This is a genomic window from Microbacterium sp. NPDC058269, assembly GCF_042881445.1.
Classification (GTDB): Bacteria; Actinomycetota; Actinomycetes; order Actinomycetales; family Microbacteriaceae; genus Microbacterium.
On record NZ_JBHVXT010000001.1, the window covers coordinates 113200 to 339377 of the forward strand.

At 69.0% G+C, this 226178-nt stretch carries 208 protein-coding genes, 2 tRNA genes and 1 pseudogene (2 of these 211 only partly in view); 94 read left to right on the plus strand and 117 right to left on the minus strand.

The window, feature by feature from the left end:
• Positions 1 to 988, minus strand: the 5' portion of a protein-coding gene (locus tag ACFVWL_RS00545) for a phosphoenolpyruvate carboxykinase (GTP) (protein ID WP_387177311.1). The gene continues 875 nt to the left of window position 1, outside the view; only the first 988 of its 1863 coding nucleotides appear in the window; the start codon lies at positions 986 to 988; its stop codon lies beyond the left edge, outside the window.
• Between the two features lie 112 nt (positions 989 to 1100).
• On the opposite strand from ACFVWL_RS00545, the gene ACFVWL_RS00550 reads away from it, so the two are divergent.
• Positions 1101 to 2543 carry a helix-turn-helix domain-containing protein gene (locus ACFVWL_RS00550; RefSeq protein ID WP_387177313.1) on the plus strand — a complete coding sequence of 481 codons (1443 nt, stop codon included), beginning with the start codon at positions 1101 to 1103 and terminating at the stop codon, positions 2541 to 2543.
• Positions 2544 to 2580: 37 nt separating this feature from the next.
• On the opposite strand, the gene ACFVWL_RS00555 is transcribed toward ACFVWL_RS00550, so the two are convergent.
• Positions 2581 to 3627 carry a winged helix DNA-binding domain-containing protein gene (locus tag ACFVWL_RS00555; RefSeq protein ID WP_387177315.1) on the minus strand — a complete coding sequence of 349 codons (1047 nt, stop codon included), beginning with the start codon at positions 3625 to 3627 and terminating at the stop codon, positions 2581 to 2583.
• Positions 3628 to 3670: 43 nt separating this feature from the next.
• Positions 3671 to 5119 carry a glyceraldehyde-3-phosphate dehydrogenase gene (locus ACFVWL_RS00560; RefSeq protein ID WP_387177317.1) on the minus strand — a complete coding sequence of 483 codons (1449 nt, stop codon included), beginning with the start codon at positions 5117 to 5119 and terminating at the stop codon, positions 3671 to 3673.
• Between the two features lie 160 nt (positions 5120 to 5279).
• Between ACFVWL_RS00560 and ACFVWL_RS00565 the strand changes: the two genes are divergently transcribed.
• Positions 5280 to 6623, plus strand: coding sequence for an amidohydrolase (locus tag ACFVWL_RS00565; RefSeq protein ID WP_387177319.1), 1344 nt, complete (start codon positions 5280 to 5282; stop codon positions 6621 to 6623).
• A gap of 112 nt (positions 6624 to 6735) precedes the next feature.
• Here ACFVWL_RS00565 and ACFVWL_RS00570 read toward each other — a convergent pair whose 3' ends face one another.
• The 8 genes from ACFVWL_RS00570 to ACFVWL_RS00605 form a co-directional block, all read right to left on the minus strand.
• Positions 6736 to 7725 (minus strand): methyltransferase dimerization domain-containing protein, encoded by a 990-nt coding sequence (locus ACFVWL_RS00570; RefSeq protein WP_387177321.1) that lies wholly within the window; start codon positions 7723 to 7725, stop codon positions 6736 to 6738.
• 76 nt (positions 7726 to 7801) lie between these two features.
• Complete coding sequence (locus ACFVWL_RS00575; protein ID WP_387177323.1) at positions 7802 to 8500, minus strand: alpha/beta fold hydrolase; 699 nt, start codon at positions 8498 to 8500, stop codon at positions 7802 to 7804.
• A 34-nt stretch (positions 8501 to 8534) separates the two neighbouring features.
• Positions 8535 to 9122 carry a TetR/AcrR family transcriptional regulator gene (locus tag ACFVWL_RS00580; protein WP_387177325.1) on the minus strand — a complete coding sequence of 196 codons (588 nt, stop codon included), beginning with the start codon at positions 9120 to 9122 and terminating at the stop codon, positions 8535 to 8537.
• A 47-nt stretch (positions 9123 to 9169) separates the two neighbouring features.
• On the minus strand, positions 9170 to 10003 hold the full coding sequence (locus ACFVWL_RS00585; RefSeq protein WP_387177327.1) for an ATP-binding cassette domain-containing protein: 834 nt from the start codon (positions 10001 to 10003) through the stop codon (positions 9170 to 9172).
• Entirely contained in the window at positions 10000 to 11790 is a 1791-nt protein-coding gene (locus ACFVWL_RS00590) for a dipeptide/oligopeptide/nickel ABC transporter permease/ATP-binding protein (RefSeq protein WP_387177329.1), read from the minus strand. Before ACFVWL_RS00590 ends, ACFVWL_RS00585 begins: the two co-directional genes overlap by 4 nt.
• Positions 11787 to 12728, minus strand: a complete 942-nt coding sequence (locus ACFVWL_RS00595; RefSeq protein WP_387177331.1) for an ABC transporter permease — start codon at positions 12726 to 12728, stop codon at positions 11787 to 11789. Before ACFVWL_RS00595 ends, ACFVWL_RS00590 begins: the two co-directional genes overlap by 4 nt.
• Positions 12729 to 12803: 75 nt before the next feature.
• Entirely contained in the window at positions 12804 to 14330 is a 1527-nt protein-coding gene (locus ACFVWL_RS00600; protein WP_387177333.1) for an ABC transporter substrate-binding protein, read from the minus strand.
• A gap of 238 nt (positions 14331 to 14568) precedes the next feature.
• Positions 14569 to 15531, minus strand: a complete 963-nt coding sequence (locus ACFVWL_RS00605) for an aldo/keto reductase (protein WP_387177335.1) — start codon at positions 15529 to 15531, stop codon at positions 14569 to 14571.
• A 100-nt stretch (positions 15532 to 15631) separates the two neighbouring features.
• Between ACFVWL_RS00605 and ACFVWL_RS00610 the strand changes: the two genes are divergently transcribed.
• From ACFVWL_RS00610 to ACFVWL_RS00635, 6 genes are read left to right on the plus strand one after another with little or no spacing between them, the layout of a single operon-like run.
• A complete protein-coding gene (locus tag ACFVWL_RS00610; RefSeq protein WP_387177337.1) occupies positions 15632 to 16366 on the plus strand; it encodes an SDR family NAD(P)-dependent oxidoreductase in 735 nt (244 codons plus the stop codon).
• A 23-nt stretch (positions 16367 to 16389) separates the two neighbouring features.
• Entirely contained in the window at positions 16390 to 17523 is a 1134-nt protein-coding gene (locus ACFVWL_RS00615) for a zinc-binding dehydrogenase (protein WP_387177338.1), read from the plus strand.
• 7 nt (positions 17524 to 17530) lie between these two features.
• Positions 17531 to 18493 (plus strand): aldo/keto reductase, encoded by a 963-nt coding sequence (locus tag ACFVWL_RS00620; protein WP_387177340.1) that lies wholly within the window; start codon positions 17531 to 17533, stop codon positions 18491 to 18493.
• A 34-nt stretch (positions 18494 to 18527) separates the two neighbouring features.
• On the plus strand, positions 18528 to 19526 hold the full coding sequence (locus ACFVWL_RS00625) for an alpha/beta hydrolase (protein WP_387177342.1): 999 nt from the start codon (positions 18528 to 18530) through the stop codon (positions 19524 to 19526).
• Positions 19523 to 20506 (plus strand): alpha/beta hydrolase, encoded by a 984-nt coding sequence (locus ACFVWL_RS00630; RefSeq protein ID WP_387177344.1) that lies wholly within the window; start codon positions 19523 to 19525, stop codon positions 20504 to 20506. The genes ACFVWL_RS00625 and ACFVWL_RS00630 overlap by 4 nt, the downstream gene beginning before the upstream one ends.
• Positions 20503 to 21723, plus strand: a complete 1221-nt coding sequence (locus tag ACFVWL_RS00635) for a multidrug effflux MFS transporter (RefSeq protein ID WP_387177346.1) — start codon at positions 20503 to 20505, stop codon at positions 21721 to 21723. Before ACFVWL_RS00630 ends, ACFVWL_RS00635 begins: the two co-directional genes overlap by 4 nt.
• A gap of 43 nt (positions 21724 to 21766) precedes the next feature.
• Here ACFVWL_RS00635 and ACFVWL_RS00640 read toward each other — a convergent pair whose 3' ends face one another.
• Positions 21767 to 22318, minus strand: coding sequence for a hypothetical protein (locus ACFVWL_RS00640; RefSeq protein WP_387177348.1), 552 nt, complete (start codon positions 22316 to 22318; stop codon positions 21767 to 21769).
• A gap of 66 nt (positions 22319 to 22384) precedes the next feature.
• Between ACFVWL_RS00640 and ACFVWL_RS00645 the strand changes: the two genes are divergently transcribed.
• The 9 genes from ACFVWL_RS00645 to ACFVWL_RS00685 all read left to right on the plus strand — a co-directional run bounded on the left by ACFVWL_RS00645 (position 22385) and on the right by ACFVWL_RS00685 (position 32124).
• On the plus strand, positions 22385 to 22969 hold the full coding sequence (locus ACFVWL_RS00645; RefSeq protein WP_387177350.1) for a TetR/AcrR family transcriptional regulator: 585 nt from the start codon (positions 22385 to 22387) through the stop codon (positions 22967 to 22969).
• A 115-nt stretch (positions 22970 to 23084) separates the two neighbouring features.
• Positions 23085 to 25070, plus strand: coding sequence for a primary-amine oxidase (locus ACFVWL_RS00650; RefSeq protein WP_387177352.1), 1986 nt, complete (start codon positions 23085 to 23087; stop codon positions 25068 to 25070).
• Positions 25071 to 25170: 100 nt separating this feature from the next.
• On the plus strand, positions 25171 to 26127 hold the full coding sequence (locus ACFVWL_RS00655) for a helix-turn-helix domain-containing protein (RefSeq protein ID WP_387177354.1): 957 nt from the start codon (positions 25171 to 25173) through the stop codon (positions 26125 to 26127).
• Positions 26128 to 26311: 184 nt separating this feature from the next.
• Positions 26312 to 27100 carry a MoaF C-terminal domain-containing protein gene (locus tag ACFVWL_RS00660; protein WP_387177356.1) on the plus strand — a complete coding sequence of 263 codons (789 nt, stop codon included), beginning with the start codon at positions 26312 to 26314 and terminating at the stop codon, positions 27098 to 27100.
• A gap of 34 nt (positions 27101 to 27134) precedes the next feature.
• Positions 27135 to 27524 carry a nuclear transport factor 2 family protein gene (locus ACFVWL_RS00665; RefSeq protein ID WP_387177358.1) on the plus strand — a complete coding sequence of 130 codons (390 nt, stop codon included), beginning with the start codon at positions 27135 to 27137 and terminating at the stop codon, positions 27522 to 27524.
• A gap of 52 nt (positions 27525 to 27576) precedes the next feature.
• Positions 27577 to 28746, plus strand: coding sequence for an ABC transporter substrate-binding protein (locus ACFVWL_RS00670; RefSeq protein ID WP_387177360.1), 1170 nt, complete (start codon positions 27577 to 27579; stop codon positions 28744 to 28746).
• Between the two features lie 69 nt (positions 28747 to 28815).
• Positions 28816 to 29676: a branched-chain amino acid ABC transporter permease gene (locus tag ACFVWL_RS00675; RefSeq protein WP_387177361.1), complete on the plus strand. Its 861-nt coding sequence runs from the start codon at positions 28816 to 28818 to the stop codon at positions 29674 to 29676.
• Entirely contained in the window at positions 29663 to 31435 is a 1773-nt protein-coding gene (locus tag ACFVWL_RS00680) for an ATP-binding cassette domain-containing protein (RefSeq protein WP_387177363.1), read from the plus strand. The genes ACFVWL_RS00675 and ACFVWL_RS00680 overlap by 14 nt, the downstream gene beginning before the upstream one ends.
• A complete protein-coding gene (locus ACFVWL_RS00685) occupies positions 31432 to 32124 on the plus strand; it encodes an ABC transporter ATP-binding protein (RefSeq protein ID WP_387177364.1) in 693 nt (230 codons plus the stop codon). The genes ACFVWL_RS00680 and ACFVWL_RS00685 overlap by 4 nt, the downstream gene beginning before the upstream one ends.
• A 19-nt stretch (positions 32125 to 32143) precedes the next feature.
• Here ACFVWL_RS00685 and ACFVWL_RS00690 read toward each other — a convergent pair whose 3' ends face one another.
• Positions 32144 to 32959: an SDR family NAD(P)-dependent oxidoreductase gene (locus tag ACFVWL_RS00690; protein WP_387177366.1), complete on the minus strand. Its 816-nt coding sequence runs from the start codon at positions 32957 to 32959 to the stop codon at positions 32144 to 32146.
• Between the two features lie 55 nt (positions 32960 to 33014).
• Positions 33015 to 33761 carry an SDR family NAD(P)-dependent oxidoreductase gene (locus tag ACFVWL_RS00695; protein WP_387177368.1) on the minus strand — a complete coding sequence of 249 codons (747 nt, stop codon included), beginning with the start codon at positions 33759 to 33761 and terminating at the stop codon, positions 33015 to 33017.
• Between the two features lie 243 nt (positions 33762 to 34004).
• On the opposite strand from ACFVWL_RS00695, the gene ACFVWL_RS00700 reads away from it, so the two are divergent.
• From ACFVWL_RS00700 to ACFVWL_RS00710, 3 genes are read left to right on the plus strand one after another with little or no spacing between them, the layout of a single operon-like run.
• The gene (locus tag ACFVWL_RS00700) at positions 34005 to 35459 is read left to right on the plus strand and encodes an APC family permease (RefSeq protein ID WP_387177370.1); all 1455 of its coding nucleotides are present in this window, start codon (positions 34005 to 34007) and stop codon (positions 35457 to 35459) included.
• A 40-nt stretch (positions 35460 to 35499) separates the two neighbouring features.
• A complete protein-coding gene (locus ACFVWL_RS00705; RefSeq protein WP_387177371.1) occupies positions 35500 to 36339 on the plus strand; it encodes a molybdenum cofactor biosynthesis F family protein in 840 nt (279 codons plus the stop codon).
• Between the two features lies 1 nt (position 36340).
• Positions 36341 to 37984 carry an amidohydrolase gene (locus tag ACFVWL_RS00710; protein ID WP_387177373.1) on the plus strand — a complete coding sequence of 548 codons (1644 nt, stop codon included), beginning with the start codon at positions 36341 to 36343 and terminating at the stop codon, positions 37982 to 37984.
• A gap of 48 nt (positions 37985 to 38032) precedes the next feature.
• On the opposite strand, the gene ACFVWL_RS00715 is transcribed toward ACFVWL_RS00710, so the two are convergent.
• The 3 genes from ACFVWL_RS00715 to ACFVWL_RS00725 all read right to left on the minus strand — a co-directional run bounded on the left by ACFVWL_RS00715 (position 38033) and on the right by ACFVWL_RS00725 (position 42714).
• Positions 38033 to 39496 (minus strand): GMC family oxidoreductase, encoded by a 1464-nt coding sequence (locus ACFVWL_RS00715; RefSeq protein WP_387177375.1) that lies wholly within the window; start codon positions 39494 to 39496, stop codon positions 38033 to 38035.
• A gap of 3 nt (positions 39497 to 39499) precedes the next feature.
• Positions 39500 to 40939 (minus strand): aldehyde dehydrogenase family protein, encoded by a 1440-nt coding sequence (locus tag ACFVWL_RS00720; protein WP_387177377.1) that lies wholly within the window; start codon positions 40937 to 40939, stop codon positions 39500 to 39502.
• A 338-nt stretch (positions 40940 to 41277) separates the two neighbouring features.
• On the minus strand, positions 41278 to 42714 hold the full coding sequence (locus ACFVWL_RS00725) for a DUF222 domain-containing protein (protein ID WP_387177379.1): 1437 nt from the start codon (positions 42712 to 42714) through the stop codon (positions 41278 to 41280).
• A 208-nt stretch (positions 42715 to 42922) separates the two neighbouring features.
• On the opposite strand from ACFVWL_RS00725, the gene ACFVWL_RS00730 reads away from it, so the two are divergent.
• The 3 genes from ACFVWL_RS00730 to ACFVWL_RS00740 all read left to right on the plus strand — a co-directional run bounded on the left by ACFVWL_RS00730 (position 42923) and on the right by ACFVWL_RS00740 (position 44084).
• Positions 42923 to 43291 carry a DMT family transporter gene (locus ACFVWL_RS00730; protein ID WP_387177381.1) on the plus strand — a complete coding sequence of 123 codons (369 nt, stop codon included), beginning with the start codon at positions 42923 to 42925 and terminating at the stop codon, positions 43289 to 43291.
• A complete protein-coding gene (locus ACFVWL_RS00735) occupies positions 43288 to 43611 on the plus strand; it encodes a DMT family transporter (RefSeq protein WP_387177383.1) in 324 nt (107 codons plus the stop codon). Before ACFVWL_RS00730 ends, ACFVWL_RS00735 begins: the two co-directional genes overlap by 4 nt.
• Positions 43612 to 43676: 65 nt before the next feature.
• Positions 43677 to 44084 (plus strand): hypothetical protein, encoded by a 408-nt coding sequence (locus ACFVWL_RS00740; RefSeq protein WP_387177385.1) that lies wholly within the window; start codon positions 43677 to 43679, stop codon positions 44082 to 44084.
• Positions 44085 to 44113: 29 nt separating this feature from the next.
• Here ACFVWL_RS00740 and ACFVWL_RS00745 read toward each other — a convergent pair whose 3' ends face one another.
• The 7 genes from ACFVWL_RS00745 to ACFVWL_RS00775 form a co-directional block, all read right to left on the minus strand.
• Positions 44114 to 44338 carry a hypothetical protein gene (locus ACFVWL_RS00745; protein WP_387177386.1) on the minus strand — a complete coding sequence of 75 codons (225 nt, stop codon included), beginning with the start codon at positions 44336 to 44338 and terminating at the stop codon, positions 44114 to 44116.
• A gap of 47 nt (positions 44339 to 44385) precedes the next feature.
• Positions 44386 to 45060 carry a hypothetical protein gene (locus tag ACFVWL_RS00750; RefSeq protein WP_387177388.1) on the minus strand — a complete coding sequence of 225 codons (675 nt, stop codon included), beginning with the start codon at positions 45058 to 45060 and terminating at the stop codon, positions 44386 to 44388.
• Positions 45061 to 45125: 65 nt separating this feature from the next.
• Positions 45126 to 45395 (minus strand): hypothetical protein, encoded by a 270-nt coding sequence (locus ACFVWL_RS00755; RefSeq protein ID WP_387177390.1) that lies wholly within the window; start codon positions 45393 to 45395, stop codon positions 45126 to 45128.
• Positions 45392 to 45877: a hypothetical protein gene (locus ACFVWL_RS00760; RefSeq protein ID WP_387177392.1), complete on the minus strand. Its 486-nt coding sequence runs from the start codon at positions 45875 to 45877 to the stop codon at positions 45392 to 45394. Before ACFVWL_RS00760 ends, ACFVWL_RS00755 begins: the two co-directional genes overlap by 4 nt.
• A gap of 11 nt (positions 45878 to 45888) precedes the next feature.
• The gene (locus ACFVWL_RS00765; protein WP_387177394.1) at positions 45889 to 46554 is read right to left on the minus strand and encodes an SDR family oxidoreductase; all 666 of its coding nucleotides are present in this window, start codon (positions 46552 to 46554) and stop codon (positions 45889 to 45891) included.
• A gap of 96 nt (positions 46555 to 46650) precedes the next feature.
• Entirely contained in the window at positions 46651 to 47586 is a 936-nt protein-coding gene (gene murQ / locus ACFVWL_RS00770; protein WP_387177396.1) for an N-acetylmuramic acid 6-phosphate etherase, read from the minus strand.
• Entirely contained in the window at positions 47576 to 48469 is an 894-nt protein-coding gene (locus ACFVWL_RS00775; RefSeq protein WP_387177398.1) for a BadF/BadG/BcrA/BcrD ATPase family protein, read from the minus strand. Before ACFVWL_RS00775 ends, murQ begins: the two co-directional genes overlap by 11 nt.
• Positions 48470 to 48616: 147 nt before the next feature.
• Here ACFVWL_RS00775 and ACFVWL_RS00780 point away from each other — a divergent pair, with 147 nt between their 5' ends.
• Positions 48617 to 49474, plus strand: coding sequence for a MurR/RpiR family transcriptional regulator (locus tag ACFVWL_RS00780; protein WP_387177399.1), 858 nt, complete (start codon positions 48617 to 48619; stop codon positions 49472 to 49474).
• A gap of 80 nt (positions 49475 to 49554) precedes the next feature.
• Complete coding sequence (locus ACFVWL_RS00785) at positions 49555 to 51117, plus strand: serine hydrolase domain-containing protein (protein ID WP_387177401.1); 1563 nt, start codon at positions 49555 to 49557, stop codon at positions 51115 to 51117.
• 99 nt (positions 51118 to 51216) lie between these two features.
• On the opposite strand, the gene ACFVWL_RS00790 is transcribed toward ACFVWL_RS00785, so the two are convergent.
• The 4 genes from ACFVWL_RS00790 to ACFVWL_RS00805 form a co-directional block, all read right to left on the minus strand.
• Positions 51217 to 52332 (minus strand): substrate-binding domain-containing protein, encoded by a 1116-nt coding sequence (locus tag ACFVWL_RS00790; RefSeq protein WP_387177403.1) that lies wholly within the window; start codon positions 52330 to 52332, stop codon positions 51217 to 51219.
• A gap of 59 nt (positions 52333 to 52391) precedes the next feature.
• Positions 52392 to 53762 carry a multiple monosaccharide ABC transporter permease gene (mmsB, locus tag ACFVWL_RS00795; RefSeq protein ID WP_387177405.1) on the minus strand — a complete coding sequence of 457 codons (1371 nt, stop codon included), beginning with the start codon at positions 53760 to 53762 and terminating at the stop codon, positions 52392 to 52394.
• Positions 53759 to 55279: a multiple monosaccharide ABC transporter ATP-binding protein gene (gene mmsA / locus ACFVWL_RS00800; RefSeq protein WP_387180885.1), complete on the minus strand. Its 1521-nt coding sequence runs from the start codon at positions 55277 to 55279 to the stop codon at positions 53759 to 53761. The genes mmsB and mmsA overlap by 4 nt, the downstream gene beginning before the upstream one ends.
• 208 nt (positions 55280 to 55487) lie before the next feature.
• Positions 55488 to 56501, minus strand: coding sequence for a LacI family DNA-binding transcriptional regulator (locus ACFVWL_RS00805; RefSeq protein ID WP_387177407.1), 1014 nt, complete (start codon positions 56499 to 56501; stop codon positions 55488 to 55490).
• Here ACFVWL_RS00805 and ACFVWL_RS00810 point away from each other — a divergent pair.
• From ACFVWL_RS00810 to ACFVWL_RS00870, 13 genes are all read left to right on the plus strand, one after another.
• Positions 56430 to 58166: an amidohydrolase family protein gene (locus ACFVWL_RS00810; RefSeq protein ID WP_387177409.1), complete on the plus strand. Its 1737-nt coding sequence runs from the start codon at positions 56430 to 56432 to the stop codon at positions 58164 to 58166. The two genes, ACFVWL_RS00805 and ACFVWL_RS00810, sit on opposite strands and share 72 nt — an antisense overlap.
• The gene (locus tag ACFVWL_RS00815) at positions 58163 to 59494 is read left to right on the plus strand and encodes a serine hydrolase domain-containing protein (RefSeq protein WP_387177411.1); all 1332 of its coding nucleotides are present in this window, start codon (positions 58163 to 58165) and stop codon (positions 59492 to 59494) included. The genes ACFVWL_RS00810 and ACFVWL_RS00815 overlap by 4 nt, the downstream gene beginning before the upstream one ends.
• Before the next feature lie 142 nt (positions 59495 to 59636).
• Complete coding sequence (locus tag ACFVWL_RS00820) at positions 59637 to 61025, plus strand: serine hydrolase domain-containing protein (RefSeq protein WP_387177413.1); 1389 nt, start codon at positions 59637 to 59639, stop codon at positions 61023 to 61025.
• On the plus strand, positions 61022 to 61948 hold the full coding sequence (locus ACFVWL_RS00825; RefSeq protein ID WP_387177415.1) for a serine hydrolase: 927 nt from the start codon (positions 61022 to 61024) through the stop codon (positions 61946 to 61948). Before ACFVWL_RS00820 ends, ACFVWL_RS00825 begins: the two co-directional genes overlap by 4 nt.
• Positions 61949 to 62006: 58 nt before the next feature.
• Positions 62007 to 63602, plus strand: coding sequence for an ABC transporter substrate-binding protein (locus ACFVWL_RS00830; RefSeq protein WP_387177417.1), 1596 nt, complete (start codon positions 62007 to 62009; stop codon positions 63600 to 63602).
• Between the two features lie 20 nt (positions 63603 to 63622).
• Positions 63623 to 64621, plus strand: coding sequence for an ABC transporter permease (locus tag ACFVWL_RS00835; RefSeq protein ID WP_387177419.1), 999 nt, complete (start codon positions 63623 to 63625; stop codon positions 64619 to 64621).
• Positions 64621 to 66609, plus strand: a complete 1989-nt coding sequence (locus tag ACFVWL_RS00840; RefSeq protein ID WP_387177421.1) for a dipeptide/oligopeptide/nickel ABC transporter permease/ATP-binding protein — start codon at positions 64621 to 64623, stop codon at positions 66607 to 66609. The genes ACFVWL_RS00835 and ACFVWL_RS00840 overlap by 1 nt, the downstream gene beginning before the upstream one ends.
• Entirely contained in the window at positions 66606 to 67649 is a 1044-nt protein-coding gene (locus ACFVWL_RS00845; RefSeq protein WP_387177423.1) for an ABC transporter ATP-binding protein, read from the plus strand. The genes ACFVWL_RS00840 and ACFVWL_RS00845 overlap by 4 nt, the downstream gene beginning before the upstream one ends.
• A 19-nt stretch (positions 67650 to 67668) precedes the next feature.
• Positions 67669 to 71001 (plus strand): serine hydrolase, encoded by a 3333-nt coding sequence (locus ACFVWL_RS00850; protein WP_387177425.1) that lies wholly within the window; start codon positions 67669 to 67671, stop codon positions 70999 to 71001.
• Positions 71001 to 72152, plus strand: coding sequence for a M20 family metallopeptidase (locus ACFVWL_RS00855; RefSeq protein WP_387177427.1), 1152 nt, complete (start codon positions 71001 to 71003; stop codon positions 72150 to 72152). Before ACFVWL_RS00850 ends, ACFVWL_RS00855 begins: the two co-directional genes overlap by 1 nt.
• Positions 72149 to 73024, plus strand: a complete 876-nt coding sequence (locus ACFVWL_RS00860; RefSeq protein ID WP_387177429.1) for a GNAT family N-acetyltransferase — start codon at positions 72149 to 72151, stop codon at positions 73022 to 73024. The genes ACFVWL_RS00855 and ACFVWL_RS00860 overlap by 4 nt, the downstream gene beginning before the upstream one ends.
• Positions 73021 to 74127 (plus strand): o-succinylbenzoate synthase, encoded by a 1107-nt coding sequence (gene menC, locus ACFVWL_RS00865; protein WP_387177431.1) that lies wholly within the window; start codon positions 73021 to 73023, stop codon positions 74125 to 74127. The genes ACFVWL_RS00860 and menC overlap by 4 nt, the downstream gene beginning before the upstream one ends.
• Before the next feature lie 124 nt (positions 74128 to 74251).
• Entirely contained in the window at positions 74252 to 75922 is a 1671-nt protein-coding gene (locus ACFVWL_RS00870; RefSeq protein WP_387180887.1) for a helix-turn-helix domain-containing protein, read from the plus strand.
• Positions 75923 to 76006: 84 nt separating this feature from the next.
• Here the strand turns inward: ACFVWL_RS00870 and ACFVWL_RS00875 are convergent, their stop codons facing one another.
• On the minus strand, positions 76007 to 77602 hold the full coding sequence (locus ACFVWL_RS00875) for a peptidoglycan DD-metalloendopeptidase family protein (RefSeq protein WP_387177433.1): 1596 nt from the start codon (positions 77600 to 77602) through the stop codon (positions 76007 to 76009).
• A 323-nt stretch (positions 77603 to 77925) separates the two neighbouring features.
• On the opposite strand from ACFVWL_RS00875, the gene ACFVWL_RS00880 reads away from it, so the two are divergent.
• Positions 77926 to 78387 (plus strand): Lrp/AsnC family transcriptional regulator, encoded by a 462-nt coding sequence (locus tag ACFVWL_RS00880; RefSeq protein WP_387180890.1) that lies wholly within the window; start codon positions 77926 to 77928, stop codon positions 78385 to 78387.
• Between the two features lie 30 nt (positions 78388 to 78417).
• Here ACFVWL_RS00880 and ACFVWL_RS00885 read toward each other — a convergent pair whose 3' ends face one another.
• From ACFVWL_RS00885 to rsmA, 4 genes are all read right to left on the minus strand, one after another.
• The gene (locus ACFVWL_RS00885) at positions 78418 to 78837 is read right to left on the minus strand and encodes a hypothetical protein (RefSeq protein ID WP_387177435.1); all 420 of its coding nucleotides are present in this window, start codon (positions 78835 to 78837) and stop codon (positions 78418 to 78420) included.
• A gap of 125 nt (positions 78838 to 78962) precedes the next feature.
• On the minus strand, positions 78963 to 79895 hold the full coding sequence (locus tag ACFVWL_RS00890) for a 4-(cytidine 5'-diphospho)-2-C-methyl-D-erythritol kinase (protein WP_387177437.1): 933 nt from the start codon (positions 79893 to 79895) through the stop codon (positions 78963 to 78965).
• Positions 79896 to 79902: 7 nt separating this feature from the next.
• Complete coding sequence (gene mgrA / locus ACFVWL_RS00895) at positions 79903 to 80970, minus strand: L-glyceraldehyde 3-phosphate reductase (protein ID WP_387177439.1); 1068 nt, start codon at positions 80968 to 80970, stop codon at positions 79903 to 79905.
• A gap of 9 nt (positions 80971 to 80979) precedes the next feature.
• The gene (gene rsmA, locus ACFVWL_RS00900) at positions 80980 to 81873 is read right to left on the minus strand and encodes a 16S rRNA (adenine(1518)-N(6)/adenine(1519)-N(6))-dimethyltransferase RsmA (RefSeq protein ID WP_387177441.1); all 894 of its coding nucleotides are present in this window, start codon (positions 81871 to 81873) and stop codon (positions 80980 to 80982) included.
• Positions 81874 to 81927: 54 nt separating this feature from the next.
• Between rsmA and ACFVWL_RS00905 the strand changes: the two genes are divergently transcribed.
• Positions 81928 to 83232, plus strand: a complete 1305-nt coding sequence (locus tag ACFVWL_RS00905) for an MFS transporter (protein WP_387177443.1) — start codon at positions 81928 to 81930, stop codon at positions 83230 to 83232.
• Here ACFVWL_RS00905 and ACFVWL_RS00910 read toward each other — a convergent pair.
• The 10 genes from ACFVWL_RS00910 to rsmI all read right to left on the minus strand — a co-directional run bounded on the left by ACFVWL_RS00910 (position 83211) and on the right by rsmI (position 96010).
• The gene (locus ACFVWL_RS00910; RefSeq protein ID WP_387177445.1) at positions 83211 to 84104 is read right to left on the minus strand and encodes a TatD family hydrolase; all 894 of its coding nucleotides are present in this window, start codon (positions 84102 to 84104) and stop codon (positions 83211 to 83213) included. The genes ACFVWL_RS00905 and ACFVWL_RS00910 overlap by 22 nt on opposite strands.
• A gap of 17 nt (positions 84105 to 84121) precedes the next feature.
• Complete coding sequence (gene metG / locus ACFVWL_RS00915; RefSeq protein WP_387177447.1) at positions 84122 to 85714, minus strand: methionine--tRNA ligase; 1593 nt, start codon at positions 85712 to 85714, stop codon at positions 84122 to 84124.
• A 64-nt stretch (positions 85715 to 85778) separates the two neighbouring features.
• Positions 85779 to 87335: a molybdopterin-dependent oxidoreductase gene (locus ACFVWL_RS00920; RefSeq protein WP_387177449.1), complete on the minus strand. Its 1557-nt coding sequence runs from the start codon at positions 87333 to 87335 to the stop codon at positions 85779 to 85781.
• A 64-nt stretch (positions 87336 to 87399) separates the two neighbouring features.
• Positions 87400 to 88569, minus strand: coding sequence for a glycoside hydrolase family 1 protein (locus tag ACFVWL_RS00925; protein ID WP_387177451.1), 1170 nt, complete (start codon positions 88567 to 88569; stop codon positions 87400 to 87402).
• Between the two features lie 23 nt (positions 88570 to 88592).
• Positions 88593 to 90320, minus strand: a complete 1728-nt coding sequence (locus tag ACFVWL_RS00930) for an ABC transporter ATP-binding protein (protein ID WP_387177452.1) — start codon at positions 90318 to 90320, stop codon at positions 88593 to 88595.
• On the minus strand, positions 90317 to 91231 hold the full coding sequence (locus ACFVWL_RS00935) for an ABC transporter permease (protein ID WP_387177454.1): 915 nt from the start codon (positions 91229 to 91231) through the stop codon (positions 90317 to 90319). Before ACFVWL_RS00935 ends, ACFVWL_RS00930 begins: the two co-directional genes overlap by 4 nt.
• Positions 91228 to 92208, minus strand: a complete 981-nt coding sequence (locus ACFVWL_RS00940) for an ABC transporter permease (protein WP_387177456.1) — start codon at positions 92206 to 92208, stop codon at positions 91228 to 91230. The genes ACFVWL_RS00935 and ACFVWL_RS00940 overlap by 4 nt, the downstream gene beginning before the upstream one ends.
• Positions 92205 to 93854 (minus strand): ABC transporter substrate-binding protein, encoded by a 1650-nt coding sequence (locus ACFVWL_RS00945; protein ID WP_387177458.1) that lies wholly within the window; start codon positions 93852 to 93854, stop codon positions 92205 to 92207. Before ACFVWL_RS00945 ends, ACFVWL_RS00940 begins: the two co-directional genes overlap by 4 nt.
• 219 nt (positions 93855 to 94073) lie before the next feature.
• Positions 94074 to 95186 (minus strand): LacI family DNA-binding transcriptional regulator, encoded by a 1113-nt coding sequence (locus tag ACFVWL_RS00950; RefSeq protein ID WP_387177460.1) that lies wholly within the window; start codon positions 95184 to 95186, stop codon positions 94074 to 94076.
• A complete protein-coding gene (rsmI, locus tag ACFVWL_RS00955) occupies positions 95183 to 96010 on the minus strand; it encodes a 16S rRNA (cytidine(1402)-2'-O)-methyltransferase (RefSeq protein ID WP_387177462.1) in 828 nt (275 codons plus the stop codon). Before rsmI ends, ACFVWL_RS00950 begins: the two co-directional genes overlap by 4 nt.
• A gap of 62 nt (positions 96011 to 96072) precedes the next feature.
• On the opposite strand from rsmI, the gene ACFVWL_RS00960 reads away from it, so the two are divergent.
• Positions 96073 to 97626: a dolichyl-phosphate-mannose--protein mannosyltransferase gene (locus ACFVWL_RS00960; RefSeq protein WP_387177464.1), complete on the plus strand. Its 1554-nt coding sequence runs from the start codon at positions 96073 to 96075 to the stop codon at positions 97624 to 97626.
• Positions 97627 to 97652: 26 nt separating this feature from the next.
• On the opposite strand, the gene ACFVWL_RS00965 is transcribed toward ACFVWL_RS00960, so the two are convergent.
• The 8 genes from ACFVWL_RS00965 to ACFVWL_RS01000 form a co-directional block, all read right to left on the minus strand.
• Entirely contained in the window at positions 97653 to 98525 is an 873-nt protein-coding gene (locus ACFVWL_RS00965; protein ID WP_387177466.1) for a hypothetical protein, read from the minus strand.
• A 30-nt stretch (positions 98526 to 98555) separates the two neighbouring features.
• A complete protein-coding gene (locus tag ACFVWL_RS00970) occupies positions 98556 to 99038 on the minus strand; it encodes an Lrp/AsnC family transcriptional regulator (protein ID WP_387177468.1) in 483 nt (160 codons plus the stop codon).
• 2 nt (positions 99039 to 99040) lie between these two features.
• Entirely contained in the window at positions 99041 to 100444 is a 1404-nt protein-coding gene (locus tag ACFVWL_RS00975) for an amino acid permease (RefSeq protein WP_387177470.1), read from the minus strand.
• The gene (hisC, locus tag ACFVWL_RS00980) at positions 100441 to 101532 is read right to left on the minus strand and encodes a histidinol-phosphate transaminase (protein WP_387177472.1); all 1092 of its coding nucleotides are present in this window, start codon (positions 101530 to 101532) and stop codon (positions 100441 to 100443) included. Before hisC ends, ACFVWL_RS00975 begins: the two co-directional genes overlap by 4 nt.
• Before the next feature lie 150 nt (positions 101533 to 101682).
• Positions 101683 to 102444: a formylglycine-generating enzyme family protein gene (locus ACFVWL_RS00985; RefSeq protein WP_387177474.1), complete on the minus strand. Its 762-nt coding sequence runs from the start codon at positions 102442 to 102444 to the stop codon at positions 101683 to 101685.
• A gap of 82 nt (positions 102445 to 102526) precedes the next feature.
• The gene (locus ACFVWL_RS00990) at positions 102527 to 104329 is read right to left on the minus strand and encodes a thioredoxin domain-containing protein (RefSeq protein ID WP_387177475.1); all 1803 of its coding nucleotides are present in this window, start codon (positions 104327 to 104329) and stop codon (positions 102527 to 102529) included.
• Between the two features lie 33 nt (positions 104330 to 104362).
• Positions 104363 to 104932 carry an FMN reductase gene (gene msuE, locus ACFVWL_RS00995; protein ID WP_387177477.1) on the minus strand — a complete coding sequence of 190 codons (570 nt, stop codon included), beginning with the start codon at positions 104930 to 104932 and terminating at the stop codon, positions 104363 to 104365.
• A gap of 88 nt (positions 104933 to 105020) precedes the next feature.
• Positions 105021 to 105857 (minus strand): aldo/keto reductase, encoded by an 837-nt coding sequence (locus ACFVWL_RS01000; protein ID WP_387177478.1) that lies wholly within the window; start codon positions 105855 to 105857, stop codon positions 105021 to 105023.
• Between the two features lie 104 nt (positions 105858 to 105961).
• Here ACFVWL_RS01000 and ACFVWL_RS01005 point away from each other — a divergent pair, with 104 nt between their 5' ends.
• Positions 105962 to 106714, plus strand: a complete 753-nt coding sequence (locus ACFVWL_RS01005; protein WP_387177480.1) for a hypothetical protein — start codon at positions 105962 to 105964, stop codon at positions 106712 to 106714.
• A gap of 35 nt (positions 106715 to 106749) precedes the next feature.
• Here ACFVWL_RS01005 and ACFVWL_RS01010 read toward each other — a convergent pair whose 3' ends face one another.
• Complete coding sequence (locus tag ACFVWL_RS01010; protein ID WP_387177482.1) at positions 106750 to 107358, minus strand: TetR/AcrR family transcriptional regulator; 609 nt, start codon at positions 107356 to 107358, stop codon at positions 106750 to 106752.
• 126 nt (positions 107359 to 107484) lie between these two features.
• Here ACFVWL_RS01010 and ACFVWL_RS01015 point away from each other — a divergent pair, with 126 nt between their 5' ends.
• Positions 107485 to 108270, plus strand: coding sequence for an SDR family NAD(P)-dependent oxidoreductase (locus ACFVWL_RS01015; protein ID WP_387177484.1), 786 nt, complete (start codon positions 107485 to 107487; stop codon positions 108268 to 108270).
• A gap of 48 nt (positions 108271 to 108318) precedes the next feature.
• Here the strand turns inward: ACFVWL_RS01015 and ACFVWL_RS01020 are convergent, their stop codons facing one another.
• Together ACFVWL_RS01020 and ACFVWL_RS01025 are read right to left on the minus strand one after the other, a co-directional pair.
• Positions 108319 to 111576, minus strand: coding sequence for a LamG-like jellyroll fold domain-containing protein (locus ACFVWL_RS01020; RefSeq protein ID WP_387177486.1), 3258 nt, complete (start codon positions 111574 to 111576; stop codon positions 108319 to 108321).
• A gap of 227 nt (positions 111577 to 111803) precedes the next feature.
• Positions 111804 to 113003 carry a heparan-alpha-glucosaminide N-acetyltransferase domain-containing protein gene (locus ACFVWL_RS01025; protein ID WP_387177488.1) on the minus strand — a complete coding sequence of 400 codons (1200 nt, stop codon included), beginning with the start codon at positions 113001 to 113003 and terminating at the stop codon, positions 111804 to 111806.
• Between the two features lie 63 nt (positions 113004 to 113066).
• Between ACFVWL_RS01025 and hrpA the strand changes: the two genes are divergently transcribed.
• Both hrpA and ACFVWL_RS01035 read left to right on the plus strand, forming a co-directional pair.
• Positions 113067 to 117008: an ATP-dependent RNA helicase HrpA gene (gene hrpA / locus ACFVWL_RS01030; protein WP_387177490.1), complete on the plus strand. Its 3942-nt coding sequence runs from the start codon at positions 113067 to 113069 to the stop codon at positions 117006 to 117008.
• 39 nt (positions 117009 to 117047) lie between these two features.
• Entirely contained in the window at positions 117048 to 117992 is a 945-nt protein-coding gene (locus ACFVWL_RS01035; protein ID WP_387177492.1) for a zinc-binding alcohol dehydrogenase family protein, read from the plus strand.
• Between the two features lie 15 nt (positions 117993 to 118007).
• Here the strand turns inward: ACFVWL_RS01035 and ACFVWL_RS01040 are convergent, their stop codons facing one another.
• The 8 genes from ACFVWL_RS01040 to ACFVWL_RS01075 form a co-directional block, all read right to left on the minus strand.
• The gene (locus ACFVWL_RS01040; RefSeq protein ID WP_387177494.1) at positions 118008 to 118616 is read right to left on the minus strand and encodes an alkylhydroperoxidase domain protein; all 609 of its coding nucleotides are present in this window, start codon (positions 118614 to 118616) and stop codon (positions 118008 to 118010) included.
• Positions 118613 to 119245 carry a CMD domain protein gene (locus tag ACFVWL_RS01045; RefSeq protein WP_387177496.1) on the minus strand — a complete coding sequence of 211 codons (633 nt, stop codon included), beginning with the start codon at positions 119243 to 119245 and terminating at the stop codon, positions 118613 to 118615. Before ACFVWL_RS01045 ends, ACFVWL_RS01040 begins: the two co-directional genes overlap by 4 nt.
• The gene (locus tag ACFVWL_RS01050; protein ID WP_387177498.1) at positions 119242 to 120297 is read right to left on the minus strand and encodes a putative FMN-dependent luciferase-like monooxygenase; all 1056 of its coding nucleotides are present in this window, start codon (positions 120295 to 120297) and stop codon (positions 119242 to 119244) included. Before ACFVWL_RS01050 ends, ACFVWL_RS01045 begins: the two co-directional genes overlap by 4 nt.
• Positions 120294 to 121910 (minus strand): dipeptide ABC transporter ATP-binding protein, encoded by a 1617-nt coding sequence (locus ACFVWL_RS01055; RefSeq protein WP_387177500.1) that lies wholly within the window; start codon positions 121908 to 121910, stop codon positions 120294 to 120296. The genes ACFVWL_RS01050 and ACFVWL_RS01055 overlap by 4 nt, the downstream gene beginning before the upstream one ends.
• Positions 121907 to 122803, minus strand: coding sequence for an ABC transporter permease (locus ACFVWL_RS01060; RefSeq protein WP_387177502.1), 897 nt, complete (start codon positions 122801 to 122803; stop codon positions 121907 to 121909). Before ACFVWL_RS01060 ends, ACFVWL_RS01055 begins: the two co-directional genes overlap by 4 nt.
• Entirely contained in the window at positions 122800 to 123780 is a 981-nt protein-coding gene (locus tag ACFVWL_RS01065) for an ABC transporter permease (RefSeq protein WP_387177504.1), read from the minus strand. Before ACFVWL_RS01065 ends, ACFVWL_RS01060 begins: the two co-directional genes overlap by 4 nt.
• Before the next feature lie 16 nt (positions 123781 to 123796).
• On the minus strand, positions 123797 to 125431 hold the full coding sequence (locus ACFVWL_RS01070; RefSeq protein ID WP_387177506.1) for a TIGR04028 family ABC transporter substrate-binding protein: 1635 nt from the start codon (positions 125429 to 125431) through the stop codon (positions 123797 to 123799).
• A gap of 168 nt (positions 125432 to 125599) precedes the next feature.
• A complete protein-coding gene (locus ACFVWL_RS01075; RefSeq protein ID WP_387177508.1) occupies positions 125600 to 127012 on the minus strand; it encodes an NtaA/DmoA family FMN-dependent monooxygenase in 1413 nt (470 codons plus the stop codon).
• Positions 127013 to 127117: 105 nt separating this feature from the next.
• On the opposite strand from ACFVWL_RS01075, the gene ACFVWL_RS01080 reads away from it, so the two are divergent.
• Positions 127118 to 128104: a Gfo/Idh/MocA family protein gene (locus ACFVWL_RS01080; protein WP_387177510.1), complete on the plus strand. Its 987-nt coding sequence runs from the start codon at positions 127118 to 127120 to the stop codon at positions 128102 to 128104.
• 2 nt (positions 128105 to 128106) lie between these two features.
• On the plus strand, positions 128107 to 129105 hold the full coding sequence (locus ACFVWL_RS01085) for an NYN domain-containing protein (protein ID WP_387177512.1): 999 nt from the start codon (positions 128107 to 128109) through the stop codon (positions 129103 to 129105).
• A gap of 25 nt (positions 129106 to 129130) precedes the next feature.
• Here the strand turns inward: ACFVWL_RS01085 and ACFVWL_RS01090 are convergent, their stop codons facing one another.
• The 8 genes from ACFVWL_RS01090 to ACFVWL_RS01125 all read right to left on the minus strand — a co-directional run bounded on the left by ACFVWL_RS01090 (position 129131) and on the right by ACFVWL_RS01125 (position 137420).
• Positions 129131 to 129424: a Dabb family protein gene (locus ACFVWL_RS01090; RefSeq protein WP_387177514.1), complete on the minus strand. Its 294-nt coding sequence runs from the start codon at positions 129422 to 129424 to the stop codon at positions 129131 to 129133.
• Positions 129425 to 129435: 11 nt separating this feature from the next.
• On the minus strand, positions 129436 to 130443 hold the full coding sequence (locus tag ACFVWL_RS01095; protein WP_387177516.1) for a sugar phosphate isomerase/epimerase family protein: 1008 nt from the start codon (positions 130441 to 130443) through the stop codon (positions 129436 to 129438).
• Between the two features lie 41 nt (positions 130444 to 130484).
• The gene (locus ACFVWL_RS01100; RefSeq protein WP_387177518.1) at positions 130485 to 131336 is read right to left on the minus strand and encodes a sugar phosphate isomerase/epimerase family protein; all 852 of its coding nucleotides are present in this window, start codon (positions 131334 to 131336) and stop codon (positions 130485 to 130487) included.
• A gap of 79 nt (positions 131337 to 131415) precedes the next feature.
• A complete protein-coding gene (locus ACFVWL_RS01105; protein WP_387177520.1) occupies positions 131416 to 132624 on the minus strand; it encodes a substrate-binding domain-containing protein in 1209 nt (402 codons plus the stop codon).
• Between the two features lie 2 nt (positions 132625 to 132626).
• On the minus strand, positions 132627 to 133706 hold the full coding sequence (locus ACFVWL_RS01110) for an ABC transporter permease (protein ID WP_387177522.1): 1080 nt from the start codon (positions 133704 to 133706) through the stop codon (positions 132627 to 132629).
• The gene (locus tag ACFVWL_RS01115; protein ID WP_387177524.1) at positions 133703 to 134797 is read right to left on the minus strand and encodes an ABC transporter permease; all 1095 of its coding nucleotides are present in this window, start codon (positions 134795 to 134797) and stop codon (positions 133703 to 133705) included. Before ACFVWL_RS01115 ends, ACFVWL_RS01110 begins: the two co-directional genes overlap by 4 nt.
• Positions 134794 to 136314, minus strand: coding sequence for a sugar ABC transporter ATP-binding protein (locus ACFVWL_RS01120; protein WP_387177526.1), 1521 nt, complete (start codon positions 136312 to 136314; stop codon positions 134794 to 134796). Before ACFVWL_RS01120 ends, ACFVWL_RS01115 begins: the two co-directional genes overlap by 4 nt.
• Complete coding sequence (locus tag ACFVWL_RS01125; protein ID WP_387177528.1) at positions 136311 to 137420, minus strand: Gfo/Idh/MocA family protein; 1110 nt, start codon at positions 137418 to 137420, stop codon at positions 136311 to 136313. Before ACFVWL_RS01125 ends, ACFVWL_RS01120 begins: the two co-directional genes overlap by 4 nt.
• Before the next feature lie 114 nt (positions 137421 to 137534).
• Between ACFVWL_RS01125 and ACFVWL_RS01130 the strand changes: the two genes are divergently transcribed.
• A complete protein-coding gene (locus tag ACFVWL_RS01130; RefSeq protein WP_387177530.1) occupies positions 137535 to 138728 on the plus strand; it encodes an ROK family protein in 1194 nt (397 codons plus the stop codon).
• A 31-nt stretch (positions 138729 to 138759) separates the two neighbouring features.
• Here ACFVWL_RS01130 and ACFVWL_RS01135 read toward each other — a convergent pair whose 3' ends face one another.
• Positions 138760 to 139914, minus strand: coding sequence for a Gfo/Idh/MocA family protein (locus tag ACFVWL_RS01135; protein ID WP_387177532.1), 1155 nt, complete (start codon positions 139912 to 139914; stop codon positions 138760 to 138762).
• Complete coding sequence (locus ACFVWL_RS01140; protein WP_387177533.1) at positions 139914 to 140720, minus strand: sugar phosphate isomerase/epimerase family protein; 807 nt, start codon at positions 140718 to 140720, stop codon at positions 139914 to 139916. Before ACFVWL_RS01140 ends, ACFVWL_RS01135 begins: the two co-directional genes overlap by 1 nt.
• Before the next feature lie 108 nt (positions 140721 to 140828).
• On the opposite strand from ACFVWL_RS01140, the gene ACFVWL_RS01145 reads away from it, so the two are divergent.
• The 3 genes from ACFVWL_RS01145 to ACFVWL_RS01155 are packed head-to-tail and all read left to right on the plus strand — an operon-like array spanning position 140829 to position 143117.
• Positions 140829 to 141446 carry a TetR/AcrR family transcriptional regulator gene (locus ACFVWL_RS01145; RefSeq protein WP_387177535.1) on the plus strand — a complete coding sequence of 206 codons (618 nt, stop codon included), beginning with the start codon at positions 140829 to 140831 and terminating at the stop codon, positions 141444 to 141446.
• A gap of 52 nt (positions 141447 to 141498) precedes the next feature.
• Positions 141499 to 142131 carry a DUF4166 domain-containing protein gene (locus ACFVWL_RS01150; RefSeq protein ID WP_387177537.1) on the plus strand — a complete coding sequence of 211 codons (633 nt, stop codon included), beginning with the start codon at positions 141499 to 141501 and terminating at the stop codon, positions 142129 to 142131.
• On the plus strand, positions 142128 to 143117 hold the full coding sequence (locus tag ACFVWL_RS01155) for an epimerase (protein WP_387177539.1): 990 nt from the start codon (positions 142128 to 142130) through the stop codon (positions 143115 to 143117). Before ACFVWL_RS01150 ends, ACFVWL_RS01155 begins: the two co-directional genes overlap by 4 nt.
• Here ACFVWL_RS01155 and ACFVWL_RS01160 read toward each other — a convergent pair.
• The 3 genes from ACFVWL_RS01160 to ACFVWL_RS01170 are packed head-to-tail and all read right to left on the minus strand — an operon-like array spanning position 143114 to position 144731.
• Positions 143114 to 143500: a PLDc N-terminal domain-containing protein gene (locus ACFVWL_RS01160; RefSeq protein ID WP_387177541.1), complete on the minus strand. Its 387-nt coding sequence runs from the start codon at positions 143498 to 143500 to the stop codon at positions 143114 to 143116. The two genes, ACFVWL_RS01155 and ACFVWL_RS01160, sit on opposite strands and share 4 nt — an antisense overlap.
• Positions 143501 to 143538: 38 nt before the next feature.
• The gene (locus ACFVWL_RS01165; RefSeq protein WP_387177543.1) at positions 143539 to 144468 is read right to left on the minus strand and encodes an aldo/keto reductase family oxidoreductase; all 930 of its coding nucleotides are present in this window, start codon (positions 144466 to 144468) and stop codon (positions 143539 to 143541) included.
• Positions 144469 to 144500: 32 nt separating this feature from the next.
• On the minus strand, positions 144501 to 144731 hold the full coding sequence (locus ACFVWL_RS01170) for a helix-turn-helix domain-containing protein (protein ID WP_387177545.1): 231 nt from the start codon (positions 144729 to 144731) through the stop codon (positions 144501 to 144503).
• Between the two features lie 94 nt (positions 144732 to 144825).
• On the opposite strand from ACFVWL_RS01170, the gene ACFVWL_RS01175 reads away from it, so the two are divergent.
• Genes ACFVWL_RS01175 through ACFVWL_RS01185 form a run of 3 tightly spaced genes read left to right on the plus strand, consistent with a single transcriptional unit; the run spans position 144826 to position 146245 of the window.
• Positions 144826 to 145200 (plus strand): helix-turn-helix domain-containing protein, encoded by a 375-nt coding sequence (locus ACFVWL_RS01175; protein WP_387177547.1) that lies wholly within the window; start codon positions 144826 to 144828, stop codon positions 145198 to 145200.
• A complete protein-coding gene (locus ACFVWL_RS01180; protein ID WP_387180892.1) occupies positions 145197 to 145634 on the plus strand; it encodes a zinc metallopeptidase in 438 nt (145 codons plus the stop codon). The genes ACFVWL_RS01175 and ACFVWL_RS01180 overlap by 4 nt, the downstream gene beginning before the upstream one ends.
• 8 nt (positions 145635 to 145642) lie before the next feature.
• On the plus strand, positions 145643 to 146245 hold the full coding sequence (locus ACFVWL_RS01185; protein WP_387177549.1) for a GNAT family N-acetyltransferase: 603 nt from the start codon (positions 145643 to 145645) through the stop codon (positions 146243 to 146245).
• 44 nt (positions 146246 to 146289) lie between these two features.
• Here the strand turns inward: ACFVWL_RS01185 and ACFVWL_RS01190 are convergent, their stop codons facing one another.
• A complete protein-coding gene (locus ACFVWL_RS01190) occupies positions 146290 to 146493 on the minus strand; it encodes a hypothetical protein (RefSeq protein ID WP_136024181.1) in 204 nt (67 codons plus the stop codon).
• Between the two features lie 90 nt (positions 146494 to 146583).
• On the opposite strand from ACFVWL_RS01190, the gene ACFVWL_RS01195 reads away from it, so the two are divergent.
• Positions 146584 to 147195, plus strand: a complete 612-nt coding sequence (locus tag ACFVWL_RS01195) for a flavodoxin family protein (protein WP_387177553.1) — start codon at positions 146584 to 146586, stop codon at positions 147193 to 147195.
• Positions 147196 to 147201: 6 nt separating this feature from the next.
• Here the strand turns inward: ACFVWL_RS01195 and ACFVWL_RS01200 are convergent, their stop codons facing one another.
• From ACFVWL_RS01200 to ACFVWL_RS01210, 3 genes are read right to left on the minus strand one after another with little or no spacing between them, the layout of a single operon-like run.
• Positions 147202 to 147702 (minus strand): GNAT family N-acetyltransferase, encoded by a 501-nt coding sequence (locus tag ACFVWL_RS01200; RefSeq protein WP_387177555.1) that lies wholly within the window; start codon positions 147700 to 147702, stop codon positions 147202 to 147204.
• Positions 147703 to 147735: 33 nt separating this feature from the next.
• Positions 147736 to 148776, minus strand: coding sequence for a hypothetical protein (locus ACFVWL_RS01205; protein ID WP_387177557.1), 1041 nt, complete (start codon positions 148774 to 148776; stop codon positions 147736 to 147738).
• Positions 148777 to 148786: 10 nt separating this feature from the next.
• Positions 148787 to 150529 (minus strand): DUF4304 domain-containing protein, encoded by a 1743-nt coding sequence (locus ACFVWL_RS01210; RefSeq protein WP_387177558.1) that lies wholly within the window; start codon positions 150527 to 150529, stop codon positions 148787 to 148789.
• Between the two features lie 177 nt (positions 150530 to 150706).
• Here ACFVWL_RS01210 and ACFVWL_RS01215 point away from each other — a divergent pair, with 177 nt between their 5' ends.
• Together ACFVWL_RS01215 and ACFVWL_RS01220 are read left to right on the plus strand one after the other, a co-directional pair.
• On the plus strand, positions 150707 to 151720 hold the full coding sequence (locus ACFVWL_RS01215; RefSeq protein ID WP_387177560.1) for a hypothetical protein: 1014 nt from the start codon (positions 150707 to 150709) through the stop codon (positions 151718 to 151720).
• A 138-nt stretch (positions 151721 to 151858) separates the two neighbouring features.
• Positions 151859 to 151984: pseudogene (locus ACFVWL_RS01220) on the plus strand (site-specific integrase); the annotation flags it as partial.
• A 113-nt stretch (positions 151985 to 152097) separates the two neighbouring features.
• Here the strand turns inward: ACFVWL_RS01220 and nrdF are convergent.
• The 4 genes from nrdF to nrdH are packed head-to-tail and all read right to left on the minus strand — an operon-like array spanning position 152098 to position 155941.
• Entirely contained in the window at positions 152098 to 153075 is a 978-nt protein-coding gene (gene nrdF, locus ACFVWL_RS01225; RefSeq protein WP_017828866.1) for a class 1b ribonucleoside-diphosphate reductase subunit beta, read from the minus strand.
• 50 nt (positions 153076 to 153125) lie between these two features.
• Positions 153126 to 155270, minus strand: a complete 2145-nt coding sequence (nrdE, locus tag ACFVWL_RS01230) for a class 1b ribonucleoside-diphosphate reductase subunit alpha (RefSeq protein ID WP_387177562.1) — start codon at positions 155268 to 155270, stop codon at positions 153126 to 153128.
• Complete coding sequence (gene nrdI / locus ACFVWL_RS01235; protein ID WP_021199956.1) at positions 155267 to 155701, minus strand: class Ib ribonucleoside-diphosphate reductase assembly flavoprotein NrdI; 435 nt, start codon at positions 155699 to 155701, stop codon at positions 155267 to 155269. The genes nrdE and nrdI overlap by 4 nt, the downstream gene beginning before the upstream one ends.
• A 6-nt stretch (positions 155702 to 155707) precedes the next feature.
• Positions 155708 to 155941: a glutaredoxin-like protein NrdH gene (nrdH, locus tag ACFVWL_RS01240; protein ID WP_017828869.1), complete on the minus strand. Its 234-nt coding sequence runs from the start codon at positions 155939 to 155941 to the stop codon at positions 155708 to 155710.
• A gap of 435 nt (positions 155942 to 156376) precedes the next feature.
• Here nrdH and ACFVWL_RS01245 point away from each other — a divergent pair, with 435 nt between their 5' ends.
• The 6 genes from ACFVWL_RS01245 (at position 156377) to ACFVWL_RS01270 (ending at position 162385) form a co-directional block, all read left to right on the plus strand.
• The gene (locus ACFVWL_RS01245) at positions 156377 to 157540 is read left to right on the plus strand and encodes an MFS transporter (protein ID WP_387177565.1); all 1164 of its coding nucleotides are present in this window, start codon (positions 156377 to 156379) and stop codon (positions 157538 to 157540) included.
• Positions 157537 to 158457 carry a sugar kinase gene (locus ACFVWL_RS01250; protein WP_387177567.1) on the plus strand — a complete coding sequence of 307 codons (921 nt, stop codon included), beginning with the start codon at positions 157537 to 157539 and terminating at the stop codon, positions 158455 to 158457. Before ACFVWL_RS01245 ends, ACFVWL_RS01250 begins: the two co-directional genes overlap by 4 nt.
• Positions 158458 to 158527: 70 nt before the next feature.
• Positions 158528 to 159286: an alpha/beta fold hydrolase gene (locus tag ACFVWL_RS01255; protein WP_387177569.1), complete on the plus strand. Its 759-nt coding sequence runs from the start codon at positions 158528 to 158530 to the stop codon at positions 159284 to 159286.
• Positions 159283 to 160443, plus strand: a complete 1161-nt coding sequence (locus ACFVWL_RS01260; protein WP_387177571.1) for an acyl-CoA dehydrogenase family protein — start codon at positions 159283 to 159285, stop codon at positions 160441 to 160443. The genes ACFVWL_RS01255 and ACFVWL_RS01260 overlap by 4 nt, the downstream gene beginning before the upstream one ends.
• Positions 160444 to 160526: 83 nt before the next feature.
• Positions 160527 to 160994, plus strand: a complete 468-nt coding sequence (locus tag ACFVWL_RS01265) for an Lrp/AsnC family transcriptional regulator (protein ID WP_387177572.1) — start codon at positions 160527 to 160529, stop codon at positions 160992 to 160994.
• Positions 160991 to 162385: an aspartate aminotransferase family protein gene (locus tag ACFVWL_RS01270; protein WP_387177574.1), complete on the plus strand. Its 1395-nt coding sequence runs from the start codon at positions 160991 to 160993 to the stop codon at positions 162383 to 162385. Before ACFVWL_RS01265 ends, ACFVWL_RS01270 begins: the two co-directional genes overlap by 4 nt.
• Positions 162386 to 162400: 15 nt before the next feature.
• On the opposite strand, the gene ACFVWL_RS01275 is transcribed toward ACFVWL_RS01270, so the two are convergent.
• The gene (locus ACFVWL_RS01275) at positions 162401 to 163939 is read right to left on the minus strand and encodes a PucR family transcriptional regulator (RefSeq protein WP_387177576.1); all 1539 of its coding nucleotides are present in this window, start codon (positions 163937 to 163939) and stop codon (positions 162401 to 162403) included.
• A gap of 101 nt (positions 163940 to 164040) precedes the next feature.
• On the opposite strand from ACFVWL_RS01275, the gene ACFVWL_RS01280 reads away from it, so the two are divergent.
• Positions 164041 to 165525: a CoA-acylating methylmalonate-semialdehyde dehydrogenase gene (locus ACFVWL_RS01280; RefSeq protein WP_387177578.1), complete on the plus strand. Its 1485-nt coding sequence runs from the start codon at positions 164041 to 164043 to the stop codon at positions 165523 to 165525.
• Positions 165526 to 165540: 15 nt separating this feature from the next.
• Positions 165541 to 166929, plus strand: coding sequence for an aspartate aminotransferase family protein (locus tag ACFVWL_RS01285; RefSeq protein ID WP_387177580.1), 1389 nt, complete (start codon positions 165541 to 165543; stop codon positions 166927 to 166929).
• A 76-nt stretch (positions 166930 to 167005) separates the two neighbouring features.
• Here the strand turns inward: ACFVWL_RS01285 and ACFVWL_RS01290 are convergent, their stop codons facing one another.
• From ACFVWL_RS01290 to ACFVWL_RS01335, 10 genes are all read right to left on the minus strand, one after another.
• Complete coding sequence (locus ACFVWL_RS01290) at positions 167006 to 168667, minus strand: amidohydrolase (protein WP_387177582.1); 1662 nt, start codon at positions 168665 to 168667, stop codon at positions 167006 to 167008.
• 2 nt (positions 168668 to 168669) lie between these two features.
• Positions 168670 to 169560 (minus strand): ABC transporter permease, encoded by an 891-nt coding sequence (locus ACFVWL_RS01295; protein WP_387177584.1) that lies wholly within the window; start codon positions 169558 to 169560, stop codon positions 168670 to 168672.
• Positions 169557 to 170441 carry an ABC transporter permease gene (locus tag ACFVWL_RS01300; RefSeq protein WP_387177586.1) on the minus strand — a complete coding sequence of 295 codons (885 nt, stop codon included), beginning with the start codon at positions 170439 to 170441 and terminating at the stop codon, positions 169557 to 169559. Before ACFVWL_RS01300 ends, ACFVWL_RS01295 begins: the two co-directional genes overlap by 4 nt.
• Complete coding sequence (locus ACFVWL_RS01305; protein WP_387177588.1) at positions 170434 to 171612, minus strand: spermidine/putrescine ABC transporter substrate-binding protein; 1179 nt, start codon at positions 171610 to 171612, stop codon at positions 170434 to 170436. The genes ACFVWL_RS01300 and ACFVWL_RS01305 overlap by 8 nt, the downstream gene beginning before the upstream one ends.
• On the minus strand, positions 171609 to 172769 hold the full coding sequence (locus ACFVWL_RS01310) for an ABC transporter ATP-binding protein (protein ID WP_387177590.1): 1161 nt from the start codon (positions 172767 to 172769) through the stop codon (positions 171609 to 171611). Before ACFVWL_RS01310 ends, ACFVWL_RS01305 begins: the two co-directional genes overlap by 4 nt.
• Positions 172770 to 172906: 137 nt before the next feature.
• Positions 172907 to 173635 carry a FadR/GntR family transcriptional regulator gene (locus ACFVWL_RS01315; RefSeq protein WP_387177592.1) on the minus strand — a complete coding sequence of 243 codons (729 nt, stop codon included), beginning with the start codon at positions 173633 to 173635 and terminating at the stop codon, positions 172907 to 172909.
• Between the two features lie 33 nt (positions 173636 to 173668).
• Complete coding sequence (locus tag ACFVWL_RS01320) at positions 173669 to 174448, minus strand: 3-oxoacyl-ACP reductase (RefSeq protein WP_387177594.1); 780 nt, start codon at positions 174446 to 174448, stop codon at positions 173669 to 173671.
• 39 nt (positions 174449 to 174487) lie between these two features.
• The gene (locus tag ACFVWL_RS01325; protein ID WP_387177596.1) at positions 174488 to 175849 is read right to left on the minus strand and encodes an aldehyde dehydrogenase family protein; all 1362 of its coding nucleotides are present in this window, start codon (positions 175847 to 175849) and stop codon (positions 174488 to 174490) included.
• The gene (locus tag ACFVWL_RS01330; protein WP_387177597.1) at positions 175846 to 176598 is read right to left on the minus strand and encodes a gamma-glutamyl-gamma-aminobutyrate hydrolase family protein; all 753 of its coding nucleotides are present in this window, start codon (positions 176596 to 176598) and stop codon (positions 175846 to 175848) included. The genes ACFVWL_RS01325 and ACFVWL_RS01330 overlap by 4 nt, the downstream gene beginning before the upstream one ends.
• Complete coding sequence (locus tag ACFVWL_RS01335) at positions 176579 to 177934, minus strand: glutamine synthetase family protein (RefSeq protein WP_387177599.1); 1356 nt, start codon at positions 177932 to 177934, stop codon at positions 176579 to 176581. The genes ACFVWL_RS01330 and ACFVWL_RS01335 overlap by 20 nt, the downstream gene beginning before the upstream one ends.
• Before the next feature lie 156 nt (positions 177935 to 178090).
• On the opposite strand from ACFVWL_RS01335, the gene ACFVWL_RS01340 reads away from it, so the two are divergent.
• Positions 178091 to 179641 (plus strand): amino acid permease, encoded by a 1551-nt coding sequence (locus ACFVWL_RS01340; RefSeq protein WP_387177601.1) that lies wholly within the window; start codon positions 178091 to 178093, stop codon positions 179639 to 179641.
• A gap of 55 nt (positions 179642 to 179696) precedes the next feature.
• Here the strand turns inward: ACFVWL_RS01340 and ACFVWL_RS01345 are convergent, their stop codons facing one another.
• The gene (locus tag ACFVWL_RS01345; protein ID WP_149085913.1) at positions 179697 to 179969 is read right to left on the minus strand and encodes a metal-sensitive transcriptional regulator; all 273 of its coding nucleotides are present in this window, start codon (positions 179967 to 179969) and stop codon (positions 179697 to 179699) included.
• A 105-nt stretch (positions 179970 to 180074) separates the two neighbouring features.
• On the opposite strand from ACFVWL_RS01345, the gene ACFVWL_RS01350 reads away from it, so the two are divergent.
• Genes ACFVWL_RS01350 through ACFVWL_RS01360 form a run of 3 tightly spaced genes read left to right on the plus strand, consistent with a single transcriptional unit; the run spans position 180075 to position 182823 of the window.
• Positions 180075 to 181352, plus strand: coding sequence for a DUF445 domain-containing protein (locus ACFVWL_RS01350; RefSeq protein ID WP_387177604.1), 1278 nt, complete (start codon positions 180075 to 180077; stop codon positions 181350 to 181352).
• Between the two features lie 2 nt (positions 181353 to 181354).
• Positions 181355 to 182287 (plus strand): agmatinase family protein, encoded by a 933-nt coding sequence (locus ACFVWL_RS01355; RefSeq protein ID WP_387177606.1) that lies wholly within the window; start codon positions 181355 to 181357, stop codon positions 182285 to 182287.
• Positions 182284 to 182823 (plus strand): hypothetical protein, encoded by a 540-nt coding sequence (locus ACFVWL_RS01360; protein WP_017828893.1) that lies wholly within the window; start codon positions 182284 to 182286, stop codon positions 182821 to 182823. The genes ACFVWL_RS01355 and ACFVWL_RS01360 overlap by 4 nt, the downstream gene beginning before the upstream one ends.
• Positions 182824 to 182877: 54 nt before the next feature.
• Here ACFVWL_RS01360 and ACFVWL_RS01365 read toward each other — a convergent pair whose 3' ends face one another.
• The 8 genes from ACFVWL_RS01365 to galU form a co-directional block, all read right to left on the minus strand.
• Entirely contained in the window at positions 182878 to 184275 is a 1398-nt protein-coding gene (locus ACFVWL_RS01365; RefSeq protein WP_387177608.1) for a HupE/UreJ family protein, read from the minus strand.
• Positions 184272 to 184679 carry an LPXTG cell wall anchor domain-containing protein gene (locus tag ACFVWL_RS01370; protein WP_387177610.1) on the minus strand — a complete coding sequence of 136 codons (408 nt, stop codon included), beginning with the start codon at positions 184677 to 184679 and terminating at the stop codon, positions 184272 to 184274. Before ACFVWL_RS01370 ends, ACFVWL_RS01365 begins: the two co-directional genes overlap by 4 nt.
• On the minus strand, positions 184676 to 187384 hold the full coding sequence (locus tag ACFVWL_RS01375; protein WP_387177612.1) for a LamG-like jellyroll fold domain-containing protein: 2709 nt from the start codon (positions 187382 to 187384) through the stop codon (positions 184676 to 184678). The genes ACFVWL_RS01370 and ACFVWL_RS01375 overlap by 4 nt, the downstream gene beginning before the upstream one ends.
• Positions 187385 to 187546: 162 nt before the next feature.
• Entirely contained in the window at positions 187547 to 188260 is a 714-nt protein-coding gene (locus tag ACFVWL_RS01380) for a GntR family transcriptional regulator (protein WP_387177614.1), read from the minus strand.
• Between the two features lie 140 nt (positions 188261 to 188400).
• A tRNA-Ala gene (locus tag ACFVWL_RS01385) sits at positions 188401 to 188473 on the minus strand.
• Between the two features lie 52 nt (positions 188474 to 188525).
• Entirely contained in the window at positions 188526 to 189371 is an 846-nt protein-coding gene (locus ACFVWL_RS01390; RefSeq protein ID WP_387177617.1) for a hypothetical protein, read from the minus strand.
• A 93-nt stretch (positions 189372 to 189464) separates the two neighbouring features.
• Positions 189465 to 190076 (minus strand): GNAT family N-acetyltransferase, encoded by a 612-nt coding sequence (locus ACFVWL_RS01395; protein ID WP_387177619.1) that lies wholly within the window; start codon positions 190074 to 190076, stop codon positions 189465 to 189467.
• Positions 190077 to 190119: 43 nt separating this feature from the next.
• Positions 190120 to 191007 (minus strand): UTP--glucose-1-phosphate uridylyltransferase GalU, encoded by an 888-nt coding sequence (gene galU / locus ACFVWL_RS01400; RefSeq protein WP_387177621.1) that lies wholly within the window; start codon positions 191005 to 191007, stop codon positions 190120 to 190122.
• Positions 191008 to 191048: 41 nt separating this feature from the next.
• Here galU and ACFVWL_RS01405 point away from each other — a divergent pair, with 41 nt between their 5' ends.
• The 3 genes from ACFVWL_RS01405 to mscL are packed head-to-tail and all read left to right on the plus strand — an operon-like array spanning position 191049 to position 192379.
• Entirely contained in the window at positions 191049 to 191645 is a 597-nt protein-coding gene (locus ACFVWL_RS01405) for a 5-formyltetrahydrofolate cyclo-ligase (RefSeq protein ID WP_387177623.1), read from the plus strand.
• A gap of 14 nt (positions 191646 to 191659) precedes the next feature.
• Entirely contained in the window at positions 191660 to 191932 is a 273-nt protein-coding gene (locus tag ACFVWL_RS01410) for an FmdB family zinc ribbon protein (RefSeq protein ID WP_387177625.1), read from the plus strand.
• Positions 191933 to 191956: 24 nt separating this feature from the next.
• Positions 191957 to 192379: a large conductance mechanosensitive channel protein MscL gene (gene mscL / locus ACFVWL_RS01415; protein ID WP_387177627.1), complete on the plus strand. Its 423-nt coding sequence runs from the start codon at positions 191957 to 191959 to the stop codon at positions 192377 to 192379.
• 88 nt (positions 192380 to 192467) lie between these two features.
• Here mscL and ACFVWL_RS01420 read toward each other — a convergent pair whose 3' ends face one another.
• Together ACFVWL_RS01420 and ACFVWL_RS01425 are read right to left on the minus strand one after the other, a co-directional pair.
• Positions 192468 to 192674, minus strand: a complete 207-nt coding sequence (locus ACFVWL_RS01420) for a hypothetical protein (protein ID WP_387177629.1) — start codon at positions 192672 to 192674, stop codon at positions 192468 to 192470.
• Positions 192667 to 196386 carry an AAA family ATPase gene (locus ACFVWL_RS01425; RefSeq protein ID WP_387177631.1) on the minus strand — a complete coding sequence of 1240 codons (3720 nt, stop codon included), beginning with the start codon at positions 196384 to 196386 and terminating at the stop codon, positions 192667 to 192669. The genes ACFVWL_RS01420 and ACFVWL_RS01425 overlap by 8 nt, the downstream gene beginning before the upstream one ends.
• A 179-nt stretch (positions 196387 to 196565) precedes the next feature.
• On the opposite strand from ACFVWL_RS01425, the gene ACFVWL_RS01430 reads away from it, so the two are divergent.
• The 3 genes from ACFVWL_RS01430 (at position 196566) to ACFVWL_RS01440 (ending at position 198507) form a co-directional block, all read left to right on the plus strand.
• On the plus strand, positions 196566 to 197078 hold the full coding sequence (locus tag ACFVWL_RS01430; protein WP_387177633.1) for a methylated-DNA--[protein]-cysteine S-methyltransferase: 513 nt from the start codon (positions 196566 to 196568) through the stop codon (positions 197076 to 197078).
• A gap of 127 nt (positions 197079 to 197205) precedes the next feature.
• Positions 197206 to 198066, plus strand: a complete 861-nt coding sequence (locus ACFVWL_RS01435) for a LuxR C-terminal-related transcriptional regulator (RefSeq protein ID WP_387177635.1) — start codon at positions 197206 to 197208, stop codon at positions 198064 to 198066.
• A 96-nt stretch (positions 198067 to 198162) separates the two neighbouring features.
• Positions 198163 to 198507, plus strand: a complete 345-nt coding sequence (locus ACFVWL_RS01440) for an Lsr2 family protein (protein ID WP_387177637.1) — start codon at positions 198163 to 198165, stop codon at positions 198505 to 198507.
• A 44-nt stretch (positions 198508 to 198551) separates the two neighbouring features.
• Here the strand turns inward: ACFVWL_RS01440 and ACFVWL_RS01445 are convergent, their stop codons facing one another.
• Positions 198552 to 199193 carry a MarR family winged helix-turn-helix transcriptional regulator gene (locus ACFVWL_RS01445; RefSeq protein ID WP_387177639.1) on the minus strand — a complete coding sequence of 214 codons (642 nt, stop codon included), beginning with the start codon at positions 199191 to 199193 and terminating at the stop codon, positions 198552 to 198554.
• Positions 199194 to 199282: 89 nt separating this feature from the next.
• Between ACFVWL_RS01445 and idi the strand changes: the two genes are divergently transcribed.
• The 9 genes from idi (at position 199283) to ACFVWL_RS01490 (ending at position 207307) form a co-directional block, all read left to right on the plus strand.
• Positions 199283 to 199804, plus strand: coding sequence for an isopentenyl-diphosphate Delta-isomerase (gene idi, locus ACFVWL_RS01450; RefSeq protein ID WP_387177641.1), 522 nt, complete (start codon positions 199283 to 199285; stop codon positions 199802 to 199804).
• 3 nt (positions 199805 to 199807) lie between these two features.
• The gene (locus ACFVWL_RS01455; protein WP_387177643.1) at positions 199808 to 200890 is read left to right on the plus strand and encodes a polyprenyl synthetase family protein; all 1083 of its coding nucleotides are present in this window, start codon (positions 199808 to 199810) and stop codon (positions 200888 to 200890) included.
• Positions 200887 to 201795 (plus strand): phytoene/squalene synthase family protein, encoded by a 909-nt coding sequence (locus tag ACFVWL_RS01460; RefSeq protein ID WP_387177645.1) that lies wholly within the window; start codon positions 200887 to 200889, stop codon positions 201793 to 201795. Before ACFVWL_RS01455 ends, ACFVWL_RS01460 begins: the two co-directional genes overlap by 4 nt.
• Positions 201792 to 203393 (plus strand): phytoene desaturase family protein, encoded by a 1602-nt coding sequence (gene crtI, locus ACFVWL_RS01465; protein ID WP_387177647.1) that lies wholly within the window; start codon positions 201792 to 201794, stop codon positions 203391 to 203393. The genes ACFVWL_RS01460 and crtI overlap by 4 nt, the downstream gene beginning before the upstream one ends.
• Positions 203393 to 203740 (plus strand): lycopene cyclase domain-containing protein, encoded by a 348-nt coding sequence (locus ACFVWL_RS01470; protein WP_387177649.1) that lies wholly within the window; start codon positions 203393 to 203395, stop codon positions 203738 to 203740. Before crtI ends, ACFVWL_RS01470 begins: the two co-directional genes overlap by 1 nt.
• Entirely contained in the window at positions 203737 to 204081 is a 345-nt protein-coding gene (locus ACFVWL_RS01475) for a lycopene cyclase domain-containing protein (protein WP_387177651.1), read from the plus strand. The genes ACFVWL_RS01470 and ACFVWL_RS01475 overlap by 4 nt, the downstream gene beginning before the upstream one ends.
• On the plus strand, positions 204078 to 204971 hold the full coding sequence (locus ACFVWL_RS01480) for a prenyltransferase (protein ID WP_387177653.1): 894 nt from the start codon (positions 204078 to 204080) through the stop codon (positions 204969 to 204971). The genes ACFVWL_RS01475 and ACFVWL_RS01480 overlap by 4 nt, the downstream gene beginning before the upstream one ends.
• 36 nt (positions 204972 to 205007) lie before the next feature.
• Entirely contained in the window at positions 205008 to 207194 is a 2187-nt protein-coding gene (locus ACFVWL_RS01485) for an MMPL family transporter (protein WP_387177655.1), read from the plus strand.
• Positions 207195 to 207234: 40 nt separating this feature from the next.
• Positions 207235 to 207307 (plus strand) — tRNA-Arg (locus ACFVWL_RS01490).
• Between the two features lie 79 nt (positions 207308 to 207386).
• Here the strand turns inward: ACFVWL_RS01490 and ACFVWL_RS01495 are convergent.
• The 3 genes from ACFVWL_RS01495 to ACFVWL_RS01505 form a co-directional block, all read right to left on the minus strand.
• A complete protein-coding gene (locus ACFVWL_RS01495; protein WP_387177657.1) occupies positions 207387 to 207884 on the minus strand; it encodes an HNH endonuclease in 498 nt (165 codons plus the stop codon).
• Between the two features lie 309 nt (positions 207885 to 208193).
• Complete coding sequence (locus tag ACFVWL_RS01500) at positions 208194 to 208940, minus strand: M23 family metallopeptidase (protein ID WP_387177659.1); 747 nt, start codon at positions 208938 to 208940, stop codon at positions 208194 to 208196.
• 362 nt (positions 208941 to 209302) lie between these two features.
• The gene (locus ACFVWL_RS01505; RefSeq protein ID WP_387177661.1) at positions 209303 to 210004 is read right to left on the minus strand and encodes an iron dependent repressor, metal binding and dimerization domain protein; all 702 of its coding nucleotides are present in this window, start codon (positions 210002 to 210004) and stop codon (positions 209303 to 209305) included.
• A gap of 101 nt (positions 210005 to 210105) precedes the next feature.
• Between ACFVWL_RS01505 and serC the strand changes: the two genes are divergently transcribed.
• A complete protein-coding gene (serC, locus tag ACFVWL_RS01510) occupies positions 210106 to 211218 on the plus strand; it encodes a phosphoserine transaminase (protein WP_387177663.1) in 1113 nt (370 codons plus the stop codon).
• Between the two features lie 10 nt (positions 211219 to 211228).
• Here serC and ACFVWL_RS01515 read toward each other — a convergent pair whose 3' ends face one another.
• The gene (locus tag ACFVWL_RS01515; RefSeq protein WP_387177665.1) at positions 211229 to 211822 is read right to left on the minus strand and encodes a DUF3027 domain-containing protein; all 594 of its coding nucleotides are present in this window, start codon (positions 211820 to 211822) and stop codon (positions 211229 to 211231) included.
• Entirely contained in the window at positions 211806 to 212186 is a 381-nt protein-coding gene (locus ACFVWL_RS01520) for a cold-shock protein (protein ID WP_387177667.1), read from the minus strand. The genes ACFVWL_RS01515 and ACFVWL_RS01520 overlap by 17 nt, the downstream gene beginning before the upstream one ends.
• A gap of 115 nt (positions 212187 to 212301) precedes the next feature.
• On the opposite strand from ACFVWL_RS01520, the gene ACFVWL_RS01525 reads away from it, so the two are divergent.
• Genes ACFVWL_RS01525 through ACFVWL_RS01535 form a run of 3 tightly spaced genes read left to right on the plus strand, consistent with a single transcriptional unit; the run spans position 212302 to position 215975 of the window.
• A complete protein-coding gene (locus tag ACFVWL_RS01525; RefSeq protein ID WP_387177669.1) occupies positions 212302 to 212577 on the plus strand; it encodes a multidrug ABC transporter ATPase in 276 nt (91 codons plus the stop codon).
• Positions 212578 to 212587: 10 nt separating this feature from the next.
• Positions 212588 to 214297 (plus strand): helicase-associated domain-containing protein, encoded by a 1710-nt coding sequence (locus ACFVWL_RS01530; protein ID WP_387177671.1) that lies wholly within the window; start codon positions 212588 to 212590, stop codon positions 214295 to 214297.
• Between the two features lie 37 nt (positions 214298 to 214334).
• Positions 214335 to 215975 (plus strand): DNA repair helicase XPB, encoded by a 1641-nt coding sequence (locus ACFVWL_RS01535; RefSeq protein ID WP_387177673.1) that lies wholly within the window; start codon positions 214335 to 214337, stop codon positions 215973 to 215975.
• Positions 215976 to 215982: 7 nt separating this feature from the next.
• On the opposite strand, the gene ACFVWL_RS01540 is transcribed toward ACFVWL_RS01535, so the two are convergent.
• On the minus strand, positions 215983 to 217029 hold the full coding sequence (locus tag ACFVWL_RS01540) for a CPBP family intramembrane glutamic endopeptidase (RefSeq protein ID WP_387177674.1): 1047 nt from the start codon (positions 217027 to 217029) through the stop codon (positions 215983 to 215985).
• A gap of 163 nt (positions 217030 to 217192) precedes the next feature.
• On the opposite strand from ACFVWL_RS01540, the gene ACFVWL_RS01545 reads away from it, so the two are divergent.
• The 3 genes from ACFVWL_RS01545 to ACFVWL_RS01555 all read left to right on the plus strand — a co-directional run bounded on the left by ACFVWL_RS01545 (position 217193) and on the right by ACFVWL_RS01555 (position 220068).
• On the plus strand, positions 217193 to 217885 hold the full coding sequence (locus ACFVWL_RS01545) for a response regulator transcription factor (protein ID WP_021199050.1): 693 nt from the start codon (positions 217193 to 217195) through the stop codon (positions 217883 to 217885).
• Between the two features lie 61 nt (positions 217886 to 217946).
• On the plus strand, positions 217947 to 219641 hold the full coding sequence (locus tag ACFVWL_RS01550; RefSeq protein ID WP_387177676.1) for a sensor histidine kinase: 1695 nt from the start codon (positions 217947 to 217949) through the stop codon (positions 219639 to 219641).
• A gap of 139 nt (positions 219642 to 219780) precedes the next feature.
• Complete coding sequence (locus ACFVWL_RS01555; protein ID WP_387177678.1) at positions 219781 to 220068, plus strand: WXG100 family type VII secretion target; 288 nt, start codon at positions 219781 to 219783, stop codon at positions 220066 to 220068.
• Between the two features lie 67 nt (positions 220069 to 220135).
• Here ACFVWL_RS01555 and groL read toward each other — a convergent pair whose 3' ends face one another.
• The 4 genes from groL to ACFVWL_RS01575 all read right to left on the minus strand — a co-directional run bounded on the left by groL (position 220136) and on the right by ACFVWL_RS01575 (position 223798).
• Complete coding sequence (gene groL / locus ACFVWL_RS01560; protein ID WP_387177680.1) at positions 220136 to 221755, minus strand: chaperonin GroEL; 1620 nt, start codon at positions 221753 to 221755, stop codon at positions 220136 to 220138.
• A 123-nt stretch (positions 221756 to 221878) separates the two neighbouring features.
• A complete protein-coding gene (locus ACFVWL_RS01565; RefSeq protein WP_387177682.1) occupies positions 221879 to 222457 on the minus strand; it encodes a LytR C-terminal domain-containing protein in 579 nt (192 codons plus the stop codon).
• A gap of 81 nt (positions 222458 to 222538) precedes the next feature.
• Positions 222539 to 222796, minus strand: coding sequence for a DUF3263 domain-containing protein (locus tag ACFVWL_RS01570; protein WP_387177683.1), 258 nt, complete (start codon positions 222794 to 222796; stop codon positions 222539 to 222541).
• A gap of 9 nt (positions 222797 to 222805) precedes the next feature.
• Positions 222806 to 223798, minus strand: a complete 993-nt coding sequence (locus ACFVWL_RS01575) for a DUF2332 domain-containing protein (protein ID WP_387177685.1) — start codon at positions 223796 to 223798, stop codon at positions 222806 to 222808.
• 71 nt (positions 223799 to 223869) lie between these two features.
• On the opposite strand from ACFVWL_RS01575, the gene msrB reads away from it, so the two are divergent.
• A complete protein-coding gene (msrB, locus tag ACFVWL_RS01580) occupies positions 223870 to 224274 on the plus strand; it encodes a peptide-methionine (R)-S-oxide reductase MsrB (RefSeq protein ID WP_387177687.1) in 405 nt (134 codons plus the stop codon).
• Positions 224271 to 224834, plus strand: a complete 564-nt coding sequence (locus tag ACFVWL_RS01585) for a nitroreductase family protein (protein ID WP_387177689.1) — start codon at positions 224271 to 224273, stop codon at positions 224832 to 224834. Before msrB ends, ACFVWL_RS01585 begins: the two co-directional genes overlap by 4 nt.
• 4 nt (positions 224835 to 224838) lie before the next feature.
• Here ACFVWL_RS01585 and ACFVWL_RS01590 read toward each other — a convergent pair whose 3' ends face one another.
• Entirely contained in the window at positions 224839 to 225750 is a 912-nt protein-coding gene (locus ACFVWL_RS01590; protein ID WP_387180895.1) for a DMT family transporter, read from the minus strand.
• A 200-nt stretch (positions 225751 to 225950) separates the two neighbouring features.
• On the opposite strand from ACFVWL_RS01590, the gene ACFVWL_RS01595 reads away from it, so the two are divergent.
• Positions 225951 to 226178, plus strand: partial view of an SOS response-associated peptidase family protein gene (locus ACFVWL_RS01595; protein WP_387177691.1) — the beginning only. Its footprint extends 411 nt past the window's final position; only the first 228 of its 639 coding nucleotides appear in the window; it begins with the start codon at positions 225951 to 225953; the stop codon falls past the right edge of the window.

The window sequence follows — 226178 nt, forward strand, 5'->3', positions numbered from 1 at the left end:
CCTCGGGGTTGATCGCCCACATGCGGCCGTCTTCGCCCGGACGGATCCAGGCGATGTCGTCGCCGAGGGTCTCGACCCGCCAGCCGGGGATGGTGGGGCGCAGCATGGCCAGGTTCGTCTTGCCGCAGGCCGACGGGAACGCCGCGGCCACGTGGTACGCCTTGCCCTGCGGGTCGATCACGCGGATGAGCAGCATGTGCTCGGCGAGCCAGCCCTCATCGCGTGCGATCACCGAGGCGATGCGCAGCGCGAAGCACTTCTTGGCGAGGATCGCGTTTCCGCCGTAACCCGAGCCGTACGAGTACACCTCGAGCGTCTCCGGGAAGTGCACGATGTACTTGTCGTCATTGCACGGCCACTCGACGTCCTGCTGACCCGGGGCGAGCGGAGCGCCGACCGTGTGCACGGTCTTGACCCACGGCGCGCCCTCGGCGATCTGACGCGTGACGGCATCGCCGACGCGGGTCATGATGCCGATCGAGGCGACCGCGTAGGCGCTGTCGGTGATCTGGACGCCGATGTGCGAGAGCGGGCCGCCGACGCGTCCCATCGAGAACGGCACGACGTACATCGTGCGGCCGCGCATCGACCCCTCGAAGATCTCGTCCATCTTGTCGTGCATCTCGGCCGGGGCCGCCCAGTTGTTGGTGGGACCGGCGTCCTCTTCGCGCTCGGAGGCGATGAAGGTGCGCCCCTCGGTGCGGGCGACGTCGCTGGGGTGCGAGCGTGCGAGGTACGAACCGGGACGCCATTCGGGGTTGAGCTTGATCAGCTTGCCCTCATCGACGAGTCCCCGCAGGAGCCAGTCGTTCTCGGCACGCGAGCCGTCGACCCAGTGCACGGAGTCGGGCTGGGTCAGCGCGCGGATCTCCTCGACCCAGGCGGCCAGCTCGGCCATGGCGGGGGTGTCATACGTCGGAGCCGCGCCGAACGTACGCGTCGGTGCGACGGGAGACGTGCGGGGGGTGAAGACTTCGGCGATGGCCATGACGTGTGCTCCTTTGAAGTGTGGGGCGTTGCACCTATCTTCTTCCGGTTAGAGCGCGACTTTCGGCCATTTCGGGCGATAAGAACTGCAATTCTTTCGCTAGACTCAAGGAATGGCGTCCTCCGGCATTCACCTCACGACTCTCGGCCACCGCATCCGTCACCACCGACTGGAGAACGGGTTCACGCTCGACGAGCTCGGCGCTCTGGTCGGCGTCGCCGGCTCGCAGCTGAGTCTGATCGAGAACGGCAAGCGCGAACCCAAGCTCTCCCTGCTGCAGGCGATCGCACAGGCGACCAAGACCGAGGTGACCGACCTCATCTCCGGCGAGCCGCCGAACCGCCGCGCCGCACTCGAGATCGCCCTCGAGCGGGCGCAGGAGAGCCCGGTCTTCCGCCAGCTCGGCGTCGCGCCCGTGCGCGTGACCAAGGGCATGAGCGACGAGACCATCGAGTCGGTCCTGGGCCTTCACCGTGAGCTGGAGCGCCGCGAACGCGAAGCCATCGCGACGCCGGAGGAAGCACGGCGCGCGAACACCGAACTGCGACTGCGGATGCGCGCGCAGAACAACTACCTCCCCGAGATCGAGAAGCTCGCCGAGAAGCACCTCAAGGCCGCCGGGCATGTGCAGGGCGCGCTCACCCACCGCACCGTGAGCATCATGGCGGAGAAGCTCGGATTCGAGCTGATCTACGTCAACGACCTCCCCCACTCGACCCGCTCGGTCACCGACCTCGAGAACGGACGCATCTACCTCCCGCCGGCCTCCATCCCCGGCGGCCACGGCCTGCGCTCGATGGCGCTGCAGGCGATGGCACACCGTCTGCTCGGACACACCCCGCCGACCGACTACGCCGACTTCCTGCAACAGCGGCTGGAGATCAACTACTTCGCCGCGTGCTGCCTGATGCCGGAGACCGCGTCGGTCGCCTTCCTGCAGCAGGCGAAGAAGGACCGCAACCTCGCGGTCGAGGACTTCCGCGACGGCTTCGGCGTGACCCACGAGGCCGCGGGCATGCGCATGACCAACCTGCTGACGCAGCACCTCGGTATGGCGCTGCACTTCCTGCGTGTCGACTCCACCGGTGCCATCACCCGCGTGTATGAGAACGACGACCTGCCGCTGCCGATGGACGTGACCGGCGCGGTCGAAGGACAGCGGGTGTGTCGCAAGTTCCAGGCGCGCGCGGCGTTCACCCAGCAGAACCGCACCGTGGAGCACCACCAGTACACCGACACCCCCTCCGGCACGTTCTGGTGCTCGACCCAGACCGGATCGTCGAGCGACGGCGAGTTCTCGGTGACGGTCGGCGTGCCCTTCGACGACGCGCGCTGGTGGCGTGGACGCGAGACGAATGACAGGGCCGTGTCGACCTGCCCCGACGAGTCGTGCTGCCGACGCCCCTCGGAAGAGCTGAGCGATCGGTGGAGCGGACGGGCGTGGCCGAGCGCACGCGTGCACACGCACATGTTCTCACCGCTCCCCCGGGGCGCGTTCCCCGGCGTCGACGACAACGAGGTCTACAACTTCCTCGCACGGCACGCGAGCGAGTAGTCGCGTCGGTCCGCCGATCTGACGCTGCCGCGGTGGCTCAGTCGTCGGCGAACCGGGCGAAGTGGGCGAGGGCGGCGGCCACCGCAGCGGGATCCTCCGGCTCCTCGAACAACTCGGGCGGTGCATCCCTCGTCGCGCTCGCGTGCGACCAGGTGCCGATCACCCGTCCCCGCTCGATGAGGGTCGGACGCACCATCCCGTTCTTCCCCGGGCCGACGGCCGCCAGGTGGTCCGGAGCGCAGACGGTCGTGCGGTCGGCGTAGGAGATGTAGTACTCGTCGAACGCGCCGAGGGCGTAGACGGATGCCGCCCCCGCCGCTCGGCGCGGGTGCTCGCGTGCAGCGAAGAGCCCGTCGTCGACCTCTTCCACCCCTGCTCCCGCCCGCGCGGCCGCCTCACGCGCTTGTCCGAGGGTGAGCCCCGACCACCAGGCGAAGTCGGCGATGCCGGCAGGGCCGTGTCCGTCGATGTAGCGGACGAACATCTCGGCGAGCGGATCGTCGGGGGTGACGTGCTCGCGGATGTGGTCCTCCACGAGCACGAAGCGCTGCTCGCGGGCGACGCCGGTTCGCGCGACGACGGGGCCCTGACAGATCAGGCCGTCGATCGTGAGCGTGAACAGCAGATGGATGCCGCGCTGACCCGAGGGGTCGATGCCGATGCCCTCGAGGATCTCGAACACCTCGGCGCGGGTGCATCCGCCGTCGCGCAGCGCGGGGGTGAGCGCCTGCACGGTCGCGGCGACCACGTCGTCGTCGATGCCGAGCTCACGGTGCCGGGATGCCGCCTGCTGCCGCTGCCGTCCGGCGGTGACCTGCAGCATCCAGCCGAGGTCGCGCGCCGGGACGGTGTGCAGCGTGCCGCGCATCGTCCACCCGCGCACGATGTCGCCGCGGTCGAAGGCGCGGTCGACGTCGCGCAACGTGGTTTCTCCTCGGGTGCGGACGGCGAGCGCCCACCGGCCGGCAGTGAAGTCCTGGCTCTGCACGGCGAGCATGTGGTGCGCCGCATCTGCCACCGTGCGCGTCGGAGCGGTGAGGCGGTGCGATCGGAGGCGTTCGGCGCGCAGGGTCGCGGTCTTCATGCCCTCATCATGCCGCGTGCCGCCGACGCGGCGCACGAGAACGTCAGCTCTGCAGGGTCACCTCTCGGCGCTCGGGGAGCACGACCGGGTGCGAGCCCGCCATGACCTCGAGCACGCGGATGACCTGGCAGGAGTAGCCGAACTCGTTGTCGTACCAGACGTACAGGATGAGGGTGTCTTCGTCGGCGATGGTGGCGAGTCCGTCGACGATGCCCGCGCGGTGCGAGCCGACGAAATCGGTCGAGACGACGTCAGGGCTCTCGACGTAGTCGATCTGCTGGCGCAGCTTCGAGTGCAGCGAGACGCGGCGCAGGTAGTCGTTGACCTGGTCCTTCGTCGCGGGGCGCTCGATCGTCAGGTGCAGCACCGCGAGGGAGACATCGGGGGTGGGGACGCGGATCGAGCTGCCCGTGAGCTTGCCCTCCAGCTGCGGAAGCGCCTTGGCGACGGCCTTCGCGGCGCCCGTCTCGGTGATGACCATGTTGAGCACAGCCGAGCGTCCGCGCCGGTCGCCCTTGTGGAAGTTGTCGATCAGATTCTGGTCGTTCGTGAACGAGTGCACGGTCTCGACGTGCCCCTTGACGACGCCGTATGCCTCGTCGATCGCCGCGAGCACGGGCGTGATGGCGTTGGTCGTGCAGGAAGCGGCCGAGAGGATGCGGTCGGTGTCGGCGATCGTGTCGTCGTTGATGCCGTGGACGATGTTCTTGAGGGGGCTCTTGCCGGGGGCGGTGAGCAGCACCCGGGCGACGCCCTTCGAGCGCAGGTGCTGGGAGAGACCGGCCTCATCGCGCCAGCGTCCGGTGTTGTCGACGACGATCGCCTCGTGGATGCCATGGGCGGTGTAGTCGATGCTCGCCGGATCGTCGGAGTAGATCACCTGGATGCGGGTGCCGTTGGCGATGATCTGCTCCGCCGCTTCGTCGACCGTGACCGAGCCGGCGAAGCGACCGTGCACCGAGTCGCGCAGGAGAAGGGACGCCCGCTTGACGAGGTCGTTCTCGGCGCCGCGGCGGACGACGATGGCCCGCAGGCGCAGTCCGCTGCCGCCGCCGGTGTGGGCGATGAGGATGCGGGCCAGCAGGCGTCCGATGCGTCCGAAGCCGTAGAGCACGACGTCGGTGGGCTCGGCGGCGACGGCCCCCATCGCGGGTGCGAGCACGTCGGCGAGGTAGGTCTCCAGCGGCTGACCGCTCTCGGCGTGCCCGGCGACGAGGCGGGCGACGTCGAGGGAGGAGGCGCCGGGGGCGAGGGCGTGGATCGCCTCGAGCACGGCGAGGCTGTCTTCGATGGGGAGCCTCTCGTGCCCGAGCTGCGCGACGCGCTCGTGCACTTCGACGAGACCGGTCGCCGACAGCCCGAGCAGGCGGTGCCCGTGGAGCGAGGTGACCACGTCGTGTTCGCGTCGGAGCGCCCCGATGAGCGGGATCATCCGCTCCGCCAGCTCTTCGCTCTCAGTCCAGTCGTCGCGGTGTGCCGCGGAATCGTTCATCTGCGTCCTTGCATGTGTGAGCGCGCGCCGAGGTCGCCGGCGCGCGAGTTGCCGGGTGAATCGGGGGATGTCTCCAGCGTACAAGCCGCAGAACCACGCGCCGAATCGGTGCGTTCCCGCCTCACCTGCGGCCCCTTTTTGCGTCTACACTGGTGGAATAATGAGCCAGACACTTCCCGGCGACGACGCCGACCTGATCATCCGCGGCGGACGCATCCACACCTTCGACGGGACGGGCGAGGTCGCCCACGCTCTCGCCGTGCGCGACGGCGTGATCGTCGCCACCGATGCAGCCGCCACCCGGCTCAGCGCACGGGACACCCTCGAACTCGACGGACGCACCGCGGTCCCCGGCATCAACGATGCGCACCTGCACGCCGCCTGGCTCGGTGCGCGCTGGCCGCACCTGTTCTTCTCCGACACTCCCGGGGAGGAACAGCCGTCCGGAAGGCTCGTGTCGACCGCGGACGAACGACGATCCGCCCTCCGCCGCGCATGGCGCCTCCTCGCCGAATACGGCATCACGAGCTACACCGAACCGGGGATCGGTCCGGGAGAGGACGCCGGAGAGACCGGATGCTTCGGCGCCGACATGCTCGATACCTACGGCGAGCTGCACCGTGAGGGTGCCCAGACGTCGCGCGTGACCCTGCTGCGACTCTTCGGCACGATCGACGGCGAGAGCACGCTCGACGACTTCGAGCGCGGCATCGACACCCCGGCACCGACCCACGACCCGCGATGGCTCGCGATCCCCGGAGTGAAGATCTTCGCCGACGGCATTCCCCCGATGGCGACTGCCTGGGTCGAGGAGCCCTACGCGGACGGCACCACCGGAGCCCTGCTCACACGAGGAGGCACCGACCCGCTCTCCGCGTTCCAGCGGATGGTCGAACTCGCCGCATCCCGCGGACTGCAGATCGCGGTGCATGCGACCGGCGACCGGTCGATCGCGGAGTTCCTCGCGATCCTGGAGCGCCTCTCCGACGCGCCCGCCCCGACCGCTCCGCACTACGTCGTCCACGGAGACCTGGCCACGGCCGAGCAGATCGCGCGCATGCGTCGGGTCGATGCCGGGTTCGCCGTACAGCCGTTGATCGCCGCGCACACCCACTCCTGGGCGGAGGTCCAGCTCGGTGAAGCGCGGCTCGCCACGGCCTGGCCGCTGGCGACGATGCTCACCTCCGGCACTCTCACCACGGTGACCAGCGACTCGCCGATCGCGAGTCCGGATTGGCGGCTCGGCCTCGACGCCTCGCTCGCCCTGCTCGCCGACGCCGGCGTCTCCGACGACCCACAGACCCGCCACCGGCTTCTGCGCTCGATGACCGTGGATGCCGCGCGACAGGATGGCGCGTCGGACTGGAAGGGCTCGCTTCGGATCGGGCACGTCGCCGACTTGACGATCCTCGATGAGGACCCGCTGACGCCCGGCCGTCCGTTCACCTCGCTCGAGGTCGTGCGCACGATCGTCGACGGCCGCACGGTGTTCACCCGCGACTGAGTTCACCCGCGCACGAAAACGGCGGGCGGCATGTTCACGCATGCCGCCCGCCTCTGATCCCCCTCGGACCAGTCTGCGACCCCGGCGCCGGGCTCCCGACGCCGGGGAACTCTCACACCGCCGTCGCGACGAGCACCCTCGGGCTTCCGGGCAGGGCGACCTTGGCGCGCACCTCCCACCCGGCATCGGTCAGCCACCCGCGCACCTGAGATTCCGGATACACCACGGTCCCATCGATGACGAGGTACTCCCCCGCGTGCAGGGCGTCGATCCCGCGTTGCTCCACGTCGTCGTCGAGAAAGAAGTCGAGCACCGTCAGGGTCGCTCCCGGATTCGCCGCCGCCCGCAGGCGGCGGAAGATCTGCGCGTTCTCCGCGGCGGTGAAGCGGTGGATGACGTGATTGGCGAAGACCGCGTCGTACGCGCCCACAGGCTCCGCCGTCGCGGTGTCGGCGACCTCGACCACGGCTCGGTCGGCGACACCCGCCGCCGCGACGGCTTCGGCGATGCCGCCCTCGAAGCCGGGTGCATAGACGAACGTCGTGTGCAGCTCGGGGTTCTGCGCCATCACCGACAGCGCGAACTCGGCGGAGAGGCCGCCGAAATCAAGGGCCTTCGTGGCGCCGGCGAGGTCGATATGGCGGCCGAACTCCTGAGCGTGCAGGCGGTTGTACGTCATCACTCCCGCCATGAACGTCGCCCAGCGGGAGTCGTCCATCTGCAGGTCCCCCGGCTCGGTGGTGTCGACCGTGTGCGCGAACTGAAGCCAGTGCGGGTAGCTGATCTCGTCGAGGAAGGTCAGGAACGGCGCGAGGTCGATCGCCGCGTCGGCACCGGTGAGGTAGGCGGCGGCATCCGGCGCGACGGAGTAGCGACCGTCGGCGCGGACCAGAAGCCCCTTGGCTGCCATCGCGTCGGCGAGCAGGTGCGCGATGCGCTCGCTCACCCCGCACCTCTCGGCGATCGCCGGCACCGTGTCGGCTCCGCCGTCGACCGCAGCGAAGAGGCCGATGCGGCTGGCGTGGAAGAGCTGCTTCGATGCCATGTACCCGGTGGCGATGTCGAGGATCCGTGCGGCGTCCGCGGTGGGAGTGTCGGTCATGTCTTGGCCTTTCGATCTGTGTGTCTACAAATGTTGGAATTAAAGGGCAGGGGGTGGCGGGAGGAACGGCCTCTGCTCAGTCCGCCAGGAAGTCCTGCACTGCGGCGCGGAACTCTGCCGTGTGCAGCGCGGCGAGGTGGTCGCCCGGCACCCGTTGCGCGTGAGCGATCGGGAGCACCCGCGCGAGCTCGTCGATACCGGTTGCCATCGCGTCGTCCGTGCCGCCGAGCAGCAGCACGGGCAGCCCGAGGCCATCGGCCCGCGGGTCGAACGGCTCGGCCGCGAGTCCCTCGACCAGATCGATCAGGTCGCCCGTCCGATTGCCCGGCAGCGAGGCCATCTGCACGATCATGCCCGTGAGCGGGTCCATCGGTGCGGGGCCGCCACCGATCGTCGTGCGCGCGGCCTCGAGGTCGACCAGGGAGAAGGGCTCGCCCGCGCTGAGACCGCCGAGCACCAATCGGCGCACGGACACCCCGGGGCGCTTCGCCAGATCCCAGGCGAGGCGGGCTCCCAGCGAGTAGCCCACCAGGTCGACCTCCGCGCTGCCGACAGCCTCGGCGAGCGCGTCGAGCACCACCGAGGTGGGCGCGGTCCCGAGCGCAGGACTCGAGCCGTGTGCCGGGAGGTCGACCACGAGACGGGGACGGTCGCCGAAGGCTCCGCCCCACTCGGCATCCGGCCAGTCCTTCGCTCCGCGCGAGGCGAGGCCGTGCAGGAACACGACGGGGCGCCCGATGCCCGGGTGCCGCTCGACGAACAGGGATGAGGTCATGATGCGCCGTCCTCTCGGACCCGGCGCACCATGCTCAGCGCAGGCGTGCCAGGAACTGGTCGATATAGGTCTCGTAGTCGGCGATCCGCTCGCCGTCGGGATACATGAGGTTGATCACGGTCGCACCGACCGCCGCCGAGATGTACTCGTTCGCGAGGGGGCCGTAGTCCTGGTCGCGGATCGATCCCTCGTCGCGCGCCGCCTCCATCCGCTCGATGAGCGAGGTGCGCCAGGACGCCAGGTGTCCGCGATACAGCTCCGCGAGAGACTCGTTCGCCATCGCGTACTCCCATAGCGCGAGCAGCACCCGTCCCGCGGCGATCTGCTCCTGATCGCGAGGAATCGTCGCCTGCAGGAACCCCCGCAACGCGGCATCCGCCGACGCCGGCTCCTCGCCCGCGGCCTGCACCCCCTCGGACATCTGCTGCAGGATCGTCTCGAACGTCGCCGCGACGATGCTCTCCTTGCCAGGGAAATAGTGCTTCAGAGCGCCGTTCGCGAAGCCTGCCTCCGCCGCGATGCTGCGCATCGTCGCCGCCTCGAAACCACCCTTGAGGATGATGCTCTTGGCCACCTCGACGATGTCCCGTCGACGCTGGTCGTGATCGATGATCTTCGGCATGAGGTCCTTCCGGCCGATTCCGGTGCGTGGAGTGATCGGGCCTGGAGCTACCGTACCGCCGCATCGCGCACCTCCCGCAGAGCGAGCCACTGGGCACGTCGCTCACGCTGCGCGACGGGGTCGGCAACGGGCGAGGCCAGGCGCAGCCGCTCGGAGTACGGATGCTCCGGGGCACGGGTGACCTGCTCCCCCTCCCCCACCTCGACGAGTTCGCCGCGGTACATGACGGCCACGCGGTGGCAGACGCGGCGGACGACGCCCAGATCGTGCGAGACGAAAAGGTAGGCCACCCCGGTGTCTCGTTGGAGCTCGATGAACAGATCGAGGATCGTGGCCTGCGTGGTCAGGTCGAGGGCGCTGACCGGCTCGTCGCACACGATGAGCCGCGGTCCGCGCACGAGAGCGCGGGCGATCGCGATGCGCTGACGCTGACCCCCGGAGAACTCGCTCGGGTAGCGGTCCATGGCCGATTCGGGCAGGCGGACACGGTCGAGCATCTCGCGCACCTTCGCTTCAGCCGCCTTCGGCCCGATGCCGGTGGTGAGCAGCGGTTCAGCGAGGATGTCGCCGATCGTCATGGCAGGATTCAGCGAGCCGTACGGGTCCTGGAAGACGACCTGCACGTCATCCGCGAGCGCGCGTCTGGCGCGGCCGCCGAGCCCGCTGATCTCCTTCCCGTCGAAGCGGATGCTCCCGCCCGTCACGGGCGCGAGGCCGAGGATCGCCTTGCCGAGCGTCGACTTGCCCGAGCCGGATTCTCCGACCAGGCCGAGGCACTCGCCCGGCGCGATGTCGAGCGAGACACCGTGCAGCGCACGGAAGGCGTGCCGGCCTCGTCCGTACTCCACGACCAGGTCGTTCACTTCGAGCAGCGTGCTCATGCGGTCGCCTCGATTCTGGTGCGGTCGAGCTCGGCACGACCTTCGGCTTCGTCGAGCGAGGCGGCGATCAGTTCGCGCGTGTAGTCCTCGGTCGGCGCGGCGAACAGGGAATCGACCGGCCCCGACTCCACGATGTCTCCGCCGCGCATCACGATCACGCGGTCGCAGATGTCGGCGACGACGCCGAAGTTGTGGGTGACGATGAGCAGCGCCATGCCGTACTCGGCCTGCAGTTCGCGCAGGAGCTCGAGCACCTCGGCCTGCACGGTCACGTCGAGAGCCGTGGTGGGCTCGTCGGCCACGAGCAGCGACGGCTTGCCCGCGATCGCGCCGGCGATGAGCACCCGCTGCGCCATGCCGCCCGACACCTGGTGCGGGTAGCTGCGCATCACCCGATCGGGCTCGGTGAGGCCGACACGCACGAGCATCGCCCGCGCCTGCTCCTCGGCTTCCGACCTGCGGAGACCGTGGGTGCGGCGCAGCGGCTCGATGAGCTGGTGGCCGATCGTGTACGAAGGGTCGAGGTTGCTCATCGGCTCCTGCGGCACATAGCCGATCTCGCGGCCGAGCAGGGCCTGCCGCTGCTTCGGAGTCGCCTTCGTCACGTCGGTCCCGCCCACCCAGATGGCGTCGGCGACCGCACGCCCGGTGGAGGGCAGCAGATCGAGCACCGAGAACACGGTCTGCGACTTGCCGGACCCCGACTCCCCCACGATGCCGACGACCTCGCCGGGCGCCACGTCGAGGGTGACGCCGTGCACGACCTCGGTCTCACCGGTCGGGGTGGCGTGCACGACCCGGAGGTTCTCGACCCGCAGCACCGATCCCTCGGCCGTGTGCTGCGCGCGACCGGTCGCGGGGTGTCGCGGTGCCGTCGCGGCGGCCTCGGCGCGGGCGCGCCGACGAGAGACACGGGGCGTCCGCACCTGCACCAGCTCGGCCAGCGTGGATCCCATGATCGCGAGCACCGCGATCGTGAGCCCGAGTGCGGCCGAAGGCCACAGCAGCATGAGCGGGTAGGTGAGCATGAGGCGGAAGCCCTCGAGCATCATCGCGCCCCAGCTGGGGACGTTGGAGTCGCCGATGCCGAGGAACTGGAGTCCGGCCTGCATGCCCATCGCGATGCCCGCGGTGAGCGCCGTCTGGATGATCACCGGCGGGTACACGGCCCGGATGACGTGCCGGAAGATGATGCGCCCGTCGGGCAGCCCGGACACACGGGCCGCATCGATGTAGGGCTCGCTGCGGACCGCGAGTGTCTGGGAACGCGCGATGCGGAAGTAGCCGGGCACCATGAACACGCCGACGGTGGCCATCAGCAGTTCGAAGTTGTTGCGGCTGCCCGCGGCGACCACGAGCAGGATGATCATTCCGGGGATCGACTGCAGGGCATCGCTGATCCAGGTGGCGACCCGGTCGAACGTCCCCCCGAAGTAGCCGGCCGCGACGCCGGACGGCACTCCGATCACGAGCGCCGTGATGATCGTGATGAGCGCGCCCCACAGGGTCGTGCGAGTGCCGTAGATGAGGCGACTCAGGATGTCGCGGCCGGTCGAGTCGCCGCCGAGGAGGTGTTCGGACCCGGGAGGAGCCTTGGCCGCGGCGAGGTCGACGAAGTTCGGGTCCATCGGCGCGAGCAGCGGCGCGAACACCCCCACGAGCACGATGAGGACGAAGATCGCCAGCGGGATGTACCCGCCGGGGTGTCGGAGGAACCGGCGGAACAGGCTCGACCGTCGCTTCTGCGCCGCCCGGTCGAAGGCGACCCGGATGTCTGTGGTGGTCATGCGACGCGCACCTTCGGGTTGATCCAGCCGAGCACGAGATCGAGCAGGAGATTGATAAGGATGACGAAGACGATGGAGATGACCGTGATGCCGAGGAGCATCGGGATGTCGCCGTTCTGCGAGGACTGGTTGGTGAGCTGTCCGAGGCCCGGGAGGCTGAAGATCTGCTCGACCACGATCGCTCCGGAGAGCAGCCCCACGAACATCAGGGCGATGACGGTGAGCGCGGCCGGTGAGGCGTTGCGGAGGATGTGCAGGTTGACCCGGGTGGCCGAGAGACCACGGCTGCGGAGTGTGCGCACCCAGTCCTGGCGGCTCTGGGCGATCACGGCGTTGCGCAACTGCTCGGAGACGGCGACGATGCCGCCGAGGGCGAGCGAGATCGCCGGGAGGGTGATGGAGCGCAGCCATCCGTCCACCGATTGCGTGGGCGGCACGTAGCCGACGGCCGGGAACCACTTGAGCTGCACGGCGAGCCACATGACGAGGACGAGACTCACCCAGAAGCCGGGGAGCGCGAAGAGGACGACGGAGATGCCCTTGATGATCCGGTCGAACCAGGTACCCGGCCGCAGCCCCGTGATCATCCCGAAGGCGATGCCGATGACGGCGGTGATCAGCGTCGCGAACGTCACGACGGACAGCGTCACCGGGACCTTGATCGCGAGCTGTGCGCCGACGGGCTGGAAGTTGCGCCAGGAGACACCGAAGTCGAGCAGGACGGCATGCGAGAGCCAGTCCCAGAACTGTACGAGGAGCGGACGGTCGAGGCCGATCTTCTCGGCGAGAGCCGCCTGCTGGGCGGGGCTCGCCGTGGTCCCGAGGAGCGACGCGGTCGGGTCGCTGATGGCGAGGTGCGCCAGGAAGAAGGTGCCGATCGAGACCGCGACGAGCAGAAGGATGCCGGACAGCACCCGCTTCGCCGTGAACAGGAGCATGGGGACCTCTCGGAAGGTGGGGTCGGAGGGGGAAGGATGTCGGGGCGGCCGGCGTCGCGGCCGCCCCGACGGGCGTCAGCCCTGGGTGATGTAGCGGAGCGTCGGGAACATCATCCCCACCACCGGCTGCAGCTGGATGCCGGGCGCCGTGTAGTAGATGTTGTTCGCCTGGTACCAGACCGACCACCACGCCTGGTCGACGAGGGCCTTGTTGAGCTCCTTGACGGCGTCGGTCTGCGCGTCGCCGCGTTCGGTCTGCACCTTCTCGACGAGCGGTGCGATGACCTCGTTCTTCGCGTAGTCGGGCTCCGGGTTGAACCACTGCACGCTGGTCACCTGACGGGCGACGGTTGCGACGTCGTTGCCGTCCATCGCGAGGAACGAGATGAACATCGGGTAGTTCGGCGCGTTCAACTGGTAGTCCGGCATCTGCATGTTGTCCCATGTGACCTTCACGCCGAGCTCGTTGAGCGCCTGCTCGGCCGAGGGCTTCCACATCTCGAAGATGGGCGACATCGGCATCGAGATCGCGAAACCGTCGGGGTAGCCGGCCTCGGCCAGCAGCTCCTTGGCCTTGTCCAGGTTGTAGGAGTAGGTCTCGTCGAGCGACGGGTCGTTGATCGGTCCGCCGTCGGGGAACACCTGGTTCGTGGCGACCCCGGCTCCGCTGCCGACGGCAGCGAGGACCGCGGCTCCGTCGAAGGCGTAGTTGAGTGCCTGCCGCACCTCGAGCTTGCCGAGAGGCTCGCTCTTGGCGCCGGTGTGGTCGGTGATGACGAGCCCTGCCCAGCCGGAGACGCGCTCGGCGGTGTTCCAGCCCTGCTGCTTCGCCTGCCCGAGGTTGGCGACGTCGCCGTACTGCACATTGATCTGACCGCTGAGCATGGCGTTGTGGCGCGCGGTGGCGTCGGTGATCGGGAAGATCGCCAGCTCGGAGAACGGATAGGCCTCCGCATCCCAGTGATCGGCGGTCTTGGTGAAGTGGTACTCGGCGCCGGCGACGCTCGTCCCGCTGTCGAGGACGTAGGGCCCGGAGCCGATCGGGTCGCTGCCGAGGGTGCCCGCTTCGATGGCGGCCGGAGAGGCGACGTAGCTGCGACCGAGGCCCATCAGGTACAGGATCGTGTCGTCGCGCTGGGTGAGGGCGATGCGGACGGTGTCGTCGTCGACCTTCTCGAAGGAGGCGGCATTGACGTAGGCCTCCCCCGAGCGCGCACCGGCCTTGAGGTACTCGAGGCTCGTGATCACGGCGTCGGCATCGACCGGGGTGCCGTCGCTGAATACGGCGTCGGTGCGGATGTCGAAGTCGATGCTGAGGTCGTCGTCGGCGACCTTCCACTCGGTGGCGAGCGACGGGATCGGGTTGCCGTCGGCGTCGAGGGCGATCAGGGCGTCGTAGACGGCGGAGAGGTACGGGCCGTCGAATCCGACGTCGGCGAGCGAGGGATCCCAGGACGTGATGTCGAGGAAGTTGCCGATGTTGAGGGCGTCGGGGCTCTCGACCCCGCTGCCGTCGGACGGCGAGGGTGTCGAGCCGCTGCAACTGGTGAGCGCGAGGGTCGCGGCGACGACCGCGGCGAGCGCGAGGGGCATTCGTTTCATGGTTCCTTCTCTCGGGTGCAGGGGTGGTGAAGAAGGGGTGAGGTGCCGCTGACCGGAGGCCGGATCCGACGTCACTTCGATGTGTCGTGCTGGTTAGTCTACAGGTGTGGAAAAAGAGCGCAAGAGCGTTTCTCGACCCCGGGGCATCGGTTCATGCCTCGGGGCGCACCGGGCTTGTCCGAGCGCGCAGGCATGGCCCGCCCGAGCCCGTCGGCCCGAGGAAAGGGCACTTCCGCACTCACCATGCCCCGTCGGCCCGCACTTCGCGGTCGACCCAGCACCCGGCGAGCGCGGCCCGCACATCGGCGCCGTGATCGCGGGCGAGAGCGAGCGCCGCGCGGTTCTCCTCCAGCTGCGCGAGACGCGAGGCGCCGAACAGCACGTTCGCGGTGGCGGGGTTCGACAGGCAGAAGGCGATGCCGAGCGCGGCCGGCGTGACCTCGAACTCCCCCGCGACGCGTGCGACCTCGGGATAGACGGCCGCGATCTGCTCACGGATGCCTCCGACGTCGGCGCCGATCTTCCGCTCGGGCACACGTCCCGTCGCCAGGATGCCGCCTTCGAGCACATCCGAGGCCTGCAGGGTGAGCGTGCCATCGGCGAACAGCGGGCCGTACGCGTTCCCCTCGGCCATCGACCTCCGAGCGATGCCGTACTTCAACTGCGCGAACACCGGACCCGCCATGCCCTGCTCCGCAGCCTCGGCGAGTGCCTCCCGGGTGTGCTCGATCCGCCAGTTGTTGATGCCCCAGGAGTCGACGAGCCCCTCGGCGATGAGCTCGTTCACGTCGGCGACGAGGCGGGGCAGGTCAGGGGCGTCGAGGCAGTCCCCCACCACGAGGGTGTCGAAGCGGTCGAGTCCGGCACGCTCCAGCGACTCCGCGAGCTGTGCACGGAACCCCTGGTTCGGCCAGTCCCACAGCCAGAGCTTGCCGCACAGCACGATGTCGGCGCGGTCGACACCGCTCGCCCGCAGCGCCTGGCCGAACAGGATGTCGGTCGTCGAGTTCTCGGCGTGCGGACCCATGTTGTAGTACGCGACGTCGAAGAAGCCGGCATCGAGTTCGACCGCCCGGTGGATCAGAGCGACCGCGTCGTCGGGGGCCATCCGATCCCAGGTGTTCCAGGATCCGAGCGCCAGGGGCGGCACGACCGCTCCGGTGGAGTCCAGACGTTTTCGGGGATATGTCGTTTCGGGCATGAAGGCTCCTTCGCCGTCTCGAGACACGGGGTTGTGTTTTTCTATGTTTGTAGAATATAACGGAGACATCCCGTCAGAGCAGCCGTCAGTGAGGACGAACATGACCGCATCCCCCCGCCGCATCCTGGTCACCGGAGGTGCGTCCGGCCTCGGCCGCGGCATCGCCACCGCCTTCCTCGATGCCGGAGACGAGGTCGTGATCGGCGACGTGAACGCGGATGCCGCGGCCGCCGTCGCTGCCGAGATCGGCGCCGCGGCCCTCACTCTCGACATCGGCGACGAGGCCTCCGTCCTGGACGCGGCCGAGCGGCTGGTCACCGGCGGCGGTATCGACGTCCTGGTCAACAACGCGGGCATCGTCGCCGGCGGCGGCACCCTCCAGGAGGTCCCGGTCGACGTCGTCGATGCGGCCCTGCGGGTCAACGTGCGCGGCACCTTCCTCATGCTCCGCGTCTTCGGCGGTCTGCTCGCCGAGGCGGGACGCGGCTCGGTCGTCAACATCTCCTCCATCGGTGCCCGACAGCCCACCCCCGGCCTCGGCCACTACGAGGCGACCAAGGCGGCGGTGGATGCCCTCACCCGCACCGCCGCGATCGAGCTCGCCGCATCGGGTGTCCGCGTGAACGCGGTCGCCCCCGGTCCCGTGCTCACGCCCCTGACCGCCGACTTCGCCTCGAACCCGCAGGCGCGCGCGGCCTGGGAGTCGCGCATCCCCCTCGGCTCTATCGCCGAGATCGACCAGATCACGCCGCTCGTGCTGTTCCTCGCGAGCGACGCCGCCAGCCACATCACCGGAGTCTCCGTCGCCGTCGACGGCGGGCAGCTCCTGGTCTGACCGACACCGCCGTCTGGAGAACCATGTCCCTCCCCATCATCGCCCTGCCGACCGCCACCGATCTTCCGACCACGACCCGCGCCGCCGTGCTCACCGCGCACGGCGAACCGCTCACCCTGCAGAACCTCCCGCTCCCCGCCGAGCTCGAGCCCGGAGCCGCCCTCGTGCGCATCTCGTGCACCACGCTGTGCGGCACCGACATCGAGATCTGGGAGGGCCGGATGACCTTCCCCGGCATGCTCCCGATGGTGCTCGGACACGAGATGGTCGGCGAGATCGTCGCCACCGGGCCCGACACGAGAGACGCCCTGGGCCACCCACTCTCCCCCGGCGACCGCATCGGCTGGTCCGAGTCGACCTGCGGCGAGTGCCACGGCTGCGTGGTGCTGCGCGAACCCGTCGCCTGTGCGCGCCGCGGCTACGGCTTCCTGCAGCGTGCCGATGTGCCCCCGTTCGCCACCGCGGGGCTCTCGGAGTATGCCTACGTGACGCCGCGAGCCGCGAAACTGCTGCTCCCGGCGTCCGTGAAGGACACCTGGGCATCGATGGCCGGGTGCGCGGCCAAGACCGTGCTGCGGGCCTTCGAGCGGGCCGGGCGCATCCGGCCCGGCTCACGCGTGGTCGTGCAGGGCGCCGGCGCGCTCGGCATCTTCGCCACGGCCGTCGCGAAGATCTCGGGAGCCGGCCAGGTCATCACGATCGGCGCCCCCGCGTCGCGCCTGGAACTCGCCGGACGCTTCGGCGCCGACGCGGTCGTCGACTTCCGTGACGGCCCGGTCGTCGAACAGGTCATGGCGCTCACCGGAGGGCGCGGAGCCGACCACGTGTTCGACTTCGCCGGCGCGCCGAGCGTCGGGCCGGATGCGATCGCGATGGCCGCGCAGCGCGGCACGGTCACCATCGTCGGATCCACCGGTCCCGCCGGCGACGGCTTCCCGCTCAGCACCATCATGGGCAAGGAGCTCACAGTCGTCGGCTCGCTCAACGGCGACATCTCGGACTACTCCCGTGCGATCGACTTCTTCACCGCGTTCGCGGACCGCTTCCCCTGGGACGACCTCTTCAGCGCCCCGGTCGGCCTCTCCGACGCCTCCGACAAGATCGCCCACATGCACCACCTCGATGAGGTCAAGGCCGTCATCGACCCGAGACGGTGAGGACCCCGTGACCACTCCCCTCCTGCCCCACCGCGAGATCGGCCGCAGCGGCATCGACGCCTCGCTGTTCTCCCTCGGCTCCTGGCACACCTACGACCGGATGGACTTCGCCGACGCGGTCACGATGCTTCGCGAGGCGGTCGACCGCGGTGTGAACCTGTTCGACGTCGGCGTGTACTCCGCCCCGGGTGCGCCGCCCGTCTTCACCGATGTGATCTTCTCGGCGATGGTGCGTGCCGCGGGCCTCCGGCGCGACGAGTGGCTGCTCTCGTCGAAGCTGTGGCTCGAGGCGTTCGGCGATGAGGGATTCCGCCCGCAGCTCGAGAACGCGCTGATGCGGGTCGGCGTCGAGCACGCCGACCTGGTGATCCTCGGCGACCTGCGCCGCGACGACCTCGACCTGCGCGACCTCGTCCTCGACCTCGCCCGTCTCGAGGGGGCCGGACTCATCCGCGCCTGGGGTGTGAACAACTGGTCGGCATCGAGCATCCAGACCCTCATCGACATCGCCGCCGCGGAGGGCGTCGCCGGCCCGCAGATCGCGCAGCTGAAGTACAGCGTCTCCCGGCGCTCGATCCCCGACGGCGCTCCCTTCGCCCGTCTGTGGGAGCAGGGGCTGACGCTCCAGGCCTCCGACTGCCTGGAGGGCGGTGTGCTCGCCGGCAAGATCAACGGGGACAGGCAGATCGGCCGCGACCCCGGCGATATCCGGGAACGGATCATCGCCGATGTGCCCGCTTTCCGCGCGCTCGCTTCCTCGCTCGAGGTCTCACCGGCTCAGCTCGGGATCGCGTTCACGCTCACCCATCCGGCACTCACCACCACGCTGTTCGGCGCATCGAGCATCGAACAGCTGCGCGCCAACCTCGACGCCGCAGCCCTGGTCGACCGCGTCGGCAGCGACGAGCTGCGCCGCCTCATCGACCCCTTCTGGGCGGACCGCGGGGTCGTCGACCCCGAAGGTCCCTGACCCGCCGCTTCGCCCTACCGCCCCGAGGAGAACCATGACCGCCACCGCCGCCGGACACCCGACCGTCGCCCCCGTGCCCTTCGACCCCGAGGTGCAGGCCGTGCTCGATGAGCTCGCGAAGAACCCGCAGCCGCCCCTCACCCGCGACACCCTTCCGCGCGACGGTGTCGACCGGATGTTCCCCGACAACGACGCGGTCATCGCCGGCCGCGACATCGAGTGGGAGGACCGCGTCATCCCCGGTCCCGCCGGAGCGCCCGAGATCGAGATCACGGTGTTCCGTCCGGCAGATACCCGTGGCGCGGCGCTGCCCGCCTTCGTGAACATCCACGGCGGGGGCATGATCGTCGGCCACCGCTCGTGGGAGACGGGGCGCGTGATCGACATCGTCGACGAGCACCGCGTCGTCGCGGTCAACGTCGAGTACCGCCTCGCCCCCGAGAACCCCTACCCCGCCGGAGTCGAGGACTGTTACGCCGCCTTCGTCTGGGTGCACGAGAACGCTGCCGAGCTCGGTGTCGATCCGGAGCGCATCGTCGTCGGCGGCGGCAGCGCGGGCGGAGGCCTCACGGCTGCGGTGGCGCTCCTGGCTCGTGATCGGCAGGGTCCGGTCATGGCCGGGCAGCTGCTGCTGTGCCCGATGATCGACAACACCAACACCACGGTCGCCAGCCTCCAGTACGACGGCATCGGCACCTGGCAGCGCGAGATGAATCTGCTCGCGTGGTCGTGCGTGCTGGGCGACGACCTCGCGTTCCGTCCGGATGCTCCCGCCTACGCCGCTCCCAGCCGCGCAGCCGATGTGGCAGGACTCCCACCCGCCTTCATCGAGGTCGGCGAGGCCGAGGCGTTCCGCGATGAGGACACCGAGTACGCCCTGCGCATCTGGGCCACCGGCGGGCAGGCCGAGCTGCATGTCTGGGGCGGCGGGGCGCACGGCTTCGACATGTACATGCCCGAAGCCGAGATCTCGCGCGCCGCTCTCTCCGCCCGCGCGTCGTGGCTGCGTCGCATCTGGCGGGCCGCGCGGTGACCGCGCCGCTGCCGGTCCCGTACGACCCGGAACTCGTCGCCGGGCTCGACGCGTTCGTCGAGATGGTCGAGATCATCCCGCTGCGTGTCGACACGATCCACGCGAACCGCGACTACTTCGCGACGCTCATCCCGTCCATGGTCGTCCAGGCAGCGGGCCGTGCGATCACGTGGGAAGACCGGATCATCCCCGGCCCCGTGGGTGCTCCCGCCATCGAGGTCACGATCGTACGGCCCGCCCGACCGGCATCCGTGCCCGCCCCCGCGGTGCTGTCGATCCACGGCGGCGGCATGGTGCTGGGCACCCGGTTCTTCGGCACGGCGGAGCTCATCGACCTCGCCGAACGGCACGGCGTCGTCGGGGTGGCCGTCGAGTATCGTCTGGCACCCGAGCACCCCGGTCCTGCGCAGGCGGAGGACTGTTACGCCGCGCTGGAGTGGATGACCGCGCACGCCGAGGAACTCGGCATCGATCCCGACCGCATCATCGCCTCGGGGATGTCCGCCGGCGGAGGCCTCTCGGCCGCGGTCGCTCTGATCACCCGGGATCGGGGCGGTCCACGCCTGGCAGGTCAGCTGCTCGGCTGCCCGATGCTCGATGACCGCAACGAGACCGCGTCCAGCCGGCAGTATGACGGTTTCGGCGCGTGGGATCGGAACAACAACGACACCGCGTGGGATGCCATCGCCGGAGAAGACCGCTTCACCGACCGCGTCTCGCCGTACACCGCGCCCGCGCGCGCCGCCGACCTCTCAGGACTCGCCCCCGCGTTCATCGAGGTGGGCGCTGCGGAGACGTTCCGCGACGAGGCCGTCGACTACGCCATGCGCATCTGGGCGACCGGTGGACAGGCCGAACTGCACGTGTGGGCCGGCGGATATCACGGGTTCGCCGGGTTCTCCCCCGACGCCGAAGTCTCGAAAGCTGCCATCGCGGCCCGCGAGAGCTGGCTGCGCCGCATCCTGCGCCTCGGCGGATGAGCCTCCCCGTCCCCGAGGAGCCCGCCCGCCCGCGCATGAGCACGCTGCGGGCGATGCTGGTGCTCGGGATGCTGGAGGCCTTCGGCCCCCTGTCGATGGACCTGTACCTGCCCCAGTTGCCGCAGCTCGCCGCGTCGCTCGGTACGACGGAGGCTCTGGCGCAGGTGACGATGTCGGCGTGCATGATCGGGCTCGGACTCGGCCAGCTCGTGGCGGGTCCGCTGAGCGATCGACTCGGTCGACGACTCCCGTTGATGGTCGGGGTCGCGGCTTTCGCCGTGCTCTCCGTCGTGTGCGCCGTCGCTCCGAACATCGAGCTGCTGCTGGTCGCCCGGTTCCTGCAGGGGCTCGCAGGCTCGGCCGGCATCGTGATCTGCTTGGCCATCGCGCGCGACCAGTTCGAAGGCGTCGAGCTGTCGCGGATGCTGTCCCTGCTGTTCCTCGTGTCCGGCACGGCGCCGATCATCGCGCCGGTCGTCGGCGGGCAGCTCGCTCGGGTCATGGACTGGCGCGGCATCTTCGGCGTGCTCAGCGCGGTCGGGGTCGTACTGCTCCTCGTCGTGGTGTTCGCCCTGCCCGAGACGCTGCGTCCCTCGGAGCGGCACGGCGGCGGCCTCGTGGCGCTCCGGTCGCACGCCGGCACCGTCGTCCGCGATCGCCTCTTCGTGGCGGTGCTGTGCGCTGCGGCGGGCGGCGGCGTCGCGTTCTTCACCTACCTGTCGATGTCGTCGTTCGTGCTGCAGGATCAGTTCGGCCTCAGCCCGCAGGCCTTCAGCCTCGCGTTCGCGGCGGGGGCGCTGGCCAGCATCGTCGGCAGTCAGACCAGCCGCCTCGTGGTGCGTCGTTGGGGACCGCTGCGCGTGTATCTCGGCGGCATCACGGCGACGTTGCTCGCCACGACGGTGCTGCTCGTGCTGACGTCGACCGGCACCGGCGCGTACGGAGTGATCGCGGCGCTCGTCGGCTTCATGCTCTGCTCCGGCCTCGGCGGCCCGAACGGTCAGACCCTCGCACTCGCCCACCACGGCGCCCGCGCCGGCACCGCATCAGCCCTGCTCGGCATGGCGACATTCCTGTTCGGCCCGGTGCTCGCGCCCCTCGCCGCGGGACTCGGCGGCACGAACGCCGTCACCATGGCCGTCACCATGACGCTCGCCGCGGCAGTCGCAGCCGTCGCCGCCTGGGTGTTCGTGCGGCCGGCCGCGGTGCCTCGCTAGCATCGGGCTGCCGCACCGGAGCGAGCGCTTTGCGCACGGCCCGTCAGAACCCGAGGCACATCACGGCGACGCCGGCGACCATCGCCCACGATTCGGTCGTCAGCAGGCGCGCGGTTCTGCCGTGATGCACCGGCGCCACGAACCACTCTGTGACGATGGTCCACAGCACGACCCCGACCACTCCCACCAGCACCAGGACCGACAGGACGCCGTTCAGCCCGTGCCCGCCGTGCGCCGCGACCGCGACCTCCGTCGCCGCACCGGTCCCTCCCGTCGTGCTTCCGGAGACGCTCTCGAACGAGCAGATCGCCATCACGAGCGACACGAGCGCGCGATGGCAGCACGTCGCAGCCGACGGAGTGCCGCGCACTCCCATGGTGCCGAGCATCGCCGAGAGGAGGAGCACGGCCCCGAAGACCAGTCCGGTGAGGGCGTCTCCCTCGGTCAGGGCGATGGTCAGCATCACGGCCGCCATGATGAGCGCCGCCTGCCTCCCCTGCCACGGCACGGCCGACCACGCAGCGATGCAGGCGACCGCCGAGACGATCGCTGCTGCGGCCATCAGCCACGGTGCTGCGGGAAGGAGAAGCTCCACCGGGGCAGTATATTGATCGATCGCTCAAAATAGCCAGACCCGGTTCCGATGCGACAAGATGGGCACGTGCCCCGCATCGTCGATCACGATGAGCGCCGCCGGCAGATCGCCGAGGCGCTGCTCGCCGTCGCCGCCCGCGACGGGCACGAGAGCGTCTCCTCACGCGCCGTCGCCAAGGAGCTCGGTGTCGCCACCGGATCGCTCTGGCACTACTTCGACGGCTTCGACGAGGTCGTACGTGCGGCGGCCTCCGAAGTCACCCGCCGCACCGACGCGCGCATCGCCGACGCGACGGCCGGCCTGCGCGGACTGGCGCGACTGCAGGCACTGATGCGTGAAGTACTGCCCGTCGACGAGCCCACCCGCATCGAGGCGCATGTGGTGGTCGGATTCTGGGGGCGACTGGCGACCCTCGCACCGACCCCCGATGCCGGAGCCCCGACGCTCGCGACCTGGCAGGACAGCATCCGGCTCGCTCTCGCGGAGGCCGTCGACGATGGCGAGCTGCGCGCTGACTCCCCCGTCGACGCCGTGATGGCGCTCTTGCGTTCGGTCACCTACGGACAGCAGATCGTCGAGGTCACCGAGCCTCAGCCCGCCGCAGCGCACCTCGCCGTACTCGACAGCATCCTCGCGCCCTGGCGCGCCTGAGCCCGCACCGGCCGCTCTCGACGCACCCGGAATCGGTGGTTGTGGACCGCCGACGACCCGTCGTATCATCGTCGCAACCCGTTTATTGAGCAATTGCTCGAAAATAGTGAGGTCGATGATGTCCCACCACGCACCGCAGTCCGTCTCCATCGAGAAGATCGCGGCCTCGCACCCGCACGATCCGCTGACCGGCGAGGAGATCGCCGCCGCGCGAGCGGTGCTCGACGCAGCGGGACTCCTGACGGAGAGCACCCGCGTACCGATGCTGCTTCCCGACGAGACCACGAAGGAGGAGCTCGCCGCGTGGCATCCGGGCTCCCCCATCGACCGCCGTGTCGATGTGACGCTGCTCGACACGGCGACGGGCGTGGCGACCGAGGCCATCGTGTCGATCACACGCGGCGAGGTCCTGCGCACCGAGCGCGTGCCGAACGACGCCCCACCCTACGGCCAGCCGCAGTACCTGTTCGAGGAGTACGAGCGCGCCGAGACGATCGCGAAGGCCTCCCCCGAGTGGCAGGCGGCGATGACGCGCCGCGGCCTCGCCGAGCACATGGACCTCGCGTTCTGCGGACCGCTCGCCCCGGGATACACCGGCCGCGCCGACGAGATCGGACGCCGCGTGATCCGCTCCCTCACGTTCCTCAAGTACGACGAGCAGGACTCCCCGTGGGCGCACCCGGTCGAGGGCCTCATCGTGCACATCGACCTCACCTCGAACAGCGTCATCCGCGTCGAGGATCATGGCGACGTGCCTGTTCCGGCCGGCCACGGTAACTACTACCCCGAGGTGCAGGGCGACGCACGCACCTCGCTCAAGCCCATCGAGATCACCCAGCCGGAAGGCCCGAGCTTCACGGTCTCCGGCTCGCTCGTCGAGTGGGAGGGCTGGTCCATGCGCGTCGACTTCAACGCCCGCGAAGGCCTCGTGCTGCACGACGTCTCCTTCCAAGGTCGTTCGGTGCTCAGCCGGGCCAGCGTTCCCGAGATGGTGGTGCCCTACGGCGATACCGCGCCCGGCCGCTTCTGGATCAGCTACTTCGATGCCGGCGAGTACCTGCTCGGCAAGAACGCCAACCATCTCGAGCTCGGCTGCGACTGCCTCGGCGTCATCCGCTACCTCGACGGCTACGTCGCCGACGACCACGGCCACCCCGTGCGCATCCCGAACGTGATCTGCATGCACGAGGAGGACTACGGCATCCTCTGGAAGCACACCGATCTGGCGGGCCGCGCCGACGTGCGCCGCTCGCGCCGCTTCGTGGTCTCGTACTTCTCCACGATCGGCAACTACGACTACGGCTTCTACTGGAACTTCTCCCTGGACGGATCGATCGAGGTGGTCGCGAAGGCGACCGGCATCGTCTTCGCCGCGGCCGGCGAGCCGGGCGTCCGCCAGAAGCACGCGACCGAGCTCGCCCCCGGCGTCTTCGCCCCGGTGCATCAGCACCTCTTCTGCGCACGCCTCGACGTGGCGATCGACGGCGAGCACAACCGCCTGGTCGAGGTCGACGCCCAGCGCGTTCCGATGGGCCAGGACAACCCGTTCGGCAACGCCTTCAGCTGGTCGGAGACGACCCTCGCGACCGAATCGGAGGCGCAGCGCGAAGCGGACAGCTCGGTCGCCCGTGTCTGGGAGGTGCAGAGCACTTCCCAGACGAACCGCGTCGGACGCCCGACCGCCTACCACCTGGTGCCGCAGCCGACGGCTCTGCTCATGGCCGATCCGGCCTCCTCCGTCGCCGCGCGCGCCGCGTTCGCCACCAAGCACCTCTGGGCGACCCGGCACGAACAGGGACAGAACTGGCCGGCCGGCCGCTACCCCAACGCCCATCAGGGCGGCGCGGGCCTGCCGGAGTACGCCGCGGGCGACCGGTCGATCGACGGTGAGGACATCGTCCTGTGGCACACGTTCGGGCTGACGCACTTCCCACGCCCGGAGGACTGGCCCATCATGCCCGTCGACTACGCCGGCTTCTGGTTCAAGCCCTACGGCTTCCTCGACCAGAACCCCGCGATGGATGTGCCCGAGTCGACGCAGGCTCACGCGGTCACGTCCGACAGCTGCTGCGGTGCAGGCGCGTGCGCCTGCGATCACTGAGCTCCGGAAGAGAAGTCACCCCGTTCGACCGATGCCGGTGATAGCATCACGGAACGGATCGTATACAACGTCGTCGTTCCACCACCCGAGGTGATCAGTCATGAACGGTGCACCCGCCGCCCCCGCCGAATTGGTGTCCACACTCGTCGCGCGCAACATCAGCGACTTCCGTGCCGCCGTCTCCGAGTCCTTCGTCCCCCTCCAGGTCACGACCGCCGGGCCAGACCACTTCCGAGGAGTCATCCGCGGCGCCTCCGTCGATGAGGTGCACGTGAACGACGTGCGCGCCACCTCGCACGTCGTCGAGCGCACCCCCGAACTCATCGCGCGCGGCGACCGCTCGTACTTCAAGGTCAGCCTGATGCTCGCCGGCACCGGCCTGCTGATCCAGGACGACCGCGAGGCCGTGCTGCAAGCCGGCGATCTCGCGGTGTACGACACCGACCGTCCGTACTCGCTCGTGTTCGACGAGGACTTCCGCACCATGGTCGTGATGTTCCCGAAGCACCTCATCAGCCTCCCGGCCGACATGGTCGGGCAGCTCACCGCCGTGCGCATCTCCGGCCACGAAGGCCTCGGGGGCATGGTCGTGCCGTATCTGACGCAGCTCGCCGGCAACCTCGACCAGCTGGCAGGGACGACGGGGGCCCGGCTGGCGCACAGCGCGCTCGACCTCGTGACCACCCTCTTCACGCGCGAGCTCGGACTCGACCAGGTGTCGGCCGATCCGCATCGTGCGCTGGTGCAGCGCATCCGCTCGCACATCGACCGCAATCTCGCGTCGACCGATCTCGGGCCCGCGTCGATCGCCGCCGCGCACTTCATCTCGACCAGGCACCTGCACGGGCTCTTCCAGGAGCAGGGGGTCACCGTATCGACGTGGATCCGCACGCGACGCCTCGAACAGTGCCGCCGCGACCTGCTCGACCCGATGCTCGCCGACCGTCCGGTCGCAGCGATCGCCGCGCGCTGGGGCTTCGTCGACGCGGCGCATTTCAGCCGCGCGTTCAAGTCGACCTTCGGCGTCTCCCCCAGCGAGTATCGCGCCGCGCACTGACGCGCTTCCCGCCGCGCACCAGCACGTCGCTTGCCCGGGAGGGCACGCCGGTTGACTCTCGGCGCGCGATGGCCGTCGCGGCCTTGAGGGGATGAGGGGCGCGCACCCAGCATGAGGCAAGTGCACCGCGATGACGCGGTGCCCGGGGCGATGAGGCCCCGCCCCGTGCGACGTCAGGACCCTCATGACCGACATCTCCGCCGACCCGGCCCTCGACCAGTGGCGCACGTACGACGAGTTCGCCGCGGGCATCGACACCTTCCGCCTGCCGAACACGCAGCTCACCGGCACCGCACTCACGCTCACCCTCGACGACGGCTCGACCCTGACCCTCCGGTTCTCCGAGGACGCCGTCCTCTGGACCGGACTCGAGGCCTCCGGCACCGACCCGTACGATGCCGTGCGGGTGCGCGACGACGTCGTGTTCGTCAACATCCCGATGCAGAGCCGTCCTCGCGAAGCCGTCACCGTGGTGTTCTCGACAGCGACGAACCGGGCCACCGTCATCCGTTCGCGGATCGCCGCCGAGGCCGTCGAGGGCACCCCTCAGGTCGGCCAGGACTTCTGGGCGGCGACGACCGACGCGGGCCCGGTCAGCGGTGACGCGCCCGGCCCGAGCCGCGACCTCATCGGCAAGCGCAACCTCTACCGGTACAGCCCCCACCACCTCTACGAGCACGTGTACATCTCCAGTCGGCGCTACGCCTGGCAGTGCCTCGAGGGCGTGCAGCGCGGCCATGGCGACATGGACCTGTCGACCGTCTGGAAGTTCGCCGACGGCCTCTATCTGTTCTGCTTCCGGGAGTTCCGCATCGCCGTGGCCAGCGTCTGGCTGCACGACCTCGGCTACCCGCTGATGACCACGGGGATCTTCCTCGGGCTCAATGGAGACGGCGACGCCGAGCACTCCCGAGGTGGCGGCCACATCTATCCCTTGGGCTCGGTGGCCTATCCCGATGCCCAACCCGTCTGACCGTTCGATGAACCACGGATTCCGAGGAAGACGCATGAGCAACGCAGACCTGATCCGCCAGCACTACGACGCCAACGACCGCGGCGACCTCGACGGGATGCTGGCGCCGTTCGCCGCGGACATCCGCTGGACAGAGGCGGCCGGCTTCCCGTACGCGGGCACGTACATCGGCCCGGATGCCGTCGCAGCGAACGTGTTCGGCCGCATCCAGGAGGAATGGGACGACTACACGGTCGCGATCGACGAGGTCGTCGACGGCGGTGACGTCGTGGTCGCCATCGGCACGTACTCGGGCACCTACACGCAGACCGGACGCTTCTTCGCCGCCCGTGTCGCCCATGTGTGGCGGGTGGCCGGCGGCGAGATCGTCGCCTTCGAGCAGTTCACCGACACGGAACTCGTGAACCGCGCCCTGCGTGCCTGAACACCGCACGACCCGAACACCGCACCACCTGAACACGAGAGGCAGGAAGCACATGAACAAACGAGCATCCGGCACCGCGGCGCTCCTCGCCGTGGCAGCCCTCACCCTCGCCGGCTGTGCCGGCGGAGACGGCTCCGGCGGTGGCGAAGGCGCCCCGATCGTCGTCGGCTCCGTCAACACCATCAGCGGGCCGGCCACGTTCCCGGAAGCTTCACAGGCCGCCGCCGCCGTGTTCGACGCCTTCAACGAAGCGGGCGGGCTCGACGGACGCAGGATCGACTACAAGATGCTGGACGACAAGGGCGACCCGGCAACGGCCACCGCCTCCGCCCGGGAACTGGTCGGCAGCGACGGCGCCGTCGCGCTCGTCGGATCCGCCAGCCTCATCGAGTGCGAGATCAATGCCAAGTACTACGAGCAGGAGGGCATCCTCTCGATGCCCGGGATCGGGGTGGACACCGGCTGCTTCGCGAGCGACAGCATCTCGCCCGCGAACGTCGGACCGTTCAACGACATGACTCTCACGCTGCAGTACGGCTCCGAGGTGCTCGGGCTCGACGACATCTGCATCCTGCTCGAGATCGCCGGTTCCACGCGACCGACCTATCAGGCCGCGATCGACAAGTGGACCGAGATCACCGGCAAGGAGCCGAAGTACGTCGACGACACCGTCCCGTACGGCGCCTCCGACTACACGCCCTACATCGTCAAGGCACGCGACCAGGGCTGCAAAGCGCTCGCGATCAACCCGGTGGAGCCCGATGCGATCGGACAGGTCAAGGCCGCGAACGCGCAGGGCTGGGACGACGTGACCTGGCTGTACCTGACGAGTGTCTACAGCGAGAACTTCGCCGAGGCGATCGACGATGCGGGCGCGGGCATCTACGTGCCGGCGGAGTTCTACCCGTTCACCGACGACAGCGAGATCAACGCCGACTGGCGCGAGCTGATGGAGGCCAACGACATCCCGCTCACCTCGTTCAGCCAGGGCGGGTATCTCGCCGCGACCTACTTCATCGAGGTGCTCGAGGGCATCGACGGAGACATCACCCGCGAGACCGTCTCCGAGGCGCTCAAGGGCATGGAGCCGATCGAGAACCCGATGGTCGGAACGCCCTACGCGTTCGGTACGCAGAACACCGCGGGCTGGCCGATCATCCTCGAGTCCGGCACGAACGCCTGGGAGAAGGTCGCCGACGACTGGCTCCGCATCGGCGAGTAGCCACTCCCGCCTGCCGCCGGGCGCATTCCCGGCGGCAGGCCATCCCCCTCGGATCAGAAAGGACTCCTCATGCTGCAAGGCGCCATCGCCGGTCTCGCCGCCGGCGGCCTCTATGCCGTCCTCGGCGTATGCCTGACGTTGATGTCCCGCCTCGTGCGGGTGGTGAACTTCGCCCAGGCCGCGACCGGGATGTTCGGCGCCTTCACCGCCGTGTGGTTCGTGCGCGAACTCGACCTGCCGATCTGGCTCGGGTCCGTGCTCGGTGTCCTGGTCGCCGGGCTCCTTTCCGCCGCGATCGGGTTCATCGCCGCGACCTGGTTGTCCGAGGCGTCCACCACCACCCGCTCGGCGATGACCGTCGGTCCTCTTCTGCTGCTCATCTCGATGTCGTTCATCCTGTTCGGCAACAAGCCGCAGCCGTTCGCGCCGATCATCGCCGGTCCTGCGTTCTCGTTCGGCGGGGTCGTGATCAGCCAGGTGACGGTCGCGACCGTGGCCATGGCGATCGTGACGGCGATCGTGGTGCGGATCGTGCTGCGCCGCACCAGGGTCGGCACGCAGCTGCGGGCGCTCTCGGAGCGGCCCACCACCGCCGAGCTCCTCGGCATCCGCTCGCGCCCGCTGTCGATCGCCGTCTGGTTCGTGACGGGTGTGATCAGCGCGATCGCGATCATCATCGTGGCGCCATCGCAGTCGAACGACGCGACCAGCCTGTCGATGCTCATCGTCCCGGCCGCGGCGGCCGCGCTGCTCGGCGGATTCCGCCGACTCGATCTCGCCGTCGTCGGCGGGATCCTGCTCGGCGTGCTCGGCGGGCTCGTCGCCCAGATCGACGAAGTGGCGCTGGTGCGCAACTTCCTCCCGTTCCTGTTCATCGTCGTCCTGTTGCTCTGGACGCAGCGCAAGGAGGTGTGGGATGCCGCTCGCTGACCGCCCCTGGTTCCGGATCACCTGGCCGTTCGCCGTCGCTCTCGCCGGCATCGGCGTGGGGGCGGTCCTCAGCGCGGCCCTGCCGGGGTACTTCGTCTTCCTCGCGATCAGCGCGGTCACGGCCGCGATCGCCATTCTCGGTCTGGGCATCGTGACCGGCTCCGCCGGGATGATCGCGCTCTGCCAGCTCACCTTCGCCGCCGTCGGCGCCTGGATCGTCTCGCTGCTGAACGTCATGCAGGCTCCCGGCGGATTCATCGTGTGGCTGATCCTCGGCGGGGTCGCGGCGGGCCTGGTCGGCATCCTCGTCGGCCTCCCTGCACTGCGGCTGCGCGGCGTGAACCTCGCCGTCGTCACCCTCGGATTCGCTGCGGCCGCCGATGTGACCCTCGTGCAGATCCAGTTCCCCGGCTCGGCCGACGGGACGGCGATCGAACGTCCCGAGATGTTCTCGAACGACCGGCAGTTCTTCTTCCTCTCCATCGTCGTGCTCGCCGTCTGCGCGCTCGGCGCGTTCTTCCTGCAGCGCGGCCGCTGGGGTTCGAGCTGGAAGGCCGTTGCCTTCTCCGAGCGCGGCACGGCCGCCGCAGGGCAGAGCGTGCAGACGGCGAAGCTCACTGCGTTCGCGGTCTCGGCGGCGCTCGGCGGCATCTCCGGCGGGCTGCTCGCCGGTCAGGTGCAGCTCCCCTTCGCGTCGAGCTTCACTCCGCTGCAGTCGCTCGCGCTCTACGTGCTCGCGATCATGTCGGGCGCCCACCTCATCGACATGGCGATCTTCGGCGGACTTCTCTGGGTGCTGGTTCCCGAACTCCTCAAGCGGTGGGGCATCCCGCAGGACTGGGGCTTCGTGGTCTTCGGCGTGCTCGGCGTGCAGGCCCTCACGAGCGGCACGAACCTCGGCCAGGGCATCCGCAACCTGATCTGGCGTCGCGCAGATCGCAAGACCGCAACCGCCGCACTGTCGGCACTCCCCCCGGATGCCGGAGCGGATGCGGCGGCGATCACCACCACGACCACCGCCACGGTCGACGAGGCGGCGCTCGACGGTGCGCCGGTACTGACCGTCGAAGGCCTGACCGTGCAGTTCGGTGCGCTCAAGGCACTGGACGACGTCTCCTTCCACGTGCCCTCCGCGTCGATCATGGGACTCATCGGCCCGAACGGCGCCGGGAAGTCGACGTTCGTGGACGCGATCAGCGGTTTTCTGCCGAAACACGGAGGGCAGGTGCGCCTGGGAGACCGCGACCTCGCCGGCCTGTCCCCCACGCGGCGCGCGCGACTCGGCCTGCGGCGGACCTTCCAGCAGGACCGGGTACCGCCGTCTCTCACGGTCGGTGCGTACGTGCGGTTCGTCGCCCGGCGCCGACTCGCGGCGTCCGACATCGACGAGGTGCTCGAGTTCTTCGGCTGCCCGCCCGCGCGGTCACGGCTGTCGAGCGTCGATGTCGGCACCCGGAGGCTCGTGGAGGTCGCCGCGAACGTCGTCTCCCGGCCTCGGTTGCTGATCCTCGACGAACCCGCCGCCGGCCTCTCGCACGACGAACATCTGGCACTCGCGGCAAGGTTGCGGGAACTGCCCGCGCGCTACGGCGTCGCACTCATCATCATCGAGCACGACCTCGATCTCGTCCGCTCCGTGTGCCCGACCCTGACGGTGCTGGACTTCGGCCGCGTGCTGGCCAGCGGACCACAGGCCGAGGTCCTTGCGAACCCCGACGTCGTGAAGGCGTACATGGGAGAGACGGAGCTGTTGAAGTGAGCGAACTCGTCCTGGATGCCGTCACCGTCAGCCGCGGCGCCGGTCCGGTGATCTCCGACGTCTCGCTGCGGGTCACCGGCGGCGAGGTGCTGGCGCTGGTGGGCCCGAACGGCGCGGGCAAGACGAGCCTGATCGAATCGGTGTCCGGGGTCACCCCGCACTCCGCGGGCAGCATGACCCTCGACGGCCAGCCGATCGACCGGCTGTCCCGCGTCGCGAGGGCTCGTCACGGCATCGTGCACATCGAGCAGGGACGCGCCGTGTTCCCCTCGCTGACCGTGCGGGAGAACATCTCCCTCACCGCGCGCACCCCCGAGGAACTCGAGGCCGCGCTCGCACAGTTCCCCGAGCTCGAGAAGCGCATCGATGCGCCGACCGCGCTGCTCTCCGGCGGCGAGCAGCAGATGGTGGTGCTCGCGCGTGCGTTCGCTGCGAAGCCGCGCATCCTGCTCATCGACGAGATGTCGCTGGGCCTCGCCCCCGTCGTGTTCATGCGCCTGATGCCGATCGTGAAGTCGATCGCCGACTCCGGGGTGGGTGTGCTGCTGGTCGAGCAGTTCACCCAGCTTGCGCTCGACCTCGCGCAGGAGGCCGTGGTCGTCGCGGGAGGCCGCGTGTCCTTCCAGGGCACGTCTGAAGACCTGCGAGCCGACCCCGCCCTCCTGCACCGCGCCTATCTCGGCGGATGACCGCGCACCGCGCGCCCGCTCACATCCCGGCGTGGTCGAAGGCGATGGTCGGCACGTCGACCACGTGCGATCCACCGTCGGCGACGATCACCGCACCCGTGATGTACGACGACTCCCCGGAGCCGAGGAACCGCACGACCGAGGCGATCTCGGCAGGCCGGGCGGGGCGACGAAGCGGTACGTCCGCCGTGACCTTCGCGTAGGCCTCCTCGCGGGACCCGAGTCCCGCATGCGTGGCGAACTCGTCCATCTCGTCATCGGCCATCGGCGTCTGCACCCAGCCGGGGCAGATCGCGTTCACCCGCACACCGTGCCGGCCGTAGTCGCGGGCGAGGGTGCGGGTGAGCCCGACCAGGGCGTGCTTGCCGACCGTGTAGCCGGCGACGGAGGGCCCGGCGAAGAGCCCCGCGAGCGAGGAGACGATCACGATCTGTCCCTTCGCCTCGATCAGGGCGGGCAGCGCCTCCCTCGCCATCGTGAACGCCGTCGTGAGGTTGGCGCGGATCGCCGCATCCCAGCTCTCGTCGTCGGTCTCCCCGACCGGCGAGAAGCCGTGACCGCCGGCGTTCGCGACCAGCACGTCGATGCGCCCGAACCGCGCGAGGACCTCGGCGACCGCCTCCTTCGCGGAGGTGGTGTCCGCGGCGTCCGCGACGATCGGCAGCGCGCCGACCGCGCGCTCGACCTCGTGCAGCGGCTCCGGGCGGCGCCCGACGACCACGACGTGCGCGCCCTCGGCTGCATACCGCTCGGCGATGGCGGCTCCGATGCCCGTTCCGCCCCCGGTGATGACGATGACGCGTCCGGAGACGGTCGATCCGACCACAGCTCCCATGTGTGCTCCTGTGTGTTCTGGCGCGCGTGCGCTCTTGCCGCCTGACGCGGTCGCGTCAGGCGGGGAATCCCGATCGGGCGGTATACCCGAAGTCGCTGAGAAGGGTGGTCCCGTTGATTGCCCTGCTGCGAGGCGACACGAGGTACGCCACATGCGCGGCGATCTCCGCCGCGCTCTGCACCGGGAAGGGCGGCTCGTCGAACGCCTCGGCGCCCAGATCGCCCCGACTCATCGGGGTGTCGACGATCGACGGCGCGACCATGTTCACCCGGATGCGGGTGTCGGCGAGGTCGACCGAGAGCGCGCGACCGAACTGGACCAGAGCCGCCTTCGACGTGCAGTACGGCACCATGCCGGGCGAGGCGACGAGGGCGGAGTCGCTGGCGAGCAACACCACGGATGCGGCCTCCGCCTCGCGCAGCGCCGTCAGGGCGTGCTTGAGCACCAGGAACGACCCGGTCACGTTCACGGCGAGCACCCGATTCCAGACGTCGAGAGCGGTCTCCTCGATCGGCGTCCCCACCGGGCCGGACACACCGGCACAGCAGACGACCGCGTCGAGCCGCCCCAACGCCGCCACCCCGGCGTCCACGGCGGCCTGCACCTGGCCCTCGTCCGTGACGTCGGCCACCAGGACCACGGCATCCGGGCAGCCGCGAGCGACGTCGTGCAGCGCCGCGCCGTCTCTGTCGAGCAGCGCGACACGGACGCCCTCCGCGGCGAGCGCGAGCGCGGTGGCGCGGCCGATACCGCTGGCGGCCCCGGTGATGAGAGCCGTCGTCCCGTGCAGCTGCAGATCCATCTCGTCCTCCGCACGCCGTCCGGCACCTGATGGTGCGGTCTGAGGACGGCGGTGTCGTCCCGGTCATCCTCCACCCCCTCATCGGCACCGCGAACCCTCGCCGACCGGCTGTGCACGGTGACACCACCGTCCTTCGCTCAGGGTCAAGCGCCACTGCGGCGGCGCGAGCAGACTCGCTCTATCGACGATTCCCCTCGTCGTCGATGCCGTGTCCGCACGGCCGTCACCAGCAAAGGAGCCGACGTGGCAGACCCGACATCTGCGTCCACGACGCAGAACCACACCTCCCTCCGTCCGGGCGCTCTCGGCGTCGCCGGCATCGTCTTCCTCGTCCTCGCCGCGGTCGCACCGTTGACCGGCATCGTGGTGGTGGCCTCGCTGGCCATCGCCCTCGGCAACGGCGGCGGCACACCGATGTCGTTCTTCCTGGTGGCGGGGATCCTGCTGCTCTTCGCGATCGGCTATGCGCAGATGTCGAAGCAGCTGGTCAATGCCGGCGGTTTCTACGCCTTCGTGGTGAAGGGGCTCGGGCGCACCGGAGGCCTGATCGCCGGTCTGATCGCCACGCTGGGCTACAACTTCTTCGTGGTCGGCACGATCGGCACGAGCGGCTTCTTCATGCAGACGATCATCCGCGACCTCACCGGCTTCGACGTGAACTGGCTGGTGTGGGGACTGCTGTCGATCGTGGTGTGCTTCGTCCTCGCCCGGATCGGCGTCGACTTCAGCTCGAAGGTTCTGGGTGTCTGCCTGGTGCTCGAGGTGCTCATGCTGGTCGTCTTCGACATCTCCGTGCTCGTGCAGACCGGCTACGACCTGGCGGCGTTCAGCCCCGAGGCGGTGTTCTCCGGGTCGTTGCCGATCGGCCTGCTGCTGGCGGCGACCGGCTTCCTCGGCTTCGAGGCCACCGCGCTGTTCAGTGAGGAGGCGAAGCAGCCGCTGCGCACGATCCCGCGAGCCACCTACACCTCGATCATCGCGATCGGGGTGATCCTCGGCGTCACCACGTGGGCCGTCGTCAGCGCAACGGGTGTCGCGCAGGCACAGGCCACCGCCCTCGAGCATCTGCCGACCGGTGACCTGATCTTCTCGATCTCGCAGCAGTACCTCGGCGGTCCGCTGACGACCGTGATGATGATCCTGCTCCTGGTGAGCCTGTTCGCGGCGATGCTGGCGTTCCACAACTCGGCCACCCGCTACCTCTACTCGCTGGGGCGCGCGAAGATCCTCCCGCAGGCACTCGCTCGCACCCGCGCGAACGGCGCCCCGCAGCTCGCCGGCATCGTGCAGGCCGGATTCGCGGGCATCGTCGCGATCATCTTCGCGATCGCCGGCGCCGATCCGATCCTCACCCTCGTGCCGGCGATGCTCGGCTTCGGCACCCTGAGCGTGCTGATCCTGCAGGGCCTCGCGGCCATCTCGATCGTCGTGTACTTCCGCCGTCGCCACGATCCGCGGTGGTGGAGCACCTTCATCGCCCCCGGCATCGGATTCCTCGGCATCGCCGCGATCTCGATCCTCGCCATCGTGAACTTCAACATCGTGGCGGGGTCCGAAGAGCTCGCGATCCGGCTGATGCCGCTGCTGCTGGTGCTCGCCCTCATCGGCGGCATCGTCTACGGCGCCTATCTCCGCCGCTCCAGGCCGGCCGTGTACGAGGGCCTCGCCACCGACCTCGAGAAGTTCAGCGACCGCTGACCTCCCCGCCCCCTCACCGACATAAGGAACCACGAAGATCATGACGACGCTGAACCCCGCCGACACCTCCACCTGGCTGCCGCTGGAGGGCCTCGCCCCCGGCTTCGACGCCAACAAGGCTCCGCACAGCACCGCCCTCAGCGGCCGCGAGATCACGGTCGTCGACGGCCGCGGCACCCGTATCGTCCACCGGTTCACCGACACCGCCGTGACCTGGGAGTACCAGCCCGGCACGGAGGACGCGACGGAAGCGGCGTCCGACACCGACGACTACGAAGCGTTCGAAGTCGATCAGGACCTGTACTTCGTGCAGTTCCACCACCGATACCTGCCGAACGAGGCCGTCTCGCTGATCATCGACCTGCGACTCGGCCGCGCGCTCGCTGTGCTCTCCGAGATCCTCGCCGCTCCCGAGAAGGGGCGCACCCGCGTGCAGCACCACTTCGCACCGAGCGTGATCGAGGGCGCCGAGGTCACAGGCACCGAGGCCGCACCGACGACGACGCTGATCGGGCGCCGCGTGGAGTGGGTCTACAGCACCGAGCACGCCTACGAGCACGTGTACCTCTCGCCGCGGTGGTACTCGTGGCAATGCCTTGCCGGCCCCGAGCGCGGCCTCGCCGACACCGACGAGAACAGCGTCTGGGAGGTGCGACCGGGCATCTACGTGTTCGCCTGGCGCGAGAAGGTCATCCCGTGCGCCTCGGTGACGATCGCCGATCATCGCGACGTGAACGCGATCCGCTCGCACGGAGTGCTGTTCGGCCTCGACGAAAGCGGCGAGGTGCCCACGCACTTCACCTTCGGTGCGCACGGTCGACTGCTCTCCACCACGCGGCACACGCCGGAGCTCGAGCCCGCGACGTTCGGCGACGCCTGACATGAGCGACGTCGCCGACCTCATCGTCACCGGATCCGTGATCCGCACCGCCGACCGGGCGAACCCGATCGTCGAGGCCTTCGCGGTCCGCGACGGCCGGATCCTCGCGGTCGGGTCGCGCGCTGACCTCGAGTCGTTCCGCGGACGCCGGACGCAGCTGCTCGAGGTCGGCGACGCCGCGGTGTACCCCGGTTTCGTCGATGTGCACAATCACCATGCCCTCGCCGGGCGCACCGAGCTGTTCGAGCTGTCGCTGGCGCCCTCGCTCACGCTCGACGAGATCCTCGACCGGGTGCGCGAGAAAGCGGCCACCCTGCCGACGGATGCATGGATCGTGGGCGGAGCGATCGCCACGACGTTGCTGCCGTCGCTCGCGAACACCGCGAGCCGACGGCTGCTCGATGACGCGGCCGGGGGCCGTCCGGTGGTCCTCATGGAGGACTCACGACACAACCGGTGGGCGAACACCCGGGCGCTGGAGCTCGCGGGAATCACTGCGGACAGCATCCCCGAGGCGGGCGTCACGCTGCTCGATCCCGATGACGGCACCCCCACGGGCGTGCTGTTGGAGGCGGCGGGTATACCGGTGCAGGAGGCGTACGACCGCAGCGGCGGACTCACCCCCGCGCAGCACGCTGCCGCGTCGCGCCGCGGCGTCGAGATCCTCAACTCCTTCGGGATCACGGCGTTCCAGGATGCGGGCGTGTCCGTCGAGATCCTCCAAGCCCTGGCCGAACTCGACCGCGCCGACGAGCTCGATGCCTGGGTCGTGTCATCGTTGCTGATCAATGACGAGATCTTCGGCTTCGACCCGATCGGCGAGCCGCTGCTCGAACGCGGCGAGGAGTTCCGCACCGCGCACCACCGCCCGGACTTCGTGAAGATCTTCCTCGACGGTGTCCCGCCCGCTCGCACCGCGTCGTTCCTCGAGCCCTATCTCGCGGATGCCGCGCACGGCGCGCACTTCCACGGCGAGACCACGATGACCCTCGATGACCTCACCGCGTGGCTCCGCTCCGTGGCACGGCGAGGTCTCGGCGCCAAGGTGCACTGCACGGGCGACGGCTCCGCACGCCTCGTGCTCGACGCGGCCGAGCAGCTGCGCGAGGAGGGCTTCACCGCCCCGATCCAGATCGCGCACGGCCAGTTCCTGGCCGAGTCCGACATCCCGCGGCTGGGGGCGCTCGACGTCTCCGCCGACATCTCGCCGTTCATCTGGTATCCGGGTGTCATCCCGCAGGCGCTGGCCGAGGTTCTCGGAGAGCGTGCGGAGCGCTCGCAGCCGAACCGGGCGCTGCTCGACGCGGGCGCCCGAGTCGCCGGCGGCTCTGACTGGCCGGTGAGCGAGTCGCCGAACACCCTCGAAGGCCTGCAGGGACTCGTGACGAGGGCCGATCCGCTCGGCCGTGCACCCGGCACCCTCTGGCCCGCGCAGGCGATCACCGCCGAGGAGGCGCTGGAGGTCTTCACGATCAACGCCGCCACCGCGATGGGCCTCGGCGCCGAGACCGGTTCACTGACCCCCGGCAAATCGGCGGACTTCGTCGTTCTGGCCCGCGACGCGATCGCCGGCCCTGCCGATGACATCGTGCACACCGAGGTCGTGTCGACGTGGTTCGCCGGGCGTCGCGTGCACGGCGACTGAACGGACGATGCGTCGACACCGGAACAGTCCGGGAGCAGCCGTCGTCCCTCAGCCCTCGAGCACGAAGCGCGCGCCGCGCTCACCGATCATCGCCGCCGGGGCATTGGTGTTGCCGGTGGGTACGGTCGGCATGACCGACGCGTCGATCACACGCAGGCCCTCGACACCGTGGACGCGCAGCCGCGGATCGACCACGGCATCCGCATCGGTCCCCATACGGCAGGTGCCGACCTGGTGGTGGTAGGTGATCGCGGTGCGGCGCACCCAGTCCTCGACTCCGGATTCGGACACGTCGGGACCCGGATAGACCTCGACGGCACCCCACTCCTCGGCGAGGGCCGGGCGTGCTCCGATCCGGCGGCACTGACGCACGGATGCGGCGAGCGAGTCGACGTCACGGTCGTCTTCGAGCGCCGCCAGATCGATGGCCGGCAGGTCCGCGAGCCCCGTCCCGGTCAGACGAAGCGCCCCTCGGCTGTGCGGCGTCACGAGGCCGGCCATGAGTGTGAAGCCGTCGTCTCCACGCGGCTCGAGCTCGCCCCACATGGGCACCGAGAAGTTGATCGGCTGCGTGTCGGGCTCGGTGAGATCGTCGCGGCTGCGCCAGAAGAGGTGAGTCTGCGTCACGGAGACGCCCGGCTGCGGAGGCCCGATCGGTCGCTGCGTGCGGAAGATCACCGGCGAAAGGAGGTGGTCGTGGAGGTTCTGCCCGACACCGGGCGAATCCTGCACGACCGGGATGCCGAGAGCGGTGAGGTCGGCTGCCGGCCCGATACCCGAGCGGAGGAGGATCACGGGCGAGCCGATGGCACCGGCCGAGAGGATGACCTCGTCGGCGCGCAGCTCCTCGGAGTCGCTCCCCTCCCCCAACCGCACGCCGATCGCGCGTCCGTCGCTCACGATGACCGAGTGGACTTCGCGTCCCGTGCGGATCGTCAGGTTCTCTGCGACGGGCTGCGCATATGCCGTCCAGGTGTTGACCCGGCGCCCGTCTCGCATGGTCACCTGCTCCTGGGAGACTCCGTCGAGTGCACCCGCGTTGTAGTCCCGGTTGTGCGGCAGCCCTTCCTGCACCGCGGCGTCGATGATCGATGCCTGGATCGGCGAGAGCGGGTAGTCGTCGGTGACCGGCAGCAGGTCGTTCTCGATGGCGTCGTAGACGGGCTCGACCTCGGCCCAGCCCCAGCCGTGTGCGCCGCCGCGCTCCCACGCGTCGTAGTCGGAAGCGGCTCCGCGCACCCAGATCATGGCGTTGAGAGCGTGCGATCCCCCGGTCACCTTGCCGCGCGGCAGGTGCAGCCGACGGCCGCCCGCGTGCTCCTGGGGGACGGTGAAGTAGTCCCAGTCCTCTGCGGAGTGCCAGAGCTCGCCCGCGCGGGAGGGGTCGTGGATGGCCGGGTTCGTGTCATACCCGCCGGCTTCGACGAGCGTCACGGCGACACCGGCGTCTGCAAGGCGTCGCGCGACGATCGCTCCTGAGGTGCCGGCTCCGACCACGATGGCAGAGCGCACGGGTCAGCCCTTCCGGCCTGGACCCGAGACGACCTGGGTGACGGCGACGGATTTGAGTCCCTCGACGCCGAACTCCAGCCCGTAGCCCGAGCTCTTCACCCCGCCGAACGGCACCATCGGGTGCAGTCCGCCATGGGAGTTGATCCACACCGTGCCGGACTGCATCCGAGAGGCCGCGTCACGCGCCGCCTCCGGGTCGCTCGACCAGACCGAGGCACCGAGGCCGACGTCGAGGGAGTTCGCCCAGGTGAAGGCCTCATCGACGTCGCTGTACCGGATCACGGGCAGTGCGGGGCCGAACTGCTCCTCCCGCACGAGCGCCGCGTCGTTGTCGATGTCGGCGACGATGGTGGGTCGATAGAAGAGTTCGCCGAGTTCGGGGGCGGACTCGCCACCGGTGACGATGCGCGCGCCGCGGCTCCTGGCATCGTCGACGAGCCGGCTGACGATGTCGAACTGTGCGCGGTTCTGCAGCGGCCCCAGCACGTTGTTCTCGTCGAGTCCGTTGCCCATCGGCACGGAGCCGGCGATCGCGGCCAGTGCGTCGACGACCTCGTCGTACACGGAGTCGTGCACGTACAGGCGCTTCATCGCGGCGCAGGTCTGTCCGGTGTTGATGAAGGCACCCCAGAAGAGGTCTTCGGCGATCGCCGCGGCGTCGGTGCCGGGAAGCACGATGCCGGCGTCGTTGCCGCCGAGTTCGAGCGTCAGACGAGCGAGGTTGCCGGCCGAACTCTCGATGATGCGGCGTCCGGTCGCGGTCGAACCGGTGAACATGATCTTGGCGATGTCGGGGTGCGAGGCGAGTCGGGCGCCGACCTCGCGGTCGCCGGAGAGGCCGATCAAGACGTCGGCCGGCAGCACCTCGTTGATCACGGCGATCATCGCGAGCACGCTCAACGGCGTGTACTCGCTCGGCTTCGCCACGACGGTGTTGCCCATCCGCAGGGACGGGCCGATCTGCCAGATGCTGATCATGAGCGGCCAGTTCCATGGGCCGATGGCGCCGACCACCCCGGCCGCCTTGTAGACGAGCTCGGCGTGCAGGGCCTCGTCATCGACCAGCACCTGCGGCTCGATCACCGTGGTGGCGTTGGTGCGCAGCCAGGCGGAACACGCGCCGAGCTCGAAGCGGGCATTGGGACCGTTGAGGGGCTTCCCCTGCTCGCGGGAGAGCAGGTGCGCGAGGGCTTCGGCATTGGCGTCGATGGCATCAGCCGCGGCGAGAAGAAGCGCGCTCCGCTTCTCGTGACCCAGGGCCTCCCACCCCGGTTGGGCGCTTTTCGCTCGGGCGATCGCATCGTCGAGGTCGGCGACCGATGCCACGGGGGCGCGGCCGATCACCTCGCGGGTCGCGGCATCCGGGATGTCCCGGCCTGCGCCTTCCGGCGCCTGGATGCGGTCGAGCAGCGCTGCAGCTGCGGAAGCGGCGGAATCGGACATCGGGACTCTCCTTCGAGCGTGGCGCGGCCAGCGACAGTCGAGAAGCTGGTCGTCTTCTCATTGTCGACGGCCGTCCGTCGCCGCACTTGTCGCGGAGTGCGCCGCAGATGTCCGAGTGCGAAGGATGACATGATCCGGTTGGCCGCCGAGCCGCAGGCCGGTGCCGAGCCGCAGGCCGGTGCCGAGCCGCAGGCCGGTGCCGAGCCGCAGGCCGGTGCCGAGCCGCAGGCCGGTGCCGAGCCGCAGGCCGGTGCCGAGCCGCAGGCCGGTGCCATGTGCCGGGTGAAGCCGATCGCCGCGATGGCGCGAGCCTCCGACGCCCTCATACCGCGGTACCCTCAGGCGGCGATGTCGAAGCGTGCGCGACCGCCGAGCCTCGGGGCCTGCTCAGGGTCGACATATCGCGGCGGGATGAACCACACCCGGGCCCCGCCCCCACTTCCACTTCCACTTCCACTTCCGCTCCCGGTCCCGGTCCCGGCAACGCTCCCGGCCCCGGTCGCGCTCCCACTCCCGCTCGCGGTCCGGCTCCCGGCAGCGTCGATGCGGATCTCCCACCCGTTGTCGTGGATGCGATGGTGACAGGTCTCGCACAGCAGCACTCCGTTGGAGAGATCGGTCGGCCCGTGATCGCGTTTCCACCAGCGGATGTGATGCGCCTTCGTCATCTCCGGCGGCAACCCGCACATCGCACATCCCCCATCCCGCTCCACCAATGCCAGGCGTTGCGCCCGGGTGAACAACCGCTTCTCCCGACCCCAGTCGAGAATCTCACTGTCCCCGCCGAGAACACAGGGGATCACCCCGCCCCCAGCCGCCATCCGCCGCGCCACCCCGACACTGACCGGCTGATCGACACCGTCCACGGTCGCCGATCCGGTGCCGGCTTCCAGGTCGTCGAGGTCCATCCGCACGATCACGGTCGCTCCGGCCACCGGAACCCGCCGCTCGCACCCGAGCACGTGCGCACAGAACACGGCGAGAGCATCGGCCTGGATCATCGGCACCGTCCGCCGATCGGCATCGGGAGCATCCCCATCGGGAGCGTCCTTCCGCGCGGCGAACACCGCCGTCACGAACCCCCGGATCGCCGTCACCACAGGCGCCGCGGTCTCCACATCGAGCACCGCGTTCAGATGCACCATGCCATCACGCTCGAACAGCGACAACGCCCGCTTGCCACGCCGCTCTTCCTCCTTCGGCTCCAACCCATCCGGGTCGAGCCATGCTTCCACCCGGACCACGAGCTTGCGCACATCATCAAGCGCGAGCCCTGCCGCCTTCTCCGCCAGCATCCGCTCCCCCTCGGCGACGCGATCCACCCCCGCGGCAACCCGGCACCGATCGAGCGCCGCGATGATCAACGCCGCCGCCGGAGCACCCAGCGCACCCGCATCCAGCGCCGCACTCACCAACGGATACTTCGCCGGCAGACGCGCCCCCAGAAGATCACTCCGCGGGGCCGTCGCCTCACCCACCTTGACCAGACGCGACGCATCACCCGTCGACACCCCCGTGGCGGCCGCGATCAACGTCGCCGGGTTACGAAAACCCTGCTGCTTCGCCAGACCCTCCACACCGAGCTCCGGACGCGACTCCCGAGCAATACACGCCGCCACCGAGACATGCACCGCGTCCAACCGACGCCGCAACACCCCGATCGACTCACTCACCGCAACCAGCTGCTCCCGCGACAGCTCTCCCGAGTCACCCGCATCCGACCACGCCTCATCGAGACGGGACATCGCCTCGTGCAACGCGGTCAGTTTCGACATACTTGATTTTACCGCGAGCCAGTCGAACATTCGAAGTTTTGTTCGACCCCATGCCGGGATATCAGCCGCGCTTCTCTGCCCTTCTCCCGCTCCTGAAACGAGCCCGTACCGCGCACGCGACCGCGTGTAGAGCACTCCGCACTCGCCGTGGGAATCCTGCACGCCGCCCTCGCGTTCTCCTTCTCGGACCCTCCACGAAAGGCCCCCGATGACAGATCGCCCTCGCCGTTCGGCTTGGCCGCCCCTGCTGGTCGCGATCGCGCTGGAGGTCACCGCGACCCTCTCGCTGCGTGCGGCCGAGGGGTTCACGCATCCCCTCTGGCTGATCGTCGTGGTTCTGGGCTATTCCGGCTCGCTGTGGCTGCTGTCGGTCGTGCTCGATCGCGGGATGCCCGTCGGAGTGGCGTACGGCATCTGGTCGGCGATCGGAGTCGTGCTCACCGCTGTGCTCGGCACCGTGTTGTTCGGCGAACTGCTGGGGCCGGTGCAGATCATCGGCGTCGGCGTGATCGTGGTCGGCGTGCTGCTCGTCGAACTCGGTTCCCACACGCGCGAGGCGACGGAGATCACCCCATGACCTGGCTGCTCCTCTCCCTCGCGATCGCCAGCGAGGTCACCGCGACGTTGAGTCTGCGCGCATCCGAGGGGCTGCGCCGTCGCCGTTGGATCCCCGTGATCGTCGTCGGCTACCTCGCGGCATTCACACTGCTCGGCACGATCCTGGCGCTGGGAATGCCGGTGGGCGTCGCCTACGGAATCTGGGCCGCCGCCGGCGTCGCACTGACCGCCGTGCTGGGACGGGTCATCTTCAAAGACCATTTCTCGGCCATGATGGCCGTCGGTGTCGCGCTCATCGCCGTCGGGGTGGGGATGATCGAGTTCGGCGGCGGGCACTGATCGCCGCGGTGATCAGTACCCGCCCGTGCGATGGGCTCCACGAGGTCATCGCCTAGGATCCGAGTGTGTCCGACCTCGCCGCTCGATTCCCGATCGGCTCCGCCGTTCGCGCCGTACGATTTCCGACAACCACGGCGGTCTTGCGGTCGCTGGGCGGCACGCGTCTGACGGCGGAGTTCGTGGTCCTCGTCGATTCCGGTCAGGTGCGACTCATCGGCTGGCGTCGATCAGACTCCCTCTGGGACTTTCCCACTGCGGATGTCGTCGCCGTTTCGTGCGCGGAGACCAGCACTTCCCCGCCGTACCCCCAGGTCGGACTCGCGATCGTTCTCACTCTCCGGACAGGAGCCGGCTACGTCGACCTGCCGATCGTGCCGGTCTCCGACGACGGCAAGCGGTCGTTGACGTGGCAGGACGGCGAGGTGCGGGGCTTGGCTCATCGACTCTCGACGGCGATCGAGATCACGCGCTGAGCGAGCGCAGACCCGCGTGCGGGTGTTCCTCACGCACGGAGAACCGCCGCTTTCGCCGCGTTCACGAGTTCCGTGTAGTTCGGCATCAACGGCTCGACCAGCTTCGTCTCGAGTTGCGATTCCAGGTCCCGCAGCACGCGCTGCTCCGCCTCATCGACGACGAGCTCTTTCGCATCGGCCGCAGCCGCGAGCCACTCGAAGAGCACCAGCGCCTCGGCGGATGTCAGCCGCAGTTCGACGTTCACGTCCGTCATGTCCACTCCTTCGCGACGTTCCCGGCGACGGGACGCCGCCCAGAAGCCTAGCGGGCGTCCCGATTCGACCGCGCACGCAGCAGTTCGACGACTTCACGAGTCTCGGACTCACTCGGTCCGCGCAGCACAGAACCGCTCTTCGGCATGATCGTGAAGGCGATCGCCTCCCCCGCGTTCAGCTCGACGACCGGCATCGCGTACGTCATGCTCGTGGGCTCACGGAGCCGCACGTCTCGTATCTCGACGAAGGAGATGATTCGCTGCTCGTGCGGTGCCCCGATTCCCGACGACGCACGGCGGAAGTCGATCTCCATGCGGTCGTCCCAGACGAGCACGAACCCCCACTTCGCGGAATCCGCCGCAGTTCCCGACTCATCGAGAAACTCCATCTGCAGGAACGTGAACCTCGCTGCCGCCGTCCGGAGACGCGCGGCCACGGACGCGCCCCGCACCACCGGGACTCCGCGGAAGGCTGCGATCAGCGCGGCGATGAGCAGCAGGACTCCCGAGACGCCCGGGATGATCGCATTCGGCCACGGTGCCACGTTGAGCGCCAGAGCGAGGAGACACACGACCCCGCAAAGGCTCGCCGCGCCGACCTGGAGATTGCGGCCGATCGTCGTGAGCTGCCCGACCGGCGCGATGAGGCTAGCGCTCCCCGGCAGAGTGGCTCCTCGCGCATGGCTCGCTGGTATCAGCTCTCCCGCGGCATCCGATGGCACACAGACACCATATCCGGCGCGGCCTCCTGCGCCCTCGCCCACGAGAAGTCGCGCCCGTCGGCCATTCAAGTTCGGATCCGGCGCTCCTTTCGTGACATCGGCCTCTCCGATGCCTCCACCTGACCGTGCAGCTCAGTGTCGCGCATCACGTCGCTTTCCGCTTGACGGCGGGCGTTCTGCGCGACGATCAGCATTTCGACAAGCTGAGGGATCAACAGAACGACGAAGAAGGCGGCGAGCGAGAAGAGCTTCGTCTCCCAGGGATAGGGCGGAACCAGGGTGACGACCGCGACAAGCGGCAAGATCAACAGGACGCGGACGAGGTAGGTCTTCACGAACTCTCGGAACATCGCCCAGAGCCCTTCTCAACCGCATTCATCTCGCCCCTCTTCTCGGGGAGATCCTCATCGCCGCCAAGTGTCTCGTCGCCATTCGTCGCCCACACTCGGACTGTCCCGACCGAATCGACCCACAACACCCCGCCGTCGATGTCCCGTAGCGGTGAGCCTCTCATGTCGTGAAGCTGGGCGTGGTCGAACACCAACGTCCAGGCGTTGTCTCGGCGAGCGATGTCCTTTGCTTTACGACGGGCCCTGTGCCCGCGGAGAAGGATGATCGCGAGACTTCCGGCCGCAGTCGCTGCGATGATGACGGTGGCGCCGGCAGACATCGGGACAGTCGAATACACCCCGACGAACGGGAGCGGAATGGCCAGCACGACGAGCCCGCACACCAGCCACGAGCAGTAGTCCACGAGGTACAGCTGAGGAGTCAGCCCTCTCACCCCTGCAGCCTGCCGTCGCTCAGATTCTCCCATCGCCGCGCCTCTCAGTACTGCGCCGAGAACGCGCCGTCGGACTTCAAGAGCTGCCCGGAGATCCACCGGCCCTCGTCCGACACGAGGAACTCCACCACCGCAGCCACATCCGCCGGCTGACCGAGGCGGCCGAGAGGCGTCATCCCCGCCAGTCCCGTGCGCGTCTCGTCGTCCATCCAGCCGGTGTCGATCGGCCCGGGGTTCAGCACGTTCGCGGATATCCCTCGGGTTCCGAGCTCGCGCGCGGCGGAGATGACGAGCCGGTCGAGCGCACCCTTCGACGCACCGTACGGGAGGTTGCCTGTCACGTGGTCGCTGGTGAGCGCGAGGATCACTCCTCCGTCGTCGCCGACCTGCCGCGCGAACGCCGCGATCAGCAGCAGACTCGCCCGCGCGTTGACGGCCACGTGCAGGTCGAAGCTCTCGGCCGTGGTGTCGAGGATGCCCGACTGCACGTCGTGCGCGTGGCTCAGGATGAGGGCGGTGATCGGTCCGTGTGCGGCGTTCACCTCGGCGATCAGCGCCTCGGGACCTTCGGGCGTCGACAGGTCGGCCGGGTGGTCGGTGTCGTGCAGGTCGCTGGTGACGACGGTCCAGCCGGCCGCACGCAGTCGAGGGACGATACCGGCGGCGATGCTGTCGGCGCGGGCAGCACCGGTGATCAGAGCGAGGGGCATGCCGCCACGCTATCGGAACGCAGACGCCACCTCAGGAGGCGAGGCAGGTCAGGGCGGCGCCGGCGAATCGACCGCGAGGAGGGGGAAGCGACGTTGTCAGACGAGTGCGGCGATCGCGTCGCGCAGGATCCCGTCGGCCTCGTCGAGGGCGGATGCCGCGTCCTCGGGCGTCGCGTCGGCCGCGAGCATCAGCAGCGCGAGCTTGACCGAGCCATCCGCCACCTGCAGAGCTGCAGCCGCCTGGTCGGTGTCGACGCCGGCGAGCTGCGACACCGTGCGGATCGAGCGCGCATGGAGCTTCTCGTTCGTGGCCAGCAGATCGACCATGACGCCACGATACGTCTTGCCGAGGTTGATCATCGACAGCGTCGTCAGCATGTTCACGACGAGCTTCTGCGCCGTCCCCGACTTGAGGCGCGTGGAGCCGGAGATGAACTCGGGGCCGGTGACGACCTCGATCGCGACCTCCGCAACCGCACCGATGTCGGAACCGGCGTTCGAGGCGATCGCCGCGGTGAAGGCACCGACGCTGCGGGCGTAGGTCAGCCCTCCCACGACGTAGGGCGTGCGGCCGGAGGCGGAGATGCCGACCACCGTGTCCCTTTCCGAGAGCCCGAGTTCACGCAGCGACACCTCGGCCGCGGCATCGTCGTCTTCGGCATTCTCCACGGCGGAGCGGATGGCGGTCTCGCCACCCGCGATCAGGCCGACCACCATCGAGGGATCCGTGCCGAAGGTCGGCGGGCACTCACTCGCATCCAGAACGCCGATGCGCCCGGCCGTGCCCGCGCCGATGTAGATGAGGCGGCCGCCGCGGCGGAACCGCTCCGTGATGCCGTCGACCACGATGGCGATCTCCTCCGCCCGCTCGGCGACGGCCTCCGGCACCCGCCGGTCCTCCGCGTTCATGCGTCGCACGAGCTCGGCGGTGCCCAGCAGGTCGAGGTCGCCGCGATCGGTCGTCGAGGCCTCGGTGTCGAGGCGCTCGAGCACGGAGAGGAGGGCGGCCAGGCGGGAGTCGTCATTCGGCACGGTGGACGAACCTTTCATGGGGGAGGTCGGTGCGGCGTGCGAGGAGCAGCGCACCGTCGAAGGCATCGCCGCGCGCGGGTACGACCCGGCGACCGGCTGCCTGCAGCGAGGAGGTCAGGTACGCGCGGAACCACGCGTGGTCGGTGAGACCGCCGTGGAGCACGACATCGGCGGTGAGCGCAGAAGCCGCAGTGGCCGTCGCCGTGAGCAGCTGTGCACCCTCGGCCACGATCTCCGCCGCGACGGCATCGCCGGCCTGCGCGGCATCGAGGACGAGTGGGGCGAGGGTCGCGAGGTGACGCGGAAGCGGTTCGCTGCGCGCGAGCCAGGCCTGGATGTCCGTGGGCGCGCCGACGGGTTCGGCGATCGCCGCGGTGAGAGACGTACTCGGAGCCAGCCCGTCGCTCGCGCGCAGCACGGCGCGCAGCGCCTCGCGCCCGAACCATGACCCGCTGCCGAAGTCGCCGAGTTCCGGACCCCAGCCGTCGACGAGGCGTGCGCCGTCGGCGTCGATGCCGAGCGCCACAGCACCGGTTCCCGCGATGAGGAGCACTCCGGCCGCGCCGTCGAGTGCACCTGCGTGGGCGGTGACCACATCGGAGGCGACGGCCACTGCGGCACCGCTCGCGGCCGCCAGCCGCGAAGAGAGCTCCTGCCCCGCAGCCGGCGCCATCCAGGCACCGGCCGCCCCGACACCGATCAGTTCGGGTCGATCATCCCTGAGAAGCGGGAGGATCGCATCGAGCGCACTGTCCACCCCGCCCGCGGCGGCGAGCCCCGGCGCTCCGATGCCCGCACGCTCGACCCGCCCGTCGGCGTCGGTCATGACCACACGGCACCGCGACTTGCCGAGATCGACGGATGCGGCCGTGGACGCGCTCATCGGCTCTCCTCGTGTCGGCGGAAAAAGTCTGTGAAAAGAGACTACATGGGAAGTAGACTCTGCAAAAAGAATTTACAGCGAACGCGAATCCACAGCGAACCCGAATCCACACCGAACCCGAATCCACACCGAGCCGATGGAGGAACGATGAGCATCCAGTCGACGATCGAGGCTGCGGCCTCCACGCTGACCCCGTCGCTGGCCCGCATCGCCCTGGTCGTGCGCGAGAACCCCTCCCTCGTGATCGACAACACGATCAACGAGCTGGCTGCGGAATGCGACACCTCCGTCGCGTCGGTCGTGCGTTTCTGTCGCGCGATCGGCTTCAGCGGCTATGCCCCGCTGCGGATGGCCCTGGCGACCGAGCTCGGCAAAGAGGCCGCGCAGTTCTCGGCCCGCGGTGCATTCGGCTCGGAGATCTCCGACGACGACACCCTGCAGGAAGCGGTGTCGAAACTCGCGGCACTCGAACTGCTCGCGATCGAGGAGACGGTCGCCCGCCTCGACTTCGACGTGCTCGACGCCGCGATCGACGCGATCGACGGCGCCGACCGCATCCTGCTCTACGGCATCGGGGCGAGTCAGTTCGTGGCGGAGGATCTCGCGCACAAGCTGCTCCGGGTGGGCCGCAACGCCCACGTTCTCGGCGATCCCCACGAAGCGGTTGCCGCCACGGTGCTGCAGGCGGGCCCGACCGTCGCGATCGGCTTCTCGCACGCCGGCGCCACGGTCGAGACCGTACGCTTCCTCCAGACCGCCCGCACGAACGGCGCGGCGACGATCGCGGTGACGTCGGCGAAGGACTCCCCCCTCGCCCGCGCCGCCGACCACGCCCTGTTCACCGAAGTGCGCGAATCGGCCTTCCGCGCCGGTGCCATGGTGAGCCGCATCGCGCAGCTGGCGCTCGTCGACTGCCTCTTCGTCGGAGTGGCCAAGCGACGGTTCGGCGAGACAGTCGATGCCCTGCGGCGCACGCACGAGGCGATGCGGGCTCTTCGCGACTGAGTGTCGCAACGACCAAACCCCTGCTCTGATCTTGCACCGTGCGACAAGACGGCGGGCACGTACGACGCGAGACTCGCACCATGAACCACGACGCGCTCACCCGACTCGCCACCAACGCCGCAGACGACGCGGGCCCCGGGGTCGTCATCGGCATCTATCGAGGCGGCGAGCTCACCGACCACGCCGCATCCGGAATGGCATCCGTCGAACTCCGCTCCCCGGTCGACGTCCGCACCCGCTTCGACATCGCCTCCATGAGCAAGCAGTTCACAGCCACCGCGGCGCTGCTGCTCGCGCGCGACGGACGGATATCGCTCGACGACGACATCCGCACCCACCTGCCCGAACTGCGGCTGGCGAATGCCGTCACCATCGCACAGTGCCTTCAACACACCGGAGGACTGCGCGAATGGCTGCAGCTGACAGCCATCACCGGGCGCTCACTGACCAGGATCACGCAGGCCCAGACCCTGGAGTTCGTGGCCGGGCTGATCGACCTCGACACCGAACCCGGCACCGCGTTCTCCTACTCGAACACCGGATATGTGCTCATCGCCTCGCTCGTGCACCGCCTCACCGGTCACACCCTCGGCGAGTTCACGGCCGATCGCCTCTTCGCCCCCTTGGGCATGCGGCGCACGCTGTTCCGCGAAGACAGTCGCGCCGTGCTCCCGGATCTGGCATACGGGTACTCCGCCTCCGAGGGCGCACTCCTGCGCGCCGACTCCGAGGAGTGCGCGGTCGGTGACGGCGGGCTCGTCACCAGCGTGAGCGACCTCGCCCCGTGGTTCCGCTTCCTGCGCGACGGCGACGTGATCGGCCGGGACATCCGAGATGCGCTCATCCACACTCGGCCGACGCGCCGGGACGGCACTCTCGCCCCCTACGCCCTCGGCATCTCCCATGCCGCCATCGGCGGCATCCCGATGATCGGTCACGCCGGAGCCGTGGCGGGCTACCGCTCCCAGCTGCTGTATCTGCCCGATCTCGATCTGGGCGTCGCGGTGCTCACCAACAGCTCCGGCGTGGATGCGGGTGCGGTCGCCGCGGCCACCGCGCGTCTCGCCGCCGACATCCCGGAGGAGATCACACCCGGAGCCGTCGACGGGCGGCACCTCGCTCCCGCCCTCGCGGACTGGTGGATCCTCCCCGGGGACGACGAGTGGATCCGCACCGAGGCTCTCCCGGACGGCGCGCTGCGGATGACCGGGCTCCAGAGCGGACGCTTCACCCTCGCCGCCGATGGCCGCTGGTACTCGGACGACCGGGAGACCGGGCTGCGGCTGCTCTTCGACGCCGACCGTGTCGAGGTCGGCATGGCGTTCAGGCCCGGTCGCGAGCTGTCCTTCCGGCGATGCACCGGCCCCGAGGATGGACTGCCGATTCCCGCGGGCGTGTACCTCAGCTCCGAGTTGGGAACGCTGGCGACCATTCGGCAGGACGGTGGCTTCCGCCTCGGCCTCGAGCTCACCGGCGTGCTGCAACCAGGACCGGACGGCACTTTCCGTGCAGGCCCCGCCGCGCTGCGCGCCGACGGCGACGACCTGCAAGTCAGCCTCCTCGGGGCGAGACGGGTGCGCTTCCTCCGACAGCCGGATGAGACGACTGCCGTCGGAATGCCCCGCGGGCTCGACACGCCCTGACGTCGGATGCGGGCTGGCACGAACGAACGAGCCGCCCCGACCCGAAGGTCGGAGCGGCTCGCCGTGCCGCGACGAGACTGTCGCGGGAGATGCTGAGTGTTACTGGTACGACTTGACGATCTCGAGGAGGCTCGGAACGTTGGCGTAGGCCTCGGCTGCGTTCTCCTTGGTGACGATGATCGGGTCGAGCAGGTACGACGGGACGACCTTCTTGCCGTTGTCGTACTGCTCGGTGTCGTTGACGTCGACCTCGTCGCCCTTCTGGAGCTGGCCGACCATCTTGATGGCCTGCTCCACCAGCAGCGTGGTGTCCTTGTTGATCGTGGAGTACTGGATGCCCTCCATGATCGACTTGACCGACTCGACCTCGGAGTCCTGACCCGTGACGACCGGAACCGGCTTGCCTGCTCCCTGCACCGAGGTGATGATGGCGCGGGCGAGCGTGTCGTTCGGGGACAAGACGCCGTCGAGCGTCTCGGAACCGTACGAGGAGGTCAGCAGCGAGTCCATACGGCGCTGCGCGTTCTCCGGCTTCCAGCCCTCGGTCGCGGTCTGCGCGATCTCGGTCTGGCCGGAGACGACATTCAGCGTCCCGTCATCGATCTTCGGCTGGAGGACATCCATGGCGCCGTTGAAGAACACGGGTGCGTTGGCGTCGTCCGGCGAGCCCGAGAACAGCTCGATGTTGTACGGCGCCTCGTGACCTGCGCGCTCGGCGAGGCCGTCGAGGAGCGCCTGGCCCTGCAGCTGACCGACCTTGAAGTTGTCGAAGGCGACGTAGTAGTCGACGGCCTCGGTGTTCTCGATCAGACGGTCGTACGCGATGACGGTGACGCCGGCGTCGCGGGCTGCCTCGACCTGCGTCGACAGCTGCTTGCCGTCCTTCGCACCGATGATGATGACCTTGGCGCCACCGGTGACCATCGCCTGGATCTGGTTCTGCTGCTCGGCGACCGTGTTGCTCGCCGGCGCGTACTGCACGTCGGCCTTGAAACCGGCCTCCTTCAGGCCGTCGGTGAACAGCTGACCGGCGAGAACCCAGTTCTCGGAGGTCTTGTCCGGAAGGGCGACGCCGATCGTGGCGTCGGCCGCGAAGCCCTTGGCCTCGTCCCCCGATCCGGAACCGGTGTCACCGCCACGCTCCGAAGAGCAGCCGGTGAGGGCGAAGGCGCCCGCGACGACAAGCGCTGTCGCCGACAGAAGAATCTTCTTCATGTGATCTCTTTCTCTGGTGTGTGAAGGTCCAGGCGCGTGTGCGGTGCGCGACTCGACCCCTACTTTCCGCGCGTCTCGTCGACGGCGGGGGCTTCGTACTTCTGGCTGGTGGGGTAGTTCGCCTTCGGGTCGAAGGTCTCGAGCGCGGGGTCTTCCTTGCGACCGAACCGTCGCGTCAGGAACCCGATGATCGAGGGGCGGCCCTGCTGCTTGTTCCAGACGTCGACACCGACCGCGAACAGGAGCACGAGGCCCTTGATCATCGAGACCACGTCGGCGCCGGCGCCGAGCAGCGCGAGTCCGTTGTTGAGGAACGCCATCACGAGACCACCGATGATCGACCCGATCACGGTTCCGATGCCGCCCGAGACGGCGGCGCCACCGATGAAGACCGAGGCGATGGCGTCGAGCTCCCAGCCGTTGCCGTCCTGCGGACCGGAGGCCGTGGCACGGGCGACGTAGATCATTCCGGCGAGCGAGGCGAGCACCGACATGTTCATCATGACGAAGAAGTCGACCCAGCGGTCCTTCACGCCCGACAGACGCGCCGCCTGGCGATTGCCGCCGACGGCGTAGATGTGGCGGCCGAACACGGTGTTGTTCGTGATGAACGAGTAGAGGATGACGAGGGCGAGCAGGATGACGCCCGAGATCGGGAAGCTGGTGCCTTCACGCCCTGTCGCGAACAGCCATCCCGCGATGAGGATCACGGCCGAGATCAGCACGACCTTGGTGACGCTCACCCAGCGCGGCGCCATGTCCGAGCCCATCTTCGCCTGCGCGCGGCGGGTGCGGATCTCGGAGATGACGATCCAGAGCACACCGATCAGAGCGAGGAGCATCGTGAACACGTTGAACGGCACGGGGATGAACGACAGCTCGGGCAGGTACCCGGCGCCGATGACCTTGAACCCCTCCGGGACGGGGATCGACTGCGAGTCGCCGACCCACTGGTTCGCGCCACGGAAGAAGAGCATGCCCGCCAGCGTCACGATGAATGCGGGCACCCCGACGTACGCGACCCAGAATCCTTGCCAGGCGCCCACCAGCACGCCCACGCCGAGACCGAGGAGAATGGCCAGCGGCCACGGCAGATCCCAGTCCGCCATCGCCTTGGCGACGACGATGCCGGTGAACGCCGCGACCGATCCGACCGACAGGTCGATGTGCCCCATGATGATGACCATCACCATGCCGATCGCGAGGATCAGGATGTAGGAGTACTGGTTGACGACGTTGATCAGGTTGCCCGACGAGAGTGTGAGTCCCTGACCTTTGAAGATCCAGGTGAGCACCTGGAAGACGACGAGGATCACGACGAGGCTGCCGAGGATGCCGAACTGACGGAGGGTCGACTGACCGCCTCCGAACATCTTCGTGATGTCCTTGAAGTGGAAGCCGCGCTTCGTTGCGGTGGTGTCGGTGGTCATGCGGATGCTTTCTGGGTCGCGGAGGTCATGCTGCGCATGAGGTCCTCAGGTGTCGCCTGATCGGCCGGGATGCAGTCGGTGACCCGACCTTCGAAGACGGTGTAGATGCGGTCGGAGATGCCGAGGAGCTCGGGCAGCTCACTGGAGATGACGATGACGCCCTTGCCTTGAGCGGCGAGCTGGTTGATAATCGCGTAGATCTCGTACTTGGCGCCGACGTCGATGCCGCGCGTGGGCTCGTCGAGGATGAGCAGGTCGGGATCGGTGAACATCCACTTCGCCAGCACGACCTTCTGCTGGTTTCCACCGGAGAGCTTGCCGACCCCCTCTTCGACCGAGGGCGTCTTGATGCGGAGCGCCGTGCGATACTCCTCCGCGACGGCGAACTCGGCGCGGGCGTCGACGACACCGCGCTTGGCGATCTTGGAGAGCTTGGCGGCGACGACCGAACGCTTGATCGTGTCGAGCAGGTTGAGCCCGAGCACCTTGCGGTCCTCGCTCACGTACGCGAGCCCGTGCTTGATCGCCGAGGCCACGTCGTGGAGAGCGACCTCCTGGCCGTCCTTGATCAGCGTGCCGGAGAGGAACGTGCCGTAGGAGCGGCCGAAGATGCTCATCGCGAACTCGGTGCGCCCCGCGCCCATGAGACCGGCGATACCGACGACCTCGCCGCGGCGCACGTTGATGTTCGAGCCCTTCACGACCATGCGCTCCGGCACGGTCGGATGCTGGACCCACCAGTCCTTGACCTCGAAGAACACCTCGCCGATCTCGGGGGTGCGATCCGGGTACCGGCTCTCGAGCGAGCGACCGACCATGCCGCGGATGATGCGATCCTCGTTGATCTCGCCGCGGGAGATGTCGAGCGTCTCGACCGTGCGGCCGTCGCGGATGATCGTGATCTCGTCGGCGATCTGCTCGATCTCGTTGAGCTTGTGGCTGATCATGATCGACGCGATGCCCTTGGCCTTCAACCCGAGGATCAGATCGAGCAGGTGCTGCGAGTCGTTCTCGTTGAGGGCGGCGGTCGGCTCGTCGAGGATGAGCAGCTTGACGTCCTTGTTGAGCGCCTTCGCGATCTCGATCAGCTGCTGCTTGCCGACGCCGAGGGTCTTGATCTGCGCGTCGGGGTCTTCACTCAGCCCGACGCGGGCGAGGAGCTCGATGGTCCGCTCCTTCTGGGCCTGCCAGTCGATGCGGCCGAGGTGCTGGATCTCGTTGCCGAGGAAGATGTTCTCGGTGACGGAGAGTTCCGGGATCAGCGCCAGCTCCTGGTGGATGATCGCGATGCCGGCCTGCTCGCTGGCGACGATGTCCTTGAAGCGCTGCTCCTCGCCGTAGAGCAGGATCTCGCCGTCGTAGGTGCCGTACGGGTACACCCCGGACAGGACCTTCATCAGGGTCGACTTCCCGGCGCCGTTCTCGCCGCAGATCGCATGGATCTCGCCGGCGCGGACGGTGATCGAGACGTCGGCCAGCGCCTTGACCCCCGGGAACTCCTTGGTGATGCTGCGCATCTCCAGGATGGGGCCTGACACGGTAGGCAACGTTGCTGTGGTGCTCACGGATCTTTCCTCGCGACGTGCGGTCACCTTCGATGTGACCGTTCACATTGGATTACATCGTCCACTCACGACGAACCTCTGTCAAGTCCGGGCGCCGATTTCGTGTCGCTACCGTGATCCGGCGGCGCGAAAGCGCTGGGAGCGGTCCCGTCGCAGACTGCTATCGGGCCGCAGCGGATTCGCGTGCACGCAGGATCGTCTGCAGCGGGCCGAACTCCGGCACCTGCTCGCCGCGGATCTGTGCGAGCAGTATCCGTACCGCCCGGCGACCGAGTTCGGGGAAGTCCTGGTGCACGGTGCTGAGGGTCGGCGCCACGTGCGCTGCGACCGGGATGTCGTCGAACCCGATCACGCTCACGTCGTGCGGAACCCGCACCCCCGCGTCGCGGAACCCGTGCATCAGCCCGATCGCCATCAGGTCGTTCGCGGCGAACACCGCCGTGAAGTCCCGGCGGAGCGAGAGCTCCTTGCCGGCGAAGTAGCCGAAGTCCGCGGTCCAGTCGCCGCGGATCGGGGGGAATGTCGGCAGATCGGCCTCGCGCAGTCCATCGAGGTAGCCGCGCATGCGCGACTCGGCCTCGATCCAGTCCTGAGGCCCGGCCAGATGCAGGATGTCGCTGTGACCGAGCGAGATCAGGTGCTCCGTCGCCGCCTTGGCACCCGCCACCTGGTCGGCCGACAGACTCACGCCATCCGATCCCGACGCGGTCTGCAGCGTCACGAACGGCATATCCACCGACATGCCGCGCAGGACATGGAACACCCGCACCTGCGGGGCCAGCACCACGATGCCGTCGGCCTGCTCACGCGAGAGCTGGCGCACCGCATTCCCGATCGCCTCGGGTGTGGTGTCGGCGAGGTTCAGGGTCGAGACCGAATAGCCCTCTTCGCGCGCCGCATCCTCGATGCCGGCGATGGACGACGTGGGACCGAACTCCCCGATCGTCGCGGACAGGATGCCCAGCATGTTCGACTTGCTGGTGACGAGCGCGCGGGCGGCGAGGTTCGGGCGGTAGTCGAGCACCGAGATCGCATCGAGGACCTTGGCCTTCGTCTCGGGCCGGATGCTCGGATGATCGTTGAGCACGCGGGAGACGGTCTGATGCGAGACCCCGGCGAGCCGGGCGACGTCGCGGATACTCGGCAGCCGCGCACGCTCGGAGGCGGTGGACATCACTTGCCTCCTTGCGTGTGCACGGTCACATCCCCACTACATTATGTCTGTCGGCGCGAGAGCGTGCACCACTCGGTGATCGGTCTCCCGCAGATCGGGTTGTGCGCCGGCACCGGAACGACCACCCTGTTTCGTCGAGCGGCACCGGAACGCTCCTCTCCCGCATGGCAGGGTGACAGCGTGGACACTCTGCTGCGCGGCGGGCGCGTCATCGACCCGAAGACGGAAACCGACCGGATCACCGACCTCCTGATCGCCGACGGTCGCGTGGCCGCACTCGGCGACGGGCTCGCGGCCCCGCCCGACGCCGAGGTGGTGGATGCCACGGGACTCATCGTCGGCCCCGGCTTCGTCGACCTGCACAGCCACGTGCACTCGATCGCGGGTCAGCGGCTGCAGGCGATGGACGGCGTGACCACCGCCCTCGACCTCGAAGCCGGACTCATGCCGATCGCCGAGGCCCTCGCTCGCGCAGCGGCCGACGGTCGACCGCTGAACTACGGCTTCTCGGCGTCCTGGTCGCAGGCACGGGCGTATGCGCACCTCGACCGGGTTCCCGTCGCCGACTTCACCGCGTCGATGGATCTGCTCGGGAAGCCGGACTGGCAGCGGTCCTCCTCCCCCACCGAACGCCGTCGCTGGCTGGGCCTGCTGGAGGACGAACTCGGCGCCGGCGCACTCGGCATCGGGGTGCTCATGGGCTACGCGCCACGCTCCGACCCGGGCGAGTACCTCGACCTCTCCCGCCTGGCCGCCGCCGCGCACGCTCCGACCTTCACGCACGTGCGCGAGCTGATCGAAGCCGACCCCCGCACGCCGATCGACGGCTCGGAGGAGCTCGTGCGCGCCGCCGCCGAGACCGGGGCCGCGATGCACCACTGCCATGTGAACAGCACTTCGCTGCGCCACATCGACCGCGTACTGGGCCTGCTCGATCGCAGCCGCGCCGCCGGTTCGCGCGTCACCGTCGAGGCCTACCCCTACGGCGCCGGCAGCACGGCGATCGGCGCGTTCTTCCTCGCCCCCGAGAAGCTCGCAGGACTCGGCATCACCCCGAGCTCGCTGGTGCTGGTCGACACCGGCGAGCGCATCGCCGACGAGACCCGCCTGCGCGAAGTGCGGGCGACCGATCCCGGCGCCACCTGCATCGTGACCTTCCTCGACGAGGCCGATCCGTTCGGCCGCGCGCACCTGCACCGCGCCCTGGCCTATCCCGATTCGATCGTGGCGAGCGATGCGATGCCGATCTCGTGGACCGCGAGCGACGGACGGACCGTGTACGAGCAGCGCGACTGGCCGCTCCCCGCCGGCGGTCACACGCATCCACGCACCGCGGGGACGTTCGCGAAGTCGCTGCGGCTCATGGTTCTCGAGAGTGGCACGTGGAGCTGGCTCGAAGCCTTCCGCCGCTGCTCGTTCCTGCCCGCGCGGGTTCTCGACGAGGTGTCGACGGGTATGCGCGGCAAGGGGCATCTCGCGGTCGGAGCGGATGCCGACCTCGTGGTGATCGACCCGACGACGCTGACCGACAGAGCGACCTACGCCGACGCGACCCGACCGTCGCAGGGCGTGAGGGAGCTGTACGTGCACGGCACTCGCGTCGTGCACGAAGGCGAGATCGTGCCCACGGCCCTGCCGGGGCGCGCCGTACGAGGGGATGCATGATGGGCGACGACCTGCAGGACTTCCTGGATGCCGCGGCCGCAGAGCTGGGCGTCCCCGGCGCGGTGGTCGGTGTGGTCGACGGAGACCGGGAGATCATCGCGACGACCGGCGTCGCCGCAGTCGACACCGGCGCCGCGGTGACGGAGCGCACGCTGTTCCAGATCGGCTCGACCTCCAAGACCTTCACGGGGACCGTCGCGATGCACCTGATCGAGAACGGGGCACTCGACCTCGACACCCGTGTGGTCGACGTGCTCCCCGACTTCCGGCTCGCCGACGACGAGGCGCTCGCGGCGCTGCGCATCCGGCACCTCCTCACGCACTCCGGCGGCTTCCTGGGCGACGCGGACGATCATCCGGGCTGGGACGATGACGCCCTCGCCCGCAATGTGGCGACCTTCTCCGGCCTCCCGCAGTTCTTCGCGCCCGGCACGATCGCCTCGTACAGCAATGCCGGCATCCGCCTGCTGGGTCGTGTGATCGAGAAGGTCACGGGCGAGACGTTCGAGCAGGCGGTGCAGCGCATCGTCCTCGATCCGTTGGGGATGTCCGAGACGTTCTACTTCCCGTGGGACGTGATCGCGCGCCCGCATGCCGTCGGCCACGTGCCCGATGCGGACGGAGCGATGACCACGTTCCCGCACTGGCCGCTGACACGCGACATCGCGGCCGAGGGCGGCATCGCGTCGTCGGTGCGCGACCAGCTCACCTACGCCCGCTTTCAGATGCGCGGCGAGTCCGAGGGTGCGACTCCCGTGACCGAGGCGACGAGACTCCTGATGCAGCAGCCCCACCTCGCCGCGGGTCCGCCCATCGACGCGATCGGGCTGCCTTGGCTGCTCGCCCGGCACGGCTCGGCCCGGGTCGTGATGCACGGGGGAAACATCTCCGACACGCAACTGAGCGAATTCGTGCTCGCTCCGGATGAAGACCTGGCCGTCACCGTGCTGAGCAACAGCGGCAGCGGCAAGGCCCTCGGGACGAAGGTCGTGGACTGGTGCTTCACACAGCTGCGCGGCATCGAGAAGTCCGCCGAGACGGCGGAGCTGCAGCCGACGGAGAGGCTCGATGAGCTGGTCGGCACCTACGACGCCGGGCAGTGGCGCTATGACGTGGGCCGTGTCGACGATGCGCTCGAGTTCGCGATGGTGCTGCGTGAGGACATCGCGGCCCTCGGCATCCCCGCGCGCCCGCCGCTGCGGCTTCGTGTGCGTGCCGACGGCGCCCTGATCACCGACACGGACCAGGCCGTGGGACGCGTGCTCGGCGCTGCGGAGGGCGGTCCCGAGCTACTCCATGTGGGTATGCGGGCCGTGCGGCGCCGCTGACCCGCCGATCCTTCGTCCGGGCGCACCAAGGCCTGCGCAAGTCTCGTCGCCGGACACCAACGAGTAGACGGATCGCGCGAATAGTCTCGGCCCCATCGCCGTCGCCCGAAGACGACGGCCCACTCGACGAAGAGGAGCGCACGTGTCCGACCTGAACGAAATCGGCAGCTGGGTGCGGGAGAACCTTCCCACGATGCTGGCCGACGCGCATATCCCTGCAGCATCCGTCGCGATCCTGGCCGGTGGCGAGATCTTCACCACCGCCGCCGGGATCCTCAATCGCAACACCGGCGTCGAAGCCGATGAAGACTCGGTCTTCCAGATCGGCTCGATCACGAAGACCTGGACCGCGACGCTCATCATGCAGCTCGTCGACGAGGGGTTGCTCGACCTCGACGCCCCGGTACGCGACACCGTGCCCGCGTTCGCGATCGGCGACGACACGGCGGCGAGCGCGATCACCACCCGCCAGCTGCTCAGCCATGTGAGCGGGTTCGAGGGCGACCTGTTCAACGACACCGGGGTCGGCGACGACGCGGTGGAGAAGTACCTCGCGACGATCGCCGACGCCCCGCAGCTCTTCGCCCCCGGCGAGCGCTTCTCGTACAACAACGCCGCGTTCGTGGTGCTCGGTCGCATCGTCGAGGTGCTGCGCGGCACGTCGTACGATCAGGCGCTGCGCACGCACCTCGCTGCTCCGCTGGGGCTCACCCACGTGGCCACCACGGCCGCGGAGGCGATCATGTTCCGCGCGGCGCTGGGGCACATCCCCGCCGAGGGCAGCGATGAGCCGGTTGCGGCGCCGGTGTGGAGCCTCGTGCGCTCGAACGCGCCGGCCGGTTCGATGCTCGCCATGACGGCGCGCGACCTGGTGAGCTACGCCCGCATGCACCTGGACGGCGGCGTCGCCCCCGATGGCACGCGTGCGCTCTCGGAACAGAGCGTGCGGGCGATGCAGGAGCGACAGATCGACCTCCCCGAACTCGGCCTGATGGGCGATGCGTGGGGCCTCGGCTGGGAGATCTTCGACTGGGACGGCGGACCCGTGATCGGGCACGACGGCGGCACGATCGGCCAGAACGCGTTCCTGCGGATGGTCCCGGGCGCGGGGGTCGCGGTGGCCGTCCTCACGAACGGCGGACGCACGGTCGACGCGTACCACGCGATCACGTCGAAGGTGCTCGCGGCTCTCGCGGGCGTCACGGTCCCTGCGCTGCCTTCGGTTCCGGAGTCTCCGGTCGCGATCGACCTCGAGCGGATCCTCGGCACCTACTCGTCGTCTGTCTCCGACTCGACGGTGCGGGTCGACGACCAGGGCCGCATCTGGCTCGAACGCACCATGAAGGGGATCTTCGCCGAACTGGGTCCGGCTCCCGAGCCGGTCGAACTCGTCGGCTGGGCGGGCGACACCCTGCTCCCCCGCGAGCCGCAGAACGGCATGCACATGCCGCACGCGTTCGTCGGCGACGACGGCAGCGGACGCGCCCTGTACCTGCACACAGGACGCGCCGACCGCCGGGTCGACGCGTGAGCACGGTCGCGGCCACGGCGCCGGAGACGACCGCGTCGATCGCGTCGATCGCCGAGATCTTCGCGGATGCGGGAGCCACGGGCTTCCTGCATGCGCGGGAGATCGGCGTGGACATCGGCCCCGAGGTGACGGTCGGGGCCGACGAGCCGGTGGTGCTCGCCTCGGTCTTCAAGATCCTGGTGCTCACCGCCTTCGTCCGTGCAGTCGCCGACGGCGAACTCGACCCCACGGAGCGCACGACCGTGACGGCGCGCTACCGCATCGGCGGAGTGGGCACGGCCGGATTCGCCGACGACGTCGAGGTCAGCTGGCGCGACCTCGCCCTGAACATGATGACGATGAGCGACAACGCGGCGACCGACGTCATCTACCACCGGCTCGGAGCCGAGGCCGTGAACCGCGTCATCGCCGATCTGGAGCTGCGCGGCACACGCCTCATCGGATGCTGCGAAGACCTGTTCGCCTCGGTGATCGCCGATCTGGGCGGGGCGGCCGACAGCGATCTGGACGACCTGTTCACCGAGGCGACCGCGGAGCAGATCCTCGCGCTCGACGCCGTCCAGCCGCTGCGCACGTCGCACTCGACACCACGCGACGTGACGACTCTGCTGAACGCCCTGTGGACCGACACCGCAGCCTCCGCCGAGGCCTGCCGACAGGCGCGCGACATCATGGCGCTGCAGATCTGGCCGCATCGGCTGACCTCCGGATTCCCGGGAGAGGTGCGCATCGCCGCGAAGACCGGCACGCTCCCCAGCTGGCGCAACGAGGCCGGCGTCGTCACCTATCCCGACGGTCGTCAGTACGCGGTGGCGGTGTTCACCCGGGCCGACTCACTCGTCGACCGGCAGCCGCTCGTCGACGCCTCGATCGGACGCGCCGCTTTCGCCGCGGTCGAGCACCTGCGCGCGCAGACCGCCTGACCCGCACTCCCCCTGCACCACCCACCTGCACCATCCCGAACACTGCTGGAGGCTTCTGATGCGTTCTCGTACCCCGCTGATCGCGCTGCTGGGCGCTGCGGCGCTCGCCCTGACATCCTGCGCCGCAAGCGCTCCGCCGAGTGGAGGCGACGGTGCCGACGGCGTCCTCGCCGACGGCAAGACCTTCACCTCGGTGATCTCCACCGATCCGGGGAGCCTCGACCCGTTCATCACCGTGATGTCGGTCGCCCGCTCCATCGACCGCTTCCTGTACGCGCGGCTCCTCGAGGTGAGGGAAGACGGCACGATCGCCTCCGGCCTCGCCGACTCGTGGGAGGCCGACACGACCACGGCGACCTTCACGCTGCGCGACGGCCTCACCTGTGAGGACGGCACGCCGCTGACAGCCTCCGACGTCGCGGCGAACATCACCCACATCGGCGACCCGGCCAACGCCTCCCCGCTGGTCGGGCTGCAGGTGCAGCCGGGTACGAGCGCCGTGGGCGACGACGCCGCCGGTACGGTCACCGTCACCAGCGGTCGCCCCGACTCGTTCCTGATCGAGAACATCGGCAGCATCTCGATCGTCTGCGCCTCGGTGCTCGACGACCCGGACGCGCTCGCCAAGGGCGAAGGCGCCACCGGCATGTTCACCATGACCGAGATCGCCCCCAACAGCCAGTACACGCTCACGCGGCGGGAAGACTTTGCGTGGGGCCCCGATGACTGGGACCCGAAGCAGAAGGGCCTCCCCGACACCGTGGTGTTCCGCGTCGTGCCGAACGAGACCACGGCGACGAACCTGCTGCTGTCGGGCGAGGTCAACTCGGCCCTGATCATCGGCCCCGACCGCGCCAGAGTGGAGAGCGCCGGGCTCTTCCACACCGACCTCGAGACGCCGGGTGGCTCGTTCACCTTCAACCAGGCCGAGGGCCGGCCGACCGCGGACCAGGCGGTGCGCGACGCCCTGATGCAGGCGGTCGACCTCGAACAGATGCGCCAGGTCATCGGCAGCGGTAACGCCACCGTCCCCACCGGGCTCGTGACGATCTCCCCGAACCCGTGCCGCGCCGACACCGTCTCCGGGCATCTTCCCGAACTCGACGTCGATGCGGCCGCCGCAGCACTCGACGGCGCCGGCTGGAAGGCCGGATCCGACGGGGTGCGTGCGAAAGACGGGGAGACGCTCACCCTGCGGATGATCTACTCCTCCCAGCTCGGAGACGCCGGCAACGCGGCAGCAGAACTCGCCCAGGCGGCATGGAAGAAGCTCGGCGTCGACATCAGCGTCACCGCCGTCGACTCGCCGACCCTCAGCGAGGTCCTGTTCTCGACCGGCGACTGGGACATCTCGGCCGCGCCGCTGACCGTCTCGCTGCCGAGCATGCTCGTGCCCTTCTACTCGGGACCGACAGCCCCGGACGGCACCAACTTCGCCTCCATCGACAACGCCGACTACACCGCGGCTGTCACGGCGGCCTCCGCCAAGGCCGGCGACGAGGGCTGCGATGACTGGGCCGCCGCGGAGGAAGCGCTGTTCGAGACCACCAGCGTCGTCCCCTACGCGAACATCACCCGCTCGACCTTCGCGACCAAGTCGACGTTCACCGAGGGCGACGGCATCGACCCCACGTCGATCCGCATGTACGAGTAGACCGAGACCGGAGACAGCCGATGGCCAGCACCACCGCCACGCAGGCGATACTGATCAGATCCGCACGGTCGGACAACCCCTGGGTGTCCTTCCTGGTCCGGCGCGGAGGGCAGTTCCTGCTCTCGGTGTGGGTGCTGGTCACGGCTGCCTTCCTCATGATCCACCTCGTACCGGGCGATCCGGTGCGCGCAGCCCTCGGGCTGAACGCCCCGGCCGAGCTCGTGGAGGCCCGACGCGCGGCTCTCGGCCTCGACCAGCCGCTCATCGTGCAGTACTTCCGCTACATCGGGGGCCTGTTCACCGGCGACATGGGCACGTCGATGATCACCAGCCAGCCGGTGTCCGAGATCATCGCCACCCGGCTCCCCGCGACCCTGCAACTCGCATTGCTCGCGGTCGTGCTGGTGCTGCTCGTCTCGGTCCCCCTCGGGGTGACGATGGCCGTGGCCACCCGCGGCGGTCGGCGACGCGGCCTGGAGCTGGCGTTCGCGACCGGCTCGGTCATCCTCGCCGCCATCCCCGAATTCCTCCTCGCCGTCGGCCTCGTCTACGTGTTCGCGGTGTCGCTGGGCTGGTTCCCGGTAGCCGGCAACACCGCCCCGCTCTCGCTCGTCCTCCCCGTGGTGGCGCTCGCGGTCGGCCCCATCGCCGTGTTCTCGCGCATCATCCGGGTCGAGGTGCTCTCGGTGCTCGGCCAGGACTTCATCCGCACCGCACGGGCCAAGCGACTCGCCCCGCACCGCATCTACTCCCGCCACGCGCTGCCGAACGCGATGACCGCGACCCTGACCCTGACCGGCCTGCTCCTGACGGGCATGGTCGCCGGCACCGTGCTGGTCGAGAACGTCTTCGCCTGGCCGGGCTTGGGCACCATGATCGTGCAGTCGATCCTCACCAAGGACTACTCGGTCGTGCAGGGCATCGTGCTCGTGTACGGCGTCGGTGTACTCATCGTGAACCTCGTGATCGACGTGATCCTCGCGCTCCTCGATCCTCGATCCACCATCAGGGAGGCATGATGTCGGCACGTACCGCATGGTCGGGCATCGTCCGTTCACCGCTCGGGATCACGGCTCTCGCCCTGATGCTGCTCGTCACCCTCGGCGCGATCTTCGCCCCGATCATCTGGGGTGCGCAGGCCGAGCAGGTGAACCCGGCCGCGATCACCCAGGGACCCAGCGCCGAGCACCTCCTGGGCACCGACACCCTCGGACGCGACGTGCTCGCCCGTGTGCTGGTCGCCACCCGGCTCTCGGTGGTGCTCGCGGTGATCGCCGTGATCATCGGCGTGGTCGCCGGAACGCTCCTCGGTACGGCGCCGTCCGTGCTCCCGCGGTGGCTCGGACGCCCGATCGTCGGCTTCGTGAACATCGCGGTCGCGTTCCCCGGCCTCCTGCTCGCCCTGTTCTTCGCGGTCATCTTCGGCGTCGGCTCCACGGGCGCCGTGCTCGCGATCGGCTTCGCGATGGCCCCGCAGTTCGCCCGCCTCACCCAGACCCTGTCGGCCGCGATCGCAGGTCGCGACTTCATCTCCGCCGCGCAGGTGGCCGGGGTCTCGCGCGTGCGCATCCTGATCCGGCACATCCTGCCCAACATCGGCGAACCCCTCATCGTGAACGCCACCGTGGCGGCCGGCTCGGCGCTGCTCGCCTTCGCGGGCCTGTCGTTCCTCGGCCTCGGCGTGCAGGTACCCGAATACGACTGGGGCCGTCTGCTCGGCGAGGGCTTGAACCGCATCTACCTGAACCCGGCGGCAGCTCTCGGACCCGCCGTGGCCGTCGTGATCGCCGGTCTCGCATTCAACCTCCTCGGCGAGACCGCCGCCGCCGCCTTGGGCGGACGATCGGCCCGGCGCCGCCACCGTCTCCCCGCCATCGCGCTCTCCGCCGCGAGCACGCCTGGTGCGAGCACGCCCGGAGCCACCCAGCCCGCGCAGGTCGACGGTGAAGAAGTGGTGCTCCTCGTCGACGACCTGCGCGTCTCCTTCCCGACCCCCTCCGGATGGGTCACCCCGGTGCGGGGCGTCTCGTTCACGGTCTCGCGCGGAGAGGCGATCGGCGTCGTCGGCGAGTCCGGATCGGGCAAGAGCCTCACCGCGCTCGCGGCCGCCCGCCTCATCGAGCGCCCGGGCCACGTCGCCGCAGCACGGCTGGACTTCTGCGGCACCCCGCTGATGACCACGTCCGACCGTGCCGTGCGGAGCCTGCTCGGCACCTCGCTCGCGATGGTCTTCCAAGATCCGATGACCTCGTTCAACCCGACCAGGCGCATCGGATCGCAGCTCGCCGAAGCCTCCTCCGAGCACCAGGACATCACCCGGAAGCAGGCCATGGACCGGGCGATCGAGCGGCTGCAGTCGGTACGGGTGCCCGCGGCTGCGCGCCGAGCCCGCCAATACCCGCACGAGTTCTCCGGCGGCATGCGGCAGCGCGCCATGATCGCCATGGGGCTCATGAACCACCCCCGGCTGATCATCGCTGACGAGCCGACCACCGCACTCGATGTGACCGTGCAGCGGCAGGTGCTGCAGTTGCTCGCGGGCGTGCGGCGCGACACCGATGCGGCGATCCTGCTGATCAGCCACGACATCGCCGTGGTCGCGCAGACCTGCGACCGCGTGCTCGTGATGTACGCGGGCCGCATCGTCGAAGACCTGCCTGCGGCGACCCTGCACACCGAGGCCAGGCACCCGTACACCCGGGCCCTGCTCGAGGTCGTGCCCGAGCTCGACGCCGACCGCAGCGAGCCGCTCAAGATGATCCCCGGTCGACCCCCGGCACCCGGGGCCTTCCCCGTCGGCTGCGCGTTCGCCGCCCGCTGCCCGCTCGCCACCGAGCTCTGCCGCGAGCGCGACCCCGAGCTCGTCGCGGATGACGAAGGACACAGGGTCGCATGCTGGCATCCGGTCAGCGGTGACGCACCGGTACCGGTGACGATCGCCACCACTGCTGATGAGACGGCTGCTGATGAGACGGCCGCAGAAGAGGAAGAGACGGTCCTGCGATGAGCGAGCTGCGTTTCGATCGGGTCAGCGTGCGCTACGGCACGCATCGCGCAGGCCTCACCGCCGTCGACGACGTCTCCCTGGTGGTCCCATCCGGATCCGTCGTCGGGCTGGTCGGCGAATCGGGGTCGGGCAAGTCGACGTTGGCCCGCGCGGCGATCGGCCTCGCGCCGATCAGTGAGGGTGCGATCACGCTCGATGGCGTGGATGTGCGCAGCTTCCGCCGACGCCGTCCCCTCCAGATGGTGTTCCAGGATCCGTTCTCCTCGCTCGATCCGCGCATGACGATCGGCGAATCCATCGCCGAGGCCCTCCCCCGCGACATCCGCGGGGCCGCGGCCCGACGAGCCGAGGTCACGCGCCTGCTCGACCTGGTGAGCCTCGACGCCGACCGCGCACAGTCGCTCCCGGCCGCGCTCTCGGGCGGGCAGCGCCAGCGCATCGCCCTGGCCAGAGCCCTCGCCGCCCGCCCCGAGGTCGTGATCGCCGATGAGATCACCTCGGCGCTCGACGTGTCGGTGCAGGGATCGGTGCTCAACCTGGTGCGGGAGCTGCGCGGCGAACTCGACCTCACGATGCTGTTCATCTCGCACAACCTCTCGGTCGTGCGCTACCTCAGCGACCACATCGCTGTGATGTACCTCGGACGCATCGTCGAGTTCGGGCCCACCGAGCAGGTGCTCGCCGACCCGCAGCACCCGTACACGCGGGATCTGCTCCAGGCGGCGCCCACCCGGCACGGGAACCTGCTGGCGGTCGATCCGCTCGCGCCCGTCGATGTCGAACCGGCCGACCCGCATGCACCGCCCAGCGGATGCCGCTTCCACCCGCGGTGCCCGATCGGTCCGGCCGCGCGACCCGACCGTCAGATCTGCGTGATCGCGGAGCCTCCCCTGCCCTCGGGCACAGCGGGCGCTGCCTGTCATTTCGCCGGGACGCATGCCGACGCCGCACTCGGAACTGTGCCCACCTCCCAAAGCATCCCCCTGGTTTCGGCCACGACCACAACACGGTCCCCGCTCTCAGCGGACACAGTGAACTGACCATCCGATTGGAGCTCCCATGAACCGCGTCACCGTCGACGATCTGCTCTCCGTCCGCACGCCCGAGCAGCCGGCGCTGTCTCCGGACGGCACCCGCATCGCCTTCGTGCTGCGGACGACCGACCGCGACGGCGACCGCGACACACGTGCGCTCTGGCAGGTTTCCGCGTCAGGGGGTACCCCCTCCGCACTGACCCACGCCACCGCCGACTCGACCCCGGTGTGGAGCCCCGACGGCGCGCAGCTGGCGTTCCTGCGTGCCCAGGACGGCCCCGCGCAGCTCTGGCTCCTCCCAGCCACCGGCGGCGAGGCGCGCAGTCTCACCTCGCTCCCGCTCGGGGCCGGAGCTCCGGCATGGAGCCCGGACGGCGAGCGCATCGCGTTCGCCGCGCCTGTCGACAGTGCGGCGCTTCCCGGCGAGGCGGCCGAGACGATCCTCGCCCGCCGGTCAGCTCCCGCCAGCACCGATCGCCTCGGGTACAAGGCCGACGGCGCCGGGAACCTCGGCACCCTCGTGCAGCAGCTGCACGTGCTCGACGTCGCCTCGGGGAAGGTCACGGTGCTCACCCACGGGCGCTCGCACGCGTCCGAGCCGTTCTGGTCGCCCGACGGCATGCTGATCGCCTACTCCGCGAGCGTCGAGGACGACGCGGATCTGACGATGCGGGTCCCGGTGTTCGTGCGCTCCTCCACCGACCCGAACAGCGAGGCCGTGCAGGTCAGCGCCGCCGATGTGCAGGCGACAGCCGTGGGCTGGACCCCCGACGGTCGCCACGTCGTCGCGGCCGGACGCACCGACACCGAGGTCGGCAATGCGGATCTGCTGCTGTTCCCGGTCGAGGGCGGCGACGCGCAGAACATCACGGGAGGTCTCGACCGCAACGTGATGCCGGGCGGTCCGGGCTACCCCGGCGGGATGCCGCAGTTCACGGACGGCGGTGACATCGTGTTCTGCCTGCGCGACAACGGCTACTCGCACGTGTACCGCGTCGCAGCGGACGGCTCGGGCGCCGTGTCGCTCGTGGACGGCACCTCGAACGTATCGGGGCTGTCGGTCGCCGCATCCTCCGCCGCCATCGTGCTCGCCACCCCGGACTCGTTCGGCGACCTCGCGCTCCTCGACCTCACCGACGGGACGACGCGCGTGCTCACCGAGTACGGCACGCCCGACTTCGACCTCGTCCCCGTCGAGGAACGGCGGTTCACGATCTCCGACGGCACGGTCGTCACCGGATGGCTGCGCCGCGACCCCGACGCGACGGGTCCACTCCCGCTGCTGCTCGACATCCACGGTGGTCCTCACAACGCCTCGAACGGCGCGGCCGACCTCACCCACCCGTACCACCAGGTGCTCCCGCGCCGCGGGTGGGCGATCCTCACCCTGAACCCGCGCGGCAGCGACGGCTACGGCGACGCGTTCTTCTCCGCGGTCTCCGGAGGCTGGGGCGTGAACGACGCGAACGACTTCCTCGAGCCGATCGACCAGCTCGTGGCCGAGGGCATCGCGGATCCGGCTCGCCTCGCCGTCACCGGCTACAGCTACGGCGGCTTCATGACCTGCTACCTCACCTCGCGCGACGATCGCTTCGCTGCGGCCGTGGCCGGCGGTGTCGTCACCGACCTGTTCTCGATGGGCGGCACGTCCGACTTCGGCCACTACCTCTCGTCGAAGGAGAACGGCGGACTGCCCTGGCGCGACGAGGAGCGCATCTCGGCGCAGTCTCCATACACCCAGGTCGACCGGGTCACCACGCCCACCCTGATCCTGCACGGCGCGGCGGACGACCGCTGCCCCGTGGGCCAGGCCGAGCAGTGGTTCGCCGCCCTGCGCGAACGCGACGTTCCGACGCGCCTGGTGCTCTACCCCGGCGGTTCGCACCTGTTCCCGCTCTCCGGAGTCCCGTCGCACCGCGCCGACTTCTCCCAGCGCGTGATCGACTGGATCGAGCAGTACGCCCCGCCGGCCGGCAAGCCCGTACGCGCCCGCCTCGACGCCCGCCACTGGCAGCAGCGGCTGAGCGCCCTGGCCGAGGCGCACAAGGTTCCGGGGGCGACCCTCGGCATCCTCCGCGTCGGCGAAGAACCGGTCTATGCGCATCACGGCATACTCAACGTGCGCACCGGGATCGAGACCACCGACGACTCGGTGTTCCAGATCGGATCGATGACGAAGGTCTGGACCGCCTCCGTGGTGATGCGGCTCGTCGACGAGGGCACGCTCGACCTCGACGCCCCGATCGTCGACTACCTTCCGGAGTTCGCCTCCTCGGATCCCGAGGTCACCCGCCGCGTGACGATGCGTCATCTGCTCAGCCACACCAGTGGCATCGACGGCGATGTCTTCACCGATACCGGCCGCGGCGACGACACTCTCGAGAAGTACGTCACCCTCCTGGACGGGATCGCCCAGAACCACCCGCTGGGTGCGACGATGTCGTACTGCAACTCGGGCTTCGTACTCGCGGGTCGCGTGATCGAGAAGATCACCGGCACCAGCTGGGACCAGGCCATGCGCGACCTGCTCATCACTCCGCTCGGACTCACCCATTCCTCCACGCTCCCGGAAGAGGCCATCATGTTCCGGGCCGCGAGCGGCCACACCGAGATCGGCGACGACGGGCCCGTCCTCGCTCCGGCATGGATGCTCCCCCGTGCGATGGGGCCCGCAGGCCTCGTCAACTCCACCACCGCCGATGTGCTCGCGTTCGCCCGAATGCACCTCACCGGAGGACTCGCCGCCGACGGCACACGGGTGCTCTCGGAAGCCAGCGTGGCGCGGATGCAGCAGCACGAGGTGGATGTGCCCGACCCGTACTCGATCGGCGACAGCTGGGGCATCGGCTGGATCCGCTTCGACTGGGACGGCCGCAAGCTGGTCGGCCACGACGGCAACACGATCGGACAGTCGTCGTTCCTGCGCATCCTGCTCGACGAAGGGGTCGCGGTCACGCTGCTCGCCAACGGCGGGAACACCCGCGACCTGTACGACGCGCTCTTCGGCGAGATCTTCGCGGAAGTCGCCGACGTGCACCTCCCCACGGGGCTCGTGCCGCCGGAGGAGCCCTTCACCGCCGACTTCTCGGAGTTCGAGGGCATCTACGATCGGGCCGGCGTCCGCACCGAGATCTTCCGCGACGACGACGGACTGCGCATGCGGACGACGATCAACGGCCCCCTCGCGGCGCTCCTCCCCGACCCCGTGCAGGAGCATCCGCTGGTACCCGTCCGCCCCGGTGAGTTCGTGATGCGACCCGAGGGGGAGCAGGCCTGGCACGCCGTGGTCTTCTACTCCCTGCCCACCGGCGAGCGCTATCTGCACCACGGCGTCCGCGCAGCACCGAAGGTCTCGTGATGAGCGTGCGGGCGGACGTGGACCTCGACCTGGTCCTGGCCGACATCGAGACCCTCGTCTCCTGCGAGTCGCCGTCCGACGACCTCGATGCCGTCGCCCGCAGCGCCGATGTCGTCGCCGCCCTCGGCGAACGACTGCTGGGGGTCGCCCCGGACCGCATCGTGCTCGACGGGCGCACCCATCTGCGTTGGCGGTTCGGCCATCCGGCCGTGCTCGTGCTCGGTCACCACGACACGGTCTGGCCGCTCGGTTCGCTGGAGCGGCTTCCGTTCCGCATCGACGACGGCGTGCTCCGCGGACCCGGGTGCTTCGATATGAAGACCGGCGTCGTGATGGCCCTGCACGCCGTGGCGGCGCTGCCCGATCGCACCGGCGTCAGCATCCTGATCACGGGTGACGAGGAGCTCGGCTCCCCCAGCTCGCGCGCGCTGATCGAGCAGGAGGCGATCGGCTGCGCCGCGTCGTTCGTCCTCGAGGCCTCCGCCGACGGGGGTGCCGTGAAGGTCGCGCGCAAGGGCGTCTCGCTCTACCGGGTTCACGTCACCGGGAGGGCTGCCCATGCCGGACTGGAGCCGGAGCGCGGTGTGAACGCTGCGATCGAGGCGGCACATCTGCTGCTCGCGATCGCCCGACTCGGCGACCCGACGGCGGGTACCAGCGTGACTCCCACACTCGTGCGTGCCGGCAGCACCACGAACACGGTGCCGGCCGAGGCGGAGTTCGCGGTCGATGTGCGGGTGCGCACGGTCGCGGAGCAGGAGCGGGTGGATGCGGCACTCCGCGCCATCCCGGTCACGCTCCCCGGCGCCTCCGTCCGTATGGAGGGCGGTGCGAATCGCCCCCCGCTGGAACCGGATTCCTCGGCGGACCTGCTCTCGCAGGCCGTCGCCATCGCCGAGCGTCGAGGCCTCACCCCGTTCCAGGGCGTCGCGGTGGGAGGCGCCTCTGACGGCAACTTCACCGCCGCTCTCGGGGTGCCGACTCTCGACGGTCTGGGCGCGGTGGGCGGTGGTGCGCACGCCGACGACGAACACGTGATCGTGGCGATGATCCCCGAGCGCACCCTGCTGTTGCGGGAGCTGATCGCCGCGGCCCTGGTCGAGCGAGGAGCGCCGACTGATCACGCAGCGCCGACCGGAGGATGGGCATGAGCATGACGGATGCCGCGGCCTTCCGCGCCTCGCCGGCAGAAGCCTCCGACGCCGCGAGCACCGCCGCCGCGAAAGCGGGTGTGGAGATTCGACTGCTCTCGGAGGTCGACGACTTCGCCCGTGTCGCCGAGCTGTTCCAGAGCATCTGGACCAAGCAGGGCGAGGCCTCTCCGGTCAACGTCGAGACGCTGCGGGCACTATCGAAAGCGGGCAGCTACGTGGGCGGCGCCTTCGAGCACGACGAGCTCGTCGGCGCGTGCTTCGGGTTCTTCGCCGCGCCCGATCAACGCGCCCTCCACAGCCACATCGCCGGTGTCTCGTCGCGGATGCGCGGCCGCAGCGTCGGTTTCGCCCTGAAGGTGCACCAGCGCGCCTGGGCGCTCGAGGAGGGACTCGATGAGATCTCCTGGACGTTCGATCCGCTGATCAGCCGAAACGCGCACTTCAACCTCGTGAAGCTCGCCGCGACGCCCACGTCGTATCACCGCAACTTCTACGGGCACATGGCCGACGCCCTCAACGGTGCGGACGACACCGACCGGATGCTGGTCACCTGGTACGTGCGCGATCCCCGGGTCGTGGCCGCCTGTCACGGGGAGCCGGCCGTCGCGGGAGAGGACATCGCCGCTGCCGAGCCGCTGCTCAGCGTGGGTGAAGACCTCGGGCCGCTCCGGCATCGCACCGACGCGCGCCTGGTGCGTGTGGCACTGCCGCGCGACATCGAGTCGCTGCGACTCACGGAGCCGGCCCGTGCCACCGCGTGGCGTCTGGCGCTGCGCGAGACGCTCGGATCATCGCTGGAGGGTGGCGGGCGTGTGCTCTCGTTCGACCGTTCCGGCGCGTACACCATCGACAGAGGAGAACAGGGATGAAGCTCACCGGATTCGAGCTGCGTGTGATCGAGATGCCGCTGGTGTCGCCGTTCCGGACGTCGTTCGGCGTGCAGACCGTGCGCGAGGCGCTGATCGTGCGCGCCGTCACCGACGAGGCGGAAGGCTGGGGCGAGGGCGTCGCGATGAACGATCCGCTCTACTCCTCCGAGTACGTGGAGGCGAGCGTCGACGTCATCACCCGATTCCTGCTGCCGACGCTCGCCCAGGTGAAGGACCTGGATGCCGGCGGCGTGGCACCGGCGCTGGCGAAGTTCAAGGGGCACCGCATGTCGAAGGCGGCCGTCGAACTGGCGATCCTCGACGCCGAGCTGCGTGCGACCGGCGTCCCTCTCTCGCGGGAGCTCGGCGCGGTGCGCGACCGGGTCGACTGCGGCGTCTCCGTCGGCATCATGGACTCGATCCCCGAACTGCTGGGTGCCGTGAGCGGCTACCTCGACGAGGGCTATGTGCGCATCAAGCTGAAGATCGAGCCCGGCTGGGACATCGAGCCCGTGCGCGCCGTGCGCGAACGGTTCGGCGACGACGTGCTGCTGCAGGTCGACGCGAATACCGCCTACCGCCGGGGTGACGCCCGGCACCTCGCCAAGCTCGACCCGTTCGATCTGCTCCTGATCGAACAGCCCCTCGACGAGGAGGATCTGCTCGGCCATGCGCAGCTCGCGAAGGCCATCACGACCCCGGTGTGCCTCGACGAGTCGATCGTGTCGGCCCGGGCGGCGGCGGATGCGATCGCTCTCGGCGCGTGCTCGATCGTGAACATCAAGCCGGGACGGGTCGGCGGGTACCTGGAGGCGCGTCGCATCCACGATGTCTGTGTCGCCAACGACATCCCGGTGTGGTGCGGCGGAATGCTCGAGACGGGGATCGGGCGTGCGGCGAACGTCGCCCTCGCCGCTCTCCCGGGCTTCACCCTCCCGGGCGACACCTCGGGCTCCGGCCGGTACTACTCGCGCGACATCACCGAGCCGTTCGTCGTCGAGCACGGCACACTCACGGTTCCCACGGGTCCGGGGATCGGCGTCACCCCTGACGCCGATGCGCTGGATGCCGTCACGGTGCGCACCGAGTGGATCACCTTGTGAACGTGGACTGAGCTCGCCCGTGGGGCACGATGATCCTGTCGAAGTCGACCAAGAGTCGATACGATTTCGTCGTGCCCCACAGCTCCGCACCCCACGGCCGCCCCCTACTCTGGGCCCTGTGCTCATGTCCGTGACGACCAGGCCCCGCGCCAGCCTCGGCCGGGTGATCGAAGACCTCGGCAACACCCTGCTCGAGGTGGTGAGCGGTGCAGCCGACGACGACGCCGAGATCGAGACGGTCGTCATCCACGACGTCCTCGACGACGCGATGCCGATGCGCGGTGCACTCGTCCTCGGCGTCGGGCTGAGCGACCCCGACGAGATCGCCGAGCTGCTGCAGACCCTCGCCGCCCAGCATGCCTCCGCCCTCGTGCTGCGCGCTCCGGTGCGGGCCGAGCAACCGGTGCGGGATGCCGCAGAGGCCACCGGCATCCCGGTCCTCGCCCTCACCCGAGGGGCTTCGTGGGCGCAGCTGGCGGCGATGCTGCGGTCGCTCATCGCGGAGGGCGACGTCGGCGACCAGGGCGCCACGACGCTGGGCGGGATGCCGTCGGGCGACCTCTTCGCGCTCGCCAACGCGATCGCCACCCTGCTGAACGCTCCGGTCACGATCGAGGACCGCAACTCCCGGGTCGTCGCGTTCTCGGGGCGACAGCACGAGGCGGACCCGGCACGTATCGAGACGGTCCTCGGACGGCAGGTGCCCGAGCGGTTCGCCCGGCAGCTCGAGGAGAGAGGCGTGTTCCAGGAGCTGTACCGCAGCGAGGATCCGATCGACGTCGGTCCGGTGCTCAACACCGAGGGCCTCCCCTCCTTCCCCCGCGTGGCGCTGGCGGTGCGCGCGGGCGATGAGATCCTCGGGTCGATCTGGGCCGCTGTGCAGGAGCCCCTCTCCCCCGACCGTGTGCGCGCGCTGAAGGACTCCGCCGGCCTGGTCGCCCTGCACATGCTGCGCTTGCGGGCCGGTGCCGACGTCGAGCGCCGACTGCGCGCCGACCTGCTCGCGACGATCCTCGAGGGAGGACCGGGGGCTGCGGATGCCACGGCACGGCTGCGTCTGAGCGACCACCGGTGCGTGGTGCTCGCACTGTCCGCCGCGGAGGAGGTCGACGACGAGCCGTCCGCCGGAGCCCGCGGAGTGGCGGAGAGGCAGCGGATCGCCGACGCCTTCGCCGTGCACCTGGGCGCCGTGTACCTCCGCTCGGCCGTGGCCGTGATCGGCAACGTCGTGTACGCCGTCGTGGGCATCCGCCCGGAGCAGGGCGACACCGACTCCGGCGCGGAGCACAGCGATGCGGACAGCCGCGCCGCCCGTGTCGCGACCGACTTCCTCGGCCGACTCGGCGCGACGAGCGAGATCCGCATCGGCGTCGGGACGGTGGCGGATGCCGCGGCAGGTATCCCGTCATCGCGCGCGAACGCCGACCGTGCCCTCCGTGTGGTCCTCCAGGCACCGTCGCGCGAGCCGGTGGCGCGCTTCACCGCCGTGCAGATGGAGGCGCTGCTGGTCGAACTCGGCGACCTCGTCCGCGCCCGGGGAGATCAGCCCACCGGTCCCGTCGCGCAGCTGCTGGCGCAGGACCGGGAGAAGGGCACGCATCTGGTGGAGACGCTGCGGGCCTGGCTCGATGCCTTCGGGGATGTCGCGGTGGCTGCGGCACGGGTCTACACGCACCCCAACACCTTCCGATACCGACTACGTCGCCTGTCGGAGATCAGCGGACTCGATCTGACCGACCCGGAAGCCCGATTCTCGGCCATGGTGCAGCTGCGTCTGCTCGTGCCCCGCGACTGACGAGTCCCACGCAACGGCAGACAGGGGCACGTCCCCGCGACCATCTGTTGAGACGTTCGCGGGGACGTGACGGCGCCGATGCTCCTACATCGTCGACCACGTTCCGAAGGTACCTCCGGGGCCCGACTGGCACGTGCCGACGACGGCTCCGTTGGTCGCGGCATAGATGCAGTTCACGCCGGCGGCGGTACGGATCCCTACAGGCACCGTGGACAGAAGCGAACCACTGCCGATCTGAGACCAGCCGGCGGCTGCGCTCGGCGGGCTCAGGATGCTCGTCCCCCACATGACTCGATCGCCTCCGATCGTGTACACCGAGTGATATCCGCCGCCGACGATCGCGAATGGGGTAGCGCCGGCCAAGGTGGACGGGCCGGAGCCGAGATTCATCCACGCGCCGAATGCCCCGCCCGGGGTGCTCTGAGTCACGCTGGACACGGTCGAGCCGGCCGCCGCGTACACCGTCACGCGGCCCTGGTCGTTCACTGCGGTCGGCTCCGAGTTGATCTGAGCACCGCCCGCACCCACCGCGCTCCACGATGCGAAGGAACCTCCCGGCGCCTGCTGCTCGGTCCCGTGGACGAACCCGTCCGCCGACTTCGCGAAGAACATGAGGCGATCATCCGCGAGATGCACCAGCGCAGGCCGCCCTCCGAGCACGGTGGTGGTGCTGCCGATGGCGACCCACGAACTGAATGCGCCTCCGGGGCCGCTCTGAGAAGTTCCGGCCACGTAGCCCGCATCGGTCATGGCATAGACACCGATCGCTCCGCTGTCCACCTGGACAGCGACGGGGTCGCTGGCGATCCCCGCGCCGTTCGTCCCGATGGTCGTCCAGGCGTTGAAGGATCCGCCGGCTGCGACCTGGTTCGTCCCGAGAATCGTGCCACCCGACGTCCGTGCGTAGATCGCGATCTGGTCTCCGGCCAGTTGAATCACCGCGGGGCGCCCGACGAGGTTGCCCGGTGCGGAGCCGAGAAGCTGCCATGCGCCGAAGGAGCTCCCCGCGCTGGCCTGACTTGTTCCCCAGAGGTTGCCATCGGACCGGATCGCATACAGGGAGATGCGGTCGTTCGAGTCGATGATCGCCGTCGGGGCCGCGTGGACTCCGGTCGGATTCACCGGACCGGCACCGAGAGGCTGGAGCGCGGTGACGTTCGGCTGACCGCACCAGAAGTACTGGTTGGTGATGTTGGTGCCGTTCTGCCTGATCTCGAAGTGCATGTGCGCGCCCGTGCTGTTGCCCGTGCTCCCCACGCGACCCAGGAGAGCCCCCTGATTCACCGGAGTCCCTGGCGTCAGTGTGACCGAGCCGTAGACCATGTGGGCGTAGCGGGTCGTGTAGCCGCCGGGGTGAGTGATGACGACCTGAGTGCCGTATCCGACGTTCGAGTTCGAATTGATCGCCGTCGCCACCGTCCCGCCGGCCGCGGCGTACACGTTCGTGTTCCCGTTCTGGTTGATGTCCACGCCCTCGTGCGCCGGGCGACTCCCTGCGGGACATCCGCCGACGACATCCGCGACATGCCCGCCGACGGGTGAGACGAACCCGTCTGCGGCTACGGCGGCGGCAGCGGGCACCAGGGTGGCGGCTGCGATGGTGAGAGCGGCCAGGAAAGCAGGAACGAAACGAGTCGAACGGGGAGAGGATGCGCCTCTGCGGCGCGGCAATCGATTCATGGGCACAACCTATTGGCAAGAGATTCCGTGCCGCAGTCCCCTCTTCGGCCTACAGACACCAGGGTTCCCGAGCCGATACGTTGAGAGACTCCCACCCCGCCCCGAAGGGCGGAGCAGGCTGAGGCTCGTGGCCCGTCGCCGTCTGCACCCGGCTCGTGCGGCTCGTGGCCCGGCGGTCGAGTGCGCGTGGTGTCCGCTCGTGGCCGACATCCTGCGTATCTGACACTGATTCCACCACAGGACGATCATTCAGACCATAGAGTTGATTCTGATTGATCGATCCGACCAATCAGACCCCCGCGACGAAGGCGACGGTGATCGATATGGCCAACCTCGACGAGACCGACCGGAGAATCCTCACGGTCCTCGACGGCGACCCGCGGCGCCCGGTCGCCCTGATCGCTCAGGACCTCGGTCTCGCCCGCGGCACCGTGCACGCTCGGCTCGACCGTCTCGAGTCGGGTGGCTATCTGCGTGCGCACAGCTCCCGCATCCTCCCGCAGGCGCTGGGTCGCGGTGTCGCGGCCTCGATCCTGGTCGAGCTCGATCAGCATCAGATCACCGCCGCGATCGACGCGCTCAGCCGGGTCCCCGAGGTGCTGGAGTGCTTCGCCCCCGCCGGCGACACCGACCTGCTGCTGCGCGTCGTCGCGAAGAGCCCCGAAGACCTCTACCGCGTGGCCGAGGTCGTGCGCCTGTGCCCCGGCATCCTCCGCACCTCGACGAGCCTGTTCCTGCGCGAAGTCATCCCGTACCGGGTGAGCGCACTGCTGCAGGCGGAGTAGCGGTCTCCAGAGAGGTCTCGGCCCGAGCCCTCAGGCCCGGGGTGCGAGTCCGGCGTAGAGCAGCGCGCCGCTCTGCGGGTCGTTCATGACCAGTACCTGCTCCCCCACCCGCGGGATCTCCAGCCGCGAGACGAGCGCCTGCAACGCGACCGCCTGCGCGCCGAGCTGCAGAGTGAGCACGACGTGAGGGTTGTCGTTGATGGTCTGCCCCGTGTCCTGCAGCCCGAGCACCGTCGCCGCCTGCGTGGGCACCCCGGCCGCCCGCAGCGCCGCCACGTGCTCGGCCTGGTGGATCGACGAGGTCGCCTGCTGCATGGCCTCGGTGAACTCGCTCCCCATGAACGCCTGGGTCATCTTGCCCATGAAGCCCCGGCCCGCGGCGATGTCGTCGGCCATCTGTAGAGCCTCTTCCTGACGGTCCTGCGACGACTTCCTGTTGAACAGTCCCATGATCACTCCTCCTGTGAACTCGTGCGTTGTGGTCCTGACGCCAGGCTATTCAGGCGTCACGACTACCGATCACAGGAATCGATGAACACCGGATGAACCGCGCGCACCGATGCAGAGGAGGGAGATCAGCCGATGATGCGCGCGCCCGGCACGGGCCCGTGCACGTGGAGCGGGTCGAGTCCGATCTCACGCAGGGAGGACTGCACGTCCTGCGCTGTCTCGGGGTCGGGGCAGAGGAGGGCCACCGTGGGTCCGGAACCGGAGACGATGCCCTGCAGCGCGCCGGCCGCGACACCCTGCCGGATCGTCTCCGCGAGGTCGGGGCGCTCGTACAGCGCCGCGGCCTGCAGATCGTTGAAGAGCGTCTCGGCGAGCTGGACGGGATCTCCGGAGCGCAGCGCCTGCAGCACCGGGATCGGCACGTCGAGCGACAGCGGCGGGTCGTCGGCGAGAGCACCCTCCTCCTCGCGCAGCAGATCGAGGCGCTCGTACACGACGGGCGTCGAGAGACCCTGCGCGCTGGGTACCAGGATCCAGTCGAAGCGACCGCGTGCGAGCGCAGGATTGAGCTGATCGCCACGCCCGGTACCGACCGCCGTGCCACCGTGCAGCGCGAACGGCACATCGGCGCCGAGGCGAGCGGCGAGGTCATGCAGCCGCGTCTGCGACAGTCCGGTGCCCCACAGCGCATCGCAGGCGACCAGGGCTGCCGCGGCATCCGCCGACCCTCCGCCCATGCCGCCGGCCACGGGCACGCTCTTGCGGATCTCGAGGGCGACTCCGCCCCGGTGATCCACGGCCACGGCCAGCAGCTTGGCCGCGCGCATCGCGAGGTTGCGGTCATCGAGCGGAACCGAGTCGATGTCTTCCACACCGGAGACCGTCACCGAGAAGTCGTCGGCCGGGCGCGCGATCACATCCTCATAGAGGGAGACCGCCTGGAAGACCGTCGCCAGCGCGTGGTAGCCGTCGTCATGCCGCCCGCCGACCCCGAGGAAGACGTTGATCTTCCCCGGGGCGCGCACGTGCACGGAATCGGTGAACGCGGCGTGGCTCATGATCGGGTCACAGCTCCGAGGACTTCGCCCACAGGTTGACGTCGATGGCGCCCGCGAGCTCGTCGATGCGGGCGAGCTCCTCGGCCGTGAAGGCGGGACCGTTCACGGCCGCGATGTTCTCGTCGAGCTGCTCAGGACGCGAGGCGCCGATCAGTGCAGAGGCGACCACGGGGTTGCGCAGCGTCCACTGCAGCGCGAGCTGCGCCAGCGACTGGCCGCGGCCCTGCGCGACCTCGTTCAGCGAGCGCAGCGTCTGCACGGCCTCATCGGTGAGCCGGCCCTCCGGCAGTGAGCCGCGCTTCTGCGCACGCTCGGCCGTGCCGTCTCCGAGGTACTTGTCGGTGAGCAGTCCCTGCGCCAGCGGGGTGAACGCGATCGCGCCCAGGCCCGACTGCTCGAGGGTGTCGGTCAGTCCGTCTTCGACCCAGCGGTTCAGGATCGAGTACGCCGGCTGGTGGATGACCAGCGGCGTGCCCAGATCCTTCGCGACGGCGACGGCCTCTGCCGTGCGCTCCGCACTGTAGGAGGAGATGCCCACGTAGAGCGCCTTGCCCTGACGCACGAGGGTGTCGAGCGCGCCGACCGTCTCGGCGATCGGGGTCACGGGGTCGACCCGGTGCGAGTAGAAGATGTCGACGTAGTCGAGGCCCATGCGCGTCAGAGACTGCTCGGCGCTGGCGAGGATGTACTTGCGGCTCGCGAAGTCGCCGTACGGGCCGGGCCACATGTCCCAGCCGGCCTTCGACGAGATGATCAGCTCGTCGCGGTACGGACGGAGGTCTTCGGCGAAGATGCGACCGAAGTTCTTCTCGGCCGAGCCGTAGGGCGGACCGTAGTTGTTCGCCAGGTCGAAGTGGGTGATGCCGCGGTCGAACGCATGGCGCAGCAGGGCGCGCTGGTTGTCGAGCGGGATGTTGTCGCCGAAGTTCCACCACAGACCGAGCGAGATCGGGGGCAGATACAGGCCGGACGCGCCCACCTGCCGGTAGGCGAACTGCTGATAGCGGCTCTCGTCCGCGGCATACGGACGGTGCAGCTCGGGGACATCGGGACGGAAGCGCGGAGAGTCGGTCACGGTGCCAGATTACTGGGTGGGGGCGACGTCGTCAGCGAGAGCCTCAGCCGCGCTCTCCGCGGCTGCCGCATGCTGCGCGATGCGCTGGTAGTCCTCGACCGTGAGGTCCTCCCCGCGAGCCGTCGGCGCCACACCCGCGGCGATCAGCACCTCGGAGGCCGCGGCAGAGCTGCCGAAGATCCCGGACAGCGCCTGGCGGAGCATCTTGCGCCGCTGGTTGAAGGCCGCATCGACGATCTGGAAAGTCCGGCGGCGCTCGTCCTCCGTGCCCCGCTCCCCCTCAGACCGGTCGAACCCCACCAGCAGGCTGTCGACGTTCGGCACCGGCCAGAACACCTGACGGGATACGGTGCCCGAGAGCTTCCACTCGCCGTACCAGGCGGCCTTGACGCTGGGCGAACCGTAGATCTTCGAGCCCGGCTTCGCGGCCAACCGCTCGGCGACCTCGGCCTGGACCATCACGACACCGCGCTGCAGGTAGGCGAAGTTCTCGAGGAAGTGCAGCAGCACCGGCACCGAGACGTTGTACGGCAGGTTCGCCACCAGCACGGTGGGTTCGCCCGGCAGCTCGGTGATGCGCAGCGCATCCGCGTCGACGACCGTGAGCCGGTCGGCCTCGACGCCGTGCATCGCGGCGGTCTGCGCAAGGCGTGCCGCGAGACGGTGGTCGATCTCGACGGCCGTGACGGATGCGCCGGTCTCCAGGATCGCGAGAGTCAGCGAGCCGAGCCCCGGACCGACCTCGACCACGCGCTCGTGCGGCTGCACGCGGGCCGCCTGCACGATCTTGCGGACGGTGTTCGCGTCGGTGACGAAGTTCTGGCCGAGCTTCTTCGTCGGGGTGACGTCGAGCTCGGCGGCGAGGCGGCGGATCTCGGTGGCGCCGAGCAGGGTGACGGTCATCCCCCCATTCTCCCCCACCAACCCGATGTCCCCCGCCGTCAGTAGTCTTCTCTGGTGCCCTCCCTCGGTGAACTCGTCGCGCCCCGCCGCATGGGCCGAGACTTCCGCTGGCTGCTCGCGTCGTCGTGGACGAGCAATGTCGGCGACGGCGTCGCGCTCGCGGCCGCTCCGCTGCTCATCGCGTCGATGACCTCGTCGCCGATCCTGGTGGCCGCCGGCGCGATCCTGCAGTTCCTCCCCTGGCTGCTGTTCGGCCTGCACGCGGGGGCGATCGCCGACCGCTTCGACCGTCGACGCCTGGTCATGTTCGCCAACGCCGCCAGAGCTGTCGTCCTCCTCGCGCTGTGCGTCTTCCTGGTCACGGGTGTCGCGAACATCTGGATCGTGCTCGCCGTCGCTTTCCTCTACGGAACCGCCGAGGTCTTCGTCGACACGGCGGGCAGCACGCTGCTGCCCATGCTCGTGAAGCCCGCCGACCTCGGCATCGGCAACGCGCGACTGCAGGCCGGATACCTCGTCGCGAACCAGTTCGCCGGCCCTCCGCTGGGCGCGTTCCTGTTCGCTGCCGGCACTGCCTGGCCGTTCCTGCTCGAAGTCGTGTGCGTGAGCTTCGCTGTCGTACTCATCTCGCGCATGGCGAAGACACCGGTCCCGCCGCGAGAGAGCGACACCCACCCGCCCGTGCACACCGACATCGCCGAGGGGCTCCGCTGGCTCTGGCGCAACCCTCCGGTGCGCATGCTGGTGCTCATCATCCTGGTGTTCAACATCACGTGGGCGGCTCCCTGGGGCGTGCTCGTGCTCTACGCGACCGAGCATCTGCACATGGGCGCGGTCGGCTACGGAGCCCTCACGACCGCGTCAGCGGCGGGCGGCATCCTCGCCACCCTCAGCTTCGGCTGGTTGGAGCGGCACGTCTCCTTCGCGACGCTGATGCGCGTGGTGCTGTCGCTCGAGGTGCTCATGCATCTCTCGTTCGCCCTCACCACCGCGGGCTGGGTCGCCCTGATCATCATGTTCTTCTTCGGCGCCTACGCGTTCGTGTGGGGCACGATCTCCACGACCGTCCGGCAGCGACTGGTCCCCGCCGAGCTGCAGGGCCGGGTGGCGTCGGTGAACATGGTCGGGGTGTTCGGCGGCATGGTCGTGGGGCAGGCACTCGGGGGCGTGATCGCCCAGGTGTGGGGGCTCACGGCTCCCTGGTGGTTCGCGTTCGTCGGCGCCGCGCTCACGCTGCTGCTGGTGTGGAAGCCCATCTCGCAGATCGTGTCGGCCAAGCCGGTCGCCGAGACCCGACCCGAAGACGTGGAACCCGAGAGTCAGTCGGCGAACGAGCCTCAGGAGTCGAACGAGCCGTAGACCCGCAGGGTGTTCTCGGCGAGCTGGACGCACAGCTCATCCACGTCGATGCCGAGCTCTGCGGCCATGAAGCGCACCGTGATCGGCACGAGGTAGGGCGCATTCGGGCGGCCGCGCAGCGGTACCGGCGTGAGGAACGGGGCATCGGTCTCGACCAGGATGCGATCGAGAGGGGTGACCTGCAGCGCGTCGCGCAGGTTCTGGGCGTTCTTGAACGTCACATTGCCGGCGAACGACAGGTGGTACCCCGCGTCAGCGCAGACACGAGCCATGGCGTCGTCGCCCGAGAAGCAGTGGAACACCGTGCGCTCCGGGGCGCCGACACGGGCGAGCGTCTCCAGCACCGCGTCGTGCGCATCGCGGTCGTGGATCTGCATCGCGATGCCGTGCTTCTTCGCGAGGGCGATGTGCGCCTCGAACGACTCGAACTGCGGCGCCCGGCGCTCGGGCTCGGTGCGGAAGAAGTCGAGCCCCGTCTCGCCGATCGCCCGGGTGCGAGGGTGTGCGGCGAGCTCGTCGATCACCGCGATCGCCTCATCCAGACCGACACCGCCCAGACGCCCTTGCTCGGCATAGGTCGGCGCATCGTTCGGGTGGATGGCGACGGCGGCGAGCACGCGAGAGTCGGATGCCGCAGCCTCGACCGCCCACCGCGACGACTCGATGTCACCCGAGGCCTGCACGACCCCGGCGATGCCGACGGCCGCCGCGCGGTCGAGTTGCTCGGTCAGCGACAGCGGCTCGTCTCCGTCGAGGATCTCCAGGTGCGCATGGTTGTCGTACACCGGAACCGTCAGCGGCTCGGGTGCGGACGGATACTTCAGATCCTTGCGTCCGTCGCCCGAGCGCTCACGCACGTACGTATCGGCCATGTGGTTCAGACCTCGGCTCAGGCCGTGGGCTCCACCCGCGGGAACAGCGGCGCGAGGCCGTTGACGCTGGTGCCGGGGCGCAGCACACCCCAAGCTCCGGCCTCGCGGATCGGCTGGTCCTGCAGACGGCCCAGGGTCTCGGCGGCGCCCAGGGCGATCCAGAGCTTCTCGGTCGACTGCGGCATCACGGGCGACAGCAGCACCGCGAGCGCACGCAGGCCCTCGGCGCAGGTGTACAGCACGGTGCCGAGTCGCGCGCGCTGGTCCTCGTCTCCGCTGTTCGCCTGCTTGGCCAGCGCCCACGGCTCGTTCACGGTGATGTAGCCGTTCAGCGCGTCGACGATCGTCCAGATCGCCGAGATCGCCTCGTCGATGCGGAACTGCGCGATGGACGCATCCGCATTCGTCGCCGCGTCCGCCACGATCTTCTGGATAGCGAGGTCCTTCTCGGTGTACTCGGCCGCGGGCGGCACGACGCCCTCGAAGTACTTCTCGATCATCGCGGTGGTGCGCGAGGCGAGGTTGCCGAAGCCGTTCGCGAGCTCGGCCTGGTAGCGGGCGGACAGGTCTTCCCACGAGAAGGAGCCGTCCTGACCGAAGGCGATCGCCGAGAGGAAGTAGAAGCGGTACGCGTCCGAGCCGAAGACGTCGGTGATCTCGGTCGGCGCGATGCCGGTGAGCTTCGACTTCGACATCTTCTCGCCGCCGACGAGCAGCCAGCCGTGCGCGAACACACCCTTGGGCACGTCGAGGCCGGCAGCCATCAGCAGGGCGGGCCAGATCACGGCGTGGAAGCGCAGGATGTCCTTGCCGACCACGTGGTACGCGGGCCAACGGCGCTCGAACGTCTCCTCGTCGGAGCCGTAGCCGACGGCCGTGGCGTAGTTCAGCAGCGCATCGACCCACACGTAGATGACGTGCGACTCGTCCCACGGCAGCGGAATGCCCCAGTCGAAGGTCGAACGCGAGATCGATAGGTCCTTGAGGCCCTGACTCACGAACGACACGACCTCGTTGCGCGCCGAGTCGGGGCGCACGAAGTCGGGCTGCGTCTTGTACAGCTCGAGCAGACGGTCCTGGAACTCGCTCAGCTTGAAGAAGTAGTTCTTCTCCTGCAGCAGCTCCAGCGGCTTCGAGTGGATCGCGCAGACCTTCAGCCCCTCGAAGGGACCGGTGCCGTCGACGATCTCCGACTCGGGCTTGAACTCCTCGCAGCCCACACAGTAGAGCGCCTCGTACTCGCCCGCGTAGATGTAGCCGCGGTCGTACAGGCGCTGGAAGAACGTCTGCACGTTCGTCTCGTGGCGCTCCTGCGTGGTGCGGATGAAGTCGTCGTTGGCGACGTCGAGCGTCGTCAGCAGCGGGAACCAGCTCTCGCTGACGAGCTTGTCGACCCACTCCTGCGGGGTGACGTTGTTCGCCGCCGCGGCCCGCAGCATCTTCTGACCGTGCTCGTCGGTGCCCGTGAGCATCCAGGTGTCATCCCCCGCCTGGCGGTGCCACCGTGCGAGCGTGTCGACGGCCACCGTGGTGTACCCGTGGCCGATGTGAGGCACATCAGAGGGGTAGTAGATGGGCGTGGTGATGTAGAAGGATTCGCCTGCGGGCATGGAGCAATTCTAGGTGGGATACCGCGGGTGGTTACGCCGTTCGCACGCAGGCCCCGCCCCGCGCTCACGCCACCGACACGTCGATGCGATGCCATCCCTGCGCACCGTCGGGCGCGGGGGCTGCCGGATCCGATGTCTGCGTCTCGCCGTCGACACTGAGCGCCCGGCATTCGACGGTGTGCGCGCCACTCTCCGCCGTCCAATCGAGGCTCCACTGCACCCAGGTGTCGGCGGAGATGGCGGTCGCGAGCTCCGCAGCACGCCACGGACCGTCGTCGATGCGCACCTCGACCCCGGCGATGCCGACGTGCTGCTGCCAAGCCATTCCCGCGATGACCGCTTTCCCCGCGGGGATCGACTGGCCGCGACGCGGGACGTCGATGCGCGACTGCAGCTTGATGGGTCCGCGATCCGACCACCCCCGCGTCGTCCAGTACGCCTTGGCACGGTCGAACCGCGTCACCTCCAGCTGCGTGACCCACTTCGTGGCCGAGACGTAGCCGTAGAGTCCGGGCACCACCATCCGCACCGGGAAGCCGTGCTCGATCGGCAGCGGCTCGCCGTTCATGCCGATCGCGAGCAGGGCGTCGCGATCATCGGTGAGCGCCTCGATCGGCGTCGAGGCCGTGAAGCCGTCGGCCGAGGTCGAGAGCACCATGTCGGCGTCGGCGTCGACCCCCGCTCGTGCGAGCAGCTCCCGAACCGGCAGGCCCAGCCAGCGGGCGTTGCCGATCAGCGATCCGCCGACCTCGTTCGACACGCAGGCGAGCGTCACGTCCGACTCCTGCATCGGCATCGCGAGCAGTTCGTCCCAGGTGATCTCCACCTCGCGGTCGACCATCCCGTGGATGCGCAGCGACCAGTCGGCGGGGTCGACCTGCGGCACGATCAGCGCGGTGTCGATGCGGTAGAACTCCACGTTCGGGGTCACGACAGGAGCGAGGCCGGGGATCGCCAGCTCCGCACCGGCAGGGACCGCCGCTGCCGCACGTGCCGCCCGGGGCAGCTGCAGGGCGTCGCGGACCGCCTCGATCGATCGGCTCGCACCGCGCGCGACGTTTCCGACGATGAGGGCGACCGCGCCCGCTGCGGCGACTCCGGCGGTCCACAGGAGGAACCGCCTCCGGTCCTCATCGTCGGGTCGCAGGCCCGCGACCGGACGCAGTCGAGCGACGAGGAGGCGCAGCGCGATCACCGCGACGAGACCCGCGAGGAGACCGGGCAGCCAGGCGAACGGGCCCGCACCGGGCCGGATCATCGCCGCGACGACGGCGAGCGCACCGAGCGCCCCCAGGATCACCGCCCCGAGACCGGATCGTCTGCGCTCCAGTATCCCGGCGAATGCGGCGACGACGACGAGCACGAGGGCGATGCCCACGATCAGGGCCGCCTTGTCCCCGGTGCCGAACAGCGCGATGGCGGTGTCCTTCGCCCAGCTCGGCGCGAGGTCGATGAGCCCACTCCCGATCACGGCGAACGGGCTCGCGCTCGGCTCGACCACCGCGGCGACGAGCTCCGCCAGGCCGACGGCCAGGAACGACGCGCTCAGACCGGCGGCAGCCGACCGGAGGGTGTCTCCCCGTGTCTCTTCGCCCGGCGTCGCGTGCATCGCGTGCGTCATGACCCGAGGGTAACCCCGCCACGGATGCCGGGGGCGCATCCGTGGCGGGGTCGGCTCTGCGTTCTCAGAGACCGTTGCGGCGCGCGACCTCTCCGAGCCACGCCAGCGACGGCTTCGGCGAACGCACGAAGGTCTCATGGTCGAAGCCGATGAGGCCGAACGTGGGACGGAAGCCGCTGGCCCACTCGTAGTTGTCCAGGGCACTCCAGTGCTGGTAGGCGCGCACGTCGATGCCATCGGAGATCGCGCGGTGCAGTCCTTCGAGCGCACCCTGCGTGTAGGCGATGCGACGGGTGTCGTCGGCGGTCGCGATGCCGTTCTCGGTCACGAGCACGGGCACTCCGCCGCTCCGCTCCCAGGCGCTGCGCACGCCCATCTCGAGCGCCTCGGGGAAGAACTCCCAGCCGGTGAGCGTGGTCTCCACGTCCGCCGACACCGGTCGCGGACCCTCGGGGCCGATGAAGGTGCGGGTGTAGGCCTGCACGCCGACGAAGTCGTCGCCGGCCGACTGGTCGAGGTACCAGTGGTCGCGCGGGTCGCCGTACGCGGCGAGCATCTCGTCGGCGCCGGGCTCACCGGTGGAGTGGAACGCCTGCGTGGCGATCGTCCATCCGGCTTTGACTCCCGGTACCGAGTGCAGGATCTCGGTGGCACGGTGGTGCGCATCGAGCAGCGTGTCGGCGACGGCGAGGTCGGGGTTCGGGAGGCCGTAGGCGACGAGGTTCGCCGCGTCCTCTCCCCCGGCCAGCATCGCGGCGATGTTCGGCTCGTTGATGGTGCACACGTAGTCGATCCCGTCGAGGATCGGCAGCACGGTCTCCACGTAGCGGGCGAACAGGTCGACCGCGTCGTCGGCGCGCCAGAAGCCGTCCTCCTGGAACCACTGCGGCACCGTGAAGTGCATGAGCGTGACCGTGGGGTCGAGCCCGTTCTCACGCGCCGTGTCGATCATGCGCCGGTAGTGGTCGAGCATCGCCCGGGAGACGAAGCCGCGCTCGGGCTCGATCCGCGCCCACTCCACCGAGAACCGGTAGGAGTTCAGCCCGGCGTCGGCGAGCAGCCGCATGTCCTCCGGGTAGCGGTGGAAGTGGTCGGCGGCGTCGCCGGAGGGCTCCACCATGGGCGAGCCGGGCGCGTGTTCCATCGCCCACCAGTTGCTCGTGGTGTTGTTGCCCTCCACCTGGTGGGCCGCTGTCGCGGCGCCCCACAGGAAGCCGTCGGGGAATGCGAGCACGAGTGCTCCTTTCGTGAGGGGGTCTATCGGATTCGAGTCGGATTCGGCACGGCGTCCAGCAGTTGGATCGTGTACGGATCCTCCGGATGCTGCAGCACCTCGGCGGTCTCTCCGCGTTCGACCACGCGGCCGCCGTTGAGCACCAGGATGTTCTGGGTCACGAGCCTCGCGCTCAGCAGGTCGTGCGTGATGTAGAGCATGCTGATGCCCCATCGCTCGCGCAGGTCCTCCAGCAGCGCCAGCACCCCGGCGCGCAGCGAGACGTCGAGCATCGAGACCGGCTCGTCGGCGATGAGCACCTGCGGGTCGCTCGCGAGCGCCCTGGCGATCACCACGCGCTGCCGCTGCCCGCCCGAGAGCTGATGCGGCAGCTTGGCCGCGAACTGCTCGACGGGCGTGAGACCGACCGTCTCGAGCAGTTCGAGCACCCGAGCCCTGGCCTCGGGGCCGCGCAGCTTCGTGTAGTTCATGACCGGGCGGGTGAGGGCGTACTCGACCGTGTGCAGCGGGTTGAGCGCCGCATACGGGTCCTGGAACACCATCTGCACGTCCTTGCGCAGGTCGCGCAGGCCTCGGCGTTTGAGCGAAGCCACGTCGACATCGCCGAAGTGCACCGTGCCGGAGGTCGGCTTCTCGACGCCCGTGAGCATCTTGGCGATGGTCGACTTGCCCGAGCCGGACGCACCGACGAGCGCGAGCGCCTCTCCGGGTTCGAGCCGGAACGACACGTCGTCGACCGCGGTCACCGCGTCCTGTCCTCGGCGCGGGGCCGGGTAGTGCTTCGAGACGCCGTCCACCACGATCGCCGCATCCGCGCGACGGGTGTCGCGCGACGACACGGTCGGGAGCGTCTCGGTGACATCGGTCCGCGAGCGTCCTTCCCGACGCCGAGTGCCGGCATCGAGGAAGCCCGGGATCTCGATCTTCTCCGCTCGCGGGTCGGCGTAGTGGCTGAGCAGCATCCGCGTGTACTCGTCCTGCGGGCGTTCGAGGATGTCGATGCTCCTGGCATCTTCGACGATGTGCCCCTCGTGCATCACCATCACCCGGTCGGTGGCCTCGAGCACGATGCCGAGGTCGTGACTGATGAGGATGGCGGTGAAGTGCTCGGCCCGCTGCAGCTCCTTGATCGTGTCCATCACCGCGTGCTGCACGAGCACGTCGAGTGCCGTGGTGGGCTCATCGAACACCATCAGCTGCGGTTCGAGTGACAGCGCGAGCGCGATCGATGCGCGCTGACGCATGCCGCCGGAGAGTTCTCCCGGGTAGCGGGCGAGCACCGACGCCTCGAGCCCGACCTTGCCGATGAGCTCACGAGCCCGCGCATCGCGGGCGTCCTTGGGCACATGGCCGTGAGCGGCGAAGATGTCGCGGAAGTGGTTGCCGATCGTGCGCACCGGGTTGAGCGCGTTCATGCCCGACTGCAGCACCATGGCGAACCCGCCCTGGCGCTGACGGCGCAGCTCTTCCGCATCCAGCTCGCGGATGTCGCGTCCACCGAACAGGATGCGCCCTGCGCTGATCCGCGCCGGCGGCTTCTGCAGTCGCGTGAGGGCGAAGCCGAGAGTCGACTTACCCGACCCCGACTCGCCGACGAGCCCGACGAACTCACCGCGGCGGAGCGAGAACGAGACGTTCTCGACCGCGGTGACGGGCTTCGTTCCCGGCGAGGCGTATTCGACGGACAGCCCCTGCACCTCGAGCAGGATGTCGTTTCCCGTGGGCATGGTCTCAGGTGCCATGGCGGTCATCGGCCCTTCCCCTCTCGCAGGCGCGGATTGGAGATGCCGTCCACGCCGAAGTTGATCAGTGTCAGGCTCAGTGCCAGCAGTGCGATGCACAGACCCGGGGCGAACAGCAGCAGCCACTGTCCGGTGAGGAGGGAGTTGGAGTTCTGCGCCCAGTAGAGCATGGTGCCCCAGCTGACGATGCTGGAGTCGCCGAGGCCGAGGAATTCCAGGCCCGCTTCCGCGAGGATCGCCGCCGTGGCCGCCCCGAAGAGCGTGCCGGCGATGATGGACGTCATGTTCGGCAGGATCTCGCGGAACACGATGCGCGTCCTGCTGTCGCCCGAGAACTGCGCCGACGTGACGAAGTCGTTGCCGCGCAGCGACTGCGTCTGGCTACGGAGCACGCGAGCACCCCAGGCCCAGCCGGTCACCACGATCACGGCGATGATCATCAGGATCCCGCCGTTCTGCAGGTACGCGGCGATCACGATCATGAGCGGCAGCCCGGGGATCACCAGGAAGAGGTTGACGATGAAGCCGACCACCTCGCCGGCGAAGCCGCGCATGTATCCCCAGCTGAGGCCGATGAGCACGGCCACGATGGTGGACAGGATGCCGGCGGCGAAGCCGACCAGCAGGCTGACCTGCGCGCCGTAGATGAGCTGGCTGAGCACGTCCTCCCCTGCGGCGGTCGTGCCGAGCCAGTGCGCCCAGGAGGCATCGGCGTTGCGCTCGAAGGTGTTGTCCTTTGCGCCGTAGGGGGCGATGAGCGGAGCGAACACCGCCACCAGCACGAAGAAGGCGAGGATGCACAGTCCGAGCCGCGCCTTGCCGTTGCTCCAGAGGGTGGCGACCATGCGTCCGAAGGCGCGCCACGGGCTGGGCGCGGCGATGCGCTCGGCGGGGATCTTGACGTTCATGGTGGAAGTCATCGGCGGGTCCTTGGGTCGAGTACCCCGTACAGGATGTCAACGAGGAAGTTGGCGATGAGCACGCTCACGGTGATCATCAGGAAGAGCGCCTGCATGAGCGGGTAGTCCTGCCCGATCACGGCGTTGAACAGCAGATACCCGATGCCCGGATATCCGAACACCTGCTCCACGAGGATCGATCCGCCGACCACGCCGCCGAGCGTGAGCCCGAAGCCGGTGAGGTTCGGCAGGATCGCGTTGCGTGCCGCGTAGCGCAGGGCGATCGTGCGGCCGTGCAGGCCGTTCGCCTCGCCGAACGTGATGTAGTCCTCGCCGAGCGTGTTGATCATGGCGTTGCGCATCCCGATGATCCAGCCGCCCAGTGAGGTGAGCAGGATCGTCAACGCGGGGAGGAACGCGTGGCTGAGCAGGTCTCCGATGAACTCCCAGGTGAACCCGGGGGTCGTGGTCGCCGAGTAGGCGCCGGTGGTCGGGAACCAGTGCAGCACGTAGCCGAAGAAGAACAGCAGCAGCAGCGCGGTCCAGAAGTAGGGGAACGTGCTGAGGAACGAACCCGTCAGCGTCGGGAGCGTGTCGAGCCAGGTGCCGCGACGCCAGGCGGCCGCGACACCGATCAGCGTGCCGATCACGAACGCGAGGATCGTGACGATGCCGACGAGCCCGATCGTGTACGGCAGCGCGGTGGACACCATGCTCGACACCGACTGCGGGTAGAACGTGTACGAGACGCCGAAGTCGAGCCGGACGACCTGGCCGAGGTAGGCGATGTACTGGTCCCACAGCGATCCGGTCGGAACACCCAGCTGCGCCTCGATGGCGGCACGCGTGGCATCGGAGACCGGTCCGTTCTGGGACAGCTTGGCGATGGCGGCATCCGCCGGGGAACCCGGCATCATGCGCGGGAGGAAGAAGTTCAGGGTGACCGCAGCCCACAGGGTGAGCACGAACAGGCCGAACTTCTGGAGCACGTACTTCACTTGTCGTCCTCCTTCACTCGCTCGAGCCGCGTGAAGATGCCCAGCGGTGCGGAGTCGTAGTTCTGCGGGATCATGTACGGGTCTTCCTCACTCGGCCAGCCGGTGAACTTGGCGTCGTTGAACAGGCCCCAGATGCCGCCGTAGTAGAGGCCGATCACGGGCATCTCGTCGTAGACGACACCCTGCAGCTCCTTCACGATCTCGGCCTGGCGGGCGGTGTCGACGGTCTCGCGGTACTCGGCGAGCAGCGCATCGACCTTCTCCGACTTGTAGCGCTCGAAGTTGTTGGCCGTCGGCTTTCCCGACGGCACGTAGAACTCGCTGGAGAGCAGGTTGTTGTACGCCTGGTAGACGTCGCCGTTGCCCATGCCGCCGATGGCCATCTCGAAGTCGCCGTTGCTGATCGCGCTCTGGTAGCCCGCGGGCTGCGGGAGCTTGAGCGTGACCTTCACGCCGACGTCGGCGAGCTGGCTGCGCACGGTCTGCGCGGCCCTGGTCCAATCGGTGAAGCCGTTGGCGGTGGTGAGGGCGAATTCGAGCTGCTCGCCGTTCGCGTCGACGAGGCGGTCGCCGTCCAGGGTGTACCCCGCCTCGGCGAAGGCGGCGAGAGCGGCGTCCTTGTCCTGCGTGATCATGCCCTGGTCGGGGATGCTCGGATCGAGGTACTGCTCCTGGTTGGGAAGGATGAGTCCGGTCTGACCGGCCGGCTTCATGTATCCCTCGGAGGCGGTCTCGGCGATCTCCTCGCGGTCGAGGGAGAGCGCGATGCCGCGGCGCACGTTCACGTCGTCGAACGGCGCGACCTCGAGGTTCGGCATCAGCGCGATCACGCCTCCCGGCGGGAACCACCACGCATTGTGTTCGCTCGCCGCGCCCCAGGTGCCCTCGACGTCGGAGATGAAGGCGTACGCCCAGTCGTAGCCGCGGCTCACGGTGTCGAGCTGCGAGTTCGTGGCGGGGAGGATGATGTGCTCGATCTCGATCGAGTCGGCCTGCCAGTAGTCGGGGTTCTTGTCCATCGAGTACTGCTGGTCGTTGTAGTTGCCGAGCACGAACGGTCCGGTGCCGACCGGATTCTCGTTGCGATACGTGCCGGGGTCCTTCACGTCGGACCAGAGGTGCTCGGGCACGATCATGGTCTGTCCGAGGATCGACAGCGAAGGAGCATCCTCGGTCTTGAGGTGCATGATGACATCGCTGCCCTCGGTCTCGACGCTGTCGAGGTGCTGCCACGCGCCCTTGATGTCGAGGGAGGGATTGTCCTTGAGCAGCTGGAACGTGAAGGCCACGTCCTCGGGCGTCAGGTCTTCCCCGTCGCTCCACTTCACGTCGTCGCGGATCGTCATGACGATCGTGCGGGCGTCGGGTTGGGCCCACTCGGAGGCGAGCCAGGGGTTCTGCGTGCCGTCGAGCGGGTTGATCAGGATCAGCGGCTCGTAGATCCACCGCGACGCGGTGCGCGTGTTGGTGAGATACGGGTTGAAGTTCTTCGTGAAGAACGGGTTGCCCTTGTCGGCGTTGATCAGCATCGTGTCGGCGCCGATCGACGGATCGGGTTGGGATGTGATCTGGATGCTGCAGCCGCTGAGTGCGACCGCGACGGCCGCGAGGCCCACGATCGTCGCTCTGCGCCAGCGCTGGATCATGCGCCCTCTCGGCGTTCTGCCACCTGACATCTGCCACCTCATGTCGTCTCTGTCATGAAGGGCGCCCCACCCGGAACACCGGAACATCGGAACACCCGCACGGCCTGCGCCGCCTCAGGGCGGTTCACACCGCCTCAGTGATTGTAAGCGCATACATTTTGCGATCGCAACCCCTTGACACCGACGCGCCGCCCTGAGCGGGCGCGGCCGGGCGTGCCGTCAGACGGGGCGCCGCGAGCTCTCTCGGAGCAGGATCTGCAGCGGCAGATGCGCGACCACGGGTTCGGCGTCGGCGTTCTCCAGACGTCGGGCGAGCACCTGCACGGCCGCCCGCCCGAGGTCGATCATCGGCTGGCGGATCGTGGTCAACGGCGGGTGCGACAGCGCCGCGGCCTCGATGCCGTCGAACCCCGTCACGAGCACGTCGTCCGGCACGCGGATGCCCGCGCCGCGGAACACATCGAGGGCCCCGAGCGCCATCTGGTCGTTCGCGGCGATCAGCGCGTCCGGCGCGCTGGCGGCGAGAAGCTCTTCGGCCGCCCGGCGTCCGGAGGCCCGCGTGAAGTCGCCGCGCAACACGGTCACGTCGTCGAGCGATCCGCCCGCCGCCACCACAGCGGCGGCGAACCCCTCCCAGCGCTGCAGACCGTCGGGAGAATCCGCGGGCCCTGCGAGGAAGGCGAGCCGCCCCTCCCCCACCTGCGCCAGCACGTGCCGGGTCAGCTCCCCCATCGCCTCGGCGTTGCTCACCGTGACGTGGTCGTAGTGATCGCCGCGCGGCGGGCCGGAGAGCACCACCACGGGGATGCGCCGTGCCAGGCGGGCGAGCACGTCGTCCGGCACGCTGCTCGCGAGGACCATGAGCCCGTCCACACGGCCTGCCATGTCCCGCACCGTCGATCGATCAGGGTCATCACGGCCGACGCCGACCATCAGCACGAAACCCTGCTTCCAGGCCTCCAGCTCTGCACCGCGCAGCACCTCGTCGAGGAACAGCATCGACGTGTGTCGGCCGTCGGCGTCGGTCTCGTCGCGGACGATCGCGAACGGCGGCGCGTCGGCGTCGGCGGCGGAGAGCGCGTCGAGGGGCGGAGCATCCTCCGCGGCATCGAACCCCGGGAAGTACAGGCCGAGCACCCCGGTGCGACGCTCGGCGAGTCCACGGGCGCTGCCGCTGGGCACGTACCCCAGCGCGGCGACGGCGTCGAGCACGCGTTCACGGGTGACCGGGCGCACAGCCTCCGGCGAGCGCAGCACGCGGGAGACCGTGGCGATCGAGACGCCGGCCCGATCGGCCACGTCGTACACGGTCGCCGCCTTGCTCACGCTCACGCCCCTCCGGAGCGGGCGGCGAGGGCGGCCTGGTAGAGGTCACGGGACGAGAGACCGGTGAGGGCGGCCACCTCGGACGCGGCGTCCTTGAGCCGGATGCCGTCGGCGATGAGCTTCTGCACCTGTGCGAGGGCGTCCTCCGGGGAGGCATCGCGGCGAGCCGCACCTTCGACCACGACCACGATCTCGCCCTTCACACCGTTCTCGGCCCACGCGACGAGTTCGGACGCGGTGCCGCGGCGCACCTCCTCGTAGAACTTCGTGAGCTCGCGACACACCGCGATCCGCCGGTCGTCGCCGAACGCGGCGCCCATGTCGGCGAGGGCGCTCGCGAGGCGGGCGGGCGACTCGAAGAAGACCATGGTGCGGGGTTCGGCCGCGAGCGCGCGCAGGGTCGAGCGCCGCTCCCCCGGCTTGCGCGGCAGGAACCCCTCGAACGTGAAGCGGTCGGTGGGCAGACCCGAGATCGCAAGTGCCATGAGCACCGCGCTCGGCCCGGGGATCGCGGTCACCGTCACGCCCTGGGCGACCGCCTCGGCGACCAGCCCGTAGCCCGGGTCGCTCACGGTGGGCATCCCGGCGTCGCTCATCACCACGATGTCGGTCTCCGCAGCGAGGGTCGCCAGCTCGGCCGCCTTCTGCTTCTCGTTGTGGTCGTGCAGGGCGATCAGGCGAGGGCGATTCTCGATCTGCAGGGCCTTCAGGAGTCGCTGCGTGGTGCGGGTGTCCTCCGCGACGACGACCTCGGCGTTCTCCAGCACCTCCACGAGGCGACGCGACGCGTCGCCGAGATTTCCGATCGGAGTGGCGGCGAGGATGATCACCCGCCCAGCTTAGGCGGGCCGGATGCAGCCGACCGAGAAGGCCCGTTGTCTAGGCTGGAGCGGTGACCGCTCCCGTGCCCCTGCTTCCCGCTCCCGAGGAGCGGTCGACGCGCTACGGGCAGCTGCGTGACCGTCTACTCCACGCCCCCGACTGGGGACGCGCGATCCGATGGCTCGCGCCTCTCGTCATCACCGCGATCGCCGCTCTCCTGCGACTGATCAACGTCGCCCATCCCCATCAGCTCGCTTTCGACGAGACCTACTACGTCAAGGACGCCTGGTCGCTGTGGACCCTCGGCTACGAGGGCACCTGGGGAGAGAACGCCAACGACGCGTTCGTCACCCTGCAGCAGCTGCCGCTCTCCGAGCAGGGCGCGTTCATCGTGCACCCCCCGCTCGGCAAATGGCTCATCGCGCTCGGCATGGCGATCGGCGGTCCCGACAACAGCGCCGGCTGGCGACTCGCGACCGCGGTGCTCGGCAGCGCCTCGGTGCTCCTGGTCTACCTGATCGCGCGACGACTCAGCGGCTCCGTGATCGTCGCGAGCGTGGCCGGAACGCTGCTCGCGATCGACGGTCTCAGCATCGTGATGAGCCGCATCGCCTTGCTCGACGGCATCCTGACCTTTTTCGTCCTGCTAGGCGTTCTCTTCGTGATCATCGATCGGCAGCGGACGATCCCGGTGCTCGAGAAGCGCGATCCCGACACACCGGATCCGTTCTGGGGTCCGGTCCTCTGGCGTCGCCCCTGGCTGGTCGCCGCGGGCGCTGCGCTCGGTGCGGCATCGGCCGTGAAGTGGTCGGGGCTGTACGTGCTGGCGGGCTTCGGCCTGTACGTCGTCGTCACCGATGCGCTCGCCCGACGCCGCGCAGGCGTGGTGCTGTGGCCGACCTCGGCAGCGTTCCGTCAGGGCCCCGTCTCGTTCGTGCTGCTCGTCTTCCCCGCCCTGGCCGTGTACCTGGTCAGCTGGACCGGCTGGCTGGTGACGGCCGGAGGCTATGACCGGCAGAGCGACCCGAACCCGCTGATCGCGCTGTGGAAGTACCACGAGTCGATGCTCGGCTTCCACGTCGGCCTCACGCGCGGGCACCCCTACGCGAGTCCCGCCTGGGAGTGGCCGTTCCTGCTGCGCCCCACGGCGGTCTGGGTCGACTCCGACCCCGCCGGCTGCGGCACGGACCACTGCATCGGCGTGATCTCGGCGATCCCGAATCCGCTCATCTGGTACGCGGGCGTGGCTGCGGCGATCTACCTGCTCTACCGCCTGGTGCGCGGCTGGATCACCCGGCAGCCCGTCGGCCCGGAGCTGAGCATCCCCCTGGTCGGCCTCGCGGTCACGTACCTGCCGTGGCTGATGTTCCCCGACCGCACGATCTTCCAGTTCTACACCGTCGTGATGATGCCGTTCCTCGTGATCGCGCTGGCGATGACGCTGCGGATCATCGCCGGCACGCGTGAGGATCCGCTCTACCGCCGCCAGTCCGGCGAGCGCACCGTGATGATCTTCCTGGCGTTCGTGGTGCTGGTGTCGGCGTTCTTCCTGCCCCTGTGGACGGGGATGAGCGTGCCGTACGAGTTCTGGCTGCTGCACAACTGGCTGCCCGGCTGGGTGTGAGTCCACCCGGCGCACCACGACGCCCCTCAGACCGCGAGTGACTCGACGATCTCGTCGAGCGAGCGTCCGAACGCGAAGCGGTACCAGTCCAGAGCGTCTTCGCCGGAGAGTTGAGCGACGTGGCCGTCGTCGCCGCTGAACGACCATCGCGGGGTTCCCGGGGGCCAGGACGCCATGGTCTCCGACGGCGGAGCCTCCGTCGACACGGACGGCGGCAGCGGAGGAAGGCCGCGCTCCTGCCGCCCACGCGCCCCCGCCGCCGTCGCGAGCCAGAGCTCGGCGAAGGACCGAGGACGCAGCGACGCGATCGGCGCTGCCGTCTCGGCGCGGTACACGAGCGTCATGGAGTCCGCGCGCACGACGACCCATCGCTCGCCCGCGGCGAAGAACCGACAGCGCCCGTCCGAATGCAGGTCGATCGTCGCGCCGAGCCGCACCAGCGCGTCGACGGCCGCTGCGGAGAGCAGCTTCTCCGGCACCTCCCGTTCGCGGCGGCGCTGTTCCGTCTCGAGGCGCTCGGCCGCGCGCGGCGCGTACTCCGCGCTCAGGGCATCCAGATTCGCCGCAGCGCCCGTCGCGAGACGCTCGTGCAGCCACCGCGGATCGATCTGCAGGAAGTAGCGGAAGACGACCGGGATCGGAGACGCCGCCGCCCGCAGCCGGCGGTTCCTGACCAGCAGACGCACGCCGTGGTCCACCGACCACACCGCCGACACGGTGCCGTCGACGACGGCGACCCACGACCATCCGCGGTTCTCGATCTCGGGGTGCGTCGCCTCGAGCAGATCCGCGAGGCGTGTGCCGTCCGGGAATGACCGGCGGTACGCATGGGAGGACATGTCGTCGCCCATCGCGACGCTGTCGCGGTCGAGGTCCACGAGCACAGGAGCATCGACCATGACGACGATGCTAGCGGGATCATCGTCTCCCTAGAGCACCTCGTCGGTGGCGACGTGCTCGACCAGCGGGAGAACCCGTCCGGAGAGATGCGTGCGCATCGCGATCGACGAGGCCGTGCAGGCGACTCCCGGCACCAGAGCGACCCGGTCGAGTACCTCCTGCAGCCGCGTGGCATCGCGCGCCACCAGCCGCAGCTGCATGTCGCTGGCCCCCGTGACGGTGTGCATGTCGACGATCTCGGGGACCGCATCGGCAAGGGCCGTGGCCACCTCGTCGTGCCCCACCTTCTGATCGATCTCGACCAGGCAGAACGCGACGACGCCGTAGCCGAACCCCGCCGGATCGATCCGTGGCACGATCGCCTCGATCACCCCGCCCTCGTGCAGGCGCGCGAGCCGGCTCGTCGCGGTGCCGCGCGCGACCCCGAGCCGCCGTGCGCACTCCAGGATCGGCAGCTGCGGCGACTCCGTGAGCAGGCGGATGAGCTGGGCGTCGAGGCGATCGATGCGCATCGCTACTCCCGCGGGACGCCGGGCCGGGCCACGCTCCTGGTCGCCCGGGCGACGAGGAGGAGGACGGCGGTGAGACCCAGCGTGAGCAGCAGCTGGATGCGCGCGGCCTCATCGATCATCGCGAGGGCGATCACCGCGGCGAGCAGCACCAGGCACAGCCACGACAGCCAGGGGAAGCCCCACATGCGCATCGGCATCGCCTCGCCCGCACGATCCGCACGTCGGCGGAGGATGATCTGCGCGACCGCGGTCGCGGTCCAGATCACGAGCAGCGTCGATCCGACCACGTTCAGCAGCGCAGGCAGCACCACGTCAGGGAAAGCCCAGTTGAGCCCCACCGTGACGAACCCGAAGGCCACGGAGGCCAGCACGGCGACGAACGGCACGCCCTTGAGGCTCGTGCGGGTCGCGGCCAGCGGCGCGAGTCCGCGCTCCCCCAGCGAGTAGGCCATGCGGGAGGCCCCGTAGATGTTGGCGTTCATGGCCGACAGCAGCGCGATGATCACGATGAGGTCCATCACCAGCCCGACGCCGGGCACGTTCAGCGTCTCCAGCACCGCCGAGAACGGCCCCGCCTTCACGGCCGGGTCGTTCCAGGGCAGCACGGCGACGATCACGAAGATCGATCCGACGTAGAAGACGAGGATGCGCACGAGCACCTCGCGCACGATGCGACGGATGTTGTGGGCGGGGTCGTTCGACTCGGCGGCGGCGATCGCCACGACCTCGGTGCCCCCGAACGCGAACACCACGATCAACAGGGCGCCGGCGATACCGGTGATGCCGTTCGGGGCGAAACCGCCGTTGTCGACGAGGTTGGAGATGCCGGTCGCCGGCACGCCGGGGATCAGCCCGATGATCGCGCATACCCCCACGACGAGGAAGGCGATGATCGCCGCGACCTTGATCGCCGCGAACCAGAACTCGAAGCGGCCGTAGTTGCGCACGCCGAACAGGTTCACCGCGGTGAGCGCGACGACGAAGATCAGCACCCACACCCAGGCCGGGATCCCCGGTGTCCAGTTGGAGACGATCGCGCCGGCACCGGTCGCCTCGGCCGCGATCACCACGACGAGCTGGATCCAGTAGAGCCAGCCGACCGCACTACCGGCGCTGCGGCCCATCGCCTTCTGGGCGTACGAGCTGAACGCGCCCGAGCTGGGCCGTGCGGCCACCATCTCGGCGAGCATCGCCATCACGAGGACGACGATGCCGCCCGCGACGAGGTACGACACCAGCACGGCGGGACCCGCGATGCTGATCGCCTGACCAGAGCCGACGAACAGCCCCGCGCCGATCGCCCCGCCCAGTCCCATCATCGAGATCTGACGGCGGGTCAAGCCCGGGTGCAGGCCCTTGGTGGTGGTGGTGGTCGGGGGGACCTCGGTCATGCGGTCATCGGTCATGCGCCGACCTCCACACGCTCGGCGTCGACCGCGAGCGGAGCGGATGCGGCGAGCGCGGCCTCCACCCGGTCGATGTCCTCCACGGAACCCGAGGAGATGCGGATGCCCTCCCCGGCAAAGGCGCGCGCGATCACACCGCCTCTCTGCAGGAGGCTCTCGAGCTCCGCGGTGCGGTCGGCGGACGGCACCCACACGAAGTTGGCCTGGGACGGGACGGCCGGCCATCCGGCCGCGACGAGCACGGCATGGAGCCGGTCGCGCTGGGCGACGACCTCGTCGATGCGCGTCGCGAGCTCGTCCTCAGCATCCAGCGAGGCGAGAGCCGCGGTCTGGGCCAGGTCGGTCACGCCGAACGGCACGGCCACCTTGCGCTGGTTCTCGGCGACAGCGGCCGGGGCGATCGCATAGCCGATGCGCAGACCGGCGAGTCCGTAGGCCTTGGAGAACGTGTGCAGCACCGCCACATGCGGATGCCGCCGGAACAGCTCGATGCCGGCACCCCGGCTTTCGGTGCGATCGAAGTGCACGTAGGCCTCGTCGATCACCACGAGCACGTCGTGCGGCACCGCGGCGACGAAGCGCTCGAGCTCGTCGGCGCCGACCACGGTGCCCGTCGGGTTGTTCGGGTTGCAGACGAAGATCAGGCGGGTGCGCGGGGTGATCGCCGCGAGCATCGCATCGAGGTCGTGCCCGTGATCCGCGTCGAGCGGCACGGGAACGGGCGTGGCACCGGCGATGCGAACCAGGGATGGGTACGCCTCGAACGAGCGCCACGCGAAGACCACCTCGTCACCGTCGCCGGCGACCGCGTGGATGAGCTGAGAGGCGATCTCGACCGACCCGGCACCGACGGTGACCTCTGACGCATCGACGCCGTAGCGGTCGGCGAGCCGCTCGCGCAGCGCCGCGGCGCTCATGTCCGGGTAGCGGTGGATGCCGTCGAGGCGATCGCGCACGGCCGCGACGACCGAGGGCAGCGGCGGATGCGGGGACTCGTTCGAGGAGAGCTTCGAGGCACCGGCCGGGGCGGAGCGCCCCTGACGGTACGCGGGAACGGCGTCGAGTCCGGCGCGGGTGGGGAGAGGCATCGTCAGAGCGTCCTTGCTGTGATCCATGGGCGGCCCCCGAGCGGCACCGCCTGCTGTCGCGCAACAGTAGAACGGATCGTATCCACTGGGCAATCGGCGCACCGGAAGCTGCGCATCTCGCGCAACCGACCGGCACTCCATGGGCAACGGTTAGTCAGATTGCACAGTCGCGCTGTCTCGATCGGTGGACGCCGCGAGTCGGAAGCCGATGCCCACCGCGACGAGGTCCTCCTCGTACGCCCCGTGTCGGCGGGCGCAGCGGGCAAGATCCACGTCGTGGCGGAACGCTCCGCCGCGTGTGATGTGCGGGTCGGCCGCCCAGTCCTCGACGGCCGGGACGTCATCGGGCGCTCCCGGATACGGCACGTACAGGGTCGAGGTCCACTCGTCGACGTTGCCGGCCATATCGAGCACTCCGAACGCACTGGCACCGTCGGGGAACGACCCGACGGGCGTGGTGGTGCCGAGGCCGAGATCGAACAGGTTCGCCCTCCCCCGCACGTACTCGTCTCCCCATGGGAACTCACGAGCGTCGTCACCGCGCGCCGCCCTCTCCCACTCGTCTTCGGTCGGCAGTCGCACCTCTTCGCCGAGCTGCGAGCCGATCCAGGCGGCGAAGTCGGATGCTTCGCCCCAGGTCACTCCGACCACCGGATGCTCGTCGATGCCGGAGATGGCACGGGCGCCGGTCGCCTCCGCGAACACCCTCCACTGCGCGACCGTCACCGGGGTACGGGCGAGACGGAACGCCGGGACGACGACCTGCGTGCGCGGCGTCTCCTTCTCGTACCAGGCTCGGGGAACGCCGGTGTGGGCATACCGGACGGTGAGGGCGTCGACCTGATCGAGCGGCGTTCCCCGCTGCAGTGTTCCCGCCGGGATGTCGGCCCACTCGATCTGCTGCACGGTCATTCCCGCTCCTCCTTCGAAACCGGTTCGTCCCCCAGCGTAGAAGCCGCCGAAGGGGCGAGGGCCGATCCTCAGCGCTCGATCCTCAGCGCGCCACCGATACCTCGGCGGGGTCGCTGACCGGCAGCCGGCACACGAACGCACGGCAGTCATAGGCGCGTTCCGCCGACGCATCCTTTCCCTCGAAGAGCTCGAACCCGGCCTCCGCGAACGCCCGCGCCTGCCCGGTGGTGACCACGGCGACGGCCTCGGCGTCTGCACCCCTGGCGACGACGGCGAGGGCGCTGTCGCGCGCCTCGGTGACGACGACGAGCTGGCGGGGCGGAACCGCGAGTCCCGCGGCCACCCGCAGCAGTGTGCCGTGGGCGAACGGCTGCTCCAGCGAGCGCCCAGCGAGGGCCGTCACGGTCGAAACCGCCGCTTCGCGATACCGATCCCCCGCCCCCAGCCACCACGCGGTCAGGGCGGCGGTGGCCACCGCAGCGGCATCGGAGGGCAGGTCGCCGTCGGTCTGATCGGGCGACGTCGCGATGCCCTGAGCGGACAGCAGCGGATCATCGCCGGCTCTGCCGTCGATGGACTGGTCGAGGACGCCTCGTGCGGCGATCGCCCAGGTCGCATCGCCCGTCGCCAGCGCGAGCGCGAACAGACCGTCGGCGAGCAGCCCGAGGTCGGCGGCGGTCGCGACCGCGGCGGATGCCCGCCCGTCGAGGGAAGCGCGCACCAGGGCGCCGTCGGCATCCCGATTGATCCGCAGCACCTGTTCCGCAGCGGAGGCCGCCGCGTCGAGCCAGCTCTGCTCCCCGAAGGCCGCCCCCGCTCGTGCGAGGGCCCCGATCGCGAGGCCGTTCCAACCGGTGATCACCTTGCCGTCGACTGCGGGCGGCTCCAACCCCGCGCGCTCGGCGAGCGGACGGAGGTAGTACCCGCCCTCGTTGCGCACTCCGTCGATCGTCGACTCCGAGTCCTGCGCCGCACCGAAACCGCCACCATCACGACGGAGCGCGTCGATCAGGAAGGAGGCGATGCCGCGCACGGTCCTCTCGTCTCCCGCGTCACGCGCCACATCGAGCAGCTGCGCATTGTCGGTCAGCATCCGCTCGTAGTGCGGCACCGTCCAGTCGCGCTGGGTCGCGTACCGGAAGAATCCGCCATCGGCATCGCGCAGGTCGGAGCCCGCCATCGCGGTGAGCGCCCGCGCGGCCGCGGCCGTCGCCTCCGGAGCACCCTCGCGCACGAGCGGGTGCTGCAGGAACCGCAGCGTCGTCGCCACCGGGAACTTCGGGGCACCGCCGAACCCGCCGTACTGCCGGTCCTCGCGCTGCGCGACCGTCTCGGCGGCCGTCGCGATCGCCACCATGTCCGGCAGGTCTGAGGGAACGGATTCCGCCGCGCGGGCGAGCGCGTCGGTCACAGCATCCGCCGATTCCTCGGCCTGCGCACGACGCAGCGTCCACGCCTCCCGCACCGCAGCGAGCACGTCGCGGAACGCGGGCATCGGCGGGCGGGCCTCGGGCGGCCAGTAGGTGCCGGCGTAGAAGGTGCGCCCGCGCGGGGTGGCGAACACCGTGAGCGGCCAACCGAGATTCTGCGTGAAAGCCGAAGCCGCGGCCATGTAGGCGCCGTCGACCTGAGGATGCTCCTCGCGGTCGACCTTCACGGCCACGAACCCCTCGTTGATGAGCGCGGCGGTGGCCGGGTCTGCGAACGACTCCCGCGCCATCACGTGGCACCAGTGGCAGGTCGAGTAGCCGATCGAGATCAGGAGCGGCACATCCCGCCGCCGCGCCTCCTCGAAGGCCTCCTCACCCCAGGGGTACCAGTCGACGGGGTTGTCGGCGTGCGCGCGGAGATACGGGCTGAGAGTGTCGGCGAGCCGGTTGGTCATGCCTTCACGCTACGCCGCGCGAAGGGGCCGCGGTCAGCCGACGAGCAGCTCGACAGGGCGGGACGCCGCGTATCCCACCAGCGGCAGGGCGCGCTCGGCAGCCAGCGCGATGCGGGCCTCGAGCACCTCCGAGGTGATCTCGTAGCCGTCGAAGTCGGTGTTGCTCGCGTAGACCCCGAGGGGAAGGGTGAGCGCCTGGAAGAACGCGAACAGCGGGCGCAGCTGGTGCTCGATGATCAGCGCATGCTTCTCGCCGCCGCCGGTCGCCGCCAGGAGCACCGGCTTGCCCACCAGGTCGTACTGGCCGACGAAGTCGAACAGGTGCTTGAAGAGTCCGGTGAACGACGCGCGATAGACCGGGCTGCCCACGATCAGCAGATCGGCGGACTCGATCGCCTGCAGCTGCGCCTCGACCTCCGGCGGCAGCTGGTCGCGCTGCAACGCGCCGGCCAGCCCCGGACCGATCTGCGTCAGCTCGATGAGCTGCGAGTCGATGTCGGCGCGCTCGGCGACGGCGGCCGTGATCGCGCGGACGAGGGCGGTCGTCTTGCTGGGCTCGTGCAGGGATCCCGACACGGCCACGACGCGGAACGGAGCTGTCATGCCTCGACGGTACTCACGCGAACGCCCCGTGTCGCGCGAGGCGACACGGGGCGTCATGTAGACCCGAGGGCCCTGTCTCCCCCGCGGGTCAGTTGACCTCGTCCGGGTGCGAGCCGACGCGGCCGGAGCCGTCGAGCGGGTCGAGGGCGTCGATCGCCGCGATCTCGGCGTCGGTCAGCTCGAAGCCGAAGACATCGAGGTTCTCGCGCAGGCGCTCGGCGCGCACCGACTTCGGGAAGACGATGATGCCCTTCTGCAGGTGCCAGCGCAGCACCGCCTGCGCGGGGGTGACCCCGTGCGCCGCCGCGGCATCCGCCACCGCCGGAGTGCCGAACAGGTCGTACTTGCCCTGACCGAGCGGACCCCACGCCTCGATGCGCACGCCGTTCGCCTCGGCCCAGGCGACCACGTCACGCTGCTGGTAGGCGGGGTGCAGTTCGATCTGGTTCACGGCCGGCACCACGCCGGTCTCCTTCACCGTGCGCTCCAGGTGCGGAACCAGGAAGTTCGAGACGCCGATGCTGGTCGTGAGCCCGGCGTCGCGGAGCTCGATGAGCTTCGCGAACGCGTGCATGTAGTCGTCCTTGGCCGGGGTCGGCCAGTGCACCAGGTACAGGTCGACCTTCTCCAGCCCGAGCTTCTCGAGGCTCTCGGTGATGGCGGCGCGCGGCTCGTCGTCGTGGTGACGGTCGTTCCAGAGCTTCGTGGTGACGAACAGCTCATCGCGCGGGATGCCGGATGCCGCGATGGCGGCGCCGACGCCCTCTTCGTTGCCGTAGATCGCGGCCGTGTCGATGTGGCGGTAGCCGATCTCGAGCGCCTCGCTCACCGCACGCTCGGTCTCTGCCGGCGGCACCTTGAAGACGCCGTAGCCGAGCTGCGGGATGGAGTTGCCGTCGTTCAGTTCGAGTGCAGGAATCGTCATGTCTCCAGCCTATGACCTGTGATGACAGGCGGGCCCGGCCGGTGACGAAAGATGTCGGTGCGGGCGCCGCGCCCGCGGGCCGACGTTCCCTAGGCTGAGGATCGATGAACGAACGTGACGCCTCGGGCGATGAGGAGTACCTCCCGCCACCGCCCCCTCCCGCCGAGACGCAGGATCCCGATGACGGCGAGTCGCGGATCGTGACGGCCACGAAGAGGCGCAGTCGGACCATCGTCATCCTGGTCACCGTCATCGCGGCCGTCCTGCTCCTCGGAACGATCGCGACGAATCTCGTTCTCGCTGCCGGTCTGCGCGCGGAGATCGGAGAGGGACGTGGAGACTCGTCGGCAGCGCCATCGGCATCCGCGACGCCGGAAGACACCGTAGCTCCGACACCGGCCGCTGACCGGCCGAGCGCCGGGTGCGGCGACCTCTGCACGGCGGCCGCCCACGAGATCGGAACCGCGGCCGGCGACTGGCGACTCGAAGGCGACTGGACGGACGCACCGAACGATCTCGGCTCCTCTGATGCCGCGACCGCGGTGTTCGGCGCCGACACCGGACGCGCCACCGTGACGGTGCTGCAGTTCCCCTCCGATGATGCGGCCGCGCAGGCCGCGCTCGACATCCAGGCCAGGATCGGCGACCCCACCTACACGGAGCAGGTCTTCGACGACGGATCGGGCACCCGATACGACTTCGACGGCGCGATCGTGAGCCGGGTCATGTGGCATCTCGATGCCCGGTCACGCCCGCACTCCCCCGGACGCCTGTACATCGTCGAAGCGCCCGCGAACGCAGCGGACAGCTTCGCCGACCAGGGCGCCTACCAGCTGTATCTCGCATTGCCGCTCTAGTCGCGGCGCATCCCGTGCGTCCCTCGCGAGAGAAGTCAGTCGAGTCCGCGCAGACCCTGCGACATGGCCCGGAAGGCGTCGACCGCGCGCATAGCGGGACGAGGGCCGTCGGGTTCCGCCGCCCACTGCTCGAGTCCGACCCGGATCGAGGCGGTCGCGACCGCGGCGAGCAGCGCCGCCTCCCACACCGCGACGCCGCGCTCCTGGAGGATCGCTCGCAGTCGACGCTCGGAGTCGTCGTTGACCCTCAGCCAGACGTCGCGCATCGCCGTGTCGTCGTCGAGCCCCCGGAGCACGCCGAGCATCGTGTCGAGTTCGAGCCCGTCGGATGACCCGTCCCCGCGCCCGTCCTCGGTGAGCTGCGCCTGGATCACGGCAGGGATCTGCTCCCGCAGCGAACGCTCGCCGACCTGTGCGAGGGCGTCCTGCCACCGCTGGGCGCCGACGCTGAGGATCGGCGTGATCGCGTCTTCCTTGCGGGCGAAGTACCGGTAGAACGTACGCACCGAGACACCCGCGCGCGCCGCGATCTGCTCGGCGGTGACACCCGCAACGCTCTGCTCGGCGAACAGCGCAGCAGCAGCGGCCGCGATGTCCCGCTCGGTCGCGGCCCTGCGGCGTTCGGTGAGGGTCGAGGTCTCCACCGTCACAGCGTACGGGAATAGGAGATCTCCGCGGCAGGTTGGGCCTATGTGGCTCGATCTGCCATCCAGGCATAGTCTGCCTACAACGGAACGTCGACACGACGACACCACCACGAAGGGAAGATCATGAACCGCTACGAAGGACGTCGGGCTCTCATCACCGGCGGAGGGTCGGGCATCGGCCAGGCCACCGTGCTGCGGATGCTCCGCGAAGGCGGCAGCGTCGTCGCCGCCGATGTCAGCGCCGCCGGCCTCGAGGACACGGTCGCCAAGGCCGGGCCTCTCGCCGAACGCCTCACGACCGTCGCGATGAACATCGCCGACGAAGCCTCCGTGGCCACGGGCGTCGCCGAGGCCGTGACTGCCCTGGGCGGACTCGACGTGCTCGTGAACGCCGCCGGCATCCTGCGCTCCTCGCACACCCACGAGACGACGCTCGACCAGTTCGAGCAGGTCATCCGGATCAACCTGGTCGGCACGTTCCTCGTGATCCGGGAGGCCATCCCCGCTCTGCTCGAGGGATCCTCCGCCGCCGTGGTCAATTTCAGCTCGACCTCGGCCGGCTTCGCGCACCCCTACATGGCGGCGTACGCGGCCAGCAAGGGCGGCGTGCAGTCGATGACCCACGCGCTCGCCGCCGAGTACGCCAAGAGCGGGATCCGCTTCACCGCGGTGCAGCCCGGTTCGATCTCGTCCGGCATGACCGATGGATCCGGCCAGAGCAACCAGAGCAACGGCCCTGGCCTTCCCGCCGATGCCGACATGAGCCTGTTCATGAAGCTCGCGCCCGCGATCGGGCAGGGCTTCGCCGGTCCGGAGTCGGTCGCCGGTGTCGTGGCGATGCTCGCGAGTGAAGACGGCGCCTTCATCACCGGCACCGAGGTGCGCATCGACGGCGGCACCCACTTCTGAGCGAGTGCAGGTGGGGGCATCCGACCCGATGCCGGTGCCCCCACCCACTCACTCACCCTGGCGGATGGCCTTGACCTCGTTGACGCGCACCATGTTGGTGCCGGTCGCGCTGCCGGCCCGGTAGGAGAACACCGACGGCGATCCCTCGCTCTGCAGCGCCGGGGTCGCGTCGGTCGAGGACACCTGCCACGTCGCCGGCTCGGGCTGCCCGTCTGCCCACACCTTCGCGCGGATCGTCGTCGACGGCGAACCGGACGTCTCGGTCGACAGATGGAACACGGTCCCGGCGCTCCAGGTCAGACCAGGGACTGCGGCGCTGGCGATCGCCGTCCCGTTGCGCTGGATCACGACCCAGACCGCGCCGTCCGCGCGATGCCACGCCAGCGCGCGGTAGCCGACGTCACCGGTCCGCCGAGAGCCCGCACCGACGTATGCCGTCCCGGACTCGGGACCGGCCGAGAGCGTGTACGACATCGTCATCGCGGAATCCCGAACCGACGCATCGTCCAGCAGCATCTCACGCGTCTGCCCTGCCGCGAGGTCGATCACCCCGGCACCATCGGCCACGGAGAGCGCGGTCGACTTGCCCTGCATCGGCGTCCACACACCACCGATGTCGGCACTGCCCCAGCCGGATTCGACCGCGCGGTCGAACCCGTCGGACGCCACCACGACGTCGGCGACGACGGGTGCCGTCACCACGACCTGCTTCTCGCTCGACGCCGACAGTCCGCTGCTGTCGGTCACCGTCACGCGCACCGTGTAGGTTCCTGCCGCCGCGTACTCGTGCGACGCCGTCACGCCCGTGGCCGTCGAGCCGTCGCCGAAGTCCCACGCATAGGCGCTGATCGATGCGGCGCCGTCTGCGACCGAACCGGACGCGTCGACCGCGACACTCAAGTCGGCCGGCTGTGCGGTGAAGGCCGCCGTCGGCGCCTTGAGCCCCTTGCCGACCTGGAAGTGCGACCGCACCTGATCCGCGTTCAACGCGATCGGATACACCGCCGCCTCGTCCAGCGAACCCGTGAAGTAGTTCGATGAGGGCGCCGAGGGCCAGCCCGTGAGCAGGTCGCCGCCGATGCGGAGATAGGCGGCGTCGGTCTTGGCCGTCGTCACCGCGGGATCCGAAGCGACGAGCTCGCCGTCCACGTACAGCTTCATCCCCTCCGCGCCCTGCGAGACGACCGCGTGATGCCAGGTGCCGTCGTTCAGCGCCTTGTCCCCGGCGACCGTGGCACGCGTCTGGCCGGCGAAGACGCCGAAGGTCAGAGTGCCGCTGTTCGTCATGTAGAGCTGACGGTCGACGCTCGCGGAGCTCCCCGTCTTCGCCGCCCCGGAGCCGATGAGCATGCCGCCGGTCTTCGTGGTCGTCTGGAACCAGATCTCCGAGGAGAACTCCTTCGACACCGCCGCCTTGGCGTCGGAAGACACCCGGCCGTTCGTGGTGCCGTTGAACGTGGTCGATCCGGTGCCGCTGTTCTCGATACCGGACGACGAGACCGTGGCGCCCGACCCGTTCACCGGGTTGTTCGCGCCCGCCCAGTCCTTCGAGACGTTCCCCATCGGGTAGTACAGCGAAGGCTTGTCCGCGATGATCTTCTTCGAGTAGGCCGAGGCGGTGCCCGCCGTGGCCTTCGCGTTCACGCTCGCGCTCGTGGCGATGTTGCCGTCGCGGTCCTTCGCGACCACCGTGTAGCTCTGCGTGGCTCCGGGCGTCGCCGTCGGGTCATCGAGGGTGACCGTCGTCTGCTTCCACCAGGTGCCGTCCGCTGTCGCGGTGGCCACAGGCTCGTTGGCACCGTCCCTGCGCAGCTCGTAGGTGAGGGTCAGGTCGTCCCGGTCCCAGTTCGTGGGGATCGACACCCGGGCGTTGCCGGGGACGGGCGAGGTACCCGCTGTGGGCTTCCATGCCGCATCGGAGAGCCGGGGCCCGTCCTTCGCACCGTCGGGCGGATTCGTGGAGAAGCGTACGATTCCCTCGAACTGCCCGTTGTTGACCGACCGGAACTCGCCGCCGATCGAGATCATGTCACCCGCGCCGGTGATGGACAGGCCCGCCTGGCCGAGGCCGCTCGTGGTGCCGACCGCGAAGTCCGGCGCCCACTGGTACGGCGACGGTGCAGGGGTTCCCGCCCAGTTGGCGTACCCGGAGTACGTGTTCGCGGAAAGGGTGCCGCGCGCGTCGGCCGTGTAGGCCTCGGCGTACTGGTACACCGCGGGGTTCTTCTGCGGCTGCAGGCCCATCGTGTTGCAGGAGTGCATGTGGCTGGTCGTGTAGACGACCTTGCCGGTGGAGTACACGCCGTAGTGGTCGCCGTGGCAGTCCGCGATCCAGCGCACCGCACCGGTTCCCGCCTCCGCCGCGAAAGTCCCCTCGAGGTTCCCTCCGCCGGCCCAGCTCCATCCGGTGCCGTAGACGGTGTTCGCGTCGGCGGCGAGAGCGAAGATGCCGGAGTTGCTGCTGCTGCCGCTGTTCTTCACGACCTGGGAGATGCCCCAGGCGGTGTCGGCGGCACCCGTGGTCTTGTCCACCGCTGCGGAACCGCGCAGGCTGCTGCCGTTCACCGTGGAGAAGCGTCCTCCCACGATGACGTTCGCGCCCGCCGGGTCCATCACGAGGGCGTCGACCTGACGGTCGGCCTGCGGGGCCCAGCTCAGGAGCGCTCCGTTCTTCTGATCGAAGGCCGCAAGGTTCTTCCGGGCGACGCCGTTTGCCTGGGTGAACAGACCGCCCAGGTAGATGTTCGACCCGTCGGTCGTGATCGCGTACACGCCACTGCCGCCGATCGACGGCGCGAACTGCGGGACCAGCTCACCGGTCTTGGCATCGAGCGCCGCGAAGTTCCAGCGGTCCTTCCCGTTCACCTTGTTGAACGATCCGCCGATGTAGATGCGCGATCCGTCGGGAGACGCCGCGACGGCCTTGATCACGCCGTTGACCTTCGGGGCGAACGACGACAGGGCGCCCGTGACGATGTCGTACGCCAGCACGTTCGATCGCGCCGTCAGCGCCGTACCGGGCGCCGCCTTCGGCTCACGGGCGTTGTCGAACTTCCCGACCGCGTAGACCGTCGTGCCGATCGTGGTCTGCGCCCACACGTACCCGTTGTCGATCTGCACCGTCGGAATCGGATCCGAGGTCACCACGTTCTCGTCCCGCTGCAGCTGCGGCGGCGTCGACGGCGGCACATCGGCTGCGACAGCCGACGCCGCCCCCACCCCGGACAGGCCCGCGATCAGCAGACCCGCCGTCAGCGCTGACGCGACGACCCCGCGCGCTCGCCGCTTGAAACTCGTGTTCCCCACAGTGACTCCCCAGTCGATGCTGTTCCGAACGCGAAGTCGTCGCACCCCCGCGCACTCGACGTCATCGAGACGGCGACGAACGCCGCAACGCGGTGGTGTGAACTCCCCAGTTCGAAACTCCCCAGTCCCGACCCGCAGAGGGGGTCGGTAGCGAACGCCAGACAGCGTCGCCCTATCACGCTAACACATCACTTCGCCCGCCCCGGGAGAGCAGTCGACGGAGAACCTCAGCGCCGGGGCACTGCCGCCATCGCCACTGCGCCTCGTCCGACGAGGCGTTCGAGCGGCCCGCGTCCGAAGAACATCGACCAGAGCGTCGTGACGAGGAGCAGTCCGATCGCGGACACCGCCCAGAACGCGTTGCTGGAGAAGAACGCTCCGGGACCGCCGACCAGCACGATCGACAGGACGTGCGCACTGTATGCCGAAAGCGGCATGGACCCGAGCGCGCCGAGCGGCAGCAGCACCCAGCGCAGCGGGCGACTCAGCAGCAGACACAGGGCGATGATGACGAGCGCGAAGCCGCCGGACCCGAGGATCTCGGCCGTGCCGCCGCTGTGCGGGTCGACGGCGAAGACCGCGGCGAGCACAGCGCGAAGCGGGTCGGACTCGGCAAGCGCCTGCGGATAGCTCTCCCATCCGGAGGGGACCGTACCGGAGCCGCCGTCGATGAACGAGCTGCCGCCGCCCGACGAGATCTCCGCCCCCGACATACTCGCCCCGAAGCCGCCGGTGAGGCCCGCAGCCTGCCCGATCCCGCCCAGGCCGTACCCGACCACCATGAGCGCCAGACCGATGCCGAGAGCCACCACCGCAGTGCGCAGCCGCCCGACATGAAGACGCCCGAGCGCCATGCCCGCCAGCACCAGGGCCATCCAGACGGTGATCGGATAGGTGCCGTACAGCACGAACCCGATGCCGGCGCCGTAGGGATTCAGCATCACCGCGTTCAGGAAGGCGAGCAGCGCCGGGCCGAGGAGCGCGAGCATCGCGGCGCCCGTCAACAGCTGCCAGGGCCGCCAGCGCAGGAACGGGATGACCGCGACGTAGAGCAGACCGTAGAGCGTGAGGATCACCGCGATCGGGGTGTTCAGCATCTCCAGGGCCAGGCCGATCACGAAGATCACCGCACCGCGGCCGATCAGATTCAACCGGATGCCCGGGATGCGCTCGCGCTCGGGAAGGTCGCCGCGTCCGGTCATCAGGGCGATCGAGATGCCGGCGAGCAGCGCGAACAGGATCGAGGAGCGCCCGTGCACCAGGTCGGTCCACGTCGACGGGTCGAGCCAGTCGAACGCCTCGGTCTCGCCGATGTGCGCCCCGGCCATGCCGAGGATCGCCAGTCCTCTGGCGACGTCGAGGCCGAGGATGCGCGGCGGTCGCCCGAACTCGCGGAACCACCGGACGGGAGCGAGAGCAGTGATCACCCCCTGATCGTAGGGGCTGACTTCGGCGTACGCAGGGCGAATCCCGGCATACGATGGAGGGCTATGTCTTCCCCCGTGATCTCCTATCCCCCGGAGCTGCCGGTCAGTGCCGCCAGGGCCGAGATCGCCGATGCCATCCGCGACCACCAGGTCGTGATCGTCGCGGGTGCGACCGGCTCGGGCAAGACCACGCAGCTGCCGAAGATCGCGCTCGAGCTCGGGCGGGAGCATATCGCGCACACACAGCCCCGCCGCCTCGCCGCACGCACGATCGCGGAGCGCGTCGCCGAAGAGCTGCATGTCGAGCTCGGCACACTCGTCGGGTACAAGGTGCGGTTCACCGACAAGGTGTCTGACACCACCCGCATCGCCCTGATGACCGACGGCATCCTGCTCAACGAGATCCATCGGGATCGCCTGCTCACGCGCTACGACACGATCATCATCGACGAGGCGCACGAGCGCTCCCTCAACGTCGACTTCCTGCTCGGCTACCTGGCCCGCATCCTCCCGGAGCGCCCCGATCTGAAGGTGATAGTCACCTCGGCGACGATCGATCCGGAGAGCTTCGCGAAGCACTTCGCCGCCCCGGACGGCACCCCGGCGCCGATCATCGAGGTCTCCGGCCGCACGTATCCGGTCGAGATCCGCTACCGCGGGCCGGTCGAGGAGGCGGACGACGAGGACGCGCCGACCGAGCCGGAAGACGAGGTCTCGGCGATCGTCGCGGCCCTGCGTGAGCTCGACCGCGAAGCGCCGGGCGACGTGCTCGTGTTCCTCCCCGGCGAGGCCGAGATCCGCGATGCCGCGGACGCCGTGCGCGGCGCCTACGCGAACGACCGCGCCCCCACCGAGGTGCTGCCGCTGTTCGGACGCCTCTCCGCCGCCGACCAGCATCGCGTGTTCGAGCGCAGCCGGGTGGCCGGTGTGCGCCGCCGGGTGATCCTCGCCACGAACGTCGCCGAGACGAGCCTCACCGTTCCCGGAATCAAGTACGTCATCGACACGGGCACCGCGCGCATCTCCCGATACAGCAACCGCTCCAAGGTGCAGCGACTGCCGATCGAGGCCGTGTCGCAGGCATCGGCCAATCAGCGTTCCGGCCGTGCGGGCCGCACCAGCGACGGCATCGCCATCCGCCTCTATTCGGAGGAGGACTACGACAAGAGGCCGGAGTACACCGAACCCGAGATCCTGCGGACGTCACTGGCCTCGGTCATCCTGCAGATGCTGTCGCTCGGCTTCGGCGACATCACGGCGTTCCCCTTCCTCACCCCGCCCGACTCCCGGGGCGTGAAGGCCGCGTTCGACCTGCTCACCGAGCTCGGTGCCGTCGAGCCGTCGCGCCGCGACGGCGCCCCGCACCTCACCCGCACGGGTCGCGACATCTCACGCATGCCGATCGATCCGCGGTTCGCACGCATGCTGATCGAAGCCGGGAAGGCGGATTCCGGCGGCACCGTGACACGCGACGTGCTCGCGATCGTCTCGGGCATGACGATCCAGGACGTGCGGGAGCGGCCGGAGGAACGCCGGGAGGAGGCCGACCGCCTGCACGCGCGTTTCGTCGACCCGACCAGTGACTTCCTCACCCTGCTCAACCTGTGGAACCACCTGCGCGAACAGCAGCGTGAACTCGGCTCGAGCGCGTTCCGCCGACTCTGCCGCTCCGAGCACCTCAACTACGTGCGGGTGCGCGAGTGGTTCGACGTGCATCGCCAGCTGCGCACCCTCGTGAAGACCCCGGACCGCGGCCGCGGCCGCGATGACACTCGGACCGGCACAGACGGTGGCGCGAGCGATCCCGACGCTATCCACCGCGCCCTGCTGTCCGGACTGCTCTCGCAGATCGGCATCCTCGACGAGCGCACCGCCCCCGCGGGCAAGTCGCACTCCCCCGCGAAGGAGCCGAAGGGCCGTCGCATCGCGGAGTACCGGGGAGCCCGCGGCATTCGCTTCTCGATCTTCCCCGGCTCGGGGCTGCGCAAGAAGAGCCCGCGCGCGGTGATCGCCGCCGAGGTCGTCGAGACCTCGCGCACGTTCGCGCGCACGGTCGCCGCGATCGACCCGGCGTGGGCCGAGCCGCTCGCCGGCGACCTGGCCAAGCGCCAGGTGACCGAGCCGCACTGGTCGAAGGATGCCGGCGCCGCTGTCGCGTTCGAGAAGGTGACGCTGTTCGGGCTCGAGATCATCCCGCGTCGACGCGTGCAGTTCGCGCGGATCGACAGAGCAGCGTCGCGTGAGCTGTTCGTGCGGCACGCGCTCGTCGAGGGCGAATGGGACCCGACGCGGATCGACAAGCGGGTGAGCGCGTTCTGGCGCAGCAACGCCGAACTCCGCAAGCGCCTCGAGAAGCTGGAGGAGCGCGAACGCCGCCGCGACATCCTCGCCGGCGACGAAGCCGTCTTCCGGTTCTACGACGAGCGCATCCCCGCCGACGTGTTCGACGTGCGCTCGTTCGAGAGCTGGTGGCGCGAAGCCATGTCGACGACGCCGAAGCTGCTCGTGATGCGCGAGAGCGACCTGATCGACGACGACGAGCGCGCGGATCAGCGCGAGTTCCCGACGCGGTGGACACAGGGCGACCAGGTGCTCGGCCTCGCCTACCGGTTCGAGCCGGGCGCCGACGACGATGGTGTCAGCGTGGTGGTGCCGTTGCCGCTCCTCGCGCAGATCGAGGACCGCGGCTTCGACTGGCAGGTACCCGGCTTGCGAGCCGAGCTGGTGACAGGCCTGCTGCGGGCCCTGCCCAAGGCGATCCGTCGCCACGTGGTCCCTGCCGCCGACTGGGCCGAGAAGTTCGGCGCCGAGCTGGTCGAAGAAGGCCCGGAGTCGCACGGCGGCCTGCCCCCGCACACGCTCAAGGAAGCCCTCGCCCGCCGCATCCAGCCGCTCGCGAACCAGCTGGTCTCCGCGGCCGATTTCGACGACGAGCGGGTTCCCCCGCACCTGCACATGAACTTCCGCGCCGTGGACGAACGTGGCAGGGTCGTCGGCTCCGGACGCGATCTGCGGGTCCTGCAAGCCCAGCTGTCCGACCGCGCGCGCAGCAGCGTGGCCCGGTCGATCGCCGCACCGGCGCGATCCGGCACCCCCGGCGGGAATCGCGGCGCTGAGCGGGTCGCATCCGCACCGGTCGAGCAGACCGGCCTCACCGCCTGGACCTTCGGCGAGCTGCCGGAGGTGCTCGACACCCGCGTCGCCGGCGGAGTCGTGCGCGGGTACCCGGCCGTCGTCGACCAGGGCAAGAGCGTGTCGGTCCGCGTCGAATCCACCCCGGATGCCGCGGCCGCCGCCACCCGTGACGGTGTGTTGCGCCTCGTGCTGCTGGGTGTGCCCTCGCCGTCGTCGTACGTGCAGGAGCACCTCACGAGCCAGGAGAAGCTGGCGCTCGCGGCATCGCCGTACCCGTCCGCCGCCGCCCTCATCGAAGACTGCCGCGCGGCGGTGGCGCGCAGGGTCATCCAGGACGTCGCGCCGGACGGGATCGTGCGCAACGAGTCGGACTTCGCCCGGGTGCGCGACGCGGTCTCCGCCGTGCTCGTCGACCAGCTCTTCGCCGGCGTCTCGCTGGTGGCCCGCATCCTCACGAAGTCCCGCGACGTCGAGCGGGGCATCAAGTCGCAGAACTCCCTGGCGCTGCTCGGACCGCTGAACGACGTCCGCACCCAACTGAGCGGTCTGTTGCACCCCGGGTTCGTCTCCGCCGCCGGCACCGACCGCCTCGCGCACTTCCCGCGGTATCTGGAGGGGATGCTCGACCGGTTGAAGACCCTCTCCAGCGAGCCCGGCAAGGACCGCGCGCGCATGACCGAGTACGAGCGGATGGCGAAGGCCTTCGAAGACGCCGGCGGCACGATCCCGCTCGCAGCCGACGCGACAGCCGCGCTCGTCGAGGTGCGCTGGCTGCTGGAGGAGTATCGCGTGAGCGTCTTCGCGCAACGGCTGGGCACCGCACAGCCGGTGTCGCCGCAGCGCATCATGAAGGTGCTGTCCGGGCGCTGATCCACGACCGCGGCCCCTCCGCGCGGGTAGCCTGAAACCATGGCTCGCGCGATCGTGTACACCGAAATCGGATCCCCCGCTGTCCTCCACCTGATCGAGATCCCCGACCCGGTCGCGGCACGCGGCGAGGTCGTCGTGCGCATCGAGGCCGCAGGGGCGAACCCGATCGACGCGAAGCTGCGCGGTGGCAAGCGCCCATCGCCTCCGATCACCGAGCCGCGTCCGGTCGGCTTCGACGGCGCAGGCGTCATCGAAGCGCTCGGCGACGGCGTCGACGACTTCGCGGTAGGCGACCGGGTGGCGATCCGCGATGGGCACGGCACCTATGCGTCGGCGCTCGCCATCGCGACCGAGAAGCTCGCGAAGCTCCCCGACTCCGTCACCACCGCAGAGGGCGCCGGCATCGGCATCCCCGCCGGAACCGCCTACCAGGCGCTGCGCTCGCTCGGGGTGGCCGAGGGCGACGTGCTGCTCGTGCACGGAGGCTCCGGAGCCGTCGGGCAGGCGGCCGTGCAGTTCGCCGTCGCCTGGGGTGCGACCGTGATCGCAACCGGAAGCCCCGCCCGCCACGACCAGCTGCGCGAGCTGGGGGCGATCCCCGTGGCATACGGCGACGGCCTGCTCGACCGGGTCCGCGAGGCGGCCGCCTCCCCCGTCACAGTGGTGCTCGACTGCGCCGGCACCGACGAGGCGATCGAGACCTCGCTCGCCCTCGTCTCCGACCGCGAGCGCATCGCGACGATCGTGCGGGGGCCGGACGCCGCGTCCTTCGGCATCCGCGCCTTCTCCGGTGGATCGCCGGAGCCGCTGACCGCCCAGGAGCTCGCCTGGCGTGCCGAAGCCCTGGCCGAGACGATCGCCCTCTTGGACACCGGCGACTTCACGCTCGAGCTCGGACCGCAGCTGCCGCTCGCCGAAGCGGCGCAGGCCCATGAACTCATGGAATCCGGCGCCGCCTCGGGCAAGATCATCCTGCTGCCGTAGCTCGAGGCTCCCCGATCAGGCCGGAGCCACCGGCCGTCCGATCGACAGCATCAGCCGGTTCGCCCAGTTGAAGAACGCGGCGCCGTGGATGACGTCGGCGACCTCCAAGTCGTCGAGTCCGGCCGCACGCAGCCGCACGATGTCGTCCTCCCCGAAGGCGTTGGGCGTGTCGGTGAGGGCGACGGATGCCGCGACGATGGCGTTCCAGCGCGCGCCGAGGTCGGCCTCGACGCCCTCGTCCAGCAGCAGGTCGACATCGTCGACACGCTTGCTGTGGTGGGCGGCGAACCGTGAGTGCACCGAGGCGCAGAACACGCAGCCGTTGCGACGGGATGCCGCCGTGGCCGCCAGCTCGCGGTCGGCGCGCGGGAGTCCCTCGGCTGCGTTGTAGAAGATGTCCTTGTCGACGAGGGTCCGCGCCTTGAGCACCTCGGGGTCGCGGGCGAGCAGCCGGAAGTAGTCGTTCTTCGCGCGCGCGGCATCGACGAGGCCGTCGTAGTGCCGCGCCGTCAGCTCCTCCTCCGCGAGGGGTTCGAGGTGCGGAACCCAGCCGACCTCCCCGCGGGTGAAGGCGTGCGGGTGCGGGGCGTCGTCGTGGCGGAGCACGGTCTGAGCGGTGGTCATGCTGCTTCCTCTCCTTCGGAGATCTCGGTCTCGGATGCGCTCGTCCGTCCCGCGGCGGCGAGCACGCGGAGCCCGGTGACGACGCGCTGCTGGAACGCCAGGAACGACACCAGCTGCGACAGCGTCACGATCCCGTCCGTCGACCACCCGGCATCGAGCAGCCGTCCGAGGTCGGCACCCGAGGCCTCGCGCGGGCGGAACACCAGCAGATGCGTGTGCGCGAGTGCCGCGGCGAGGCGCTCGCCGATGACCGCGATGACCGCGTCGGAGGGGACGTACCGCTCCCCCTCGGTGTTCTCCTCCTGCAGCCCCAGCTCGGTGTAGGCGCCGAACGGACCGCGCACAGCCGCATCGGCCGCCTCGGCGAGCACCACGCGCGTCCGCTGCGGATCCGCGTCCTGTGCGCGGGCGGCGTAGAAGACCGCCGTCGAATCCTCGGCTCCGGCGAGCCCGGTCGCGAAGGCGGCGACGAGCTCGCGCTCGGCCTGTGAGACGTGTTCGACCGTCACCGGCCGGAAAAGGGCGTCGAAGCTCGCCTGCAGTTGTTCCCTGGTGACCGGGCGACGACGGCGCAGCGCATCCAGCTCCGGCGTCACCTCCACGATCCGGTCCACGATGTCGTCGGTCATGCGTTCTCCTTGAGGGTGTGGTGCTGTTCGGTATTGGTTCCGTGGGGGGAAGGGCTGAGCGCGTAGCCGAGGGCCGGGGCGACCTCGTCGGCGAAGAGGGCGATCGAGCGCAGCACGTGCTCGTGCGGGGCGTCGACCGAGTGCACCTGGAAGGCCACCTCGGTCGCGCGGGCGAGGGTGGTGTCGGCCGCGAGCGACTCCGCCACCTCCTCGGGCGTGCCCAGGTGCGTGTCGAGGGCGGCGATCAACTCGTCGATGCTGTCTCCGGGGATGCTCTGCCCCTGTCGACGGAAGCCCTCCGCCGCCCGGCGCAACCCGACCTCGGCGAACCGCAGCGCCTCGGCACGGTCGTCTGCGACGAACACGGTGCGCGACGCGGTGATCCTCGGGGCCACCCCGGCAGGCAGTGCCTCGAGATACGCGTCGATGATCGGATCCTGCAGCTCCGACAGCGGGGCGTGCAGACGGTCGGTGCTGCGCGGCTGGGTGCGGGAGAGCAGCAGTCCGTGCCCGTGCACTCCTGCGCGGTGCCCACCCGGGGCCGAGAAGGTGGCCTGCCAGATACGGTCGGCGAGGTCGCCCGCATCCGGGTAGAGGGTGTTGCCCGCACCGACGTCGCGCCCGGCGAGGCCGTCGAGCAGCGTCCGCAGCTTGCGGTCGTAGGTCGGCGCCTTGTCGCGCACGTCCTCCCCGAACGGCACGAACGACGACGGGGTGCCGCCGCTGCCGAGTCCCAGATCCACGCGCCCCCCGGAGAGCAGATCGGCGACGACGGCGTCTTCGGCCACACGCACCGGGTCTTCCAGCGGCAGGGTGATCACCCCGGTGCCGAGCCGGATGCCCCTGGTCACGGCGGCCACGTGCGCGAGGAAGACGAGCGGCGACGGCAGCCCGCCCTCAGCCGCGTGGAAGTGGTGCTGCGCGACCCAAGCCCGGCCGATTCCATGCCGCTCCGCCTGCTGGATCTGCGCGGTCGCGAGCGCATACCTCTCGGCAGGAGCAGCATCGTCGAGCAGACGGGTGAAGAAGGCGACGGTGGGTGCGGTGGTCATACGACGGTCTCCGTTCGTCCGGGGACCGCGGCGAGCAGCTCCCTGGTGTAGTCGTGCTGCGGGTCGCGGAAGAGGTCCTCCGTCTGACCTTCCTCCACGATCCGGCCGCGGCGCATCACCGAGACCGTGTGGCTGATCCGGCGCACCACCGCGAGGTCGTGCGAGATGAACAGGTACGTGAGCCCGAGCTCGGCCTGGAGCGACGTGAGCAGTTCGAGGATGCGCGCCTGCACGGTCACGTCGAGCGCCGACACCGCCTCGTCGAGCACCACCACCTCCGGATCGATCGCGAGGGCCCGGGCGATCGCGACGCGCTGCCGCTGTCCGCCCGAGAGCTCGCGCGGAGTGCGGCGTGCGACGTCGGCCGGGAGCGAGACCCGATCGAGGAGCGCGAGCGCACGCTCCCGGCGCTCGGCCCGCGTGCCGACCCGGAAGTTCTGGAGCGGCTCCGCGACGATGTCGACGATCTGCTGACGGGGATCCAGCGAGGCGAACGGGTTCTGATAGACCAGCTGCACGCGTCGGCGCAGTGCCCGCAGCTGCTCACGCGTCGCGTGGGTCACTTCCTCTCCCGCGACCTCGATGGTCCCGGCATCGGGCTGGTGGAAGCGCGTGACCAGCCGTGCCGTGGTGGTCTTTCCCGACCCCGACTCCCCCACGAGTGCGTGAGTGGTGCCGCGGCGCACACGGAAGGAGACGTCGTCCACCGCGCGGAACCGCTCGCGCCCTGCGACCCGGAACTCCTTCACGAGACCTTCCGCCACGATCGCGAAGGGATTCTCGGCGGCGACGGCTGCGGCATCCCGCAGGAACGGGGGTGCCTCCGGGCGACGGAATCCGGTCGTGAAGGCGGGAGCATCGGCCAGCAGCTGACGCGTGTACGGATCGGTCGGCGCGGCGAGCACCGCATCGCTCCGCCCCTGTTCCACGATCTGTCCGTCCTTGAGCACGACGAGACGTGCCGCACGGTCGGCGGCCACACCGAGGTCGTGGGTCACGAGCAGGATGCTGGTGCCCTCCTCGCGCTGCAGCTCGTCGAGCAGGTCGAGCACCTTGCGCTGCACCGTGGCGTCGAGGGCGCTGGTCGGCTCGTCGGCGATCAGCAGGCGGGGTCGCAGGGCGATCGCGGTCGCGATCAGCACGCGCTGCCGCATGCCGCCGGAGAGCTCGTGCGGATATTGACGTGCCCGAAGGTCAGGGTCGTCGATGCCGACACGGTCGAGCAGCTCGATGGCCCGCGCGCGACGGGTGCGCCGATCACGATGGCCGTGCAGGCGCAGGATCTCCTCGACCTGCGCTCCGACCGGACGTACGGGGTCGAGCGAGGTCGTGGGATCTTGCGGAACCAGGCCGATCTCCGCACCGCGGATGCCCCGCAGTGCACGGTCGGTCCATCCCGAGATGTCGAGGTCACCGAGCACCACCGTCCCTCCGTCGACCGTGCCTCCGGCCGGGAGAAGCCCCAGGAGGGCGTGCGCGGTCGTCGACTTGCCGGAGCCCGATTCGCCGACGAGCGCGAGGGTCTCCCCCTCGTCGATCTCGAACGAGACGCCGTGCACGACTTCCCGGCCGCCGTAGGAGATCCGCAGATCCGACGCTGCCAGCACGCTCATCGCGTCCCCCTTCCGATGCGGTGGCTGATGCGGTTGGCGCTGAGCACGACCGCGACGACGACGAGACCGGGGAGTGCCGTGAGCCACCAGGCCGTGCCCACGTAGTTGCGGCCCTCCGCGATCAGCAGGCCCCACTCCGGAGTGGGCGGCGGAGCGCCGTAGCCGAGGAAACCGAGGGTGGAGATCGCGAGGATCGCGGTGCCGAACTGCAGCGCGGCGAGCGCGACGATCGGGGTGAGGGAGTTGGGCAGCACGTGTCGGCGCAGCACCGCGAAGAAGGTGGCCCCGCTGCCGAAGGCGGCCTCCACGTACTCGGTGCGCCGCACGCGGGCGACCTCCGCGCGCATCAGACGCGCGAAGGCCGCGACGCTGCCGAGACCCACCGCGAGGGCGGCGTTGACCGTGCCGAATCCGAGGAGGATGATCACCGACAGCGACAGCAGGAGTCCGGGGATCGCGAGCAGCACGTCGACGACGCGCATCAGAACGTCGTCGGCCACCCCTCCCACGGCCCCGGCGATCGCACCGAGCACGGTGCCGAGAGCGAGACCGACGGTGACGGCGATCAGCGCACCCGAGAGCGAGTGCACCGCGCCGTGGACGACGCGACCGAACAGGTCGCGACCGAGCGTGTCGGTTCCGAACCAATGCGCGGCGCTCGGAGGCAGCAGCTTGTCGGCGGGCACGCCGGTCAGCGGGTCACCGGGGGCGAACACACCGGGGATGACTGCCCAGAGCACCGCGACGGCGACCACCGCGAAGGCCAGGTACAGACCCCAGGCGCGGCCGCGCAGGCGACCGCGGGCGCGGGGAGGCTGCGCCCCCGCCGGGACGACCGGTGCCGGCACGAGGTCGGGTTCGACGCTGGTCGCAGCGATCACGGGAGCGGTCATGCGGACACCTCCTGGGGTGCGGGGCGTGCGGCGGCGGATGCGGTGGAGCGCGCGATCGTGCGCTGACGCGGGTCGATGAGCGGGGTGACGAGGTCGACCGCGAAGCTGATGATCACGAAGCCGAGGGCCGAGAGCAGGACGACGCCCTGCAGCACCGGGATGTCCTGGTTCGCGACGGCCTGCTCGGTGAGGCGGCCGATGCCCGTGCGGCCGAACACGGTTTCGGTGACGACCGCTCCCCCGACGAGTTCGCCGAACAGCACGCCGGCGATCGTCAGGGTCGGCACGGCGGCGTTGCGGGCGACCGAACGCGTGAGCACCCACAGCGGCGGGGCGCCCTTGGCCCGCACCACCGTGACGAACGGCTGTGCCTGCACCTGGTCGATCGCCCGGACCAGCACCTGCGCCAACGGAGCGGAGATCGGCACGGCGAGGGTCAGCACGGGGAGGACGAGTCCGCTGACCGGGTCGGCCCCGACGATCGGCACCCAACCGAGTCCGAACGAGAACACCTGGATGAGCAGGATGCCCAGCCAGAACACCGGCACCGCCACGAACAGGCCGGGCACCTGGCGCAGGCCGTCGCGCAGCCAGGCGAACGGTGCGAGGGAGGAGAGGCCGGCGATCAGGACGGCCAGCAGCAGGGCGACGACGAGTCCGAGCGACGCGAGCAGCAGTGTCGCGGGCAGCGCCTCGGCGAGCATCGTCAGCACGGGGGTTCCGAACTGCGTCGAGAATCCGAAGTCCCCGGCGAGGAAGCCGAGCCCCGCGTGCAGGTACTGCTCCCACCAGGGCAGATCGCCTCCGTAGGTGGCGCGGATGCTGTCGAGCTGATCCGGCGACAGCCCGAGGCTGGGGTCGGAGAACTTGATCAGGATCGCATCACCCGGCAGCAGCTGCAGCAGGAAGAAGGTGGCCGTGAAGGCCGCGATCAGAACGATCGCGGCCTGCCCGGCTCGTCGGAGGACGAAGGTCATCGATGCACCATGCCGATCAGTGCTCGTCGAGCCAGACGCCGGAGAACGTCGGGCGTCCCACCGACTCGAAGGCGACGCCGTGCACGTAGGTCGCGGTGCCGTACACCTGCGGCTCCTCGAACAGCGGGATCACGTAGGCCTGCTCGGCGATGTAGTCCTGCACGGCCTGAGATGCGGCGACGCGCTTGTCGGCGTCGGGCTCGGAGGCGACGGCGAGCAGCAGCTCGTCGAGCTTCGCATCCTTCGAGATCAGCACGTCGCGATTCTTCGTGAAGTACTGGCTCTTGATCACGTCGAGGTCCGCCCGGCCGACCATCGAGTGGTAGAAGCCGGTCTTGAGCGGATCACGGGTGTCCTCCGCATAGCTGCCGGCGTCTCCGGGCTTGACCGAGAGCTCCACGCCGACTGCCGCGAGCTGCTGCGCGACCAGTTCGAGGGTCTGCTTCGACAGCGGCTGCGGCTTGGCCTCGTAGACCGTGATCGACAGGCGCTCGCCGTCCTTCTCGCGGATGCCGTCTGCACCGGGCTTCCACCCTGCCTCGTCGAGCAGCTTCTCGGCCTTCTTCGGGTCGTAGGCGTAGTGCTCCGACTCGTCCTTGTAGCCGAGGGCCTGGGACGACAGCACCGACGTCGCCACCGGGTAGTTCTCGGTGAAGAGGGTGTCCACGACCTCCTGCGCGTTCACGGCCGCGATGATCGCCTGCCGCACGCGGATGTCGGAGAGCAGCGGGTTCTCGGGACGCAGCGCGATCGAGTTGTTCACCCCGCGGGTCTGCGGGGCGTAGAGCGTGAACCCTGCACTCTCGACGCGGTCCTCGTCGAACGCCTGCACGTAGCGGACATAGTCGGCCTGGCCGGCGAGGAGCGAGCCGATGCGCACCGAGTCCTCGGGGGTGATCAGCACGTGCACGGCGTCGAGGTACGGGCGGCCGTCGTTGTCGACGCTGTCGGGTCCCCAGTCGTAGTCGTCGCGGGCGGTGAGCGTGTACTCGGTGCCGAGCTTCTCGCCCGTGACCGTGAACGGACCGGATCCGATGATCTCGGCGGCGTTGCCCGCCCCGAAGTCCTCGATCGTGCCGTCGAGCGTCTCCGGCGACAGCAGACCCGAGTTGATCGTCGAGGTCGCCTGCAGGAACCCGGGCGACGGTGCCGAGAAGTGGAACGTCACGGTGTCGTCGTCGACGACCTCGCTGCTGGCGTAGTTGTTGATCGCCTCGGAGACCGTGAGGCCGCGCGCCGTATCGCCCAGGCCGTAGGTGTCGAAGTTCTTCTTCACGGCCGCGGCGTCGAGCACGGTGCCGTCCGAGAACGTGACGTCGGGGTTCAGATTGAACGTGTACTCGGTGGCGTCGTCGTTCACCGTCCAGTCCGAGGCGATCCACGGCTCGATCTCGAGCGTGTCCGGATTCTGCCAGGTGAGACGGGCGGCGATGTTGTTCACGATGCCGCCGTTCGGGTAGAAGCCGGCCTGCGGCGGGTACAGGTTCGTGTACGCCTGGTGCTCGAGGTAGGTGAGAGTTCCTCCGGCGACGGGGTCGCCCCCTTCGGCGGGCGAGTTCGCCGGGGCGGGCGTCGACGCGCAGGCGGCGAGGCTCCCCGCGAGGACGAGCGGCAGCGCGATGGCAGCGGCGCGGATGAGTCGACGGTTCATGGGTGGGCCTCCAGGCTTCGGGTGCAGTGCTTCGGGTGCGGTGCTTCGGTGCGGTGTGCGGTGCTTCGGTGCGGTGCTGGTGCTGCGGTGAGGTGACTTCACCGTAGGAATCGCGACTCCCCCGGCGCGAGGTGGGGGACTCCGGATGTCGCGTGGCGAAACGCGTGGTCACGCGTCGACATACGAGGAAATGCGCAGGCGGTCGCGGAGCGTCTCCCCCGCTGCCTCCTGCGCGCTTCGCAGCAGACCACGACGGCGCAGCTCGGGGGCGGCCTGTCGCGTGAACGCCTCGAACTGCGCGGGCTGGAAGGCCGACAGCACGTTGAATCCGTCCGCCGCGCCCTCGTCGCGCCAGGTCTCGAAGTGATCCGCGATCGTGCGGGCATCGCCCACGACGAAGGCTGCCGGCACCGCGTGCGCGGCGACGAGATGCCGCCACGTGAGGGGGTCGCCGTTCGCGGACCCCGAACCGGGGACGCGTGATCCCGAGACGCGCAGTCCCGCGATGAGACCGAGGCGCTCGATCAGTGCGGCGCCGCGCTCCCCCAGACGGAGGGCGTCGGCGGTGGTCACCGGTGCGTCGAAGGTCGCGGAACGCAGCGGGTCGTCGAGCGGGACGTCGAACGCATCGGCGAGCGCGTCGACGGTGCGGTTCGGCGGGAACGCCGCTCTGGCCGCCTGGTGTCCCTCGGCGAGCGGCACCAGAGCGAGCAGTCGCTCCACGATGCGTCGAGCGTCGGCATCCGTGTCCGCGACGACGGGGAGCACCGGGGCGATCACTTTGAGCGCGTCCGGCGACCTGCCGGCCTCGGCCGCGATGTCCCGCAGCAGTCGTCGCGTGGCGAGCGCATCGGCCAGCGTGGGGGCGGCGGTCAGCGCGAGGTCGGCCTCGGTGGCCGCGAGCGCCCTCGACCGCGGCGAGGTGCCGGCATGCACGATCGGGATCTGCCCCTGCGGCGGACGCGCGACGTTGAGGGGGCCGGTGACCCGCACCTGCGCGCCCTGCAGATCGGCGGCGCGGAGCCCTTCCGGATCGATCAGCACGCCGCGGTCGGCATCGGCGATCCAGGCATCTTCGCCCCAGGAGTCCCACAGCCGACGCAGTGCCTCGACGAACTCCTCCGCCCGGTCGTAGCGGGTCTCGTTGTCGGCGTGCGCATCACGACCGTGGTTGCCCGCGGCGCGCGGCTCGGCCCCGGTGACGAGGTTGATGCCGGCGCGGCCACGGGTGAGCACGTCGAGCGAGGCCAGTGAGCGCGCGGTCGTGTAGGGGTCGGCATAGGTGGTGTTCACGGTGGCGATCAGACCGATCCGCGAGGTCACACCGGCGAGGAAGAGCACCGCGCTCACCGGGTCGATGCGGGCGAGCAGGTAGGGGTCGCGGAACTCCAGGTCCGGGCCCGTGGCGAGCCAGTCCCCGAAGAAGAGGTAGTCGAGACCGGCGTCCTCCCCCTCCCGCGCGATGTGCCGCAGGATGTCGGCGTCGGCCGCGGGGTCGCGGTGCGCGCCGGGCTGCCGCCAGCCCGAGGGATACGCGCCCAGGGTGCGCACCATGGCGCCGATGATGAGGGGTTCGGTCATGCCGTCACGGTAGAAGTCGTCGACGGCGCGCTGCCACGGCCCCGATGCCGGGCGTCACGGGATGTAACAGTCCGTCACAGCCGGCGCACCCCCTACGCTGAGACCATGACAGGTCTTCGGTGGGGAATCCTCGCGACCGGCGGTATCGCCGGCGCATTCGCGTCCGATCTGAGAACCGCGAGGCTCGACCTCGTGGCCGTCGGATCCCGCTCACAGGAGTCGGCCGATGCGTTCGCCGCCCGCTTCGACATCCCTCGGGCACACCCCTCATACGAGGACCTGGTGACCGACCCCGACGTCGACATCATCTACGTATCGACGCCGCACCCGATGCACCACGAGAACGCCCGGCTCGCCCTCGAGAACGGCAAGCACGTGCTCGCCGAGAAGGCGTTCACCCTGAACCGTGCCGAGGCCGAAGACCTGCAGGCGCTTGCCGCCGAGCGCGGTCTGCTCGTCATGGAGGCGATGTGGACGCGGTACCTACCGCACATGGTCCGCATCCGCGAGCTCATCTCCGCGGGCGCCCTCGGTGAGATCCGCGCGGTGAGCGCCGACCACACGCAGCTGCTGCCCTCCGACCCCGCGCACCGACTCAACGCGCTCGAACTCGGCGGCGGTGCGCTGCTCGACCTCGGGATCTACCCGATCTCCTTCATCTGGGACATCCTCGGCGCCCCGACCAGCATCCGCGCCGTCGGCCGCCTCATCGAGACGGGAGCCGACTCCGAGGTCGCCACCGTCATGACCCACGAAGGCGGGGCGATCTCGACCAGCCTGTCGTCGTCGCGGGCGGCGGGACCCAACGTCGCGAGCATCATCGGCACGGATGCCCACATCGACATCGACACCGTCTGGTACAGCCCCACCACGTTCCGGGTGGTGCTTCCCGACGGCACGGTGCAGGAGACCTACACCTCCGAGGTCGAGGGGCGCGGCATGCAGTACCAGGCTCTCGCCGCCGAGCGACTGGTGCGCGACGGCATCCTCGAGGGCGACATCCTGCCGATCGCCGAGAGCGTCGCGATCATGGGCACCCTCGACGAGATCAGAGCGCAGATCGGCGTCCGCTACCCCCGCGAGGAGGTCTGATCATGGCTGAGACCACCGATGCCCGCGTCGCCGTCTACCTCGACTTCGACAACATCGTCATCTCCTGGTACGACCGTGTGCACGGACGCAACGCCTACGGCAAGGACCGTCAGCGGATCAGCGAGAACCCGAACGACCCCGAGGTCACCGACCGGCTGAGCCGCGCGATGATCGAGGTCGGTGCCATCATCGACTACGCGGCCTCCTTCGGCACACTCGTGCTCACGCGCGCCTACGCCGACTGGTCCTCGCCCGTGAACGCGGTGTACCGCTCGCAGCTCGTGGCGCGTGCCGTCGACCTCGTGCAGCTGTTCCCCGCCGCCGCCTACGCGAAGAACGGTGCCGACATCCGGCTCGCGGTCGACGCCGTCGAGGACATGTTCCGGCTGCCCGACCTCACCCACGTCGTGATCGTGGCCGGCGACAGCGACTACGTGCCGCTGGCTCAGCGCTGCAAGCGCCTCGGACGCTACGTGATCGGCGTCGGGGTGTCCGGCTCGACCGCCAAGTCGCTGGCCGCGGCGTGCGACGAGTTCGAGTCGTACGACTCGCTGCCCGGCGTGGTCCGCCCCGTGAAGGCCGCCCCCGTGGTCGCCGCCAAGACCCAGGCCGTGGTGGAGCCGCCTGCCCCGGTCGCCGACGCCGTCACGGAGGCCGTCGCCGAGACCGCCTCGAAGCCGAAGACCACCCCGAAGCGCACGCGCGCCAAGTCCGCCCCCAAGGCGGAGGAGCCCCGGGTCGAGGACAAGGTCGACGATCAGGAGGTGGCGACTCAGCTGCTGGAGCGCGCGCTGCGCCTCGGTCACGACAAGGCCGACGCCGACGAGTGGCTGCACAGCTCTGCGGTCAAGACGCACATGCGCCGCATGGATCCGTCCTTCAGCGAGAAGGCCCTCGGCTACCGCTCGTTCTCCGACTTCCTGAAATCGCGCGACGACATCGCGGAGCTCGAGGAGACCGGCCACGAACGGCTGGTCCGCCTGCGCGAGCCCGCGGCCTGACAGCGACAGCCTGACATCGACGGCATCACTCCACGAAGTCGTACTCCCGGAAGTCGGCGACCTCGGGCAGCCAGCGCTCCGAGACGAACGCCCGGTGCGCGGGGTGCCCGTCGTACGCTGCGTAGGCGTGCTGATCGGCGAAAACCATCGAGAACTGATGGCTGAGGTCGCTTTTCGCGCTCACCTGACGGCGGATGGTGAAGTCCTCGACGCCGGGGATGGAGGTCAGGACCGCGTGCCCCGTCGCCAGGAACTCCCGCTCCTCGGCGGACCCGGCCGGGTGGATCAGGCGGAAGACGACGGTGTGCTGGATCGACATGCGGTGACCTCTCACTGGTTGCTGAACGCGGCATCGAACGAGGCTTCGGGCTTCGGCCACAGCAGAGATCTCACGAATCCCAGCGCCTCGGGCGCACCGTGCAGCCGGTCCATGCCGGCATCCTCCCACTCGATCGAGATGGGCCCGGCGTAGCCGATCGCGTCGAGCGCACGGAAGGCGTCCTCCCACGGCACGTCGCCGTGTCCCGTGGAGACGAAGTCCCACCCGCGCCGGGGGTCGCCCCACGGCAGATGCGAGCCGAGCACGCCGGCCCGCCCATTCCGGGGCCGCATCCGGGTGTCCTTGCAGTCCACGTGATAGATCCGGTCCGCGAATTCGACGATGAAGCCGACAGGGTCGATGTTCTGCCACATCATGTGCGAGGGATCCCAGTTGAATCCGAAGGCGTCCCGATGCTCGATCGCTTCCAGCGCCCGCACCGAAGACCAGTAGTCGTAGGCGATCTCGCCCGGATGCACCTCGTGCGCGAAGCGCACACCCTCGCCGTCGAAGACATCCAGGATCGGGTTCCAGCGTCGGGCGAAGTCCTCGAACCCGCCCTCGATGACAGCGGCCGGAACCGGCGGGAACATCGCCAGGTACGGCCAGATCGACGAGCCGGTGAACCCGACCACGGTGTCGACGCCGAGCTTGCGTGCGACCCGTGCCGCCCGCTTCATGTCGTCGGCTGCCCGCTGCCTGACTCCCTCGGCCTCGCCGTCGCCCCACACGTAGTCGCGCAGGATGGCCTGGTGGCGGAAGTCGATGGGTGCGTCGCACACGGCTTGACCTGCGAGATGGTTCGAGATGGCGAAGATCTTCAAGCCGTGCCGGTCGAGGATCTCCTTGCGCGAGGCCACATAGGCGTCGTCCTCGTCGGCGCGCTGCAGGTCGAGGTGATCCCCGGAGGCCGCGACCTCGAGGCCGTCGTACCCCCACTCCGCCGCGAGACGAGCGACCTCCTCGAAGGGCAGATCGGCCCACTGACCGGTGAACAGGGTGACCGGGTGACTCGTCATGAGGACTCCTTCGTCTCGGACTCGTTCGAGGTCGTGCGGGTTCAGGTGCCGAAGGCGCGCAGCGCCGCGATGCTGCGCGCGGCGAGCTCGTCCTGGCTCGGGGCGAGCGGACGCCAGACGGAGGCCGCGACCGCGATCGTGGCGTTCTCCCCGGTGAAGCTCTCCAGGCCGAGCGGACCTCGATAGTCGGCGTCATCGAGAGCGCGGAGGATGCCCGGCCAGTCGGTATGGTCGTCGCCCACGGCGCCGCGATCGCTGCCGCACACCTGCACGTGGGTGATCGCCGCTCCGGCCGCGCGGATCGCGTCGTCGGGCCTCTTCTCCTCGATGTTGAGGTGGTACGTGTCCAGAGCGAGTCCGAGCCCGGGGCCGAGCAATGGACCGAGCGCGTCCAGACTCTGCTCGACCGTGTTGAGCACACTGGTCTCGTAGCGGTTCAGCGGCTCGATCGCGAGGGCGATGCCGGCCGCTGCGGCCTCCTCGGCGAGCGCGGCCAGATTCTCGCGCAGCTCCCCCACGGCCGCGGCGCGCTCCCCCGCATCCATCCGCCAGGTCACTCCGGTCGGGGCGTAGAACGGACCGGCCACGACTCGTGCGCCGAGTGTCTGCGCGGCCTCGATGCAGGCGCGGAGGTAGTCCCGCGTCGTGCCGACGTCGCCGGCGCTGGCCAGCAGCGAACGACCGGGGCCCATGGCTCCCACCACGATCGCGCCGAGGCCGACCGTGTCGAGCACGTCTCTCGCCCGCGCCGGGTCCCAGTCGCCGACGCTCTCGAGGGGCAGCTCCAGTGCCTGGTACCCGAGGCTCAGGGCTCTGCGGGCGAGCGGTTCGAGCGTGGCGTCGGTCAGCGGAGACGTCCACACCCAGGTGTTGACGGCGATCGTGCGGGGCATCGTTGTCCTCTTGATCGTGAAGGCGCTCCCACCCTCCCACTCCACGGGTGCGGAGCGGAAGGGCGGGAGCGCACTTCCCTTACGGGATCTGTCGTTCCTGCCAGACCGTCGGGTAGCCGGGAAGGTTCTCCCCGCCGAACTTGGCGTAGTGCCCGTCGGGCATGCCCTCGTTGGCCTTGAGGTAGTCGTCGAGCTCCGGTTCGGTGATCGGCTTCTGGGGCAGCACCCACTCCTTCGGCACCTCGGTGCCGGCGAAGATCATCTGCGCCGCGAGCAGCGGAGTGCGCCACTGGAAGTTGGAGTACACCGGCGCGAGTCCGGTCAGACCCGTGTCCTTCCACTTGCGGAGGAAGCTCATCTCGTCCTCACCGGTCATGACCGGGTAGTCCGCTCCGGCGTCCTCGAACGCCTCGATGGCCGCGACCGCGCCGTCACCGGCGTCCATCCAGATGCCGTCGACGTCGCCCTTGGCCAGCTCGTCGCTGATGATGCTCTTGATCTCGGCAGGGTCGGCACCCGTGAAGTAGTCCACGGCCTCGATGCCGGCTTCGTCGAAGAGCTTCTCGGCTCCCGCCCAGCGGTGCTCCAGCACGTCGACGCCCGGGAGGATGCGGAGGGCTACGACCTTGTCGCCCTTCTCGAGGTTGTCGATCAGGAACTCCGCCGTGTCGATGCCCCAGGCGAAGCCGCCGATCGGGTGGATGAACGTGACGGGGCAGTCGGTGTTGACGCCGCGGTCGAACACGATGACCGGCTTGCCCGTGTCGCACGCCCGCTCCACGGCAGGTGTCATCGCCGCCGTGCTGTTCGGCGAGATGAGGAAGACGTCGCAGCCGCCCTCCGAGATGAAGTAGTCGATGTCGGCGATCTGCGTGTCGTCGGAGTCCTTCGCGTCGCGGGTCTCCATGTCGCTGATGGCCCCGACGTCCTGCAGCGCCTTGAGCTGCTGGTTCATCGTGATCCACCCGGTCTGACGCCACGGGTTCGAGATCGAGGCGTTCGCGAAGCAGGCCTTCTTGGCCCCCTCGCTGGCGAACTCGGACGTGTCGACCATCTCGGCGTTGATGTGCTGCAGGTACGGCTCACCGGCCGGTCCCTGCGGATCGACCCCGCGCTCCTCGTCCTGCTTGTCGAAGAGCTCCTGGTCGAACCATTCGGTCGTCTCCGCCGTCGCATCGGGATCGTCCGACTCCACCGGCGCAACAGACGGGTCGGTCGTGCACCCGGCGAGCGCGATGAGGCCGAAGAGAGCCACCCCTGCGGTGGCGATCTTCATTGATCGTCGCATTGCTAATCTCCTCTGGTTTCTGTGTGGCCCCCGGAGGCGAGGGCAGGTGAAGCGGACTCTCGAGCAGGGGTCCCCGGTGGGGGGATCTGCTCCTTCCCCTGATCGGGAGAAGACTGCGGGCCGCGTCGGCGTCGCGCCCGGAAGGCGACGGCGGAGTATGCGACGGCGGCGATGATGATGACGCCCTGGACGGCATCGCGCAGCGTCGAGGGGACGCCGGCGATGTTGAGCAGCATGAACAACGCTTCGAGGGCGAAGGCGCCGGCGACCGCGCCGACGATCCAGCCGCGGCCACCGCCCAGCACGACGCCGCCGAGGACGACGGCGGTGATCGCGGTGAACTCGTAGCCCCGCCCCACGGAGGGGTGCACGCCGGCGTATCCGACCAGCAGCACGGCCGAGAGCGAGGCGGACAGCGACGAGATGATGAACGCGCGCGTGGTCACCCAGGCCCGACGGGCACCGGCGTAGTCGACGGCTCGGGCGTTGTCGCCGACCGCGATGAGCGTCTTGCCCAACGGGCGCTTGGTGATCCAGATGCCCAGGGCGAGCCAGACGATGAGCAGCAGGACGGCCCAGGGGATGAAATCGAGGAACGGCACGTCGCGGATTCCGCCGCGGCCGATCTCGCGGAAGCTGTCGGCCGGGTTTCCCGTGGCCGCTCCCCCCGTCCACCACATGACCCCGCCGAGGAGCGCGAGCATCATGCCGAGCGTCACGATGAACGACGGCACCTTGAGCAGGGTCGTGATCAGACCGTTCACGAGCCCGACGGCCACCGCGAAGACGATCATCAGCAGCAGCACAGGGATGGTGCGGGAGTCGTCCTGCCCCACCAGGTTGCCGGCGATGATGACCTGTGCGGTGATGAGCGATCCCTGTGACAGGTCGAACTCGCCGGCGATGATCACGAAGTACTGTCCGATCGCGACGATGGCGATCGGGGCGACGCGCTGGATGAAGCGCATGAACTGTCCGGGTTCGGCGAAGCTCGGGTTGAGGATCGTGACGGCCACCAGCAGGAGCACCAGCAGCAGGAACACCGCCCCGCGCGGGCTCACGAGTGTGCGCAGTGCGTTCATGAGCGCCCTCCTTCCGCAGCAGTGCGCGTATCGGGAGTGGCGTCGGCGAGCTGTGAGACCGCGGCTGCCATCTCGGGCTCGGCGGCCTTGGCGGCGTCGTCACCACCGGTGCGCGTGCCCCCGGCTCCGAAGCGCGGACGGCGGCGGATGATCGAGCGACGGCTGTACACGGCGACGGCGGCCACGATCACCACGCCGCGGACCACGTCTTTGAGGAACGGATTGATCTGCATGACGCTCATGACGTTGTCGACGACCGCGAGGATCGCGACACCGCCGATCGTGCCCCACACCGATCCGCGTCCGCCGAGCAGCAGAGTCCCGCCCAGCACCACGGCCGCGATGGAGAGAAGCGCGTAGCCACCCTGCTGACCGACCGTCGGGCTGCCGACGCCGAGGCGGCTCGCGAGGAGCAGGCCGGCGAGTCCCGCGAACACCGAGCACAGCACGTGCGCCCAGATCAGCGGCATCCGGATGCGGACGCCGGACAGTCGCGCGATCTCGGGGTCGCCGCCCACCGCGTAGAGGTGGGCGCCGGTACGGGTGCGGTTGAGGAGGATCCAGACGACGACGGCGAGCACGATCATGATCAGCGTCGACACCGGGATGGGGCCGACGCCTGTGGCGCCGATGAGCTGGAACGCCCACGGCACGTTGCCGGCGGAGCCTTCGAAGTTCGTGTTGAGGATGCCCTGCAGGATGAGGCCGACACCGAGCGTGGCGATGAAGCCGTTCACCTTGAGGACGGTCACGATGAGCCCGTTCACCAGCCCGATGCCGGCGCACACGAGCAGGGTGCCGATCACGGCGAGGGGGATGTTGCCCGCGTTTCCATTCATCATGGTCGCCGCGAGCAGACTCGACAGGCTGACCACATAGGTGACCGAGAGATCGAGGGAGGCGCCGAGCACCACGAGCGTCTGACCGATCGCGACCAGTCCGAGCACGCTCATGCCCGTCAGGATGTCGCGGATGTTGCCCGGACTCAGGAAGTTGCGCCCGACCGTGCCGACGAGCACCGCTCCGACGACGATCACGAGCAGCAGGATGGCGAGCACGATGACGGTCGAGTCGATGCGGAGGCGCTTCATCGCGCACCTCCGTCCGCCGTGGAGCCCGGATCGCTCGCGCCGGTCGCTGCTCCGAGGATCTCGTGCTCCGCCGCTCCTGCGGGGAGTTCGGCGACGAGCTCACCGTCGTGCATCACCAGGATCCGATCACTCATGCCGATCACCTCCGGCAGTTCGCTCGACACCATCAGCACGGCCTTTCCCTGGTGCGCGAGCTCGCGCATCAGCTGATAGACCGCATATTTCGCTCCGACGTCGATACCGCGGGTCGGCTCGTCGAAGAGCACGATCTGCGGTTGGGTGAGCAGCCACTTGGCCAGCACGACCTTCTGCTGGTTGCCGCCGGAGAGGAAGCGCACCTCCTGATCGACGCTCTGCGAGCTGACTTCGAGAGAGCTCAGTACACCGGGGACCTCACGGCGCGACGCGGCGGTGCGACCGGCGAAGACGCTCCGCACCACCAGCAGGGCGTTGTCGAGGATCGACTGCCCGAGGGCGAGGCCCTGCGCCTTGCGGTCTTCCGACACCAGTGCGAGCCCGGCCCGGACGGCCGCCCGCGCACTCGTGATCCGCGCGGGTGTCCCGTCGATCCTCATCGCGCCCCGCGTGAACGCCTGGATGCCGAACACCCCCTCCACGAGCTCGGTGCGCCCGGAGCCCTGCAGCCCTGCGATACCGATGATCTCCCCGGCGCGCAGCGTGAGCGACACCCCATCGACGTAGGCGTTGCCGCACCTGTCGAGTTCGAGCCGCGGCTCTCCCACCGTCGTGCCCTCGAGCGCATCGGGGAAGTACGACCGGATCGACCGGCCGACCATGCGCCGCACCAGTTCGTCGGTCGTGAGGGCGGCGGTCTCATCGGTCGACACGAGTGCGCCGTCCTTGAGGATCGTGATGCGGTCGCACAGGTCGAAGATCTCCTTCAGCCGGTGCGAGACGTAGATCACGGCGACACCGCGCGAGGTGAGCCGGCGGATGATCGCGTAGAGCAGCTCGACCTCGCGGTCGCTGAGCGCGGCGGTCGGCTCGTCCATCGAGATGACCTGCGCATCGAACGAGAGTGCCTTGACGATCTCGACGATCTGCTGCTCCGCGACCGTGAGCGAGCCGACGCGCGCCTGTGGTTCGATGAACGAGACGCCGAGATCGGCCAGCAGCTCCGCCGTTCCGGTGTTCATGGCTCGTTGATCGACGAAGCCGGCGCGACGCGGCTCTCGTCCGAGATAGACGTTCTGGGCCACAGTGCGCTCCGGCAGCAGCGTGAACTCCTGGAAGACCGTCACGATGCCCGCATCCATCGCCTGCCGCGGGTGCGCGTGATGCACCTGTTCCCCGCGGTAGGAGATCACGCCGTCGTCGGCCGACTGCACGGCCGCGATGATCTTCATGAGGGTCGATTTGCCGGCACCGTTCTCGCCGACGAGACCGTGCACCTCGCCCGGCCGCACGTCGAAGTCGATGCCCTTGAGCACCTCGACGCCGAAGAACGACTTGCGGATGCCGGAGACCGACAGGACCGGCTGTGTCGTCGTGATCATGCCGCCACCTCCACCCATCGACCGCTGTCCGCCGCCGAGGCGAGCACGGCCTCCGTCAACACGGCGGAGCGGTATCCGTCCGCGAATGTCGGAAGCCCATCGGGCTCTGCCCCGGCGATCGCCGCGTACACGTCGGCGACGAATCCGTTGAACGCGTCCTGGTAGCCCATCGAGTGCCCCGCCGGGAGGCGCTGGAGTCGCACAGAGTCCGGCGCGGATGCGGCCGGGTCCCGCAGAAGCAGCCGCGACTCCCCGCGCATGCCGATCCAGAGCTCCTCCGGGCGCTCCTGCTCGAAGCGCAGGCTCTGGCGCGAGCCGTGCAGTTCGAGCGTGAGCGCGTTCTTCCGGCCGGCGGCCATCTGCGAGATGAGCAGCGTGCCGAGGGCACCCGATTCCGTCTCGATAAGCACGGCGACGATGTCCTCGGTGTCGACGGCATGCCCTGACCGTTCCGAGAAGACCCTCCGGGTGCGTGCGCTCAAGGCGCGGATCCGCTCGCCGATCACGAACTCGATCAGGTCGCACAGGTGCGATCCGATGTCGGCGAACGCACGGGAAGCACCACCCGACTCGGAGCGCACGCGCCAGTCGTCGTCGCTCGAGAGGAGCATCCAGTCCTGCAGATACGAGCAGTCGAGGGTGAGCAAGTCACCGGCCTCTCCGCGGGCGACCCGGGCTCTGGCTTCACGCACCATCGGGTGGTAGCGGTAGATGAAGGGCACAGCGGCGACCCGCCCCCCGGTGGCCGCGGCGTCGGCGAGGAGCTTGGCGTCCTCGGCAGTCGTCGCGAGCGGCTTCTCGCACACGACATGCTTGCCCGCGTTCAGCGCCTGGAGTGCCAGCGCGGCATGAGTGGCGTTGGGCGTGCAGATGTGCACGACGTCGATGTCTGCGGCCGTGAGCAGTGCTGCGGCATCGCTCTCCGCCCGATCGGCGCCCAGAGCCTGAGCCGCGTCGCGGCCTCCGGAGGCGGAGCGGGTGGCCACCGCACGCAGTTCACCACCGGCGTCTCGCGCCGCGGTGCGATGCACGCGGGCCATGAACCCTCCGCCGAGGATGCCGGTTCGGATCGTCCCGAGACCGGTGTCAGTGACATCCGTTGTCATGCGGCTGATTCTGACACAGACCTTCCGACTTTTGCTAGAGGTTCGTCAAAAGTTGTCTGCGACGAATCCGAAGTCAATCACCGAGACGCCGAAGTCCTGTGGTTTACTGACGCAATGGTTGACGCTCTGAGGCCGGTTCCGGCGAGCTCCTCCGGTGCCGGAGAGATCTTCCAGATCCTCCGCGATGGGGACGCCAGAACGAAAGCCGAGCTCGCCGCGCTGACCGGACTCGCCCGGTCCACCGTCGCGCTCCGCGTGGATGCGCTCCTCGCCGCCGACCTCCTCCGCCCCGCCGGCGAGGCGGCATCAACCGGCGGCCGCCCTCCCGCCCGCGTCGCCTTCAACCCGCGGGCCGGCCTGGTGCTGGCAGTCGATCTCGGGGCGACACATGCGACGGTCGCGGTCGCAGATCTGGCCGGTGTCATCCTCGACGCGCGCACCCGCACGATCGACATCGGGGACGGCCCGGAGACCCTGCTCGACACGATCCTCGCCGACGGGGCCGAACTGCTCGGCTCGACGGCCGACGGACTCCCCCTGGTCGGCGTCGGCATCGGTGTCCCCGGCCCGGTCGAGCACTCCACGGGGCGTCCCACGAATCCGCCGATCATGCCGGGGTGGGACCGCTTCGACATCCCCGCCTACGTGCAGAAGACCCTCGACGTACCGGTTCTGGTCGACAACGACGTCAACATCCTTGCCCTGGGCGAGCAGGCGACGAGCTGGCCCCACGTCGACGATCTGATCTTCGTCAAGGTGTCGACCGGGATCGGCGCGGGCATCATCGCGGGAGGCCAGCTGCAGCGCGGCGCCCAGGGCTCCGCCGGGGACATGGGCCATGTGCAGGTGCCGACGGGCGCGGGATCGACCCGCGAGCCGGGCGATGATCGCGACCTCGAGGCTCTCGCCAGCGGCTCGGCGCTCGCGATCGCCCTCCGTGACGAAGGACTCGACGCGCACAGCGCCTCGGACGTCGTCGAACTTGTTCGCGCGGGGAACGCCGCGGCCATCGAGGCCACCCGTCAAGCCGGGCGCGATGTCGGCGAGGTGCTCGCCACCGTCGTCAACCTCCTGAACCCCTCGATCATCGTGCTGGGCGGCAGCATCGCTCGGGCGGGAGAGCACCTGCTGGCGGGGGTACGCGAAGTCGTGTATCGACGGTCGATCCCGCTGGCCACCCAGCATCTCGCGATCGTGCAGTCCCAGGCGGGTGATCGCGCCGCCGTCCTCGGAGCGGCGATCATGGTCGCTCGAGAGGTGCTCTCCCCCGCGAGCGTGGACCGCTACGTGGCGGCGAAGGCGCGTTGATCGGCACCTCCGCCGCCACGATCGGCCGCTGTCAGAGCGTGGCCTCGAACGGGTCGAAGTCCGAGGCGAGCGAACCGACCTGATCCAGGGTGCTCTCGACCTCGATGAAGCTGCGCGACTCGGCGGCCTCCTCGATCGACAGGAGCGTGTCGAGCACGTGGTAGCCGAAGTCTCCGGTGGCGACGTGCGGACGGTCGGCGGCGATCGAGCGGGCCATGTCGAGCAGTCCCACTCCGCGTCCGGAGAGCACACCCTCCTGCGCGACGTCGATGATCTCCTGCTGCACGGGCTCCGGCGGGATGAACAGGCGCGTGAGCGGTCGGGTGATCGAGATCGCGCCGCCGAAGGTGTTCGGATCGGGGATCACGATGGTGCCCTCGGTGCCGGTGATCTCGACGATCCCCTGCCGGATGACGGGCGAGTCGGTGCTGTAGACGCTCTGCGCCTGACCGCCCTGCTCGAAGTCCATCAGCACGCTCAGCGTCGAGGGGATCTCGACGGGGAACTCCTGACCCGCCAGCTCGCCGACCTGCACGCGACGCGTCGGTGTGCCCTGCAGCCCGAGGGCCGCGACCGAGGCGACCGGGCCGAAGACGTGCACCAGGGCCGACACGTAGTAGGGACCCATGTCGAGCAGCGGGCCCGCGCCCTTGGCGTAGAGGAACGCGGGGTTGGGGTGGAAGATCTCCGGGCCGGACCATTGGAACGTGGTCTGGGCGAACAGCGGACGGCCGATGTCGCCGCGCGCGATCGCCCGCTTCGCCGTCTGCACGCCCGGTCCGAGGACGGTGTCGGGGGCGACGCCGACGCGGAGCCCGGCCGCATCCGCCTTCTCCAGCAGCCGACGGGACTCCTCACGGCTGACGCCGATCGGCTTCTCCGTCCAGACATGCTTGCCGGCCGCGATGATCGCCTCGGAGACCTCGACGTGCACGGCCGGGATCGTGAGGTTCACGACGATGTCGATCTCCGGGTCGTCGAGCACCGTGTCGACGCCACCCGCACGCGGGACGCCGTACTTCTCGGCTTGCGCCTTCGCGCGCTCCTCGAGCAGGTCGCCGATCGCGAGGACGCGGACGTCGGGGAACGTCGTGAGGTTCGACAGGTACTGATCGCTGATGTTCCCGGCGCCGATGATGCCGACGCCGACGGGGCCATCCCCGAGCGGACGGGTGCCGACCGCCATCAGCCGGCGACCTTCTCGTCGAGGTAGACGCGGCTGCGCTCGATGGCGTCGAACAGGTCTCCGTCGTAGTGGTCGAACTCGACGATCGCGAGCTCGAGGGCGGGAGCTGCGGCGATGGCCTCGACGAGCGGCACGGAACCGTCGCCCGCGGCCACCTGGTCGGCGGGCGGGTAGGCTCCTGCGAGCGCAGGGTCCAGCGTGCCGTCCTTGGCGTGCACGGCGATCACGCGGCTGCCCAGACGCTCGAGCAGCGCGACGGGATCCACACCGCCACGGGCCACCCAGTACAGGTCGACCTCGAGCACCACTCGGTCGTCGAGGAGGCCTGCGAGGATCTCGAGGCCCGTGACGCCGTCGAACACCGCCTCCAGCTCGTGCGCGTGGTTGTGGTAGCCGACGCGGACACCGACGGCGGCCCCGATCTCGGCGGCCTCGTTCAGCAGCCGTGCGGTCTCCTCGATCTGCGCGACCGACTCCCAGCGCGCAGGCTCGGTGTAGGGATCGATGACCGTGTCCATACCCAGCACCTTCGCGGCGGCGAAGACCTCGGCGGGCGACGGGACGGGCACGGTCGTGCCGCTGCCGTCGGGGTTCACGAACGACGGCGATGCCAGGAAAGCGTGCCCGGAGGGGGCGACCAGTCCTGCGGCGGTCAGCGCGGCGGCGAGAGGCTCGGCGCGGCGGACGAAGTCATAGGGCTCCACGGCCGTGAAGCCGCGGGCGGCCACCGCCGCGAGGGAGGATTCGAGGTCGGCCTCCAGCTCGTCCTTGATCGTGAACAGCTGCAGGGAAGTCCGAATCGTCATCGGTCGTGCTCCTTCGGTCATCGGTGACGTGGCGGGACAGCGGTCCCGTGCAGGCACGCTACCACCAAATACCTCCACACGGAAGTTTTGGTTCGCTAGACTCCTCCCATGCCCGCCGACACGTCCGCGCACGCCGAGCCGCCGCGCCAACGCGGTACCTACGCCAAGGGGATCGCTCGACGACAGGAGATCCTCGACCGTGCCATCGAGGTCTTCGCCGAGCGCGGTGCCGACCGCACCAGCCTCCGGGCGATCGCGCGCGAGGTGGGCGTCACCCATGCGGCCCTCACGCACTACTTCGGCTCGCTGGAAGAGCTCCTCGTCGCCGTCTATGAGGAGAGCACCGTGCCGGCGCGACAGCCCAGCTCCCCTGCGGAAGACGCCACGCCGGTGGAGATGATGATCGAGTCCGCCCGCATCAACCGCTCGATCCCCGGTCTCGTGCAGCTGTATTCGACGCTCGTCGCCACCGCCCTCGAAGAGGGGCACCCGGCAGCGCGCACGTTCGCCACCGGTCGATTCACCCGCCTCCGCGCCCGACTCGCCGACGTCGTTCGACACCAGCAGGACGAAGGGCGGATCCGCGACGATCTCGATCCCGACGCGGTCGCCGCCCTCGTCGTGGCCGCATCCGACGGACTGCAGACGCAGTGGCTGCTCGACGAGACCGCGCCTCAGCACGAGGCGCTCACCCTCCTCGACCGGCTGCTGCGACCCGCGTCCTGAGCGGCCCGCACGGATGGGTCGAGGCCACCGGCGATCGGGCTAGGCTCGAATCGTGACGCCCGTGCCGCAGTCCCCGTACGCCCGGGCACTCGGCGAGCGCATCGACGATCTGCACCCCCGACTGCGCGCCTACTTCGAGGCGATCCCGGATGGCGCCGTGGGCATCGGCGAGGGCGTGTTCCAGCGCGTCGGCACCCCGCGACGATGGCTGTGGCCGTTCCTGCGCCTTCTCGAACGCCGCGGTGTGGTCGCGGCCGGATGGGAGCGCGATGTGCCGTTCCGCGTGGAGAACCGCACGATCGCGTCCCGGGCCATCGGCGAACGCACTTTCCACTTCACGCGCGGGCCCTGGACCATGCGCGATGCGGCTGCGCTCACGCGGCACGGTCGAGTCGTCGACGAACTCGGTGAGCCCGGACTCCTCGCGGCCTGCTTCGACGTCGAGGTACGACAGGGGGCACTGCACCTCACCAGCCGCGCGGTCGGCCTGCGTCTCGGACGCTTCCGGGTGCGCATCCCCGGTCCGCTCGCGCCCGTGATCCGCCTCACCGAGCGCTTCGACGATGCCCTCGCCCGGCAGCGCATGGCGCTGACCGTCGACGCACCGCTCCTCGGCCGCGTGTATGAATACCGCGGCGACTTCACCTATCGCATCCGGCATTCCGAGAAGGAGCAGATCGCATGAGCGCAGGGCGGGTCGTCATCGGCGGATCCACAGGATTCTTGGGTCGCTTCCTCCTGCCGCGATTCCGCGCCGAGGGCCGGGAGGTCGTCACGATCTCCCGTTCGGGTGCCGACATCCGGTGGGGCGACCAGGTGGAGATCGACCGCGCCGTCGACGGCGCGGCCCTCGTGATCGGGCTCGCCGGCAAGAGTGTCAACTGCCGGTACACGCCGGAGAATCGCGCGGAGATCTTCCGCTCCCGCGTCGACACCACCGCCTCGCTGAGCACCGCGATCGCGCGGGCCTCGACGCCGCCGGCGCTCTGGGTGAACTCCTCGACGGCGACCATCTACCGCCACGCCGAAGACCGTCCGATGACCGAGTCGACCGGCGAGATCGGCACCGGCTTCTCGGTCGAGGTCGCCAAGGCGTGGGAGAAGGCGCTCTTCGCCGACGATCTTCCTTCCACCCGTCGCGTCGCCCTGCGCAGCACGATCGTCCTGGGCCACGGTGGCGTCCTCGGCCCGGTGAGAAACCTGGCTCGGTTCGGGCTCGGAGGGTCGCAGTACGACGGACGCTGGCCGGTCAGCGCAGCACGACGCGCCGCAGGCACCGGCCACTTCCCGGGTGCGCGTCGTGGTCACCAGCGATTCAGCTGGGTGCACATCGAAGACGTCGCCCGCATCATCGAGTTCCTCGAGCAGACGCCCTCCCTCGAAGGCCCCGTCAACGCCGCATCCCCGCACCCGGTCGACAACGCCGAGTTCATGGCGACGGTTCGCCGTGTTCTGGGCGTACGCGTCGGTGTGCCGATGCCGCGATGGATGCTGGAGCTCGGAGCGATCGGCATGCGCACCGAGACCGAGCTGATCCTGAAGAGCCGGTGGGTGCTGCCGGAGAAGCTCATAGCGGCGGGGTTCGAGTTCCGATACCCGACGCTCGAAGACGCGATCCGCGAGTCGTTCGACCGGTCACCGGACGTGGAAGCCCGACCGCCCAGGCGTTAGGAGCTCGCCGAGCCGGTGGACGCGTCGCCGTCGGTCCCGCGCTTCTTCTCGACCTCCTGGCGCAGTCGCCACTCCTCGATCTCTCGGTCGAGGTCGGCGATCTGCTGCTCGGTCGTCCGGTTGTCCCTCGGCGGCGCCGGACGCACATCGGTCGGCGCCGCGGGCCGTTCCGCTTTCCGCATCCGAGGCATCTGGATTCCGGAGTCGCCGTACTCTCGGCCGAGCCCGAACCACAGCAGCCCGCCGATCAGCGGCAGCAGGATCACGATGATGATCCACGCCAGCTTGGGCAGGAACTTCACGAGAGAGCTGTCTCGCGTGATGATGTCGATCAGCGCGCCGATCATCAGCGCGATGACGAGGAGCGAGAACAGGAACGACATGAGTTCAGGGTAGACGACGCCGAGACGGGATGCTCCGGCTACGGAAGCAGGTGCCCACCCGCGCGGAACAGCTCGTACCACTCGGGGCGGGTGAGCGCGATGTCGGCACCGACTGCCGCATCCTGCACGCGCTGCGGAGTGGTGGTGCCGAGCACGACCTGCATGCCGGCGGGGTGGCGGGTGATCCACGCGGTGGCGATGGCGATGGGCGTCACGTCGTAGGCGGCCGCGAGGCGGTCGATCACGGCATTCAGCTCGGCGTACGCGGGGTTGCCGAGGAACACCCCGTGGGAGAAGCCGTCCTGGAACGGCGACCAGGCCTGAATCGTGATGCCGTTGATGCGGCAGTACTCCACGATGCCGCCGCCGTCACGCACCACGCTCTGCTCGGTCGCCGCCATGTTGGCCGCGACCGGCTGCGCGATGATCGGCGCGTGCGTGATCGACAGCTGCAGCTGATTCGCGACCAACGGCTGTCGGACCGCCGTACGGAGAAGGTCGATCTGGCGTGGCGTGTGGTTGGAGACGCCGAACGCCTTCACCTTGCCGGCGCTCTCCAGGTCGTCGAACGCCCGGGCGACCTCCTCGGGCTCGACGAGCGCGTCGGGACGGTGGAGCAGGAGCACGTCGAGGCGGTCCGTGCGCAGAGCCGCGAGCGAACCCTCGACCTGCGCGACGATGTGCTCGTACGAGAAGTCGAACATCCCCATCGACGGCACGATGCCGCACTTCGTCTGGAGAACGATCTCGTCGCGCTCGGAAGAGGTGAGCTGCAGCGCATCGGCGAACCGCGCCTCGCAGTGATGCATGCTCCCGCCGTAGATGTCGGCGTGGTCGAAGAAGTCGATGCCTGCCGCACGGGCGGTTTCGTACAGCGTGCGGATGTGAGCGTCGTCCTTGTCGTCGATGCGCATCATGCCGGCGATCACGGCGGGGGCGGTGGCGGATCCGAACGACACTGTCTTCATGTTCACCACGCTACCGCCCGGCACCGACGCTGTCAGGAATCGTCGGTCGCCGCACCGGGGAGCAGAGCGGTGACCGGAACACCGAGGACCTCGGCGATGCGCACGAGATCGACGACGGTGAAGTCTTCCATGCCGTCGAGCAGGTTGCCCAGCGCGCCAGGCTCGATGCCCGAGCGGTCGGACAGCTCAGAGAAGGACACTCCGGCGTGGAACCGGGCCCCGTCGACTTCGGATGCGAGCAAATGACGCAATTCTGTCCCCATACGCCTACACTACCGCCACACACGGACACGCATGGGGGTCGAATGGGCCAGAATGGCAGCATTCTGGCGTCGGGGCGCTGCTATGGTGAGCCAGGTGAAGACACCTGCCGAGGAGTTCAACGACGCTGTCGGTCGACAGATGCGCGCGGAGATCGCCGCATCGCGGAGCAGCATCGCCGGGATGGCGCGCGGCATCGGGATCGCCCGCAGCGCGCTCGACAACTACGTGACGGGCAAGCGCGCGATCCCCGTTCCCGTCGTCTACGCGGTCTGCGCCAGCCTCGGCGTCGAACCCCACGTGCTGCTCGCTCGCGCCGAAGAGCGTCTGCGCGCAGACGGCGAGACCACTGCGCGCATCACGCCGATCCGACGCGCACCCGATGTCGTCGGCACACGCGAAGATACCCGAGAGGTCGCCTTCGAATCCGGCGTCCGGCACGACGCCGACACCGACGACCTCTACGAATAGACCGGGCCTCATCCCGGCGCGCGGGATCGCACGAGGAGGAGATCATGCAGCACCTGCTCCGCCTCGCCGATGAGCAGCGCGTGCGCGTGGTCGAGCGGCCCGGTCGCACGCGCGGCGGCTATGACCCCGCGACGCGCACGATCCGTCTGAGCCCCGGGATGAGCGCACGAACGACCCGCAGTGTGCTCGCCCACGAACTCGGACACGCCTGTCTGGGCCACTTCCCCGCGCCGACCCCTGCGATCCGCGCCCAGCAGGAGCGCCAGGCAGACGAGTGGGCGGCGAGTCGGCTCATCACTCCGCGCGCCTATGCCGAGGCCGAGGAGGTTCGCGGACCGCATCTCGCCAGCCTCGCGTTCGAGATGGATGTCACGATCGAGTTGGTCATGGCCTACCAGCGCCTGTTGCGTCAGGCGCTCCCCGTCGCTGGTTGAATATCGTCATGACCTTCCTCGTCGCCCCCTCCCCCGTCGCACTCACCGGCGAACTCGTCGAGCTCCGCCCCCTCGACATCGCGCACGTCGAGGGACTGATCGAGGCCGTGGAGGAGGGCGATCTGTGGAAGACGGCGTGGTACACGTCGGTCCCCACGCCCGACGGCGTGGCCGCAGAGGTCGAGCGACGCATCGGGCTGATCGAGAAGGGCGAGATGATCCCCTTCACCGCATTCGACGCCTCCGGTCGCATCCTGGGGCTCACGTCGTACTACGACATCGTCGCCGATGTGCCACGGCTGCACATCGGCTTCACCTGGAACCGGCCTTCGGCGCACGGCACCGGCACGAACGCCGAGTCGAAGCTGCTACTGCTCCGCCACGCCTTCGAGACCCTCGGGGTCTTCCGTGTCGGTCTCACGACGCAGTGGGTGAACTTCCAGTCGCGCACGGCCATCGAACGGCTCGGCGCCAAGCAGGACGGCGTGATGCGCGCCATGAGCCGTTACCGCAACGGCGCACTGCGCGACAGCGTGGAGTACTCGATCATCGAGCCGGAGTGGCCCGCAGTCCGGGCGAACCTCGAAGCGAGGCTCGCCCGACGACGGTGAGCGCGGTCAGGCGCGTCGTCCGGCGACGCGCAGACCGCCCTGGGTCACTCGGTGGCGTTGCCCGACCAGTTGTTCGACCGGCGGGTGGCCGAGCCGCCCTGGCGGAAGATGAAGGCCATGGCCAGGGTCACCAGCAGGAGGCCACCGCAGAACGCGAGCGCCTGGAACGCCGGCAGCCCGAAGGAGATGCCCATCAGCAGGATGCCTCCGATGAAGAGGATCATGAAGAAGAGGAAGCTGAGGATCACGGGATCTCCTGTCGTCGGTGCCGTCTACCAGGATAGCCCGGACTCGGAAACCCCCTGTGCACGTTCTTCATCGTCTGGTCTGCTCGGAGCATGAAGACACCACTCACCGCGGTCGCCATCTCCTGCACGCTGAAGCCGTCGCCCGCCTCCTCCAGTTCCGATCTCCTCGCGACCCAGCTGCTCGATGCCCTCGCCGACCACGGCGTCACCGGAGACCTCGTGCGCGCCGTCGACCTCTCCCTCAGCCCTGGAGTCGAGAAGGACATGGGCGGCGACGACGAGTGGCCGCAGATCCGTCGCCGCGTGCTGGACGCCGACATCCTCGTGTTCGTCACGCCCACGTGGATGGGACAGCACTCGAGCGTGGCGCAGCGTGTGCTCGAACGCCTCGATGCAGAGCTCGGCGAGACGGATGCGCGCGGACGCCCCACCCTGTTCGACAAGGTGGCCATCGCGGGCATCGTCGGCAACGAGGACGGAGCCCATCACATCGCCGCTATCCTTTTCCAGTCGCTGAACGACGTCGGCTTCACGGTCGCCGCGCAGGGTTCGGTCTACTGGAACGGCGAGGCGATGCACACCACCGACTACCAGGACCTCGACAAGACCCCGGAGAAGGTCGCTTCGGCGATCGGAACGGCGACGCGGAACGCTGCGCACCTGGCCCGGCTGCTCAAGGCACAGGAGTATCCGGCCGAGTGACCTCGGTCACGTGGTGAGGTCGAGGGCCCACTCGTTCACGGTCAGCTCAGCGCCGCGGAACTCCATCGTCAGCGACCCCGCCTGCGTGAACCCGTTGCGGCGGCAGACTCCGTTCGATGCCGGGTTCTCGACCCCCGGGAATGCCGTCAGGTACCGCCTCTCGCCCCGATGCGCACGAGCATCCTCGGCGAGCAGAGCGAGGGCGGTCGATGCCACCCCGCGCCCCTGCGCCTCGGGCCGGACGAACCATCCCGTCTCGAGCGCCGGCTCCTCCCGCCACACGACGTGCCAGTGGCCGATCGATCCGAGCGCTGCTCCTTCGTCGTCTTCGATGACGAACATCCGGGCCTCACCGGAGGCGACGAGGCGCAGATAGCGGGCGTGCCTCTCGAGGATCTCGTCGTCGGTCTCCGGTCCGTTGAGATGCGCGGTCATCTCCGGGGTGTTGGCCGCGTGCAGCAGCTCGAGGTCGTTCTCGGACCAGATTCGGAGTCGGAGGGCTTCCATGCCGAGATCATGGCACGCGCCTGCGACATCCGGTCAGTGCGCGGGTGCGCGCGACGCGGATTCTGACGGCCCTCGGAACGTGATGACCTCTCCCCTGCGCGCTTTCTCGACCGTGAGTCCTGCCCGCTCGAGTCGTCGATAGACCCGTCGCGGCAGGGCGGGGAGCTCGGCGGAGGAGCCACGGGGCGGCTTGGCGAGCCCGGCGAACAGCGACAGATCGGATCCGGCGCCGCGCACCTCGATGCGCGCATAGTCGCTACGGCACCGCCAGCGCAGGAACTCGAGCTCTCGGAAGGGGATCCTGTGCATCACGGCGTCCACCTGCACGCGCAGCTCGTCGTTCCCGAATGCGACCGTGCACTGCGCCGTGCGTCGACGCAGGATCGCCGTGAACACGAGATACACCGGAAGTCCGACCACGATTCCCATGAGGACGATCGCGATCCGAGGGCCCATCCGCATCACGATGTCGTCGAGTGCGATCAGCAGGACGACGCCGAACAGCCCGACGACCACGACGATCGCGACGATCGCCTGGGTGAGGGTGCGCAGCCGGAGCTCGATGGCGGGGAAGCGCACGATCGACCCGTCGCCGCTCTCCTCCCGCTCCCACTCCGGCGTCACCGGCAGCGGCTTCTTCTTCGCGTCCCGACGCGCGAAGAAGTCGGTGACACGACCGATGAGCGCGAGCCAGATCCACCCGGCGGCCGGTATCGCCGCGAGCTGCAGGACCACCGCGACGCCACGCACCGCCTCGGGGAACGGATCGAGCAGATCGCCCCCGAACTCCACGACGAACGCGACGAGCGCGCCGAGCACGATGGCGACGCCGAGATGCAGGATCGCCCCGTTGCGCGCCGGCACCATTGCCTGCGTCGCATTCACGAACGCGAACCCGAAGCACCAACCTCCGACCAGCATGAGCAGGAACGGGAAGAAGCTCAGGTCATCGCCCAGCAGCGTGAACGCGATGGCCGCGAGCAACAGCACGGCGCCCACGATGAGGGGATTGCGCACGAGCGTGCGCGTCACCTTCACACGCACGCGCGCTTCAGCGGCTGTCTCCTCGGTCATCGAGACGATGCTATGACGCAGGCAGGGCGGCGGCGCGCCCCCGCCAGTAGTCGATCTCGGATTTCGTGGCGTGGTGGCTGAGAGGATCGACCTGCCGATCCGCCGCGCCGAGCCAGCTCTCCGCTGCGGCACGGTCGCCGTCGATGCAGGCGAGCGCTCCGAGCAGGACACCCGATTGCGCGGGCCTCCTGCGCCAGGACACGGAGTAGTCCGTGTCCTGGAACCTCGGATCCCCGCGGTCGACGACCGGCGGCAGGCCCACCCCGTGCAGCAGCAGCTCGAAGAGCGCGGTGCGGCCGCCACAGCGCTGCAGGAACGGGACGATCTCCGTGCGCACGCGCTCGGCGAGCACGTCGAGCACGTCGTCGTCGGCGAACCATCCGGTGTCGGACACGAGCAGGTCGAGTTCGAAGGGCTTCACCCGCTTCGGATCCCGCTGCGTCGCCGGGCCGCCTTCGGGATGCAGGCCTTCGAACAGCACCCCGTACTGCACGCTCATGTACAGATCGCTGGAGTAGAAATCGACGAGCTCCACGCGTGCATCCACCCACCGGCGCCAGGTGCGACCCGATTTGCGGAAGCCCAGCTCGCGCATCTTGCCGTTCACATGTTCCTCCAGCATGCGGTCGACCTCTCCGCGCAGGAGCTTCGGGATGGGGCTCGCCTTCGCCCGCACGGCGGCGGCCTTCTGCTTCTTGAGGTCGGCGTCGCGCTTCTCCGCGCGTGCGACCGCCTCGGACCCGAGCGCCGCGCCGATGCGCTTCAGCAGGTCGCGGCGGGAGATGTCGTCGAGGAGAGTTTCCAGTTCGGCCACGTCACTGTCGGCGCCGCGCTGCGCGAGTGTGTCCACGGCCGCGCTGGCCACGCGAAGGGCCAGGGACTCCGTAGAGGGAGGACGGGTCTCCGCGCCCTGCCGCACCAGGGCGCCCAGCACCTCCGAGGGAGCCTCGGTCACGTCCATCGAGCGTGACGCGATCACGGCAGCGCGCACCAGGTCTTCATTCGAGGGTGCGTAGAGATGTCCGTCTTCGGCGACCCCGGTGTCGCGTGCCGCGCCGACCCACTCCCCGATGAGAACGCGGGCGGCCCCGGGGCGCAGCACCTCCTGCAGCTGTCGCTGCCAGGTCTGGGACGGTGCCTTGTGACCGAGCAAAGCAAGGTGGCGGATCAGCGGCTCGACGTCGTCGACCGGGTGCGCGCGCGCCAGCTGCCGCGCCCGTTCCGCCCACTCGTCACCGTCCTGGACGGCCGTCAGGTCGAGGACTCCGGGTGGGAGGAAAGAGGCCAGCAGCCGGTCCGCGAACTTGCGATCGTGGTCTACCTTCCACCGACCACCGAGTCGACCGGTCGTGAGCCCCGAGAGATGATCGAGGCAGGCGTCGAGTGCCTCGTACAGGGCGGTATCGACGTGACCGTCAGCCATCGCCTTCTCCGCGCCCCGCAGAGCCGGTCCGCAGATGTAGGTCATGCAGTCGACCTTCAACGCGGCCTGCAGCGCGAACACGGCCGTGTCGGAGTCCCAGGGCAGATTCTTCCGCGGCAGAAAGCGCACGATCTCGTCTTCCACTGACCGGAACGGCCATCCGTTCACACGCCTGGGGCTGACGTCCATGACGAGCAGCAGCGCCACGAGCTGACCACGAGGTGACAGCGTCGTGACGTCGACCCCCTCGGGCCAGTCGTTCATGCCGACGCCGACGCGGTCGAGGGTCGCCTCCATCTCGTGGAGGAGCATCTCGCGCGTCAGGGGCATGGCTCTCCAGGGCGACTTCGGTGCGTGCGCATTCCCGAATTCTATGGGTGGCCGATGACATCGCCGCGTCCGGGCGCGAGCGTGCCTGTATTCACTCGGATCTCCTCTCGGACACCCACCCACTCAGGCGGCGCAGATGCCGATGCGGTCAGCTCGAGGCGGGTGTAGGTTGCGGAGATGGAGCCGATCCGAGTGGGCCTCGTGGCCGACCCGGCTTCGCCCACGGCCGTCGCGCGTCGGATGACCGACCTCAGCCCGCCGGTTGCCACCGAGGCCGACGGTTGGATCGTCGAACTCGTGAGCGAGCCGTTCACACTCGGTTCTGAAGACGTGGATGTCGCCCTCGAACGGCTTCGAGCGTACGCCGAGCAGAACCGGTGGGATCTCGTCGTCGGCGTCACTGAGCTTCCGCTTCGCGACGACGACGGCCGCTACCTGCTGGCGGCGATCGATCCTCGACGCCAGTCCGCCGTGTTGTCCCTGCCCGCCCTGGGCGGCTACCGGGTGCAGACCCGCGCCCGCCACGCGGTGCGAGGGCTCGTCAGCGGAATGGCCGAACCCGCCTCGTCCGACGAGCAGCGCCTGCCGCTTCCCCGCCTCAGCGCCCGGGGACGCGTGCTTCTGGGCATGGTGCTGGCGAACCGCCCATGGCTTCTCGCTGCCGGCCTCAAGTCCGCTCTGGTCGCGGCCCTGGCGACCGGCGCGGTGGCGACGATCGAGCCGACGGTGTGGTCGCTCGCCATCTCGCTGTCGGGTTGGCGCCTGGCGGCCGCGACGTTGGCCTCCATCGCGATCATCATCGCCTGGATAGTGATCGACGGTCGACTCTGGGACCGCCCCGACGACGACGACTCGGCACAGGCACGAGAGAGATCCCGTCTCTACAACACTTCGACGCTGCTGACTCTGACCATCGGCATCATCATCTGCTATCTGGCGTTGTACGTAGTGAACCTGGCCTGGGCGCTGTTCGTCCTCGACACGACGGTGATGAGCGAAGCCCTCGGCCGTGCCGTCGGCGTCGAGGATCTGTTCGTGCTCACCTGGTTCGTCGCGTCGGCCGCGACACTCGGCGGGGCTTTGGGGACGGGGTTGGAATCCGACGATGCGATCCGCGCCGCCACGTACTCGAAGCGCGAGGAGGAGCGACGAGCCCGCTTGGCCCACGAGAAGAGCCGCGGAATCGAGTGATTCCGCGGCTCTTCCATACGGTAGACCTTCGCTTGTGCACGAAGTTCAGAGAGTCTCAAAGACCTCTTGTGCTGCGTCGACGCACTTGGCGCAGGCCTGCCGCAGTTGGCTCGTGTCCTGCCTGAAGTCGAGCTATTCGTGCAACGCGTGCTCGGCCACGCCTCCGCGGCCATGACGCTCGATGTCTACGCCGACCTGTTCGACGACGACCTCGAAACTCTGGCCCGCGCGATGAGCGCTGCTCGTAAGGCGGCCGTCTCGTAAGGAATGTGGGCAAAACGTGGGCACACACAAAAGGCCCCCGGTCAACCGCTCGTAATGAGCAGCCAGCCGGGGGCCTTTGGTTTGTCAGCGAATGCGCCGCTGACCAGCGTTTCTCAGAAGTCCCAGTCGTCGTCTTCCGTGGCCTCGGCCTTGCCGATGACGTACGACGAGCCCGACCCCGAGAAGAAGTCGTGGTTCTCGTCGGCGTTCGGCGAGAGCGCCGACAGGATCGCCGGGTTCACGTTCGTGACGCTGGAGGGGAACATCGCCTCGTAGCCCAGGTTCATGAGGGCCTTGTTGGCGTTGTAGTGCAGGAACTTCTTGACGTCTTCGGTCAGACCGACACCGTCGTAGAGGTCCTGCGTGTACTGCACCTCGTTGTCGTAGAGCTCGTACATGAGCGAGAACGTGTAGTCCTTGAGCTCATCGCGACGCTCCTGGGTCTCGTTCTCAAGGCCCTTCTGGAACTTGTAGCCGATGTAGTACCCGTGCACCGCCTCGTCACGGATGATGAGGCGGATCAGGTCGGCCGTGTTCGTCAGCTTCGCTTTCGAGGACCAGTAGATCGGCAGGTAGAAGCCCGAGTAGAACAGGAACGACTCCAGCAGGGTGGAGGCCACCTTGCGCTTGAGCGGGTCGTCGCCCTGGTAGTAGTCCATGATGATCTGAGCCTTCTTCTGAAGGTTCGGGTTCTCGGTGGACCAGCGGAACGCCTCGTCGATCTCCTTCGTCGACGCGAGGGTCGAGAAGATCGAGGAGTAGCTCTTCGCGTGCACCGACTCCATGAACGCGATGTTCGTGTACACGGCCTCTTCGTGAGGCGTGATCGCGTCGGGGATCAGCGACACGGCGCCGACGGTGCCCTGGATGGTGTCGAGCAGCGTGAGACCGGTGAACACCCGCATGGTGAGCAGCTGCTCGTCGGGGGTGAGCGTGTTCCACGACTGCACGTCGTTCGACAGCGGCACCTTCTCCGGCAGCCAGAAGTTGTTCACCAGACGGTTCCAGACCTCGAGGTCCTTGTCGTCCTGGATGCGGTTCCAGTTGATCGCCTGCACGCTGGAGACCAGCTTGAGTCTTTCGGGAGTCATTTTCTTCGTCGTTTCTCGGGGTTCAGCCGCGTTCTCAGGTCAGCAACAGGTCAGAGCATGCACGAGACGCACTCGGCCATGTCGGTGCCCTCGAGCGCCAGCTGACGCAGACGGATGTAGTAGATCGTCTTGATGCCCTTGCGCCATGCGTAGATCTGCGCCTTGTTGATGTCACGCGTCGTGGCGGTGTCCTTGAAGAACAGCGTCAGCGACAGGCCCTGGTCGACGTGCTGCGTGGCAGCCGCGTACGTGTCGATGACCTTCTCGTAGCCGATCTCGTACGCGTCCTGGTAGTACTCCAGGTTGTCGTTCGTCATGAACGCCGCCGGGTAGTAGACGCGACCGAGCTTGCCTTCCTTGCGGATCTCGATCTTCGACGCGATCGGGTGGATCGACGACGTCGAGTTGTTGATGTACGAGATCGAACCGGTCGGCGGGACGGCCTGCAGGTTCTGGTTGTAGATGCCGTGCTTCTGGATGGAAGCCTTCAGCTCGGCCCAGTCGTCCTGCGTCGGGATGTGCTTGCCGGCGAAGAGCTCCTTGACCTTCTCGGTCTCGGGCACCCAGGCGCGGTCGATGTACTTGTCGAAGAACTCCCCCGACGCGTAGGTCGAGTCCTCGAATCCGTCGAACGTCGTGCCGCGCTCGATGGCGAGGTTGTTCGACGCACGCAGCGCGTGGAACAGCACCGTGTAGAAGTAGATGTTCGTGAAGTCGATGCCCTCTTCGGAGCCGTAGTACACGTGCTCGCGAGCGAGGTAGCCGTGCAGGTTCATCTGGCCGAGGCCGATCGCGTGAGAGCGGTCGTTGCCGTCTTCGATCGAGCGCACCGAGCCGATGTGGCTCTGGTCGCTGACCGCGGTGAGCGCACGGATCGCCGTCTCGACGGTCTGTCCGAGGTCGTCGGCGTCCATCGACAGCGCGATGTTCATCGAGCCGAGGTTGCAGGAGATGTCCTTGCCGATGTTGTCGTACGACAGGTCGTCGTTGTAGGTGGTCGGCGTGTTCACCTGCAGGATCTCGCTGCACAGGTTGGACATGTTGATCCGACCCTTGATCGGGTTGGCCTTGTTCACCGTGTCTTCGAACATGACGTACGGGTAGCCGGACTCGAACTGGATCTCGGCGACGGTCTGGAAGAACTCGCGCGCGTTGATCTTGGTCTTCTTGATGCGGGGGTCGTCGACCATCTCGCGGTACTTCTCGGTGACCGAGATGTCACCGAACGGCACGCCGTAGACCTTCTCGACGTCGTACGGCGAGAACAGGTACATGTCTTCGTCGTTCTTGGCGAGCTCGAACGTGATGTCGGGAACCACGACGCCCAGCGAGAGCGTCTTGATGCGGATCTTCTCGTCGGCGTTCTCACGCTTGGTGTCGAGGAAGCGCATGATGTCGGGGTGGTGGGCGTTGAGGTACACCGCACCCGCGCCCTGACGCGCACCGAGCTGGTTCGCGTAGCTGAAGCTGTCTTCGAGGAGCTTCATCACGGGGATGATGCCCGAGGACTGGTTCTCGATCTGCTTGATCGGCGCACCCGACTCGCGGATGTTCGACAGGAGCAGGGCCACGCCGCCACCGCGCTTGGAGAGCTGCAGTGCGGAGTTGATGCCGCGGGCGATCGACTCCATGTTGTCTTCGATGCGCAGCAGGAAGCAGCTGACGAGCTCGCCGCGCTGCGCCTTGCCGGCGTTGAGGAACGTCGGGGTGGCCGGCTGGAAGCGTCCGGAGATGATCTCCTCGACGAGCGCGACCGCGAGCTTCTCATCGCCGTCGGCGAGGCCGAGGGCGGTCATCACGACGCGGTCCTCGAAGCGCTCCAGGTAGCGCTTGCCGTCGAACGTCTTGAGCGTGTAGCTCGTGTAGTACTTGAACGCGCCGAGGAACGTCTCGAAGCGGAACTTCTTGCCGTAGGCCAGGTCGTTGAGCTTCTGGATGAACTCCATCGAGTACTTCTCGATGACGGCGCCCTCGTAGTACTCCTTCTCCACGAGGTAGTCCAGGCGCTCCTTGAGCGAGTGGAAGAACACCGTGTTCTGGTTCACGTGCTGCAGGAAGTACTCCCGCGCGGCGCGCTTGTCGGCGTCGAACTGGATCTTGCCGTTCGCGTCGTACAAGTTGAGCATCGCGTTGAGGGCGTGATAGTCGAGTCCCTCATAAGAGGGGTTCGCCTTGAATGCCACTGTCTCGGTCACTGAAGCTGCCACCGTCGTTCCAATCCGTCGCTCACGCGATCCACATCGTCTTGTGTGCCGAAGATCTCGAGCCGATACAAGTGAGGCACGTTGCACTTGCGGCTGATGATGTCACCGGCGAGGCAGAAGGCATCGCCGAAGTTGGTGTTGCCCGCGGAGATCACGCCGCGGATGTGGCGCCGGTTGCGCTCGTCGTTGAGAAACCGGATCACCTGTTTCGGAACTGCACCCTTCTCGACGCCGCGCCCCGCTCCCCCGCCGTAGGTGGGGGTGACCAGCACGAAGGGCTCGTCGATGACGAGGTCTTCTTCGTGTCGGTGAAGGGGGATGCGTCGGGACGGGAGCCCGAGCTTCTCGATGAACCGCGCGGTGTTACCCGAGACGCTCGAGAAGTAGATCAGGAGCGGCGCTGCGGTCGCGACGGCGCTCATGCGGCATCACGCCAGACGGGAGGCGAGCTCGTCGATCTTGTCGGGACGGAAGCCCGACCAGTGCCCCTCGTCGGTGACGACGACGGGTGCCTGCATGTAGCCGAGCGCCTTGACCTGCTCGAGCGCCGTCGGGTCTTCCGACAGGTCGAGGATCTCGTACTCGATGCCCTTGGCATCGAGGGCACGGTAGGTGGCGTTGCACTGAACGCAGGAAGGCTTTGTGTAGACCGTGATCGACATCTTTTCGTAACCCCTCAAATCTCTGGCCTGCTTCTCATCAGGCTGTTTCCCGGTAGACCCCCTGCCGGGACTTCAATACTACATATGGGGACCGACATTGGGGGCGACCACAAGGGGTAGTAGTTACATCCGTGTAGTTATCCACCGTTCTCTACAGATACAACACAGGTTCTCCACCGTTTCTTCCACAGGCTGAGACCCCTTCCGGAGGCACTCGAACCCCGTGAAATCGCGGCTGGGAAGCCCCTGTGAGCGATCCATCCACAGGGGGGACGCTACGGGCCCCCACCGACATTCGGATTCCTGTGGAAATCGACCTTCGGCGTGTCGCGGGCGTGTCGCGGATCGACCTCTACGGCGACCCGCCCCGCCGCCCGGTACCGTGGTCTGGTGGCGGGATATCGGGATCTTCTTCGCACGCCCGGAGTGGCGCGCATGATCGCTGCTCAGCTGACGGCGCGCTTCCCCAACGGGATGATGTCGCTGGCGATCCTGCTGCACGTCGAGCAACAGACCGGGTCCTACGGATCCGCCGGTCTGGTCCTCGCCGCGACCAGCGTGGGGCAGGCGATCGCCGGCCCCATCACCAGCCGATGGATGGGCGTGTGGGGCATGCGACGCGTGATCACCCTCACGCTGTCGGTGTGCGTCGTGGCCGTGCTGTGCCTCGCCCTGCTCCCGCTCGAAGTGCCGGGATACATGGCGCTCGGTATGGTGGCCGGCCTCTCCACCCCGCCGGTCCAGGCCGCGGTTCGCACCATCTACCCGAAGCTCGTCAACTCCTCGAACCTCACGCCGCTGTTCTCCCTCGACGCGTCGCTGCAGGAGATCATCTGGGTGCTGGCCCCCGTCGTGATCACGCTCGTCTCGACCCAGATCGGCACCGCCGAGGGTCTGCTGCTGGTGGCGATCATCCTCGTCGGCGGCGGCGCGTGGTTCATCCTCTCCCCCGAGGTCGGACGGGTCCGTATCCCCCGCAGCCGCAACGCTCTCGGCAAGGTCGCGCTCAAGCCGCCCGTGCTGCTGGCGACCGTGATCGGCTTCCTCCTGATCGGGGCCTGCGCGGCCGTGGAGGTCGGGGTCGTCGCGACGTTCGAACACGGAAGCCTCGCCGCAGGTCTCGTGCTCGCGGTGTTCTCGGCAGGAAGCCTCGCCGGCGGCCTGGCCTTCGGCCACATCCCCATCGGCCCGTGGGCCATGGCCCGCCGCCTGCTGATCGTGACGATCGGTCTCGGCCTGACGATGGTCATGCTCAACGTCTTCTGGCTGGGCGGCACCCTGATCCTCGCCGGCATCGGCATCGCTCCGGCCCTCGCCGTGCTCTTCGCCATCACCTCGGCCAGCGTGAAGTTCAGCGAGACCGCGGAGGCCTTCGGATGGGCGGGCACCGGGCAGCTCATCGGCGCCGCCGCAGGATCCGCCGTCGCCGGCTTCCTCGTCGACGTCGGCGACTGGCGCGGCGCCTACCTCGCCGCCACGATCTTCGCCGCAGTCGGACTGATCGTGGCCATCGTCTTCGTCCGCTCCTTCCCCGACCTGCGTCACCGCGACGCGAGCCCGCATCCCGACACCGAACCCCTGGCGGTCACCCCCTCATGAGCTCTTCTTCCTCTCCGGCCTCTGCCCCCGAGATCGTCTGCATCGGCGAGACCATGGCGCTGATCACCCCGACGGACGCCCCGCTCGCCGAAGCGGCAGCCGCGTCGGTCGGCCTGGCCGGCGCCGAGTCCAACGTGGCCGCCGGTGTGGCCGCCACCGGGCACCGTGTCGCCTGGGCGTCGCGAGTGGGTGCGGACCCGCTCGGGGACAGGGTCGCCACCGAGCTCGAGCGCCGCGGCGTGGAACTGTGGGTCGCGCGCGATGACGCCGCCCCGACCGGAGTGATGTTCAAGGACCCGGGTGCCGAGTCCTCTACCGTCTACTACTACCGGCGAGGGTCGGCCGCCTCCCGCATGGAGCCGGGGTTCCTGACGGCGGCGCAGCTCGACGGCGTGCGGATCGTGCACACCACCGGGATCACCCCCGCCCTCTCCACGTCCTGCCGCGAGATGGTCGATCAGCTCTTCACCGACGCACGCTCGGCCGGCGCCCTCGTATCGTTCGACGTGAACGACCGCCGTCCTCTGTGGAGCAAAGAGGATGCCGCCGCCACTCTCGCGCGCTTGGCTGACGCCGCCGACATCACCTTCGTCGGTCGCGACGAAGCCGAGCGCATCTGGGGCACCGTGACACCGACCGAGATCCGCGCCTTCCTGCCGAACTGCGCGCTGCTGGTCGTCAAGGACGGGGATGTCGGAGCCACCGCTTTCGACGGCGATGCCGAGCCGGTCTTCGTGCCCGCCCCCGTGGTCGAGGTGGTCGAACCGGTCGGCGCCGGAGACGCGTTCGCCTCCGGATTCCTCGCGGCGACCCTCGACGGAGCCGACCTCGCCGCGCGCCTCTCCGCCGGTCACGCGGCCGCCGAGCGTGTGCTGACGATCGCCGCGGACCTTCCGCCGCTGGTGCCGCTCGCCTGATACAGACCAGCTGCGCGGCGCGATCCCCCGCACGAGGACTCGCGCGCTCCCCCGGTCGTAGGCTGGTGCCATGCCCGCGCTCCTCGCTCTGCCCCGCATCTCGTGGGGCTCTCCCTCGGCATCCCGTCGAGCTCTTCTGGTTCATGGCCTCGGGTCGTCCGGCGCACTGATGTGGCGCCTCGGCGACGCTCTCGCCGAGGCCGGGTGGCACGCCACAGCCGTCGATCTCCGGGGTCACGGCGATGCTCCGCGCTCCCGCGACTACTCCGTCGCCGCATACGGCGCCGACCTCGCCGATACGCTCCCGGAGGACGGCGGCGCCTGGGACGCGGTCATCGGCCACTCGCTCGGCGGTGCGGCCAGCACGGTCGCCGCGGCATCCGCTCCGGAATGGACCCGGCGTCTGGTGCTCATCGACCCCGCGATCCACGTGGACGGTCGCGACGCGGCGATCGTCCGCAGGAGCCAGGAGCGCGCATTCGCCGACACCCGGCTCGAGGTCGTGCAGCAGGAGCATCCGCACTGGCATCCGCAGGACCAGGAGCTCAAGGTCGACGCCGTGCTGCGTGCGAGCGCGTGGGCGGTCGAGCAGACCAGCGCCCAGAACCAGCCATGGGACGTGCGCGCCGAGGCCGCGCGTCTGAGCGTGCCCACGCATGTGATCGGCGCCGACCCCGCGGTCTACAGCATCTTCACGGGAGAGCTCGCCGACGAGGTGCTCGCCGCGAACCCCCTGATCTCCCTGTCCGTCGTCGAGGGCGCAGGGCACTCGCTGCATCGCGACCGCCCCGAGGAATCCGTCCGTCAGCTTCTGGAGGCACTGGCATGAGCACGTTCGATCCCGCAGCATTCCTTCCCGACGACCTTCTCGAGCGCATCCGCGAGCGCGCGCCGATCCATGACCGCGAGAACACCTTCCCCCAGCAAGACCTCGACGAGCTACGGGCGGCCGGCTACCTGTCGATCCTGGTGCCGACCGAGCGCGGCGGCGCAGGGCTCGGTCTCGCCGAGGCCGCGATCCTGCAGCAGCGCCTCGCCGGTGCCGCACCGGCGACGGCCCTGGCCATCAACATGCACCTCGTGTGGACCGGCGTCGCGAAGGTCTTCTCCGACCGCGGCGTCCCCGGCCTCGAGTTCGTGCAGGACGGCGCGGCCGCGGGCGAGGTCTTCGCCTTCGGCATCAGCGAGGGCGGCAACGACCTGGTGCTGTTCGGCAGCGACACCGCAGCAGTGCCCGACGGCGACGGCGGCTACGCGTTCACCGGCACGAAGATCTTCACCTCCCTCGCTCCGGTATGGACGCGCCTGGGTCTGCACGGTCTCGACACCACCGACCCCGACGCTCCGAAGCTCGTGTTCGCCTTCGTGGAGCGCACAGATGCGGTCACCACCTCCGACGACTGGGACACCCTCGGCATGCGGGGGACGCAGAGCCGGACCACACGGCTGAACGGCGCCGTGGCCGATGCCGCGCACGTGGTGCGGCGCATCGCCCCGGGGCCCAGCCCCGACCCCATCGTGTTCGGCATCTTCTCGGTGTTCGAGATCCTGCTGGCGTCCGTCTACACCGGCATCGCCCGCCGGGCGCTGGAACTCGCGGTGACGACGGCGCAGAAGCGGCACTCGAAGAAGACGGGCCTCGCCTACAGCCAAGACCCCGACATCCGCTGGCGCATCGCCGACATGGCCATCGCCTACGACGCGCTGCCGCCGCAGATCGCCGCCCTCGCGCGTGATGTCGACGATCGCGTCGATCACGGCGCTCGCTGGTTCCCGCAGCTCTCCGGGGTCAAGCACCGGGCGATCACGATGTCCAAGCACGTCGTCGACGAGGCGATGCTCGTCGCCGGCGGCGGGTCGTACTTCTCCGCCAACGAACTGTCACGGCTCTATCGCGACGTGCTGGCGGGGGCGTTCCACCCCTCCGATCCCGAATCCGCGCATTCGACCGCGGCGAGCGCCTGGCTGGGACCGCTCGAAAGCTGAGATTCTTGCCGATTCCGCTGGACGAATAGCCAGATTCTGCGAAATCGGTTGCCGAGAGCATCCTGGAGTGCCAGGATCGCACCATGAGTCCGGCGAAGAAGCACCCCTCCCTCGATGCGGTCTCGAAGACGATCGTCGAGCTGCTCCAAGAGGACGGCCGTCGTTCGTACTCCGAGATCGGCCGCACCGTCGGGATGAGCGAGGCCGCCGTGCGCCAGAGGGTGCAGCGGCTGACCGAGTCGGGCGTCATGCAGATCGTCGCCGTCACCGATCCGATGCAGCTGGGCTTTCACCGCCAGGCCATGATCGGCGTCCGCGTCTCCGGCGATGCGCGGCGCGTCGCCGAGGCCATCGCCGCGATCGAGGCCGTCGACTACGTCGTCATCACGGTCGGGTCCTTCGACGTCCTCGCCGAAGTGGTCTGCGAGGACGACGACGATCTGCTCGCGCTGATCAACGACGTCATCCGTCCGATCGATGGCGTCCTCTCCACCGAAACCTTCATCTACGCCAAGCTGCAGAAGCAGCTCTACAACTGGGGGACCAGATGAGCACCGCACGTACCATCCCTTCCGAGTCCGCACTGCAGACGATGGCGAAGGACCATCTCTGGATGCACTTCACGCGGCAGTCCACGATGGCCGAATCGGGTGTGCCTATCATCGTCAAGGGCGACGGGCACCGGATCTGGGATGCCAAGGGCAAGGAGTACTTCGACGGCCTGGCCGGGCTCTTCGTGGTGAACGCCGGACACGGTCGGCGTCGACTGGCCGAGGCCGCGGCGGCGCAGGCATCGGAGTTGGCATTCTTCCCGCTGTGGTCGTATGCGCACCCGGCGGCGATCGAGCTGGCCGACCGTCTTGCCGACGAGGCACCGGGCGACCTCAACAAGGTCTTCTTCTCCACCGGCGGCGGCGAGGCGGTCGAGACCGCGTTCAAGCTCGCCAAGCACTACTGGAAGCTGCAGGGAAAGCCCGCCAAGCACAAGGTGATCTCGCGCGCGGTGGCCTATCACGGAACCCCGCAGGGAGCCCTGGCGATCACCGGCATCCCCGCGATGAAGTCGATGTTCGAGCCGGTCACCCCGGGCGGCTTCCGGGTGCCCAACACGAACTTCTACCGGGCAGCCGAGATGGGCGGCCCCGCCGACGACCTCGAGGCCTTCGGGCGTTGGGCGGCCGACCGCATCGAGGAGATGATCCTGTTCGAAGGGGCCGACACGGTCGCCGCGGTCTTCCTGGAACCCGTGCAGAACTCCGGCGGCTGTTTCCCGCCCCCTCCCGGCTACTTCGCCCGCGTACGCGAGATCTGCGACCGGCACGACGTGCTGCTCGTCTCGGACGAGGTCATCTGCGCCTTCGGCCGTCTCGGCCACACCTTCGCGTGCACCGGACTCGGCTACGTGCCCGACATGATCACGTGCGCCAAGGGCATGACGAGCGGCTACTCCCCCATCGGCGCGACGATCGTCAGCGACCGCATCTACGAGCCCTTCTCGCACGGCGACCTGTCCTTCCCGCACGGCTACACGTTCGGCGGGCACCCGGTGTCGGCCGCGGTCGCGCTCGAGAACCTCGCGATCTTCGACGAGGAGGGGCTGAACGCGCACGTGCGCGAGAACTCCCCGCTGTTCCGTGCCGAGCTCGAGAAGCTGCTCGACCTGCCGCTGGTCGGCGATGTGCGCGGCGACGGGTACTTCTTCGGTATCGAACTGGTGAAGGACAAGTCGACCAAGGAGACCTTCGACGACGCGGAGTCCGAGCGGCTGCTGCGCGGCTTCCTCTCCCCCGCCCTGTTCGAGGCCGGCCTCTATTGCCGCGCCGACGACCGCGGCGACCCCGTGATCCAGCTCGCTCCGCCGCTCACCGTCGGCCCTTCGGAGTTCCGCGAGATCGAACAGATCCTGCGGGATGTGCTGACACGCGCGCAGTCCGTGCTCTGAGCGGCACGTGCGCCATCACCCGACCGCGGTGCTCCGTCTCGTCAGGAGGGCGAGGTGGAGCGCCGCGAGCGTCTCCCCGTCATCGAGGTCGATCTCGAGGAGCTCACCGATCACGGTGAGGCGCTGGTAGAAGACCGAACGCGAGAGGTGGCTCGCGGCTGCCGCGGCTGAGCGATTGCCGGGATGGGCGACCAGCGCCGACAGCACATCGAGCAGGTCGCCCCGGCGTTCGCGGTCATAGGCCACGATCGGGGCGAGCATCCGCTCGCTGTGTGCGAGCAGCCGATGGTCGTCACGCAACGAGGCGACGAAGCGCTCCAGCGGGCGGTCCTCCACGCGCCGCACTCGCGGACCGGCATCCGAGCGATCGCCGGCCGCCAGCGCCATCGCCGCACGCAGCGAGGCGAGCAGACCCAGCACATCATCCGCCGGCGGTCCGACGAAGACCGTGCGGTCAGGTCCGACGATGCGTACGACGACCGCATCCGAGAGCGCGACGGATGCCGGCACCGAGAGCAGCGCGACGACGTCGTCGCCCACCAGCGCGGCGACCGCAGCGAACCCGGACTGCGCCGCACGCTCCGCGAGCTGTCCGGCCGACTCTGCGCCGCGGGCCACGATGCCATGACAGTGACGCCCGAGGAACGTGAATCCGCTGGTCGCGAGACGTGCCACGATGTCATCCGGACTCGCGAAGCGCGCGCCGAGCAGATCGTCGATGAGGCCACGCTGCGCGAGCAGAGACCACTCGGAATCCCCGTCGTCGGCGAGACAACCGAAAGCGAGGGCCGTCGCACCCAGCTCGAGCACGGTGAGCCGACCGGCCGGATGCACGGGCCCCGGCAGCGCCAGCAGGGTCCCCCACCGCACTCCGCGCGCCTGCACAGGAATGCGATCCGTCCAGCGCAGCTCTCCCAGCGCCTCCGCCACCGGCATCCGCAGAGTCTCGTGTGCGATCACCTCGCGCGCCATGTTCTCCAGCACCACAGGTGCGCCGAGCGCTCGCGCCGTCTCGGCGACGACGACATCGGCGGGAGCTCCCCGCAGGCTCAGCGCCGTGAAGAGGTCATGCAGATGCTGGCGTTCGCGCAGCGCCATGGTCTGCGCGGCGATCAGCGCCCGATGCACGGCCTCCGTGACGGCCACGAACTTGACCTCGCTGTGCAGTGCGATCAGGGCGAGCCCGCGCTCCGTGCAGACCTCGACGACGGCATCCGGTATGCGCGTCTGGCCGGACCCGAGCTCCACCACGATGCCCGCGACTCCGGCCTGGTACAGGCCGAGTGCGAAGTCTCCCAGCTCGTCGGCGGCGGTCGGCCATCCGGCTCCGGTGCTGAGCAGGAGCTCGCCGCCGTCGAGCAGACGGGCGACACCCGCACTGTCGGACACGTGCACCCAGCGCACGGCCGCATCGAGCGCGGCGCCGCCGACGACGACCTCGGGCGCGCCGGCCTGCAGCACGGACTCCGCGAGCACATCGGCGATCGTGAGAAGCGCGTCGTCGCGAGCCGGACGATCTGTCCGGATGGGGTGGAAGTCCTGACGTTCTGACATCGCTCGACGCTCTCTCCCTCTGTGATCATTGAGGAGTATCAGCGTACCGAATCTCGGTCAGAGTGTTCGGAAGCGCACTCTTCAGCCCTCGGAGGAACATCGTGGACATCGTCCGTCACGTCATCAACGGAGCGGAGACCGCCGACGCGGCTCTCACCGGTCAGGTCTTCGATCCCGCCACCGGCCAGGTGTCGAAGCAGGTCGCGTTCGCCTCCGCCGCCGAGGTGGACTCCGCGATCGCCGCCGCAGCCGCCGCCCTCCCCGCCTGGCGCGAGACGAGCCTGATCAAGCGCGCCGACGTGTTCTTCCGCCTTCGCCAGCTGTTGAAGGAGCGCACGCCCGAGCTGGCCGCGATCGTCACCTCCGAGCACGGCAAGGTGCTCTCGGATGCCGCCGGCGAGGTGTCGCGCGGCATCGAGAACGTCGAGTTCGCGGCCGGACTCGTGCACCTGCTCAAGGGCGAGCGCAGCGAGCAGGTCTCGCGCGGTGTCGACGTGCATTCGGTCAAGCAGCCGGTCGGCGTCGTCGCCGCGATCACGCCGTTCAACTTCCCGGTCATGGTGCCGCTGTGGATGGTCGCCTCGGCGATCGCCTGCGGGAACACGGTCGTGCTCAAGCCGAGCGAGAAGGATCCCTCGGCATCCGTATGGCTCGCGAAGCTCTTCGCCGAGGCAGGGTTGCCCGCCGGTGTGCTCAACGTGGTCAACGGCGACAAGGAAGCCGTCGACGCGATCCTCGACTCGCCCCGAGTCGATGCCGTGAGCTTCGTCGGTTCGACCCCGATCGCCCGCTCGATCTACCAGCGCGCCTCGGCCGCCGGCAAGCGCGTACAGGCGCTCGGCGGCGCGAAGAACCACATGGTCGTCATGCCCGATGCCGACATCGACGCGGCTGCCGACGCCGCGGTCTCCGCCGCCTACGGCTCCGCCGGCGAGCGCTGCATGGCCGTGTCGGTGCTGGTCGCGGTGGGCGACATCGCCGATGACCTCGTCACCGCGATCGCCGACCGCATCGGCGGCCTCACGATCGGTGCAGGCACGGATGCCGCGAGCGAGATGGGTCCGCTCATCACCCGCGAGCACCGCGACAAGGTCGCCTCGTACGTGACGGGCGCCGAGGCCGAGGGCGCGAAGGTCGTGGTCGACGGCACGCAGAAGCAGTTCGACTCGGAGGGCTTCTTCCTGGGTGTGAGCCTGATCGATCAGGTCGCGCCCGGCATGAAGGTCTACGACGACGAGATCTTCGGCCCGGTGCTGTCGGTCGTGCGCGTCGAGACCTACGCCGAAGCGGTCGAACTGGTCAACGCCAACGCCTACGGCAACGGCACCGCGATCTTCACGCGCGACGGCGGCACGGCCCGACAGTACGAGTTCGACATCGAAGTCGGCATGGTCGGCGTCAACGTGCCGATCCCGGTGCCGATCGGCGCCTACTCGTTCGGCGGATGGAAGGACTCGCTGTTCGGCGACTCCCACATCTACGGTCCCGAGTCGGTGCACTTCTACACGCGCTCCAAGGTCGTCACCACCCGGTGGCCCGACCACACGCCCTCCCAGATCGACCTGGGCTTCCCGAGCAACCACTGACCAGGAGCGACCACGATGACCAACTTCACCGACCGCCACGGCGTCTCGCACCCGCTCCCGGCCCCCGAGGCCGAGGCGCAGGTGCGTGCGGACGACCGCGGCCACGTGTTCCACTCCTGGAGCGCGCAGGGCCTTATCGACCCGCTGCCCGTCGCCGCGGGCGAGGGATCGACGTTCTGGGACTACCAGGGCAACGCCTACCTCGACTTCTCCAGCCAGCTCGTGAACCTGAACCTGGGGCACCAGCATCCCGACCTGGTCGCCGCGATCCAGCAGCAGGCCGGGCGTCTCGCGACGATCCAGCCTGCGATCGCGAACGACGTGCGCGGCGAGCTCGCCCGTCTGATCGCCGAGGTCGCGCCGGAGGGCCTGGAGAAGGTGTTCTTCACCAACGGCGGCGCCGAGGCCAACGAGTATGCGGTGCGGATGGCCCGCCAGTTCACCGGCCGTCGCAAGGTGCTGTCGATGTACCGCAGCTACCACGGCTCCACGTCGACCGCGATCTCGCTGACCGGCGACCCGCGGCGCTGGGCCAACGACACCGTCGACTCCGGGACCGTGCGCTTCTTCGGTCCGTACCTCTACCGTTCGCCGTTCCACGCCGAGACCCCGGAGCAGGAGTCCGAGCGGGCGCTCGCACACCTCGAGCAGACGATCCAGCTCGAGGGGCCGCAGACGATCGCGGCGATCATCATCGAGACCGTCGTCGGCACGAACGGCGTGCTGGTGCCGCCGCCCGGATACCTGCAGGGTGTGCGCGAGCTGTGCGACCGCTACGGCATCGTCTACATCGCCGACGAGGTCATGGTGGGCTTCGGTCGGCTGGGCGAATGGTTCGGCATCGACGCCTTCGACGGACAGCCCGATCTGATCACCTTCGCGAAGGGCGTGAACTCGGGCTACGTGCCCCTGGGCGGCGTGGTGATCTCCGACCGCATCGCGAGCGCCTTCGACACGATGCCGTTCGCCGGCGGACTGACCTATTCGGGCCACCCTTTGGCATGTGCGGCGGGAGTGGCGACGTTCGAGGTGTTCCGACGCGACGGCATCCTGGAGCGCGTGCGCGACCTCGGCGCGCGGATCGTCGAGCCGACCGTGCGCAGTTGGGCCGAAAAGCACCCGAGTGTGGGCGAGGTGCGCGGGCTCGGACTGTTCTGGGCGATCGAGCTGGTGCGCGATCAGGAGACCCGCGAGCCGCTCGTGCCGTTCAACGCCTCGGGTGCGGACGCCGCCCCCATGGGCGCCTTCGCTGCGGCAGCCAAGAAGGCCGGGGTCTGGCCGTTCACGCACTTCAACCGCATGCACGTGGCCCCGCCGCTCGTGATCAGCGAAGAAGACCTGGTGCGCGGACTCACCGTGCTCGACGAGGCACTGTCTGTGGCCGACGAGGCCGCCGCCGCCTGACACGAGCGCACGAACAGATGAAGCCCCGGCGACGCGAGGTCGCCGGGGCTTCTTGCATCCGGGGTCGCCTGCGCGCTCAGCCCGCGGAGTCGTACACCCGCACTCCCCCGACCCAGGTACCCCGCACCTCGGTCAGGCCGATCTCGTCGACGGGATGCTCGAACGGGTCTCGGTCGAGCAGGGCGAGGTCGGCACGCATCCCGACTGCGATCGTGCCGGTGTCGTCGAGGTGGTTCACCCACGCGGAGCCCGCCGTGTACGCGACGAGCGCGGTGGCCAGGTCGATCGCTTGCTCGGGGAGGAACGCCTCGTAGTCGCCCTCCCACTCGGTCGGCGCAGAACGGCGATTGACCGCCACATGGATCGCGGCGAGCGGATTGGGCGTGCTCACCGACCAGTCGCTGCCTGCGGCGAGCGCGGCGCCGGAGCGCAGCAGGTCGCCGAACGGATACTGCCAGGTGGTGCGCTGCTCGCCGAGGAAGGGGATGGTGAGGTCGACCATCTGCGGCTCCAGCGTCGCCCACAGCATCTGCATGTTGGCAGTGACGTCGAGCGCCCGGAACCTCGGGATGTCGTCGGGATGCACGACCTGGATGTGCGAGATGTGGTGCCTGTTCCCGCGCGGCCCGTTGTGCACGAGCGCCGCTTCGACCGCGTCGAGGCATTCCCGCACCGCACGGTCACCGATCGCATGGAAGTGCAGCGTGAACCCGAGGGCGTCGAGCCGGGTCGCGGCCTCCTTGAGCAGCTCGGGTTCGACGAAGGAGATGCCGGAGTCTTCGCGCGGATGCCCGTGCCCGTCGCAGTAGGGCTCGAGCATCGCGGCGGTGAAGTTCTCCGCCACGCCGTCCTGCATGATCTTCACGCTGCGCGCCCGGAAGCGCCCGACCGTGCTCTCGTCGCGACGTCGGACGATGTCGTCGATCTGCTCCAGGCCGCGCGAGCGGTCCCACCACAGCGAACCGACGACGCGGCCGGTGAGCGCACCGGATTCCGCGGCCGTCAGGTAGGCAGGGAGGGGATCACCCGCATCCCCGTACTCGGTGCCGACGATCGCATCCTGCCAGGCGGTCACGCCGTACGAGTGCAGATGCCGTTGCCCCTGCAGGAGCGCCTCGACCAGTCGCTCAGGCGGCTCGATGGGGAGGAGCCGGTTCACCAGACCCATCGCGCCCTCGTGCAGCGTGCCGCTCGGGGCACCGGTCGCATCGCGTTCGATCCGGCCATCGGCGGGGTCGGCCGTTTCCCGGGTGATGCCGGCGAGTGCGAGCGCACGGGAATTGACCCAGGCGCCGTGTCCGTCGCGGTTCGGGAGGAACGCCGGCCGGTCGGGTACCACCGTGTCGAGATCCGCCGCGGTCGGGGTCCCGCCGGGGAACGCCGACATCTGCCATCCACCGCCGAGGATCCACTCGTCGTCGGGGTGCGCCCTTGCGTACTCGGCGATACGCGCCAGGTACTCGTCCCGCGTCGACAGCGCGGAGAGGTCACAGCGCAGCATGTCGAGTCCGCCCCAGACCGGATGCACGTGGGCGTCCTGGAAACCAGGTACGAGCAGTCCGCCGTCGAGATCGACCACCTCGGTGTCCGGACCGATCAGCGCCGAGACGTCGTGCCCCACCGCGCTGATACGCCCGGCCGTCACAGCCACGGCGTGGGCGGTGGAGCGCGCGGCATCCGCGAGGAACACCCGCCCTCCCCGTCGGCCACCCGTGAAGACCAGATCTGCGTATGCCATGCTCACCCTCCTGCCATCGTGCGCGCGATCTCGGTCGCCGAGTCTCCTGCCCTCTTGAGCACCACCGCCACCAGCGCGAGGGCGAACAGCGTGAGCACGAGCATGATCGTCGATACCGCGGCGATCTCCGGACGCAGACCGCTGCGCAGCGCACTGAGCACATACACCGGCCACGGCGTCGTGCCCGAGACCTGCACGAACGCCGACACGACCGTGTTGTCGAGGCTCAGAGTGAACGAGAGCAGGAACCCGGCGAGCACCGCCGGCATCGCGAGCGGAAGCGTGATCTTGAGGAACGTGCGCACGGGCGGTGCATACAGATCGGCCGAGGCCTCTTCCAGTCGCGCATCGAGTCCCACGAGCCGTGCCCGCACGATGTACGACACGATGGCGATCGAGAACAGCGATTGCCCGACCACGAGCCTCATCGTGCCGTCGTTGAATATGCCGATCCCGGCATCCTGTCCGAGGAACACCAGCCACGGCAGGAGTGCCACGGCATCCACGATCTCCGGCGTGACCGAGACGAGCAGCAGGAGCCCGAGGAACCACCACACCCACTTGCCGGGGTTTCGGGCCATCGCGATGCCGGCGAGCGTGCCGAGCGCCGTGGCGAGCAGAGCGGCCAGCAGACCGGTGCGCACCGAGACGAGCACCGCGTCGCGGATCGCGGGCTTGTTCACGATCGCGAGGAACGAGTCGAAGCCGAAGTGATCCCACGACACCAGCAGGCGCCCGACATTGAAGGAGTACGCGATGATCACGAGGATCGGCAGGAACAGGAAGAGGAACACCAGCCCTGCCCAGATCGGGAGCACGAAGCGTCCGGCTCCCCGGCGAACGCGCGGCGCGGGCGCTGCGGTCTTCTGCGGTGCATCGGTCACGGCGGTCATGATCCCTCCCCCAGGACGAGGCGGTTGCGTTGTCTCAGCGGCAGGGTCACGAGCCAGAGGAGCCCGGCCGCGACGGCGATCGAGATCATGATGACGATGATCAGCAGCACCGCCATCGCCGAACCCAGGGCCCAGTTCTGCGCGGTCTGGAACTGGCTCGCCACCACCTGCCCGATCATGTTGCCCTTCGCACCGCCCAGCACGGTGGCGGTGATGTAATCGCCCATGAGCGGGATGTATACCAGGAGCACACCGGCGATGATGCCGGGCCTGGCCAGCGGCACGGTCACCCGGAGGAAGGTCGTGACGCTGTTCGCACCCAGATCCTTGCTCGCCTCGCGCAGCGGCCCCGACACCCGGTCGAATGCCACGAACAGGGGCAGGATCATCAGCGGCAGGTAGTTGTAGACGACTCCGAGCAGCACGGCACCGCGCGAGTAGAGCAGATCGAGAGGACCGGGGATGACCCCGATTCCCTGCAGCAGTTGCGAGAGCCACCCCTCGGGGGCGAGGATCACCTGCCAGCCGATCGTGCGCACCAGGAAGTTGGTCCAGAACGGCACCATCACGAGCGCGAGGAGGAGGCCGCGTTTCGAGGGCGGTGCCTTCACCGCGATCCAGTACGCGACGGGACCGCCGATCACCAGACACAGCGCCGTGCCGAGGATCCCGATCCACAGGGTGTTCAGGAACGTGCTGAAGAACGTCGGCGAGAGCGCCTCGACATAGCGGTCGAACGAGAGATGGTCGAGCGCGTGCGTGGCGAAGATGCTCGGCTTGTAGCCGAAGCTGAACACGATGACCATGCCGATCGGGGCCACGAAGAAGACGAGCAGCCACACCCAGGCGGGGATCGCGAGGCCGAACTTGAGCTTAGGCACCGGCGGCCGCCTTCATCGAGTTCCAGATCGAGACGACGCGATCCTGCGCGTCGGTCAGCTTGCCCTCGTGCATCGTGGCCACCTGCTCCTCGTCGAAGAACACCATGTCGAGTCGTTCGAGCCCCGCCGCCTGCGCCTCGTCACGGATGCCCGAGATGCCGGTGTCGTAGCCGATGTAGTCGACCTGTGCGAGCTGCACGTCCGGCTGCAGCACGAAGTCGATGAACGCATGCGCCGCCTCGGGGTGAGGTGCCCCGGCGGCGATCGCCCAGTTGTCCATCCACAGCTCGGTCGCGGGACTCCCGAGCACCCACTGCCAGCGGTCGGGATCGTCGGACTCGAAGATGCCGAGCCGCGCGTCGCCGTTGTAGGACTGCAGCAGCGCATGCGAGGCCTGCGGGATCGATGAGCCGCCGGGATACGAGTCGAACGCCGAGACGTGAGGGGCGAGGTCTTTCACCAGGAACTTCTCGACCGCGTCGAGGTCGTCGGGATCCGTGGTGGTCCAGTCGATGCCGTTCGCCCAGAAGTAGATGCCCAACAGCGGTGCCGGGTCGTCGAGCACCGAGGTCGAACCGGACGCCTCGTTCTGTGCGGCGTCGATGAAGTCGTTCCAGGTCGTGAGCTCTCGCGAGATCACCCTCTTGTCGTACACGAAGCCGGTGGTCCCCCAGGCCTTGCACACCGAGTACTCGTTGCCGGGGTCCCACGAGCGTCCGCGGAACTCCGGCGCCACGTGCTTCATGTTCGGCAGCAGGTCGAGGTTGAACTTCTGCAGGAGTCCGTTCTCGGCCATCGGCCCGACGAACACCCCGGTCGGCACCACGATGTCGTAGCCGGAGGTGCCACGAGCCGCCACGAGCTTGGCGATCAGTTCCTCGTTCGAGTTGAACGCGTCGAGCACGATGCGCGGGCCGCTCTCGGCGGTGAACTGCTCGAGCACCTCGGGGGCGTCGTAGTCGCCCCAGCTGTAGATGGAGAGCTTGTCCTCGAGCGGACCACCCTTGGCGTGCACTGCCGCGGCGTTCTGTCCCGGTGCGCAGGCACTGAGCACGACCGCGCCGCCCGCCATGATCGCGGTGGCGAGGAAGCCGCGCCGGGTCAGCTCGGTGCGGATCACCCGCGCCGCGCTCCGGTGCGCGAGCACGCGCACCGGAGGCCTGCCCGTCACCGCCCGCCGTCCTTGGGCAGGGTGATCACGTGGGTCGCGGTGGTCGGGATGCCGTCGGCCGCGAACAGCCGCGCATCCGCGGGGCTCCAGACGCAGCGGACGGCGTCGTCGACTCCCACCGGCGGGGCGGTCGGTGCGGGCATGCGGGAGAGGAACGTGGCGTCCTCGCCGATGCGGACCGCGACCTGCAGGGTCTCGCCCAGATGCGAGACGCCGAGCACGCGTCCCGGCACTCCCGCGCCTTCGCCCTGTTCCAGGTGGATGTACTCGGGTCGGATCGCGGCGACGGCAGGGTGCCCCGCCGCGACCCGCTCGCCGCCCCAGCGCCCGGAGATCACACCGATCGCCGTGTCGACCGCGTCCCCGTCGGCGCGAACGGTCCCGTGCACGAAGTTCTGCTGGCCGATGAACGAGGCGACGTACGCCGAGGCGGGTTCCGCATAGATCGCAGCCGGTGCGTCGAGCTGCTCGATCCGTCCCGCGCGCATCACGGCGATCCGGTCGCTCATCGACAGCGCCTCGGCCTGGTCGTGGGTGACGAACACGAAGGTGGTACCGAGACGCGCCTGCAGCAGCTTGAGCTCGAGCTGCATCTCCTCGCGCAGCTGGCGGTCCAACGCCGCGAGCGGCTCGTCGAGCAGAAGCACGCTGGGCCGGTTGATGAGCGCCCGAGACAGGGCGATGCGCTGCTGCTGGCCACCCGAGAGCTGCGTGGGCTTGCGGTCGGCGAAGGCCCGCAGCTGCACCATGTCGAGCGCCTCACTCACACGCTCGCGCTGCTCGGCCTTGGGCACGCGCCGCTGCTGCAGACCGTAGGCGACGTTCTCGGCGACCGTGAGGTGCGGGAAGAGGGCATACGCCTGGAAGACGGTGTTGACCTCGCGCCGGTAGGGCGGCAGGTTCAAGACGCTGCGCCCGGAGATGAGGATGTCTCCCGCGTCCGGGTACTCGAAGCCCGCGATCATTCGCAGGGTGGTCGTCTTACCGCAGCCGGACGGACCGAGGAGGGAGAGGAACTCCCCCGGTTGCACGTCGAGACTCAGGTCATCGACGGCGGTGGCGGTGCCGTAGCGCTTGGTGACGCCGTCGATGCGGACCGCACCGGTGGCGGTGGGTGCGTCGAGTGTCGCCGTCGACGTTCGGGTGGTGTCGGGCATGGAGCCTCCCCATTGAGATTCGCTTGTCGCGAGTCTGTCACAGGAAAGACGCCAGGTATAGCGAAATCGGAAGCCTCTTGATCAATTCGCAACGGTATCCGTTGTGATTCGTCGAAATGGCGACCGATTAGCGCTGATCAGATGAGGAAGCCGCGCAGCAGCGCCTCGGAGCCGGCGAGGTGGTCGCGCATCGCCTCCTCCGCCGCATCCGGACGCCCGGCGAGGATGGCGGAGACGATGCTCTCGTGCTGCTCCCCCGAGTGCTGGATGTTGCGCGGCATCAGCGGGAACGTGTCGAGCCACGCGTTGACGTCCGCCCTGTTCTCGGCGACGAGCGCGACCAGCGACGGGATGCCCGCGGCCTCAGCGATGGCCAGGTGCAGCAGGGTGTCGAGACGCCGGTACTCCTCCGGACCGGCCGGCAGCGCGGCCTCGTGACGTGCCCACAGGTCGGCACGGGTCGAGGCGTCCAAAGATCGACTCGCCGCGGCGCGCACGGCCCCGGTCTCGAGCACGCGGCGCAATCCGAGCACGTCGTCGACCTCTTCCGGCGTCACCGCCCCCGGCACGGTCGGGTGCGGGAGCGGGTCGGCCACGAACGTGCCCCCGTAGCGACCGCGCCGCGGCAGCAGGTACCCGGTGTCGGCCAGTTCTCGGATCGCCTCGCGCACGGTGTCTCGACTCACCCCGAACGACGCCGCGAGCTCGCGCTCCGGCGGCAGCGACTCCCCCGGAGCGACCACACCGAGCCGGATCGTCTGCACGAGTCGGGCGACCGTGTCCTCGAGGGCGTTGCCGCGCCGCAGCGGTCGGTATACCGCCCTGCGCACCTCGACGAGGTCGCCGTCGTGGGGGTGCTCGCTCATGCCTTCACCCTGTCACAGCGAGGTGAGCGTCGCTCACAGCGGGGTGACGTAGGCGTTCGTGATCCCGCCGTCGACGACGAAGGCACTCGCGGTGATGAACGACGAGTCGTCCGAAGCGAGGAAGGCCACCGCCGCCGCGAGTTCCGCCGGCTCGGCGAAGCGTCCCATCGGCACATGGACGAGCCGTCGCTGCGCACGTTCCGGGTCCTTGGCGAACAGCTCCTGCAGCAGCGGGGTGTTCACCGGTCCGGGGCACAGCGCGTTCACCCGCACCCCCTGACGCGCGAACTGCACGCCGAGCTCGCGAGACATGGCCAGCACACCGCCCTTCGATGCGGTGTAGCTGATCTGCGAGGTCGCCGACCCCAGCAGCGCGACGAACGACGCGGTGTTGATGATGGAGCCCCGCCCCGCCGGCACCATGTGACGCAGTGCCGCCCGACTGCACAGGTACACGCTCTTGAGGTTCACGTCCTGCACCCGATCCCACGCCGGGAGCTCGGTCGTCTCGATGGAGTCGTCGTCGGCCGGCGAGATGCCCGCGTTGTTGAAGGCGATGTCGATCCGCCCGAACTCCGCGGCGACGCCGTCGAACAGCGCGTCGACCTTGGTCTCATCGGCGACGTCGACCGGACGGAACACCCCGCCCACCTCGGCGGCCGCGGCCTCTCCGCTCGTCGGATCGACGTCGGCGATCACGACGAAGGCACCCTCGGCGGCGAACCGCTGGGCCGTGGCGAACCCGATGCCGCTCGCGCCACCGGTGATGATGGCGACGCGGTCCTTCAGTCGCTGGGTCAGATCGATGCTCATGTGGGTTCTCCGTTCCGGATGGGTGAAGGGACGACGCGATCAGGGTTCATCGGTCGCGAAGAAGACGTTCTTGGTCTCGGTGAAGTGCTCGGCGGCGTCGGGGCCGAGCTCGCGCCCGAGGCCCGACGCCTTCATGCCCCCGAACGGGGTCGAGTACCGCACCGAGGAGTGCGAGTTCACCGACAGCACTCCGCTGCGCACACCCCGGGCCACACGGACACCGCGCCCCAGGCTCTCGGTCCAGACGGAGCCGGCGAGCCCGTAGGCCGTGTCGTTGGCCAGACGGATGGCGTCGGCCTCGTCCTCGAACGGCATCACCGCGACGACGGGTCCGAACACCTCCTGCTGGGCGATGCGGTCGGCGGGGTCGGCGAGCACGACGGCCGGTGCGAACCAGAACCCGTCCCCGCCGGGGGCACTGCCCCGGAACGCGATGTCGGCACCGTCGAGGAACGAAGCGACCGTGTCGCGGTGCCCTGCCGAGATGAGCGGCCCCATGTCGGTGTCCTCGCGCGCGGGGTCGCCCACACGCCACGCGGCCACGGCCGGTTCGAGCATCTCGAGGAAGCGGTCGTACACCGAACGCTGCACGAGCAGTCGGCTGCGCGCACAGCAGTCCTGGCCGGCGTTGTCGAACACCGAGCCCGGCACCCCCGCCGCCGCCCGTTCGAGGTCGGCGTCGGCGAAGACGATGTTCGCGCTCTTGCCGCCGAGTTCGAGCGTGACGGGTTTGAGCGCCCGCGCGCAGCCGGCCGCGACCTCGATGCCGACCTCGGTCGAGCCGGTGAACACGACCTTGCGCACGTCCGGATGCTCGACCAGGCGCTGCCCGACGACCGAGCCCGACCCCGTGACGACCTCGAAGAGCCCCTCGGGGAGTCCGGCTTCGAGGGCGAGCTCGCCGAGGCGGATGGCGGTGAGCGGTGTCAGCTCCGCGGGCTTCAGCACCACGGCGTTGCCCGCGGCGAGCGCCGGTGCGAAGGCCCACGAGGCGATCGTCATCGGGAAGTTCCACGGCACGATGACACCGACCACGCCGTAGGGGTCGTGGAAGGTGACATCGAGCCCGCCGGCCACGGGGATCTGCCGCCCGGACAGCCGCTCCGGGTCGGCGGAATAGTAGTTGAGCACCTGGGCGACGTGCCCGGCCTCCCACCGTGCGGAGCCGATCGGATGCCCGGAGTTGAGCACCTCCAGCTGGGCGAGTTCCTCGACCGCCCCCTCGACCGCACGAGCGAACGCCCGGAGCGCATCGGCTCGCGCGACCGGGGCGAGGGCCGCCCACCGGCGCTGTGCGGCGACGGCGCGGGCGATCGCGGCATCCGTCTCTCCGACGTCGGCTCTGGCGACATCGCGGATCGCGGTGCCGGTCGACGGGTTGATGACTGTGAACGCGCTCATCGGGCGTCCTCCTTCCGCCGCGCGGCGAATGCGCGGGCCTGTGAGACGAGATCTGCGAAGAGGCGCCGGTCCTCGGCGTTCTCCTCCGGATGCCATTGGATGCCGACGACGTGACCGGCCGAGGTGTCGACGAACGCCTGCACGAGCCCATCGTCGGAGTGCGCGGCGGCGACCAGCCCCTCTCCGAGGCGGTCGATGCCCTGATGGTGGTAGCTGTGCACCCGCACATCTCCGGCACCCAGCACCCCGGCGAGCGCGGTGTCTTCCGAGACCTCGATGTCGTTCTCGGCGAAGACACCGCCGCCGAGACGGTAGCGCTCCGTGCCGAGCGACTCGGGAAGGTGCTGCTGGAGCGTTCCGCCGCGTGCCACGTTGACGAGCTGCAGTCCTCGGCAGATCGCGAGCACCGGGATGCGTCGTCGTTCGGCCGCACGGAACAGTGCCAGCTCCCACGCGTCGCGGTCGACGCGGGCGGGATCGGTGAGCGGGTGCCGTTCCTCGCCGTAGAGCTCGGGGGCGACATCCGCACCTCCGGAGAGGATCAGGCCGTCCATGCCGGCGATGGCGGCCTCCGCAGACGCCGGGTCCTGCGGCGGCAGCAGCAGCGCGATGCCGCCGGCATCCGTCACCCCGGTCAGATACTGCTCGGGCAGGAACGCCGCCCGCACATCCCACACCCCCTGCTGCGCGCGCTCGAGATAGGTCGTGACACCGATCAGCGGTGCCGGGTCAGAGCCGCTCGAAACCACGGATGCGCTCCCAGTCGGTGACGGCGGCGTCGTAGGCCTCGACCTCGATGCGCGCCTGGTTCAGGTAGTGGTCCACGACGTCGTCGCCGAACGCGGCGCGGGCGATGCTCGACTCGCTGAACAGCTGCGCCGCCTCCCGGAGGGTGGTGGGCAGGTGCTCGACGCCGGCTTCGTAGGCGTTGCCCGTGAAGCGCTCGGGCAGCGGCAGCTCGTTCTCGATGCCGTACAGCCCCCCGGCGATGATCGCCGAGATGCCGAGGTAGGGGTTCACGTCGCCGCCCGGCACCCGGTTCTCGACCCGGAGGCCGGAGCCGGAGCCGATCACGCGCAGCGCGCAGGTGCGGTTGTCGATGCCCCAGGCGACGCCGGTCGGGGCGAAGCTGCCCTTCGCGAACCGCTTGTACGAGTTGATGTTGGGCGCGTAGAGCAGGGTGAATTCGCGCAGGGTCGCGAGGATGCCGGCGATCCAGTGCTCCATGATCGGGCTGAACCCATGCTCGCCGTCCCCCGCCATGACCGGGGTGCCGTCGGCGGCACGCAGGGAGAGGTGGATGTGGCAGCTGTTGCCCTCGCGCTCATTGAACTTGGCCATGAAGGTGAGCGCCTGTCCGTGCTGCTCCGCGATCTCCTTCGCGCCGTTCTTGTAGAGCGCGTGCTGGTCTGCGGTCTCGCGCACCTCGGCGTAGCGGAACGCGATCTCCTGCTGCCCGAGGTTGCACTCCCCCTTCACGCCCTCGCAGTAGAGCCCGGCACCGTCCATGCTGTTGCGGATGTCGCGCAGCAGCGGTTCGAGGCGCGTGGAGGCGAGCAGGTTGTAGTCGACGTTGTAGTCGGTCGACGGGGTCAGGCCCTCGTACTTTCGGGCCCAGGCATCGCGGTAGGTGTTGTCGAAGACGATGAACTCGAGCTCGGTGCCGGAGAACGCGGTCCATCCCCGCTCGGCGAGGCGATCGCGCTGGCGGTCGAGGATGGCACGCGGTGACGGTCCCACCGGTTCGCCGTTGCCCCACACCAGGTCGGCGATCACGAGCGCGGTGCCGTCGAGCCAGGGGATGCGCCGGAGGGTCGCGACGTCGGGCCGCAGCACCATGTCTCCATAACCGCGATCCCACCCCGACATCGCGTAGCCGTCGACCGTGTTCATGTCGACATCCACCGACAGCAGGTAGTCGCAGGCCTCGGCGCCGTGATGCAGGATGTCCTCCTGGAACAGCCGCGCGGAGACCCGCTTGCCCACCAGTCGCCCCTGCGCATCGGCGAAGGCCACGATCACCGTGTCGATCTCGCCGGCGGCGATGCCGGCATCCAGCTGCTCGATGCTCAGGTTTCCCGACATCTTCTCGCTCCCGTCGTCGTGGTGAAGCGATCGACCGACCGGCTTCGCCCTCAGAGTAGATCACCTCGGCGTCTAAAGGTAGACGAAACCACCATTGACTGCCACAATCATCCGCAAGGCGCACCCGGCGCCATTGTGCGTGCGAACGGAGAGCGGATGTCTGAGCAGAGCAATGAATCCCGCAAGGTCGCTGGGGCGACCTATACACGTGCCGGGAGCGAGTACTTCGAGAAACGCACGCTGAAGAGATCGGCCGGTGTCTGGGGCCTGTGGGGTCTCGCGGTCGCGGCCGTCATCTCCGGCGACTTCTCCGGCTGGAACTTCGGCATCGACTTCGCGGGCTTCGGCGGGATGCTGATCGCCTTCGTGATCCTCGTCCTCATGTACTACGGCATGATCTTCGCGATCGGTGAGATGGCCGCGATGATGCCGCACACCGGTGGTGCCTACTCCTTCGCCCGATCGGCGATGGGCCCATGGGGCGGCCTGGTGACCGGCGCTGCCGAGACGATCGAGTACGTCGCGACCACGGCGGTGATCGTCTACTTCTCGGCGTCGTATGCGAACGGCATCACGAGCGAACTGCTGGGACTCGAGCTGCCGGGGTGGCTCTGGTACCTGATCCTCTACGTCGTCTTCATCGCGCTGAACTCCGCGGGTGCGGCGATCTCGTTCCGCTTCGCGATCGTCGTCTCGATCATCTCGATCGGCATCATCCTGGTGTTCTCCGCGATGGCGATCTTCTCCGGCGCCTTCAGCTGGGACGCCCTGTGGGACATCGCCCCCGACCCCGGCCAGACGGAGTTCCTGCCGCACGGCGTGCTGCCGATCCTGTTCGCTCTCCCGTTCGCGATGTGGTTCTTCCTCGGCATCGAAGAGCTGCCGCTGGCCGCCGAGGAGTCGCACAACCCGACCCGCGACATCCCGAAGGCCGGATTCTGGGCTCGCGGCACGCTCATCGTCACGGGTCTGCTCGTGCTGTTCCTGAACACCGGCGTGATCGGCGCCGAGGCCACCGGCACTGCGGGCGAGCCGCTGCTCGACGGCTTCCGCGCGATCGTGGGCGATCAGCTCGCCGCCGTGCTCGCCCTCTTCGCCCTCATCGGACTGCTCGCCTCGCTGCAGGGCATCATGTTCGCCTACGGCCGCAACATGTACTCGCTCTCCCGCGCGGGCTACTACCCGCGCTTCCTGTCACTGACCGGCAAGCGCCAGACCCCGTGGGTCGCCCTCGTCGTGGGGGCGGCGATCGGCTTCGTCGCCCTCATCGTGCTCGACGTGCTCGCCGCCGTCGACGCCGAAGGGGCCGGCTCCGTCGCGGGGGCGATCGTGCTGAACATCGCCGTGTGGGGAGCCGTGCTGGCGTACGGCCTCCAGCTGGTGTCGTTCATGATCCTGCGCAAGAAGTACCCGAACGTCGACCGTCCGTACCGCAGCCCGTGGGGCATCCCCGGTGCCGCGGTCGCGCTGGTGATCGCCGCGCTGATCTTCGTCGGGTTCCTGCTCAACCCGACGTTCGGCCCGGCGATCGTCGCGATCGCGATCGTCTACGTCGTGATCCTGCTCGGGTTCGGACTCTTCTTCCGCCACCGACTGGTGCTCTCCCCCGAAGAGGAGTACGCGATCTCGGGCGGCGCCCACGGCGACCCGCAGGCCGAGGGCTACGACGCCATGGAGGGCGAGGTCTTCGACGACACCGGCCGGTGAGTCACCGCGCAGCGCCTCGACCACTCGGTCGGGGCGCTGTGCCGTGCCGGAAGGCTTACTTGCGGTCGAAGTCGAAGGCCTTGAGCAGCTCGACGACGGCCTTCTCGCGCTCTTCGCCGCCCTCTTCGAACATGTGCGTGACGTGCGTCTGCAGGTGGTTCTCCAGCAGCAGCCGGTTCAACGACTCGAGGGAGCGCTGGATGGCGCGGGACTGCGTGATGATGTCCATGCAGTACTCCTCGTTCTCGATCATCCGCGCGACACCGCGCATCTGTCCCTCGAGGATGCTGGTGCGGTGCAGAGCACGCTTCTTGATGTCTTCGATCACCCCTCGAGGGTACTCGCCTGCCGCTGTGTGGGGCTGTCTGAGCGCCCAGACACCGCGCCATCGATACCCGCGGCCATCGAGGCAGGGGCGTGAAAGGATGACGACATGCCGCGAACACCGATGACGCAGCTCTCGCCCGCCGACCAGGAGCGCCTCCGCGCGCTCCGACGCATGAAGGCCGTCGCCCTCGGAGCCCTGGTGTTCATGGCCGTCGTCTTCGTGTTCGCCTTCGCTTTCCAGCAGCGGTTCGATGGGCTCGCCTATGTCCGTGCCGCTGCCGAGGGCGGCATGGTGGGTGCCCTCGCGGACTGGTTCGCGGTGACCGCGCTCTTCCGTCGTCCGCTCGGACTGCCCATCCCGCACACGGCGATCATCCCGAACCGCAAGGACGAGATCGGTCGCACGCTCGGGGAGTTCGTCGAGACCAACTTCCTCGCGGCCGAGGTCGTGCGCACCAAGCTGTCGAGCACGCAGATCGCCCTGCGCGCCGGTGAGTGGCTGCGCGAGGCTCCGCACGCCGAGCGGGTGGGCGCCGAGGGCGCGACGATCGCCACGGCCGTGCTCAATGCGCTCAGCGACGACGACGTGCGAGACCTCATCACCGATCTGGCCCGCGAGCACCTGGTCGACCCCGAGTGGGGCCCTCCCGCCGGAGCCTGGCTCGAGAAGATCGTCGAAGCCGATGCCCATCACGGCGCGGTCGACCTGGCCGCCGACAGCATCGCGCGCTGGCTCGATGCGAATGCCGAGTCGTTCAGCGGACTCGTCTCCCGTCGCCTGCCCGGGTGGGTGCCGAAGCTCGCGCATCGCTTCGTCGACGACACGGTCTATCACGAGGCGATGAAGTTCGTGCATGCCGTTCAGGCCGACCCCCGTCACCCCGCACGCCTGGCCGTCGACGGCTACCTGGCGCGTCTGGCGGACAGTCTGCAGAACGACCCGGCGACCCGCGCGAAGCTCGAGAACGCCAAGGCCTCGCTGTTCGACAGTCCCCGTGTCGGAGCCCTCGCGGCCGAGGCGTGGAACACCGCGAAGAACGGTCTGCTCACCGCCCTCGCCGATCCGGAGAGCGGTCTGCGCCGCCGCGCGGTACAGGCCCTGCAGGAGGTCGGAGAACGCCTCACGACCGACACCACACTGCAGCACCGCGTCGACACCTGGGTGTCGGACGCGGCCGTGTTCCTCGTCGACCGCTACCGGCACGACATCGCCTCGATCATCACCGACACCGTCGAGCGCTGGGACCCGGCCGAGACGACCGAGAAGATCGAGCTCATGGTCGGCCGCGACCTGCAGTACATCCGACTGAACGGCACGTTCGTCGGTGCGTTGGCGGGTCTGGTCATCTTCTCCATCGCCCACGCCCTGATCCCCGGAGTCTGATCATGAGCCCCCGCACCGCACAGCTCAGCAACGACCCGCTCTGGCCGCGTGCCGGATCCTGGCCCGCATTCGACGGCACCGCCGACGCCGTCGTGCTCGGAGTGCCGACCTGGCGCACCTCGCTGTCGCCGACGGGAGCGCACGCGACGCCGGCCGCGATCCGCGAGGCTCTCCCCCGCTATGGGACGACGCTGATGGGGCCGCCCGCGATCGAGCTCGGCGAGGTGCTGCGCATCGCCGACGCCGGTGATGTCGCCGACCCCGACGGCTCTGCCGGCGAGGCGCGGGTCATCTCCCGCGTGCGCGAACTCGCCGCGGCCGCGAAGCTCGTCATCGCGCTCGGCGGCGACAACTCGCTCACCTATCCGACGGCGCTCGGGGCCGAGGCCACCGGACTGATCACGTTCGACGCGCACTTCGACCTGCGTGACGGCGTCTCCAACGGCACCCCGGTGCGGCGCCTCGTGGAAGACATCCCCGCCGCGTCGCCGGTCGACACCACCCGGATCGACCCGACACGGATCGTGCAGATCGGCATCGCCGACTTCGCGAACTCCGCCGCCTACGCCCGGCGCGCAGCCGACTGGGGCATTCGCGTGATCACCCTCGACGAGCTCCGCCGCCGCGGCATCGACGACGTGATCGCTGAGGCCCTGGACGTCGCAGGAGCAGGAGCCGATCCGCGGATCCACCTCGACATCGACGTCGACGTGTGCGACCGCTCGGTGGCCCCCGGCTGCCCCGCGAGCGTTCCCGGCGGACTGCAGGCCTGGGAGCTTCGGGCGCTCACGCGTGCCGTGGCCTCGGACTCCCGTGTGGTGAGCGCCGACCTCGCCGAGGTCGATGCGACCGCCGACGCCGACGACGCCCGCACCGTGCGCCTGGCGGCGCTGTGCGTGTTGGAGCTGCTCGCCGGCCTCGCCGCACGCGGATGAGGATCGTCGTCTCGGGAACGCATGCCAGCGGCAAGAGCACGCTGATCTCGGACTTCCACGCCATCCGACCCGAGTTCCGCGTCCTCACCGACCCCTTCGACGACCTCGACCTCGACGACCCGACCGGCGAGCGGAGTTTCGCCCGGCAGCTGCGCGTCACCGCCTCACGGGTGCAGGAATCGGCCAGCTGGTCTTCGGTCATCAGCGAACGAGGACCGCTCGACTTCCTCGCCTATCTCACTGCGCTGGAGCGGCTCGGGCGCAGCGACGGCGACCTCCTCCCGCGCGCGACCGCTCTCGTGGAGGCATCGATGTCCGACATCGATCTCCTCGCGATCGTGCCGCTGGAGGCTGCCAGGATCATCCACGTGCCCGATGACGAAGACCCGGCATTGCGCCTCGCGATGGACGAAGCATTGCCCGAGCTCGTCGACGATCTCGATCGCGACGGCCTTCTCCCCCGCACGATCACGATCACCGGCAGCCCTGAAGCACGACTTCGGCTGCTCCTCGAGGCCAGCGCACCCTCGTCGTGAACGAACTCCTCGGGGCCGGTGTACCCGCCTCCGCCACGGAGGCGGGTGCACCGGTCAGGCTCCGGCGATCAGCCTCTCGACGAACCAGAACAGCCCGACGGCAGCGACGACCGCGGCGATCCAGAATCCCGCCGAGGGCAGCCGCCGCCGCAGCAGCACGAACAGCGGGAACACCACCGCGATCACCAGAAGCTGCGCCAGTTCGATGCCCACGTTGAAGACGAGGAACGCCCCGAGCAGATCCCACGAGAACGGCTCGTCGATTCCCAGCGCTCCGGCGAAGCCCACGCCGTGCATCAGCCCGAAGGCGAAGACCACGCCGATGCGCAGCAGATCCCCTCGGGTGAAGCCGTCGACCACCGGTGCGGATGCCGGCGCCGCGAGGATCCGCTCCCGCACGGCGACAGCGCTCCCGCCACCCCCGACGAGCGGCTGCTCGCCGAGAGGACCCTGGGGCTTCCCGGACAGGGGCCGAAGCGTCCCGTCCGCTCCCATCGCACCTGCCCGCCTGGCACGCCGGAACCGTCGCATCTCCCAGAGCGCGACGACGGCGATCGACAGGGCGATGGCCGGCTCCACGATCCACGCGGGAATGCTCACCACCCCGAGGGCGGCGAGGATGAAGGTCGCCGAGTGCGCGACCGTGAACGCCGTCGCCGCCAGCACGATGTCCCTGAGCCGGCGAGATCCGATGATCAGTGCCAGCAGGAACAGCAGGTGGTCGGGGCCGAGCAGCAGATGCTCTGCCCCCAGCACGAGGAACTCACCCATCCGAGAGCCCCAGTCGGTCGTGGTGACCATCGAGGGGTTCGTGTCGGTGTCGAGACTGGCCACGCCCGCCCCCGAACGCACGTCGTAGTCGACGATCGTCGTCGTCATGCCCCCGGGAGCCGTTCCCGGGAACAGCGCGGTCGTGATCCGATACGGCACGGGCATCGCCTCGACCTGCGCCGTGCAGTCGGCTTCGATCACCAGGCGCGCATGCGGCACGCCGTCCCGGATGACGATCTCGTAGGGCGCCACCACGGCGTTGGGGCACGCCTGCGACGACTCCCCGTCCTGCGCCACGCTCACCGAGAACCGAGGCAGCACGTATCCCTCGACGGAGTCGGCATGATCGTCGAGCACTGCGGGTGTGAGCTTCTCCGGATCCCGGCCACTCGCCTGCACGTCGGCGTAGGCCTCCTGCTCGAAGGCCGTGTCGCCCATCGCCCGCGCTCCGTCGGTCGCGAGCAGGACGTACTCGATGTCGAGCACGGTGCGTACGACGCCGCGCTCGGGTTCGGACACATCGGCGAAGACCGTCGCCGCATAGCTGTGCGCCGCGGCCGGGGCCGCCGTCAGCATCACGCTGACGGCGACCCCGGTGAGGGCGACGACTCCGGCGACCAGGGTGCGGATCGCCGGCCGGGTGCGCGGGCGCGCTCCCGGATGCCGACGCCCCGTCCTCATTCCTGTCCCTCCGGGCGGCGCAGCATCCGCCGGCGGAGCAGGACGCCGCCTCCGGCGAGCAGCAGCAGTCCGGCGAAGGCGAGCATCGTCGGGGCAGGGCCACCGGTCGCCGCCAGCGGATCGGAGGGGCCGCCGGTGGAACCTCCGCCCTGGTTCGCTCCTCCCCCCGCGCCTCCGCCGCCCGGGTTGCCACCGGGGTTACCGCCCTCCGAGCCGGCGGTCGATGTCACGGTGAACGTGACCTGGTTCTGTCGAGCGGCAGCGTCGGTCGCGATGTACTTCAGGGTGTACGTGCCGGTCGCGGTCGGCGTGAAGGTGTATCCGTCACCTGCCGCCGCGGCGAGCGCCCGCAGACCGGACGCCGGGTCGTCGACCTCCACCGGAGCGCCCGAAGGGTCGGTCACTCGAGGATGGTGCTGACGCGCCCCGAGTTGTCGACGGCTTCGGCACGCGGAGCGGTGTACGCCGTTCCCACGGTGACCTCGCCCGGGGGCTCCGGGGCGACGCGCACGAGCGGCGGCATCGTGTCGAGTGCGGTGAGTTCCCGTGTCGCGACCCGATACACATCCTTGTCCGCGAGCGGAGCACTGTAGATCTCGACACCGGCGATCCGTCCGTCCATGGTCGAGTCGTCCAGAGAGCCCGAGGTGTTCGCGTCGCCGCCGATCACCATGTAGCGCGCTTCGGCCGAGCTGGGCTTGACGGAGAAGGACACGCCTTCGGTCTCGGCCTTGCGGACGCCGTCGACATACAGCCGCGCATCATGCCCGTCGTACCAGGCGGTCACGTGGTACCACTGGCCGTACTTCAGGCTGACCGCCGGGCGCGGTGACGCGTACCAGAACTGCAGCTCGTAGGTCGTCGGGCTGGTGCCGACCGCTTCGAGGCCGATACCGCCGCTCTGCATACCGCCGAACACGTCGACGTAGCCGCCTGCGATCGAGTCGAGGCGGAACGTCGTGTCGAGCGTGAACCCGTCCTGCAGCGCCGCATACTCGGCGTCGGTCCACTTCGGCGTGCGGATGCCGGTGGCTGCTCCTTCCGCGCCGATCACGACGTCGGCTCCCACGGCGGAATCGCTCTCGATCCGGGCATCGGCACCCACGGTGAGCGGACGTGCGGCCGGAGAGGAATCGGTCGCCGTGCCTCCGGCGAACCCGACGTCCAGGAGATCCGCCGTCGGCACCGCGGCGCGGAGGTCGTCGAAGGTCAGGCTGCTGGGGTCGAACGGACCCTCACCACCACCGCCCTCCGTGCTCGTGAACCGCGTCGTGAGCGCGGCACCCTCCTTGCCCCAGGCGTTGATCGGGGTGACCCGAACCTCATACTCCCGTCCGGGGAGCAGATTCCACACCTCGTGGCTGCGGTCGGCCGGCATCGGCAGGTTGTAGAAGCCCGACCACTGCAGGAAGGAGTTCACCTCCTCTCCGGTGGCCACGTCGACCGTGGAGTAGCGGTACTTGTGCACGATGTCGCCGACGGAGTTCGGAGCGGGCACGGCCTGCGGGAAGGAGGCCATCGCCTTCGTGCTCGCGATGTCGCCGACGGTCACTGCAGCGCCCTCCGGCCAGACGGGACCGGCGGACTGACCCGCGCGGTAGGTGTTGTTGAACGGGAACCGTTCGTCGTAGCTCTTGGTCTCATCGACCGAATCGGCCACGTCCCAGGTCCAGGTCTGGTCGATCCACTGATCGGCGAGCAGGTCATAGTTCTTGATCGTCACGGTGGTGCCGGTGATCTCGACGATGGCCGTCTGGCGGTTGTTGCCCGCGTCATCGGGCGTGGTGTCGTTGCCACGGCTGGTCGGGCTCGAGTTCACGACACCGGACTCGAACTCGTAGTACGCCAGCGGCGGCGCGTTCACGGTGGTGAATCCCTGGGTCGAACGCTCGCCGGACCGGTTCTCCTGACCCTGCCAGATCGAGGTCGGGATGTTCTGCGGCGTGTGGATGTGTCCACCCCAGACGACCGCCTGAGGGAAGTCGTCGAACACGGACTGGAAGCCGTCGCCGCAGCCGCTGGAAAGACCGGTGCCGTACCACTCGTTCGAGACGTAGTGCGTGCACTGGAGCGGGTGATGCACCAGCACCATGACGGGCTTGTTCGGGTCTTCGGCAGTGGCGGCAGCCAGCCGCTGCTGCAGCCAGGACTGAGCGTAGGCGTAGTTGCCGCTGCTCGCTCCCGAGGGCTTGCCCGTGTCGGGGTCGATCGTGCCGCTTCCCGGCGACACCGTGATCACGTGGTAGCCGTTCACGGTGTAATCCGCATTCGGCTTCTGGCCGCCGGTCGCCTGGGTGAACAGGTCGTACGACGAGATGCCCGAGACGTCGTGGTTCCCGAGCGACGCGATCGCAGGGATGCCCAGGCCGGCCTTCGAATCCATCGTCTGCTTGAGGCCGGCGAACTCGCCCGGTGTCGCGCTGTTGGTGAGGTCGCCGACGAACAGTGCGCTCTGCACGTTCTCCTGCGCCCAGAAATCGTAGGCTTCGGCGAGCTCGTCCCAGTTGACATGGATGTCGCCGATCGCTGCGAAGCGCACATCCGGTCCTCCGGCCTCGACGGCCGGTGCCGCGCTCACGTGGGGAGCCGCCGCCGTGTCGGCATCCGGAGCCCCGGTCACCGTGACCGTGCGGGTCTCTTCGCTCACGCCGCCTGCGGCGTCGCTGATCGAGTACGCGACGACGTAGTCGCCGGGGATGCTCGGGGTGAACCTGTACGCGCCGGACTCGTCGGGCATGACCATCGTGACGACGCCGGAAGGATCTTTCACCGTGACGACGAGCTCGCTCGCGGAACCGTCGACGTCGACCGCGGAGGCCGGGGGAAGCACGACAGCGCGTCCCACCTGACCGCTCGTCGGCGCGTCGCCATCGAGGCGGATGATGGTGCCGCCGGTCTCGGTGGCGGGAGGAGCGTCCTCTGCATCGGTCGCGGCGAGGGGCGCCGCGTTCGAGGTGGTGACGACCGGTGCGGCGAAGGCCGCGGCGGTGGGGAGTACGGGCCCCGCGATGCAGGCGGCGACGGCGACGAGCGATGCGGGGCGCAGGAGCCGGGCGAATCCACGGCGGGAGAGGGACGGATCGGGGGCGGGCGGTTTACGACGAGACACGGAGCATCCTCTGTGAGACGAGAAGAAATCGGACTCCCCCAATCGACCGCCGCAAGATGACGCAGGGGTGAACGCCGACCGACGCCGACATGTCATCGACCGTCCGCGCGTCGATCCGGGCGACCCGGTGCGCACAGTGGGCGCGGCTCGTTCGGGACGCGCTCAGTCCTCGCCCGGCAGCGCAGCCGCGCCGAAGGCCTGCGCCTCGAACGAGATGGTGTGCGGGACGTAGCGGTCCTCGGCGCATTCGACGGGTCGGCCGTTCGCGGCGAAGGTCTCGCGTCGCACCTGCAGGAGCGGACTGGATCTCCGTATTTCGAGCAGACGCGCATCCTCGGTCGCTGCGGCCACCGCCTCGATCCGATGGTTTCCCGACGAGACCACGATTCCGGCATCCGCGAGCACCCGCGTCGTGGAGACGACATCATCCGGGAGGTCGACCACGTGCGGCACCACCCACGGCGCCCAGGTCGAGCGCTCGACCATCACCGCGCGGTGGTCGAGGGTCCGGACGCGGGTGAAGGTCAGGACATCGGCATCCGCGCGGATCGCCAGAAGTCGGGCTTCTCGCGCCGTGGCCTTCCTCGTCGTCCGTGCGACGATGAGCCCGCCGGGAGTGCGTCCGCGACCACGCGCCCACTGCGTGAACGACCGCATCCTGTCGAACCCCTGCGGCTGGCTGGGCTGCACGAACCACCCGGATCCCCGATGCGACTCGACCAGCCCCTGGCGCGCCAGAGTGGCGAGCACGGTGCGGATCGTCCGTCGGGACACCCCGTGCAGGGCAGCCAGCTCCATCTCGCTGGGAAGCCCGGCTCCCCCGGCATAGGTCCCGTCGAGGATCTGTGCGCGCAGACGCGCCAGCACCTCACTCATCGAACCGCATGCAATCGCACCACGACGTTGTCGAGCGGCACGCTCCGGGTTGCGACGGCACAGCTCACTCTAACGCCGTGTGCACTCGCCCGGAGATGACTGAAGCCCCCGGGCATGTGCCTGGGGGCTTCAGTGTTCGGTGGACCTAAGGGGATTCGAACCCCTGACCTCCTCGATGCGAACGAGGCGCGCTACCAACTGCGCCATAGGCCCGTGAACGACATCTAAGCTATCACGACGGAGAAGCTGTTCGCGCCGCGAACGATCATCCGGCGGCGCGGCGCGAGAGGAGTTCTCGCACGTGCGCCTCGATCTCGGCATCGTCGACGAATCCCATCCGCGCGTACGGCGATGAGGCCGCGGGCAGAGCCACCGGAGCCTCGGGAGCCATCTGCTCCGCACGCTCGCGCAGGGCCGCGACTCGTGCGGCCTTGCGGCGCTCTTCCTGGGCCTCCAGCTGAGCCTGTGCGGCCTGAGCACGAGACCCGGCCACCGAGACCAGCGGCTCGGGCAGCGGACGCGGTGTCCAGGTCGCCCGCCCCTGGTCGTGCAGCTCCGGAGCGACGCGCGGGGCAGCGGGAGCGGCCACCACGTGCGTGGCACGTGCGACACGGCCGGCGACGGCGGCCATCCGCTGCAGGGCGACACCGGCGACGACGATCGCGGCACCGCCGATCCAGAGCAGCACCGAGCTTCCCGCGGCCAGCAGCTGCCACACGCCGAACCCGGCGATGACGAGTCCGGTCAGGAGCGTGCTGGTCGCGGCGACACGGACGCGTCGACGTGCCCGCGCCCGTCGGATCACGGGATCGGCCCTGGTCGCCGCGAGTTCTTCCCGCAGGGACTCGAGTTCGGCGGCTTCGCGTTCGGACTGCACCCGCTTCGCCAGCTTCTGCTGGGCCAGCGCGGTGCGGGCGTTCAGCTCGAATCGCACTTCGCCGGGAGTCTCGCTCGTCTCGGCGAGCACACGCAGGGCCTGATTCAGTCTCACGGCGTTGCGTTCGGCGGCGTTGTACTGGAATCGCCCCCGCCAGGAAGGCAGCAGATAGAGCATCCAGAGCAGCACGGCGACGAGCACGATCACTCCTCCGCTCAGCACCGGCCCGTCCATACCGACAACGCTAAGGGCTGGGAGCTGGCAGCGCCGTACAGACGGGCGCGTGTCGCGGCGACTCCGTGCGGATCTTCCCTCCGAAGGCGCGTTTCAGAACGAGATGCGGTCGGATGGCGGCACGGTCGCAGCGTCGGGCGGCACCTGACCGCTGAGCCATCGCGCGAGCACACCCTGCGGCACGTCTTCCTTGGTGAGGGCGAACGCATAGTGGTCGCGCCAGTCGCCGTCGATGTGGATGTAACGACGACGCAGTCCCTCGTAGCGGAATCCCAGCTTCTGCACGATGCGCAGACTCGCGGCATTCTCCGGCCGGATGCAGATCTCCATGCGGTGCAGCCCGTACTCCGTGAAACACGCGTCCGTGGCCATGGCCACCGCGGTCGGGGTGATCCCCCGACCGGCGAACCTCTCGCTCACCCAGTACCCGATCGTGGCCGAGCACAGCGAGCCGCGCGAGACTCCCCACACGTTCAGCTGTCCCGCGACCTCGCCGTCGTACTCCATGACGAACGGATAGCCCGAGCCGTCGCGGTATTGCTGGAGCAGGCGTCGGATGCTGAGCCTCATGTCGAACGAGACCGAGCCGTAAGGAACGGTCGCCTCCCACGGCTGGAGCCACGACCGGTTAGCGAGCAGCTCATGCTGCAGCGGTCGCGCATCCTTCGCGCGGACGAGCCGCAGTTCTATGGGTCCGTGTCGCATTCCCGCCGCCAGATCCATGCCGCACCGACGCCCGCAGAGTCGCCTAGAGGCGTTCCGCGAACTCCTTGAGCCAGGGGCGCAGCTCGGGACCGAGGTCGTCCCGGTCCGCGGCGAGTTGCACGATCGCCTTGATGTAGTCGACGCGATCACCCGTGTCGTAGCGGCGACCGCCGAAGATGACGCCGACGACGCCGGGGCCCTCGGGATCGGTCGCGAGAACCTGCAGTGCGTCCGTGAGCTGGATCTCTCCGCCCTTGCCCGGCTCGGTGTGCTCGAGGATGTCGAACACCGAGGCCGGGAGCACATAGCGGCCGATGATGGCCAGGTTGGACGGAGCGTCTTCCTGCGCCGGCTTCTCGACGAGTCCGGTGACACGGACGGCGGCCTGCCCCTCGATCGGCTCGACCGCGGCCGCGCCGTACATGTGGATGTTGGCCGGGTCGACCTCCATGAGCGCGATCACGGCGGCGCCGGAGCGCTCGTGCTCGGCGATCATGTCGGTGAGGAGCGGGTCGCGCTCGTCGATGAGGTCGTCTCCGAGGAGCACGGCGAAAGAGCTGTCGCCGACGTGGGTGCGCGCACGCAGGACTGCGTGTCCGAGCCCCTTCGGCTCGCCCTGGCGGACGAAGTGGATGTCGGCGAGATCGCTCGACTTCATCACGCGCTCGAGACGACCGGTGTCGCCCTTCTCCATGAGCTTCACCTCGAGTTCCGGCACGGAGTCGAAGTGGTTGGAGATGGCGTTCTTGTTGCGGCCGATGATGACGAGGATGTCGTCGATGCCGGCGTTCGCCGCCTCTTCGACGACGTATTGGATCGCCGGCTTGTCGACGACGGGCAGCATCTCTTTGGGCATCGCCTTCGTCGCAGGGAGGAATCGCGTCCCCAGGCCTGCGGCGGGAATGACGGCTTTGATCTTGTGGTCAGCCATCTTGCCAGCCTAGTGGTGAGCGCCGACGTAGACTCGGAGCCATGTCGAACGACGTCGAACACGCGAAGCGCGCGCTCCGTGCCGAACTCCGCGAACGACGCCAACTCCTCTCCGACACGCAGCGCGACGCCGCGGCGGCCGCGATCGGCGAGCGTCTCGACGCGCTGATCGATGAGCTCGACGCCCGCTCCATCTCGTGCTTCCTCTCCACCACAACCGAGCCGGGAACCCGCGAGTTCGTCACCAGGGCGGTGCGCCGCGGCATCCGCGTGCTCCTCCCCGTCACCCGCGCCGATGGGCTGCTGGACTGGGCCGTGGCGACCGACGACGACGAGGTCGGCGAGGGGCTGTTCGGTCTGCCTGAGCCCACCGGCGAAGTCCTCGGCCCCATCGCCGTCAACGACGTCGATCTGATGATCGTTCCCGCCGCAGCGGTCGACCGCACCGGCATGCGCATGGGCTGGGGGCGCGGCTACTTCGACAAGACCATCGGCTCGATGGAGAAGTGCCCTCCCGTCTATGCCGTGATCTATGATTCCGAGGTACTCGACGAACTTCCGCGAGAGGTGCACGACCAGCCGGTGAACGGTGTCGTGACCCCGTCGCAGACCCTCACCCTGTCGCCGCGGCGACGCTGACCGCAAGGACCCCCATGCCCACCTACGCCTATGCCTGCACCTCGTGCGGACACAAGTTCGACGCCGTGCAGAGCTTCGCCGACGACGCTCTCACCGTGTGCCCCGAGTGCGGTGGCGCGCTGCGCAAGCAGTACGGCTCGATCGGCGTGACCTTCAACGGCTCCGGCTTCTATCGCACGGACTCGCGCGCCAAATCCGGTGGTTCGACGGATGGTTCGGCATCATCGAAGACGGAATCGACGACGAGCGCCAAACCGGCGGCTGCGTCGACGCCGGCCTCTTCCTGAGGCCCCGATCTGTTGGGGGATCCCATGCTCAAAGGTTTCAAGGACTTCCTGCTGCGCGGCAACGTCATCGATCTGGCCGTCGCCGTCGTCATCGGTACGGCTTTCACCGCGATCGTCACGGCCGTCGTGAACAGCATCATCAACCCGCTCATCTCGCTCTTCCTCAAGGCGGATGCGGCCGGCCAGTTCGGCATCCAGCTCACGAACATCTACGGCGAGAAGGTGACGTTCCCGATCGGCGACCTGATCTCGGCGATCATCAGCTTCCTCGCTGTCGCCGCCGTCGTCTACTTCGTCTTCGTGCTGCCGATGAACACGTTCAAGGCTCGGGTCGAGGCCCGCAAGGGCACCCCGGCCGAGGAGCCCGAGGAGGAGCCGGCCGCATCGACCGAGTCCGAGCTGCTCGTCGAGATCCGCGATCTGCTCAAGGCGCAGCGCGGGGCCTGACCGCCTCCGTCTGCACCACGCGACGCACGGTTCCTCTCCGGAGGGACCGTACGTTTCTCGTATAGCGGCACGGATGACGCGGGCGTGCTCAGTAGTGCGGCGGCACGTCCTGGAACAGTTGATCGTCATTCGGTCCCTTGGCGCCCTTCGGACGCTCGCGCGGGGGCGTCGTCTCCGCGGCAGCCGACTCCGGTTCCGGGTCGCTTCCCGGCACAGGGGTGAGGCGCGCACGCCGAGAGCCGGGGACCCGCACCACGCGTTGGTGTGGCGTCGCGGCGTCGGACTCCTCAGTCATTCTGGGTGTCGGCGATGTCGATCGGCTGCGTGTCGTTCTCCGCACGCGGGGCGGACTCCGAGATGCCGAGCACAGCGGCGATCCGGGTCGCGGCCGTCACCGGGTCGCTGTACAGATCGAAGGCGTGCACGCGCACGTAGTGCCAGCCCAACCGACGGAGCACGTGCGGCCGCAACCGCAACGTCTCGCGCAAGGATTCGCCGCGCGACTCCGGGTCGGATTCGATCACGACCGCCTTGCCACCGTGCTGCGCGACCAGCGGCAGCAGCCCGCGATAGTCGACGTCCACCGATGCGCCGAGCCGTCGCAGCTCTCGGGCGAGGGCGAGCGTGAGCGGATCAGCGAGGTCTTCCAGCCGCGCATCCCTGCTCCGGGCGGCGAGACCGCCGAGGATCGACATCAGGGTCGCCGCTCCGTGCTCCAGGCGTCCGTCGTCGAACGAAGAGGGGCGGATCGAGGAGACGAGGACCATCGACCGGCGGGCCCTGGTCATCCCGACCGTCAAGAGTCGCTCCCCGTCCGGGGTGGAGAGATCGCCGAAGTCGCTCAGGACGCGGCCGTGCTTGGTGAGGCCGAAGCCGAGCGAGAAGATCACACGGTCGCGACTCTCGGCGACCGACTCCTCGAGGGTCAGCACCGCGAACGGCTCGACCGTGTCGCGGCCGACGAAGTCCGCCACGTCGGAGCGTCCGGCGAACGCCGAGGTGACGGCGGCGCGCACCCGCTCGGCATGGCGGGCGCTCGCGGTCACCACCATCAGCGATTCCGACGGACGGTGCACGGCATGCTCGACCACGAGGGTCACGACCCTGGCGACCTCGGCATCCGGGCTCTCGACCGCGCCGGAGATCGGGTCGGGTGTTCCCGTGCCGCCCTCCACGTAGTCGACGGTGAGGCTGCCGCGACCGAGGTACGAGCCCGCCCACGGTAGGGAGACGATCTCGCCACCGTAGAACGCATCGTTGATGAGTTCTGCGAGGTCCTCGCCGCCCGCGCGGTAGCTGCGGGTCAGGGTCATCACCGGCAGGAGTTCGGAGAGCCGCTCGAAGGCCGAGACGTCGTCGAACGGCACCTCAGGCTCCCACGACTCCTCGGGGTCGACCGCGATGCGGAACGGGGTGGGGCGCTGCGTCACCGGGTCGCCGAACGCGACGATCTGGCGTGCGCGCCGGATGGCCGGAGCGGCCTCTGCGAGGTTGATCGCTGCGGCATCGACCAGGATCACGGTGTCGAACTCCACGGAGTCCGGGATCTCGGGTACCAGGTACGGCGACGAGATCCATACGGGTGCGAGCACATCGACGAGGGTGGGCGCAGCGCTGACGACCTGCGCGGTCGTCGTCGCGGACTGGGTCAGCGCATGGCGCAGGTGCTGCGACTGCTGCGGCTCATCGACGATCGCGATGCGCCACTGGTTGGCCAGCTGCCACGCGAGCAGCGGCCCGGCCATGGCGGCGTGCGCCTCATCGACCAGACGGAAATCCCGCTCGAGGCGGTCGACGACGGCGGTGTTCGCACCGAGGAGGGCACGATTGTCCTGCAGCGCGCGTTCCAGAAGGGACTGCCACCACGCGAACTCGAGCTCCTCCCCCACCTGCGACTCCGAGACATGACGCACGGAGAGTTCGGCGAGCAGCGGTTCGAGCCCGAGAAGAGCGAGGTGATCGCGCAGCTGGGCGCGTTCGACGAGGTTCTCGAACACGTCGGACTTCGCGGCGAGTCCTGCGAGGGTGCGCACAAGTCGCGCCACCGGGAGCGACGCCAGCGGCTCACGGCGACCGAGTGCGATGTCGAGCTCGGCGAGCTCAGCCTCGACCCGCTGCCAGGCGGCGGACACGTCGGCGAGACCGAGCGGGATCTCCGGTGCGACGCCCGCCTCGACACAGCGCTGCCACTGCGTGCGCTGAGCCTGTATGCGCAGCAGCGCCTCGTGCATCTCCGTGACGTGCACGCCGGGACGCACGTATTCCTTCGCGAGACGCCGCAGCCGCCGCCGGTTCGCGCCCGACATGCCGGGGGCGTCGCGGCGCGAGCCGTGGGCCTGGATGAGTTCCCCGAGCGGACGCTCGAACACCGTCGGGCTGAAGCGGTCGAGGGAATCGCGGATTCCCTGCAGCAGCCGCAGGTACTCACCGAGCTCGTCGATGGTCGCGAACGGTCGCATGTGCGTCTGGGCGATCAGCTCGTAGCCGCGCTCGAGGAGGGCGGGCACGCTGTCCGAATGCAGGCGCCCGGCGAGTTCATGCGCCGAACGCGCGGCCTCGGTGCTGGAGAAGGTCACTCCGTACCAGGGCGAGTCGTTCGGACCGAAGCGGAACTCGCCGAGACGGGCGGCCTGAGCGAGAGCCTCGGCGGCCTCGCTGCGATCGGAGGCGAGACGGCGCAGTGCATCGGGTCCGAGTCGGGCCGTTGTCGACGGCGGCACAGGCAGCGAAGCCAGCCGCGTCAGCTGACGGGTCGCGTCGAGGACCGAAGCGCCCATACCGGCGACGGGCGCGCTGAGCGCCTGGCGGTAGTCGCGCAGGACGGTGCGCAGACGCACGAGCGCGTCGTCCACCTCGCCGACCTTGGGGGCCGTCGCCTTCTCGTTGCGTCCGATCGCCCTGACCAGGTCGCGTCGCACGCTCGCCGGCGAGATCGCCAGGCTGTCGAGCCCGATCCCCGCGAGGCGGTGGCGAACGCCGTCCAGCGTGGAGCGACGGGCGGAGACGACGAGTACGCGCTTGCCGCCGCGAACCAGCTCGCCGAGCGCGTTGATCACGGTCTGGGTCCCACCGGTCCCCGGAAGCGTCGCGACGGTCAAGGAGTGCCCCGCAGCGATACGGGCGAGGACCGCCTCTTGCTCTGCATCGGCATCGAGGAGGAGGTTGTCGGATGCCGGGGCCCGGTCGTCCGGGCCGACGTGATGCGGAGCGGCCCGTGGAGCAGTGACCTGCTCACGGTCTCCCACATGCCCGGCGAGGGCGTTCAGCACCGGATGATCGAGGCTGCCGCCGTCACGGGACATCACGCCCGACACATCGGCGAACGTCGAGACGACCAGCCGCGGTTCGACCGAGAAGGTGTCGATCGAGCGCGTCATCGCACGCAGGCTGTCGATCACGGGCTGGGGTTTGAAGATGCCGCCGTCGTAGGCCAGGGCGGCGAGGGCCGCGGCGTCGATGGTGAGACCGAAGTGGTCGCGCGCGATGCGCACGAGTTCGGGGTTCACCTCGAAGGTGCCCTGGAGCTTCAGCTCGAAGTCGGAGTGGTGTCGGCGGATCGCCAGCGGGCGCAACAGCACGGGAGCGGCGAAACCTGCTCCCCCGATGCGCCATCGGGCGACGCCGACGGCGAGGTGCACGGCTTCGATGCCACGGACCGTGCGCAGCTCGGTGTTCTTCGCCGTGATCCGCTCCGCCGCGAGTCGTGCCGTGCGCAGCCCGACCTCATCGCGGAAGAGGTTCGAGAGAAGGGTGGACTTGCCGGTGATGAATTGCGGCAGACTCCCCGGGTGCGCCTTGGAGATGTCGATGCCGGACTCCGGGCTGTCACGGAAGCTGACCAGCGGCGACGCGCCGCCGAGATCGGCCGCCTCCGCCCTCAGACGCGTGCGCTCGGACTCTGCCGCGTGCGCGATCTCGAAGCCCGTGGTGCTGACGTGCAGGTCGCCGATCGGCACAGCAGGGTTCACCGCTGTGTCGTCCGCAGACTTGTTCTCACGTCGCCACACAATGACACCCTAGGCGCGAGACTCGCCGAGGCGGGGTATCCCAGGCGGGTTTCCGCCGAATTTCCGCCGCGCGATGAGCGACGCGCACTCCTCCTGCCCGACGTGGGTACCGGTCGTGTTCTCCACGTGGCGCGGCGGGCGTGGGGCTCGGAGCGGGGGCAGGCGGTCAGGATGGGGGCATGACCTTCCGCTACGACTTCGCGCCGACGCCGTTCGGCGATGCTCTCGCGGTGTTCTCCGACGAGGGCATCGTTCGATTCGACCTCTCCGAATCCGAAGACCCGCACGTCCCCTGGCTGCTCGAAGGCGTCTCCCGCCAGCTGGGGGCAGTACCCGAGCCCGAACCCGGCGCCGCCGACGAACTCGCGCATCTTCTCGGCGAATACTTCGACGGCGAGCCGGTGCGCTTCGAAGAGCGCCTCCGGCTCGACTGGCGACTCGTCGACGGGTTCGCCTTGACCGCACTGCAGACGATCTGCGGCATCGAGTGGGGAGAGACGATGAGCTACGGGGAGGTCGCGGTCCTCGCCGGGCATCCCGGTGCTGCGCGCGCCGTCGGCACGGCGTGCCGCATCACTCCCTTCTCGATCATCGTGCCGGTGCACCGCGTCGTGCGATCAGACGGAAGCGCAGGGCAGTACGGAGCGCATCCCGAGCGCAAGCGGTTCCTGCTCGACCTCGAAGCGGGCTGAGCGTTCGGCAGACGACGTCGTGGGCCCGGCGAGTAGGCCGCCGGGCCCACGCACGACACGACGACGCCAGTGATATCGTGACGCTACGTAACGGGGAACTGCGTCGTCACCCCGGAAGTAGGTAGTCGTGTCCTCACCCGTCACCCGCGAATCCGAGGCGGATCTCGTCGCCCATGCCGTGCGCGAGCTCGCCAGGCGCACGCGCTTCCCTGTCGCTTTCGGCGGCCTCATCGAAGAGGGCGTGGTGAGCGTCACCAGCATCGTCGGCGCACGCACGCGATCGCTGGACGGACTACGGGTACGACCGGAACGCGGACTCGGCGGTCGGGCCATGATGGAGCTCCGTCCCCGGATGACGAGCGACTACGGGTCATCCCAGCAGATCACCCACGACTACGACGTGTTCGTGCTGGGCGAGGGGCTGCGAACACTTCTCGCCCTCCCGATCGTCGTTCAGGGGCGCTCGCGCGGAGTGCTCTATGCCGGTGGGTGGGATGAGGAGCGGGTGGGAGGGGTGACCACCGCTCCCGCCATGCAGGTCGCGCAGTCCGTCGCTGATGAGCTGCGCATCCGCGACGAGGTGCAGCGGCGGCTGCAGGAGACGAAGCCCGGCGACGACGTCGTGGCACCGGCCCAGCGCGAGGAGCTGCGTCAGAGCTTCGCGGAGCTCCGGAGCATCGCCGCATCCGTGGACGACGTCCAGATCCGCGCCAGGATTGCGCACGTCGAGCGGCGCCTGATGACCCTCGCGGGCGAAACGGGTGCCGCCACCGCCTCCGGTCCCATCCCCACGATCCGTCTCTCACCGCGGGAGACCGATGTGCTCGCGTGCGCTGCGCTCGGTTCGACCAATGCCGAGATCGCCGCGCAGCTCGGACTGCGCGAAGGCACGGTCAAGGCGTACCTCGGAACCGCGATGTCGAAGCTCGACGCCTCCACCCGCCACGCCGCTGTCGCCAGAGCACGACGAGCCGGTCTTCTTCCCTGACCGGGAGAACCGAATTGTTACGTCGCAGGAATCGAATTAATGCGACTCACCATTCCGACTTGTCGCATTTCCTCGGAAGAGAGTAAAGTCCCCCGTATGGCGAGACGAATTGTGCATCAGCTGGTCGACGACATCGACGGAAGCGTCCTGGAAGTCGGAGAAGGCGAGACCGTACATTTCTCGCTCAATGGCACGGCATATGAGATCGACCTGAATACGGCGCATGCCGACGAATTGCGCAACGCCCTCGAGCCATACGTGGCTGCGGGGCGCAGGGCCGGTTCTTCGAGCTCACCGCGCTCTTCCGCAAGCCGTAAGCGGCCTGCGAGGAACCCGGAAGTCGCAGCGATCCGCGCGTGGGCGAACGAGAATGGGCACAAGCTCTCCGAACGTGGCCGCATTCCTGCGCAGGTCGTGGACGCATACAACGCCGCACACTGACCGCGGCCTGAGATCTCGATTCGAGACCTTCGTCCTGCAGGAGACTAGTCCTGCAACCACGGCTCGTCGCGGAGTGTGATCTCGTCGGTCATATCCGTGAGGAACCGGATCACGACGTCCCTTTCCGCGGGTGTCAAACGGGCCGCTGAGTAGAAACGCTTCGCCTGTTGACGACCGACTGTCTCCATGGCGGCGTGCCGAGTTTCGGCGGTGATGGTGATCTGCAGCGCCCTGCGGTCGGTCGGGTGAGGAGCACGAGTGATGTGCCCTCCCTTCTCCAAGCGATCGAGGAGCTTGGTGGTCGCCGCGGTCGAGACACCGAGGTGGTGCGCGATCCCTCCGGGCGTCGCGACCAGGTTCCGGTTCGCACACACGATCAGGTAGTGCAGCGCGCGCATGTCCGTCTCGTTCAGACGCATATAGCGACGTGACGCCTGGGAGAGCGTCTGCTCGGCCTCGCGCAACCCCGCGAGGGACTCCATGACCCGCGCGATCTGCTTCAGCTCCTCCGGCGGCACTCCCGTTCGGTCGATCAGGACACTGCGGGGATCACTCGCGTCGACATCGTAGATGGCCGCGTGGGTGAGGCCGTCCGGAGCATCTCCAGAGTGGCGAGATCCTTCGTCTACGACGGAGAGCGATTCCTGCGCGCCCGCGTGCGGGGTGGTGCCGGGCTCCGTGTCCATGCGATCATGTTACACACCAACAGTTTCATGCTAAGTTGACTACTCACCAAGTTAGCTAATTCTGAAAGGCTCAAGGTCAGGGAGATGCCATGGATGACGTGACCCTCCTCGCCGAAGACGGGACCGCCGTCGGCACCCTCCCGAAGAGCGAAGTCCACACGACCGACACTCCCCTGCACCTCGCCTTCTCCTGTTACGTCCTCGACCGCGACGGCCGTCTGCTCCTGACCCGTCGAGCGCTCGCGAAGAAGACCTGGCCGGGCGTCTGGACGAACAGCTTCTGCGGTCATCCGCGACCCGATGAGGCCATGGCCGACGCGGTGCGTCGCCACGGCGTCGGCGAACTCGGAATACAGCTCGACGATGTTCACCTGGCTCTCCCCGATTACCGGTATCGCGCGGTGGACGCAAGCGGCATCGTCGAGAACGAGATCTGCCCCGTGCATGTCGCGATCTTCGACGGCGACCCCATCGCCAATCCCGACGAGGTGTCCGAATGGACGTGGATCGACGTCGGTTCACTGGTCGAGGCCGTGACGCATGCGCCCTTCGCCTTCAGCCCCTGGCTCGTCGAGCAGCTGCCGCTGCTGCGGCGACTCGGCGAGGTGTGACCGATGAGTTCGACGACGACGGAGGAATCGCTCGGAACGCGGATCGAAGAGGCCCTGCGACACCGGTTCTCCGAGCGCAGCGCCGCTGCCGAACAGTACGGCAGCGAGTTCGTCGGGCTGTGGCAGGCCGCCGAGGAGCACGCGCTCGGTGGCAAGCTCATCCGGCCCCGTCTGCTCCTGGATCTGGCCCACGCGCTGGCGCCGGGGACTCTGACGGCCGACGAGACGCACGTCGCCATCGATGTCGCCGCCCACGTCGAGCTTCTCCACTTCGCCTTCCTTCTGCACGACGATGTCATCGACGGTGATCTGATGCGGCGACGTCGCCCCAATCTGATCGGGGCGCTCGTCGCCGGACGTCCGGAAGAGCCGACCGAACCCGCCATGCACTGGGCCCGCTCGAGTGCGATTCTCCTCGGAGACCTGCTCCTGTCTTCCGCCGTGCTGGGATTCGCCCGTGCACACGTCACGGACGACGCGCGAGAACGGCTCCTCGGCCTGCTCGAGCAGACCATCTTCGAGACGGTGGCCGGCGAGCACGCCGATGTCGCGCTCAGCGACGGCATCATCGCCCCCGATCTGCGGACGATCCTCTCCACGAGCGCATACAAGACCTCGACCTACTCGTTCGTGCTCCCGCTGCGCGCCGCCGCAGTACTCGCCGGATCCTCTGCTGCCGTCGAAGAACACCTCGCCGTGATCGGACGACACCTCGGCCTCGCCTATCAGCTGCAGGACGACCTGCTCTCGGTCTTCGGCGACCCCGATGAGCACGGCAAAGATCCGTTCTCGGATCTGCGCGAGGGCAAGGAGACCGCGATCATCGCCTATGCCCGCATGACCAGCCAGTGGGAAGGGATCGAGCTGCACTTCGGCAGGCCCGACCTCAGCCCGACAGACGGAGCGGACGCCCGAGACCGCCTCCGGGAATGCGGCTCGGAGGCCTTCGTCCGAGGTCTCGTGCAGGAGCACCTCGAAGCGGCGGACACCGCCCTCAGGCACGCCGAAGCCGAAGACATGCTCCCGGCTGCGGCCGCGCAGGCCATCCGCGCGCTCGCCTCCCGTGTCGGAAGCCGCAACCGATGACCGCGAACTCGGCTGATCGCTCGGACGATACCGCCCTGCGGCGCTTCAACCGCACGGCAGAGATCGCGACGACAGATGTCATCCGCACATACTCGACGTCGTTCGGACTCGCCACCCGCCTTCTCGGAAAGCGCCACCGCCAGCACGTCCGCAACATCTACGCGATGGTGCGCATCGCCGATGAGATCGTCGACGGCGTAGCTGCCGAAGCAGGGCTGGATGTCACCGCGCAATCGGCCGCGCTCGACTCCTACGTCGCCGCGACGCATCGCTCCATGCGCAGCGGGTACAGCAGCGACCTGATCCTGCACGCCTTCGCACGGACCGCACGGGAGTGCGGGATCGGCGAGGAGCTCACGCAGCCGTTCTTCGATTCGATGCGTGCAGACATCGACGAAGACGCCGGCTTCGCCGCTTACGACGTCGATGCCCACGCGGCGTACGTCTACGGCTCCGCCGAGGTCGTGGGCCTCATGTGCCTGCAGGTCTTCCTGCGCGACGCCGACCGCACGCCCGACGAGCTCGAGACGCTGCGGCACGGAGCCCGACAGCTCGGAGCCGCCTTCCAGAACGTGAACTTCCTGCGCGACCTCGCCGACGACACCGATCGCCTGCACCGTGGCTACCTCGGCGGGACCGCGCGTCTGACGGATGCCGACCGCGATGCATGGGTCGGCACCGTGTTCCGACAGCTGGATGATGCGCGTGAGGCGATCCCGCTGCTGCCGAAGGACGCCCGTGCAGCGGTGCGCAGCGCCCTGGCCCTGTTCGCGGCCCTGACCCGTCGCGTGTCCAGGACCCCGGCCGATGTCCTCTACCGTCGGCGGGTGCGGGTTCCCGATCCGATCAAGGCCGCCCTCGCCGCTCGCTCCGTCCTCGTCACCTCGATGGAACGCGACCGATGAGCCGGGTGGTGATCATCGGCGCGGGAGTCGCCGGCCTCGCGACCGCGGGCCTGCTCGCTCGGGACGGACACGAGGTCGTCGTACTCGAGAAGAACGACCGCGTCGGCGGACGTGCCGGGACGATCGAACGCGAGGGCTTCCGCTTCGACTCCGGCCCCTCGTGGTACCTGATGCCCGAGGTGTTCGACCACTTCTTCGCGATGATGGGCACCACCACCGCCGAACAGCTCGACCTCGTCAGACTCGACCCGGGATACCGGGTGTTCCGCGCCCCCGATACCGACAACGCCCCGTCCGCTCCCGTGACGGTACCCGCGGGACGCGATCAGGTCACCCGCCTCTTCGAAGAGCTGGAGCCCGGATCGACGGCGGCGCTCGACTCCTACCTCGACTCCGCGCAGCATGCCGGAGCGATGGCGCAGAAGTACTTCCTCTACAACCCGTTCACCCGCATGCGGTCGCTTCTCGCCCCGGAAGTCCTTCGGGCGCTGCCTCGGCTGTCCGCCCTGCTCGGCACCAGGCTGCAGTCCTTCGCCGCCCGGCGCTTCTCGCACCCGGTCGTGCGCCAGATCCTCGGTTACCCGGCGGTCTTCCTCGGCACCGACCCCCGGAACGCGCCGGCGATGTACCACCTCATGAGCGCGCTCGACCTCGACCAGGGCGTCAGCTACCCGCAGGGCGGCTTCTGGCGCGTGATCGAACGTATCGAAGCGCTCGCGCTCGACGCGGGAGCACGGATCGTGACCGGGGCGCAGGTCACCGGGATACGCACGCAGGACGGCGCCGACGGCACGCACGTCACCGGTGTGGGCTGGGTCGACGGCGCGGGCTCCTCGCACGTCGAGAGCGCCGACCTCGTGGTGTCCGCGGCCGACCTGCACCACACCGAGACCGTACTGCTTCCGCCTTCGCTGCAGACCTACCCCGAAGCGTGGTGGGCGAGGCGCACCAGCGGACCGGGCGGGGTCCTCGTGATGCTCGGTGTTCGCGGCGCACTCCCGGAGCTTCCCCACCACTCCCTGTTCTTCACCGATGACTGGGATGCGAACTTCGACGCGATCTTCGGCGCGACCCCGACCGTGCCCGACCCGGCGTCGATCTACGTGTGCCGACCGAGCGCGACGGATCCCGACGTGGCCCCCGTCGACCACGAGAACCTGTTCGTGCTGATCCCCGTGCCTGCGGACGTCGAGCTCGGACACGGCGGACCTGACGGAACGGGGTCACCCGCGATCGAACGTGCCGCCGACGCGGCGATCGATCAGGTCGCGACCTGGGCCGGCATCCCCGATCTCCGCGAACGCATCGTCGTGCGCGAGACGACAGGCCCTGCGGACTTCCGCGACGACTACCACTCCTGGCGTGGAGGCATGCTGGGACCGGCGCACATCCTCTCGCAGAGCGCGATGTTCCGGGCGCAGAACACTTCCAAGCGCGTGCAGGGCCTGTTCTATGCCGGAGCCACCACCGCGCCGGGTGTCGGCGTTCCGATGTGTCTGATCAGTGCGGAGATCGTCCTCAAGCGCATCCGCGACGATCACTCCCCCGGCCCCCTCCCGGTTTCTGAACCTTCGCCTGTCGGGACGGAGGCGTCCTGATGGGCGTGGTGTACCTGGCGGCCCTCCTCCTGTCGCTGGGATGCATGCTGCTGCTGGATTGGCGGTTCCGACTCTTCTTCTGGCGCGATGCGTTGTCGGCCATGGTCGTGACGGTCGTCGGCCTCGTCTTCTTCTTGGTCTGGGATGTGGCCGGCATCGCCAACGGGATCTTCTTCCGAGGAGATGGCGCGATCGCGACGGGCGTAGTCCTCGCTCCCGAGCTGCCCATCGAGGAGCCGGTCTTCCTGCTGTTCCTCGTGGTGTGCACCATGGTGATCTACACCGGCGCGGCACGGGTGCTCTCCCGGCTCGGAGAGCAGCGGCGCGCGAAAGGTGATGGATCATGACCTACCTCCAGCTCTCCTCCTGGTTCGTGGCCGTCGCGGCGCTCGGGGGTGCCGGGCTCGCGCTCGCCTCCCGCCGGCAAGGCCCGCGCCCTCTCGCCGTGCTGCTGACGGTGATCGTGCTGTTCGTGCTCACCGCGGCCTTCGACACCGCGATGATCGCCAGCGGCCTGTTCCACTACGCACAGGATCCACTGCTCGGCGTGCACATCGGACTGGCACCGATCGAGGATTTCGCCTACCCGCTTGCCGGTGCTCTGCTCCTTCCCGCGGTGTGGACGGCGATGCGCGCCCGACGGCGAGCCCCGGATCGTCGATCGGTCGATGAGGAGGAGCGACGATGAGCACCGCCGCCGCCCCGTCGAACAGCATCGGACGCGACATCGCCCAGATCGTGCTGTCGTCGCGTCCGATCAGCTGGATCAACACGGCCTTCCCGTTCGCGGCCGCCTATCTCCTCAGCACGCGGGAGATAGACCTCACTCTCGTGATCGGCACCCTGTACTTCCTCATCCCCTACAACCTCGCGATGTACGGGATCAACGACGTGTTCGACTACGCCTCGGATCTGGCCAATCCTCGCAAGGGCGGGATCGAGGGGGCGCTCCTCGCCCCTCGGATCCATGGGGCGACGCTCTGGGCGGCGGCGGTGGCGAACCTCCCCTTCCTCGTCTATCTCGTGGCCGTCGGGAACCCCTCGTCGTGGCTCTGGCTGGCGGTGAGCGTGTTCGCGGTGATCGCCTACTCCGCCCCGGTCCTCCGGTTCAAAGAGCGCCCGTTCCTCGATTCCGTCACATCGAGCACGCACTTCGTGAGCCCGGCGATCGTCGGTCTCACGCTGGCCGGGTCACCCGCGACCGTCGGCACGGTGATCACGCTCGGCGCTTTCTTCCTCTGGGGCATGGCCGCCCACGCCTTCGGTGCCGTGCAGGACATCGGCCCGGACCGCGAAGCCGGGATCTCGTCGATCGCCACCGTCATCGGAGCACGGGCGACCGTCCGCCTGTCGCTCTCGCTGTGGGTGATCGCGGGAGCGGCGATGCTGCTGACCCCCTGGCCCGGCCCGCTCGCGGCGGCACTGGCTCTGCCCTATGTCGTGAACGCGGCACCGTGGTGGAACGTGACCGACGAGACCTCCGCCTCCACGAACCGTGCCTGGCGGCGATTCATCGCCCTGAACTACTTCGCCGGCTTCCTCGCGACGATGATCCTCATCCTCGCCTGGATCTCCTGATCCGCCTCTCCCGAAGCACTCCCCGAAAGGAACCCGATGTCCCGCCCCGATGCCACGCCGACCCCGCCCACGAGGGAGCGTTCTCGACGACACTCCTGGGTGCGCGTCTTCCTCCCCGTGGCGCTGATCCTCGTCTGGCTGGTGGGCGCCTCGCTCGGCGGACCGCTGTTCGGCAAGGTCGACGAGGTGTCCTCCAATGAGCAGACCACCTACCTCCCCGAGTCGGCGGATGCCACCCAGGTGCAGAAGCTGCTCGGCGAGTTCAACGACAGCGACTCGATCCCGGCGATCGCCGTGTTCACCTCCGACGACACCCTCACCGCTGCAGAGCTGGACGCGATCTCCGAAGCCGTCGCGGATGCGCCGAAGATCGAGGGCGTCGGCGACGATGTCTCCCCCGCACTCCCCTCCGACGACGGGCGCGCGGTGCAGGCCTTCATCCCGATCGACTCCGATGCCGAGCTGGCGGATGCGACGACCGCTCTCGGTGACGAGTTGCGCGCCGCCGTGCCCGACGGGGTCACCGTCTACATCACGGGACCCGCCGGGTTCAGCGCCGACCTGGTCGCGGGGTTCGCCGGTATCGACGGGCTGCTGCTGGGCGTCGCGCTTCTCGCTGTGCTGGTCATCCTGGTGCTGGTCTACCGATCGTTCCTGCTCCCTCTCGTCGTCCTGTCGACCAGCCTGTTCGCCCTCTGCGTCGCACTGCTCGTGGTCTGGTGGCTCGCGAAGTTCGAGGTCCTGCTGCTCAGCGGTCAGACACAGGGAATCCTCTTCATCCTCGTGATCGGCGCCGCCACCGACTACGCCCTGCTGTTCGTGGCGCGCTTCCGCGAGGAACTCCGCGTCGCGCAGGACAAGGGAACTGCGGTCATGAAGGCGTGGAAGGGCTCCGTCGAGCCGATCGTCGCGTCGGGCGGCACGGTGATCGCAGGGCTCCTGTGCCTGCTGCTGAGCGATCTGAAGTCGAACAGCACGCTGGGGCCGGTCGCGGCGATCGGGATCGTGTTCGCGATGCTCTCGGCGCTGACCCTGCTGCCGTCGCTGCTCCTGCTCTTCGGTCGCGCGGTGTTCTGGCCGCGACGCCCCCGTTTCGAGCCGGAGGTCGTCGCTGCAGAGCACGGCATGCGCACGACGGGTCTGTGGGCACGGCTCGCGGGCCTCATCAAGCGTCGCCCGCGGGTGATCTGGATCGTGACGACGCTCGTCCTGCTCGCCGGGGCCGCGGGAATCACCCAGCTCGACGCGAACGGTGTGCCGCAGTCCGATCTGGTGCTCGGCGCTTCGGAGGCGCGCGACGGCCAGGTGGCGCTGGGCGAGCACTTCCCCGGCGGATCCGGCAGCCCCGTCTATGTCGTCGTAGCCGAAGAGCAGCTGCAGGACGCCGCCGACGTCCTGCTCGCGAACGACGGCATCGACGCGGTCTCCGTCACGGCGGCCGACTCGCCGAGCGGCGCGGCGCCTGTGACCGAGGACGGCGTCACGGCCGTCGGCCCTCCTGGCACGCCGGCCCCTGAACCGACGACGGTGAAGGGCGAGGTCCTCCTGCAGGGGACTCTCACCGATGCCGCCGACTCAGAGGCCGCGGCATCGACCGTGCGCGAGCTCCGCAGCGACCTCGACGGGATGGATGCGCTCGTCGGCGGTGTCACCGCCACCTCTATCGACACCAATGACGCCTCGATCCACGACCGGAACCTCATCATTCCGGTCATCCTCGTCGTGATCATGTTCATCCTGATGCTCTTGCTGCGTGCGATCCTCGCGCCGGTGCTGCTGATCCTCACGACGGTGCTCTCCTTCGGCACCGCGATGGGAGTCTCGGCTCTCGTCTTCAACGGGATCTTCGCCTTCCCCGGCGCCGATCCCGCAGTGCCGCTGTTCGGTTTCGTCTTCCTCGTCGCGCTCGGCATCGACTACAACATCTTCCTGATGACCCGTGTCCGCGAGGAGTCGAAGGCGCACGGAACGCGGGAGGGGATCCTGCGCGGGCTCTCGATCACCGGTGGCGTCATCACGTCGGCGGGCCTCGTCCTCGCGGCGACCTTCGCTGCGCTGTCGGTGATCCCGATCCTGTTCCTCGTGCAGCTGGCCTTCATCGTCGCCTTCGGGGTGCTTCTCGACACCTTCGTCGTGCGCTCGCTGCTGGTCCCGGCGCTGGCCTACGACATCGGCAAGGCGATCTGGTGGCCGTCGAAGCTGTGGCGGCGTGGCGAGGACTGAGACGTGGCGGCGTGCATCCGGTCGCTTAGACTGGATGCACGCCCTCGTAGCTCAGGGGATAGAGCAGCCCTCTCCTAAAGGGCAGGTCGCAGGTTCGAATCCTGTCGCGGGCACGATGCGCAGAAGGGGAGCCGCCCTCCGGGTGGCTCCCCTTCTGCGCGTCGTCGGCTGTCGTCTGCGGCCCCCCGTGTGTTACGCGGCCAGTGCGAGGTACGGCTCCCATCGGGGGTCGCTGCGTTCGGTTCCGCGCACGGTCCATGCGGTGCCGTGCGGAGGCCGGGGGGTGAAGCGCAGCTGCCAGCGCATCTCCTGCGGCGTGCGGTCGCTCTTGACGTTGTTGCAGCGCAGGCAGCAGGCGACGAGGTTCTCCCAGGAGTCCGCTCCCCCGCGAGAGCGCGGCAGCACGTGGTCGATCGTCGATGCGGCCTTCCCGCAGTAGCCGCAGCGGTGGTTGTCCCGGCGGAGCACTCCGCGTCGCGTGACCGGCACGCGCCTGCTCGACGGGACGCGGACGTAACGCGCCAGGATGATGACCGCAGGGCGATCGTAGACGCCGTGCGTGCCCCAGACGGGGTCTTCCTCCACGCGTTCGATCACGGTCGCCTTGTCGTTCATCACCAGCACCAGGGCTCGTTTGAACGACACGATCGCGAGCGGCTCGTATCCGGCATTCAGGACCAGTGTGCGCATTCGTCATCCTCTCGATCCGCCGGGACGGCTTCCCGGCACTCTCGACTCACACGAGGTCGTGCAGGAGGCAGATCGATCGCGGGGACGAAAAAAGGCGCCGTCTAAAGACAGCGCCTTTCGCGCACGGCAACGCCGTGGCGTCCCTGCGGGCTATGCAGAAGGACGTGACGACCGAGGGCATCCATGGTTCGGATGGTCGGTATTCGCTCCATCAGCCTCTCCCACCTGTACGACAACGGGATCAGGCTAACCCATCTCGCTGGGTACGCGGCGAAACGGCGGGTGAATGGAGAGAAGCGTGTCCGAAAATCAGCCGGCGTTGACCGAGAGCCACGACATCGGCTCGACGAGTCCGCCGTTGATCCAGACCTCGAAGTGGAGGTGGTTAGCGGTCGAGCGACCCGTGCTGCCGACGTAACCGATCAGCTGCCCGGCGGAGACCGTCTGTCCGACCTGCACCTGACGCGAGCCGTAGAGCATGTGGCCGTATGTGGTCTGCAGACGCTGTCCGCCCACGACGCTGTCCAGCATCACGGCGACGCCGTAGCCGCCGATGCTCTCGGCGGAAGCGCGGACGACACCGGCGGCGGCCGCGTAGATCGGCGTGCCGGCGGGGGCGAGCATGTCGGCACCGTTGTGCCCACCGCCCACCGTGCGGCTGACGTTCCACGAACCCATCGGAAGCGGGTAACGCACTTCGCCCGAACCCGGCGAGGTGAGCGCGTAGCCCGCGGTGTTGAAACGGGAGGAGGTGGTCGATGCGGTGGAAGCGGCGGCGGCGGCGCGCGCAGCGGCGGCCTCCTCTGCCTTCTTCTTCGCGATCTCCTCGGGGGTCGTGGCGCTGAACGTGCCGCGGGCGAGCGGTGCCGCAGTGGCCTGCGAAGCGACGACGAGCGACTGCGCGTCGACGGCGGCGAGCTGCTGGAGGGTGGTCGGTGCCGCCTCGCTCGGCTTCGACGAAGCGAAGGCAGGCAGGGCGATCCCGGCGACCAGTGCACCGACGGCCCCGAAGATGGCGATGGAGCGGAGCGGCTTGACGGCCTTTCGAGCACTCATGCGCGCGCCGGTTCGGCGGGCGGGTACTCTTTCTTCAGATGTCTTCTTCGCGGGCGGTTCGATGTCTGCGGCCAAAACTTGGTCCTCCTGGGCCCTCGCGCTGTTCGGGTTAGCGCTGGCTCGTCGGCACTCTGCTCTCGTGGCACGAATGTAGCTCGGGTACTTTGTGCGTTCTTGCCGTGAAGACGACGAGCCTGGAAGGCGATCTTCGCGGGTTCATCTCCAGCGGGCTTCTTCGCTGGCGACCTGACCGAGGTTACCGGAAGATAACGATCATGTCACCCTGGGAAACTGACAATCGTCGCAGAAGCCGACCGGCGTCGTTTCTTCACGTCGACATCGTCGCCGGATTTCGGGCGCGATCAGGCGGGTTCGCCTACCAGGAAGATGTGCGAGGCCAGCTCCACAGGGAGCTCGAGACCATCGTCTTTTCCATCCATCTGGATGAGGACGTACCCCTCGCTGAAGCGGAAGTCGCCGTGTGCTCCGGGCACGACGCCCGCGTCGCGCAGCTGCTCGAGCAGTTCAGGATCGACCTGAGCAGGTTCGGCCAGACGACGGACCGTACCCTCGACGGGCTCGCCCGCGGCATTGAGACGCTGGACAAGTCCGATGACGCCTTCGTCGAAGGTGCGAGCGGGCATGTCTCCGAGCTGGTCGAGTCCGGGGATCGGGTTGCCGTACGGCGACTCGGTCGGGTGCCCGAGCAGCTCGACGAGGCGACGCTCGACCTGCTCGCTCATCACGTGCTCCCAGCGGCAGGCCTCTTCATGCACGAACGCCCAGTCGAGCCCGATGACATCGGAGAGCAGCCGCTCGGCGAGACGGTGCTTGCGCATCACGTCGACGGCCTTGCGGCGGCCGGCGTCGGTGAGCTCGAGCGTGCGGTCTTCCGAGACGATGACGAGCCCGTCGCGTTCCATGCGACCGACCGTCTGCGAGACGGTCGGACCGGAGTGGCCGAGTCGCTCGGAGATGCGCGCGCGCAGCGGCACGATGTTCTCCTCCTCGAGTTCGAGGATGGTGCGGAGATACATCTCCGTGGTGTCGATCAGATCGGTCATGTGCAGGCCCTCCGAGGTTCTTAGGCAAGCCTACATTCCCGGGCGGACATCGGACTCGCGCGCGGTCCTGCGGCACGCCGCACGCCCCCTAGAATCGACGCATGGCGATCGAGATTCCCCGTGACCTCCTGCCCATCGACGGCCGCTTCGGCTGCGGTCCCTCGAAGGTGCGCCCTGCGCAGCTCGAGGCACTGGTCTCCTCGGGGGCGACGATCCTCGGCACCTCCCACCGTCAGGCGCCGGTGAAGAACCTCGTCGGCAGCGTCCGCGAGCAGCTCGCCGCCCTGTTCCGTGTACCTGAGGGTTACGAGATCATCCTGGGCAACGGCGGATCGACGGCTTTCTGGGACGCGGCGGCCTTCGGCCTCATCGAGCGACGCAGCCAGAACCTCGTGTTCGGCGAATTCGGGGGTAAGTTCGCCGCCGCAGCCGGCGCGCCCTGGCTCGAGGCCCCCGAGGTGCGCAAGGCCGAGCCCGGCTCGCTGACGGTCGCCGAGGTGGTGGAGGGCGTCGACGTGTACGCCTGGCCGCACAACGAGACCTCGACCGGCGTCGCCGCACCGATCCAGCGGATCGCCGCCGATGGCGCACTCACCGTCATCGATGCCACGAGCGCCGCGGGCGGTATCGACTTCGACGCCTCGCAGGCCGACGTCTATTACTTCGCTCCGCAGAAGAACCTCGGTTCCGACGGTGGCCTGTGGTTCGCCGCCGTCTCACCGGCCGCGGTCGAGCGCATCGAGCGCATCGCCGCATCAGACCGCTACATCCCCGAGTTCCTGAGCCTGAAGAACGCAGTCGACAACTCGCGACTCAATCAGACGCTGAACACTCCGGCGCTCACGACCCTGCACCTGCTCGACAGCCAGCTTCGCTGGATCCTCGACAACGGCGGTCTCGCCTGGGCGGCTGCCCGCACCTCCGAGTCGTCCTCGGTTCTTTACGACTGGGCCGAGGCCTCCGCCGTCGCGACGCCCTTCGTCACGGAGGCCGCGCACCGCTCCCCCGTGGTCGCCACGATCGACTTCGACGACAGCGTCGATGCTGCAGTGATCGCGAAGACGCTCCGCGCCAACGGCATCGTCGACACGGAGCCGTACCGCAAGCTCGGTCGCAACCAGCTGCGGGTGGCGACGTTCGTCTCGATCGAACCGGACGATGTGCGCCAGCTGACCCGATCGATCGAGTACGTGCTGGAGAACCTGGGCGCCTGAGCGCCTCGGGTCACTCCTCCTCGTCGACCTCGCCGGCGTCCTCATCGAGGGCGTCGGCGTCGTCGTCTTCCGACTCGTCCGACTCTTCGTCGTCGGCGCCTGCATCGTCGAGCTCGTCGATGTCGACGCCGTCCAGGTCGCCGGCATGCAGGATGTCCGCTTCGCCGTCGTCGTCGTCGTCGTCGAGATCGTCGTCGTCGAGATCTTCATCCTCTTCGGCGGCGAGCTCATCCTCCCCGGGCACCACGTCGTCACCGGCGGCCGCGGCGGCCTCGGCGAGTTCGACTTGATGCGCACGGTATTCAGCCAGGCGCTCGGCCCAGGGCACCCACTCCGGCGCGAGCAGCGCGCCGTCTCCAGGGAGGAGTTCGACTTCGAGGACCGTCGGCTCCTCGCCCTCGACACGGGCGACGGTCACCGTCCAGAACCACCCCGGGTAGCCGGCGAGCCGGTTCTCGAAACGCAGCGAGACCGAACCGTCTTCCTCAGCGAGATATCCGGCGGCGGGGCCGACGGTCGACGCAGGAGTGATCTCGGCCAGCGCGGCCAGCGCGAGGTCGTGGGCATCGAGGAGACGCGCGTCGGCGTCAGGCTTCGAGGTCATCAGCGACCTTGCGCAGGACGGCGGCGATCTTGCGACCCTGGCCGGATGAGGGGTAGCGACCCCGGCGCAGATCCCCGCCGATGCCGTCGAGCAGCTTCACGAGGTCTTCGACGATGATGGCCATGTCGTCGGCCGGCTTGCGCTTCGCCTTCGAGAGGCTGGGCGGCGCCTCGAGCACACGCACCGACAGCGCCTGGAGTCCGCGCTTGCCGTCGGCCACGCCGAACTCCACGCGCGCACCGGCCTTGACCGCGGTGCCGGTGGGCATCGCCGAGGCGTGCAGGAAGACGTCCTGGCCGTCATCGCTGGCGATGAAGCCGAAACCCTTCTCTTCGTCGTAGAACCTGACCTTGCCGGTGGGCATGGGAGAACCTCGCTGGGATCGATATGCAGAACAATGACGCGCTCCTGCGCGTGCCCCCAGCCTACCTGTCGCGGCGCGCAGAGCCGAAGGCCCCAGTGCGAGTAGGCTGATGCGGATGAGCACGCAGAATTCGGAACCGGAGGTTCCCATCCGCCGGCTGGATCGTATCCTGGCGTTCACCGCGCTCGGAATCGCCGCCGCGTCGGTGGTGTGCTTCTTCGCGATCATCATCGGCACCGCACTCGGGATGGGTCAGGCCGCATTCGGTGAGGGTGTCTGGCCGGTCATCGCCGCGATCCCGTACTGGGGACTGCCGGTCGCGTTCCTCATGATCATCGCGCTCCTCACGATGAGCTTCATCCGGAAGGGCCGCGCGTCTTCGCGTTCCTGAGGCATCGGCCATGAGCACTCACGCGCGACCGCTGGCGGATTGGCTGGCCGCGGCGAGCGACGATGACCTCCTCCACCTCTTCCGTGCACGAGCCGTGCGACCGGATGCCCCATGGCAGGACCTCTTCGATGCTGCGGAGGCTCTGCTCGATCCGGCCTCACTGACCCGCACCCTCCCCTCGCTCACGGCCTCGGAGGCGAACGCCCTTCTCGCTGCTGCCTCCGGACAGGATGCCGGACCGGAGCGGGAGCAGCTGACTGCGCTCGCGCTGCTGCGACCCGACGGGACCCCCTATCCGCCCGTGGTGGCCGCCATCACCGGACGCTCTGCCGCCCGCCCACCCTCGGAGGCCTCCGCGCCGCCCTCCTCGGTCACCGCCGCAGCGCACGCAGCGGAGCGCGCCTTCACGACCGTGTCCGTCCTCGCCGACGTGCTTCTGATCGCGAGGGAGAGCCCGTTCGCCCTGCTCACCGGTGGCGGCGTCAGCGCGGGGGAGAAACGTCAGCTCGCCGAGGCCGGGGTCCCCGCCGAGATCGTCGACACCCTCGCGGCGCTCGCGCTCCAGTCCGGACTCGCCGTGTCGGCGGATCGACGGCTGCGATCGAGCCAGTCCGCAGAGGACTGGCTGCGATCCTCCGCCGCCGACCGCTGGGCGGCCCTGGCCACGGCCTTCCGCGATGCTCTCCCGCGCGGCGTCCGCTCCGAGACCGGTGGGTGGATACCGCCACAGGCCTGGATCTCCGCGCACCCTTGGGATCCTGCGTGGCCCGAGCGTTCGCGCACCCTCCACGATGCGGCGGCCCTCCTCGGCCTGATCGCGGAGGACGGGAGCGAGCCCGAATGGGCCGTGGGTCTGCGACACGGAAAGGCCGCAGATCCCGAAGCACTCGTGGCACTGCTGCCGACCGAGGTCGATCGGATCTTCCTGCAGAACGACCTGACGGCGATCGCGCCCGGCCCGCTGGAGCCGGCGCTGGATGTGCGGCTGCGTACGATCGCCGCGCGTGAGTCCGCAGCGCAGGCGTCGTCGTATCGCTTCACCTCCGAGTCCGTGGCGCACGCGTTCGTCGCCGGCGAGACCGAGGAGTCGATCCTCGAATTCCTCTCCTCCATCTCTCTCACGGGACTCCCGCAGCCCCTGAGCTACCTGATCGCGCAGACCGCCCAACGGCACGGTCTGGTCCGCGTCTCGACCGACGACGAGACGGGACGCACGCGCATCGAGAGTTCCGACTCGCACCTCATCCAGGCGATGGCCGTCGACCAGTCCCTGCGCCCCCTCGCCCTCAGCCCGCACCTCGACTCGCTGACCACCCGCGTCGGCCGTGACACGGTGTACTGGGCGCTCACGGATGCGCGGTACCCGGCGACGCTCGTCGGCTCCGACGGAGCCCTGCTCGTCCGAGAGCGACACCCGGCTCCTCCTGCACAGGCATCGACCGGTGACTCCACCGATCTGATGCCCCTCATCGCTCGGCTGCGCTCGCACCAGGGAGCCGATGCGGATGCCGCGTGGCTCGATCGCGAACTCGAAGCGGCGGTGCGCGCGAAGTCCGTCCTGCAGGTCACGGTCGGGATGCCCGACGGATCCACGAGAGAGCTCCTCCTGGAGGCGACGGGTATCGGGGGCGGCAGACTCCGCGGACGAGACCGCGCGGCCGATGTGGAACGCACTCTGCCGGTGTCGAGCATCCTCACAGCGACGATCGTCGCGCCGTAGGGCCCTGCAGGTCAGTCGACCGCTAAACTGGTGAGCTATGTCTGATGGCCCACTGATCGTCCAGAGCGATCGCACCGTGCTGCTCGAAGTCGCCCACGCCGACGCCGAGAGCGCCCGCCACGAGCTGGCGATCTTCGCCGAGCTGGAACGCGCTCCCGAGCACATCCACACGTACCGGATCACGCGTCTCGGGCTGTGGAACGCCAGAGCAGCAGGCCACACCGCTGAGGACATGCTCGAGACGCTGGACCGCTGGTCGCGCTTCCCGGTGCCGCCCTCCGTGTCGGTCGACCTGCGGGAGACGGTGAACCGCTACGGACGGCTGGTCATCGAACGCGATGACGAGGGAACGCTCATCCTGCGCTCTTCCGACCCCGCCGTGCTGGCACAGGTCGCGAACAACAAGCGCATCCAACCGCTGCTCATCGGGCACCCGACGCCGGAGACGTTCGTCGTCGACGCCTGGGCGCGCGGGCAGATCAAGCAGGAACTGCTGAAGATCGGCTGGCCCGCAGAAGACCTCGCCGGATACACCCCGGGCACCCCGCACGAGATCGACCTCGCCGAAGACGGCTGGCACATCCGCCCCTACCAGCAGGATGCCGTCGACGCCTTCTCGAAGGACGGCTCCGGGGTGGTCGTGCTTCCCTGCGGCGCCGGCAAGACGATCGTGGGCGCCGGCGCGATGGCCGCGACCAAGACGACGACGTTGATCCTCGTCACGAACACCGTGTCGGCCCGGCAGTGGCGTGATGAGCTGCTCAAGCGCACCAGCCTCACCCCCGAGGAGATCGGCGAGTACTCGGGACAGGCCAAAGAGGTCAAACCCGTCACGATCGCGACCTACCAGATCCTGACCGCGAAACGTAAGGGCGAGTACGCGCACCTGGCGCTGCTCGACGCCCTCGACTGGGGTCTCATCGTGTACGACGAGGTCCACCTTCTGCCGGCACCGGTGTTCAAGCTCACCGCCGACCTGCAGGCGCGTCGCCGCATCGGTCTCACGGCCACCCTCGTGCGCGAGGACGGGCGCGAAGGCGACGTCTTCAGCCTGATCGGGCCGAAGCGCTTCGACGCTCCGTGGAAGCAGATCGAGGCGCAGGGCTTCATCTCCCCCGCCGCCTGCTATGAGGTGCGCGTCGACCTTCCGCCGAGCGACAGGCTCGAGTACGCCGCCGCGACCGACGACGAACGGTATCGGCTCGCGGCCTCCGCGCCCGCCAAGGTCCAGGCCGTGCGCGAGCTCATCGCGAAGCACGAGGGCGAGCGAATCCTCGTGATCGGACAGTACCTCGATCAGCTCGAGTCGCTTTCCGAGGCCCTGAACGCACCGCAGATCACCGGTGCGACCCCGGTCGACGAGCGCGAAGAGCTGTACCGCGCCTTCCGCGAGGGCGACATCTCGCTCCTCGTCGTCTCCAAGGTGGCGAACTTCTCGATCGACCTCCCCGAGGCCTCCGTCGCCATCCAGGTGTCCGGGTCGTTCGGATCGCGTCAGGAGGAGGCCCAGCGACTGGGCCGCCTGTTGCGTCCGAAGCAGTCCGGGCACACCGCGAGCTTCTACACGCTCGTCGCCCGCGACACGATCGATCAGGACTACGCGCAGAACCGCCAGCGCTTCCTGGCCGAGCAGGGATACAGCTACACGATCATGGACTCGGACGCGATCGCCGCCTGAGACTGGATCACGCGCGAGCGGACCGGCCGTGCAGCATGGTGCCGAGCTGATGTGTTCCGCTCGGGCCGGCGGGGACCGACGCTCCTCGCGCCGTCCGCGCGATTCCGAGTCTCGCCGCCCAGCGGTCGGCGAGCAGAGCGTAGACGACCATCGCCAGCGCTGAGGCGAACAGGTCGACCGCCGTGCCCGACGACGCGTTGGCGTCGACCAGCGTGACGGAGCCGAGCAGGAAGATGAGCACGTTGTTGACGATGTGCAGCGAGATCGCCGCTTCGAGCCCACCCGTGCGCCACGTCAGCCAGGCAGCGACGATCGCGAAAATACCCACGCTGGCCGCACCCCAGATGTCGTACCCGTGACCGAGGACGAAGATCGGAACGGGCAGGAGGATGGCGAAGGCCGGATGACGCAGCCAGCTCCCGACCAGCTGCATCAGATATCCGCGGAACACGTACTCCTCCGCCGCGGCCTGGAGCGGGATCAGCAGCAGCACGAGCAGCACCATGGTCCAGAGCCCCGGGTGGGAGAAGTCGGCCGACACGGTTTCGCCGCTCAGCGCCGACCAGCCCAGCACGACGGCGAAGTAGACGACGAACACGGTCAGCGCCAGCAGCAGGCTCTTTCCCAACCACGCCATCCGCAGGCGACCGGTGACGGAGGACAGCAGACCGACTCCGCGTCCCTCGACGATGCGCGAGGCCAGCAGCAGCGCGGGAATCATCAGGATCAGCGGCAGCACCAGTGCGACCAGCAGCCAGGGCCGATCGAGGTCGAAGAACTGCGAGGTCGTGAGGAGCGTCTGCGATTCGATGCCCCAGCCCGGGACGAACATCGACACGATGACCAGGGGCACGATCACGATCAGCAGGATCGCGATATAGAGCGCGACGCCGACCAGCCCGGTCAGCAGCATCCGCCACCAGCGATATCGCGGCCGCAGGTGCGCCAGCCGGTGGTAGGCGATCTGCTCGACCTCGGGCAGGGCGCGTGCGGCGGGGACGCCGGGGATGACGGTGTTTCCGGGGGCGGCGTGGGCGTCCTCGTTGGAACTCATACCTCGATCCTCCCCGGTACAGCTGTGCGGCGCATCCGACCGCGGGACGAACTCTGTTCTCGACGTCCGAGGACGGTGTGTTCGACGGGGCCCGACCGGGCCAGTCCACGCCGTTCCGCACAATAGTCAGCATCCACATGGCCGGAGTCACCATAATGGGGACATGACTGCTCCGCGCATCCTGGTCGTCGACGACGAACCCAACATCCGTGACCTGCTCTCCACGGGGCTCAGCTTCGCCGGATTCCAGGTGAAGACGGTCGCCAACGGCGCCGCCACGATCTCGGCCGTCCTCGAAGAGGAGCCGGACCTCATCATCCTGGACGTCATGCTGCCCGATATGAACGGGTTCAGCGTGACCAAGCGCCTTCGCGGCGCGGGCTTCACCGCCCCGATCCTCTTCCTCACGGCGAAGGACGGGACCGAAGACAAGATCGAGGGCCTCAACGCCGGCGGCGACGACTACGTCACGAAGCCGTTCAGCCTTGACGAGATCGTCGCCAGGGCTCAGGCGATCCTCCGCCGTACGATGCAGGCCGACGAGGAGTCGATCATCCGCGCCGGCGAGCTCTCCATGGACCAGGACACGCACGACGTCCACGTCGGCAAGGAGCCGATCGAGCTCAGCCCGACCGAGTTCAAGCTGCTCCGTTACCTGATGCTCAATCCGAACCGCGTACTGTCGAAGGCCCAGATCCTCGACCACGTGTGGGAGTACGACTTCAACGGCGATGCCGGCATCGTGGAGAGCTACATCTCGTACCTCCGTCGCAAGATCGATCCGCACACCGAAGAGTCGCTGATCCAGACCAAGCGCGGCTTCGGCTACATGCTCAAGGTCGGCAAGACGGTCTGACGACCACCGCACCACCATCGACGCCGCCCCGCGGCGGAGTCGCCGCACCAGGGAGGACCGCATGGCGCACAAGCCCGATGCGGTCACAAGCTGGTGGCGGCGCATCAGCCTCCGTGCGAAGGTCACCGGTGTCACGGTCGCGGTCCTCGCCCTCGGCCTCCTCGTCGCGGGTATCGGCACGGTGCCGATCCTGCGCAACGCCCTGGTCGCCAACATCGACGCCCAACTGCCCGCCCTCGTGTCGAGCGACCTGGTCGATCGCTACTTCGACACCGTGACGGTCGATGGGGTCACGACCTACAGCCCCCGTGACGAGCAGCCCCGCGACTTCTCCTTCGCGATCTACGATGCGACGGGCGAGCTCCGAGCGACGGCACGCGGCACGTCGGGCCAGGCTCCTCTCTTCCCCTCGCAGTACTCCCTCGCGAAGGCCACAGCCAACACCGATCAGATCCCGCTCGAGATGACGGGATCCGACGGCGAACTCTTCCACGCTGCCGTCGCCGTCGTCCCCTCGGAGGGCGGGGTCCTGCGCATCCAGCTGGTGGCTCTTCCCCTCGCCCCTGCGGATCGCATCATCAGCCAGTACTTCGGCATCTACATCACGATCGCGCTGATCACGATCCTGATCGCCGCCCTCCTCACCCGCGGACTCGTGACCCTCACCTTCCGCAGGCTCGGGCAGGTCGAGGCCACGGCCATGTCGATCGCGGCCGGCGACTTCCGGCAGCGACTGACCGACCTCGAGCCGACTACGGAGGTCGGCCGGCTGAACACCGCTATCAACACGATGCTCGATCGCGTCGACCGGTCGCTCGCGCAGCGGGACCGCACCGTGCAGCACATGCGTCGCTTCATCGGCGACGCGAGCCACGAGCTGCGCACTCCGCTGGTGAGCGTCCGCGGTTACGCGGAGCTGTATCGGATGGGGGCGATCAAGGGCGAGGAGGACACCGCCCGCGCCATGGAGCGCATCGAGAAGGAGGCCATCAGGATGGGTGTCCTGGTGGAGGATCTCCTGGCGCTGGCCCGGCTGGACGAGGAGCGCGAGCCGGAGATCGTGCCTCTCGACCTGCGACCCATCGCGAGGGATGCCGCGCTCGACCTGCGCGCCGCCGCCCCGGGGCGCACGGTCACGGTGATCGACCGCACCGCAGACAGCAAGACCGTGATCCCTCTGCCGGAGATCCCGCCGCTGCAGCCTCCGCAGCCGCCGGCCCCGCGCGGGTTGTCCCGCACCACCCTCTCGCGCCTGCGCCGACGCCCGCGGCAGCAGGAGCAGGCCCCCGTGATCGACTTCACCGAGGTCCCCGATCTCCCGGTGCGCACGCCGCCGATCGTGCTCGGCGAAGAGAACAAGGTGCGTCAGGTCGTCACGAACCTGCTGGGCAACGCCCGCCGCTTCTCCCCCGAAGACGGACCGATCGAGATCGTCGTCGATTCGGACCGTGTCGCAGGGACGGCGAGCATCGCCATCGTCGATCATGGCGAGGGGATCCCGCCGCAGATCCGGGAGCAGATCTTCGAGCGCTTCTGGCGGGCTGACACCTCGCGCGCGCGGGAGACCGGAGGCTCGGGTCTCGGACTCGCGATCGTCGCGTCGATCCTGAAGGCACTGCACGGCGGGGTCGACGTATCGGAGACCCCGGGGGGTGGGGCGACGTTCACCGTGACGCTTCCCCTCGCACCGGCACGGGCCACTCCGGCACACCTCCTCGAAGACACGCAGCCCCTGGACCGCATCGACCTGCCCTAGGCCCTGCCGGTCGACCTGCACTTCTGCACCGCCGTTGTCGTGCGCCGGTTGCACACAGCGGACGGCGGCTCCCGCCATGACCGAAAATCTCGGTGCCGGCGCCCGCCTAGCCTCGGAACTCCAACGAGAAGGAGTTCCCATGTCTGTCTTCACCGTCGACACCGAGGCCGTCCATGCGGCCCACGGCGCGACACGCGCCACCATCGAGCGTTTGCAGAACGAATCCGCGACCCTGATGGCTCAGCTCCGGCAGCTGCAGTCGACCTGGTCCGGCACGGCCTCCAACGCCTTCCAGACCTGCGCGGAGCAGTGGCAGGGCGCACAGATCCACGTGGAGCAGGTGCTCGAGTCGATCGGCACCTCCCTGGGGTCGGTCGCGACCCAGTATGCGGACGCCGATCAGTACTCCGCCAGCCTGTTCCGCTGACGCCCTCGCGCCACCAACGCAGAACGCCCCCGGCCGAAGCCGGGGGCGTTCTGTCAGGAGAGCCGGATCAGAAGTCCATGCCACCCGACGGGTCACCCATCGGAGCAGCAGCCTTCTCCGGCTTGTCGGCGACGACGACCTCGGTGGTGAGGAAGAGGGCCGCGATCGAGGCTGCATTCTGCAGCGCCGAACGGGTCACCTTCGCCGGGTCGATGATTCCCGCAGCGAACATGTCGACGTACTCGCCAGTGGCCGCGTTGAGGCCCTGACCCGAGGGAAGCTCGGAGACCTTGTTCGCGACGACACCCGGCTCGAGACCGGCGTTCAGCGCGATCTGCTTGAGCGGAGCCTCGATCGCGACGCGGACGATGTTCGCGCCGGTCGCCTCGTCGCCCGAGAGCGAGAGAGCGTCGAGAGCCTTGGTGCCCGACTGGATGAGCGCGACGCCGCCACCGGGGACGATGCCCTCCTCGACGGCTGCCTTCGCGTTGCGAACGGCGTCTTCGATGCGGTGCTTGCGCTCCTTGAGCTCGACCTCGGTCGCGGCTCCGGCCTTGATGACGGCGACGCCACCGGCGAGCTTCGCCAGGCGCTCCTGGAGCTTCTCGCGGTCGTAGTCGCTGTCGGTGTTCTCGATCTCGCGACGGATCTGCGTGACGCGACCCTCGATCTGGTCCGCCTCGCCGGCACCCTCGACGATGGTGGTCTCGTCCTTGGTGACGATGACCTTGCGTGCACGACCCAGCAGGTCGAGCGTGGCGTTCTCGAGCTTCAGGCCGACCTCTTCGGTGATGACCTGACCACCGGTGAGGATCGCGATGTCCTGCAGCTGCGCCTTGCGGCGGTCGCCGAAGCCGGGAGCCTTGACGGCGACCGACTTGAAGATGCCCTTGAGCTTGTTCAGCACGAGCGTCGCGAGAGCCTCGCCCTCGACGTCCTCGGCGATGATGACGAGCTCCTTGCCGTCCTGGATCACCTTGTCGACGATGGGCAGGAGGTCCTTGATGTTGGAGACCTTCTGGTTCGCGATGAGGATGTACGGGTCCTCGAAGACCGCTTCCTGGCGCTCCGGGTCCGTGACGAAGTAGGGGTTCAGGTAACCCTTGTCGAAGCGCATGCCCTCGGTGAGCTCGAGCTCGGTGCCGAACGTCTGCGATTCCTCGACGGTGACGACGCCCTCCTTGCCGACCTTGTCGATCGCCTCGGCGATGAGCTCGCCGATGGCGGGGTCAGCGGCGGAGATCGAAGCCGTGGCGGCGATCTGCTCCTTCGAGTCGATCTCCTTGGCGCTGGCGAGCAGCTCCTCGGTGATCGCGGCGACGGCCTTCTCGATACCGCGCTTGAGCGAGATCGGGTCGGCGCCGGCTGCGACGTTGCGCAGACCCTCGCGGACCAGAGCCTGAGCGAGCACCGTGGCGGTCGTGGTGCCGTCACCTGCGACGTCGTCGGTCTTCTTGGCGACCTCCTTGACGAGCTCCGCGCCGATCTTCTCGTACGGGTCGTCCAGCTCGATCTCCTTGGCGATGGAGACACCGTCGTTCGTGATGGTGGGGGCGCCCCACTTCTTCTCGAGAACGACGTTGCGGCCGCGCGGGCCGAGGGTGACCTTGACCGCGTCGGCGAGGATGTTCAGGCCGCGCTCGAGGCCGCGGCGGGCCTCCTCATCGAAAGCAATGATCTTTGCCATGAGTTTTTTCGTCCCTCCTGGACGTAGACGTTGGGTTTAGCACTCAGAGTAAGAGAGTGCTAACGCCATTCTGGCACTCGACACCTTCGAGTGCAAGCCGCCGGAGGCGCGGCGTTCCCGAGGTCAGGGGGCCGGAGTCTCTCCGGGCGTCTCGGGCGGCGAGCTCGATCGATCGAGGCCGATCACCACCGTGAACTGCTTCTGCCCGTCCTCCGTCTGACCGGAGTAGTAGTCGCTCTGCTGCACGGCTGCACCGCCGAGGAGGTTCGCCAATCCGATCGCAGCGAGCTCGTCCTCGTCATTGACGTAGAAGACCGTCGTGGTCGCGAAGTCCTGACTGGAGCTGTCGCCGGCGAAGACGGTGCCCGCTGCCCATCCGTTGTTGATGAGCACTTCCCGCATCTGGGTGTCGAGCCCCTCATCGGGCGTGCCGTTGAGGATCATCACGGAGATCGAGGTGTCCACCACGCCGGTCTCGACCGGGGTGGGGACGGAGGTGGGTGCGGCTTCGGGGAAGAGGGAGATGCGCCCCATCACCACCAGGGAGCCGAAGATCCCCGCGATGATGAGCACGAGGGCGGCGACGAAGGACCACAGCAGCACGACCCAGCCGTTCATCCCCGGAGCTTCGGCGCGGTGCGCTCCTACCCGTCCGGAGGAACGGGGAACGTCATCGAAGCGATCGCGGGAGGGCTTGGACACCCCTCGATGCTAGCGGCACCTTCCTGGCAATCCGTTCCGCGGCACGGAACACCCGACACCGAAGGCCGTCGACGGATCCCCTCAGCCGACGAAACCCGGCGTTCGGGCCGAGCGCTGTCTGGCACGTGAATCCCGGATCCGACGCAGTCTCCGCACCAGCATCGGGTCGTATTCCAGGGCGGCCTCCGACTCGATCAATCGCCCGAGAAGCTGGTAGTAACGAGCCGAGCTCATGCCCAGCTGGGCGCGGATGACCTCTTCCTTGGCCGAGCCATGGCGGGGCCAGGCGACCTCCATGGCGAGGATCGCGCGGTCGCGCTCCGTGAGATCTCCGAGCATGAGTCCAGGTTAGGACGCAACCGTCGGGAGGTCCGTGCGCCACTCCCACCAGCCCCCGAGCGGATCCGCGGCCGCGCGCACTCTCCCGTCGAGTGCGACGACGAACCCCCTCCAGGTGTCCGCATCCACCGTCGGATTCCAGACATCGAGCAGACCGGGAGGATCGATCGTGATCCAGCGCGCGTCCAGAGCGGAGATGCGCTCGACCAGCGTGTTCCTCCGCTCGCGCGGGATGTGCGCCAGCACACCGGGAGTGGTGATGACGAGCGTCGCATCCGGCGGTGCCGTGGCCGCGAGCGCCTCGAGCTCCTCGACGGCATCGCCGGCGACGAGCAGGGCAGGATCGGATGCAGCGATGTCCAGCGCGGCGTCGATCCGCTCCTCCCGCCCCGTCTCCCCCGGCCACACGAGTCCGCGCATCCATCGCCGGTCCCGTTCGTCCCCGGGGTCGAGCGGCGCCAGATCGATTCCCGCCCGCCAGACGACCTCCGGTATCCGCAACGGCGGCAGCGGGCCGGTCACTCTGCTCTCGAGCACGACCGTCGACGGCCCGCCTGCAGGGTCGAGCGCGACCCGGAGCCCTCCGTCCTCCTCTACGAACCGATACGAGTAGCGGTCGGGATAGAGGCAGAGGCCCGCTGACGCTCCGACCTCCAGCAACGCGATCGGACCGCTCACCTCGGACAGCACGGGGAGCAGCGCAGCGAGGCGGAGCGGCTCGTTGGTCTGCAGACTGCGGCTCGCGCACTCCTCGACCACCTCTTCGGCATTGCGGAGCACGAAGTCCCGCCATCGCGCATAGCCCGAGAGCCCGGCCCCGAGCATTCGCGTCACGGCGAACACGAGGGGCGGCTGCCTCCGCGTCTCCGGAATCCGCAGCAGGACGCGCCGCACCTCGTCGTCGGCCGCAACGCCGGCGGCCCACTCCGCGTAGACGTCGCTGCGTCCGGGGGCCTCGTCACGGGCGAATCGTGCGTAGCGCTCCTGCACAGCATCCGTCATCCGTCCATTGTGACCCGGAGCACCCGAGACCTCTTCACACGGGGGAGAATGGAGGCGACTCAGGAGGACACATGTCGTACAGCGTGGACAAGACCGAAGACGAATGGCGCGAGGAGCTCGGCGATGAGCAGTACGCCGTGCTGCGTCAGGCCGCAACCGAGCGGGCCTGGACCGGCGAACTGCTCGACGAGGAGCGCGCGGGCCTCTACACGTGCGGCGCATGCAACGCCGAACTCTTCAAGAGCGGCACGAAGTTCGATTCCGGATGCGGGTGGCCGAGCTTCTACGAGTCGATCCGTCCCGACGCGGTCGAGCTCATCGAAGACGACAGCCTCGGAATGGTACGCACCGAGGTGCGCTGCGCCAACTGCGGATCTCACCTCGGCCACGTCTTCCCCGACGGGTTCGGGACACCGACGGGCGACCGCTACTGCATGAACTCGATCGCCCTGAACTTCACCCCCGACGCGTCGTGAGCGCCCTCGACGCCGTCCGCGCGCGGCAGTCCTGGTCGAAGGTCGAAGACTCGGCGCCGACTCGCGACGAGCTGCTCACATTCGTCGCCGCGGCCGGTCGCGTCGCCGATCATTCGTCCCTGCGCCCATGGCGGCTGATCGAGCTGCGTGGCACCGATCGCGAGGTGCTGGGTGCGGCGATCGCCAAGACCCAGGGCGACTCCGCCCCCTCGTCGAAGCCGCTTCGTGCTCCGCTCCTCATCGCCGTCGTCGCGAGCTATCAGAAAAGCGAGAAGGTACCGCGGTGGGAGCAGGAGGCCGTCGCCTCCGGGGTCGCGCACACGCTGAGCCTGCTCCTCGACGAGGCCGGCTGGGGCGTCATCTGGCGCACGGGCCACTACACGCGCGCCAAGGCGGTCGCGAAGGCACACGGCCTCGGCAAGAACGAGGAGCTGCTCGGCTGGTTGTACGTGGGGCGCAAACCCGAGGGCAGGAAGCCGGGCCGACGCAAGACCGTCGATGCCCGCAAGCTCGTCACCCGCATGCCGAAGTCGAGCGCGAAGAAGTCGAAGAAGAAGTAGCCCGTCAGCGCCGACGCCGCCACGGCACGGCGACGACGACCGACGCCACGGCGACGACGACCATCGCGAGGACCTGCCAGAGCGCGGGGCCGGCTGCCGTCGGCCACAGGAGGTCGATCACGACCGACGTGACCAGCTGCCCGAGCACGGACCCCAGACCCATCAGCAGCACACCCGTCTGGGCCACGATGAACGTGCCGAGGAGGATGTATCCGGCTCCGAGGAAGCCTCCGAGGTAGAGCCAGGGCTCGGCGGGCAGTGCCGCGGGGGCACCACGGAAAGCGATGCTCACACCCGACGCCAGCGCGAGGACCACGGTGCCGGCGATGAAGCTCATCAGCGTCGCCGCCAGCGGCGAGCTCGCGCGCTGAGCCAGCCGCCCGTTGGTCGCCGCCTGCCATGCGATGCCGACGCCCGCTGCGAAGGGCAGCAGGAGCATCCAGAGCGGCGCGGACGCCAGCACATCGCCGGAGAGCGAGATGCCGACCGCGGCGAGCGCGAGCAGACCACCGAGCACCCGACCGGGCGTGACCGCGACGACTCCGGCCGGTCCGAAGCCGATCCGATCGAGCACGAGACCGTGCAGGGTCTGCCCCGCCACCACTCCGACGGAGAACAGCGAGACACCGAGAACACCGGCGGTGAGGCCCTGAGTGGAGACGGTGAGCGCACCGCAGACGCCCCCCAGCAGCATCCAGAACGGGATCGTCTGCTGGCGGATGCCGGCCCGGAGTCTCCCCACACCCCGTCGAGCGGACGGGAGACAGGAGATGACGACCGCGAGCGCCAGAAGCCCCACGGAGAAGGAGAGGAACCCGGCGACGATCCCGTCGTCGACGCGCACCCCCAGCACACCGTTGATCCGCGCCTGGATCGCTGTCATCACGCCGATCGCGACCGCACCGCCGAGCGCCACCGGGGCGGGAAGTCGACGGGGCTCTGGCACCTGTCGACCCTACCCGAGCCGGTGGCCGCTCCCTTCCCCGCGAATGTCGGAGCCCGGCGCTACGCTGGCGGCATGTGCGCGAGCTACGGTCTCGATCCCCAACTAGGCATTAATCAGGTAAGACAGTGTCGGTTCGACGTGAGGAGCTTCTGATCTGCGCGAGTTATGGCTTGGATCCGCGGTTCGATGACCGCGAGTATCGCGATGCTCTCGATGCGGACGTGCTTGATGGCCTGCGTTCCTGGGCGTCCGGCAACGACGGTGAGATTCTCCGCCCGACCGGAGTGAATCTCCGTAATCTGAACCCTATCGTCACGGGATCGTCGACCCTGGAACTGGGGTGGTGGGGGTATCTGGTCGGTGGGGCTCCGGCGCGCTTCGCCTCTATCAACACTCGA

Bases quoted from the DNA above. Each gene is read 5' to 3' on its own strand.
- ACFVWL_RS00550 (WP_387177313.1), top strand. From the start codon at position 1,101: ATGGCGTCCTCCGGCATTCACCTCACGACTCTCGGCCACCGCATCCGT.
- ACFVWL_RS00555 (WP_387177315.1), bottom strand. From the start codon at position 3,627: ATGAAGACCGCGACCCTGCGCGCCGAACGCCTCCGATCGCACCGCCTC.
- ACFVWL_RS00560 (WP_387177317.1), bottom strand. From the start codon at position 5,119: ATGAACGATTCCGCGGCACACCGCGACGACTGGACTGAGAGCGAAGAG.
- ACFVWL_RS00565 (WP_387177319.1), top strand. From the start codon at position 5,280: ATGAGCCAGACACTTCCCGGCGACGACGCCGACCTGATCATCCGCGGC.
- ACFVWL_RS00570 (WP_387177321.1), bottom strand. From the start codon at position 7,725: ATGACCGACACTCCCACCGCGGACGCCGCACGGATCCTCGACATCGCC.
- ACFVWL_RS00575 (WP_387177323.1), bottom strand. From the start codon at position 8,500: ATGACCTCATCCCTGTTCGTCGAGCGGCACCCGGGCATCGGGCGCCCC.
- ACFVWL_RS00580 (WP_387177325.1), bottom strand. From the start codon at position 9,122: ATGCCGAAGATCATCGATCACGACCAGCGTCGACGGGACATCGTCGAG.
- ACFVWL_RS00585 (WP_387177327.1), bottom strand. From the start codon at position 10,003: ATGAGCACGCTGCTCGAAGTGAACGACCTGGTCGTGGAGTACGGACGA.
- ACFVWL_RS00590 (WP_387177329.1), bottom strand. From the start codon at position 11,790: ATGACCACCACAGACATCCGGGTCGCCTTCGACCGGGCGGCGCAGAAG.
- ACFVWL_RS00595 (WP_387177331.1), bottom strand. From the start codon at position 12,728: ATGCTCCTGTTCACGGCGAAGCGGGTGCTGTCCGGCATCCTTCTGCTC.
- ACFVWL_RS00600 (WP_387177333.1), bottom strand. From the start codon at position 14,330: ATGAAACGAATGCCCCTCGCGCTCGCCGCGGTCGTCGCCGCGACCCTC.
- ACFVWL_RS00605 (WP_387177335.1), bottom strand. From the start codon at position 15,531: ATGCCCGAAACGACATATCCCCGAAAACGTCTGGACTCCACCGGAGCG.
- ACFVWL_RS00610 (WP_387177337.1), top strand. From the start codon at position 15,632: ATGACCGCATCCCCCCGCCGCATCCTGGTCACCGGAGGTGCGTCCGGC.
- ACFVWL_RS00615 (WP_387177338.1), top strand. From the start codon at position 16,390: ATGTCCCTCCCCATCATCGCCCTGCCGACCGCCACCGATCTTCCGACC.
- ACFVWL_RS00625 (WP_387177342.1), top strand. From the start codon at position 18,528: ATGACCGCCACCGCCGCCGGACACCCGACCGTCGCCCCCGTGCCCTTC.
- ACFVWL_RS00635 (WP_387177346.1), top strand. From the start codon at position 20,503: ATGAGCCTCCCCGTCCCCGAGGAGCCCGCCCGCCCGCGCATGAGCACG.
- ACFVWL_RS00650 (WP_387177352.1), top strand. From the start codon at position 23,085: ATGATGTCCCACCACGCACCGCAGTCCGTCTCCATCGAGAAGATCGCG.
- ACFVWL_RS00655 (WP_387177354.1), top strand. From the start codon at position 25,171: ATGAACGGTGCACCCGCCGCCCCCGCCGAATTGGTGTCCACACTCGTC.
- ACFVWL_RS00660 (WP_387177356.1), top strand. From the start codon at position 26,312: ATGACCGACATCTCCGCCGACCCGGCCCTCGACCAGTGGCGCACGTAC.
- ACFVWL_RS00665 (WP_387177358.1), top strand. From the start codon at position 27,135: ATGAGCAACGCAGACCTGATCCGCCAGCACTACGACGCCAACGACCGC.
- ACFVWL_RS00670 (WP_387177360.1), top strand. From the start codon at position 27,577: ATGAACAAACGAGCATCCGGCACCGCGGCGCTCCTCGCCGTGGCAGCC.
- ACFVWL_RS00675 (WP_387177361.1), top strand. From the start codon at position 28,816: ATGCTGCAAGGCGCCATCGCCGGTCTCGCCGCCGGCGGCCTCTATGCC.
- ACFVWL_RS00680 (WP_387177363.1), top strand. From the start codon at position 29,663: ATGCCGCTCGCTGACCGCCCCTGGTTCCGGATCACCTGGCCGTTCGCC.
- ACFVWL_RS00690 (WP_387177366.1), bottom strand. From the start codon at position 32,959: ATGGGAGCTGTGGTCGGATCGACCGTCTCCGGACGCGTCATCGTCATC.
- ACFVWL_RS00695 (WP_387177368.1), bottom strand. From the start codon at position 33,761: ATGGATCTGCAGCTGCACGGGACGACGGCTCTCATCACCGGGGCCGCC.
- ACFVWL_RS00705 (WP_387177371.1), top strand. From the start codon at position 35,500: ATGACGACGCTGAACCCCGCCGACACCTCCACCTGGCTGCCGCTGGAG.
- ACFVWL_RS00710 (WP_387177373.1), top strand. From the start codon at position 36,341: ATGAGCGACGTCGCCGACCTCATCGTCACCGGATCCGTGATCCGCACC.
- ACFVWL_RS00720 (WP_387177377.1), bottom strand. From the start codon at position 40,939: ATGTCCGATTCCGCCGCTTCCGCAGCTGCAGCGCTGCTCGACCGCATC.
- ACFVWL_RS00725 (WP_387177379.1), bottom strand. From the start codon at position 42,714: ATGTCGAAACTGACCGCGTTGCACGAGGCGATGTCCCGTCTCGATGAG.
- ACFVWL_RS00730 (WP_387177381.1), top strand. From the start codon at position 42,923: ATGACAGATCGCCCTCGCCGTTCGGCTTGGCCGCCCCTGCTGGTCGCG.
- ACFVWL_RS00735 (WP_387177383.1), top strand. From the start codon at position 43,288: ATGACCTGGCTGCTCCTCTCCCTCGCGATCGCCAGCGAGGTCACCGCG.
- ACFVWL_RS00745 (WP_387177386.1), bottom strand. From the start codon at position 44,338: ATGACGGACGTGAACGTCGAACTGCGGCTGACATCCGCCGAGGCGCTG.
- ACFVWL_RS00760 (WP_387177392.1), bottom strand. From the start codon at position 45,877: ATGGGAGAATCTGAGCGACGGCAGGCTGCAGGGGTGAGAGGGCTGACT.
- ACFVWL_RS00765 (WP_387177394.1), bottom strand. From the start codon at position 46,554: ATGCCCCTCGCTCTGATCACCGGTGCTGCCCGCGCCGACAGCATCGCC.
- ACFVWL_RS00775 (WP_387177398.1), bottom strand. From the start codon at position 48,469: ATGAGCGCGTCCACGGCCGCATCCGTCGATCTCGGCAAGTCGCGGTGC.
- ACFVWL_RS00780 (WP_387177399.1), top strand. From the start codon at position 48,617: ATGAGCATCCAGTCGACGATCGAGGCTGCGGCCTCCACGCTGACCCCG.
- ACFVWL_RS00785 (WP_387177401.1), top strand. From the start codon at position 49,555: ATGAACCACGACGCGCTCACCCGACTCGCCACCAACGCCGCAGACGAC.
- ACFVWL_RS00790 (WP_387177403.1), bottom strand. From the start codon at position 52,332: ATGAAGAAGATTCTTCTGTCGGCGACAGCGCTTGTCGTCGCGGGCGCC.
- mmsB (WP_387177405.1), bottom strand. From the start codon at position 53,762: ATGACCACCGACACCACCGCAACGAAGCGCGGCTTCCACTTCAAGGAC.
- mmsA (WP_387180885.1), bottom strand. From the start codon at position 55,279: ATGCGCAGCATCACCAAGGAGTTCCCGGGGGTCAAGGCGCTGGCCGAC.
- ACFVWL_RS00810 (WP_387177409.1), top strand. From the start codon at position 56,430: ATGCGAGACCCCGGCGAGCCGGGCGACGTCGCGGATACTCGGCAGCCG.
- ACFVWL_RS00805 (WP_387177407.1), bottom strand. From the start codon at position 56,501: ATGTCCACCGCCTCCGAGCGTGCGCGGCTGCCGAGTATCCGCGACGTC.
- ACFVWL_RS00815 (WP_387177411.1), top strand. From the start codon at position 58,163: ATGATGGGCGACGACCTGCAGGACTTCCTGGATGCCGCGGCCGCAGAG.
- ACFVWL_RS00830 (WP_387177417.1), top strand. From the start codon at position 62,007: ATGCGTTCTCGTACCCCGCTGATCGCGCTGCTGGGCGCTGCGGCGCTC.
- ACFVWL_RS00835 (WP_387177419.1), top strand. From the start codon at position 63,623: ATGGCCAGCACCACCGCCACGCAGGCGATACTGATCAGATCCGCACGG.
- ACFVWL_RS00840 (WP_387177421.1), top strand. From the start codon at position 64,621: ATGTCGGCACGTACCGCATGGTCGGGCATCGTCCGTTCACCGCTCGGG.
- ACFVWL_RS00845 (WP_387177423.1), top strand. From the start codon at position 66,606: ATGAGCGAGCTGCGTTTCGATCGGGTCAGCGTGCGCTACGGCACGCAT.
- ACFVWL_RS00850 (WP_387177425.1), top strand. From the start codon at position 67,669: ATGAACCGCGTCACCGTCGACGATCTGCTCTCCGTCCGCACGCCCGAG.
- ACFVWL_RS00855 (WP_387177427.1), top strand. From the start codon at position 71,001: ATGAGCGTGCGGGCGGACGTGGACCTCGACCTGGTCCTGGCCGACATC.
- ACFVWL_RS00860 (WP_387177429.1), top strand. From the start codon at position 72,149: ATGAGCATGACGGATGCCGCGGCCTTCCGCGCCTCGCCGGCAGAAGCC.
- menC (WP_387177431.1), top strand. From the start codon at position 73,021: ATGAAGCTCACCGGATTCGAGCTGCGTGTGATCGAGATGCCGCTGGTG.
- ACFVWL_RS00870 (WP_387180887.1), top strand. From the start codon at position 74,252: ATGTCCGTGACGACCAGGCCCCGCGCCAGCCTCGGCCGGGTGATCGAA.
- ACFVWL_RS00875 (WP_387177433.1), bottom strand. From the start codon at position 77,602: ATGAATCGATTGCCGCGCCGCAGAGGCGCATCCTCTCCCCGTTCGACT.
- ACFVWL_RS00880 (WP_387180890.1), top strand. From the start codon at position 77,926: ATGGCCAACCTCGACGAGACCGACCGGAGAATCCTCACGGTCCTCGAC.
- ACFVWL_RS00885 (WP_387177435.1), bottom strand. From the start codon at position 78,837: ATGGGACTGTTCAACAGGAAGTCGTCGCAGGACCGTCAGGAAGAGGCT.
- ACFVWL_RS00890 (WP_387177437.1), bottom strand. From the start codon at position 79,895: ATGAGCCACGCCGCGTTCACCGATTCCGTGCACGTGCGCGCCCCGGGG.
- rsmA (WP_387177441.1), bottom strand. From the start codon at position 81,873: ATGACCGTCACCCTGCTCGGCGCCACCGAGATCCGCCGCCTCGCCGCC.
- ACFVWL_RS00910 (WP_387177445.1), bottom strand. From the start codon at position 84,104: ATGGCCGATACGTACGTGCGTGAGCGCTCGGGCGACGGACGCAAGGAT.
- metG (WP_387177447.1), bottom strand. From the start codon at position 85,714: ATGCCCGCAGGCGAATCCTTCTACATCACCACGCCCATCTACTACCCC.
- ACFVWL_RS00920 (WP_387177449.1), bottom strand. From the start codon at position 87,335: ATGACGCACGCGATGCACGCGACGCCGGGCGAAGAGACACGGGGAGAC.
- ACFVWL_RS00930 (WP_387177452.1), bottom strand. From the start codon at position 90,320: ATGACCGCCATGGCACCTGAGACCATGCCCACGGGAAACGACATCCTG.
- ACFVWL_RS00935 (WP_387177454.1), bottom strand. From the start codon at position 91,231: ATGACTTCCACCATGAACGTCAAGATCCCCGCCGAGCGCATCGCCGCG.
- ACFVWL_RS00945 (WP_387177458.1), bottom strand. From the start codon at position 93,854: ATGATCCAGCGCTGGCGCAGAGCGACGATCGTGGGCCTCGCGGCCGTC.
- ACFVWL_RS00965 (WP_387177466.1), bottom strand. From the start codon at position 98,525: ATGGTCGATGCTCCTGTGCTCGTGGACCTCGACCGCGACAGCGTCGCG.
- ACFVWL_RS00970 (WP_387177468.1), bottom strand. From the start codon at position 99,038: ATGCGCATCGATCGCCTCGACGCCCAGCTCATCCGCCTGCTCACGGAG.
- ACFVWL_RS00975 (WP_387177470.1), bottom strand. From the start codon at position 100,444: ATGACCGATGACCGCATGACCGAGGTCCCCCCGACCACCACCACCACC.
- hisC (WP_387177472.1), bottom strand. From the start codon at position 101,532: ATGCCTCTCCCCACCCGCGCCGGACTCGACGCCGTTCCCGCGTACCGT.
- ACFVWL_RS00985 (WP_387177474.1), bottom strand. From the start codon at position 102,444: ATGACCGTGCAGCAGATCGAGTGGGCCGACATCCCGGCGGGAACACTG.
- ACFVWL_RS00990 (WP_387177475.1), bottom strand. From the start codon at position 104,329: ATGACCAACCGGCTCGCCGACACTCTCAGCCCGTATCTCCGCGCGCAC.
- msuE (WP_387177477.1), bottom strand. From the start codon at position 104,932: ATGACAGCTCCGTTCCGCGTCGTGGCCGTGTCGGGATCCCTGCACGAG.
- ACFVWL_RS01000 (WP_387177478.1), bottom strand. From the start codon at position 105,857: ATGACGATTCCTGCACTCGAACTGAACGACGGCAACTCCATCCCGCAG.
- ACFVWL_RS01005 (WP_387177480.1), top strand. From the start codon at position 105,962: ATGAACGAACGTGACGCCTCGGGCGATGAGGAGTACCTCCCGCCACCG.
- ACFVWL_RS01015 (WP_387177484.1), top strand. From the start codon at position 107,485: ATGAACCGCTACGAAGGACGTCGGGCTCTCATCACCGGCGGAGGGTCG.
- hrpA (WP_387177490.1), top strand. From the start codon at position 113,067: ATGTCTTCCCCCGTGATCTCCTATCCCCCGGAGCTGCCGGTCAGTGCC.
- ACFVWL_RS01035 (WP_387177492.1), top strand. From the start codon at position 117,048: ATGGCTCGCGCGATCGTGTACACCGAAATCGGATCCCCCGCTGTCCTC.
- ACFVWL_RS01040 (WP_387177494.1), bottom strand. From the start codon at position 118,616: ATGACCACCGCTCAGACCGTGCTCCGCCACGACGACGCCCCGCACCCG.
- ACFVWL_RS01045 (WP_387177496.1), bottom strand. From the start codon at position 119,245: ATGACCGACGACATCGTGGACCGGATCGTGGAGGTGACGCCGGAGCTG.
- ACFVWL_RS01050 (WP_387177498.1), bottom strand. From the start codon at position 120,297: ATGACCACCGCACCCACCGTCGCCTTCTTCACCCGTCTGCTCGACGAT.
- ACFVWL_RS01055 (WP_387177500.1), bottom strand. From the start codon at position 121,910: ATGAGCGTGCTGGCAGCGTCGGATCTGCGGATCTCCTACGGCGGCCGG.
- ACFVWL_RS01060 (WP_387177502.1), bottom strand. From the start codon at position 122,803: ATGACCGCTCCCGTGATCGCTGCGACCAGCGTCGAACCCGACCTCGTG.
- ACFVWL_RS01065 (WP_387177504.1), bottom strand. From the start codon at position 123,780: ATGACCTTCGTCCTCCGACGAGCCGGGCAGGCCGCGATCGTTCTGATC.
- ACFVWL_RS01070 (WP_387177506.1), bottom strand. From the start codon at position 125,431: ATGAACCGTCGACTCATCCGCGCCGCTGCCATCGCGCTGCCGCTCGTC.
- ACFVWL_RS01075 (WP_387177508.1), bottom strand. From the start codon at position 127,012: ATGACCGAACCCCTCATCATCGGCGCCATGGTGCGCACCCTGGGCGCG.
- ACFVWL_RS01080 (WP_387177510.1), top strand. From the start codon at position 127,118: ATGACAGGTCTTCGGTGGGGAATCCTCGCGACCGGCGGTATCGCCGGC.
- ACFVWL_RS01085 (WP_387177512.1), top strand. From the start codon at position 128,107: ATGGCTGAGACCACCGATGCCCGCGTCGCCGTCTACCTCGACTTCGAC.
- ACFVWL_RS01090 (WP_387177514.1), bottom strand. From the start codon at position 129,424: ATGTCGATCCAGCACACCGTCGTCTTCCGCCTGATCCACCCGGCCGGG.
- ACFVWL_RS01095 (WP_387177516.1), bottom strand. From the start codon at position 130,443: ATGACGAGTCACCCGGTCACCCTGTTCACCGGTCAGTGGGCCGATCTG.
- ACFVWL_RS01100 (WP_387177518.1), bottom strand. From the start codon at position 131,336: ATGCCCCGCACGATCGCCGTCAACACCTGGGTGTGGACGTCTCCGCTG.
- ACFVWL_RS01105 (WP_387177520.1), bottom strand. From the start codon at position 132,624: ATGCGACGATCAATGAAGATCGCCACCGCAGGGGTGGCTCTCTTCGGC.
- ACFVWL_RS01110 (WP_387177522.1), bottom strand. From the start codon at position 133,706: ATGAACGCACTGCGCACACTCGTGAGCCCGCGCGGGGCGGTGTTCCTG.
- ACFVWL_RS01115 (WP_387177524.1), bottom strand. From the start codon at position 134,797: ATGAAGCGCCTCCGCATCGACTCGACCGTCATCGTGCTCGCCATCCTG.
- ACFVWL_RS01120 (WP_387177526.1), bottom strand. From the start codon at position 136,314: ATGATCACGACGACACAGCCGGTCCTGTCGGTCTCCGGCATCCGCAAG.
- ACFVWL_RS01125 (WP_387177528.1), bottom strand. From the start codon at position 137,420: ATGACAACGGATGTCACTGACACCGGTCTCGGGACGATCCGAACCGGC.
- ACFVWL_RS01130 (WP_387177530.1), top strand. From the start codon at position 137,535: ATGGTTGACGCTCTGAGGCCGGTTCCGGCGAGCTCCTCCGGTGCCGGA.
- ACFVWL_RS01135 (WP_387177532.1), bottom strand. From the start codon at position 139,914: ATGGCGGTCGGCACCCGTCCGCTCGGGGATGGCCCCGTCGGCGTCGGC.
- ACFVWL_RS01140 (WP_387177533.1), bottom strand. From the start codon at position 140,720: ATGACGATTCGGACTTCCCTGCAGCTGTTCACGATCAAGGACGAGCTG.
- ACFVWL_RS01145 (WP_387177535.1), top strand. From the start codon at position 140,829: ATGCCCGCCGACACGTCCGCGCACGCCGAGCCGCCGCGCCAACGCGGT.
- ACFVWL_RS01155 (WP_387177539.1), top strand. From the start codon at position 142,128: ATGAGCGCAGGGCGGGTCGTCATCGGCGGATCCACAGGATTCTTGGGT.
- ACFVWL_RS01160 (WP_387177541.1), bottom strand. From the start codon at position 143,500: ATGTCGTTCCTGTTCTCGCTCCTCGTCATCGCGCTGATGATCGGCGCG.
- ACFVWL_RS01165 (WP_387177543.1), bottom strand. From the start codon at position 144,468: ATGAAGACAGTGTCGTTCGGATCCGCCACCGCCCCCGCCGTGATCGCC.
- ACFVWL_RS01170 (WP_387177545.1), bottom strand. From the start codon at position 144,731: ATGGGGACAGAATTGCGTCATTTGCTCGCATCCGAAGTCGACGGGGCC.
- ACFVWL_RS01185 (WP_387177549.1), top strand. From the start codon at position 145,643: ATGACCTTCCTCGTCGCCCCCTCCCCCGTCGCACTCACCGGCGAACTC.
- ACFVWL_RS01195 (WP_387177553.1), top strand. From the start codon at position 146,584: ATGAAGACACCACTCACCGCGGTCGCCATCTCCTGCACGCTGAAGCCG.
- ACFVWL_RS01200 (WP_387177555.1), bottom strand. From the start codon at position 147,702: ATGGAAGCCCTCCGACTCCGAATCTGGTCCGAGAACGACCTCGAGCTG.
- ACFVWL_RS01205 (WP_387177557.1), bottom strand. From the start codon at position 148,776: ATGACCGAGGAGACAGCCGCTGAAGCGCGCGTGCGTGTGAAGGTGACG.
- ACFVWL_RS01210 (WP_387177558.1), bottom strand. From the start codon at position 150,529: ATGCCCCTGACGCGCGAGATGCTCCTCCACGAGATGGAGGCGACCCTC.
- ACFVWL_RS01215 (WP_387177560.1), top strand. From the start codon at position 150,707: ATGGAGCCGATCCGAGTGGGCCTCGTGGCCGACCCGGCTTCGCCCACG.
- nrdF (WP_017828866.1), bottom strand. From the start codon at position 153,075: ATGACTCCCGAAAGACTCAAGCTGGTCTCCAGCGTGCAGGCGATCAAC.
- nrdI (WP_021199956.1), bottom strand. From the start codon at position 155,701: ATGAGCGCCGTCGCGACCGCAGCGCCGCTCCTGATCTACTTCTCGAGC.
- nrdH (WP_017828869.1), bottom strand. From the start codon at position 155,941: ATGTCGATCACGGTCTACACAAAGCCTTCCTGCGTTCAGTGCAACGCC.
- ACFVWL_RS01245 (WP_387177565.1), top strand. From the start codon at position 156,377: ATGATCGCTGCTCAGCTGACGGCGCGCTTCCCCAACGGGATGATGTCG.
- ACFVWL_RS01250 (WP_387177567.1), top strand. From the start codon at position 157,537: ATGAGCTCTTCTTCCTCTCCGGCCTCTGCCCCCGAGATCGTCTGCATC.
- ACFVWL_RS01255 (WP_387177569.1), top strand. From the start codon at position 158,528: ATGCCCGCGCTCCTCGCTCTGCCCCGCATCTCGTGGGGCTCTCCCTCG.
- ACFVWL_RS01260 (WP_387177571.1), top strand. From the start codon at position 159,283: ATGAGCACGTTCGATCCCGCAGCATTCCTTCCCGACGACCTTCTCGAG.
- ACFVWL_RS01265 (WP_387177572.1), top strand. From the start codon at position 160,527: ATGAGTCCGGCGAAGAAGCACCCCTCCCTCGATGCGGTCTCGAAGACG.
- ACFVWL_RS01270 (WP_387177574.1), top strand. From the start codon at position 160,991: ATGAGCACCGCACGTACCATCCCTTCCGAGTCCGCACTGCAGACGATG.
- ACFVWL_RS01275 (WP_387177576.1), bottom strand. From the start codon at position 163,939: ATGTCAGAACGTCAGGACTTCCACCCCATCCGGACAGATCGTCCGGCT.
- ACFVWL_RS01285 (WP_387177580.1), top strand. From the start codon at position 165,541: ATGACCAACTTCACCGACCGCCACGGCGTCTCGCACCCGCTCCCGGCC.
- ACFVWL_RS01290 (WP_387177582.1), bottom strand. From the start codon at position 168,667: ATGGCATACGCAGATCTGGTCTTCACGGGTGGCCGACGGGGAGGGCGG.
- ACFVWL_RS01295 (WP_387177584.1), bottom strand. From the start codon at position 169,560: ATGACCGCCGTGACCGATGCACCGCAGAAGACCGCAGCGCCCGCGCCG.
- ACFVWL_RS01310 (WP_387177590.1), bottom strand. From the start codon at position 172,769: ATGCCCGACACCACCCGAACGTCGACGGCGACACTCGACGCACCCACC.
- ACFVWL_RS01315 (WP_387177592.1), bottom strand. From the start codon at position 173,635: ATGAGCGAGCACCCCCACGACGGCGACCTCGTCGAGGTGCGCAGGGCG.
- ACFVWL_RS01320 (WP_387177594.1), bottom strand. From the start codon at position 174,448: ATGAGCATCGATCTGACCCAGCGACTGAAGGACCGCGTCGCCATCATC.
- ACFVWL_RS01325 (WP_387177596.1), bottom strand. From the start codon at position 175,849: ATGAGCGCGTTCACAGTCATCAACCCGTCGACCGGCACCGCGATCCGC.
- ACFVWL_RS01335 (WP_387177599.1), bottom strand. From the start codon at position 177,934: ATGTCGGGAAACCTGAGCATCGAGCAGCTGGATGCCGGCATCGCCGCC.
- ACFVWL_RS01340 (WP_387177601.1), top strand. From the start codon at position 178,091: ATGTCTGAGCAGAGCAATGAATCCCGCAAGGTCGCTGGGGCGACCTAT.
- ACFVWL_RS01350 (WP_387177604.1), top strand. From the start codon at position 180,075: ATGCCGCGAACACCGATGACGCAGCTCTCGCCCGCCGACCAGGAGCGC.
- ACFVWL_RS01355 (WP_387177606.1), top strand. From the start codon at position 181,355: ATGAGCCCCCGCACCGCACAGCTCAGCAACGACCCGCTCTGGCCGCGT.
- ACFVWL_RS01360 (WP_017828893.1), top strand. From the start codon at position 182,284: ATGAGGATCGTCGTCTCGGGAACGCATGCCAGCGGCAAGAGCACGCTG.
- ACFVWL_RS01365 (WP_387177608.1), bottom strand. From the start codon at position 184,275: ATGAGGACGGGGCGTCGGCATCCGGGAGCGCGCCCGCGCACCCGGCCG.
- ACFVWL_RS01380 (WP_387177614.1), bottom strand. From the start codon at position 188,260: ATGAGTGAGGTGCTGGCGCGTCTGCGCGCACAGATCCTCGACGGGACC.
- ACFVWL_RS01390 (WP_387177617.1), bottom strand. From the start codon at position 189,371: ATGGACGGGCCGGTGCTGAGCGGAGGAGTGATCGTGCTCGTCGCCGTG.
- ACFVWL_RS01395 (WP_387177619.1), bottom strand. From the start codon at position 190,076: ATGCGACACGGACCCATAGAACTGCGGCTCGTCCGCGCGAAGGATGCG.
- galU (WP_387177621.1), bottom strand. From the start codon at position 191,007: ATGGCTGACCACAAGATCAAAGCCGTCATTCCCGCCGCAGGCCTGGGG.
- ACFVWL_RS01405 (WP_387177623.1), top strand. From the start codon at position 191,049: ATGTCGAACGACGTCGAACACGCGAAGCGCGCGCTCCGTGCCGAACTC.
- ACFVWL_RS01410 (WP_387177625.1), top strand. From the start codon at position 191,660: ATGCCCACCTACGCCTATGCCTGCACCTCGTGCGGACACAAGTTCGAC.
- mscL (WP_387177627.1), top strand. From the start codon at position 191,957: ATGCTCAAAGGTTTCAAGGACTTCCTGCTGCGCGGCAACGTCATCGAT.
- ACFVWL_RS01420 (WP_387177629.1), bottom strand. From the start codon at position 192,674: ATGACTGAGGAGTCCGACGCCGCGACGCCACACCAACGCGTGGTGCGG.
- ACFVWL_RS01430 (WP_387177633.1), top strand. From the start codon at position 196,566: ATGACCTTCCGCTACGACTTCGCGCCGACGCCGTTCGGCGATGCTCTC.
- ACFVWL_RS01440 (WP_387177637.1), top strand. From the start codon at position 198,163: ATGGCGAGACGAATTGTGCATCAGCTGGTCGACGACATCGACGGAAGC.
- ACFVWL_RS01445 (WP_387177639.1), bottom strand. From the start codon at position 199,193: ATGGACACGGAGCCCGGCACCACCCCGCACGCGGGCGCGCAGGAATCG.
- idi (WP_387177641.1), top strand. From the start codon at position 199,283: ATGGATGACGTGACCCTCCTCGCCGAAGACGGGACCGCCGTCGGCACC.
- ACFVWL_RS01455 (WP_387177643.1), top strand. From the start codon at position 199,808: ATGAGTTCGACGACGACGGAGGAATCGCTCGGAACGCGGATCGAAGAG.
- ACFVWL_RS01460 (WP_387177645.1), top strand. From the start codon at position 200,887: ATGACCGCGAACTCGGCTGATCGCTCGGACGATACCGCCCTGCGGCGC.
- crtI (WP_387177647.1), top strand. From the start codon at position 201,792: ATGAGCCGGGTGGTGATCATCGGCGCGGGAGTCGCCGGCCTCGCGACC.
- ACFVWL_RS01470 (WP_387177649.1), top strand. From the start codon at position 203,393: ATGGGCGTGGTGTACCTGGCGGCCCTCCTCCTGTCGCTGGGATGCATG.
- ACFVWL_RS01475 (WP_387177651.1), top strand. From the start codon at position 203,737: ATGACCTACCTCCAGCTCTCCTCCTGGTTCGTGGCCGTCGCGGCGCTC.
- ACFVWL_RS01480 (WP_387177653.1), top strand. From the start codon at position 204,078: ATGAGCACCGCCGCCGCCCCGTCGAACAGCATCGGACGCGACATCGCC.
- ACFVWL_RS01485 (WP_387177655.1), top strand. From the start codon at position 205,008: ATGTCCCGCCCCGATGCCACGCCGACCCCGCCCACGAGGGAGCGTTCT.
- ACFVWL_RS01495 (WP_387177657.1), bottom strand. From the start codon at position 207,884: ATGCGCACACTGGTCCTGAATGCCGGATACGAGCCGCTCGCGATCGTG.
- ACFVWL_RS01500 (WP_387177659.1), bottom strand. From the start codon at position 208,940: ATGAGTGCTCGAAAGGCCGTCAAGCCGCTCCGCTCCATCGCCATCTTC.
- ACFVWL_RS01505 (WP_387177661.1), bottom strand. From the start codon at position 210,004: ATGACCGATCTGATCGACACCACGGAGATGTATCTCCGCACCATCCTC.
- serC (WP_387177663.1), top strand. From the start codon at position 210,106: ATGGCGATCGAGATTCCCCGTGACCTCCTGCCCATCGACGGCCGCTTC.
- ACFVWL_RS01515 (WP_387177665.1), bottom strand. From the start codon at position 211,822: ATGACCTCGAAGCCTGACGCCGACGCGCGTCTCCTCGATGCCCACGAC.
- ACFVWL_RS01520 (WP_387177667.1), bottom strand. From the start codon at position 212,186: ATGCCCACCGGCAAGGTCAGGTTCTACGACGAAGAGAAGGGTTTCGGC.
- ACFVWL_RS01525 (WP_387177669.1), top strand. From the start codon at position 212,302: ATGAGCACGCAGAATTCGGAACCGGAGGTTCCCATCCGCCGGCTGGAT.
- ACFVWL_RS01530 (WP_387177671.1), top strand. From the start codon at position 212,588: ATGAGCACTCACGCGCGACCGCTGGCGGATTGGCTGGCCGCGGCGAGC.
- ACFVWL_RS01535 (WP_387177673.1), top strand. From the start codon at position 214,335: ATGTCTGATGGCCCACTGATCGTCCAGAGCGATCGCACCGTGCTGCTC.
- ACFVWL_RS01540 (WP_387177674.1), bottom strand. From the start codon at position 217,029: ATGAGTTCCAACGAGGACGCCCACGCCGCCCCCGGAAACACCGTCATC.
- ACFVWL_RS01545 (WP_021199050.1), top strand. From the start codon at position 217,193: ATGACTGCTCCGCGCATCCTGGTCGTCGACGACGAACCCAACATCCGT.
- ACFVWL_RS01550 (WP_387177676.1), top strand. From the start codon at position 217,947: ATGGCGCACAAGCCCGATGCGGTCACAAGCTGGTGGCGGCGCATCAGC.
- ACFVWL_RS01555 (WP_387177678.1), top strand. From the start codon at position 219,781: ATGTCTGTCTTCACCGTCGACACCGAGGCCGTCCATGCGGCCCACGGC.
- groL (WP_387177680.1), bottom strand. From the start codon at position 221,755: ATGGCAAAGATCATTGCTTTCGATGAGGAGGCCCGCCGCGGCCTCGAG.
- ACFVWL_RS01570 (WP_387177683.1), bottom strand. From the start codon at position 222,796: ATGCTCGGAGATCTCACGGAGCGCGACCGCGCGATCCTCGCCATGGAG.
- ACFVWL_RS01575 (WP_387177685.1), bottom strand. From the start codon at position 223,798: ATGACGGATGCTGTGCAGGAGCGCTACGCACGATTCGCCCGTGACGAG.
- msrB (WP_387177687.1), top strand. From the start codon at position 223,870: ATGTCGTACAGCGTGGACAAGACCGAAGACGAATGGCGCGAGGAGCTC.